We start from the raw sequence: 224,511 nt of genomic DNA on the forward strand, positions 1-224,511 counted from the left end.
TCCAATAGCAATGACCTCCGGCAGGATCAACCGGAATGCTATATTACTCCCAGTCCAAGACTGGGAGGGTCTGTTGGCGGTGAATGTTCGTACACACTCACACAGTTGGGTCCACACGTTCGATGACGCGATCGCAGACCGATCGGGCGTCACCGAACTGTCGAGGCTAACATCAGATCCCATCTGTACGGAAGACCGCAGGGGTGGGGTCCTCATCTTCTTCGGATTAATTGGTAGCCGCTGGCCACTATTTAAGGCCTCCGAAGTGGACCGTCAGAGATAGTGAGTACCAACCAAGACGGTAGTAGTCTCGAGAGCGAAAATACACGCGAGCTACCGTACGCTCGATCGACCCGACTGGTATGGCCCCGATTTGCCGCTTTCCTCCGGGAGGGGACATCTCGGCGTTGTTCACGTCGCTCGTAACCGTTTTGTCACTCGCGAGTTTGGTCGTTGCAAAAGCGGTCTAGATGCGATGTGAAGTAGACGACTCACAGCCCAGGAAGTGAGCAACCAGGACGAGCCGGAAGGTCTCGAAGAGGTTCACCTCGCGCCCGATCCGATGGCTGGCGATCGATACCGCGACAGCAGTCGACCGAAGCCGGATCGGTCCAGACAGTTGGTCTCGCGTGCGCCCGTCAGACGACATTTGCCGCGGGGATGACCGATACGGCCCCTGATAACGAACCGACAGCGGCCGACACACTCCAACGTGCTTTGGGTTCAGGATTATCTACCAGTAGCTGGTACGGAAAGATGGAGGGCGCACCCCTCACGATAGCTCCTGACCCCCACGAGGGGCTATCCATATCACTTCGTTCTGGCCACGTTCCGAGGGCTGGCAGTCGAGACAATCACGATCGAGAGCGATCGCACGACGAGGCCTCGCTCGTGATCAGCCGTCCCAGGTCGTTCCGTCACCGATCGTCGCGAACGCCCACGGGGAAGTCGTTGTTCGAGAGCGATACGGAGCCGGAGTCGCTGATGATGCGCAGGGAGTGGTCCCCCTCGGCGGTCCCGGCGTAACAGTTCTCGATCCGGACGCCGTCGGCGCCATTGACGACGATCGGGACGTGGGTCGTCTGGAAGTCGCTCTCCCTGAGGAGGTACGTCTCGCCGCGGAGTTCGATCCCGCGGCGTTTGTCGGGCCCCGGCTGATCGACGGAGAGCCCAGTGAACCGACACTCGTTTCGCTCGCAGTAGATCGCGTGGCGAAGCCGGGTACCGGGCGCGTCACCGGTGATCCGGACGTCGTCCAGTTCGACTGCGCCGGCGTCCTGGCCGAGAATGCGGACCGCGTTGGCACTCCCGTCGACCTCGATGTCGACGTTCTCGATGCGGGTCTGGCCTGCCTCGGGGCCGATCTTGATGCCGTTGTTCGGGGCGTTACCGACGGTGATCTCCGTGTTCGTGATCGCAGTGGCGTCGACGTCGTTCATGATCCTGATCGCGTCGCCGTTCGGCCGCGGAACGTCGACGGTGACGCCGTCGATCTCGAACCGATCGCCGCCGTCGAGTCGAACCGGGTGCTGGCCGTCCGAACCGTGTGGGTCCGCGTCGACGACGGCGACCGCGTCCGTGATCGTCCCGTGGCGACCGCTGAGTCGGATTGAGGCGGTGCCACTGTTCTGGTACCATCCTCCCTCGACGTCGACTCGGCCGGTCTCGCTCGAGACGTACAACCCGTTGTCGGGGAAGCCGCCCAGACTGCAGTTCTTGAAGGCGAGCGTCCCGCGGTGGTGCTGGTTGACGTTGATGCCGGTCGCGCCGCGCCACATGTTCCCCGCGTTGGGCGTCTCGTCGACGTGGACGGCGCCGCTGGTCGCGTGGAAGCGGGAAACAACGCCCTCCCCGTCCGGATCGGTGACGTTGAACAGTCCCGGCCCCCAGGTTCCGCTGTCGTGGATACCGCGGACGGTGACGTTCCGAACGGTGAGGCCGTCCTTGACTTCGGCACTGACGACGCGAATGCCCGTGTCGTCGGCGGTCTGGTCGACGTCGAAGTTCTCGAACCGGAGGTCACGTCCGGGGTTGTCGCTGGTTCCCAGCCGGAACAGCCGATACTGTGGGCCGTCGAACTCGTGGTAGGTCGCCGGCACCAGCGTCGCGTTCTCACCGACGAATCCGACGTTCTCGAACCCGGTGAGTCGCAACTGTTCGTCCATGTAGTATTCCCCCGCCGGGAACTCGAGGAGCGTGTCGTCGCCGACGTGCTCTCGCAACACGGAGGTGATGGACTCGGTCCCGGTGGGATCCGCGCCAGCCTCTACCACGTCGACGACAGTCTCGTACTGGTCGTCCGACGGTTCGTCGGCGTGGTCGTCGGAGTCTTCGTCGCGCTGGTCGTCGATCGCCTCGTCCTGTCGATCGTCGGTCTCCTCGTCGGGCTGTGGCGCGGGACACTGGTTGCCGGACTGATCGCCGCTCCCGTCTACGGTCCCGCTCCCGGCGATCGAAAGCGTTCCGAGTCCGACGAGACTGCCCGCCAGATACGATCGCCGCCCGATCCGCGACCCGTGTGAATCGTTCGAAGTCACGTCACCCCGTCGACAGTGCGGTGTCTTACGTATATCCGGGTTAATTCTGCTCGAAACAGTTGCACTGGGCCGGAGTGCTACGCGCAGTGTCAGGTTGCCACACAGTCGTCGGAGAGTCCACCGGTCGAAGCGGACAGTGTCCGACAGACCGTCGCCACGGGGCCTGCCGAAACGAACTGTCGGTCGGAATCGATCGGGCCGTGTTCACGATCACAGCAGTGACGGAAGCATCCGCTCGTCCGAACGACGGTCTCGTAGATAGTACAGAATCACGGACTTGTAGTAAAAATATTGGAAACATACGCGGCTGGGGGAGGCTCTTTTGTATTTCCGGAACGAGTTCGTTCCATGGTCGTCTGTACAGTTGCCGAAGTGGCTGTGGCCGTCGCCGCGTTGGTCGACGAGGTTGCCGTGTACGCGTTGCAATCGACCGGCGTCCTCGGTCATCCGGTTCGTCGCCGAGTAGTGTCCGTGCTGATCGAGCACGATATCCTGCGCCGAGAGGAGGTGGCAGAGATGTTGGCGGACGACGAAACGATTGCACAGTCCGACCCGGATCGGATCGAACTCATGCTCCACCACCAGCACCTGCCCCACCTCGACGAGGAACTGTTCGTCGAGTACGACCACCGCACCGGCGACGTCGTCCTCTGGAAGGACCCCGCCGTCGCGGCCGACCTGGTCGACTCCGCGTGACGACCCCCTGGAAGACGAGGCGCGTTCCTGGCTCGCCGGACCGTGACGCGGTAGCGGCGGCGCGAGGGCGACGTGCGACGCCAGCGGGTCCGCTCCGACCGATCGCTACCGATGGCACGGCTCGGCGGGGTTCCCAGGCCGTGGGAACGGCCGCCGGGTGAAATACGTGGGACGACGAACGGTCGCGTATGGCAGGCGAGACGCCCCAGACCGACGACGAGATCCGGCGGGCAGTCGTCGATCGGATCCGCGAGGTCCAGCTTCCGGGCGGTGACCCGATCAGCGAGCAGTTGATCGAGGACGTCGCCGTCGAGGACGGGATCGTCACCGTCACGGTCGACTTCGGGCCGGTCGATCGGGAGATGGCCGATCGAGTCACCGATCAGCTTCGAGGTGCAGGGTTCGCGACGGAGGGCGTCGTCCACGTCCGGATCGAGGCCGCCGGCTCGGACGCTCCCGAAACCGGGCTCCCCGTCTCCGGCGTCGAATCGATCGTCGCCGTCGGGAGCGCGAAAGGCGGCGTCGGCAAGACGACCGTCACCGCCGCCCTCGCGCGAGCGCTCGCGGAGCGGGGCCTCGACGTCGGCGTCTTCGACGCGAACGTGTACGCGCCGGATCTGCCGGACCTGCTCGCGGCCGAGGGGCCGGTCCAGTCCTCGCCGACGGGGAACCCGATGCCGGTCGACGCGGACGGCATTCAGGTCGTCAGCCTCGAGTTGATCGCCGACGACGGGCCGGTCGCCTGGCGGGGAGCGATGGTTCACGACGTCGTCACCGACCTGCTCGGGAACGCCGCCTGGGACGACCTGGACCTGTTGCTCGTCGACCTGCCGCCGGGGATCGGCGAGGCCGTCTACACGATCGTCCAGCAGGCACCGCTCGACGGCGGCCTGATGGTCAGTACGCCCACCGACGAAGGAGCGCGCGCGACCCGGCGAACCGAGGCGCTGTTCGACGCGCACGACGTCCCGACGATCGGCGTCGTTCCGAACATGGTCTCGGCCGAGTCCGACGACCCGAACCGAGCGCCGTACGACGACGACGGCCGATCCCTCGCGGACGAGGTGGCGGAGACAGTGTACGCGCCGATCGATCCCGTACCGTTCGATCCAGCGCTTCGCGAACCGACTGCGCGATCGTTCACCGAGCCGTCGACCCCTGGTGCGGTGGCGATCGATGCGCTTCGCGAGATCGTCGAATCGTTCCTCGACGAGGCGGGTGGGCCGGTGATTCCGGAGGACGCGATCGACCTCCGCGGTCTGCCGCCCGAGACCCGGCGACGGCAGGTCGTGGCCGAGTTCGGCCTGCCGGCGGTGGAGTCGGTGTCGATCGTGATGCGGGGCGATCCCGACGACCTCGTTTCGGTCGTCACCGAGCGGTTAGCGCGCGATGACCGGGCGATCGAACGGACGACGGTCGACGACCTCGGCTACGACGGCTGGCTCGTCGAACTCGAACCGACCCCGCGATCGGTGTCCGAACCGCCCGCGTAGGACGGGATCGATTTGAATCTCTCGTGTGCACGCGTGTGGCCGCGCAGTTCGGGGGTCGATCGACGGCGTAATTTGAAGGCCCGACATTCTGCGGAAAATCACCGAATCGTCCCCAGATAGCGGGAACGGAGCGCTCGTTAGTTACGGTGAGCGGACACAGCATCGATTGTGATGGTACAGGGACAACTCGCTTCTGAACGACGCTGTCCGTACTGGTGGGCGACGGAGTCGCTCTCCGAGCAGCATCCGCAACCAGCACGTTCGAGGTGGGACAATGAGTGACGAAGATGGACTCGATCTGACACGGCGCGAACTCGGCGCGGCGGCGGCGGGTATCGCTGGCGCGTCGGGACTGGGATACCTCGGGTACCATCGTCTCACTCGGGACGACGAGGACGGCGAAGACCCGATGAATCCACTCGAGGAGTATCCCAACGAGGAGTGGGACGAAAAGTACCGGGAAGTGTGGGATCGGGACGACTCCTACATCCTCACCTGCCAGCCGAACGACACGCACAACTGCTTGCTCGAGGCGTCGGTAAAGAACGGGCAAGTTACGCGTCTCGGGCCGAGCATGAAGTACGGCGAGGCGACCGACCTCGAGGGGAATCAGGCGTCCCAGCGGTGGGATCCGCGCGTCTGTAACAAGGGGCTGGCGATGATCGAGCGCTACTACGGCGAACGGCGCGTGAAGGCCCCGATGGTTCGTGAGGGCTTCATGCAGTGGGTCGAGGACGGCTTCCCGCGGGACGACGACGGCTCGATGCCCCAGGAGTACGCCAACCGTGGCGAGGACGACTGGATCGAGGTCGACCACGACGAGGCCTACGAGATCGCCGCGAAGACGATGGTCGAGACGGCGACCCACTACACCGGCGAGTCGGGCATGCAGTCCCTCCTCGATCAGGGCTACGACGAGCGAGTCGTCGAGCAGACCCAGGGTGCTGGAGTCCGATCGATGAAGTTCCGCGGCGGGATGCCGCTTCTCGGACTTATCAAACTGTTCGGCCAGTACCGCAACGCGAATTCGATGGCGTTGCTCGATCAGTACGTCCGGGACGTCGACGAGGACGACGCGCTGGGCGCGGTCGGCCTGGACAACTACTCGTTCCATACGGACCTGCCGCCGGGCCACCCGATGGTGACCGGCCAGCAGACGGTCGACTTCGATCTCGCGAACGTCGAGTACGCCGACCACATCGTGCTGGCCGGGATGAACTGGATCACGACGAAGATGGCCGACTGTCACTGGTTGACCGAAGCCCGGCTGAAGGGGACGAAGGTCACGGGGGTCTTCACCGATTACAACGCGACCGCCTCGAAATGCGACGAGGTGGTGGTCGTCAGGCCGGCGACCGACACCGCGCTGTTCCTCGGCGCCGCCCGGGTCCTCATCGAGGAGGAACTCTACGACGAGGCGTTCGTCCGTGGCTACACCGATATGCCGCTCCTCGTCCGGATGGACGACGGGACGTTACTCCGCGCGGGCGACGCGTTCGACGGATACGAGGACGCCGACCTCGAGCGAACCCGGATCGTTTCCGACGACTCCGAGCGGCCGGGCACCGGCGACGTCGACGTCGCCGATCAGGTGATCACCGAAGACCTTCGCCGCGAGTGGGGCGACTTCGTCGTCCGCAACGAGGAGACCGGCGAGTTCGAACCGGTCACCAGGGAGGATATCGGCGACGGCTTCGAGGTCCCCGCCGCGCTCGAAGGGAGCTTCGAGATCGAACTCGAAAACGGCGAGTCCGTCGAAGTCCGACCCGTTTTCGACCTGATCCGGCAGCATCTCGTCGACACGTGGGACCTCGAATCGACCGCCGAGGTGACGGGGACCGCTCCCGAAGCGATCGAGAACCTCGCGTACGACATGGCCGACGACCAGCAGACGCTGCTGGCCACCGGGATGGGGCCGAACCACTACACCAACCAGGACCAGAAGGACCGCGCCGCGTTCCTGCTCGCGTCGCTGACGAGCAACGTGGGCACCTTCGGCGGGAACATCGGCAGCTACGCGGGCAACTACCGGGCCGCGTACTTCAACGGCATCATGCAGTACGCGGCGGAGAGCCCGTTCGACATCGAACTCGATCCCGACGAGCACGCGACGATCGACAATCGATGGGAGGCCCAGTCGGCCCACTGGTACACGAACCTCGACAAGCCGCTGAAGGTCGAGGGCGAGTACTTCCAGGGCGATTCGCACATGCACACGCCCACGAAGTTCTTCTGGGTGTCGGGGTCGAACTCGATCCTCGGCAATGCGAAGGGATCGTACAAGATCATCCAGAAGATGCTCCGCAACGGGAAGATCGAGGCCTTCTTCACCAACGAGTGGTGGTGGACGATGACCTGCGAGTACGCGGACGTCGTCTTCCCCGCGGACTCGTGGGCCGAACACAACGTCCACGACGTGACCGCCAGCGTGACCAACCCCTTCCTGATGGTCATGCCGGAGACGGGGATCGATCGGATCTACAACACCCGAAACGACGCCCAGCACTACGCCGGCGTCGCGGAGAAGCTCGCCGAGATCACCGGCGACGATCGCTTCGTCGACTACTGGGCGTTCATCGACGAGGACGAGTACCGGGCGAAGCCGTACCTCCAGCGGATCATCGACAACTCGAACATGGTCAAAGGGTACGACGTCGAGGACCTGCTCGAAGACGCTCGCGAGGGGATCCCGGCGCTGATGATGTCCCGCACGTACCCGAAGTACGTCGGGGGTCGCCAGATCCAGGAGGACGAGCCCTGGTACACCAAGACCGGTCGAATGGAGTTCTTCCGCGAGGAACCGGAGTTCGCGAAGGCCGGAGAGAACCTCCCGTTGCACCGCGAACCGATGGATGCGACCCCCTACGAGCCCAACGTCATCGTCTCCGGCGACGAGCACCCGCTGATCGATCCCGAGACACCGGGCGATCGCGGCTGGGACGAGACGGCCACCGTCGAGGACTCGAACGATCGCCAGGCGCGGAACGTGATCCGCTCGCCGGAGGAACTGACGAAGACGACACACCCGCTTCGCGATCGAAACGAGGGGTACGACTACATCTACATGACCCCGAAGTACCGCCACGGCGCACACACGTATTCGAACGCGCTCCCGAACATCGCCGTCTGGTGGGGTCCCTTCGGAGACATGGACCGGCACGACCAGCGCAAGCCCTACTTCGGTGAGGGCTACATCGAGATGAACCCCGAGGACGCCCGCGAGGAGGGACTCGAGGACGGCGACTACGTCTTCGTCGACGCCGACCCGCAGGATCGGCCGTTCCCCGACTGGCAGGACAATCCCGACGACTACGAGGTCGCACGCGCGTTGATGCGCGTTCGCTACCAGCCGAGCCTCCCAACCGGCGTGACCCGCAGCTGGATGAATCTGAACCAGGCCTCACACAAGTCGATCGAGGGGCAGAAAGAACGCGACGACGGGATGGCCAAGGCTGAGGACACCGACTACGTGTCCCTGTACCGCGGCGGGGGCCACCAGAGCGCGACCAGTTCCTGGTTCCGGCCGACGATCCTGACCGATTCGATGCCCCGGAAGGATCTGCTCGGACAGAACATCGGCGAGGGGTTCGCACCGGACGTCCACTGTGCCAACGGCGCGCCCAAGGAAGCCTTCGTGAAAGTCGAGAAGGAGGGCGACGCCGGCGAGGACGGCGAGGGCAACTGGCGACCCGCGGAGAAAGGACTCCGACCCGGCTACGAAGACGATCGGATGGAACAGTACCTGAACGGCGGTTTCACGAGCGAGTCAGACTGACGAGGTGATCATCAATGGCAGACGTCTACAACTGGCAGATCGGCCGCGAGATGGAGTACCCCTACCCGGAAGCGCGTCCGGAGAAACAGTGGGGGGCAGTGTTCGATCTCAACAAGTGCATCGCGTGCCAGACGTGTACGCTCTCGTGTAAGACGACGTGGACCCACAACGAGGGCCAGGAGCACATGTTCTGGAACAACGTCGAGACCAAGCCCTACGGCTCGCACCCGATCGGCTGGGACGTCGAAATTCTGGAACGGCTCGGCGTCCACGAGTGGGGGTCCGACGGCGTCTACGAGGGCGACACGATCTTCGAAGCCCGCGACGTCGAGTGGGGGGAGATGGCAGTCAACGACGGCCCCGACGACAACCACGCGGAGGGGATCGAGGGCTACCGCCCCGACGACGAGGACTGGGCCTATCCGAACCTCGGCGAGGACGAACCCGCCGGGGAACGGATCGAGTCCGACACCCACATTCAGGAGGACCACCACCCGATGTGGTTCTTCTACCTCCCGCGCGTCTGTAACCACTGTACGTTCGCGGCCTGTGCCGGCGGCTGTCCCGTCCAGGCAATCTACAAGCGCCAGGAGGACGGCATCGTCCTGCTCGACGAGGATAGCTGTCAGTCCTTCCAGGAGTGCGTTCGGGCCTGTCCCTACGGGAAGTCCATCTACAACCCTGTCGAGATGAACTCCCAGAAGTGCGTCGGCTGCTACCCCAAGATCGAGCAGGGGAAAGTCCCCCAGTGCTTCGAGAACTGCCTGGGCAAGATCCGGATGCACGGCTGGGTCAACCGGCCCGAACAGGCGGATCCCTCGGCCCCGGTCGATTACCTCGTCCACGAGGCCGAGGTCGCGCTCCCGCTGTACCCACAGCTCGGTCTCGAGCCAAACGTCTACTACGTCCCGCCGATCAACGTCCCGACGGACTACCTGACGCAGATGTTCGGTCCGGGCGTCGAGCAGGCACAGGAGACCTATCGAAAGGCACGCCGCGGCGACGAGGAGTACCGCGAACTGCGCGGCCTGCTCCACCTGATGGGGTCGACCGAGTGGCGCATCGAGGAGTTCGACGTCACCGAAGAGGAGGCGATCGGCTACGACAAGGACGGGCGGACCGTCGCCCGCGTCCCGATGGAGGAACCGCAGTACGAACGCGACCGCTTCGACGACCAGCACGACGCCTACCGGCTGGACATCACGTAATCCCACCCACGTCGCGGACAGATCTATGTCACAACCAGCACATCACGTCCACCGCGCGCGACTGTACAAACTCGCATCGCTGGCGTTCGATCGGCCGACCGGCGATCTCCGAGAGGCGATGATCGCCGACGAGTTCGACGGTCAGTTGATCGAATCCGCCGCGATGTGTGGCGACGGAAACCTACGCGAACACGCCGAACGGGTCGCGGCCGAGAGCCCGGACGGGGCGGCGGAGATCGACGACCACTACTCGACGTACGCCGCGCTGTTCGGCTTCGAGCAGGGCGGCGAAATCAAGCAGTACGAGATCGAGTACAGGCCCGGAACGCTCGTGACGAGTACGGACACCCTCGCGGACATCGCGGGGTTCTACGGCGCGTTCGACCTCTCGCTCGAGGACGGCAACCGCGAGCGGGTCGACCACCTCTGCGTCGAACTCGAGTTCGTCTCTCATCTGGCACTGCAGACGGCCTACCTCGAGGAGAGCGGCGACGAGACGGGCGTCGACGTCGTCACGAACGCCCAGGCGGACTTTCTCGAAGACCACCTCGGACGATGGCTCCCCCAGTTCCGCGATACCGTTCAGGCGGAGTCGGACGCGCCGTTCTACCACGCGCTCGCGGACCTGGTGGTGGCGCTCGTCGAAGCGGACGCCGACTGGTTCGACGTCGAACCGACCGTCTTCGAGGAGACTCCGCCATCGCCACTCGAGGGCGTTACCGAGCCCGGTGACGAGTCCGACTTCCGATGTGGAACCTGCGGAACGACGCCGTCGTCGACCGACCGGCAACAGCCAGGGACCGAGCAGTTCCCGATAGGAGATCGGGACGGGCCGGACCGCCGGCCACGGTGATCCGCTTCGCCTCGCGTGTCCGTTCCGATCGCCGATCGATCGGGGATTCGAACAGTCGAGTCGGAGGCACGAGACCCGGAACGCACCGGCCGACGCGGGCGAGGGTCGTCTCGCCCGTTCGATCGAGTCTTGTGTCCGCCTCACGAACTGCCGAATCAGTATATGACTCACAGGTCGTCGCTACGGGTCGTCTGTCTCGCCGGGCCGAGCGACTCCGGGAAGACCACGCTCGTCGAGGAACTCGTCCCGCGACTCGCCGCGGACGATCGCGTCGCGACCGTGAAATCGATCCACCACGACGTCGAGATCGACACGCCCGGCACGGACACGTACCGGCATCGGACCGCCGGTGCCGAAACCGTCGTCGGTATCACCCCCGGATCGACGTTCGAAGTCAGTACCCGCGGGAAACGGGATCCGCCCGCAACGCCGGACGGGACCGGCGTGTTCGAGAGCGACGGCCCCGAACTGCAGGCGCTCGCGAGCACCCTCGAGCGCCTCGCCCACCGCGGGTACGACGTCGTCCTCGTCGAGGGCTTCACGACGGCACCGCTGCCGACGATCGTCGTCGGCGATCGCGATCCATCCGAAATCGGCGGCGCCGTCGTGGGACGTGGAACGGACGATCTCGTGACGCTGATCCGAACGATCCGGAACCTCGACCCGATCGATCCGTCCTCGGATCGGAGCGGCTAGTCGGCATCGGTCGGCGGCGACGTCCGCAACCGAGCGATCGGTCGAAACGGAATTCCGTTACGGCGAGGACACGAACTCGAGACGGGGCGACAAATCCGGAGTGGGGTAACCATTCGTGGTTATCTTCCTGGAATGCAGGAATCGAAAGTAGTTATATTTGTGTGCTCGTTCGAACTGCGAGTATGAGCAGGGGTGCCGGCCCGACGACCCGTTACGACCGTCGGTCCGTACTGGCCACCGTCGGAAGCGCGGCAGTGGGGCTCGTCGGCGGCTGTCTCGGGAGCGACGACGATCGCGTCCGGGTGCTCGCCGCAGGGAGCCTCGCGGTCGTCCTCGAAGAACACGTGGGACCGGCCTTCCAGGCAGAGGCCGGGATCCGGTACGCGGGCGAGTACCACGGCTCGAACGCCCTCATGCGGATGATAGAGGAACGGACCAAACATCCCGACGTCGTGATCAGTGCGGACGTCGACCTCCTCCGGGAGCGCCTCTATCCCGATCACGCCGACTGGGACGTCGAGTTCGCGACCAACGCCGTCGGTATCGCCTACGATCCGTCGGCCGACGTCGGTGGCCGACTGGCCGACGGGGAGCCGTGGTACGAGGTGCTCGCGGACGCGGGGCCGGGCGAGGTCGCGATCAGCGACCCGGACCTGGACCCGCTGGGGTACCGCGCCGTGTTGCTCTTCGAACTGGCCGAACGCGAGCACGGTCTCGAGGGGTTCCGCGAGACGATGGTCGATCGAGCCTATCGCGAACCGAACGAATCCGCGTTGCTCGCCGGCATCGAGGCCGGCGATCGGGCCTGTGCAGTCTGCTACCGGAACATGGCCAGCGACCACGGCGTGCCGTTTCTCGGGTTACCGGACGCGTACAACTTCGCCAATCCGGCGTACGCCGATCGATACGAACGGGTGACCTACACGACTGCGGACGGCTACACCGTATCCGGGTCGCCGGTCGTCTATAACGCGACGGTCCGGACCGGTGCAGACGAGGCGGACGCAGGTCGGTCGTTCGTGACGTTTCTGCTCGATCGGCCCGAATTGCTCGCCGAACACGGGCTCCGGGTCCCGGACGCGCTCCCGCGATGGAACGGCGATCCGCCGGAGGGACTCGACGGATGAGCCGCCAGACACCGTCCGGCGACGGTTCCGGATCCGGCACGTCGCGCGTCCGCGAGGCTCCCAGCGCCGAGCGCGATCGCCGGAGCCGCCTCGGGGCCGCGATCGATCGCGTCACGAGCCCCCGCGCCGTGCCAGTACTGCTCGGGACGGTCCTGCTCGCGTACTTCGTGGTCCCGTTCGTCGCCTTCTTCGGCCAGGTGGGATCGGTCGACGTCGTCGCGGGGCTGTCCGAACCGGCGACCCGGCAGGCGATCAGGACCTCGCTCGTGACCGCGCCGATCGCGACGGCCATCGCGACGGTCTTCGGCGTCCCGCTCGCCTACGTCCTCTCGCGGGGCTCTTTCCGGGGCAAACGGCTCGTCGAAGCCGCCGTCCTGCTGCCGCTCGTGGTCCCGCCGATCGTCGGCGGGGTCATGTTGCTGACCGTTCTCGGTCGGTACACGCCGATCGGGGCCGCGGCCGCCGCGCTCGGGATACCCCTGACCGGGAGTCGGGCGGGCGTGATCCTCGCCCAGACGTTCGTCGCCGCACCGTTTCTCGTGGTCACCGCGCGGGCCGGCTTCGACGGCGTCGACGAACGACTCGAGGAGGCGGCCCGGACGCTGGGCTACGGTCCGATCGAGACGGTGTGGCACGTCTCGCTCCCGCTCGCCCGGAACGCTATCGCCGCCGGAATCGTCCTGACGTTCGTCCGCGCCCTCGGGGAGTTCGGGGCGACGATGATGGTCGCGTACAACCCGCGGACGATGCCGACGCGGATCGAGGTGGTGCGGATCTCGAAGGGACTGGACGCGATCGTCCCGATCGCGCTGGCGTTGCTCGCGATCGCGGTGGTCGTCGTCGGTCTCGTCCAGTTCCGCCTCGGTGCGCCCAGGCGGTGGTGAGGCCGTGAGCTCCTCGTTCTGTCGTCCCTCGACCGTCAAAATAGGTAATCGGTCGTGAAAGTTCCGTTCAGCCGTACTAATCCTTTTGGAATCGGGGTTATTGCGTTCCCTGTCCAACCCGTGTACGAGACACATGACCTCAATCGCTGACATCGAGATTCCGGCCGACGGAACGGGCATGGGAGAGTTGTTCGAGACCATCCCATCGCTCACGTGCGAGATGGAACGTGTAATCGCGTCGAAGGGCCACGGCCTGTGGCTCGCCGGCGCATCGCAGTCGGAGATCGAGGACGGCCTCGACGAGGCGTCCGCGATCGGCGACTTCGGGCTGATCAGCGAGGACGAGGATCGCTGGCTCTACGACATCGAGTTCGATCCCGAGACGCTCGACGTCTTCGAGGTCGTCCTCGAAGAGGGCGGCACAGTGCTGAGCGCCTCGGCCTCGAGCGGGACCTGGCTGCTGAGCATCCGCTTTACCGACCGAGAGAGCGTGAGTTCGCTCTACGATCGACTCGTCGATCAGGACGTCACGCCGACGATCGTGCGCCTGTTCGACATGACCGAGGAGAGCCACTCCCAGTGTGGACTCACCACCCGCCAGTACGAGACGCTGGTCGCGGCGATCGACCACGGCTACTTCGAGATCCCGCGCGAGGTCTCGATGCAGGAACTCTCGGAGGAACTCGACATCTCCCACCAGGCCCTCTCGGAGCGGCTCCGCCGGGCCTACCGGGCGCTCGTGACCTCCGAACTCAACGTCTCCGAGGAAGAAACGACAGCACCACCGATCCCGTCGAACTGATGGGCGCCCCGACCGTCACACGGAATCACGTGTATACGAGCGGTCCGTCGTAATTCGCTATTTTGTCCGATCGTCGCCCCTCGACAGTCGCATCACCCCCGTACTGGACGGCCCGCTCACCCGCGGCCGGATCTGTCCCGAAAGACCACCATTATTACCGGTGCTCCCCACGCTCGTGACATGAACGTCGACAGCGACGACGGAGTGCTTCGGATTACGTTCGATCGCCCGGGCGTCCTCAACGCGCTCACGACCGAGACGGCGGCGACGCTCGCCGACACGATCGAGGACGCCTCGCCCGAGGAGTACCACGCGATCGTCGTGACCGGCGAGGGCGACGCGTTCAGCGCCGGCGGCGACATCGAGGCGATGGCGGAGGAACCCGCCCCGCCCATGGAGTCGTACGACGAGGTCACCGAGACCTTCGGCCGCGTGGTCGAGGCCATGCTCGAGTGCCCGGTCCCGATCGTCGCGAAGGTAAACGGCGACGCCGTCGGCGCCGGACTGGCGATCGTCGCCCTCTCGGATATCGCCTACGCCGCCGCGGACGCCACCTTCTCCTGTGCGTTCGTTCGCGTCGGCCTCATCCCGGACACCGGCGGGACCTTCATGCTCCCCCACATCGTCGGCCTCCGGGCCGCGAAGAAACTCGCGTTCACCGGCGAATTCTTCGACGCCGATCGGGCGGCCGACCTCGACCTGATCAACGAGTCAGTCCCGGCCGACGAACTCGACGAGCGGGTCGCCGACACCGTCGATCGACTCGGCCGTCGTCCCACGGACGTCATCGGGCTGATGAAACAGGCGATGCACGAGAACATGGCTCGTCACTGGGACGAAGCGCTCGATTACGAGAACCTCTTGCAGGTCCAGGCGCGCAGTTCCGACTCCCACGAGGAGGGCGTCAGCGCCTTCCTCGAAGGCCGAGATCCGGAGTTCAACGAGTGAGAGCGCCGAGATAAGTAGCGTAAGTCCCCGTTGAAAGACGATCGCACTGGCTAATGGCCGGTTACAGTGGCGACGGCTCCCGCCGCAGGCCACCGCAAGCACCACCATCTTGCACCTGTCTGGACACCGTCATACTGCAATGTCCCCACAGTTTACCGACGACGACATCGGCAAGACCGTCGTCAACGAACACGGCGAGGACGTCGGCATCGTCGCCGACGTCGAACACGGCACGGCCCACGTCGAACCGGACCCGGGCATCACCGACACGATCAAGGCGAAACTCGGCTGGGGCGGGACCGACGACGACACGTACCCGCTCCAGGAGGAGGCGGTCGCATCCGTCACGCGCGACGAGGTGCGCCTCGAGAGCGACATGGCCGGTACTGGCAGTTCTGACACCGGTATGACCGGCGACACCGGTACTACCGGAGCCGGATCGACAGGCGTCGCCGGCACGGACACCGGAACGGGTCGCGATCGAGGAACTGACACCGATCGTGACGACGATCTGATCGGTGACGACGATAACAGCACGATGCGCGACGACGATGATGGTCTGATCGGCGATGACGATGACAGCATGATGCGCGACGACAACGATCGCGACATGATCGGCGGCGAGGACCCGGGAGAACCGCGCGGACGCGATCGAGGGTCGGACGACGACGAACTGATCGGCGACGACGATGACGATCTCATCGGCGACGACGACGATGACGGCATAATGAGCGACGACGACGACCTGATCGGTGACGACGACGATGACGACCTCGTCGGCGATGACGACAGGCACTAATATCGACACCGGTTCCTCGAGCGCCGCTCGCCAACTCGTCGGATTGCCCGCTGAGACCGCCTTTTTCGACTCCGCCGCGATCGACTCCTGACCGGCGGGGCGACAGGCGGGTTCGCGACCCGGGACTCCGTAACGGCCGTCCTCGGACGCGACGAGAAGAGGCTCCGATCGTCCGTGCGTCTCGTTCCGTCGTGACGCACGTGCTTATCGTTCGTCCAGCGGCTCCTGATCGGTGCCTTCCCGGGGTCGATCGGCCCGGGCCAAGACGTCCCCGGCACTCGGTTCGTCGCGTTCGCGATCCGGTTCCGATTCGGGCCGTCGTTCGGCAGTCCGTCCACCGCTTTCCTGCGGGCCCCGTGCGATCGGCCGGTGGCGCCGTTCCTGGGCGCGCTCACGCCGATCGGTGTCGATCCGCTGTGAGGGCCGGTCGCGCGGACTGCCTCGATCCGACGGAGACCGTGACGACTCTCGGCGCCGAGTCGACTGTCCGGACTCGTAGCCCCGGTCGTACTGTTCCTGGTATCGTCCTTCCGGCGGAACGTCGGTTCCTCGCTGATCCCCTTCGTGCGGCCGAGACTGAGTCTGGGTCGGCGACTCCGTCGGCTGTGGCTGCGGTTCAGGGTGACCGCCTGTCGCTGTCTGCTGGGGCGGATGCCGACCGGCGGACTCCCCGCCGTACGACGTTCCCTGTGGGATCCACTCGCCGGTTTGTGGATACTGGTTCGCCGGTGGCTGAGTGCTGCCACCCATATCCTGACGCGGTCGGCGTTGCGGTTCCGGCTGCTGACCGCCGGAATGCTGTCGGTCCGGCCGGCCGGTCGGCTGCTGACCGCCCATCTGGCCACTTGGTTGCGGTTGCCCCATCCGCCGGCCCTGCCCCGATCCCGGCTGGGTCGCGGCGGACACGCCCGTCTCGATCGCCCGTTCCATCTCCGGCACGACCGCCTCGAGACCCTGAAGGTAGCTCTCCATCGTCGACTCCGTGAACCGCTGTCCCGGGAGCCCCTGCAGCATCGACGCCGTCAGTTCGACGCCCTGTCGCTGGGCCGTCTCCTGCCACTTCATCGCACTCAGCGCCATCCGCGCCACGTTGCGCTGGAGATCGATCGCCTGCTCCATGGCCTCCTGCCCTTGTGTCATCGTCGTCTGCTGAATCTGTGCGGTCGGATCGGACTGTGATTGCTGGTAGTCTCTCATCGGTCTCACTCGAGGAGGCGGCTCCTCGCTCGTCACGGTCGGCGCGAGAAAGAACAATAAAGGCCTCCGTCGGTTCCAGCGGCAAGCACGAATCCAGCCGGTGAAACGACCCGATCGATCGGCCCGACGCGGGTGCGACGGAAGCGACGCGTCGCTCCCGGAAATCTGACGCGCAATCGCGGTATACCGGGACGTAACCGGCGCTTGGGAACCGGTCTGAATCAGGTATCGGAGCCGGATTCGGGCTCGCCGTGGGTTACGCCCTCACGTTCCTCCGCCTGCCGCCGTCGAAGCGCCGCCCGCGCGTTGCTCGCGTCGTAGCCGAAGAAGACGTCCGTCCCGTACGCCTCGGCGACCTCGGTGGCGTGGATCAGGTTGTCCACGTCGACGTCGACCGCGTAGAGTTCGACGTCGAACGGCGTCTCGAGCGCGCTCTCGAACCCTCGCGCGATCGTCTCCAGCCAGTAGGTCGTCTCGTAGGCCATGTCGTAGAGGGGAACGACGAACTCGTCGACGTACTCCTCGAGCGCCGCGAGGTCGATGCCGGCGCGCTCGTAGAGGTGGCCGGGGTAGGGGTCCGGATAGAGCGTCATGTACACCGTTCCGGGGATGCGATCGGCCGCGTCTGCGACGAACTCGGTGATGACGCTCGCGCGCCACTCGAACCGATCGTCGTACTCGCTGTTCTCGAAGGACTGTTCACAGACGCCACAGCGACAGTACTCCGCCCGCGGGAACCCGATGTCGTCGAGGCGGACGTCCTCGTTCGCCGCGACGCAGTCGTCGATGATCTCGAACAGTCCCTCGCGGTAGTCCTCGCGGGACGGGCAGATGTACGCCCAGTCGAAGTACTGCCGATCGCGCGTGGCCGGCCGGCCCATGTCGTCGACCGCGACGAGCGACGGGTCGGCGTCCGCGGCGGCGTTGTCGCCGAAACAGGAGACCATGTTCACGCCGTTCTCGATCGGGTCTGCGGACCGGCCGGTGACGTCTTTGACCTCGTAGAACCCGCGATCGAACTCCGGCCACAGTACTTCTTCCGCGTTCCGCGTGACGACGCCGTACATACCGTGGCGGTACGGCGCCGCGCGGGAAAGCCGTTCGGAATCGAACGGTTCCTGGTGGTTCGCTGTCCGGAGATGTACCGCAGTGCGCTGGCGAACCCCCACTACACCTCCTCGACGGTACCCTATTCAACCGGGTTGTACTCGACGTCGACCTCTGAGGAGCCGCCGGCGACGACTTTGTAGAGGACGGCGATGACGAACAGGGCGATCAGGATCTTGAATGTCCGGGACATGTGCACGTAGATAGTTGGGCGGCGAACACTTAGAGATTCTGGATACTCCCTCGCGGACGAACGCGCCTGACCGGTCAGGTATCGATCAGCGACGCGATATCCTCCCGGACGATCGTCTCGCAGTAGGTACACCTGACGCCGTCGTCGAGCACCTCGAACCGGGAGGTAACCGGTTCGCCGGCGGTGGTGATACAGCCCGGGTTCGGACAGGAGAGGACGCCAGTGACGACGTCCGGCCGTTCGACGCGATGTTTCTCGATCACCTCGTAGTCGCGGACGATGTTGATCGTCGCGTCCGGCGCGATCAACGAGAGGACGTCGACCTCGTCCTGGCTCAACTCCCGCCCCTCGACCTTGACGATGTCCTTGCGCGCGAGTCGATCGGAGGGGACGTTCATCCCGACCGACACCTCCTCGCCCTCGCTCCCGTCGATGCCGAGGATCGCGAGGACGTTCAGGGCCTGGCCACCTCGGACGTGATCGATGACGGTCCCGTTGCGGATCTTGCTGACCCGAAGTTCGTGGTCGTCGGCGTCGTCGTGGTGGTCGTGGTCGTCACTCATCGCCATCACCCCCCTCGCGCAACAGGAGATCGAGCAGCGCCATCCGGACCGGGACGCCGTTGTGCGCCTGCTCGAAGTAGGCCGCGTGGTCGGTCTCGTCGACTTCCGGAGCGATCTCGTCGACGCGAGGAAGCGGGTGCATCACCGTCAGGTCGTCGCTCGCGGCCTCGAGCGTGTCCACGTCGATCTGATACTCGCCGGCCACCTGCTGGTACTCGTTCTCGTCGGGGAACCGCTCGCGCTGGATCCGGGTGACGTAGAGCACGTCCAGCGACGGGAGCACCTCGTCGATCGCCTCGTGTTCGCGGACCTGGGCGCCCTCCTGCTGATGGAGGTCGTAGACGACTTCCCGGGGAAGTTGCAGGCTCTCCGGGCTGATGAAGTGCTGGCGCGCGTCGAAGTTCGACAGCGCGTACGCGAGCGAGTGGACGGTTCGTCCGTACTTCAGGTCGCCCATGATGCCGATCGTCAGGTCGTCCAGTCCCGCGTTCTCCCGGATCGTGTACAGATCCAGCATCGTCTGGGTCGGGTGGTGACCGGCCCCGTCGCCGGCGTTGAGCAAGGGGACGTCGACGAACTCGCTGGCCATCGCCGGCGCACCCTGCTTGGGGTGGCGCAGGACGAGCGCGTCGGTGTACCCCTCGATGACCCGCACCGTGTCGGCGAGCGTTTCCCCCTTCTTGACGCTCGAGGACTCCACCGAACCCATGTCGACCACGTCGCCGCCGAGGCGTTTCATCGCGGTCTCGAAGCTCATCTTCGTCCGCGTGCTGGGCTCGAAAAAGAGCAACCCGAGCAGTTTGTCCGCGTGGCGGTCGGCGACGGCCGACGGATCGGCGTCGATCTCGGCCGCGTAGTCGAGGACCCGCTCGATGTCCGCCCGCGAGAGTTGTTTGCTCGTGATGAGGTGATCGTGGCGCATTCGTTCGTGTACGCTCCTGCCGCCCCCTTCAATCTCTCCATTCACGATCGGCGCCCGTGGATTTATAAGTGAAGGCGGGCCAAATCACCGGTAGACGGCGAACGGAGGACGAACGGGTTCGGATCGTCGACCGGTCCGGAGCGCCGTCGGCGGGTTGACAACCGAACACAAGGCAAAGAGTTATACAGACACTACAGCAATTGGTCACAATCGTATGGTGGGTCGGCTGGAAACGGGAATCGACGTGCTGGATCGGAAGCTCGACGGGGGTCTCCCACCGGGCTGCATCGTCGCCTACACTGCCAACGCGGACAGCCAGTCGGAGCTGCTCCTCTACGAGCTGACCGCCGCCCGCGGCACACTGTATCTCACGACCGAGCGGTCGGACGACGCCGTCCGGCACGCTATCGAGACCTCGCCGTCGGAGGTCGGCAGTCCGACGGTCAGACACGTCACCAGCGACTCGCCGCTCGAGGAGGCGACGCGACTCATCAGCGCGCTCCCGGACGGCGCGAACCTCATCATCGACACGATGGACGTGCTCGAACGAACCGACACCGACGAGTACGTCGCCTTTCTCAACGATCTCAAAACCCAGATGCTCGAGACCAACAGCATCGCGGTGTTACACTGCCTGAAAGGCGACGCCGAGCCCGACAACCGGGCACGGACCCACCACGCCGCCGACGCCGTCTTCGACCTGCGGACCGAAATCTCCGGCACCGAACTCGAGAACCACCTCACGGTTCCCAAGTTCCGCGGCGGCGATCAGCCGGTCGAGGCGATCAAACTCGAACTGGTCGAGGAAGTGGCGATCGACACGAGCCGCGACATCGCGTGACCCGCGCTCAGTTCGGCTCTCGACCTCCTGCTCCGGCGTCGTAGACGGCGTCACTGCGGCTGTCCGTTCCGTGATCGTCGACGTTCGCAGGATATACGAGACGAGCACCGCGGGCGGGGTAAATAGTTGTCGCGTGTCCGCAAACGGCGCGATACCGCCGATCGAGAGCGCGAGATACCCGCACCGAACGCGATCGAAGCCCGGCGATCGCGACCCGGTTGCCGTCGAGCAGGAGCCACCGTTCGAGCCTGTAGGGGTACGGACTCCGAGGATGGGGTCGTTGCCTCGTCGCTCGTCGAATCGCCCGTCGTGATCTCGCGGGCCGTACGGTCTCCCGAGCGAAAAATCCGAGCCGCACACGTTCGTGGTCGAGTCGACGAGCGCAGGCGACGCTACTCTTCCGCGCCTTCGAGTTCCTCGACGATCTCGTCGGCGTCGACGTCGGCGTCCTCGAGAGCCTCCTCGATGTCGCCGCCGCCCATGCCGCCCATACCGCCCATCATGCCGCCCATACCCATGCCGCCCATGCCGTCGATGACCTCCTGGACGATGACGCGATCGACGCCGACCTTGTCGATGACGTCCTGGCCGATCTGCTGTTTGCCCATCATCCACTGCTGGTTCATCGTCATCTGGGGCGTGGCCTCGAGGTAGAGCGTCTCCTTCTCGACGGTTTCGGTCTCGAACTCGGGTTCGGCGTCCTCCTCTTCGTCCTCGTCGGGTTCGACGGGAACCTCCTCCTCGACCTCGTCCGTCTCGATCCAGAGGTCGGGTTCGAAGCCGAGGTACATCTCGAACAGGCCGGCGGCCTGCTGTTCGCGGTCGTCGACTGCGTCGACGATCGTGTACTCGTACTCGACGTCCTCGCCTGCCAGCGGGTGGTTGAAGTCGACGCGCGCACGGCCGCCGATGATCGTGCTGATGTAGCCCTGCTGGCCGTCGACGGTCACGTTCGCGCCGGGGTAGCGATCGTCCTCGTCGATCTTCTCGGCGCTGACGGTCTGGACGTCGTCGGGATCGTACTCGCCGAAGGCGTCCACGGCGTCGATCGTCACGGTGCCGGAGTCGCCGGCCTCGCTTCCGACGACGGCGTCTTCGACGTCTTCGAAGATGTGGCCCTCACCCAGAACGATGGTTCGGGGTTTGAACTCCTGGCCCTGGTCGTCGACGCCCTCTTCTTCGGCCACCTCGGGGTCGGTCGTGTCGACCAGCTGGTCGCCGTCCGCGGTGTAGGCGGTGTACTCGATCTCGACGAAGTCGCCCTCCTGGAGCCCCGCGGCGTCCTCGGTGGCGTCTTCTTCGTCCGTTGCAGCGTCATCGGCCTGCTCCTCGAGCTCGGCCTCCTGATCCTCGGTCATACGTTGTACGTCCCGCCGTCTACATTTAAGGAACACGTTTTCCCCCGGGAACGACCGATACTTACGATCGGTGCCCGTGGAACCGGGTATGTACGAGGTGGAAGTGAAGGTGCCGGCCGATCTCGAGCGCGTGCGGGCCAGACTCGACGAGATCGGGGCGACGCCGACGGGGGCCGTCGTGCAGGAAGACACCTACTACGACGCGCCCCATCGATCGTTCCCGGAGACCGACGAGGCGCTGCGGATCCGCGAGGAGCGGCCCGGCGACGGCCCGAACGAGACCCGCGTCACCTACAAGGGACCCCTCGTCGACGACGAGTCCAAGACTCGCGAGGAGGTCGAGACGGCGATCGGGAACGGCGGGAAAATGGACGCGGTGCTCTCGAACCTCGGCTTCGAGCCGGCCGCGACCGTCCGGAAGGAGCGCGAGCGATTCGCGCTCGAGGAGTACACGATCACGCTGGACGCGGTGGACGAGGTGGGAGAGTACGTCGAAGTCGAGACGGAGGTCGAACACGAAGACGAACTCGAGTCGGCCCGCGAGGGGGCCTACGAAATCCTCGAACGGCTGGATCTCGATCCCGACGACCAGCTTCGAACCTCGTACCTGGGACTCCTGCTCGAGGGCTGATCCGCCGCCGTGGCGCATAACCCTCACGTATTTTCGGCGCGCAGGTGCTTTCCGCAAGTTATAGAACGGCGACGGGTCTACGACCACCAATGAGCGAGCGGAACATCCGGGTCGAACCGATCGACCGGCAGGCAGTAGAGGACCAGGAGGTCGAAATCGTCGAGCGAAAGGGGATCGGACACCCCGACTCCATCTGTGACGGGGTCGCCGAGAGCGTCGCCAGGGCGCTCGCGAGCGAGTATCTCGACCGCGTCGGCGAAGTGCTACACTTCAACACCGACGAGACCCAACTCGTCGCGGGGGAGGCCGCGCCCGCGTTCGGCGGCGGCGAGGTCGTCGACCCGATCTACCTGCTGATCGTCGGCCGCGCCACCAAACACTACGAGGGCCAGACGATCCCGACCGAGACCATCGCGCTCCGGGCCGCTCGCCAGTATCTCGAGGAGACGATTCCGCAACTCGAGGTCGGCGAGGACATCGTCGTCGACGTCAAACTCGGCGAGGGGAGCGGCGATCTGCAGGAGGTTTTCGGCGAGGACGAGGTAAGCGTCCCGATGGCCAACGACACGAGTTTCGGTGTCGGCCACGCGCCGCTAACCGAGACCGAGCGGATCGTCCTCGAGGCAGAACGGCGACTCAACGGCGAGTTCGCCGAGGAGAACCCCTATCTCGGCCCGGACGTGAAACTCATGGGCAAACGCGAGGGCGATCGGATCGACGTCACGGTCGCCGCGGCGATGGTCGACGAGTACGTCGCCGACCTCGACGCGTACGTCGACGCCGTCGAATCCGTCCGGGAGTTCGTCGCCGACGTCGCGACCGAACACACCGATCGCGAGGTCGAGGTCCACGTCAACACGGCGGACGACTACGAGGAGGGGTCGATCTACCTCACCGTCACCGGCACCTCCGCCGAACAGGGTGACGACGGCTCCGTCGGCCGAGGTAACCGGGCGAACGGACTCATCACGCCCAACCGATCGATGTCGATGGAAGCCACCAGCGGCAAGAATCCCGTGAATCACATCGGGAAGATCTACAACCTCCTCTCGACTCAGATCGCCGAGGAAGTCGTCGCGGAGGTCGACGGCATCCGCGACCTCCGCGTCCGCCTGCTCTCCCAGATCGGCCGCCCGATCGACCAGCCACACGTCGCCGACGTCCACGTCGTCACCGACGACGGCGTCGCCCTCTCGGACGTCGAGAGCGAGATCGAGGCGATCGTCGATCGCGAACTGGCCGACGTCACGGGGATCACACGCCGCGTGATCGACGGCGAACTCACGACGTTCTGATCCGGATTGCTGTACCGATGTACCGGCGCAACCGCCGCCCGGATCGCGGTTGCGCCGGAACTGACGTACAGTAAACCGTATGAGCGATCGAGCCGAGGTCCGGTCGGCCCGACGCATCGGCTCCTGTCCTATAGTAGCCACTGAAAGTCAATGCACACCTGATCGCGGGACAGCTTTGCGATCAGTGTGTAACTCGTTTCAGTGGCTACAATAACGATCGACCGACGCAAGCCGTCAGCACTCGGCCGCTTGCCACGTAATGCTACAGACTCAACGAGATAGGAGTGGTAGCGAAACCGATGATCGATGATCAACGACATGCTCACTATCATCGCGAACGACTATCGTCGCTGCACGTTGATCGCTCTCCTGGACCGGGCCTCCCGGACGGAAGAGACCACTCGCCTTCCGGACGACGTCGCTATCGGCGGGACGAGCCCCGGCGCTCGACTCGTCGAATTACGTCACTGCCACCTCCCTATGCTGGCCGAGAGCGACCTGATCGAGTGGGATCGAGAGCACAACGAAATCGCAGCGGGGGACAGATTCGCCGACGTCGAACCGTTGCTCGAACTGTTTCTCGACCATCGCGAGGGGTTGCCCGACGAGTGGACCGTCGTTCCACCGCTCGAATAATCGGGCGCTGACCCGTCGGCTTCGAGACGACGATCGGACCCGTTCGCTCACCGGATTCGACAGAGCCATTAGGGTGCTCGCTGTGCTAGTCGAGTAGCGAGTTACGAATCGAAATATCCTCGAGAGCGATCGCCAGTGTCACGTCCCTCCGCCAGTTCGAACCGGACCGTCCTCGCCGTCGTCGCCAGCACCTTCTTCGTCGGCTTCGGGGGCGGCGTGATCTTCCCGATCCTCCCGAATCTGGGCGAGGTACTGGGCATCTCGGCGTTCATGGTCGGACTCATCCTGAGCGCGAACCGCTTTACGCGGCTGGTGAGCAACGCGCCGGCGGGGGCGCTCGTCGATCGGGTCGGCACCCGGAAACCGTTCATCGCGGGGCTGGCGATCGAAGGCGTCGCGACGTTCGGTTACGTGGTCGCGATTCTCTCCTCGGTTCCCGAGGTCTGGTTCATGATCGCCCGGATCCTCTGGGGGCTGGGAAGCGCGCTCGTCTTCGCGACGGCCTACACGATCACCGCCGACGTGAGCGAGGCTGACTCGCGGGGGACGAGCATGGGCATCGTCCGGGCGGGGATCACGTTCGGCTTCCCCGCCGGTCTCGTCCTCGGCGGCGTCGTCAGCGACCTCTGGGGGAACGCCGAAGCGTTCGTCCTCGCGGCCGCGTTCGCGGGCCTCGCCAGCGTCGTCGCGTACCTGATCGTCCCGGAGACCCACGTCGAGGGCGAACAGGAGTCGGTCAAGCCCTGGGACGTCGAACGCAGCGTCCCGGCGCTGACGATCGGACTGGTCAACTTCGGACTCTACTTCGCCTATATCGGGGTCCTGTTCTCGACGCTCGTCCTCCTGCTGGGCGAGCGAGGGATCACGATATTCGGCCTCGACGCCCAGGGATCGTCAGGCATGCTGATGGCGGTGACGGTGCTCGCCGGCGCGGTGTTCACCCTCGGCGGGGGTGTCCTGAGCGATTCGGTCGGCGCGCGCGTCCCCGTGATGCTCGGCTTCCTGGTGACCGCCTGTTTCGGGTTCGCGGTGCTCGCCGTCGGGTCGCGGTTCGAAACCCTCGTGATCGCCTGCGTCCTGATCGGCGCCGGCCAGGGCGGGGTCGGCGGCCCGCTGACGGCCCTGCTCGCCGACCTCACGCCCGAGGATCGGATGGGACGGGCGATGGGGACGAACAACGTCCTCGGCGACGTCGGCGGAGGCCTCGGGCCGCTGGTCTCCCTGCCGTTCGCCGAGGCGTTCTCGTTCGAGGTGCTGTACGGGTTGAGCGCGATCGTCCCGCTCGCGGCTGGAGGAGTTCTCCTGTTGGGCATCTACAGTCACACTGGACGACTGAGTCCAACGGTAGAGGAATCTGCAACCTGAGTCTTCGATCGCCTCACCTGCCGTCCACCGCCCGATCGCTGGGCCTCGTCCGACAACAACGCCTTTGACGAAACGACGTGAGGTGACGGTATGGACGTCCACACTGCGCTGCGAGGGATCACCTGTCCACTGGTGACGCCGTTCGACGACGGCGCGATCGACGAGGCGGCGCTGGCCGACCTCCTCGACCACCTCGAGACGGGTGGGATCGACGCCGTCTTCCCCTGCGGGACGACCGGCGAGTTCCCGAGTCTCACCCCCGCGGAACGGCTCGACGTGATCGAACGAACGGTCGAACGCGCCGACGTCCCCGTCGTCGCGGGTGCCGAAGCGACCAGCGTCGCCGAGACGATCGACGCGGTCGAGAACGCCGCCTCGGTCGGTGCCGACGCCGCCGCGATCGTCGCGCCCTACTTCACGACGGCGAACGACCCGGCAGGGAACCGGCGGTTCTTCGAGGCCGTCCTCGACGCGGCCTCGATCCCCGTTCTGCTGTACAACATCCCGCAGTGTACGGGCCAGCGGATCGACCCCAAGACGGTCGCGGCCGTCGCGGACCACGAGCAGGCGCTGGGCATCAAGGACTCGAGCGGCGACCTCGCGTACTTCCTGTCCGTGCTGGAGCGCACGCCCGAGGACTTCCTGTGTCTGCAGGGGTTCGACGCGCTTCTGGTCCCGTCGCTCCGGATGGGCGCCGACGGCGGCATCAACGCGCTCTCCCAGGTCGTTCCGGCGGTCTTCCGCGAGGTCGCCGACGATCCCGGGGCCGATCGCGCCCGGGAACTGCAGGCCGAGGCCATCGCCCCGCTGTTCGAGGCGTGTACGACCCACGACTTCGCTCCGGCGACGAAGGCCACACTCGTCGAACGGGGGGTCATCCCCGCCGACGACGTCCGGCCGCCGCTGGTCCCCGTCGACGACTCCGATCCGATCGCCAGGGCGGTCGATCGGGCGCTGGCGGTCGCCGATCGGTGACCGGGTGAGAGCGGTGTGTGGCGGCGAGCGATTGGCGCTACACGACTGACGGCACCCGTTCGGCGGGCCCCTCGTAACCCCCTTATACCCCCACTCGTCTAGTCCACCGCATGCACCCGCCGGGAGCCGACACGGTCCTCGTCCGTCACGGCGACGTCAGCACCAAGAGCAACACCGTCAAGCGGTACATGGAGGGCCTGCTCGTCGAGAACCTCGAAGCCATGCTCTCGGCTCGATCGGTCCCCGGCACGGTCGAGAATCGCTGGAGCCGACCCCTGATCCACGCTACCGAGGAGACCGTCGAGGCCGCGACGGCGGCCGCCACGGACACCTTCGGCGTCGTTTCAGCGAGTCCCGCGCGGACGGTCGGGACCGGGAAAGAAGAAATTCTCGACGTCCTCGTAGAGACCGCTCGTGCGTGCTACGACGGGGGAACGTTCGCCGTCGACGCCCGCCGGGCGAACAAACGACTCCCCTACGACAGCGAGGACCTGGCTCGTGAGGGCGGCACCGCGATCTGGGACGCCGTCGCGGACGAGTTCGAACCGGAAGTCGACCTCGACGATCCCGACCTCACGTTCGGCGTCGAGGTCCGCGAAGACGTCGCGTTCGTCTACCTCGAGATGCGATCCGGGCCCGGCGGATTACCTCTCGGCGCCCAGGAGCAGACGATTGCGATGATCAGCGGCGGGATCGACTCGCCGGTCGCCGCCTACGAGATGATGAAACGCGGCAGTCCGATCGTCCCCGTCTACGTCGATCTCGGCCCCTACGGCGGGATCGACCACGAGGCGCGGGCGATGGAAACCGTCCGGACCCTCTCGCGGTACGCGCCGAACTTCGACATGTCGGTGTACGAGATTCCGGGCGGCGAGACGGTCGGCCTGCTGGTCCGGGAGATGGAACAGGGTCGCATGCTCTCCCTGCGGCGCTTTTTCTACCAGGCCGCGGAGCACCTCGCCGAGCGCGTCGACGCCCACGGCATCGTGACCGGCGAGGCCGCGGGCCAGAAGTCGAGCCAGACCGTCCAGAATCTCGCGATCACGAGTCGTGCCACCGATCTGCCGATCCACCGCCCGCTGCTGACGTGGGACAAGGCGGACATCGTCGAGAAGGCCCGCGAGATCGGTACGTTCACCGATTCGACGATCGACGCCGGCTGTAACCGGGTGGCACCCGATCGCGTCGAGACGAACGCGCGTCTCGAACCGCTGCTCGAATCCGAACCCGACGACCTGTTCGATCGGGCGGCAGACGCCGCTCGGAACGCGGAACTGGTCGAACCGTGACGAGGACGTTCTCTCTCGGTATACACGCGCCGCCGATCGGTCCACCCGTCGAAAGCCGAAACCGACATTACACAGACGCACCCACCACTGACCAGTGACGCGCGTCTGTCTCATCGGGACCGCCGACGTGAACCTCCAGTACGAGCTTCTTTCCCGGGAAACCGCCCGTGAGGCACTCGCGACCTACGACCTGGAACGGCCGTTCGAGAACTCGCTCGCGCTCCGGACGGTCAGCGTCGGGGCCGCCGTCTCGTTGCTGAACGACCTCAACTGGTACCTGACCCGTTTCGTCGACGAGGCCCTTGTCCAGGAACCGAGCGTCAGCGACGAGGAGTGGCTCTCGCGCCCGCTGGCCCGACAGCTCAGGAACGGCGACGTCGAGGCGACCGAGACCGGGGAGTTCTGCAAGATCTACGGGCTCGAACGCGTCGGTCCTGAAGCCAGCGATCCGGACGGAGGCGATCCGGCAGAATCGGATGCGAGCGGTGTCGATTCAGCGGGAACCAACGAGTCGACGGCGACCGACGACGAGACCGACGCGGACGCGAGCACCGACGACGATCGATCGGCACTCGGAACGACCAGCTACCGGCTCGTCGAACCCCTGTACGTCCGACGGACGGACGGGGAGCTCCCGGGGTACGACCTCCGGGACGTCGAGGAGACGCTCGTCGTTCGACTGACCGAAGCCGAATACTCGCCCTGAGCGGGGCGGAGAGCCGGATCGATCGGATCGGACTACGTCGCGGAGTCGCCGTCGGATCCGTTCTCGCTGTCCGATCCGTCGTCGCCGTCGCTACCGGACTCCGATACCGAGCGGGATTCCGAGGCCGTCCCTTCGTCGCTGTCGAATCCCATTCCGAACCCGTGTTCGGTCCCGTCCTGATCGACGATCGTGGCGGAGAGTTCGGACAGCTCGTCGCCGGTCGGGGTCGCCCGGACGAGCTGTCCGACCGCCGTCAGCTGCTGTGCACAGGCCTCGTCCGGGCCGGATTCGTCGCTCACCCTCGCGGTGACGTCGATCGACTCCTCGCCGACGGTGACCTCGTCGATGACCAGTTCGTGGCAGAGATCGGGCGCGCTGGCCTCCAGCGACACCAGCACCGACTCTTCGAACGACGTCTCGTCGACGAAGTCGGAGACCGCCTCGTCGTCGCTCGGGGTCCGGTCGGCGAGCCACTCCTCGACGTCGTCCCGGTCGAAGTGGATCTCGACGTCCGGCTCGTCCGGCATCTCGGGGTACGTCAGCGACTGCGTCTCGTACCGTTCTGATTCGGCGTCGCTGTCGCCGTTCTCGCCGTCCTCGCCGTCGCCGTCCTTCTCTTCGTCGGTCTCGTTCTCACCAGTGTCCGGATCGTCAGTGTCGTCGGTGTCGTCGCCGGAATCGGACGCTGGGCCCTCGTCCGCGATACAGCCCGCGGTGAGCGCGAACAGGGCGGTCGTCGCACCGAGTACCGATCGGCGTGAGCGGCCGGATCGATCGGAGGGTCGTGTCATCGTATCCTGACGTACACAGTACTTGGTAAAAGGGATTGCTCAAGGTAAAAGAACGATTTCGGGTGCCGAACGCGATCGAGCCACCGCCCGGTGGGCGGGGACGCGACGATCGGACGGGAGCACGCCCGTGTTCGACGAGCAGTCGAGTGCGGACACACTCACTCGACGTCGAAGAGGCCGGTCGAGAGGTAGCGCTCGCCGCTATCCCAGAAGACGGTGACGACCAGCGGGCAGTCCTCGGTCGACTGGCCGCCGTCCGGTTCGGGCGTCGCCCGGTTCTCGAACACGTCCGGCACGTCCGGGCAGTCCTGCGTCGGATCCGCGATCTCGTCGGCGACGCGCTGGGAGACGAGACTCGTCGCGCCGCTGGACTGGCCGACGAGGACCCCCTCTTTTCGAGCGAGACGGCGACACTCGTCCTCCGCGTCCTCGAGCCGTACCGTCTCGACGCGATCGATCAGGTCCCGATCGAGGTTCTCGCTGACGAAGCCGGGCCCCATCCCCTGGAAGTCGTCGTTCCCGGACTCGCCCGTCGAAAGGACGGCGTTTCGTTCCGGTTCGACGGCGACGATGTCCATCTCGGGGAACTCCTCGCGGAGCCGTTTCCCGGTCCCGGAGATCGTCCCGCCGGTGCCGACGCCGGCCACGAAGGCGTCTATCTCTCGATCGCCGACCTGTTCGACGATCTCCTCGCCGGTCGTGCGGTAGTGGGCCCTCGGGTTGGCGGGGTTCTCGAACTGGCCGAGCTGGACCGCCCCCTCGGCTTCGAGTTCGTCGGCCCGGGCACGGGCGTCGTCCATCTCGCCCTCGACGAGTTCGAGTTCGGCGCCGTAGGCGGCCATGACCCGTCGGCGCTCCTCGGACTTCGAGGCCGGCATGACGATCGTGAGGTCGTATCCGCGGGCGGCGGCGACCAGCGCGAGCCCGATGCCGGTGTTCCCGCTCGTCGGTTCGACCAGCCAGTCGCCCGGCTCGATCAGCCCCTCCCGCTCGGCCGCCCGGACCATCTCGAGGGCGGGCCGGTCCTTCGCCGAGCCACCGGGGTTGAAGGACTCGACCTTGGCGGCGACGGTCACCCCCTCCGGCGAATCGACCTGGACGAGCGGCGAGCCGATCGTCTCCAGGATGCTTCCCTTCATTGGCCCGCCGTAGGGTATCGAGACGTAAACCCGTAGTGGACCGAGGCAGGTCGTGCCGGTGTGTTGGCTCGCGGCGGCGTCAGGGGCCGGCGATCACTGCGTCGGAACCGCCGGCGTCACCCGCTCCGCGGCGTCGATCCGCTCCTCGGCGTACTCCTCGGCGGCCGCGAGCACCGTCGTGTCCCGGTCCTCGGCCCGCTCGATCATCTCCCGGAGCCGATCGCCGATCGCTTCGGCCTCCTCGTAGGCCTCCTCGCGGCCCCCGCCGAGGTGTTCCTTGGCGACGGTGATGAGCCCGCCGGCGTTGATCACGTAGTCGGGGGCGTATCGAATCCCCCGCTCGCGAAGCGCCTCGGCGTGGCGGCGCTCGGCGAGGACGTTGTTCGCCCCGCCGGCGACGACGTCGCACTCGAGGCGGGGAATCGTTTCGTCGTTGACGACGCCGCCGATCGCACAGGGCGCGAAGACGTCGCAGGGCTGATCGTAGACGGCGTCCGGGTCGACGACGTCGACGTCGTGATCCGCCGCGAACGACTCGACAGCGGCCTCGTCGACGTCGGAGACGGTCACCGAGGCGTCCCGCGCGAGCAGTTCCTCGGCCAGCGATCGGCCGACCTTCCCCAGCCCCTGGACGACGACGTCGAGTCCCGCGACGGAGTCCGATCCGTAGACGGACTCGACGCAGGCGCGAATCCCGTGGAAGACGCCGTGGGCCGTGATCGGCGACGGATCGCCGAGGCCCTCGCTCGTCCCGACGACGTGGTCGGTCTCGCGCGCGACGACGTCCATGTCCTCGACGCCGGTGTTGACGTCGACGGACGTGATGTAGCGCCCGCCCAGGCAGTCGACGGCCCGTCCGTACGCCTCGAACAGCGCCTCGGACTCGAGTTCCGCCGGATCGCCGAGGATGACGGCCTTGCCGCCGCCGAGCGGGAGGTCCGCGGCCGCCGCCTTGTACGTCATCGCCCGCGAGAGCCGGAGGACGTCCGTCAGCGCGTCCGCTTCCGTCTCGTAGTCCAGCATTCGCGTGCCGCCGAGGCTCGGTCCCAGCGTCGTGTCGTGAATCGCGACGATCGCCTGCAGGCCGGTTTCGGGGTCCGTGAAGTACGATACCTGTTCGTGGTCGCCGTCCTCCATCGAGGGGAATACCATACCATATAGTCCTTTTGTTTAGCGTAAAAATTGTACCGCTCCATCCTGCCCCCGGAGGACCCGCCTCCTCGCTCCGGAACGATTTTTGGTTCCGCCGACTGACCTGTCGCCATGGACGGGATCGTCTTCTTCCGGACGGAGCGCCACGACGACGTGGTCGGGTTCTACCGCGACCTCGGCGCGACCGTCTGGCGCGAGCAGCCGGACTGTACCATCCTCGAAGCGGGGACCTTCCGGTTCGGGTTCTGCGATCGAGAGATCGCCGACACCGAGGGAATCGTCACGTTCGTCTTCGACGATCGGGCCGGCGTCGACGACGCGTACGGCCGACTGGCCGATCGGGCGGACGACGAGCCGCGGTTCAACGAGACGTACGACATCTACCAGTTTTTCGCAACGGATCCCGAGGGCCGGACCGTCGAGTTTCAGACGTTCGAGTGACCGCTGACCACGGTCGTTAAGCCTCCGGCCGCGTAACCCGCGGGTATGAGTCTCGAAACCATGCGGCCGAATCCGACGTGGGACGCCGCCTCGTACGAAGACACCGTCGACACGCTCGCTGCCCACCGCGACGAACTGACCTACAAAGTCTGGGGCGGCGACTGGTGCAAGGACTGTCGCGCACTCCTGCCCGACTTCGCGGCCGCTCTCGAGGCGGCCGAGATTCCCGACGATCGAATCGAGGAAATCGCCGTCGACCAGGACAAGCAGGGACCGGGCGTCGACGAGTACGGGATCGAGTACATCCCGACGATCGTGGTCGAGACCGACGAGGGAGAGGAAGTCATCCGCTTCGTCGAGGAAGAGACGGTCCCGCCCGCCGTCTGGCTGGCCCAGGAACTCGAGGCGGAACTCGAAGCCGAAACGGCCTGAAAACCCCCCGGACGGACTCGCTCAGAACGGAACGTCTTCTTCCGGTTCCGATCCGTCGTCTGACCCACTCGCCCGCTCGCTCACCCACTCGATCGCGTCGTCGACGTCGGTGGTCGGCGGCGAACACGTCCGATCGCGGCAGACGTACAGCGTCGGCTCCCCGTCGCGCGCCTCGCGACCGGCCCAGATCGCCGGCGCGTCCGAGAGGCCGAGTCGATCGAGCCACGATTCGAGGCCGTCGTCGGTCGGCGGCCGCGGGGCGAACAGCCGATCCGGCAGGTACCGCTCGGCGAAGCGATCGTTCCACTCGTCCGGCACCTCGTCGGCGGCGATCGTGATCTCCAGCGCCCCCGACTCGAGCCGATCGGCGGCGAGACAGAGTGTGGCGTGCTGGAGCGGATCGGATTCCAGTCGGCCGGCGTGGGTCTCGAGCACGCCCGACGCGATCGATTCGAAGTCCTCCTCGGCGAACGAATCTAGCGCGAGCAGCGTCTCGACGGCCACGCCCGCGGCCGAGGGCGTCGACTGGTCGCCCAGTTCCTGGGGCCGGGTGACCAGCGACTCGCCGCTTTCCGGCGTGAAGTACAGCGTCCCGCGATCGGCGTCCCAGAACTCGTCCTCGATCACCCGCGCGAGGTCGAGCGCGAACGCGAGGTGGTCGACCTCGCCGGTGACCTCGTAACAGTGCAACGCGCCGCGCGCGATGAACGCGTAGTCCTCGAGGTAGCCGTCGATCGCGACGTCGTCGTCCTTGAAGCGGCGCGAGAGCCGCATCTCCTCGTCGTCCCAGAGCTGATCGCGGACGAATTCGAGGGCGTCGACGGCCATGGTGGCGTAGTCGTCCTCGCGGAGTACGAACGCGGCCTCCGCGCAGGTCGAGATCATGAGGCCGTTCCAGCCCGCGAGCACCTTCTCGTCGCGGTTCGGCCGGGGACGGTCCTCTCGCGCCTCGAAGACGGCCTCCCGCGCGGATTCGAGTCGTTCCGCGACCTCGCTCTCGTCGAGGTCGTGCTCGGACGCGACGGCGTCGATCGACGCCGCGACGTTCGGCTGGTTCTGCCCCTCGAAATTGCCCGATTCCGAGATGTCGTAGCGCGCACAGAACAGGTCGGCGTCGGTTTCGTCGTCGAGGATCTCGCGGATCTCGTCGGGCCTCCAGACGTAGAAGGCACCCTCCTCGCGCTCGCCCGCTTCGGTGGGGCTCTGGGCGTCGAGCGTGCTGAAGAAGCCGCCCTCCTCGTGCGTGAGTTCCCGATCGACGAATTCGAGCGTCTCGCGGGTGACCTCGGCGTAGCGCTCCTCGTCAGTTAGCTGGTAGCCGGCGAGCATCGCCCGCGGGATCTCCGCGTTGTCGTACAGCATCTTCTCGAAGTGTGGTACCGTCCAGTCCCGATCGACGCAGTAGCGGTGGAACCCGCCGCCGACGTGGTCGTAGAGACCCCCGTCGGCCATCGCGTCCAGCGTCTCCTCCAGCACCGCGCGGTACTCGTCGCGACCGGTCCGATCGTACGCCCGGGCGAGCACCCGAAGCCGCGCGGGCTGGGGGAACTTGGGGCCGCCGGAGCCGAATCCACCGTACTCCCGATCGGCGCTCCGGAGGGCCGCGTCGGCGGCCGTCTCCAGGACCTCGCTCGAGGGCGGCTCCGCTGCCCCGACCGACTCGGGGGTCTCCTCGAGTCGATCGCGCGCGGCCTCGGTCCACTGGTCGGCCCGGTTCTCCATCTCCGCGCGATCGTCCGGGTCGCTCCAGGAGTCGCTGATCCGATCGACGAGGTCGAGAAAGCCCGGCTGGCCGCGCTTCGCTTCCTTCGGGAAGTAGGTCCCGACGTAGAACGGCTTCCCTTCGGGGGTGAGCCACGCCGAGAGGGGCCAGCCGCCGCCACCGGAGACGAGCTGACAGACCGTCATGTAGATCGAGTCGACGTCCGGGCGCTCCTCCCGATCGACCTTGATCGGGACGAAGTTCTCGTTGAGTACCTCGGCGACGTCCTCGTCGGCAAAGCTCTCCTCCTCCATGACGTGACACCAGTGACACGCCGAGTAGCCGATCGAAAGGAAGATCGGGACGTCGTGCTCGCGAGCGGTTTCCAGGGCCTGTTCGTCCCACGGCTGCCAGTTGACGGGGTTGTCCGCGTGCTGGCGCAGGTACGGGCTCTCCTCCTCGTCGAGCCGATTGCGCTCGGTGGGCCGGGTCATACGGACCTCTACGGAGAGCGGCGGGAAAAGACCGGCGCGTGGTCCGTCAGTTGTCGTGAGCGAAGCCGTGAGCGACGCGGACGGTGCGACACGATCGCACGGATCGCGGACCGAGCGACAAAAAAGACGATGAGACGATGTCGACGGTTTCCGGCGAACGATCGGGTAACCCGATCAGGCCGCTTCTTCCTGGAGCAGGCGGCGGAGCACGAGGTGCAGGACGCCGCCGTTCTCGACGTACTCGACCGCCGCGGGCGTGCCGACCTGTGCGGTCACGTCGAACTCCGTTGTCTCGCCGTCCTCGTCCTCGGCGATCACGGTGAGTTCGGCGTTGGGCTCGAGTCCGTCGTCGAGGCCGCGGATCTCGAAGTACTCGCTCCCGTCGAGGCCGAGTTGCTCCCAGCCGTCGCCGTCCTCGAACTGGAGCGGCAGGACGCCCATGCCGATCAGGTTGTCCCGGTAGATGCGCTCGTAGCTCTCGGCGATCGTCGCGCGGATGCCGAGCAGGTCGGTGCCCTTGGCCGCCCAGTCGCGGCTGGACCCGGTCCCGAACTCCTCGCCGGCCATGACGACCAGCGGGGTGTCCTCGTCGCGGTACCGCTCGCTGGCCTCGAAGACGGTGGTCTCCTCGTCCGTCGGGTGGTGGATGGTGTAGCCGCCCTCTTTGCCGTCTAACAGCTGGTTCTCGATGCGGACGTTCGCGAAGGTGCCGCGCATCATGACCTCGTGGTTCCCGCGGCGGGAGCCGTACGTGTTGAACTCGTACGGTTCGACGCCGCGCTCTTTGAGCCACTGCCCGGCGGGCAGGTCCTCGCCGAACGGCCCGGCGGGACTGATGTGGTCGGTCGTGACGGTGTCACCGAGCGTGAGCAGACAGCGGGCGTCCGCGATGTCCTCCACGCCGGGTTCCTCGAGCGGGAAGTCCTGGAAGAACGGCGGTTCGCGGATGTAGGTGGACTCGTCGTCCCAGTCGTAGACGTCACCGGTGGGTGCGGCGAGGGCTTCCCAGCGATCGTCGCCCTCGAAGACGCTCGCATACTTCTCCTCGAACATCTCGGGGGAGACGCTGTCGTGGATGGTTTCGCGCACCTCCTCCGGGTCCGGCCAGACGTCCTCCAGGTAGACCGGTTCGCCCTCGTCGTTGGTGCCGATCGGTTCCTCCTCGAGGTCGATGTCCATCCGGCCCGCGAGGCCGTAGGCGACGACCAGCGGCGGGCTTGCGAGGTAGTTCGCGCGGATCTTGGGGTGGATGCGCGCCTCGAAGTTGCGGTTGCCCGAGAGGACGCTCGTCGTCCACAGGTCGTGTTCGTCGATGGCGGCCTCGATCGGTTCGGGGAGCGGGCCCGCGTTGCCGATACAGGTGGTACAGCCGTAGCCGACGACGTGGTAGCCCAGTTCCTCCAGGTCGTCGAGCAGGTCTGCCTGCTCTAAGTACTCCGTGACGACCTTGCTGCCGGGCGCGAGGCTGGTCTTGACGTACTCGGGAACCTCGAGACCCTGCTCGGCGGCGTTACGTGCGAGCAGTCCCGCGGCGACCATCACCGACGGGTTCGAGGTGTTGGTACAGGAGGTGATCGCGCTGACGAGGACGTCGCCGTGGCCGATCTCGACCTCGGTGCCGTCCTCCAGTTCCACGGGAACCTTCTCGTCGAGGTCGGGCGAGGTCTCCGTGACCAGTCCGCCGTCGCCGGTGGCGGCCCCGCCGTCGATGACGCCCTCTTCCTCGAGCAGCGTCGGGAAGTGCTCGTCGAGGTCGCCCATCGGAATACGGGCGTGAGGCTTCTTGTGGCCCGCGAGGCTGGGCTCGACGTCGCCGAGATCGAACTCGACGACCTCGGTGAACTCGGGATCGTGCTCGCCGAACAGGCCCTGTGCCTCGAGGTACTCGCGAACCAGTTCGATGTGGTCCTCGTCGCGGCCGGTGAGTTCGAGGTAGTCCAGCGTCTTCTCGTCGACCGGGAACATGCTGATCGTCGATCCCTGTTCGGGCGCCATGTTCGCGATCGTCGCCCGATCGGCGACCGAGAGCTGCGAGACGCCGGGGCCGTAGAACTCGACGAACTTGTCGACGACGCCGACCTGGCGGAGTTTCTCGGTGATGTGGAGCACGAGGTCGGTCGCGGTCGCGCCCTCCGGCAGTTCGCCGGTGAGTTCGACGCCGACGACCTCGGGCAGGGTCATCGTGATCGGCTGGCCGAGCAACGCGGCCTCGGCCTCGATGCCGCCGACCCCCCAGCCGACGACGCCGATGCCGCCGATCATCGGGGTGTGGCTGTCGGTGCCGACGAGCGTGTCGGGCAGGAGCCACTGCTCGCCGTCCTCCTCGCGTGCGTGGACGACGCGCCCGAGGTGTTCCAGGTTGACCTGGTGAACGATCCCGGTTCCCGGCGGGACCACGTTGAAGTCCTCGAAGGCCTGTTCGGCCCACTTGATCGCGCGGTAGCGCTCCTCGTTGCGCTCGTACTCGAGTTCGACGTTCTTCTCGTAGGCGTCCTCGCTCCCGAAGTAGTCGACCTGGACGCTGTGGTCGATCACGAGGTCGCAGGGGACCTCGGGTTCGACGCTGGTCGGATCGACGCCCTTGCGATCGGCGGCCGAGCGAAGCGCCGCGAGGTCGACGACCGCGGGGACGCCCGTCAGGTCCTGCAGGACGACCCGCGAGGGCTGGAACGGGACCTCCGCGTCGGGAACGTCGGGTTCCCACGACGCCGCGTTCCGGACGTCCGCTTCGGTCACTCGTTCGCCGTCCACGTTCCGGAGCACCGATTCGAGCAGCACTCGAATGCTCACGGGTAGTTTCTCGAGGTCACAGAGCCCCTGTTCCTCGAGAACCGTGAGATCGGCCATCTTGTACGTCTCGCCGTCGTGTTCGAACTCCCGGATGGCGTCCGAAACGTCGTCAGTTGCCATACGAGACCTTGTAAGTCACCACATTTGAATCCCCCGAGAATCTTCTGTAGACTCCTTATACACCCCGTATTTGTCGGAATGTGATGTAGTACCACGGGCGGGGTCGGGAGGATCTCCAAATCGGACGGCACGACGACCGGGAGTCGCAGTCGATCGCCCGAGACGATCGTCGAACTGCTCGGAGATCGGTTGTCGTGGCTCGGCGTTCGGTTGTGCACAAAAAACGGGAAACGGCCGAAACAGCGCGAGAACGGAGTGGTCCGTCAGTTGCCGCCGCCGTCGTCGCCGCCGTTGCCTGCGCCGCCGTCGCCGCCGTTTCCGCCGCCGTCACCGCCGTTTCCGCCGCCGTCGCCGCCGTTGCCGCCGTTGCCGTCATCGGCAGCGGCGCCGTTTTCTTCTTCTTCCTCTTCCATGTCGCCGTCTTCTTCGTCGCCGTTGCCGTTATCGTCGCCGTTGCCGGTCGCACCGGGGGTAACCTCGATCAGGTCCAGTGCGGAGTCACGGAACTGACCGTCCTCACCCATCGTCGCGCTGTCGCCCATGCTGAGCGTGCCGTTCTCTTCCAGGACGAAGCCCCACGTCGGGGCGTCCACGCCCAGGTCGTAGCTGATGATGTACGCGTCCCAGTCGTCGGGATCGTCGAACACGTCGTCTTCCGACCCGGATTCCGCGATCAGGTCCTCTTTCGTTTGCGTGTTCAGCGCCGAGACGACCGTGAAGTCCTGGCCAGGCAGGTAGTCGTCACCGTACACGAGCACCTCGTCGGCGTCTTCCTGGGCGGACGCGGTTCCCGCCGTCGCGCCGGCACCGAGTGCCAGCGCCGTCGTGGCGAGCGCTCCCTTCTTCATGAACGAGCGTCTCGAGTCGTCGAATAGTCCGCTATTGTCTTCTGTCATGTCTCTCACCTAAGTCCCCTCTTCGGGGTAGACGTTTCTTGACCCAATTTTCGCATAAGTCAGCCCCATTGTTTCACCGTCTAAGACGAACTGAAATCACAAATACGCCCCCTATGGAGCCCATACAGCCGAATATCGATACTTTACGTCGTCGCGAGATCCGAATGTCAACAATGGTTGTTTATTGATCGAAACGGGGTTCGGAACGTGCGATTCAGTCCGTTACTGTTCCTGATATGTAGGCCTCGCGCGAGTGCCGTCCCGGTCATCCCGGTTCGGTCTCGTCGATAGCCGATTGCGGCCCCTGAGTCGGTTTATCGTGTGATTTTGAGGCGATAGGGACGGAGTACGGAACCCCTCATATAGCAAAACAAATGCTTTCCTCGGACTATCACCAGGAAAGTCAACACCGAAAACCGATCACAGCCCGTGATTATCACCGGTTCTGACGAGGCCTCGGACCGAATCGCTCGAGCAGTTGCGACCGCCGGCGCGTCGGCGGCGCTCGGGCGCGACGAAGGGACACTCCTGTCGATACGGGCGACCGTCGCGCAACTGGGGCGTAAAAAAAGCTTCGCCCGGATTCAGTCCGGGATCACAACTCGACCTCGACCAGCCCCAGTCGGGACCGACGGAACGCTCCATTTTCACCCAACGTCTCGCTATCGCCGGCGCTGAGGTCAGCGTCCTCCGTAAACAGGATCCCCCACGACGGGGCTTCCACGCCCAGATCGAAATTGACGATGAACGCGTCCCAGTCGTCGGGGTCGTCGAACACGTCGTCTCCCGCCCCGGAGTCCTCGATCAGGTCCTCGAGCGTTCTCGTTTCCAACTCTGAGACGACGTCGAAGTCGACGTCGGGCCGGTAGTCCGCTTCGAGCACGATCACGTCCTCGTCGTCCTGGGCGGCGGCGGTCCCTGCCGTCGCGGCTGCGCCGAGCGCGACTCCCGTCGTTGCGAGCGCCCCCTTTTTTACCACTGAGTGTCTCGCGCCTGGTTGTCCATTGGTTTCTTTTGACATGTCTCTCACCTGCATCCCCTATTCGGGGTAGACATTTCTTGACCTAATTTCGCATAAGTGAGCCCCATTGTTTCAGCAACCAAGACGACCTGTACTCGAAGAACCACCCTATTATAGTGACCACTAACAGCGTTTCCACATCGATCGCACGAGGTCTGTACGATCGAGTGTGCACTGACTTTCAGTGGCTACTACAGGGCCCGGATGGCACGTGTTCGCCGATCGACAACCCGACGATCGCTGACCGATGCCGAGGACCGCGTATCGATCGGAATACCCCTCAGATAGTGCTCTGCACCCGTTGAACGAGTTTGTCAGCGGGGGTCGTATCGGTGAGGCGTTCCGACGACGCTGGAGAGGGCGCGATTCCGGCGGAGTGCTGGCCCACGGGGATGTATTGCCCCGGCAACGACGCGGTTAGAACCTCCAGAAAGTGAAACACCTGCTTTCCTCGATCGTTCTCTCGGGAACTCGACGCGGGAAACGTATCACGTCCCGTGATCGTTCCCAGTCTCGGACGGCGGTCCTCTGCGGACCCGTTCGAGCAGTCGCGATCGTCGACACATCGGGCGTCGGTCGGGACAGCGCGAAGGGAGCAGTACTGTCGGTACGGGCAATTGTCGCGCAACTGGGACGTGAAAAGAAAAACTCCGATCGGGTTCAGTTCGGGGTCACAGTTCGACCTCGATCACGTTCAGTTGGGCGTCACGGAAATCTCCGTCGTCGCCCATCGTCTCGCTGTCGCCAGGATCGAGGTCGACGTCCTCGGTAAACAGAACGCCCCACATCGGGGCGTCCCCGTCGTTGTCGGAACTGATGACGTACGCGTCCCAGTCGTCGGGATCGTCGAAGAGGTCGCCACCGGCGTCGTCGATCAGATCTTCTTTCGTTGCGGTCTCCAGCGACGAGATGACCTCGAAGCCGACGTCGGGCCGATAGTCGTCTCCTAACACGACTACCAGGTCATCATCGTCATCGTCGTCCTGGGCAGCGGCGGTCGCCGCCGTCGCGCCTGCGCCGAGAGCGATTCCCGTCGCAGCGAGCGTTTCTTTCGTTCCGATCGAGCGACTCGCGTCCGATTGCCCGTTGGTTTCTTTTGACATGTCTCTCACCTGTACCCCCTCTTCGGGGTGGACGTTCCTTACTGCAATTTCGTATAAGTCGGCCCGATCGTTTCACCGACCAAGACGAACTGTACCCGAAGAACGCCCCATTAGGACCCCGGCCGCACGGGTTCTGGCGTCGTCGATTCGCCGATCGATCGGGAACGAACGGAACTCGCTCGACGCCGGCCACGATCGGGGACGGTCGCAGTCGGGTTCCGTCGGCACGGGCGCCACGAAAACGAGTGATTGTGTGGTCGGAGACTGGTCACGACACCGGCCCGCTGACGGTGTGGACGTCTAGCGATCGGTTCGCGATACCACCGCCGATCCCGGATCTGGGACGAGATCGACCCGGATCGGCGGCCGACACCGATCGAAGCGGTCACTCGCGACGGACGTACTCGACGAACGCGAACCCGTCGTGGTCGTCGCGCGTGACCTCCCGAAACGACTCCGGGTCCCACTCCGGGAATCGCGTGTCGCCGTCGGGCGCGTCGTGAACCTCGGTGACGATCAGCCGATCGATCGCGGGCAGGAACTGCTCGTACACCGACGCGCCGCCGGCGACGAACGCCCGATCGGTGCCGTCGTGGCGCTCGCGGGCCGCGGTTTCGGCCGCCTCGATCGCGCTCTCGAGGTCGGACGCCACGACGGCGTTCTCGGGCGTTTCGAGGTCCCGACTCGTCAGGACGATCGTCGTCCGGCCGGGGAGCGGTTCGCCGAGGGCCTCGACGATCCCCTCGTAGGTGACCCGCCCCATGATGACGGGATGGTCCATCGTCGTCTCCTTGAAGTGCTCGAGATCCGCGGGGATGTGCCACGGCATCTCGCCGTCCCTGCCAATGACGCCGTTTGCCGCGACGGCGGCGATCGCGACGAGTTCGAGGTCGGTCTCGCGAACGGCCGCCGGGAGGGACTCGCGAGAGGCCGTCATTCGGCCACCGAGAACGCGATCCCCTCGTGGGAGTCGTACTCGCGCAACTGGACGTCCTCGTAGCTGAGGTCGTCGATCGACGTCGCCGCGAGGTCGAGGGTCGGTCGATCGAGCGGTTCCCGCGACAGCTGTTCGAGCAGACCGGGGACGTGATCGAGGCGCTCGTCGCCCTCGGCCTCCGGCGGCGCTTCGGACTCGAGCCACCCCTTGACGTCCAGGTACTCCTCGCGATCGTCGACGTCGGCGAGTCGGGACTGGAGTTCGTCGAGGTGCTCGCCGTACCACTCGCCCCGATCGCCACGACCGCAGTAGACATGGGCGTCGACGACGGTGTGTGCGAAGGTTCCGGGCTCGTAGCCGGTCTGCTGGGCGACGACGTTCGTCAGGAGCGCGTAGGCGGCGATGTTGAACGGGATTCCCAGCGCCGTATCGCCGGACCGCTGCGTGAGGTGGCAGTTCAGCCGATCGCCCTGAACGTTGAAGACGAACGAGTAGTGACAGGGCGGAAGCGTCGAGACGGCCGCGTTGGCGGGGTGCCACGCGTTCACGACGAGCCGTCGCGAGTTCGGACTGTCCGAGAGCGTGTCGATCACGTACTGTAACTGGTCGAACGTGCGGCGGCCGTCGTCCTCGACGGTGACCCACCGGTGGGCGTCGTCCGGCCAGGACTCGCCGTCGAGTTGCGCGTCGTCCTCCGGAACCGGGTACCGCCGCCAGAAGCGGCCGTAGGCGGTGTCGAGCCGCCCCTCCTCGTCGGCCCACGCGTCCCAGATCTTCGTCTTCTCGCGGAGATCGCGGATGTGTTCCTCGCCGGAGAGATACCAGCAGACCTCGTGAAGCATCGAGTTCCACCGGTAGCCGTCCATCTCCTTCGTCGTGAGCAGGGGATACCCCTTCCCGAGGTTAACCTCGTAGTGCTCGCTGAACGAGGCAATCGTGTCGACGCCGGTCCGGTTGGGCTTGTAGGTGCCCCCGGAGAGTACCGAATCGACGAGATCGAGGTACTGGTGCATTGTCGCCCCGTTTAGCGCGCTGGTTCTTTAGCGTTGACTTCTGGGACCTCTTGCAGAACCGACCCGTTTTCCGAAGTGGCCCCGTCTCATACGGTTTACTGTACGTCATTTCCGGCGCAACCGCGATCCGGGCGGCGGTTGCGCCGGTAAATCGTTACAGCGATCCGTATCAGTACGATTCGATATCGATCTCGTCGATTCGTTCGAAGTGTTCGACGTTTCTCGTGAGGACCGATTCCTCGTGGACGAGCGCCGTCGCACCGATGATCGTATCACCGATCCCGATCGCCTGTCCTTCCGCAGCCAGGCGGCCATCGATTCGTCCGGCTTTCTTCATCACTGCGCCGTCGGCAGGATACGTCGGCTTCGTTTCGAGGACGGCTTCGATGTGTCGCCGCCGCTCGCTCGGCGTCTCCACTCGTTCGAGGCTGTGATAGAGTTCGAACTGGGAGACGGCCGACACCCGAAGCGGGACGTGTTGCTCTTCGAGGGCAGCGATCTTTCGCTTCGCTCGATCGGAATCCTGCATCAGGTCGATAAGAACGTCCGTATCGACGATCACGAGTCCATTCGGTCGACGCGTCGGTCGAGTTCGTCTCGCGATCGATCGTTCCGCTCGCGAATCGCTTCGCGCAACTCCTCGGCTTCGGCATCGGAGAGGAGTCCCGCGAGATCGAGCAGTGACCGCTCGCCGGCGATTCGCTCGACGGTGTCGGAGAACGACTCTCCAGCCTGTTTGCGGCTTTTGAGCCGCTGGTACGCGTCCTCGGTAAGCCGAACGTTTCGGTACTCGGTATCGCCCATGCACACATATGTGTGCAGACTTCGCTTAAGTGTTGGGGCGGACGTCACAAGCCGGCTCTCTCCGAACGGTGTGCCGAGCCGCCATCGTCGTATGCGATCGGTTTCTCCCACGATCGTGTATATTTCCGCTGTCGGAAAGAGCAACGCTTACAGGTTCGTGCGTTCCGATGTCGACCATGCGAGAACACGTTCTGCTGATCGGTGGCGGCGGCCGCGAGCACGCTATCGCTCGTGCGCTCGAGGACAGCGAAGCGGAGCTCTACGCCTGCGCCGGGAACCGCAACCCCGGCATCGCCCGGATCGCGACCGGGTTCGAAACGCTCGACACGACCGACCCCGAGGCGGTCGTCGAATACGCGGAGAAAGTCGACGCGACGATCGCCGTCGTCGGTCCCGAGGCGCCGCTCGCGGCCGGCGTTGCGGACGCGCTCGAGGCCGCGGGGATCTACCCCTTCGGACCGAAGGAAGCCGACGCCCGCATCGAGACGGACAAGGCCTTCCAGCGTCGGTTCATGGAAGAGAACGACGTTCCGGGCTGTCCGGACTTCGAGACGTTCGACGACGTGGAGGCCGCCTGTGACTTTATCGACGAGTACGACGGCGACCTCGCGATCAAACCCGCCGGACTCACCGGCGGCAAGGGCGTAAAGGTCATCGGCGATCAGGTCACCACCGAGGAGGGCAAGGCGTACGTTCGCGACTCGAACTACGATCGGATCGTCCTCGAAGAGCGCCTGATCGGCGAGGAGTTCACCGTCCAGGCGGTCGTCGCCAACGGCGAGTTCGAGACCGCGCCCGCGGTCCAGGACCACAAGCGCGCCTACGAGGGCGACGAGGGGCCGAACACCGGCGGTATGGGCAGTTACTCCGACGCGACGACCGCCCTGCCGTTCATGACCGAGGACGACTACGACGCGGCCGTCGAGATCATCGAGGCGACCGTCGATGCGCTCGAGGATTACCGTGGTATCCTCTACGGCCAGTTCATGCTGACGAGCGAGGGACCGAAGGTCGTCGAGTTCAACGCCCGCTTCGGCGACCCCGAGGCGATGAACACCCTGCCGGTCCTCGAAACGGACTTCCTCGACGTCCTGACGGCCGCACGCGACGGCGAAGCGCCGCCCGAACTCGACTTCGCCGACCAGGCGACGGTCTGCAAGTACGCCGTGCCCGAGGGCTACCCGACAGACCCCGAGGCGGGTGCGAAGGTACAGGTCGACGAGGAGAGCGCCGGAGACGCACTGCTCTACTACGCCAGCGTGGACGAACGCGAGGACGGCATCTACACGACGACCTCCCGATCGTTCGCCCTGGTCGGCGTCGCCGACTCGATCGCCGAGGCCGAGGACCTGGCCGAAGACGCGCTCGCGGTCGCCGGCGAGGAGGGACTGCACGTCCGCCACGACATCGGCAAACCGGACCTCGTCCAGCAGCGGATCGATCACGTGAACGAACTCCGAGGAGAGTGACGACGTCCGCGGTTAGCCGTCCGTTCCGGACTCGTCGTCTCCCACGCCACCCGTCGCGTCGTCGCCAGTGGCGCTCGTCGACTCGTCGTCGCCCACACTCCCCGTCACGTCGTCTGCGATCCCCTCGGTCACCGCGTCGGTTTGCTCGGTCACCGACGACGCCAGATCGTCCATCTGCACGTCCGAGACCAGTCGTTCCGCGTCGATCGCTTCGTCCAGCGTCCGGGGATCGGCCACCGCTCCCAGTCCGTCCGCCTCGATCGCGTTCTTGATCGTCGCGGCGTCGATCGCCGCGTCGATCGATTCGTCGTCGGACTCGCCCATCGAGCGCAGGGCGCGCCGCACCGCGACGTACCCCGCCAGCGCGATCCCGCCGGAGGCGATCGCGCCGGGGATTCCGTACCGTTTGTAGCCGAACGTAACCGCTTTCTTGCCGACCGTGAATGCGCCGATCATTGGATCGGTGGTTCGCCCGAGCGCGGGAAGAGACTGCGGCTTTCGTGGTGAGGGTCGCGGCGAGTTCGGCGGTCGATCGTTTCGATCGCTCCCTGACTGTGTGCCGGCGAGAAGGGTCATCGAGGGCTGTACCTCCGTGGAACGAAGTAGCTGAAGGTGGTAGCGGCCGTCCCGGACCGGGGAGCGAGCGCACACGATCCGGTTCCGGTGAGGAACTCGATGGAGATTATCGACCCGCTCGGCCACCACGAACTGTTCCTCGTCATCGCACAGCTTGCGGTGTTGCTGTTCGTCGCGCGGACGCTGGGGGAACTGTTTCGCTCGATCGGCCAGCCGGCGGTCGTCGGCGAACTCCTCGCGGGCGTCGTCCTCGGTCCCTCGGTGCTCGGCCTCGTCGCACCGGGACTCTACGAGTCCCTGTTCGTCGTTAGCGAGGCGCAGTTTCACCTGCTCGAGGCAATCTCGTGGCTCGGGCTGATCATGCTGTTGATCGTCACCGGACTCGAGACCGACATCGATCTCATCATAAGCAAGGGTCGAACGGCGATCGTCCTCTCGCTCGGCGGAATCCTCGTCCCGTTCGCGTCTGGCTTCGCGCTCGGGTGGTTCCTTCCCGCGGCGTTCATCGCCGCCCCCGAACAGCGAATCGTCTTCAGCCTGTTTATCGCGACGGCGATGAGCATCTCCGCGATCCCCGTCATCGCGAAGGTGCTCATCGAACTCGACGTCATCCGCCGCGACATCGGCCAGTTGATCCTCGCGGCGGGCATGGTCGACGACACGATCGGCTGGATCCTGCTGGCCACGGTCGCCGGACTCGCTCGAACCGGCGTCTTCGACGTCGGCTCGGCCGCGGCGACGATCGTCTCGGTGCTCGTCTTTCTCGCGCTCGCGTTCACGGTCGGGCGACGGCTCACGACGGACCTCCTCCGCTGGGTCGACAACGCGGTCGGAAGCGACACCGCGTTGCTCTCGACGGTGATGGTGCTCGCACTCGCTGCGGGGGCGATCACCCAGTACATGGGGCTCGAGGCGATTCTCGGGGCGTTCGTCGTCGGCGTGCTCGTCGGCCAGGTCAAGCGGTTCGACTACGACCTCCGGCACACGTTCGAGGTGGTCACGCTCTCGATCTTCGCTCCGATCTTCTTCGCGATCGCGGGACTCCGAATGGACGTCGCCGGGCTGGTAGATCCGACGGTTTTCGGCATTTTCCTCGTCGTCCTCGTGGTCGCCTGTTTCGGGAAGTTCGCCGGCATCATGGGAGTGGCACCGCTCGCCGGCCTCTCCCGGTGGGAGGGGATCACGATCGGCGGTGGGATGAACGCGCGGGGGGCGATGGAGATCATCGTCGCGACGATCGGCCTCGGGGCCGGCATCCTGACGACCGAGATGTACAGCATCATCGTCGCGATCGCGATCGTGACGTCGCTGATGGCGCCCGCGATCATGCGCTGGTCGATCCCGAAGATCGAGGTGAGCGAGGACGAGCGCGAGCGGATGGAACGGGAGGCGTACCTCAAACAGAGCTTCGTCGAGAACCTCACGCGGATCCTGTTGCCGACCCGCGGCGGAGCCGATACCCGGTACGCGGCCCGACTGCTCGCGCCGCTGGTCCGCGATCGAGACGTCGAACTGGACCTGCTGTGCGTGAGCGAACCGGCCGACGCCGATCGCGACACGACCCGCGGGCTCCTCGGTCGGATCCGGAACGGCCGGTTCGTGCGCCGATGGCGCGGCCGACGCGAGTCGAGCCCACCCGTCGTTTCGGGCGAGGCCGATCAGGTCTTCACGTCGGTCGAACGGCACCTGGATCTCACGGAGCGAGCGCCCAGACGCATCACTCGCAAACGCGACGGGAACGTCGCCGAGACGATCCTCGGGGAGGTCGACGTCGGGTACGATCTGGTCGTGCTCGGGGAGACCGGCGCCGGCCGGACCCCCGAGGAGCCCCTGTTTAGCGACACCGTCGATCGGGTCGTCCAGGAGGCACCGACCCCAGCGATGATCGTCAGCACCCCGCGGACCTGGCGTTCGGAGCCGTCGGACGAGTGGATCGACGAGCCGATCGATCGGATCCTGCTCCCGACGGTCGGGACGGAGTCCAGTCACTTCGCCGCCGAACTCGCCTGTACCATCGCGGCCCGGGAGAACGCCCTCGTCGAAATCGTCCACGTGGTCGACGCGCCGCCGTTCGACGACCGGTTCGCCGGCGATCCCGACCTCTCCCAGCAGCGCCGGATCGGCGAACAGATCGTCGAGCGGGAGGCGGCACTCGGCAGGCGGCTCGGAGCAAAGGTGCTGACGACGGTGATGACCGCGGAACGACCCGAAGCGAAACTCGTCGAGCGCGCCGATCGAACCGGGGCCGACGTGATCGTCATGGGATCGTACGTGCGCCCGATTTCGCAGCGGGCGTATCTCGGGCGACGCGTCGAGCACGTCATCCGGAACGCGTCGTGTCCGGTGGCGGTGCTCACCTCGATATAGGCGCACGCAGGCGGACCCGGCGAGCGGACTGGAAGCCGATCGTCAGACGTCGGCGGCAGCGTCGTCGATCGCCTCGAAGAGCAGTCTGGCACCCAGTTCGATCTCGCGCTCGGTGACGTCGAGCGGCGGGAGCAGGCGCAAGGTCTTGTGGCCACAGCCGAGCGTGAGCAGGCCGCGCCGGAGCGCGGCTTCGACGACGGCTTCCCGGCGCTCTTTCGTGTCGAACTCGACGGCGAGCATCAGGCCGCGCCCCCGCACGTCGACGATACCCTCGGGGTCGGTCTCCTCGAGGATGGCCCGGAGCTGTTCGCCTCGCTCGCGGACGTTCGCGAGGAGGTTTTGCTCATGAATGGCGTCGATCGTCAGCACGCCCTGCATCGCGGCGATGAAATCGCCAGCACCCCACGTCGAGGAGAGCCGGCCGGTCTCCTCGGGGAAGACGTCCGATCTGGAGATGGTCGCGCCGACGCGCAGTCCCTTCGCGCTGGTGATGACGTCCGGCGTGAGATCGAGGTGGTCGACGGCCCAGAGTTCGCCGGTGCGGCCGAGTCCCGACTGGATCTCGTCGGCGACGACGTTGACGTCGTATCGCTCGCGGATCGCCTCGAGGTCGCTCGCGAACTCCGGGTGTGGAACTCGGTAGCCGCCCTCGCCCTGGAGCGGTTCGAGGATGACGTACGCGAGTTCGTCGGGGTCGATCACGCCCCGTTCGGGGTCGAGTTTGTCCGCGAGAACGTTGCCGCCGGGACCGTCGGTTCGCCAGCGCGTCTCGTAGTCCTCCTGGGAGGCGGGGTACGGGACGCTGATCACGCCAGGCACCTCGGGGTAGCCGGTGCGGTGGACGGCCTTTGATCGGTTGAGCGAGAGCGCGCCGAGCGTGCGGCCGTGGAAGGCCCCCTCGAACGTGACCGCGCGGTGGCCGCCCGACGCGTAGCAGATCTTGATGGCGTTCTCGACGGCCTCGGCTCCGGAGTTCGAGAGGAACACGCGGTCCATGTCGTAGTGGTCGGTCATCGCGACCAGCCGGTCCATCAGCTGGGTCGGGCCGGGGAAGTCCGCGTCGTCGGGTGCACCGCCGCCGCTGACGTAGAAGTCCTGGCCGGCGATCTTCAGCGGATCGACGAGGTCGAACTCCCGGAGCCGATCGCGAACTGCCGGGTTGTTGTATCCGAGCGGGGCGGCCGCGACGTGACTCGTGAAGTCAAGCAGAACGTTGCCGTCGACGTCGGTGCAGAAGGGGCCGATCGCCTCGGCCTGCGAATCCCAGACGAACTCGTAGACGTAGGTACTCGGGGCGGCGAACTGGTGGTGATAGTCGACCCACCGTTTCGCACCGTCGCCCGGAATCGTCTCGACCTGCGGCTCGACCGTGTCGCGGTCCATAGCACCGATTGGTGTGCCAGTGTGTAAAATTAATCGATGTATTTCATCGAACGGGCGAGATACACTCGTATCTGTCCGATTCCGTCACAATCTATTACACGATTGGTATGGAACCATCATCGACGATCGAACGTGGGCGTTCCCCTCGGGCCGGCGCCGACGGACCGAACGGTCTCCCGAGCGAAACTGCCGTACCGATCCACGGGGGACAGCCGAGACGGAGTATAGTAGCAACTGAAAGTCAATGCACACCTGATCGCAGGACGGCTTTGCGATCAGTGTGTAACTCGTTTCAGTTGCTACTATATCGTGCCGATCCAGAACGGTGGGGAGGAGGCCGCGATCGCGCGTCTAGAGCGCGATGATGACCGACGCCAGCGCGCCGCCGACCAGCAACATCGCGCTGTAGGCCGCGACCTGGTTGCGAAAGCCGTGGTTCGTCGAGGTCGCGGCGAGCATCGCTTTCACGACGATGCTCGAGACCGTCGCCAGCAAGATCGCGAGCGTCGCCTCGGCCGGACCGAGCTGGCCGCCACGGTAGAGGACGACGGCCGACGTCGTCGCGCCGGCGCTGGAGACGAATCCGCTCGCGACGGCCGTCGCGTAGAAGCCGAGCGTCCCGAACCACGTCTCGGCAAGCGACCCGAACACGAGGACGACGAGGAAGACGGCTCCGAACGCCAGCGCGTTCTTCATCGAGAACGGGCTCTCGAGTTCCATCGGGCCGGATTCGCCCCAGTCCGCGGTCACCGCGGCGACGCCGAACGCGATCAGGATCACCGCTCCGAGCGGGACGATCGCCTCGACGAGCACCGGGGTGGCCCCGCCCATCGTGAACCCGACGGCGATCGCGAGGTTTCGCGTCGCCATCGCGGCGTTGGCGAGCAAGATCGCGGCGACAGCGTAGGAGGACGCCTCGGGGCGCTGGTTGACGTGGTCGAGCATCGTGCCCACGACCGCGGTCGACGACGCGAGGCCGCCGAAAAAGCCCGTGACGGCGATGCCCCGGCCGCCGTAGGTCGAGACGATCGCGTAGTTGACGATCCCGATCCCGGCGACGGCGACGACCATCAGCCAGATTACCTGTGGTTCGAGCGGGATGGTAATCGGCCCGACGGGGAGGTCGTACTCGGCCGGCAACAGCGGGTAGATGACGAACGCCAGGATGGCGAACTCGGTCGTCGATCGCATCTCCTCGCGGGAGAGCCCCCACGCGAACTCGTGGAGTTCCCGCTTCAACACGAGCAACAGCGACGAGAGGACGGCGACGGTCACGCCCTCCAGGATGAAGCCGGCGGCCACGAGCGCGCCGACGCCGTAGGCGACGAGCATCGAGACCGAGGTCGTCAGCGAGAGACCGGCACCCTCGTCGCCGAGCAACCCCTGGACGGCGAGCAACACCCCCTGAACGATCACGAGCAGGCCGCCGAGCATCAGCAGTCCCTGCCCGACGGCCGTTTCGATCGCGAGGATGGTGAAGACGGCGGCGAGCAGGCTGATCAGCGAGAAGGTCCGGATGCCCGCCGACTTCTGGGACCACTCGCGCTCGAGTCCGAGGAACATCCCCAGCGCGCCGGCGAGGGCGATACGGACGACAGCCTCGTCGAGGGGCGCATCGACGACCTGCAGCGGTACCCCGTTCACTGCCGATAATTTCTCCCGAGTACCTATAAACGACGTGCTGGCTATCAAACGACGTGCTGGCTATCGGCGACGCAAAAGCGGAGAGAGCGGTCAGTAGGGAGAGAGACGATTGGGCCGTCCGATCAGAGGATGATGCTCTTCTTGCGCATCATCTCGTGGATCGAGGCGTCGAGGCCCTCGCGGCCGATGCCCGAATCCTTGTTCCCGCCGAAAGGAATGTCGCCGAGGCCGTGGCTCGGCGCACCGTTGATGCGGACCGCGCCGGCGTCGATCCGGTCGGCCATCTCCATGGCCCGATCGTAGTCGCTCGTGAAGACGGCGGCGTCGAGCGCGAGGTCGGAGCCGTTGGCGATCTCGACGGCTTCCTCGTCGTCCTCGAACGTCGTGACGGCGGCGACGGGGCCGAACTGCTCTTCGTCGACGATGCGGGCGTCCTGCGGGACGTTCGCCAGCAGCGTCGGTTCGAAGAACTGGTCGCCGAGTTCGTCCGGGACGCCTTCGGGAGCGCGGCGTTCGCCGCCGCGGACGAGGTCGGCGCCCTTCTCGACGGCGTCGTCGACGAGTTCCTGGACCCACTCGGCCTGGTCCTCGCTGATGAGCGGGCCGAAGGCGGTGTTCTCGTCGAAGAGGTCGCCGGCCTCCCAGGCGTCCATCTGGGTGTCGATCTGGTCGACGAGGTCGTCGTGGACGGACTCGTTGGCGACCACGCGCGAGACGGCCGAACAGCGCTGGCCGGCGTACTTCAGCGACCCCTTGACGCAGTTGCCCGCGACGTCGGTCAGGTCGGCGTCGTCGAAGACGACCGCCGGCGCGTTCCCCCCGAGTTCCATGTGGAGGTTGACCATGCCGCTCTCGCGAGCGACGTGCTTGCCGGCGCCGGAGGACCCGGTCATCGCGATCGCGTTGACCCGATCGTCCCCCGAGAGGACGTCGCCGATCTCGCTGGCCTCGCCGGGGACGAAGTTGAACGCGCCGTCGGGAATTCCGTCGACGTCGTCGATGACGTCAGCGAGGATCGCCGACGAAACGGGCGTTTTACTCGCGGGTTTGAGCAGGACGCTGTTGCCGGCGGCGAGTGCAGGGGCAACCTGTAATGCCGTCGTCGCCAGCGGGTAGTTGTACGGCGTGATACAGAGCACTGCACCGATCGGTTCGTGTTTGACGATGGCGTTCCAGCCCTCGTGGCCGCTCGTCGAGCCCTCGCGGAACTCGCCCTTGCTGACGATGTTCCGGGCTTCCTCGGCCGCGCGATCGAACCGTTCGGCCGCGCTGGCGACCTCGCCGCGGGCCGAAGAGATCGGCTTGCCGGCCTCCCGGACGATGACCTCGGCGAGTTCCTCCTCGCGCTCGCGCAGGCCCTCGGCGATCGACTCACACCACGTCGCGCGTTCGACGACGGTGGTCTCCCGCAGTTCGGGTTTGATTTCGTGGGCTGCTGCGAGGGCAGTCCGTGCCTCGGTCGGCCCCGCAGCCGCGATCTGTGCGAAGGTGCCGCCGTCGGCGAGGTCCGTGACCGACAGGGTGTCGTCGGTCTCGATCCACTCGCCGTCGACGTAGATCCGCTCTCTCCGCTGTGCCACTCTCGTTGCCATATCTCCCTCTTGAACGCCCACACTAAAAATATTTACTCACGCTCGAAAAAACTCGGACCGCGATGACGTTCGGGAAAACGTTGGTGTATGTCGATACCGAGAACATGCAGGCACGATATCGGAAGTAATTTTTTAGCCTCACCAAAAATTGTTTTGTCATGGATAACGTTTAAGGGGATTGCGCGAGTACTACCGAATACGATGAGCACCCAGAAGACCGTCCGTCAATCGGCCGATGCCGTCGAGGAGAACAGCCTCCGGCTCGACCAGGACAAAGCCGAGCAGATCGTCGACGCGCTGAACACCGAACTGGCGAACGCGTACGTCCTGTACCACCAGCTCAAGAAACACCACTGGGTCGTCGAGGGTGCGGAGTTCCTGCCGCTCCACGAGTTCTTCGAAGAGGCCTACGAGAACGTCGAGGAAGCGGCCGACGAAATCGCCGAACGCACCCAGGCGCTCGGCGGCGTGCCCGTCTCCGGCCCCGCGAACCAGGAGAAGCGAGCAACCGTCGAGTTCGAGGGTGAGGACGTCTACGACATCCGGACGATGATGGAGAACGACCTCGAAATGTACGGCGACATCATCGAGTCGATGCGCGATACGATCGAACTCGCCGACAACCTCGGGGACTACGCGACGGCCGAACTCATGCGCGAGATCCTCGTGACGACCGAGGAGGACGGCCACCACTTCGAACACTACCTCGAGGACGACACGCTGGTGCTCGAAGAGGCGACGAAGTAAGGAGACACTCGTCGCGCCGGACGTCGACGATCGGCCGTTCGCCGACTCCGACGATCGATTCTTTCGGACCAATCGCTACCGACAGTCGCGAGTACGTCGTGACTGCAGATCAGGGTTCGAGGTCGACAGTCAGATCGGTCGCGATCCAGCCGTCGGTGTTGTCTCGCTCGGTAAAGACGATCTTGCCGGGGCGGGTCTCGTGACAGCTCACGACCGCCGCCGGCTCCTCGATATTCTCGTCGAGGTCGGCATCCTGCCTGCGGGCGGGTACGTCCATCACGTGGAGTTAGGCGAGCCTAAAACTATAAGGGTTTTGGTCGACCTAAGAGTTCGGAACCGATCGGAGCCATCCGTCGCGCGGCGCCGTCCGTCGCGTCGATCGGTCAGGACAGCGAGAGTCCGCGGATCTCGACGCTGTCGCCGTTTTCGACGTGACCGATAATCTGCCCGTCGGTCTCGGCGACGAGCGCGTCGGCCTCCGACTCGGGGACGGCGACGACGAAGCCGGTGCCCATGTTGAACGTCCGGTGCATCTCCTCGTCCGTCACCGACCCCTCCTGCTGGACGAACTCGAAGACCGGCTGGGCGGGCAGTGGGTCGTCGATGGCGTACGTTCGATCGCCCATCCGGAGCAGGTTCGTCCAGCCGCCGCCGGTGACGTGGGCCGCGGCACGGACGTCGTGTTCGTGCATCGGTTCGAGCAGGTCCGTATAGATGCGGGTCGGGCGCAGGAGCTCCTCACCGATCGTGCGTTCGTCGTCGAACGGGAACGGGTCGGTATAGTCGTGATCGCGGGTGACCGCTTCGCGGGCCAGCGTGAGCCCGTTCGAGTGGATCCCGTTCGAGGGGAAGCCGACGAGGACGTCGCCGACCGCGGCCTCGCCCTCCAGCACGTCGTCTTTCGCGGCGAGTCCGGCGCAGGTGCCCGCGAGGTCGAAGCCCGTCACGACCTCGGGCATCACCGCCGTCTCGCCGCCGAGCATCGTCAGGTCGGCCTCCTCGAGGCCGACCGCCAGCCCCTCGCCGACCTGGTTCGTCAGCTCCTCGTCCGGTTCGTCGATCGCGAGGTAGTCGACGAACGCGACGGGCTCGACCCCCGCGGCGACGAGGTCGTTGACGTTCATCGCGATGCAGTCGATCCCGATCGTCGAGAAGTCCGCGATCGCTTCCGCGACCAGCAGTTTCGTGCCGACGCCGTCGGTCGCGAGCGCGAGGTATCGATCGCCGATGTCGAGCAGGCCGGCGTACTCGGTCGTCAGGTCGCTGCCGAACGCCGACAGTAGCGCCGCCGTCGCGTCCTCGCTGGCCTCGATGTCCACGCCGGTGTCGGCGTAGGTGAGTCGCTCCCGCTCGCTCCCCTCGTCCGCTGGATCGGTCATGGATGAACGACCTCGTGGCGTGAGCAAAAGGTCACCGGTTAGCGCCGGTGCCCGTGGACGCCCCGACGCCGGACCCGATCGTCAGAAGAAGCCGAACAGGACGTAGAATCCCACGAGCAGGACCAGGCTCACCGCGAAGACGACGGCGAAGACCGGTTTGCTCCACTGCAGCACCGACTTCCCGTCGAGCGGTCCGAACGGGATCATGTTGAACGCGGCCAAGAAGAGGTTGATGAGGACGCCGAGGTGACCGATCGTTCCGAGGAACCCGACGATCCCGGGCTGGCCGCTGAAGAGCATCAGCGGGAAGAACATGAGCGCGAGCAGGTGGTTCGTCACCGGCCCGGCGAGCGCGATGTGGCCGTTCTCCCGGTTCGTGATCCGTCCCCTGTGGTAGACTGCACCGGGCGCGGCGAAGAGGAAGCCGATCAGGGCGCTCATGATCGCCAGAAAGAGCATCTGGTAGTCCGCCCGGAACTCCGCGATCTGGCCGTACTCGATCGCGACGACCTTGTGGGCGAGTTCGTGCAGGAGGAAGGCGATCCCGACGGTGACGAAGCTCAGGCCGATCGTGAGCAGGAAGTCGCCGATCGTCGCGCCGCCGAGGTGAACTGGCGCGAGCAACAGCGCGAAGGCGACGCTCAACGAGATCCAGGCCAGCGCGAGGTCGAACAGTTCCTTGTGGCTGAACGTGAGTTCGGCGTCCGGCTTCCGACGACTTCGGTAGCTCACGTGAAAAGCCCCCACAGGAGTTCGAGCGTGTTGCGGGCACCCTGGAGCAGTTCGTCGAACAGGGCGTCGACGCCGCCGATCTCGCCCCCTGCCAGCCACGGGAGGACGACGATCGGGAACAGGACCGTCGCGATCATGCTCCCGACGTTCGTGAGCGCGACGATCATGATCAACCGGAAGAGGGGCACGTCGAACATGTCCTCGAGCGCGTCGGCCATCGGGCGTTCCGTGTCGCCGACGATGTCGTTGAGCGTCTGGATGTCCCGCACGTTCACCGGCCGGTACTTGAGTTCGACGTAGCCCGCGAACCAGCCGGGTGCCAGCAGCGGGTTGATGCTGGTCAGCCAGGCGACGCTTCCGCCGACGCCGGCGCTGGTCCAGCGGGCCCCGGCCAGTCGGGCCAGCGTGAACGCGAAGATTCCGTTGAACAGGAACCACGCGAGGAAGATCTGGAGGAGGAACGTGTTCTGGACGCCCGCCATGATCAGCAGGAAGAAGAAGCCGACGAAGCCGAGCATTACCAGGTAGCCGACGATCTTCAGCGGCGAGAACCGCCGTCCCGACGCGGTTCCGGTCAGCGACTCCATCGGCGGGAGTTCGTCGGGATTGAGAAGGTAGTGTTCGATGCCGGCCTTGTGTCCCGCCCCGACGACGGCGACGACCTCGTACCCCTGTTCCCGGAGCTGGTGGAGCTTGTGTGCGATGTAGGCGTCGCGTTCGTCGATCAGTGCGTTCGCACCCCGGGGGCTGAACCGGCGAAACTCCTCCATCATCGCCGCGACGACGTCGCCGTCGGTCATCTCCTCGATGTCGATCTCGTCGATGTCCTCGACGTCCCCGCCGAGCGCGTCGAAGACGAATCCGAGCACCGCACCGATCGCGACCCCGACGCCGAGTCCGGCCAGCGCGCCGATCGTGCCCCGGATCGCGTACTCGCCGGCCCCTTCGACGGTCGACGCCGAGAACGGCCCGACGAAGGTGTTCGTCGCGACCAGCGTGAGACAGCCGGCGACGCCGATCGCGACGCCGCCCAGGAGCCGCATCGAGAAGCCGCTGAGGAGACCGCCGGTGTAGCTCTGGGCCGACTCCAGCGAGGGCAAAAAGACCAGTCCGAGTAACAGTCCGCCGACGACGCCGATCCCCGTCGCACCGACGAACTGCAACGTGGTGGGGTCGCTTACCCCGAGGGTCAAGAGGTCGCCGAATCCGAGCGCCGGCCCGAGAAACGCAGCGAAAACGAGTCCGACGAACAGTCCGCCGACGGCACCGACGGCCAGCCCGATCGTCCGCGGATCGGTGATCCCCAGCGCGAGGCCGCCGACCATCTTCAGCTTCTCGACGAACGACAGGCGACTCCAGAACCGCTGGATCGTCACCTGGATGTCCCGATCGACCAGTGCGACGCCGTGACCGTTGCGCTCGGCGGCCTCGATCGCCGCCCGCATGTCCGCACCGGGTTCGATGTCGAACCGTTCGCCGAGTCGGGACTGGACGTACGACAGCATCCAGTAGGCCAGGAACTGGAAGACGGTGTTCCCCGAGAGGAGATCTTTGGCTTCGACGTCGTCCGGGGTCCCGCCCTGCATCTGTCGATACCGACCCTCGTCGAGTTCGACGGCGACGACGTCCGGGTCCTCCCGATCGACCGTCTCGTGAACGTCGTCGACGCTCGCTTGCGAGACGTGTGCCGTCCCGAGGACGTGGACGGATCCGCGTCCGTCGGCCGGCGGCTCGGGGGGTTCCGGCACGTCGGCGTCGCCTGCATCGCTCATTACCGGGTCAACTCGGCGACGACTTTTACCAGTATCGGACCCGCGCGACCCGGGGAAGCCACCGACAGCAAGACTGATCAGCGTCGTCCCGGAACGTCCGGCGATGACCGATCTCATGGAGACGCTGATCGAGAACCGGGAGATGGTGCAGCCGAACCACGCGAACAACCTCGAGGTCACCCACGGCGGAAACGTCATGAAGTGGATGGACGAGGTCGGCGCGATGTCGGCGATGCGGTTCTCGGGGGAGACCTGCGTCACCGCACGGGTCAACCGGATGAACTTCGAGCGGCCGATCCCGGTCGGCGACACCGCGTTCATCACGGCCTACGTCTACGAGGCGGGAACCTCCAGCGTGAAGGTCCGCCTGATCACCGAACGGGAGGACCTGCGAACGCGAGAGCGCGAGAAGACCACCGAATCCTACTTCGTCTACGTCGCGATCGACGACGACAACATGCCGACGACGGTTCCCGAACTGACGGTCAGCACCGAGGAGGGAGAGCGCCTCCGAGAGGAGGCGATCGAGGGCGAGAACGGCGACCTGTAGCTGGAGTCCGTGGAGGCGGCCCGATCGCGACCGGTTCACTCGAACCGGACGGTCTCCACCCCGGGGTCGATCCGGACGCGACCGCCGATCGGGATCGGGGTCGTCGGCCACGTGTGTCCGAAGTCCAGGTTCGAGACCACGGGTGCGTCGGGGTTGTACTCGGCGACCACGTCCTCGATCACTGCCCGCTGGTCGGCTCGATACTGTTCTCGGCGGTCCGCCGGCCTGGACTCGAGGTGGGACTGCGCCGCCGGACGACCGACGAGCACCCCGTCGAACCGTTCGAGGAGGCCCCGTTCGCCGAGCGCCCGGAATACACCCGCGACCCAGGCGGGGTCCGGGAGTTCCTCCGAGGTCTCGATCGCGAGGATCGTGCCGTCGAGGGCCGACTCGGTCGGCAGATACTGGTCCGCGATGAACTGCTGGTCGAGGACCTCGAGACACCCACCCCAGACCCGGCCCTCGACGGGCGTCTCGCCGCCGGCCCACTTCCAGCCCGGATTCGGCTCCGTCTCGCGGGGCTCGTCTAGCGAGTCGAGGTCCGCCCAGTCGCCCGATTCGTCGGTGAACTCGTCCGCGGGGCGAAGCTCGCCGAACGAGTCCTCGAAGAACGCCCGTTCGGTGTATTCGACGGTGTGCTCGAAGAGGCCGCCCTCCATCGAGAGTTCGGCCATCACCGACGGACCGTAGTACGAGACGATCCCGAGGTTCCACAGGTACGACGCGAGGTGCGTGTTGTCGCTGTAGCCGTAGAACCGCGTGGGGTTCGCCCGGAGCACGTCGGGATCGAGGTGGTCGAGGACCCGGACCTGGTCGTTGCCGCCGATGACGGCGATCACGCCGCTGATCTCGGGGTCCTCGAACGCGTCCATCACGTCCCTGGCGCGTTCTTCCGGGTGGTCGTAGAGGTAGTCGTCGTCCCTCTCGGTCGTCGGATACTCCACTGGTTCGAGGTCGAATACGTTCCGGAGCCGATCGAGACCCTGCTCGTAGACGCGGGGAAACTCGGTCGACGGGTTCCTCGACGGGGCAACGACCGCGATCCGATCGCCCCGCTCCAGCGCCGGTGGCGTGACGAATTCGCGTTCTCCGTGTCCGGACATACCGTTTCGTTTCGGCGATCGTCTCAAATAGTTGATTGTGGTATGATACCATCAATCAATCGGAGCGTGCTGGTTACGGACGGCCGACGAACGCGGTGAATCCGACCGCGTCGACGATCACCTGGCGCTTGAGCAGGGCAAAGCCCAGCGCGACCAGCCCGAAGCCGCCGATCGTCAGGGCCGTGATCGACTCGCCGAGGACGAACACGCCCACGACCGTCGCGACGACCGGGATGAGATACGCGACGAGCGCCGCCTCGAACGCGCCGTGTTCGTCGAGAATCGTGAAGTAGATCAGGTAGGCGATCGCGGTCGAGAAGATCCCGAGGTAGAGCACCGTGGCGACCGCCGTCGGTGCCGTCGCCTGGACCGCCGGGATTTCGCCGGCACCCAGGCTGACGGCGTGCAGGAGGAGCGCACCGACGACCATCGACCACCCCGTCAGGGACACTCGATCGATCGTCGGTCCGGCGCGCTGGATCACCACGCCGCCGAGGGCGACACTGACGACCTGCAGGACGACGAGCAGGCGGGCCGCGGTGTCGCCGGCGAGCAGGTCGGTCGGATCCGGCCTGACGACGAGCCCGATCCCGAGAAAGCCGATCGCAACGCCGACGGCGCCGATCGGCGAGAGTCGCTCGTCCAGCAAGAAGAGTGCCCACAGCGCGGTGAAGATGGGAACCAGCGCCTGGATGATCGCCGCGACGCCGCTCGGAACAGTCTGCTGGCCGACGAAGAGGAGGCCGTTGCCACCGATGAGGAAGAGGCCGCCGCCGACGATCGCCGCCGCGTTGTGCCGGCCCCGCGGCCACCAGTCGTCGACGCGGATCGCGGCGTAGCCGAGCAACAGGACCGCGGCGACGTCGTAGCGGATCGCCGCGAACAGGAGCGGCGGCAGGTACTCGAGACCGACCGCGATCGCCGGAAAAGACAGCCCCCAGAGGACGGCGAGCAGGAGGAAGAGCGACACGTCGACGAGTCGGGTCACGCAATCGAGTTTCGTCGACCGGCGCAAAGGGCTGGCGGTTCCGGCGATCCGATCGGATACCGCTGTCGACACCAGCGCGGGCGCGCCGGCTACAGATCCACCGCGGGCGTGGTGAACGACCCCTCGTCGGTGTCCGGATCGTACTCGTCGATCGCGGTTCGGACGAGCCTGAACACGCCGTTCTTGCTCCAGCGGGCGGTGTTGATCTGGAGGTCGTAGAACCCGCGATCGGTAACGTCGATGTCGTAGTACGCCTGATACCGCCCGGCTTCGCTGACCTCACGGACCCGCATCTCCGCCTCCGTCTCGACCCGGTCGCTGATCCGCTCCAGACGAACGGCCTCGGGTGCGTCGAGCCAGATCCGCAGGTCCGCCCGATCACCCGCGAGCCAGCCCGCGAGTCGCGATTCGAGGATGAACGGCTTGTTGCTCGCGCCCCACTGTTCGGCGATCGACTGGAGGCGACCGTCCAGCGCCCGATCGATCTCGTCGGACGAGTCCGCCTGTGCCGTCAACTGGTTGAGGCTGACGCCGCGATCGTCGGCGAGTTCGCGGAAGATGTCGCCCCCGGAGACGTACGGACAGCCCATCGCGTCCGAGAGGCGCTCGCACAGCGTCGTGGCACCACAGCCCGGTGGCCCGGAGACGGTGACGAAGAGGTTGGTATCGATCTCCGCGGTCGAAGCGCCGTTCGTGGACATAGGCCCCGTTTCTCTCGAAGGGTGAAAAGAGGATGGGGCACGCGTCTTCCCGCCGCCACTGCGAACGCGCCGATCAGAGTAGCCGGTCGACGTCGGCCAGCGACTCGAGCACGTAGTCGGGTTCGACGGACGACTCGTCGATCGTAGCCCGATCCGTCACGCCGGTCAGGACGACGGCCGTCGTCATGCCGGCCCGGTTCCCAAGCGCGATGTCGGTGTCGAGCCGATCGCCGACGACGAGGGTTCGTTCGGGGTCGGCGTCGAGCCGGTTCATCGCCGCGGCGGCGGCGATCGTGGAGGGTTTCCCGAGAATCGCGTCAGGTTCTCGCCCGGCGACGGCCTCCATCGCGGCGAGGATCGCCCCCGACCCGGGAATCGATCCGTCCTCGACCGGGATGGTCGCGTCCGGGTCGGTCCCGTAGAACGGCACGTCGCCGTCGAGCGCCCGCAGGGCCTCCCAGAGCGTGTCGAACGAGAAGTCCGTGTCGAACGAGCCGACGACGACCTCGGCCGCGTCGGGATCCGCGGTGAGTTCGACCGCCGCCTCCTCGAGGATCGCCGCGAGCCGATCGCTCCCGACGAGGTAGACCCGGTCGCCGGGATGGGTGGTCGCGAGGTACTCCGCGGCGACGGTCGCGGACGTGAGGACTGACCCGGGGTCGACGTCGATTCCGTGGGGCTCGAGTTTCTCGCCGTACTGGTCGCTGCCGCGGGTCGGGTTGTTCGAGAAGAGGAGTCTGGCACAGCCCGCGTCGTCCAGCGCGTGCAACCCGTCGGTAACGTCCGGAACGAGTTCCTCGCCCCGGACGATCGTGCCGTCGACGTCGAGAATCGCCGCCTCGTACGCAGTCATCGCCACCGGCTACGGCTGGGCGCGGATTGAGTGTTTGGATGGCCGGCCTCCGGTGGACGGCTCACTCGCGACGCTCGAGCGATAGGTCGGCGGTCTCGATTCCCGCCGCTTCAGCCCGCTCGTTCGATTCGAGCAGCCGATCGAGTCGCGCCTCGAACTCGTCCTCGGAGAGATCGCCCGCGGCGTACCGCTCCTGGAGTCGCGTTACGGGATCTCGACTGGAGCGGACCGAACTGTCGGCTTCGGTGACTGCCGTCTCGCGGTCCTGGTCCTCGCTCCCGGTGCCGGTTCGCGTCGTGAGATACCAGACGAGAACGACGCTGAGAACCATGAGAACCGTAAACGCGAGCGCGTACAGCGGCCCGGCGAACAGCAACGCCGCGATGATCAGGACGTCCGCCAGGACGAACTTGATCGCGAAGATCTCCGTGAGGCTGTAATCCCGGCCACCCGACTCACTGCCCATACGTGTATTCAGCGCGTCGACAGGAATAACTGTAGGGGAACCCCGGCAAATCGATCACCGTGTGGCGGTCGGCGTGCACCGATCGGCGTGCCCCGACAGCCGTACGTCGATCGAGTCGGCGACCGTCGAACGCGGTGGGAATTCTTATCCCGCGACCCGCTCTACCACGGGGTATGGGACTCGAGGTCGAAGCCCCCGCGCCGCCGGAACTGGAGTTCGTCGATCCGAACGAGTACGACGACGCGACGATCAGCGCCGACGGGACCGACGAGATCGATTACCGCCGGGAGGAACTCCAGGAGTTCCTCGAGGAGGGCGCCTGGGAGGAAGCGTTCGACGAGTGGGTGGCGGACACCGATCTCGAGGAGCGGGAGTACGAGATCGCCCGCGACCTCGACCTCTTCGCGGAGTTCGACTTCTTCTGGGACGACTTCGCCGATCGGGTCGGCTACCACGCCCCGGGTATTCCCGAGGACTGGCAGGCCCGCGAGTACCACCCGGAACTGGACACGTGGGGCACGGTCTCCGCGATCAACGCCGAACTCACCGAGTTCGGCCAGATCGTCTCCGTCGTCCTCAAGGAAGAGTACATCACCTGGGAAGCCGAGTACGAACCGCCGGAGGACCTGCCGGACTTCGACTGATCGCGGCGCGACGCCGCCGTCGCACTATTCGCGCGGGACGGCGATATTTTGCAGTTGCACCTCGCAACGCGGGCAGGTTCTCGGCGTGGCCGACGTCGATCGGTACGTGCAGGTCGGACATTCGAAGGTCGGTCGACCGGCTGTGAATGGGTCCGTGTATCCCATAGTGGAGGGAGAACCGTTCCCGAGCATAAGCGTTGCCCCAACGCGGTAGTCGACCGTCCAAAAATAGAACGTAGAGGTAGTTACAGAATCGTAATTGGACGATAGTCCAATTACTCTTCCTTCCTGACCGCCACGATCGCGAACGTCTCCGGTCGGTCCATCGCAGTCTCGATCTCGAAGCCGGCCGTCTCGAGCTGGTCGACGACGTCGTCGGGGCCGAACCGTTCGTCGAGCGGCGGTCCGCTCTCCTCGGTGCCGGTCGCAGACCAGTCGACAGTGACGAGTCGACCGCCCGGGCGAAGCACCCGCGCGAGTTCCTCGAACGCCTCGTCCGAGGCGTACTCGTGGTGGGTCATGTTCGAGTACGCGGCGTCGAGGTGGTCGTTCGCGAACGGCAGCGAGGAGACCTCGGTCGTGACGAATTCGACGTTCTCCGGCGCGCCTTTCTCCCGGTAGCGATCGTGCATCGCCGACTGGACGTCGACGGCGTAGATCGTCTCGACGAACGGCGCGACGTCGTCGGTGTAGAACCCGGTTCCCGACCCGAGGTCCGCGACGACGTCGTCCTCGGTCGTCGCGAGCATCGCCACGAGTTCCTCGCGCGAGCAGTACCGGTACCGGGACGGGTCCTCGAGCGCGTCGGCGCGTTCGATCGGGAAGGTATGAAAGCCCATTGCCGGCGCTTGGGGACGAGGATACTTCCACCTTTCTCGACGGCTCTACGTCGGATCGCGTACGGTCGCGGTTCTCGCCGTCACACACGCGGTTCTCGGCCTTCGCCTCCGAACCGCGCAATCGTTGGATCGCGGTTCTCGGCCTTCGCCTCCGAACCGCGCAATCGTTGGATCGCGGTTCTCGGCCTTCGCCTCCGAACCGCGCAATCGTTGGATCGCGGTTCTCGGCCTTCGCCTCCGAACCGCGCAATCGCTGGATTCTCGGCTGCGCGTTCCCTGACACCGAGACGAACGTCCATGGCGGTTCCCGAGTCGGTCCGGCGGTACGCCCACCTCGACGTCCTGGTCCTGACCGCGTCGATCTGGTTTCTCGCGAAGTTCGTCCGGTACGCCTTCCCGCCGCTGTTCGGTCCCTTCCAGGACAGCTACGGCGTCTCGAACGCGACGCTCGGGACTGCCTTTACCGGATTCATGCTGGTCTACGCGGCGATGCAGTTCCCGTCCGGAATGCTCGCCGATCGCCTCGGCTCCGTCACGGTCATCACGACAGGGGCGCTTGTGGCGGCGATCGCCGGCCTCGCGCTCGTCGTCGACTCGCCGTTCGTCGTGCTGGTCGGGGCCATGCTCGTGATGGGTGCCGGAACTGGCGCGCACAAGACCGTGGCCGTCCGGTTGCTCTCGACGGCCTATCCCGCGCGGACGGGTCGCGCACTCGGCGTCCTCGACACCTTCGGCGCGTTCGGCGGCGTGGTCGCCCCGGCCGCGGTCGTCGCCGTCGCCGGCCTGTCGTTCGCGTTCGGCGAGAACTGGCGAGCGATCTTCCTCGGAACCGGCGTGGTCGGCCTCGCGCTCGCCGTCTCGTTCCGGTACAGGGTCGCCGAGCGGGTGCCTGGCGAGGCCGAGGGAGACGCGGCCACGGGGCTCGGCCCGGGGACGATCGGCCAGTACGCGACGCTCTTTCGCGATCGGCGATTCTCGCTGTTCGCGCTCGTGACCGTCCTGTTCTCGTTCACCTACAACGGCCTGGTCGCGTTCGCGCCCCTGTATCTCACGCAGGAGGCGGGCCTCGCCCCCTCGACCGCGAGCCTGCTCTACAGTGCGCTCTTCCTCGCGAGCCTCGTGCAACTGGTGACCGGCGACCTCAGCGATCGGGTCGGGACCCTGCCGCTGATCGTCGGGACGCTCGTGCTCGCCTCGATCGCGCTGGCCGGTTTCGTCTCGCTCACCGGGACCGCCAATCCCGTCCTGCTCGGCGGCACCCTCGTCGCCGCCGGAGTGGGTGCCCCACGGGTACCGACCCGTCCGGGGCGCGTACCTGATGGCGGCGATCCCGGACGACGTCGCCGGCGGGGGACTGGGAATCGTCCGGACGGTCCTGATGGGGGCCGGCGCGATCGCGCCCGCGATCGTGGGCACGCTGTCGGAAACCGCAGGCTTCCGGCCCGCGTTCTGGCTCCTCACCGCGTCGGTCGTCGCGGCGACGGTCCTCGCAGTGGGCCTATGGGCGCTCGAGGCCGATCGAGACGGCCGGGCCGATCGATAGTCGAGGCCGCGGAACGGCCGTCGTCACCGGGCGCGAGCGGTAACCGAGACAAGAGTTATTGTTCCGCAGACGTATGGTACAGTATGACACTCGCAGAGCCACGCGAGGACGAGTACGAGTGCGTCCAGTGTGGCCGGCGAGAGACCGCCGTCGACGCGTTGCTGTCGACCTGTCGGCGGTGCGGGGGCGAGATGCGAAACGTCGAGTTGATTCAGGAGTAGCCGAGGTGTCGTCGTGGCCCGCGCCGACCGGGAGTGGCCACACCAGTTTTTTGCTGGCGGTCGTGGAAGCTCGACCCATGCACAAACTCGTGAATATCGACGGCGTCGAGCCACTCGACCTCGAAGACGTCGATCCGTCGTTGCTTCCGATCGGTCCCGAACTCGAGCCCGATCGGATGCGCCCGAGCGTCTGGGAGTACGAACGCGGTGCGGAGAACACGTTCCACCGCCAGGCCGAGCAAGAGGAACTCTACGTCGTCCTCGAGGGTACCCTCGAGGTCACGATCGAACGCGACGACGAGCGCGACGTCGTCGAGTTGACCGTCAACGACGTCCTCGTCGTCCCACCAGGAGCGTGGCGACAGTTGAAGGCGATCGAGGACAGTCGGGTCCTCGTCGTCGGCGCTCCCAACGTCGCGGACGACGCGATCACTGAAACGGAGGAGTAGTCCGGCCTATCCGTCGAGGGAGACCGCGATCCCGAGCAACGCCAGCCCGAACACGACCGCGACGCCGCCGACGATCGTGGTTCCGGCGAGCGCGACGGCGCCACCGGCGACGACGCCGGCACCGCCACCGCCCGCGAGCGCCGACGCCGAGAGCGAGGCGGTCCCGTCCGTGCCGCGCTCCAGGGCTTCGAGGTCGGCCCGAAGGGCCTCGAGTTCGTCCCGGGTCTGTGCCCTGTCACTCCCGTCTTCGACCGCTGAAAGCCGATCGTGGACGCTCGCGAGCCGATCGTCCAGCGCGTCGACGGTGGTCGCCAGGTCGTCGACCGTCGACTCGAGCGACCTGACGGCCGTCTCGTCGGCTACCGACGCAACCGTCGTCGTGAGACCGTCGACCTCGGACGACAGCCGATCGAGGCGCTCGCCGTGCTCGACCAGTTCGTGGTCATCCGCGGGCAGGTCAGCGACGGTCTCCGAGAGCCGATCCTGGGCCGCCCGGAGCGACTCGAGGTCGGCCGCCACGTCCTCGACCTCGCTCGCGACGGCATCGACGTCGGCCGCCACGTCCTCGACCTCGCTCGCGACGGCATCGACGTCGGCCGCCACGTCCTCGACCTCGCTCGCGACGGCATCGACGTCGGCCGCCACGTCCTCGACCGCCGACTCGTCGACCCGCGTCTCGAGTCGAGACGAGAGGTCGTCCGCTCGCGACTCGATCGACTCGACAGTATCCGCGAGGGCCGCCAGGTCGGCCTCGAGCGTCGATCGAACCTCGTCGATCGATGCCTCGGTCTCGACTCGCGCGTCGGCGACCCGGTCGTCGAGGTCGGTCCGCACGCCGTCGACTCGCTCGTCGAGGTCACCTCGAAGGTCGTCGACGTGTGCCTCGAGGTCGTCACGAACGTCGGTGACCCGATCGTCGATCGTCGTTTCGAGCGTGCCGATGCGCTCCCCCAGATCGTCCTCGGTCTCGGCCAGTCGCTCCTCGATCGCGCTCACGTCGGCCACGATCGACTCGAGGTCCGCCGTCACCGACTCGATCGTCGCTCGCTGGTCGTCGATCGACTCCTGGAGGGCCGCGACGTCGGCCTCCGTGGCGGCCGCCGCCTCGATCGCGTCCACGGCGTCGGCGACCTCCTCGAGATCGGCCGCGAGCGTAGAGACGTCCGCCGTCACCGACTCCAGCGACTCGGTCAGTTCCGCGTGTTCGCCCTCGATCGTCTCGAGGTTCGTCGCGATCGCATCGACCCGGTCCGCGTCGGCCGTCTCGGCCGCGAGGTCGTCGATCCTGCCGCGGACGCCGTCGATCGTCTCCCGAACGTCGTCGAGGTCCGCTTCGAGCGCGTCGGTGGTAGTCGAGAGGTCGGTCTCGACGACCTCGACGCGCTCGTCGGTCGTCTCGAGATCGGACGCGACGTCGTCGACGCGATCGTCGACCGAATCGCGGAGGTCGGCGAGTCGATCGTCGGTCCGGGCCGACAGGTCGTCGAGCCGTTCCGAGACGCCCGTGATCCGGGTCGACTCTTCCTCGAGTCGACCGGCCAGGCCCTCGACGCGCGTGTCGACCCGGTCCAGTTCGTCGCCGAGGGTGACGAGTTCCTCGTCGAGCCCCGTGACCGTCTCCTCGACGTCGTCGAGGTCGCTCTCCGACGCGGCGTCGGCCGCGAGTTCGGCCAGGTCGTCGCGCAGGGCACCGGCCCGATCCTCGAGGGACGCGGTCCGATCGGCGACGTCCTCGAGGTCCGTCGCGAGGTCCGCGAGCCGATCGTCGAGGACGGCCCGTTCGTCGGCCGCGTCCGCGGACGTCTCTGCGAGGGCGTCGACCTCCGATTCGATCGTCTCGATCCCCGATTCGATCGCCCCGACGTCGCCGTCGAGATCGGCGAACGCTTCCGACAGCGCGTCCAGTTCGTCCTCGAGTTCGGTGACGGTCTCTTCGCTCGCGTGACTGGCGCTCTCCGCTTCGACGTCCGTGAGGTCGTCGGCGAACGCCTCGAGTCGGTCCTCGAGGGCCGCGAGTTCCTCGACGGAGGGCGACCGTTCCTCGACGTACTCGATCTCGTCGGCGAGCCGATCGACGTCCTCGCCGACCGCCTCGATCTCCGCGTCGCGGTTCGCGAGCCGATCGAACAGCTGGTCGATCGCGTCGTCGGCCCTGTCGTGGTCCGCCTCGGCGGCGAGCGAGTCGTCGAACGAGAGCGACGTCTGGCCGCCGTCGTCGGTCCTGCCCGTGGCTCCAGTCGATTCCGCCGTCGTGCCGTCGGTGGTTCCGCTGGTGGTGTCGACAGCAGTCGCGTCGTTCGCGGGCGTCGACTCGTCCCAGGTGACGTCGTCGAACGCGTCGACCTCGTCGGCCGCGGCCGCGAGAGCACCCCTGGCGGCGCTTGCGGCGGGGTCGTCCGCGAGCCGGACGCCGCGAATCGAGAACGGCAGGGTTCCCGCGTCGAACCGCCCGCCCACGAGGTACTCGATCCCCTCGGTCGCGCCGTCGCCGGCGACCGCGATCGGGACCGCCAGTCCCTCCTGGACGTCGCTCGCGTCCGCCTCGGCGGCGATCGCCTCGACCAGGTCGCCGACGAGCGCGTCGTGTGCGGCCGCCAGGGCGCTTTCGACCTCGCCGGTCGCCGCCTCCGGATCGAGCACGAACTCCTCGAGGACGCCCGCGATCTCGGATCGAGCGTGTCCGGTCTCGTTCGCCGCCTCCTGGACGATCCACTCGCTGCCCTTCGCAAGCGAGAACGCGAGCACCGGGACGCCGTAGTACGCGAGCGCGACACTCGTCGTCTGGGACTCGATGCAGACCCCGAGCCCGGTGTAGTTGTCCGCCGCGAGTTGATCGTAGACGACGGCGAACCCCTTGCTGACAGGCGTCGCCTCGGCCGCGCGGTCCGTCAGGGCGGACGCGACGGCGTCGCGATGGGTCTCCCCCGTCGCGGCGGCGTCGACGACCGTTCCGGGCGTCGTATAGCAGAGCGGTCCGCTCGCCGACTCCCCCAGGAGATCGTCGACGACGGCCGCGAGCGCGGGTTCCGCGTAGTCGTCGTCGACGAGCAGCCCGTTCGAGAACAGCGGCTCCGGCGTCTCCCCCGTCGCGTCGGCGACGGTTCTCGCGTCCGTCCCCACGACGTACGTCGTCCCGTCCCGATCGACGGTACGGGCGTCACCCCCAGCGAATCCCGCCGCGTCGAGCGCCGACTCGTCGGCGGGAAGGACGACCGACGGCACCGACTCGATCGTCGGGTCCGCCCCGGTGTCGGTGGCCGATCGGATCGCCCCTAGTCCGATATCGAGACCGTATCCCATGGCGACCGAGACCGAGACCACCCTCTTGGAACTTTGGGCCGGAGTACCAGAATTGAAAACCACGGCAGGGCACCGATCGCGTTCACCGACTGCGAACCGCTCACTCTGGATCCGCGGACGGCGCGGTGATCGGATCGCCGATCGTCACCCCGTCGCCCACCGACAGCGTCGATCCCCACGACGACTCGGGGACGCGCGTGTTGATCATCAGGCGGAAGTAGTGATCGAACCAGTCGGTGGCCGCCCAGTCGGGAAGCGTCTCCTCGCGACGCTCGACGAACGTCTCCCTGAATCCCGCCGTCTCCTCGCCTGTATCGGGGTCGCGCGACGGAACGACGCACCGCTGACACGGGTTCACGCCGTACAGGGGCGTCGCGCCGACGTCGAACGGGACGACCCGGCCCGGCCGATCGTACAACCGGTCCTCCCAGAACGCCGGGACGCCGTCGACGACGAGGTTCGGTCGCAGTCGTCGGCACATCTCCGCGGCGTCGATACCGTCGTACCACGACGCGACCGTTTCGAGGGTGCGCTGGGCGATGACCGTCGGACCGGACGCGTCCTCGTCGTCCGGATGGCCGCCCTCGTCGTCGCGCACGAGTTCGACCGGGTAGCCGAAGACGTCCGAGAGCCACGACGCGAAACAGTCCCGATCGAGTTCGAGGTGGAACGTGCGGGCCTCGTCGTCGTCGGGTCCGGTGACGGCGACGGTCTCGCGGTCGAGGTCGTACTCCGTCTCGAGTTCGTGGATACGGCGCTCGCGCTTGCCGTTGACGTAGGCGTCGAGGGGGTTCTCCGCGAGGGACTCGCGTTTCGTGCTCTCGACGATCGCGTACCGCCGATCCCACTCGAGACCGCCGTTCTCGACGATCGTCGCCGACTGGGTGGTCGTCGCGTCGAGTGACTTGATCGGGTGGACGCGAATCCGGTCGAGGCGTGCCATGACCGCTGGTCCACCACCCTCCGGTTTATTGCTGTCCATTCCGATCGGGCGGGCGGTTGCCCCGTCGACCGATGAGAGCGGTGGTCGACTTCGATCGTCGGGCGAGAGTAGAAGCGGAGGAGCACGGAACCGGACGAGGTCGAAGGCGGAAGAGATCGTGATTAGAATTTATTCTGATGTGAGTACACGTAGATACCTATCCGATCACATATCATTATTCGAGAGATTACGAATCGCGTATTCAAACCGTAACACCCGTAGTACGGACATACACCACACTGTGGCTGGGTAAGAAGTGACACACACAGAGCAAAATCCCTCATGTTTATACATCAGTGCGGTGGCCAGTCAAGTATATGTCCGAAACCGGGGCGGAGTCCCGTCCACTGGCCCGACAGCTACCCGATCCGGCGGCAGCGTCGAACGTGCGGTACAACCCGTCGCTGTCCGAACTTCGTGACCTCGCCGCGGCCGACGAGACGACGACCGAGTTCGGTTCGCCGTCGTACGTCAGCGAGTACCGCTCACGGAGCGCCGATCGGACGAAAAACGCCGTCGATCACGAGTTCACCGACCGGGATCACGACCTGGTCGACGACGCGATCGAGGCCGCCGGCGACCGGGACATGGTCTGCGTCGATCGGCTCATGGGGCGCCACCCCGACGCTACCTTCTGCTGTCGGCTCTACGTTCCCGTCGAGTACGCGCGCATCGCCCTCGCGTGGGCGAACCTGTTCGAACCCACGGACGGCCGCGAACCTGATCTCTACACGCTCCAGTTGCCCGACGCCGACGAGACCGCGATCCGCGTCTTCCCGGAGGAGGGAGTTACCGCGGTGGTAGGCAGCGACTACACCGGTGAAGCCAAGAAGTCGTTCCTGCGGCTGTTCATGTACCGCATCAAGCAACGCGGCGGCCTCGGGCTCCACGCCGGGAGCAAGCGCGTCCGGGTCCGCGACGGTGACGGCGACCTGCGGATCGTCGGACAGGTCTTCATGGGACTGTCCGCGACCGGCAAGTCCACCCTGACGTCCCACGGCTGCTGGCTCGAGGAGTCCGAGGACGCCGTCATGTTGCAGGACGACGTCTGTGGCCTCCTCCCCGACGGCTCCGTCGCCGGCAGCGAGGGCGAGGGCCTGTTCATCAAGACGATCGGCCTCGACGCCGAGGAACAGCCCGAACTCTACGCGGCCGCGACCGACGAGTCGGCGATCCTCGAGAACGTCGCCGTCGACGCGGACGGCACCGTCGACTTCGACGACGACCGCTACACCGCGAACTCCCGGGCGATCGTCCAGCGCGAGGAACTCGCGAGCGCGGACGAGGAGGTCGACCTCGATCGGGTGGACCAGGTCTTTTTCATCACCCGGAACCCGCTGATGCCCCCGGTCGCGAAACTGACCGACGAGCAGGCCGCCGTCGCGTTCATGCTCGGCGAATCGATCGAAACCAGCGCGGGCGATCCCTCCCGCGCGGGGGAGTCGATCAGGGTCGTCGGCACGAACCCGTTCATCGTCGGATCCGAAGGGGAGGAAGGAAATATCTTCCAGGACCTGATCGAAACACTCGACGTCGACTGTTACGTCATCAACACCGGGTATCTCGGCGAGGAGTCGAAAGACGTCGGCGTCGAGGAGTCCGTGACGATCCTCACCGAGGCCGCTCGCGGCACGATCGAGTGGACCGACGACGAGCGGACCGGTCTGACGATCCCCGAGACCGTGCCGGGTCTCGATATCGACGAGTACTACGTCCCCGATCACGTCGACGACTACGACGAGGCCGTCGCCGACCTCCGGGCCGAACGCCGGGCCTACCTCGAGGCGTTCGACGATCTCCGGGAGGAGATCAGAGACGCGGTCTACTGACGGACTCGCCCCGAACGTAACGTGCAGTGACGTGTCTGACCCCATTCAAAAGCGGCGATCGACTTCATCGCTGCTGACGAGTGTGGACGGCCGTGAATCGAACCGGCACCGATCGTGGTGATGCTCCGGTATAGTTAATATGACAGTTACTGTGGAACTGTGTCGTCGACGGCATGTCCAACGGGACTCACGGACGATGCGGGCGAAATCGGCGTGAATATCCGCTACAAACAGTGTTTTCCAGAGAGACGTGTCGGTTGAACCGCCGGTTTCCCGCGAGAATCGGCGGTTTATCACTGAAATGGTACTACTGGTTTACCATGCGGGATCGGTCTCTCTCCTACTGGAGGCATGAGCGCACGCAAAATACTTGCCGTAACAGTCGTATTGATGATGCTCGTCAGTGGGGGCGCATTCGCGATGGCCCCGACTGGCGCAGTCGTAGACGAACACGAAGACGACGACGCACAGGAACCCACAGAAGACGGCGTTTCCGATAGCCAGTTGCAGGTGACGATCGAAGACGCGACGATCGTTCTCCTCTCCGAGGACAGCGAGATGGCCGACGACGCGCCCGCCGACGTCGCGGACAACGAATCCGCCGTCGACGACTCTCAGCAGGGCGTCACGGTCCTCGAATCCTCGATCGAGGTAACCGTCGAGCAGGCGTCGATCCACGGCATCGGTGACCAGTCCGCCGACGCAGCCGAGGATTCGAACGGGCTCGATTCCACCGACTCCGAGGATGACGCGAGCGACGACACTGACGACTCGACCGACACCGAGGACGACGCGAACGGCGTCGAAGACGACGCCGTCGCGGACGATAGTGAGGCCGACGATGTCATCGGCGGCCAGGAAATCACCGTTCAGGAGGCGACCGTCTTCATCGTCGTCGAAGACGGCGACGATGCTGAAGACGACGCGAACGGAGTCGAAGACGGTCAGGCGATGAACTTCGAGAAAGCGACCGCCTTCGTCCTCGTCGAAGACGTCGGCGAAATGCTCGCCGATCAGCCGGTCGGGACGGACGACGGTGCCGTCGAAGACGACGACACCGACGCGGTTGACGACGAGGATGACGAACTCGAAGACGATGGCACCGACGTCGAGAACGGCGAAGACCGGCTGCAGGTGACGATCGAAGAGGCGACGATCTTCATCGTGATCGACGCAACTGACGACCAACCGGCCGAAGAACCGACCGCTGAAGACGACGAACACGAAGTCGACGACGACGAGAGCGACGTCGACGACAACGAGACCGGGGTCGACGACGACAACGAAACCCAGGACGACGACACCGCTGAAGCGGCGGTGACGACGTCCTGCAGTTGCTAAGGGAAGCTCACTCCCGATCGATATTTTTCGGCGAACTGATCGCGCTGGCTCGTAGCGACGGCCACAGCCGGCCGATCGGAGTCCGGTCCCGCCTTCCAGGTGACCCGATCGACGGTCTCGCGCCGCGTCGGCAGGTGGCCCGCAGCAATTGCCGAACACTGATACTGTTATATGCGTCCAGACCCCACAGCCGACAATGAGCGCACAGGTACGAACGCCGACCGCACGCACGTGCGAGCGATGCGGTCGAGCCGAACGCTGGGACGACGACGTCGAGGCCTGGCAGATCGCCCGCGAGGACGGCGACCGACAGGTCGGCAATCCACACTGCATCCACGAATGGGACATCAACGGCGCGTTCAACCCCGTCACCGGCACCGTCAACGGGAAGTAGTCCACACCAGCTCGCGTCGTCAGCACGTCCGCCACCCGTGGGATCCGAACCCGCGCGTCTAGCGGTCTCCACTTCGGGCAACGGCTCCACGTCGAGTGACTGCCAGTCGGGGAACCTTTTTGATGCACCGTCCGTAGCCGCCACCATGCCAACGGTCTATATCACGGCACCACCGGAGTCGGCCGAATCGATCGCCGAACGGCTCGTCGAGGACCGGCTCGCGGCCTGCGTCAATCGGCTCTCGACGTCGTCTACCTACCGGTGGGACGGCGAGGTACAGCGCGAGGACGAAGCGGTGTTGCTCGCGAAGACCACTGACGAGGCGTACGACGCCCTCGTCGATCGGGTCCGGGAGATTCACCCCTACGACGTGCCGTGTATCGAGCGCTTCGACGAGAGCCACGTGCTGGAGTCGTTCGCGGGGTGGCGGGCGGAGAACGTGGCGTAGCGGTACTGCGGGACCACTCGAGGCCGATCGATCGAACCGTGCGTGAGTGTCTGACAGGCGGTGACTGCCCGAAAAAGCAACCCTTAAAACTCGCGCACGGGTTGTGACGCGTATGGCTGGAACCATCGAAGTGCTCGTTCCGGGTGGACAGGCCAACCCAGGCCCGCCGCTCGGTCCCGAGCTCGGACCGACGCCCGTCGACGTGCAGGCGGTCGTCCAGGAGATCAACGACCAGACGGAAGCGTTCGACGGCACCGAAGTGCCCGTCACCGTCGACTACGAGGACGACGGCTCGTTCGAGATCGACGTCGGTGTCCCACCGACGGCCGCGCTGATCAAAGACGAGGCCGGTTTCGAGACCGGCAGCGGCGAACCCCAGGAGGACTTCGTCGCGGACCTCTCCGTCGACCAGGTCAAGACAATCGCCGAGCAGAAACACCCCGACCTGCTCGCGTACGACACGAAAAACGCCGCGAAGGAAGTCGTCGGCACCTGCGCCTCGATGGGGGTCACCATCGAAGGCGACGACGCCCGCGAGTTCAAGGAGAAAGTCGACAGCGGCGAGTACGACGACGTTCTGGCCGAAGCGTAGCGAGGCCAGAACTCGAAGCACGAACGCGGGAGTGCTTCGTTGTTTGGCCGAGGCGTAAGCCGAGGGCAACGCTCGAAGCACGAGCACAGCGAGTGCTGCTTCGTTCTTGCGGCCGGACCCAACACGCTCTGGAGTCCGAACTGTGCGTCTGTTCCTCAGCGAGAGCCGAACCGACGGAGAGAGACGCGTCGGTCGCTCGATCGACGGTCAGAACAGCGGGCGGTAGCTAGATTTGATTCGCGGGCGGAACCGTTCGCTCGTCCGGGGTCGTCGCTCCCCTGGAACCGACGAGAACGCGGACGCTGGCCCCCATCCCGAACGCGGCGGCGATCGAACCGACGACGATCGCGACCGGGACCGTGATCGCGGCGAGACCGCCGAACAGACTGCCGACGAGGATGCCGGCCCAGAGTTCGTTACGGCCGACGCGAGCGGCGATCGATCGACCGACCGAGACGAGCCCGATCGCGGTGACGGCCGGGAGCACCGTCGCCCCGAGGACGACGAGCGGGACGCCGAAGAACGCGCCGACCGACGTCCCGAGCATGAGGTAGCCGACGCCCGTGAGCAGCCCGACGACGAGGGTACTCGGGAGGCCGATACAGACGGAGATGACGGGGCTCCGACGACACGTCGCCACCGCCCGGCTCCCGTACCCCTGGAGCATCCCGAGGATCATAATCGACACGAGCAGCGTCGCGACGACGCCGGCGACGGCCCGCATCAACGCTGGCAACGACTGTATCGCCTCGATCGCGCCGCCCTCCACCCCGAGGAGGGCGACCGATTCGAGCACCGTTCCCCCACTGGAACTATATAACTCTGTTGGCCACATACTCATGTGCTACACCATCACTCTCTATAGTATTTCCGGTTCCACTGAGTGTTCTCCCTCCCTATTCGTCGATCGTCGGCCGAGAATCGATCGCGTCTGGTGACGGAAAAAGGGGGCGTCGCAGTGCGGGGGCCGATCGACGGCGGTTCGGCCGGGAATCGATACCGATCGTCGACGTCAGGCCGGGATCGTCCGAGCCACGCCAGTCGTCGAAGATCAAGGCTGTCCGAGCCACGCCAGTCGTCGAAGATCAAAGCTGTCCGAGCCACGCCGATCGTCGAACCGGCCGAACGGGATCGCTCGGCGGACCGACGGTGTAGTTCGACGGGTTTAAGTTCGGCATGCCACTTCGTTCAACAGAGACAGGCATTGCCTGTTTCACTGACCCGTAGGAGCACACCCTGCGTACTACGGAGGTGAACGATGGCAGATTCGGATATTGAAACCGCAGTGGCTCGCGCACTCGAGGAGTCACCCGATCGGAACTTTACCGAGACGGTAGACCTCGCGATCAACTTGCGCGACCTTGACCTGAACGAACCGTCGAACCGTGTTGACGAGTCCGTCGTCCTGCCGTCCGGAACCGGCCAGGAGACGCGAATCGTCGTCATCGCCGAAGGAGAGACTGCAGTCCGCGCCGAAGAGGCCGCGGACGAGGTCCTCTCGGTGGACGACGTGGCCGATCTGGACGACGACGAGGCCAAAGATATGGCCGACGAGACGGACTTCTTCATCGCCGAAGAGGCGATGATGCAAGATATCGCCCGGCACCTGGGAACCATCCTCGGTCCCCGGGGGAAGATGCCGGACCCGCTCTCGCCCGACGACGACGTCGTCGAGACCGTCAACCGGCTCAAGAACACCGTGCAGCTTCGCTCCGGCGACCGGCGAACGTTCCACACGCTCGTCGGCGCCGAGGACATGGATGCCGAAGACATCGCCGACAACATCGACGTCATCCTGCGTCGCCTGCACGCCGACCTCGAGAAGGGGCCCCAGAACATCGACGCCGTCTACGTAAAGACGACGATGGGGCCGTCTCAGGAGGTGGCCTAGAATGAGCGCACAGGCTGAACGCAAGACCGAAAACCTTCCCCAGTGGAAGAAAGAGGAAGTCGACGAGCTCGCACAGCTCATCGACGACTACGAGAGCGTCGGCGTCGTCGGCATCGCCGGCATTCCGAGCAAACAGCTCCAGGACATGCGACGCGGACTGCACGGCACCGCCGTCGTGCGCGTCAGCCGCAACACCCTGCAGACGCGCGCCCTGGAGGACGCCGGACTCGACGACCTCGTCGAGCACATCGAGGGACAGGTCGGTCTCGTCGCGACCGACGAGAACCCGTTCTCGCTCTACAAGGAGCTCGAGGCGTCGAAGACGCCCGCCCCGATCAACGAGGGCGAGGTCGCCCCGAACGACATCGTCATCCCCGAGGGTGACACCGGCGTCGATCCGGGGCCGTTCGTCGGCGAACTCCAGAGCATCGGTGCCAACGCACGCATCGAAGAAGGTTCGATCCAGGTCATGGAGGACTCGACGGTCCTTTCGGCCGGCGAGGAAGTCTCTGCGGACCTGGCGAACGTCCTCAACGAACTCGGCATCGAGCCCAAGGAGGTCGGTCTCGACCTTCGCGCCGTCGTCGCCGACGGCGTGCTCTTCGATCCCGAAGACCTCGACATCGACGTCGAGGCCTACCAGAGCGACGTGTCGACGGCCGCCGCCCGCGCCCGGAACCTCTCGGTCAACGCGAGCTTCCCGACCGCGACGACGGCCCCGACGCTCATCGCCAAGGCCACGGGCGAGGCCAAGAGCCTCGGCCTGCAGGCCGCGATCGAGGACGAAGACCTGATGCCCGACCTCGTCACGAAGGCCGACGCACAGCTGCGTGCGCTCGCGGCCCAGATCGACGACGAGGAGGCCCTGCCCGAGGAACTGCAGGACGTCGAGGCGCCTGCTGAACCGGCAGCGGCCGACGAGGGCGAGGACGAATCGGCAGACGAAGACGACGATGCAGACGCCGAGGCCGACGCCGACGCCGACACCGAAGACGACGACGATGACGACGACGGCGACGGCGCAGAAGGACTCGGCGCAATGTTCGGCTAATCAACGGAGGACACTACAATGGAATACGTTTACGCTGCACTCATCCTGAACGAAACGGACGAAGAGATCAACGAAGACAACCTGACGGACGTGCTCGACGCTGCCGGCGTCGACGTCGAGGAGTCCCGCGTGAAGGCGCTCGTCGCCGCACTCGAGGACGTCGACATCGACGAGGCAGTCTCCGAGGCCGCTGCCGTCCCCGCGGGCGGTGCCGCCGCAGGCGCTGGCGCGGCCGAGGAGGCCGCAGGCGACGACGAAGAGGAAGAGGTCGAAGAGACCAGCGACGTCCCGGACACGACGGACGAGGACGACGAGGACGACGAGGCAGACGGCGAAGGCCTCGGCGAACTCTTCGGCTAAGTCGCGACGCGACGACTCCGTACGATCCCGATTTCTTTCGACGCGATTCGTCGGTAGCTACTTCTGGGGACCGTGCGAACGGCCGATCGTGACGACGGCAGTGTACTTCGACCTCGACGGCACGCTCTGTTCGTACGCCGTCCCGTTCGAGGAGCAGTTCGAATCGACCGTCGCCCCGTACGGCGAGCCGAGCGAAGCGGCCTACGACGCCTACGTCGATCGGCTGCTGGACGCCCTCGACAGCTGCGAGTCGGAGCCGTACCGTCGTGCGTTCGAGGCCGTCACGGACCGGATCCCCCTCGACGTGACGCCCGAGACGCTCGCCCGAGAGTACTGCGAGGTCGAGCGCGAGGCGTCCGTCGTGTCGGCGGACACAAGGCGGGTCCTCGATCGGGTCGCGAAGACCGCGCCGATCGGCATCCTGACGAACGGGGACGATCGGCAACAGCGATCGAAACTGGAGCACCACGGCCTCGCAGAGGCGGTCGACGAGGTGATCGTCTCGAACGGCGTCGACGTGCGGAAACCCGATCGGCGAATCTTCGACCTCGCGAAAGCCCGCCTGCCGGCCGACGACTACGTCTACGTCGGGGACAGCTACGAGGAGGATGTCCTCGGTGCCCGGCAGGCTGGCTTCAGGACGGTGTACGTGACGGCGAATGACGAACCCGCGGACGTCGAGGCGGCCGACGCCGTCGTGTCGAGCGTCGGCGACCTGCTCGAACCGGAATCACTCCCGGCTTCGATACGACCCACCTTCAGGACGACGAGCTAGCGTCGATCGGCGCGGGTTTAAACGAGAGAAGGCGGCCAGAGGGAACGATGGCCGTCCCCGTCGAGTTCGTCGTCGAACCGAGGCTGACGGTGCAGTTGCTCGGCTGGATTCTGGCTGGAGCGCTTCTCGGCAGCTGTAGCGGACTCGTCCCGGGACTACACGCCAACAACTTCGCACTCCTGCTCGCGGGGGTCGCGCCGTCGGTCCCCGGCCCGCCGCTGTTCGTCGGCTGTGCGATGCTCGCCGCGGGCGTCGTCCACACGTTTCTCAACGCCGTCCCCGCGATGGCGCTGGGGGTGCCGGACGCGGAGATGGCGGTCACCGCACTCCCGGGCCATCGGCTCGTCCTCGCTGGCCGCGGCCACGAGGCGATCCGGCTGTCGGCGCTCGGGAGTCTGCTCGCCGTGCTCGCGGCGATCCCGCTGGCGATCCCCGTGACGTGGGCCATGACCGCGACCTATCCGACGATCCGATCGTCCTTGCCGCTCCTGCTGGCGATGGTCGTCGTCGCCCTGGTCGCGTCCGAACGAACCTGGCGAACCCGGGCAGGTGGACTCCTCTCGTTCGCCCTCGCTGCCGGACTCGGCCTGCTGACCCTCGATCTCTCCCCCGACGCGCCGCTCGACGCCGGCGGAACTCTCGCGCCGCTGTTCGCCGGCCTGTTCGGCGCGCCCGTCCTCATCGACGCGATCCGCGGCGGCGGCGTCCCGCCACAGGACGGCGAGACGATCGCCATCTCCAGTCGACTGGTCGCGGTGACCGCCGTCGCCGGCGCGTTCGCGGGCGCGATCGTCGGCTACGTCCCCGGAATCTCGGCCGCGATCGCCGCGGTCGCAGCACTCGTCGTCGTCCCCGCCGACGCCGGCGATCGCGGATACATCGTCGCGACGAGCGGCGTCGATACGGCCAACACCATCTTCGCGCTGTTCGCGCTGGTCGCGATCGGCCAGCCCCGGACGGGCGTGATGGTCGCGTTCGAGAGCGCGAACGCACCGCTCGACCTCCCGATCCTGCTCGCGGCCGTCGCGATCGCGGGGCTGTCCGGCTTCGTCCTCGTTTGCGTCGTCGGCGACGTGTACCTGGATCTCGTCGGAAAGACGTCGTACTGGAAGATTTCGGCGTCAGTGCTGGTGCTGCTCGTCGTCCTGTCGTTCCTGTTTACGGGCCCGATCGGCGTCGTCGTCTTCGTCGTCGCCGCGACGATCGGGATGGTTCCGGTTCGGCTGCGGGCCCGCCGCGTCCACCTGATGGGGGTGCTGATCGGTCCGCTGATGCTCGGCGGCTAGCTGTCGCCGCCCCGCGCCGCGACCACCCGACGGACCCGCTCTTCGGAAACCGGGTTCGTCGTCTCTCCGTCCTTCTTCAGTGCCGTGCCGACGATCGCGCCGTCGGCACCGGCCGCGAAGCAGTCCCCGATCGTCTCTGCAGTGACACCGCTCCCGACGAACACGGGGACCGAGCGATCGACTCCCGACCTCGCGACCGCGCCGGCGACCCGGTCGACGTCCTCGAGTTCGGTCTCGCGGCCGGTTCCGGGTCCGGAGACGATCAGACCGTCCGCACGCCCGCGCTCGACGGTCTCGATCGCCGTCCGCTCGATATCTCGGTCCCCGATCGGCGTCGCGTGCTTGACGTGGACGTCAGCGAGGATCGCGACGTCGGCGTCGATCCGATCGCGGAGCCGAAGGGTCTCGTGTGCCCGGCCCTCGATCACCCCCTGGTCCGTCGCGGCCGACCCGACGTGGACGTTGACCCGGACGAAGGCGGCGTCCGCGGCGGCGGCGATCGAGAGGGCCGCAGTCGTGTCGTTCCGGAGCACGTTGATGCCGACGGGGACGTCGACCGCGTCGGTCAGGGCCACCGCGAGCGCGGTCAGGTCGGCGACGACGTGTTTCGGAACGTCGTCGGGGTAGAACGGCGCGTCCCCGAAGTTCTCGAGGATAATGCCGTCGACGCCCCCGGCTTCGAGCCGACGCGCATCCTCGAGCATCCGGGTCCGGATCGCGTCTCGATCGCCGTCCGCCGCCGGCGCGCCCGGAAGGGCCGGAAGATGTACCATACCGACGAGTGGACGATCGGCGTCGAAGCGGTCGCGGAGGGACGGTCGCGATGCAGTGGTCATGCTCGTGCTCGTGTCCGGAGAACCAAATGGTTGCTCCGTCTCCCCGCGAGTCGCGGACACGACCCGGCAAGTCCGTCCCCGTTCACGGGCGTTTACTCCCCGCGCTGTCAAGGCCCGGCGATGACCGACCTCTTCGCGCCACTGCCACTTCGTGACCTCGAAATTCCGAACCGCATCGCCGTCTCGCCGATGTGCCAGTACTCCTGCGAGCCGGACGGGCTCCCGACGGAGTGGCACCGCGTCCACCTCGGCAGTCGCGCCGTCGGCGGGGCCGGGATCGTCATGACCGAAGCGACCGCTGTCAATCCTCAGGGCCGGATCACGCCCCACGACCTCGGGATCTGGAGCGACGATCACGCGGCGGCGCTCGCCCCGACCGCCGAGTTCATCCGCGATCAGGGAGGGGTGCCGGCGATCCAGCTCGCCCACGCGGGCCACAAGGCGAGCAAGACCCGTCCCTGGGAGGGCAACGTTCCCATCCCTGCTGACGCGGAGAAGGGATGGGAGGTGCTCTCGCCCTCGCCCGACGCCTACCCGCCGTTCGACGGCGATCGGCCGTCGATGCGAGAGGCGACCGGGGATGACATCCAGGGCGTGATCGACGACTACCGTGCGGCCGCCGAACGGGCGCTGTCGGCCGGGTTCGAGGTCGCAGAAGTCCACGCAGCCCACGGCTATCTCCTCCACGAGTTCCTCTCGCCCGTCACGAACCGACGCGGGGACGACTACGGCGGGCGTTTCGAGAACCGATCGCGACTCGTCCGCGAGGTCACCGCGGCGGTCCGGGAGGTCTGGCCCGACGACAAACCCGTGTTCGTCCGCATCTCCGGCACCGACTGGCTCGACGATCGGGAGTCGTGGACGATCGAGGAATCGGTCCGCCTCGCCGACGACCTCGCGGCCCTGGGTGCGGACCTGATCGACGTCAGTTCGGGCGGGATTCACCCCGATCAGGAACCGCCCGTCGGGCCGAACTTTCAGGTGCCACTGGCCGAGGAGATCCGCGAGCGGACGGACGTCGCCGTCGGCGCGGTCGGCGGGATCACCGAACCCGAACAGGCCGACGCCCTCGTGCGCAACGATCGCGCGGACCTCGTCCTCGTTGGCCGGGAGTTCCTGCGCGACCCCTACTTCGGCCTTCGATCGAGCGATACCCTCGACGGCGATCGGGAGTGGCCGATCCAGTATCGCCGCGCCGTTCGATAATCGAATCCGCCGAATTCTCGCGTCGTCGATCGACCTCGACGACCAGATCGGACCGTGGACTCATACGGTTTACTGTAAGTCAGTTCCGGCGCAACCGCCGCCCGGATCGCGGTTGCGCCGGTAAATCGTACAGCAATCCGTATCAGTCGTCCGTCCACTTGATCGAACAGCCCTGGGACGGCTGCCACTCCAGATCGACCGCCTCGCCAGCCAGCACGGACTCGATCGCCTCGCGAGCGTGGAACCGGGTCGGTTCGTCATCGGGATTCAGGGCGTCGTCGAGGCGGCCGTGGTAGACGAGTCGGAACTCGTCGTCTTCGCGCCGGAAGAGGAAGGGGTCGGGCGTACAGACCGCGCCGTAGGCCTCGGCGACCGCCTGGCTCTCGTCGCGCAGGTAGGCGTCGTACTGGATCCGTCCCTCCTCGACGTACTCCTGCATCGTCTCGAAGGAGTCCTCGGGATACTCCGCGGCGTCGTTGGGATTGATCCCGACGATCGAGACGTCGTCGTACTCGGCCGCGAGGTCGTTGAGGAGGTCGAACTTGGCCTGGGCGTACGGACAGTGGTTACAGGTGAAGACGATCAGCACCGCCTCGTCGTCGGCGAAGTCCGCGAGCGAGTACGTCTCGCCGTCGACTCCCGGCAGTTCGAACTCCGGTGCGAGGTCGCCCTCGTCCAGCTTCGAATCGGACTCTTTCAGGACCATAGGTGACCGTTGCGTGCGTTCGACCGTAAGGACTCCGTTCGATCGGACGGGCCCTGGACGGGACATCGATCGGCACACCGGTCGTGACGGGTGGCCTGCCGGAGCCGACCGACTCTCGAGCGCGATACCGACGGCCCACCTATTTGTACCCGCAGTGATATCGCGTGTGTATGAAGACGCTCGAGGTCACTGACGAACAGTACGCGTTCATCCAGCACCTTCGTGAAGAGATCGCCGAGGACGTCGTCGGAAAGTACGGGTTCGTCCGCGAGCAGGACGCGATCCAGTTCCTGATCGACAACCTGGCGGACGACGTCGAGATCGAGGGCGACTTCGACTCCTCCGCCGCGGACGACGTCGCCGCGTCGGTCGGCGCCGCGATACACGGCGATCCGGAGCCGAACGACCTCGAATCGGTCTCGTACGTCGAGTCCGAGGAGTCGGAACCGGGGGAGTCCTCGATCGATCCCGTCGACGAATCGGCCGATCCGGAGCCCACAGGCGACGGACCGGACGTTGCCGACGAACCGGACGGCGACGACGCGGCCGAGGCCGATTCAGGGACCGACGGGGATGCGGACGAGACGGCGGACGACGGCGACGGCTCGGCCGACGACGACGACATGCTCGACGAGATGATGAGCCTGCTCGAGACCCACGACGACAAGTGGGGGGAGTCGGATTCGGCGGACTACCGGTACGAGGTCGAACTCCCGGACGGTTCGAGCGAACAGGTCCAGACGAAAGACGACGTCCGGGCGCTCCTGTTCAAGAACTACCGGTAGCCCCGCCGTCGACCGCCGTGGACGGGGTCCGATCGACCGGTCCCGCGATCGATCGGCCTGAAAAGAACAACGCTTTTACTCGCGCTTCTGCTTGCCGTTGGTATGAGCGAACGCGAGGTGCTCGAGTTGCTTCGTGAGAACGCGCGGTACTCGGCGGCGGACATCGCGCGAATGACCGACCTCGATGACGGCGAGGTCGAGGCAGCCATCGAGGAACTCGAGGCGGCAGGCGTCGTTCGTGGCTACCAGGCCGTCGTCGACTGGGACAAACTGGAAGACGAACGCGTCCGTGCCGAGGTCGAGTTGAACGTTACGCTCGATCGCGAGACGGGCTACGACGACATCGCAGAGCGCCTCGCACGGTTCCCGCAGGTCAAGGCACTCCGGCTGGTCAGCGGCGACTACGACTTCGACATGGAGGTCGAGGGCGACTCCATCCGGGAGGTCTCGCAGTTCATCAGCGAGAAGGTCGCGCCCGTCCCCGAGATCACCCAGACGGTCACCCACTACGTGATGACCTCCTACAAGGAGAACGGGATCGAACTCGGCGACGGGGAGGACGACGATCGGCTCTCTGTCTCGCCATGACGATCGAGCTGTCGGACCGCGTCCGGGCGGTCCCGCCATCGGGTATCCGGCGCTTTTTCGAGATCGCCGAGGAGCGCGACGATGTTATCTCGCTCGGCGTCGGCGAACCCGACTTCTCGACCCCGTGGGCCGCACGGGACGCCGCGATCACCTCGCTGGAGCAGGGCAAGACCTCCTACACAGCGAACCGCGGGAAACGCGAACTCCGGGAGTCGATCGCCGACTACGTCGCAGATCGGTTCGACCTCGGCTACAATCCGGGCGAGGAGATCATCGTGACCGCGGGCGCGAGCGAGGCGGTCGACCTTGCGTTCCGGGCGTTCGTCGACCCCGGCGACACGGTCGCGATCGCCCAGCCGTCGTACATCTCCTACGAACCCGGCGTGATCTTCGCCGGCGGCGAGGTGCTTCCGGTCCCCACGAGAAAGGAAGACGAGTTCCGACTCACCGTCGAGGGACTCGAAGCGGCGGGCGCGGCCGACGCCGACGTGCTCGTCGTCTGTTACCCCAACAACCCGACGGGCGCGATCATGCGCGAGGCGGACCTCGAACCGATCGCCGAGTTCGCCCGCGAGCACGACCTCACCGTCTTCTCGGACGAGATCTACGCCGAGTTGACCTACGAGGGCGAGCACACCTCGATCGCGACCCTCGAGGGGATGCGCGAGCGGACGATCGTCTTCAACGGGTTCTCGAAAGCCCACGCGATGACCGGCCTCCGACTCGGCTACGCGCTGGGACCGGCGGACGCGATCGGGGCGATGAACAAGATCCACCAGTACACGATGCTGTCGGCCCCGACGACGGCCCAGCACGCGGCCATCGAGGCGCTGGATTCCTGCGAGAACGACGTCCGCGAGATGGTCGACCAGTACGATCGGCGTCGCCAGTTCGTCCTCTCGCGGTTTCGCGAGATCGGCCTCGACGTCTTCGAGGCGAAGGGGGCGTTCTACTGTTTCCCCGAGGTGCCCGACGGCTTCACCGCGGAGGAGTTCGCGGAGGGCGTCCTCCGCGAGCAGGGCGTCGCCGTCGTCCCCGGTGACGTCTTTGGCGACGGCGGCGAGGGCCACCTCCGGATCTCCTACGCAACGGGTCTCGAGGACCTCCGCGAGGCGCTGGCCCGGATCGAGGCGTTCGTCGCGGACCACGGCTAACGCAGTTTACGAACGTTCTTCTCGATCGCCTCGCATTCGCTGGTATGGTCGACTACCGTCCCATCCCGGACGAGCGGGACGTCTTCCACGAGTACCGAAGGTACGCGTTCACGCCCCACGAGGGCGTTCCGGCGTACGATCCAGCGGAGCACGACACGCCGCGGGCGACGCTCGGCGCTCGCCGCGGCCTTTACGAACATGCGGACGACGAGCGGCCGCGCTGCGTCTGTCGTCACTACTGGCTCGAGGCCCACGTTCGCGGGGAGACGCACGCGACCGCCGGGCTCGCGTCGGTCGCTACACCTCCCGAGTATCGCCGCGCCGGCTACGTTCGCCAGCTTCTCGCCGAGTCGCTCGCCGAGTATCGCACCCACGGCGTCCGGTTCTCGGTCCTGTGGCCGTTCCGGTACCGCTTCTACCGGCAGTACGGCTGGGACACCGCCAACCGGATCGTCACCCACGAGTGTGACCCGGGCGCCCTCTCGTTCGCGGCGGATCGCGATCGGGGCTCCGTCGGGCCGGTCGACGCCGACGAGTACGACGCGATCGAACCGGTCTACGACGAGTGGACCGATCGCCACGCGCTCGCGCTCGATCGCGACGAAACCTGGTGGCGCCACCGCGTCTTCGGCGGCCACGACGTCGATCCGTTCGTCTACGCGTACGAACGGGACGGGGAACCGCACGGGTATCTCGTCTACACGATCGACGACGACGGCGGCGAGCAAACGATGACCGTCACGGAACTGGCGGCCGTCGATCACGGGGCCTACCGGGCGATGCTGGCGTTCTGTTACGATCACGACTCGCAGGTGGATCGCGTCCGGTTCCGGATGCCGGCGGACGACCTCCTGCGCGCGACCGCGGCCGATCCCGACGAGATCGAGACGATCGTCGAGAACGGGCCGATGGTCCGGATCGTCGACGTCGCGGACACCCTGGCGGCGCTGTCGTACCTGTCCCTCGATCGATCGCTGACGCTCGCGGTCGCCGACCCGCTCGCCGACTGGAACGACCGGACGTTCTCCCTCGACGTCTCGGACGGCCGCGCCGAGTGTGCGCGAATCGATTCGCCGGCCGCGGACGACCCGGACGTGACGCTCGACGTGGCAACGCTCTCGCAACTCGCCGTCGGCGCCCGATCGGCCGCGACGCTCGATCGGCTGGGGCGACTCCAGGACGCGACCCCGGAGACGGTCGCGACGCTCGCGGACCTGTTCCCGGAGCGGGACGTCTACCTCGGGGAGTTCTTCTGACCCTAGACGACGTTGCGTTCCGTGCGCTTTTCACCCGACGCGAACCGATCGCTCGAAAGCGCCTCGCCGTCGACGAGCGATACCTCGCCGTCGACGGCCAGTTCGGCGACGAGTCGACCGGTCGCGGGCGCGTGCTGGAAGCCGTGGCCTGAAAAGCCGGCGGCAGTGATGAACCCGGGAAGGGTCTCCTCGACGATCGCGTTGTCGTCCGGCGTCACGGCGTACAGCCCCGCCCAGCCGCGCTTGAGCCGCGACTCCGGACCGAAGTAGGTCGTCCACTCGCTGGTCCGCTCGACGACGTCTGCGGCCCAGTCGAAATCCATCGACGTTTCGTATCCTCCCGGGTCGCGCGCCGGATCGGCGTCGGCGAGGTGACCGCCGACGAGCGCGTCGCCGTCCCGATCGGGTCGGAAGTAGGTGCCGCTTCCGAGGTCGATCGTCAGCGGATCCGTCTCCGGAATCGCCGTTTCGGGTTCGACGACGGCGATCTGTCGGCGCTTCGGCGTGATCGGAAGCGAGACGTCGGCCAGTTCGGCGACCCGTCCGGCCCACGGCCCCGCCGCGTTGACGACGAATTCGGCCTCGAGTTGGCTCTCGGGCGTCTCGACACCCGTTACCCGACCGTCGCGATCGGTGCCGGGGCCGGAACCGTCCGCTCGGAGGACGTCGATCACCGGCGTCTTCGTCCGCACGTCGACCCCGGCGTCGCTCGCCGCCCGGGCGTAGGCCTGGAGCGCGAGGTGCGGATCGGCGACCCCGTCCGTCGGCGAGTACGTCGCCGCGACGAACCGCTCGGGATCGATCCCGGAACAGTACTCTCGGGCCGCATCCGGGTCGAGCACCTCGCTCGGGACGCCGCGATCGTTCTGCATGGCAACCGTCTCCTCGAACGCCGCGGCGGTCTCCTCGTCCCGGGCGAGGAAGAGATACCCCGTCTTCCGGTAGTCGATGTCGGTGCCGAACCGCTCCTCGAACGCGTCCCAGACGCGCATGCTCTCGCGGGAGAGGTCGACGTTGACCGGCGTCGAGAACTGCGCGCGGATGCCGCCGGCCGCCCGTTCGGTGCTCCCGCCGCCGATCGATCCCTTCTCGCAGACGGTTACGTCGACGCCGCGCTCTGCCAGTGCGTACGCGCTCGAGAGGCCGACGATGCCGCCGCCGACCACGATCACGTTCATACGCCACCAATTGACACGGCCGGAGATAAGCGTTCGTTCGATCGAATCAGGAGAACCGATCGGGGGAGAGTCGATCGCGAATGTCTGGATCGGGTTCGCCGTCGATCGCTTCGCCGACGACGTCGGCGACGGCCGGCGCGAGCGTGATCCCGTGGCCGGTCATCCCGCAGGCGACGACGAACCCGTCGACCGACGTCTCGCCGACGATCGGCCGGCCGTCCGGGGTGACGGTCCGGAGGCCGATCCACGAATCGACGACTGTCGCGTCCGCGAGCGCAGGAACGTCGGTCGCCAGTTCGGTGGCGGACGCGACGAATTCGTCCGGGACCGAGAGCGTGTCCGGATCGTACTGCTGTCCGTCGACGTACGTCGTCAGGAATTCGCCGATCCACGCCCGGGTCCCGTCGGTACCGACCCCGGGCCGGACGTACCGGTTCGACTCGAAGATGGTTACCGGGCCGTCGATCGGTTCGGCAGCCTCGAGTTCGACCATCGGCCCTTTCGTGTGACAGAGCGGAAGCGAGACGCCGACCGCCTCGTTCAGGCGCGGGGCCCACGGCCCCGTCGCGTTGACGACGCGATCCGCTTCGACCCTCCCCTCGTCCGTGACGACGCCCGAGACGGCCCCCTCGGTCGTTTCGACGTTCGTGACCGCGACGCCCGTTCGGACGTCGACGCCGTTGCGACGTGCACGATCGGCGAAGGCCGTCGCGATCGCTCCCGGTTCGTCGAACACGGTGTCGGCGGGCGTGTAGAGTGCACCGGCGAACCTCGCGGGTTCGATGCCGTACTCGGCCAGTTCCGTCGCCTCGACGAACGACGCGTCGACGCCGTACTCCCGGAGCGCCGTCGCCGACCCGGCGAGACGATCGGCGAACGTGGGCGTCTCAGCCACGTAGAGTACGCCCAGTCCCTCCGGGTCCAGCGACGACGAGTCGAGCAGGTCCCGGTACCCCGATCGCGCCCGCGATCGCAGTCGCAGATCGAACGGTTCCGGTTCGACCGCGGCCCGCATCACGATCCCCGCGGAGGCGGCCGTCGTTTCGCGGCCGATGTCCGCTCGTTCGAACAGGGTCACGTCGTGGTCCGTCTCCCCGAGTCGCGACGCGATTGCCGTGCCGACGATGCCACCGCCGACGATGACGACGTTCATGCGGGTAGGTACCACGGCAGGGACGAAAGAACCTCCCCCGGGACGCTGATCCGGTCTGCTGTCCCGATTCGCCGGCGCGATCGCAGGACTGCTCGCGGTCGCGCGGGCAATGACTGATACGGATTGCTGTAACTATTTACCGCCGATCACCAGAACGGGGTCGGTGATCGGCGGTAATTGACTACAGCAGTCCGTATGACAGCAGTCCGTCTGGCTCCCGTCGGCGACGGCGCCCGACTCGGCCGCCGGCAGGACGACGCCGTCGCGCCGAACAGCCACGACACTGAAATACCGCCTTCGAGTAGTAGCACATAACTGTCTCCAGTGATGACCGGAACGGGAGTGGGCTCTAGCTGTCAGGACGCCCGTCACGGGTCGAGCGGGTTCGGGGGTGAACAGCCGTGACGTCACGATCGGTACCGATCGTCGACCGGGTCACCGACGCGTTCTTCGCGCTCGATACGGACTTCCGGTTCACCTATCTCAACGATCGGGCCGAGGCGTTGCTCGAACGGTCGCGAGAGGAGTTGCTCGGTCGCGTCATGTGGGACGAGTTCCCCGAAACCGTCGAGACACAGTTCCCGGACGGCTTTTACCGCGCGATGGACGAACAGGTACCCGTCTCGTTCGACATCTACCACGCGAACGTCGAGACCTGGTTCGAGACCCGGGCCTACCCCTCCGAGACCGGGCTCTCGGTTTACATGCGCGACGTCACCCACCGGAAGCGACAGGAGACGACGCTGGCCCAGCACGCGGCCGTCGTCGAGGCCGGCCACGACGGCGTCGTGACGCTCGACCGGAACCGCGAGATCGTCACCGTCAACCGGGCGCTCGAGACGTTGCTCGGGGTCGATCGATCGGCGTTGATCGGCGAACACGTCGAAATCGTCCCCGAACTCGCGGGAATCGATCCGGTCGACACCCTCGAGATCGGCCGAGCGATCACCGACGTCGACGTCGGAAACGCCGACCGGCGCAACCTCGAGGTCGCCTTTACCGACGCCGGCGGCACCGATCGGATGGGCGAGTTCCGGATCGTCCCGATCGAGGACAACCGGGCGACCGTCGCCGTCATCCTCCGCGACGTCACCGACCAGCACGAACACGAGCGCGTCGTCACGTCGCTCCACGAGATCACCCGGTGGCTCCTCGAGTCCGACGATCCGGAGGAGATCTGTGCGATCGCCGTCCACGCGGGCAGCGACCTGCTCGAGTTCCCGATCAGCGGCGTCTGGTTGCTCGACGACGAACACGGCTATCTCGATCCCGTCGCTGGCACCGCGGGTGCTCACGAAGAGTTCGGCGGCCTGCCCCGCTTTTATGTTGGGGAGGGACTCGTCTGGGACGTCTTCGAGTCCGGCGAGATCGAGCGCTTCGACGATCTCCGGGCGGTCGAGGGCCTCTACAACCCCGACTCGCCCATCCGATCCGAGATCATCGCCCCGATCGGGACCCACGGCGTCCTCATGACCGGGTCGCGCTCGCCCAACCAGTTCGACGAGACCGACGTCGACCTGCTCTCGACGCTCGTCGAGAACACCCGGGCCGCGCTCGATCGGGCCGACCGGGAGCGGATGCTCCGCGATCGAACGACGGAACTCGAGCGTCGGACCGAACGACTCGAGTCCGTCGCGGAGATCCTCTCGAACGACCTGAAAGACCAGCTCGAGCGGGTATCGGAAGCGCTCGAGGACGAACCCGACGAGTGGGAGTTCCCCCTCGCGGACGATGCCGTCGAGACCACGCTCGACAGGGCCGAAACCCTCGTCGACGACGTCCGGGAGTTCGCCCGGAACGCGTCCGCCGTCGGGCCCCGGAGCCGGATCGACCTCGAATCGGCGATCGAGACGGCGATCGACCGGTCCCGCCTCGACGACGACGCGGTCATCGTCGACCAGTCGGCGATGCTCCGGGCCGACGCCGATCGGTTCGTCCACCTGCTCGAGACGGCGTTCGACAACATCGCGGCGCGTGCCGAGTCGGACGTGACGGTCCAGGTCGGGGTCGTCGGCGTCGAAAACACCGGCCGGACCGGCCGGTCGCAGGACTCACGCGGGTTCTTCCTGCTCGACGACGCCACCGAGATCCCGCCGACCGCCCACGAGCAGGTCCTCGACCCCTCCGCAGACGACGAGACCGCGATCGACGGCCTCGGACTGGCGCTCGTGCGAGCGATCGCGGAGGCTCACGACTGGACGATCTCGGTCGACAACGGCGAACACGGCGGAACGCGCATCGAGATCAGGGACGTGACGACGCTCGAACTGGGCGAATCCCCGGCCCTGCAGTGACCGGCGACGAAGCGCACCGCCGATCGGGCGATCGACGCCGGCGTGTGACGCTGTCATACGGTTTACTGTACGTCATTTCCGGCGCAACCGCGATCCGGGCGGCGGTTGCGCCGGTACATCGTTACAGCAATCCGCATCAGTCCTCGAACACTGTCTCCCGCGTGATGTCCTGACAGAGCCGTCGGTAGCTGTCGCTCTCGAGGAGTTCCTCCATCGTCTCCGCGACGTTCGCCTTGAGCACGGCCAGGCGATCCTCGAGTTCGGCGTACTCCTGGCTCGTCTTGCGTTCGGCCTCGGTCTTCTGGGCGTCGAGCAGCGCTTTCTTCGAGGCGAGCGCGAACAGGGTCTGAAGTTGCTCGTCGTACGACGAGCGGAGCAGTAGCCGGTCGATGATCGAGTGCAGTTCGTCCTTCGAGACGGGTTTGACGAGGTAGTCGTCGAATCCCATCCCGATGATGTCGAAGTCGGGTTCGACCGCGGTCACCATCGCGACGCGACAGTCGAGGTCACGCTCCCGGATGGTATCGAGCACGGTGTCCCCGGAGAGCCCCGGCATCCGTCGATCGAGGAGGACGATGTCGACGGTCTCCTCGATGGATTCGAGCGCCTCGGTCCCGTCGTAGGCCGTCGACACGTCGTACCCCTCGTCGAGCCACGCGGCGTAGAGATTCGCGAGGTCGGGCTCGTCTTCGACGATCAGGACGGACGGGTGCTCTGGGTCCATCGACGTGTTCCTCCGGAGACTCCGGTTCGTTGGAGGGGTTGTACCGAGAGTATATCAAAATTCCGGGCGATCGACGGCGATCGATTTCCGGACGCCGGCGGAACCGATCGAGACCGATCGAATCGCCCCGATCCAGTTTCATACGGTTTACTGTAAGTCATTTCCGGCGCAACCGCCGCCCGGATCGCGGTTGCGCCGGTAAATCGGTACAGCAATCCGTATCAGGCAGAGTCTCTCGTCACGATTCGGGTCACTGGAGTTCGCGTTCGATCGTCGCGCGCCGGTCGGCGATGGCGGCCGCGTCGGTCGCGATCGTCCGATCCCCGACCGCGATCGAAAGCCGGCCGTCGGCCGTCGCCGAGCCGAGTTCGTGGACCGGCGCGACGCCGTCGAAGGCCTCGCGGACCGCGTCGGGCGACCTGGTCTGGACGAGCGCGCGACCCGGCTGTTCGTGGAAGAGTGCGCCCGCGGGGTCGTCGCCTGCACCCGGGATCGAGACCTCGAGTCCGGCGTCCCCGGTGACCATCTCGGCGAGCGCGACGGCGAGACCGCCGTGACTGACGTCGTGGACGGCCAGCGTGGCATCGTCGTTCGCTACGCTTGCGAGCGTTTCGACGACGGCTGCGGGTTCCTCGGGGAGGGCGGGGAACCGATCGCTGCCGTCGAACCGCGCGAGGTATTCGGAGCCCCCGAGTTGGGGCTCGCTCGCGAGGCCGAGGTCGCCGACCAGGAGGAGGGTGCCCTCGGGCGCGACCGAGAGCGGCGGCGCGTCGTAGCCGTCTTTCGTCCCGACCATCGCGAGCGTCGGCGTCGGGGGGATCGGGCCGGCCACCGAGTCGTTGTACAGCGAGACGTTCCCGCCGACGACTGGTGTGGACAGCGTCTCGCACATCTCGGCCAGCCCGTCGACGATCCCCTCGAAGCCGCCGTAGACGTCGGGTTTCTCGGGGTTGCCGCCGTTCAGGCAGTCGACCGCGGCCAGCGGGATCGCCCCCTTCGCCGCGATGTTCGTCGCGTTCTCGAGCGCGATCGCTCTCGCGCCGGCGTACGGGGCGATGCTGGTCCAGTTCGGTGCCGCACCGGAAGAGATGGCGAGCCCTTGCTCGGCTTCGCGAACCGCGATGATCGCCGCGTCGTCTCCCGGCCCGACGCTCGTCCGCACGCCGACCTCGTGATCGTACTGGCGGTAGACCCACCGCTTCGAGGCGGTGTTCGGACTGGAGACGATCGTCTCGAACGCCTCCACGAGGTCGACCTCGGGGAGGTCCGTCGGGGGCTGGTCCGGTTCCTCGCTCTCTAACTCGTTCATCGGCGCGCCCTCGCCCAGGAAGTAGGCGTCGACGTCGACGACCGTCTCGCGCTCTCGCGGCTCCGCACCGTCGCCGCTCGAGTCGTCCGAGGCGCGTTGCGCCTCGCTCCCCTCGAACGTGCAGACGTAGTTGCCGTCCGTGACCTCGCCGATGACCGAACAGCCCAGATCGAACTTCTCGGCGACCTCCTCGACGCGATCGACGTTTTCGGGTTCGACCTCGTAACACATCCGCTCCTGGGACTCGGCGAGCAGGATCTCGAGCGCCGACATGTTGGGTTCGCGCTGGTGGACCCGATCGAGTTCGATGTGGGCACCGAGGCCGCCCTTGGCGACCAGTTCGCTCGAGGCACCGCCGAGGCCGGCCGCGCCGAGGTCGCGGGCGGACTCGATCAGGCCCTCGTCGACGAGGACCTCGTTGGCCTCGATGAGCAGTTTTTCGGCGTAGGGGTCGCCGACCTGGACCGCGGGTCGGTCTTCGGTCTCGGCGTCCTCCGCGAGGTCCTCGCTGGCGAAACTCGCGCCGCCGAGGCCGTCGCGACCGGTGGCGTTGCCGACGAGCACGAGTTTGTTCCCGGGTTCCTGGGCCTCGGCGGTGACGAGTCGCTCCTCGTTCGTGAGGCCGACGCAGGCGACGTTCACCAGCGGGTTCCCCTCGTAGTCGGGGTGGAAGTCGACGCTCCCGGCGACCGTGGGAACGCCGATGCAGTTGCCGTAGTGGCTGATCCCCTCGACGACGCCCTCGAAGAGGTACTTCGAGTGTTCGCGATCGAACTCGCCGAAGTACAGCGAGTCCGCGAGCGCGATCGGGTACGCGCCCATCGAGAGGGTGTCCCGGACGATGCCCCCGACGCCGGTCGCCGCGCCGTCGAACGGGTCCACGTAGGAGGGATGATTGTGGCTCTCGATGCCCATCGTGATGTACGTCGTCCCGTCCCCGTCGTCGTCCGCGTTCTCACCCGGCAGTGCGACGACCGCCGCGTCGTCGCCCGGCCCCACGACGACCTGCTCCCCCTCGCTCTCGAACGCCGACAGCAGGGGTCGCGAGGAGCGGTACGCGCAGTGTTCGCTCCAGAGGTTCTCGAACAGCGCCGCCTCCGCCGCCGTCGGCTCTCGCCCCAGCTCCTCGACGACGAGTTTGCGGTCCGGATCGGCAAGACTCATTCACCTAGGTGGTGAAAGTCGGACGGTAAATGGGTTTCTATACGCACGATCGTGCATTAGTCCAGCCGGAGTCCCGCGGATGGTCCGGTACGACGCGAGCGCGATCGGCGACCCGTACCGGGGCGATACGCACTCGGGGGACGATCGCTACGGCGTCATCGCCGTCGCGACGAGGACCCGCGTTCGTCGTGGGGATTGTCGATCCCCTCCGGGATCGGCAGGTCGAAGTAGGTCGTCTCGTCCACGTCGTGGATCGATCCGTCAGCGATTCGCTCGAACGTGGCCATGATCCCCTCGACGGAGACCTTCACCATGGTGCCGAGGGCCTTCTGGCCGCGATCATCGCTCTGGTGGGAGACCTCGTAGAGCGCACCCGCGGCGTCGGTCTGCGGACAGAGCGCGTCGAGATACGAGCCCCAGAGCGGCCCGTACGCGTACCGCGTGATCGTGTCGAGTCGACCGCGACCGAACTGGTCCATCCGTTCCGGAACGAGCCCCGCCAGCTGGAGGGAACGGGTCTGCGCGTCGACGGACATGAACGGGTTGCCCTCGGCGACGTAGGGAGCGTAGTCGACGCCCTCGAGATTCGCGTACGTCGGCCCGTAGGGAGCCATCACGCTCATGATCGATTGCCACTGCGGGCCCGAATTCCCGTCGGGGGCCTCGGGAACGGCGGTCGGTCCCTGGTGGTGGTGCGTGAGCGCCCAGTCAGGATCGGCAGCGAGGAACGATTCGGTGACCGCCCGCGTCTCCGGATTGAGGTTCAGTCCGGCGCTCCAGAGTTCGTCGTAGGGATCGCCGTCTTTCAGATCGAGCGGGACCTGGTCCACCGGGACGTCGAGATAGCCCAGATTCGCCTCCTCGTCGACGACGGTCCACCACTCCTCGGGTTCGTCGAAGGGCTCGAATCCCGGAACGATACTGAACCCGCGATTCAGGTCGTACCCCGGGACGTCCAGATTGTACGCGTAGGAATTCGCGTTGGCGTATCGGGAATCGTCGTCGGCCCACGTCGACGTGTTGTATCGCCGCTGGCGGAACTCGCCGTTGTCCCCGAGTCCGTCGTCGCCGACGAAGTTCGCCCCGTCCGGGTTCACCCGCGGCACGATCGTGATCGTCAACTCGTCCAGGATTCGATCGATCTCCGCCGCGGATCCGGTCGCCAGCCGCTGCAGAATCTCGACCATCGCCTCCGCGCCGGTCGGTTCGTCGCCGTGGATCTGGTTGATGATGTGGACGCGCTCGTCGCCGTCGCCGACGGTCACCTCCCAGATCGGATCGCCGCGCCCGGCGGATTCGCCGATCCGTTCGAGGTCGACGCGATCGCTTCGCTCGTCGATTCGGCGGAGTCGTTCGCCGAGTTGGTCGTTGTCGAGGTAGCCGCTATAGTTGACGGCCCGCTCGTTCGGTGCCCACGGTCCGCCGGGCCGGTAGCGATCGTCGCGCGCGCTTACCGTCCCTGCCAGTGCCGATGCCGCGAGTCCCAGTTCGATGAATCGTCGTCGGTGCATACGAGGATACGGCCCGACTATCAAGAAACGTGATTATAAAATTATCGTGAGATATTGATTTTCCAACTATAGATCGACGCGTGTCCGAATGCCGATTTCTGCCTGACAAACCCCGGCGAGCGATCGACTGCTCCCGTCGTCAACCAGAAATCTCACTGCGCCGTACCGATCGACGAGCGCGTTCGACCGTCCGCTTATCGGGGCGCTTTTGATCAATCGCGCAAAACGATCACTCGTGCTGTCGGTCGAACTCCACACGCACTCGTCGCTGTCCTACGACGGCCGCGACCCGGTCGAGCTCATCTTAGAGCAGGCCAAGGCCGTCGGTCTCGACGCGATCGCGGTGACGGACCACGACGAGATCGACGCGAGCCTCGAAGCCGTCGAGCGCGCCCCCGAGTACGGGCTGGTCGCCATCCCCGGAATCGAGATCTCCAGCAAGGCCGGCCACGTCCTCGGACTGGGCGTCGAGGAGGCCGTACCACCCGGTCTCTCTTACGAGTCGACGATCGAGGCGATCCACGACCAGGGCGGTCTCGCGGTGATCCCGCACCCGTTCCAGGAGTCGCGCCACGGCGTCATGGCCCGGATCTCGCGCGACCAGCTCGCGCTGGGCGACGCGATCGAGATCTACAACTCGCGGCTGCTGACCGGGCGGGCGAACCGGCAGGCGGAACGGTTCGCACGGAGCCGCGACCTCCCGATGACCGCCGGGAGCGACGCCCACATCAGCGAGATGGTCGGGCAGGCCGTCACCCGGGTCGACGCCGACGAGCAATCCGCCGACGCGATTCTCGACGCGATCCGCGAGGGGAAGACGTCCGTCGAGGGAAAACGAACGCCGTGGCACATCAGCCTCCGGCAGTTCGGCGGCGGCGTCACGCGGCGACTCAGGAACACCGTCGTGGGGCTGTTCGGATGACGCTTCGCGGCGCCGATCGGGCCCTCGTTCGCGACGCGCTCGCGTCCGGCGACCCGCTCCCCGGGACGACCGGCTTCGCAGGACTCGTGGACGATCGGCTCGTTCGCGACGTCCTCGGGCGGGTGCCGCTATTCGTCGAGAGAGGGGCCGACGACCCGACGGCTGACGACGCCTGGGCGTTCGAACCGGCCGCGCTCGACGATCCCGAACTCGTTCCCGCCGGCGCAGTCGTGGGGCCCGACGACCCCGCGCCCACGACCCGCTGGTCCCTCCCCGACCCCGACCCCGACCCCGATCGATCGGCGGCGCTCGATCGGCTTCGCGAGGCGATCGAGACGGCCGCGGACGCCGCGACGTCCGGCACGGGGGACGTCGCCGTCGCGTTCTCCGGCGGCGTCGACTCGGCGCTCGTCGCGGAACTCCTCGACGCGCCGCTGTACGTCGTCGGCTTCCCGGACAGCCACGACGTCGAGGCGGCGCGCACGGCCGCGGACGCGATGGGGCGCGACCTCACCGTCGTCGACCTCGAACCGTCCGACCTCGAGCGGGCCGTGCCCGCGGTCGCGCGAGCGATCGGGCGCACGAACGCGATGGACGTCCAGATCGCCCTGCCGCTCTACCTGGTCGGCGAGCGGATCGCCGCCGACGGCTTCGATTCGCTCACGCTCGGCCAGGGGGCCGACGAACTGTTCGGCGGCTACGAGAAGGTCGTCCACCTCGATCACCGCGTCGAGGCCGACACGGTCCGCGGCGCGGTCCGGGAGGGGATCCGGAGCCTCCCCGACCAGCTTCCGCGGGACGTGCTCACCGTCGAAGCGGCGGGGCTCGAGCCGGTGACGCCGTTACTCCACGATGCCGTGATCGACGCCGCGCTCCGTCTGCCCGACGCCCTGTTGGCCGACGAGGAGAGGCGCAAGCGCGGCCTCCGGCTGGTCGCGACCGACTATCTCCCCGAGAAAATCGCATACCGCGACAAAAAGGCCGTCCAGTACGGGAGTCTCGTCGCCCGCGAACTCGATCGGCTGGCGAGACAGGCCGGCTACAAACGCCGTATGGACGACCACGTCACGAAGTACGTCGAATCGCTGCTCGACGAGTAGCGACACCGAGCGTCGTCGGCGACTCGATCGGTACCGGCAGAAAAACGCGACACTCGAACGAACCGCTGCCCGTCAGTTCTGGCACACCCGCAAGACGGTCGCGGTTGTGCCGGTAACCGGTACAGCAGACCGTATCAGTCCTCGGTCTCGGTCGGCAGCGCGTTGTCCGGTTCACCGCCCTTGTGCTCGGCGACCGTCCGGCGGTTGGTTTCGCCGACCCGATCGGCCGTCTCGGCGACGAACTCCTCGAGGGTATCCTGGACCGGACTTCGATCGTCCTTGACGAGCGCGCCTTCGCTCCCCTCGGCCCCGAAGTCGGGGTGGATCGGGATCTGACCGAGCAGCGGGATGTCGTACTTGTCGACGATCGTCTGGGCTCCCTCGGTGCCGAACAGGCCGTGTTCGTCGTCGCAGGTCGGACAGATGAACGAACTCATGTTCTCGACGACGCCGAGGACGGGCGTGTCGTGCTTGTTGAACATCTGGATGCCCTTCCGGGTGTCGTCCAGCGCCATCTCCTGTGGCGTCGTGACGACGACTGCGCCGGTGACCGGCATCGACTGCAGGAGGTTCAGCGTCGCGTCGCCGGTCCCCGGCGGGAGATCGACGATGAGGTAATCGAGCCGACCCCACTCGACCCCCTCGAGGAACTTCAGCATGAACTTGTTGACCATCGGTCCGCGCAGGATGGCGGGGTCGTCCTCCTCTTCCATCATGAAGCCCATACTGATGACCCGAACGCCGTCCGATCGCGGCGGGACGATGTCTTCGCTCGGGGTGACGCCCGGTTCGCTCTCGACCGGCAGGATCCGCGGGACGTTCGGCCCGTGAATGTCGGCGTCGAGCAGGCCGACCATGGCACCGCGTTTCTCGAGACCGGCCGCGAGGTTGGCCGCGATCGTCGTCTTGCCGACGCCACCTTTCCCGGAGGAGACGGCGATGACGTTTCGCACCCGAGGAAGAACCTCGTCGTCGAACCCGTGCTCCGCGCCGGCCTGTGCCCGGAGGTCGGCCTCGAGACCGACCTCGTCGCAGAGTTCCCGGATCCGGTTCCCCAGTTCCATCTCCGAGGGCGCGTACGGCGCGTTCAGCGCGAGCGAGATCCGTGCGGTCTCGTCGTCGATCGTCACGTCGTTGACCAGCCCCAGCGAGACGATGTCCTCGCCGATGTCGGGGTCTTCGATCTCCTCGAGTCTGATCTCAAGTTCGTGTTCTGTAATACTCATGGTGCGTCGATATCCGTTAGCGGGAGTAAGGGATCGAACCGGGATACGTGTGATGGTTCGAACCCCGAACCCGCGTCTCCGGGGACGCGAGACGCCTCCCGGGACGGGCGACGATCGCGATCGGCCGGCGCCGTTACGGGCCGACGGGGCCGAGCGGCTCCGGCACCCCGCCGTAGAAGACGATCCCGATGAGCATCGTCAGGATGAACATCCCGATCCACATCTGGGCCGTGATCCCGACCAGGTACGTTACGCCGAGCAGGCCGGTCTTCGTGTTCCGCGGCGTACCGAGAAACCACGCGGCCACCATGATGTACACCGGGACCAGGATGACCCCGAATATCAGGTACGTCCCCGTGTTCGGGAACCCGGTGAGCCCTGCCGTCCCATCGTAGCCGTGGTAGAGGACGGTGGAGACGAGTGTGTTGAGCACACCCATACCCCCACCGGAACCTTTGTCGTCATTTGGCATGCGATTTCAGGGTCCTTGTCGTCCCCGGCGTGACCGGTTCGAACGCGACGGGTCCCGGTCGCGACGCTGGGCGACGAGTGTGCGCGCGAAAAAAGCGGTCGACAGCGCGAGGGCGTCTACGGGCCCACGGCGCCGATCGGTTCGGGCATCCCGCCGTAGAAGACGATCCCGATGAGCATCGTCAGGATGAACATCCCGATCCACATCTGGGCCGTGATCCCGACCAGGTACGTCACGCCGAGCAGTCCGGTCTTCGTGTCGCGTGGCTCACCGAGGAACCACGCGGCGATCATGACGTACACCGGAACCAGAATGACCGCGAAGATCAGCCAGGTACCGATGTTCGGGAAGCCGGTGAGGCCCTCGGTTCCGTCGTAGCCGTGGTACAGTACCCACGAGAGTGCGGTCGCGAGTGTTGCGGTTGCAGTCATGCTTTCACCTCAGCCTCGCTGGCACTGTCGTGTGCCGATTCCTGTTCGTGGCCGTGTCCGTGGTCGCCACGCAGGTGTTCGACAGCGTGGAGTTCGACGACCGGCACGACCTTGGAGACGCTCAGGAAGATGAGCGTCACCAGGCCGACCGTTCCCACGAGGGACAGCCACTCGATCGCGCTGGGGAAGTACTCGCCGGGCGTTGCCTCGTAGATCATGAACGTCGGGTGGTAGAAGCCCTCGACGACGAACAGGAGCTTCTCGATCAGCGTCGCGGTGAGCACCAGGACGCCGGCGACCATTGCGCGCTGTCGCGTGAACAGGGACGGACGGACCGCCTGCGAGAAGATGTAGACGAGCGTCCCGAAGACCATGCCCATCGAGAGCAGGTACAGCGGATGCCCGAGGGTCGCTTCCTGGGCGTGCAGGACGTTGAGCGGTGCCTTGAAGAGGCCGACCACGTTCTGCTGGAGCTGTAGCCAGAGGAAGAGCAGACAGAAGAACCCGAGCCACAGGAGCAGGCCGCGGAAGACGTCGTCGGTCATGATGTGATCCCAGTCGTAGGCGCGCCGGAAGGCGGCCGCGACGAGGATCACGCCGCTGATCGCCGATGTGAGGGCGATGGTGAGGAACTGCGGGCCCTGCACTGCGCTGAACCAGCCGGGCATCCCGGGCAGCACGGCGAACAGCCACGGAATCACACCGCCGTGGAGCAGGAGCGGGGCCATGATGATGATCGCGAGCGCGAGCCACCAGACCATCCGCTCGATGATCTGGTCCTCTTCTTCGCTGTAGCCGAGGGTCATGAACTTGTAGATCGGCTCGAAGCGATCCGGCAACTGGTCACGCAGGCGCGTGATGTCGTACCGGAGCGTCAGCGCGAGGTAGGTCGCGGTCAGCACGAAGTAGGCCGTGATGACGGTCACGTCCCACACCAGCGGCGAGTTGTTGACGGTGATGTGGTAGTGACCCAGCACGCTGGTGACCATCCGATCGGGGCGGCCCATGTGGACGAGAATGTAGAATCCCGCCGCGGAGAGGCCGGCGATCGTCAGCAGTTCGGCGAGGCGGGCGACCGGCATGTACCGGTCCATCCCGAGCAGCCTGACAGCTGCGGAGAGGATGATGCCGCCGTGGGCGATGCCGACCCACCAGATGAACGCGCCGATGTACAGTCCCCAGGTCACGCCACCGCCGGTCCCCCAGTCGGAGAGGCCGGTGACGACGAGACCCTTCTGCAGCTGGTACGCCCAGGCGACGAGGAAGGCGCCGAGGGCGAGCGCACAGACACCGAACAGCGCGATGTACTTCTTCGTGAAGGTGTTGATCGGACGGAGGATGTCCGCTTCGCTCGGCGTCTTGGTGCTCATAGCGACACCCCCGCGTCACCGACGGTCCCCTCGTCGAGGACTTCCTTGCGGTTGTCCGTCAGGCCGACGTCTTCGTAGGCGACCGGACCCTCGACCTGTTCGGCCTCCGGACCGGGTTCGTTTCCGATGTAGGTGACGTTCGGGTGGGTCCCGACGTCCTCGAGCAGTTTGAACGTCGATGCGTCGTCGCCGACGTAGCTCTCGAGCACGTCCCGGGCGGTCCCCTCGTCGGTGATCCCGGCTTCGGAGACCCACGGTTCCTCTTCGCCGTCAAGGATCTCCAGCGACTCCTGGACCTCGGCGGGCGTGATCTCGCGGGACTCGTAGCGATCGACGACGCCCTGGACGCTCTCTTCGGCGTTCGTGACGACGGCGTCCATCGCGTCGTTGGCGCGATCGAGGTCGTCCTGATCGGCCTCGCCCTCGTCGAGGAGGGCGTCGACGATGGTCGCGAGTTCGTCCTCGGAGCGTTCGTCACCGAACTCGTCCTCGAGGATGCCGGTGAGGGCCTCCCGGAGGTCCTCCTCCTCGAGCGAGAGTTCGTCGTCGCTGACCTCGCCCTGGACGTACAGCGCGGCTTCGATCTCGTCGAAGTCCCAGTCGCTCTCGCTGTAGTCCATCTCGAGGAGATCGATCTCGCCCTCGAGGAACGCGTAGGACTCGCTGACGTCGTCCTTGCTGGGACTCTGTCCTTCGACCTTGTTTCGGGCGCGGCCCTGGACGACGTTCGCGAGGTACTGCTGCGGCGTACTCTCGGGGTCGTTCATGTCCCCGAAGTTGATCGCCTGGGGCGGACAGGCGTCTTCGCAGGCGGTCGTGCCGACCTTCTCCTCGCCCTTGTGGCCGTCCTGGCGACTCGGACACATCGTACACTTGCTCATGACGCCTCGCGGGGCGCGGCTGTCGACCCAGCGACCCCGATCGTCGGTCATGTGGTCGCCTTCTTCGCCGGGTTCGGCGTCGTGCATATCCGCGATCTCCCCGGTCGAGACGTCCGGTTCGTCCCACTGGAAGTAGTTGACGCCGTACGGACAGGCGACCTGACAGTAGCGACAGCCGATACAGATGTCGTAGTCGGTCAGGACGAGCCCGTCCTTGTCGCGGGTGTGACGGGCCGTCGTCGGACAGACCTTCTCACACGGCGCGTCGGTACAGTGCTGACACGGACGGATGAGGCGGTTGCGCCCGCCGGGCGTCGAGTCCTCGTAGTCGAGAATGTACATCCAGTTGACGCCCTGGTCGAGCTGGTTCTCCTCCTTACAGGCGGTGACACAGGAGAGACAACCGTCACAGCGCTCGAGGTCGAGCACCATTCCCCACTGGGTACCCTCGTCGTCGCCAGCGCCGTGGCCTTCCTCTTCGGCCGCGCCGATGCTGGCTTGCTTACCGTTTTCTGCGGTGCCCCAGGCGCCGAGTCCGACGGCTGCCGCACCGGCACCCATCTTCTTCATCGCGTCGCGACGGCTCTCCTCGCCGTCGCCCTCGAACTTCTCGAGCATCCGGGTAACGGTGCCCTTCCCTTCTTCCTGGGCCCGTTCGTAGGCCTCCTCGGTCGGGCGATCGTCGACGCCGAACTCCTCCATCACGTCCTCGTGATACTTCTCGTGGAATTCGGCTTCCGAGAGTTCGCCCTTGGTGACGGCCATCGCGTCCTGGGCCATCTGCATCCCGAGGTCGCTGTCGTACTCGGTGTCGTCGAGCAGTCCCTCGAGTTCGTTCTCCCACTCTTCGCCGAGCGGGTGGAACGAGTCGTCGTCCGTACTCATCTACCCTGAACACCCCTGACAATGGTTACGGTGGTCCGATGTAATTGCATGCCGGCACGTAGTTGAATACATGTCTCTGTACTCTACCCCCGTCTCATAACTAGACCCGGTTGAAGTGTTGAGCCGATTTCCAACGCGTGAGAATCGATGCGAACAGGTTCGGCCATTTATAATACCGTCGAATAACCGGTGCTTGCGAACTCCGGTATGTGGTATCAGGTGACAGTCACTCACTGGGGAACTCGAGGCTTCGACGACGGCCGATCGAACGGCGTTCGACCGAATTTGTTCGGCCAAATGCCCTTTCGGACGGCGGACCGACGGTCGCCTAGATGACCGACCACAGATCCGACGACGAGTCGCCTGCAGTCCAGTCGCTCGACGCCCTGGAGAGCACGCCGCACGCGCAGGTCTTCGACGGAGAACCGAAGACGATCAGGCTCGCGCTCGAGGCGGGCGAAGCGATCGCACCGCACCAGCATCCCGATCGGCAGATCGTACTGCACGTCCTCGAGGGACGGCTCTCGGTGTCGCTCGACGGCGACGAGTACGAGGTCGCGGCGGGCGAACTCGCGCGGTTCGACGGGGCACAGGATATCGCGCCGAAAGCGCTCGCCGACTCGACGGCCCTGCTCGTGCTCGCGACGCGGGCCGACTGATCAGTCGCTGGCGAGTTGTTCCTCGAGACCGGCCTCCTCGTCGGGGACGCTCGGAACGTCCTCGACGAACCGCTTGATGATCGCCTCCTCGGCGCGGTGGAGCGTCTCGCTACAGGTCGACTTCGCGATGTCGAGGTGGTCGGCCAGTTCCGTGAGCGAACAGCACCGGGGCGTGTCGTAGTAGCCCTCGTCGACGGCGGCGACGACGATTTCGAGCTGTCGTTCAGACAGTAACTGGCTCTCGTGGAGCCGTTCCCGGACGTGCTCGATCCGGTACTGGAGCCCGAAGTGCTCGAACTGTTCGGCGAGTTCGGCGAGCCGTTCGCGCGAGCCGGTAACCTCGATCGTCGCCTCGCCGTCCTGGATCTCGACCGGCAACTCGATCGGCATCCCCGACTCCCGCGAGGAGAACTGCAACAGCGGGACGGTCGTTTCGAAGTGGACGGTCGCCTCGTTGTCGCTCCACTGGGCGAGGGTCAGTTCGGTGATCTGGGGATGCTCGTTCATGTCGTCGAGCACCTCGGCCACGTCGGGGCCGGCAATCCGGACGAGTGCGAAGCCCGATTCCGAACTGGGAACGGCCGCGAGAACCCGGAACGTCGACTCCGGGTGGGCCGTCGAAACTTGCTGAATCCAGATCTGTTCGGGCATCGTGAGGGTGAGCGTTGCCTGTGCCATACGATCGTGTTCTAGTCGGACCTACGTACCCGTGGCCCCGAATATATTCGGTGGATTCCTATTACGTGGGAATCACCCATCCCGGTGAGCCGGTCGTGGTAGTCGGTGGGCGCACTGTCGACTCACGGATTGCCAGCCGCCCGGATCGCGGGGCTCGAACACGTTCGCCTGAACAGCCAACCGTCACCGTCCCGAACGACCGATCGATGACGGCGAATCCAGCGCCCACCGAACGAACACTCGACGTGCGCGAAATCGACGGCGAACCGTTCGACGACATCGTGGCCGCCCTCGACGACCTCGGGGCGGACGATCGACTCCGGCTGATCGCCCCGTTCGAACCGGTCCCGCTCTACGGCGTGCTCGAGAAACGCGGCTTCGAGCACGAGAGCGAGCAACGCGAGGGCGACGTCTGGCACGTGCTGATCGAACAGGCGTAGCCTGCGTGACGACCTTCGCGAACGTGTTCGGGCAAATATCGAAAGGACTGCGACGGTGACCACAGACTGCATGACACGACTCGACGTCAGGGACGTGCCGCCGGTGAATCGCCATCCGAAGATCCACGAAACGTTCGAGGACCTGGAGCCCGGTGAGACGCTGACGATCGTCAACGACCACGAACCCAAGCCGCTGTTCTACGAGTTCCAGGCCGAAGTCGAGGCCTTCGACGCCGACGGCTACGAGGTCGAACAGGTTGCCCCGGACGAGTTCGTCGCCCGGTTCCCGAAAGTAGAGGCGTAGTATCGGCGGCCGAATCGCCGTCGGACCGAACCGATCGGCTTCCCGACGCGATCGAGGGGGCCGCGAAGGCGGCATCGAACCACTGACTGATAGCGGCGACGACCGACACGATGACGACTGGCACGATGACGATCGATACGAGATGAACGAGGGACTCGACCGACGACGGTTCGCGAACCTGCTCGCGGGGACGACGATCGCTGCGTACGTTCTCGTCGCGCTCGGGACCGCCGTCTCGACGACGGACGGTGCAGCGACGTGTACGACCTGGCCGAACTGTTCGACCGACCCGACGCTGGGGTCGCTCTCCGGCGACCACCTTCTCTTCTGGGGCCACCGCGTGGCGGCCCTCGTGACCGGCCTCCTCGTCGCCGCGTCCGGCCTCGCGACTCGGCGGATAGACACCGATCGCCGGGTCACCAGCCTCGTCGGCACCGCGGTCGTCCTCTTTCCCGTCCAGGTCGTCCTCGGCGCCGCGATCGTCGTCGGGGGCCCCGCCGTCACGAACCGAATCCACCTCGCGCTCGCGATGGTCATCTTCGCCTGCCTCCTCGTCGCGCTCGTCGTGACGCTGGAGGACAGTGCGCGCGAAGAGGTGGCCGGTTCCGTCGCTCCCGATCGATCGCCAACCGGCTCTGAAACGAGCACCGACGGCGGTTCCGGGGACGGGCCGATCCGTCGCGATCGGCCGGACGACTGGCTCGCCCGACTGCGCCAGACGGTCGGCGCCTACCTGACGTTCACCAAACCGCGGCTGATGTGGCTGCTCTGTCTCGTCGCGGTCGCGGGAATGGGGCTGGCGACGCTGACCGGCGCGAGTCTGGATGCGACGACCGCGATCGCGACGCTCGCCGGGGGCGTCCTCGCGATCGGCGCGAGCGGAACTTTCAATCACGTCTACGAGCGCGACCGCGATCGGCGGATGAACCGCACGGCCGATCGGCCGCTGGTCCACGACCTCGTCCCGGCCCGGAACGCGCTGGCCTTCGGCGTCGCGCTCGTCGCGGCATCGATGGCCGTCCTCGTGGTCTGGGTCAACGTGCTGGCGGCGGCGCTGACGTTCGCCGCGATCGGCTACTACGCGGTCCTCTACACCGTGGTCCTGAAGCCGAACACGGCCTGGAACACGGTGCTCGGTGGCGGCGCGGGAGCACTCCCCGCGCTCATCGGCTGGGCGGCGGTCACCGGGAGCGTCGGCCTGCCCGCGATCGCCCTCGCCGGCGTGATCTTCCTGTGGACGCCCGCCCACTTCTACAGCCTCGCGATCGCGTACCGGGACGATTATGCACGCGGCGGCTTCCCGATGTACCCGGTCGTCGAGGGCGTCCTCGCCGCGCGTCGACACGTGATGTTCTACCTCGGCGCGACGTTGCTGGCCACGAGCGTCCTCGGCTGGCTGGCCGGGCTCGGCTGGGTCTACGCGACCACGTCGGTCGCGCTGGGTGCCGTCTTCCTCCGCTCGGTGATCCGCCAGTACCGCGTGCCCACCGACGAGGTCGCGTTGCGCTCGTTCTTCGCGTCGAACTACTACCTCGGCGCGATTCTCCTCGCGATCGTCGTCGAGACGCTCGTAATCGCCGGGTAGGCGGCCGCGAGAGTCGGTCCAGCTCCGATCGGCTTCGGTATCCACAGGGAAGGGTACTTAACTGACCACGATATGGCGGGAATCGGCGATTCGATTGCTATCGTATGGGAATCGCCGGTACGGTTGAACATACGTCTACCCCTATACCCAAGTGAAGACAATGATCCCAACCGATACCAACCGACGACGGTTCCTGCAGGCGATGGGCGCGGCCGGTGCAGTCGCAGTTGCCGGCTGTACGGGAACCAGCGACCCGGCCGACACGGGCACAGATTCCGAAGACGATACGGACGAGGGGTTACCGCCGGCGGAGGACGTCGACGTCGATCGGATCGCCCGTGACCCCACGGACATCCCGGACCCGGTCGACTGGGACGAGCCCCGCACGCACGACATCACGCTCGAGACCGAGCGCGTGACCGCCGAAATCGAGCCCGGCGTCACCTTCGAGTACATGACCTTCGGCGGACAGGTCCCCGGTCCGATGGTCCGGGTCCGCCAGGGCGACACGGTGAACCTCACGTTCGACGTCCCGGACGACATGAACATCGACATGCACAACGTCGACTTCCACGCGGTCTACGGTCCCGGCGGCGGTGCGGACGCCACGACGCTCGCCCCGGGTGACGACCCCACGCAGATCAGCTTCACGGCCGAGTACGCCGGGGCGTTCATTTACCACTGTGCGGTCCCGAACATGGACCAGCACATCAGCTCCGGGATGTTCGGCTCGATCCTCGTCGAACCCGAGGACGGCCTCCCCGAGGTCGACCACGAGTTCTACCTCGGCCAGCACGAGATCTACACGGATGGCGAAGTCGGCGAGGAAGGCCACCACGGCTTCGACTTCGACGCCATGAAGAAAGAAGAGCCCACCTACGTGGTGTTCAACGGCCAGGCCTACGGCTTCACCGAGGACGGCGTCGGACCGATGGAGGCCAACACGGGCGAGACCGCCCGGGTCTACTTCGCCAACGGCGGGCCGAACCTGCTGAGCTCCTGGCACCCGATCGGGAACGTCTGGAGCAACTACTACCGCGACGGGGACCTGCTCTCCGAACCCGACAACAACATCGAGACGGCCCCGATCGCCCCCGGGACGACCGCGGCCGGCGAGATGGAGTTCCCCGTCCCCGGCCCGGTCAAGATCGTCGACCACGCACTCAGCCGCGTCGTCCACAAGGGTGCACTCGGCGTGATCGACGTCCAGGGTGAAGAGAACCCCGACGTCTACGACGAGGATCCGTAAGGCTCCCCGTCGGGATTTCGCACGGGTGAACCACGATCCCGCGACCCCTCTCCCACCATGACACTCACGTCCCGCCGCCACGTGCTCCGCTCGTCCGCGCTCGCGATCGGCGTCGCCCTCGGCGGCTGTCTCGCGGACCCGACCGATCGCGCGAGCGACGGCGACGAGCAGCCGCCCGAGAACGCCGGCGAGCTGGGGACGCCCGCCGAGCGGATCACCGTCACGGCGAACTCCCAGCCTTACCCCGAGTTCGAACCGCAGATCGTCCACGTCGTTCCCGGCGGGACCGTCGAGTGGCTCGTCGAGACGGGGCGCCACGACGTCACCGCCTACCACGAGGACGGCCACGGGCCCCACCGGACACCCGACGGCGTCGAGACCTGGGGGAGCGATCGGATGAGCGGTGTCGGCTCGGAGTACGAGCACACGTTCGATCGCGAGGGCGTCTACGACTACGTGGACACCCAGCAGGTCTGTACCTCCCACGAGGTCGCAGGCAACATCGGCCGCGTCGTGGTCGGCTGGCCCGACCCCGACGACGAACCCGCGATGACCGACCCCCAGGAGGAACTGCCCTCACAGGCCGCCCGGGCGATCGAGATGTTCAACGAGGAGACCCGACCCGTCCTCGAGGACGGTCCGTGATCGCCCCGTCCCACTTTTCGCTCGTCGAGTCGATCCGTCATCGGCCCCGACCCGGGCCGACCGTTCGCCGCCGTGAACGTCGGAATCGACCCGAACTTATTCGTCGATTTCTAAGGGATCGGGAATCCGGACGGCGCTTTACCCTCCCGAACGCGAAGATCCACTCGAGATCATGACCCCAATATCCACACCCATCGACAGGCGAACCGTACTCCGCGCAGCGGGAGCGGCGGCGCTCGGCGCGTCCCTCGCGGGCTGTTCGCAGCTGAGCAGTTCCAGCGGGGCCGCCGAGGGCCTCGTTCTCGACCCGCCGGAGAACCACGATCGGATCAAGGAGGCGGACCTCCCGCATCCGATCTACGGCGAGGGGATTCCGGAAGCGACGGTGCCGGCCCCGCTCCACGACCGATCGGTCACGACCACGGAGTTCGAGGGCGATCGGCACCTGATGCTGACGTTCGTCTACACCAGCTGTACGACCGTCTGTCCCGGCCTCACCGCGGCCCTGCGCCGCGTCCAGGACGACGCCCACGAGGAAGGGTACGAGGACGAGATCGCGTTCCTCCCGATGACCTTCGATCCCGAGTACGACACTGCCGAGGTGCTCGAAGAGTACGGCGAGGAGTACGGGGTCGACTTCGACGCCGGCAACTGGTACTTCCTGCGGCCGGACACCCACGAAGACGCCAAGGCGATCGTCGAGGACACGTTCGGGGTGGCGTTCGAGCACGGCGAGGAGTCGGACGAGACGGACGACGAGGAGATGGACCACGGCGAAGAGTCGGACGACGAGGAGATGGACCACGACGAGATGGACCACGATCGACACATCACCCACACGTCGCTAATCTTGCTCGTGAACAAGGACGGCCTCGTCGAACGCGCCTGGACGGGTGGCTCTCCGGGTGGTAACGAGATCGTCGACGCCGCCCGGGCCGTCGTCGAGGGGTGGTAATCCATGCGCCGTCGCGAGGTCATCGCGGGAGCCGCGGGCCTCGCCGCCCTCGGCGGCGGCGCGATCGCCGTCGGCGAGTGGAACCCCCTCGAGAGCGGCGCGGCGGTCGACCCGATCGAACTCGAGACGATCGACGCGCCAGGGAGTACGGCCGGCACCGCGACGATACCCGAACCCGGCCGGGTGACGTTCGTCGAACTGTTCGCCACCTGGTGTAACGTCTGTCAGGACATGATGGAGCCCCTCGGGCGAGTCCACGACGACGTCGACGGCGACGTCCAGTTCGTCTCGGTGACCGGCGAACCGATCGGGAACACCATCACACGCGAGGACGTCGCGGACTGGTGGCGCGAGCACGACGGCGACTGGCCGGTCGCGCTCGACCCCGACCTCGAACTGACGGAAGCGCTCGACGGCTCCGGGGTGCCGTACGCGTTCGTCCTCGACGCGGACAACGTCGTGACCTGGTCCGGACGCGGAAGAAAATCGGCCGACGAGATTCGATCGGCCATCGACGCGGCCGGGGGTGAGTAACGTGGCGGGCGGCGAACTCCTCGGGACGATGCTGTTCGCCCTCGGCATCGGCGTGGCGACGTTCTTCTCGCCGTGTGCGTACGCGCTGTTGCCCGGCTACGTCGGCTACTACGTCGCGGCCACCGGCGAGGAGACGACCCCGCCGCTGTCGGGCACGCTCGCTCGCGGCCTCGCGGCGGCCGTCGGCGCGATGGGCGTCCTCGGCCTCCTGTCGATCGCCGCGATCGCCGCCGGCGAGACGGTCGGACGGGCGTTGCCCCTGCTCGAGTACGGGGTCGGCGTCGCCCTGATCGTGCTCGGCGCGTGGGTGCTGTACGGCGGGAGCGGTGCCGTCCACGTCCTCCTGCCCGAGCGCCGATCGACGGTCCTGGGATTCGGCCTCTTCGGCGCGATGTACGCCCTCGCGGCGACGGCCTGCGTCCTCCCGGTGTTCCTGGGACTGGCGTTTCGATCGCTCACCATGCCGCCGCTCGAGACGGCGCTCGTGCTCGGGACGTACGCCGCCGGGTTCGGGACGCTCATGGTCGCGGTCACGGTCGCGACGGCGTTCGGCTACGCGCTCGGGGCCGGTCGCATCGCCGGCTACGTCGATCGGGTGGTCCGCGTCGCTGGGGTCGTGCTGATAATCGCCGGACTCGGCCAGCTGTACGTCGCCGCGGTCTGACGCCGGCGTTCTGTCGCTGTTTTCGCCCGGTCCCGTTGCCGGCCTTCCGGAACCGGAATCGCGCACTCGTGACGCCGAGCCGAATCGCCGTGTTCGGGCCGTCGTCGAAGCCAGTTCCGGGGGAATATGTGCGGGACAATGGATATGCAGGTACCGCAACGAATCCCGGCCGAACGACGCCATGCCTCCGTCACAATCGAGTGAATCGGTACCGGTGATGCAACGACTCTACGATCGGATCTGGCTACTCGCAGCCGCAGCGCTCGCGTTCTTCGCGCTGTCGTACGTCGCGTGGGGCTGGATCGACGTCTTTTCCGTTCCAATGGGGTGATTCGATGACGTCACCGATCAAACCCCCGGACGGCAACTGGTGGGACCAACCGGTCAACAGGCGAGAGTCCATCTGGCTCGGACTGGGCGTCGGCTGGTCGCTCATCCTCTTTGGCTGGATGAGCGCCTGGACGCGCGTCGGGGACCAGAACCCGATCGGCGAGACCTATCGCGTCGACAGCGAGGAGTACCGCGAGAAGATGGACGCCTACAAGGAGGCGGCCACCGAGACCGAGGACGGCCTCGTCCCGCCGGGAACTGACGTCTACATCAACGCGATGCGTTTCCAGTGGGACGGCGCGCCGGTCGTACTCGAGGCCGGAACCGAGTACGATATCCACCTCAGTTCCATGGACGTCCAGCACGGCTTCTCGCTCCGGCCGGAAGAGGCGCTCAGCAAACAGATCAACCTGCAGGTGCTTCCGGGCTACGAGTGGGTCGTCCCGATGACGTTCGACGAACCGGGGACCTACCACATCATCTGCAACGAGTTCTGCGGCCAGGGCCACAGAACCATGCACGGAACGATCGTCGTGGAGGAGTGATATCGATGGCACACAAGCTAGACGTTCTCGGGCTGTTCGACAACGAGTATCGCGACGACGGCTTCCGAACCTGCTCCGTGACGGGACTCGAGGTCCACCGCTCCGTCGACAACCACGTCAAACTGTTCGGGCTCACGGCGGTCGTCGCCCTACTGTACGGCGGAATCTTCGCGTTCACCGTGGCGATGACCCGCTGGGAAGTGATCGGCCTCCTCGGGGCCGACGCCTTCTACACGCACCTCAGCCTCCACGCGTGGAACCTGCTCATCTTCTGGATGGTGTTCATGGAGGTCGCAATCCTCTACGTCGGCGGGCCGATGGTGCTCGGCAGACGGCTGCCGCTCACGCGAATCGCGAAGGCGGGCTGGGCCGTCATGGTCGGCGGGGCCGTGCTCGTCAACTACGCCATCTGGACTACCGAGGCACCGAACGAGGCACCGCTGCTGACGGCCTACGTCCCGATGCCGATCTCGCCGCTGTTCTACGCCGGCGCGTGCGTGTTCATCCTGGGTACCGTCGTCGCGGCATTGCCGTTTTTCGTCTCGATGTGGCGCGAAAAGCGCGAGAATCCGGGGAAGACGCTTCCGCTCGTCAGCTTCGCCGCGTTCGTCACGTCGATCATCGCCGTCGAGGCGCTGGTCGGCGGCCTGCTGGCGTTCGGTCCCGCCCTGCTGTGGCGGCTGGAACTGATCCAGTGGTGGGACGCCGCCTGGTACCGCCAGATGTACTGGATCATCGGCCACGGCACCCAGCAGATCAACCTCGTCGCGATGATCGCGGTCTGGTACTTCCTGACCCACGTCGTCGCCGGCGCGGAGGTCGTCAGCGAGAAGGTCTCGCGGACGGCGTTCATCCTCTACCTGTTCTTCATCAACCTCGGCGCGGCACACCACCTGCTGTCGGATCCCGCGGTCTCGACCGGGTGGCGCATCTGGAACACCTCCTACGCGTTCTACGGCGCGACGTTCGCGAGCCTCATCCACGCGTTCGCCATCCCGGCCGGGATCGAGGCCGGCCGCCGCAAGCGCGGGAAGGGCGGCGGACTGTTCGGCTGGCTCACGTCCGCACCGTGGTCGAACCCGGTGTTCTCCTCGACCATCTTCTCGATCATCCTCTTTGGCTTCCTCGGCGGGATCACCGGCGTGATGATGGGGCAGCTCCAGCTCAACATGACCTGGCACAACACGTTCGCGACGGTGGGCCACTTCCACGGGACCGTCGTCCTCGGGACCACCGTCGCGTTCATGGGGCTGGCCTTCTTCGTGATCCGGACCATGTTCATGCGCCAGTACGTCTCCGAACGGCTCGCGTCGATCCAGCCGTTCTTCTACTCGGCCGCGATGGGCGTCGCCGTCCTCATGATGATGTACGTCGGCATCCTCTACGGCATCCCGCGCCGAACGTCCGAAGTCGTCGAGAACATCCCCGGCACCGAGTTCAGCCTCTCGGCCGCGTCGCCGCTGTTCGCGATCTTCGGGATCTTCGCGTTGCTGGCTATCGTGGGCGGCGTCCTGTTCGTCCTCGTCGCCGTCGGCTCGCTGGTCTTCGGCGATCGGGTCGAGAACGGGGACAACGCAGATCTGATCGCCGACGGGGGACTCGGGATGGCACAGGACCCCGACGACCCCGTCCACGCCTACGAGATGCGCGGCACGTTCGTCCTCTGTCTGATCTTCCTCGCCGCGTTCGTGATCACCTACCTGCTGAACTGGTATCTGCTCACACAGCTCTGGTCGATCGGCGCCTGATCGACCCGTCGAACCGTTTCCGATCGATCTCACGACCCGTTTCGCCCGATTCACACTCATGACACACTCCGACGCCGACGCGACCGCATCGCCCTTCGAGTTCCTCAGCCGCGTCCTCGGCCAGGCCTGGCGGGACCTCCTGAGCGTCTACTACGCCAACACGCCGATCTGGCGCCTGCTCAAGAGCGTCGGACTGCTCTTTTTCGGCTTCTTCTGCTGGTCGGCGTCGAACCTGGTGCTCTCCTACGGGATCGACTGGACGATCCTCCGGTACATCCGATCGTACGGATTCGTACTCCTCCTCTGGGGGCCGCTGACCCACGCCGTGGTCGTCCCGCTCGTGATCCGCCTCCGTCGAAGCGCCGAGTCGCCGATCCTGCGGACGATCGCCCGCCAGGGCTCGAAGATCAACCTCTCGATCTTCCTGGCGATCGTCCTGATCCTCGGGACGTTCCCCGTCGGGCCGATGACGCTCGACTTCCAGACGACGCTACAGGGCGGATCCGGCTCGGACGTGAACCCCGACCTGCTGTGTACCCGATCGGACGGGGAGATCCACTGTCACCTCTCCGAGTCGGAGGGAATCGACCACGTCGTCGTGACGAGCGGCGATCGCGAGGTCGAGCGCGTCGACGACCCGCCGTTCGAGTTCACGATACGCGAGGACGAACTCGAGGAGGTGGTCGGCCAGCAGGAGTTCGTCGTCGAGTTGCAGGACGAGGACGGCGACACGATCCGGCGATACCGGCGGTACGCGTCGTCGATTCCGAACAAATAATCACGACGAGAGATCCGTGAACAGAAACGGATCTCTCGCGGACGAGCCGAGACAGTTGCGCAGATCTCACCGGAATTCGAACCGAGCACCACCCTCTGGACTTTCGGCAAGCGACACGTCAAGATCGTGATCTTCGGCGATTCGCCGCACGATCGTCAATCCGACCCCACTCCCACCGTAGCTCGTCGTGAACCCATGTTCGAACACTTGCTCTCGTTTTTCCGGCGGGATCCCCTCTCCGGTATCCTCGGCGTAGAACCCCTCGTCTACGGGGCCAACTCGGACAGTTACGTGGCTCCCGCCGTGGCCAACTGCGTTCCGGAACAGGTTCTCGAAAAGTGCCTGCAACTGGCTCCTGTCGGCGTCGATCGTGGAGTTTTGCGTTTCGAGGGTCGCAGACTGGGTATCGATCGATTTCCACGCGTCTCGTGCGATAGCAGACAGCGAGACACGTTCGTGCTCCTTTTCCGAAGTACTGGACCGGGCGAGCGCTGTAAGATCCACAACGAGATCCTCGACTCGTCCCAATGCGTCCGCAACTCCATCCAGGTTGGCCTCGTCACCGGTCTCGCGATACTGATCGAGTTCTGCCAGCGCGACCGCCAGGGGGTTCCGAAGATCGTGGGACACCATACTTGCAAACTGGTCTAAGCGCTCGTTCTGGCGTTCGAGTTCCGCTGCTGTTTGGCGAGCGTCAGTCACTTCTTGCGTGACCAGTACGCCGTACGACTCGTCATCGATACGCACTGATCTCGTCTCGAGATGGTGGATTCGACCCTGGTATTCTGTATCGAATGATCGAGAGGAACCATCGATCGTGTCCCGAAGTTTCGGCTCGAGTTCGGTTACCGTTTCCTCGGGGAAAAGTTCGCCGAGCTGTTTGCCGACCATCTCCGTAGCCCTTCTCCTCGAGAACGGGAGGGTCTCGGGGCCAATGATACGATAGCGGAGGTCAGCGTCGAACAGTACTAAGACACCGTTTGGGAACGTATCGACGAGGGCCCGGTAACCATCCGGTAGAGGAGTATGTTCCATATGTAAATTCAGTTATCTACAAGACGACCTTTCACCTGTTAAATATATTGGCCGATTGCAGAAAGCCGCGTCGAAATATCTGAAGAACCGATCGAGATGAAAGTAACTACCAGGCAGCCGCTTCCTCTATTCGAGAGTTTATATGGTCTCTTTTCTGGTAGTTCTTATGGATGATACCCAGGATGTTGTGTTACCGTCGGCGTTCGATGACCTGGATATTGGTATCACCTTACGGGAGCCGGAGACAGGACAACTCATCGATATGAACGAACAGGTAGAGCGGATATACGGCTACTCTCGGGAGGAACTACTCGAGATGAAGATCGAGGAGTATACCGCCCCTTCGACGAAATTTTCGCAGGACTCGGCAATCCGTCGAATCCACGCTGCAGCCGATGGGAATTCACAGGTGTTCGAATGGCGGGTCGAACGGTCCAATGGTGAACTGGTCTGGGTTCGCGTCTGCCTCAATCAGACGACGATCGGAGGGAACACGTATGTCGTCGCCGAAATTCGCGATATTAGTGAGTACAAGGCACGAGAGCGACGATTACGCCTCCTTAATCGCGTCGTCCGACACAACCTCCGAAACGAGACGAACGTACTTATGGGGTACGCCGACCGTCTCAAAAGCGCCGTCGAAGAAAAGACGCTCGAACAGGAGGTCGAGACGATTCTGGAGATTGCCACGGAGATCGGGACGTTGAGCGACTCGATTCAGCAAATAGAGGAGATCGCGAAGCCCGACGCAACACAGCGCTCTCCGTCGAATATCGCAGATCTGGTCCGAGAAGTCGTTACGGAGACGCGTGCTGAATATACAGACATCGAGCTAACTGTCGATATTCGGGCCGATGTCTGGGTTAGCGCCGACAGGGGCCTTCGCCACGCGATCAAACACGCCATCGAGAACGCGATCGTCCACAACGACCGTGACACCTCGTCTGTCGAGGTACTCATCACCACAGTGCCGGACACTGATCAGGGGGAGATACGCATCATTGATACTGGACCAGCTATCCCGGACGTCGAAGTCGACGTTCTCAGAGAGGACATCACGGCGAGTACCACCTACCACGGATCTGGCGTCGGTCTATGGGTGATGCAGTGGTGTGTCGACTCTCTCGGGGGTGAACTCGTCTTTGACGAGAATTCCCCTCGCGGAAACGTTGTACGGTTCGTACTTCCCCAGATCGATGTCTCTGAGACGTAGAGGGTGTTTCCACTCTCCCTCTCGCCGGAGATCGTTCGGTCCTCCAATCAAGTGTTCTGTGATGCCCTATCGAGTGGATCTACCGACTGCTCTCACCGATCGTCCTCTAGCACCGATCGCGACGAGTTGAGGACGACGAGGGCGCTACTGGTCGCCATCGCGACGGCCGCGAAGAGCGGGTTGATCAGCCCCGCGGCGGCCAGCGGGATCGCGACGGCGTTGTACAGCAGCGCCCAGCCGACGTTCTCGCGGATGCGCCGCCGGGTGCCCTCGGCGAGGTCGAACACGGACCGGACGGCGCGGAGATCGCTCGCGGTCACGACCGCGTCTGCGGCGTCGGTCGCGCGGGCCGTCCCGCTCCCGAGCGCGATACCGACGTCGGCCGCGGCCAGCGCCGGCGCGTCGTTCGTCCCGTCGCCGACCATCGCCGTCACACCTTCCCGGGAGAGTCGCCGGACGGTCTCGACCTTCCCGTCGGGCGGGACGCCCGCGAAGACGCGATCGACCGCCGGATGCTCGCGGACGGTCGTCGTCGCGGCCGCGTCGTCCCCGGTCAGCACGACCACCTCGCGATCCGCGAACGATTCCAGAACCGATCGCCACTCCGATCGCGTCCGATCGCCGACGACGGCGACGGCCCGTGCCGCCCCGCCGTAGCCGATGACGACGGGGAGTCGGCCCCGATCTCGAGCGTCCGCGACGGCCGATTCGAGGGCGTCCGGGACCGGCCCGGCAAGCCGCTCGACGAGGGTGGGCGTGCCGACGACGACGCGATCGGCGTCTCGAGGATCGTCGGTGTCGCCGGCCCTCGCGCCCGCGACCGTCGCGCTCACGCCCTCGCCGGGGTGGCGCTCGAAGTCGGTCACGTCGAGGACGTCCTCGCCCGTGGAACGCACGTCGCCGGACGCGTGATCGAGGTGGCCGCCGTCGGCCGTAATTCGATCACTTTCCGGACCCTCGACCGCGTGGGCCACGATCGCGGCGGCGGCGGGGTGTTCGGACCGACGCTCGACGGCGGCCGCGAGATCGATCGCGTCGGCCTCCCCGTGGACCTCGCGCACGGTCATCTCACCCGCTGTCAGCGTGCCGGTCTTGTCGAAGACGATCGTCTCGACGGACGAGACCGACTCGAAGAGGGCCGCGTTCGCGACGACGATCCCGCGTTCGAGCGCGTCGCGAAGGCCGGAAGCGACGGCCAGCGGGGTCGCTAGCCCCATCGCGCAGGGACAGGAGACGACGAGCACGGTCAGCCCGGTCAGTACCGCGTCCGGAATCGGTGTTCCCGTCGCGAGTCGCCACCCCGTGACGACGACCGCGAGCGTCAGGACGAAGGGGACGAAGATCGTCGCGAGCCGATCGGCCAGCCGCTGGACGCCAGGCGTCGCGCTCTGGATCTCCCACATGAGCGTCGCGATGCGATCGAGCGTGCTCTCGGCGTCCGCGCCCACTGCGACGACGAGCGCGCTGTCGGTCACGATCGCGCCGCCGACGACCCGGTCTCCGGGCCGCTTCGTGACCGGCAGGGACTCGCCGGTGAGCACCGACTCGTCGACGGCCGCCGTCCCCTCGATCACCGTGCCGTCGACGGGAATCCGCTCGCCGGGCCTGACGAGGACCTCGTCGCCCGCCGCGAGCCGATCGATCGGGACCGTTTCGGTTCCCTCGCCTTCGGGGAGTCTGCGAGTCGCCTCGCGGACCTGCGCGGCCGTCACGTCCGCGAGCAGGTCGGTTGCCCGGCGCTTGATCCGGCGCTCGTAATAGGTACCCAGGCTGACGACCATGATCACGGCGACGGTGACGTCGTAGTAGAGGTGGGTACTGCCCGTCGCGAGCGCGACCGTGCTGTAGGCGTAGGCCGAGACCGCCGCGATAGCGATCAGCAGATCCATGTTCGGCTGGCCGACCCGCAGGCTGACGTACGCGCCGCGCAGGACGGGGTAGCCGGTGTAGAACAGCACGCCGCCGGCGAACAGGCCGATCATCGCGAACGGGATGGTCGTTCCGAGCGGGGAGGTCGCGTCGACCGAGAGGATGCCCGTCTCGATCCCCACGTAGCTGGGATAGAGGTAGAACAGGTACCACGGCATGACGAGCATCGAGAGGAAGCCGCCGACCAGCAGCCGCTCGACGAGGTCCTCGTCGGCGCGCGTGCGCTCGTCGTCGTCGCGGAATCGCGCGTCGTACCCGTAGCCGGAGAGCACGTCGGGGAGGTCGGCCTCGTCCAGCCGATCGGGATCGTAGACGACGCGGGCGGTGTCGGTCGCGTAACTCGCCTCGACCGCGAGGATTCCGTCCTCGCCCTCGCCCAGCAGGGAGACGAACCCCTCGCAGGTCGAACAGTGCATCCCGTCGATCGCGAGGAACGTCTCCGTCGCCCCGTCGGGAACCTCTCGATCGACTGACTCTGAGGCCCGCTCGACGACGCACTCGCGATCGACGTCCTCGACGGTCTCCAGGGTCGCGCTCACCTCGAGACAGCCCCGACAGCAGAAGCGCCCCTCGACGTCTGTGGCTGTCACCGGGGGCTCCGGCGTCGGGAGCCCGCAGAGCGAGCAGGAACTCATGCCACGGTGGATAGTCGTCGACGCGACCGGTAGCCGTGGCGCCGAACACGTTCCCCTCGCCGGCCGACCGGCCGCCCGGCTCGATCGGGCGTCACCGTCGTCCCCGCCATCCGCGGATGGTGCCGGTCACTGCGAGTCGCCACGGGAGGACGAACCCGAGGCCGAGGACCGCGTTGACGAGCAAGAACGACGGCGGCGCGCCGCCGGGAAACAGCGAGGTGGCGCGGATCGCGCCGCCCAGCAGCGACGCGCCGATCCAGGCGAGACCGACGACGGCGACCGTCCGCCGGGCCGATTCGAGAACCCGGCCGCGATACGCGCCGACGAGCGCGGCGACGGTCGCCCACCCGATCACGAACGGCGTCGCGGTGCGGACGGTGTGGGCCGGGAACTCCCAGGGCGCCATCCCGTGGCTGTGCAGGCCGACGGCGACGAACGCCGTCACGACGAGCGCGTCGGCGACGGCGAGGACGGCGACCAGCGGAACGGAAGCGACTCGATCGACCGACTCGGGGCGTGGGTGGGATTCGATCATGGCTCTCGTAACACGGTCACCGCGTGTCGGCTCCGATCGAGGGACGGGAGACCGAACGGCTGGCGAGAGGCGCGGCGGTCCCCGCCGTGACAGCCCACGGTGACGTTCGATCGAGTCGACGCACGCCACGTATGCGGATTTGCTCCCGAACGGGTTCGGCGCGTTCGCCCGGACACCTCGACCATGGCTCGCGCCCCGCTCTCAGCATCCCTCCCGCCAATCGGGACCCGACCCGAACACGTCCGGGACGAGACACAGGCCGGCCGAACCCGTACTGAGACGTATGCAGTCACCCTCGTCCGTTATCGACCGCACCGACGCACCGTCCGATCGCCCGCGCGAGGTGATCGACGTCCGCATGCTCGGGCCGCCGGAACCGCTGACGGAGACGCTCGAGACGCTCGCCGACCTCGACACCGAGACGGTCCTGGTCCAGCGCAACGATCGCGCGCCGCAGTTCCTCTACCCGAAACTCGAAGACCGGGGCTACGCCTACGAGACCGTCGACCTGGACGACGAAGTCGTGACCGTCATCTGGCGGTCGAACGGCTAGTTTCCCAGGTGATCGAGCAGAAGATCGGTCACCCGCTCCGGCCGTTCGTGCTGGACCCAGTGGCTCGTCTCGGACAGGAGTTCGAGGCGACCGTCGTCACAGTATCGGTGGCCCTCGACGGCCAGTTCCGGAACCAGTGCGGTGTCGTCTTCGCCCCAGACGACGAGCGTCGGCGCTGCGACACGCTCCCGTGACGGACTCGGTGGGTACCGGGCCGCCGCCCGGTACCAGTTGAGCATCCCGGTGATCGCACCGTCCTGCCCCCAGGCGCGACGGTAGTGGGCCAGTTCCTCCTCGGTGAACGTCCCTGTCGCGGACGTCTCGCGGAGCGCTCGCTCGAGAACGCCGAAGTCGGTCGCCCGACAGGCGAGTTCCGGAATCCAGGGGAGCTGAAACGCCATCACGTACCAGCTTCGCCGCAACTGCTCCGGGTTCGATCGGAGTTGCTCCCGGTAGGCCGTCGGATGCGGCGCGTTGACGATCGCGAGCCGATCGACGACGTCCGGATGGGACAGGCCGAGTTCCCAGGCGACGGACCCGCCCCAGTCGTGGCCGACGACGTGGGCCGACGCCGCCCCCTCGGTTTCGACGAGTTCGACGACGTCTCGCGCGAGTACACGTTGCTGGTACGCCCGGACGGCGGCCGGTTTCTCGCTCAGGTTGTACCCGCGCTGGTCGGGCACGAGGACGCGGTAGCCGGCCGCGACCAGCGGTTCGATCTGGGCGCGCCAGCCGTACCAGAACTCGGGGAACCCGTGGAGCAAGACGACGAGCGGATCGGTCTCGTCACCGGCCGCGACGACGTGGAGCCGAACGCCGTTGACGGTGCGGCGTGTCGACTCGACGTCGATCGTCGACAGTAACGACGCGTCGGTCCTACCTGGAGGAGCCGTCGAACCCATACCGAATAATGTACGCGACGGGGTTTCAAAACCGGTTGTCCGCCGGATCGCGTTCGTCTCTCACCGTGGCCATGTCGCCGAACATGTTCTGGGGTTTTCTTTCTCCGGGGGAATCGCCGAGGGTGCTGAACGTATGCAGGGTGTACGTAGAACCGAGGAGAAGCACAATGACCCAAACCACAGCAAATCGACGGCGGTTCATGCAGGTGATCGGAGCAACCGGCGCAGTCGCGGTCGCCGGCTGTCTCGGCAACGACGCCGACGCGTCGGAGAACAGTACCGAGAGCGAGGACGAGGAGGGACTGCCTGCGGCGAAGGCTGTGGACGCCGATCGGATCGCTCGCGACCCGACCGACATTCCCGGTCCCGTCGACTGGAACGAGCCCCGCGAACACGACATCACGCTCGAGACCGAGCGCGTGACCGCCGAAATCGAGCCCGGCGTCACCTTCGAGTACATGACCTTCGGCGGACAGGTCCCCGGTCCGATGGTCCGGGTCCGCCAGGGCGACACGGTGAACCTCACGTTCGACGTCCCGGACGACATGAACATCGACATGCACAACGTCGACTTCCACGCGGTCTACGGTCCCGGCGGCGGTGCGGACGCCACGACGCTCGCCCCGGGTGACGACCCCACGCAGATCAGCTTCACGGCCGAGTACGCCGGGGCGTTCATTTACCACTGTGCGGTCCCGAACATGGACCAGCACATCAGCTCCGGGATGTTCGGCTCGATCCTCGTCGAACCCGAGGACGGCCTCCCCGAGGTCGACCACGAGTTCTACCTCGGCCAGCACGAGATCTACACGGATGGCGAAGTCGGCGAGGAAGGCCACCACGGCTTCGACTTCGACGCCATGAAGAAAGAAGAGCCCACCTACGTGGTGTTCAACGGCCAGGCCTACGGCTTCACCGAGGACGGCGTCGGACCGATGGAGGCCAACACGGGCGAGACCGCCCGGGTCTACTTCGCCAACGGTGGCCCGAACCTGCTGAGTTCGCTCCACCCGATCGGGAACGTCTGGAGCAACTACTACCGCGACGGGGACCTGCTCTCCGAACCCGACAAGAACATCGAGACGGCCCCGATCGCCCCCGGGACGACCGCGGCCGGCGAGATGGAGTTCCCCGTCCCCGGCCCGGTCAAGATCGTCGACCACGCGCTCAGCCGCGTCGTCCACAAGGGCGCACTCGCCGTCGTCGACGTCGCCGGCGAGGAGAATCCCGACGTCTACGACGGGGATCCGTAACGCGTCCGGCTTCTCCCGAGGCGGCTCTCGACACTACGTCCAGACGCGGAGGCACTCGGTCGAACAGAAGTGCAGATCGATCGGGTCCGCACCGTCGGCGTCGACGTGGGTCGTGAGCGTGTACGCGACCTCGTCCGCGCGACAGTTATCACAGTTCATACTCGCCATCCCCACCTCGAAGGGTTTGAATATGCACCCATTAGCCGGTTGCTTCGGCGGTTAGTGTCGGGTTAGAACGGGACAAGAGTTTGTTGAAATCGATAGCGGACGGGCGTCTCTCAGGCGGGTGCGCCTTCCTCGGCCTCGAGCAGTTCGTGATACCGGTTGCGGATGGTAACCTCCGAAATGCTCGCGACCTCGCTGACGTCGTTCTGGGTGACCTTCTCGTTCGTCAGGAGGGCCCCGGCGTAGACCGCCGCGGCGGCGAGGCCGACCGGCGACTTCCCCGAGTGGACCCCGTTCTCCTTGGCCGTCTGGAGGAGCCCGCGAGCGCGCCGCTCGGTCTCGTCGGAGAGGTCGAGGTCGCTCGCGAAGCGGGGGACGTAGCTCTCGGGATCGGCCGGCTTCACTTCGAGGCCGAGTTCGCGGATCACGTACCGGTAGGTCCGGGCGACCTCGTCTTTCCCGACGCGACTGACGGCCGAGATCTCGTCGAGGCTCCGCGGCGTGCCGGCCTGGCGAGCGGCGGCGTACAGCGAGGCCGTCGCGACGCCCTCGATCGATCGGCCCGGGAGGAGGTCCTCCTCGAGCGCGCGGCGGTAGATGACGCTGGCGGTCTCGCGGACGTTCTCGGGGAGACCCAGAGCCGAGGCCATCCGATCGATTTCACCGAGCGCCTGCTTGAGGTTGCGTTCTTTCGAGTCGCGGGTGCGGAACCGCTCGTTCCAGGTGCGAAGCCGCTGCATCTTCTGGCGCTGGCGGGAACTCAGGGACTTCCCGTAGGCGTCTTTGTCCTGCCAGCCGATGTTCGTCGAGAGCCCCTGGTCGTGCATCATGTTCGTCGTGGGAGCACCGACGCGACTCTTCTCGTCTTTCTCCGCGGCGTCGAACGCGCGCCACTCCGGTCCGCGATCGATCTCGCCCTCGTCGACGACGAGGCCGCAGTCGTCGCAGACGGTCTCGGCGCGTTCGGCGTTCGAGAGCAGTCGGCCGCCACACTCGGGGCACTGCTCGCGCTCGTCGGCCTGTTCGTGTTCGTCCGCCCGCTCACCGGGCGATTCGGATTCGCTCTGGCGCCGCTCGGTGCTCCGCGTTCGGATGGGAGAATCAGTCATTGTGTTGAAACTGGGTCGAGACGCTCGCTGGAAAACGCTCTAGCGTGGACGCGAATGATCACTCGTCAACACTTAACTACTTCGATCGTACCACCGGTGAACGTCGGGATTCGGTCGGCGACGGGAGGCGGTTCGACGTCGGGACCTTCCCGACGGTATCGAAACCCTTACTCTCCGGAGGCCGGTGGGATCAGGTATGAGCGAGGACGCCGTCAGTACCGAGGAGGTCCGCCACGTCGCGGAACTCGCCCGCGTCGACCTCACGAACGAGGAGGTCGACCAGTTCACGGGGCAGTTCGCGGACATCCTCGAGTACTTCGAGACGCTCGACGAGGTGCCGGAGGTCGATCGCGAGACCACGCTGACGAACGTGATGCGCCCGGACGAGGAGCGGGACTCGCTGGACACCGAGGAAGCGCTCCGGAACGCGTCCGAAACGGAGGACGGCTACTTCAAGGGGCCGAACGTTTCCTGATCATGTCGTCGAACATCTTCATCACCGAGGAGCGGATCGAGGGCGACGATGACGGCCCGCTGGCCGGGAAGACGATCGCCGTCAAGGACAACATCTCCACCGAGGGCGTCCGGACCACCTGTGGCTCGCGGATGCTCGCGGACTACGTTCCGCCCTACGACGCCACCGTCGTCGAACGGGTGAAAGCCGCCGGCGGGACGATCGTCGGCAAGGCGAACATGGACGAGTTCGGGATGGGAACGACGAACGAGACGTCGTACTTCGGCTCGGTCGAGAACCCGGCCGCTCCCGGCCGCGTTCCGGGCGGGTCCTCCGGCGGATCGGCGGCCGCCGTCGCCGCCGGCGAGGCCGACCTCGCGCTCGGCTCCGACACCGGCGGCTCGGTCCGCTGTCCCGCCGCGTTCTGCGGCGTCGTCGGCATCAAACCGACCTACGGGCTGGTCTCGCGCTACGGGCTGGTCGCCTACGGGAACAGTCTCGAGCAGATCGGCCCCTTCGCGACCACCGTCGAGGGCGCGGCCGCCTTGCTCGACGTGATCGCGGGGAGCGACGATCGGGACGCGACGACGCACGAGGGGCCACTCGAGGCGGACGAAACCTACGCCGACGCCGCCACCGGCGACGTCGACGGCCTGCAGATCGGCGTGCCGACCGAACTGCTCGACGGGGCCCACGAGGGCGTCGTCGAGACGTTCTGGGACGCGATCGCCGACCTCGAGGACCGCGGGGCCGAGTACCACGAGGTCAGCCTCCCCTCGATCGAACACGCCGTCGAGGCCTACTACGTGATCGCGATGTCGGAAGCGTCCTCGAACCTCGCCCGGTTCGACGGCGTCCGGTACGGCCACGACGCCGACGCCGACGGAAACTGGAACGAGGCGTTCGCCCGGACCCGCGAGGAAGGGTTCGGCGACGAGGTCAAACGGCGCATCCTCCTTGGAACCTACGCGCTCTCGGCCGGCTACCACGACAAGTACTACAAGAAGGCTCAGGACGCCCGCGCGTGGGTCAAGCAGGACTTCGACGAGGCGCTCTCGGAGGCCGACGTCCTCGCGTCGCCGACGATGCCAGTGCCGCCGTTCGAACTCGGCGAGAGCCTCGACGACCCGTTGCAGATGTACCTCGCGGACGCGAACACGGTACCGGTCAACCTCGCCGACCTGCCCGCGATCTCCGTTCCCGCAGGAGAAACCGACGGCCTCCCCGTCGGCCTGCAACTCGTCGGTCCCGCGTTCGGCGAAGAACGGTTGATCCGAGCGGCCAGCGCGATCGCCTGATCCGGGCGGCCAGCGCGCTTACCAGGCCCGCCGCGGTCACCCCCGTTCCAGTCCGGCGGTGGGCATCGTTCCCGGTCGGCGATCGGTCGTCACGCCTGACGATCCCGATCGGAGATACCTTTTTATATTAACATTGCTTACAGTTCTCACAGCGGATATCCAATCGAATTTCCATGAAGATCGCACAGGACCACGAGGTCGAGTTCGACGAGTTCTCGCGAGCCTGCGATCTCGTCGAGGGGTACTTCGGCGAGACGATCGACGACGTCGCGTTGCACGCGCCGGTGTCGCGGCGACAGCTCGTCGCCGTCCTCGCGCGGGCACAGCTCTCCGGCCGCCAGCTCGCCATCGACGGACTGACCGAGGAGGGCGACGTCGTCTACCAGTCCAACGACGAGACTCTGCTCTGGCTCGATGGCAGCTTCTGGACCGACATGCGCGGCCTGCACCACCTCGATGCCGACGAGGGACGTGCCGCCCGCGAAGTCCACCGGCGACTGATCGAGGTCATCGACGGCGACGTCCCCTACTACAACCGGGAACGGGACCCGTTCGTGCTGATCGAACGGTTCGATCCCTACGAGTGACGGCCGAATCCACCTCTTCGATTACCTCGCGGTCGATCCGATGACGTCACTCGAGACGGTCCGTACCACCGAGAACCGATCGGTGTCGAGCGTTGCCCGTACCGATAGGGCGCTCACTCCTCGTAGGCGAGGTTCATGATCCACTGCGAGAAGGCGTCGCTGTTCGGATCGACCTCCTCCTCGCCGATGAACGGCGAGAGCATGTCGCCGGCCATCAGGAGGGTGAAATCGAGGTCGCGGGCCGTCGGCGTGATGTAGTACGTGTTGTGCCCGTCGTAGACCGTCTCCTCCCGATCGACGAGTTCCTTCTCGACGAGCGATTCGACGATCCGACTCCCCTTGCGCGAGGAGACGTCGAGTTCCTTCCAGAAGTCGCTCTGGTGAATGCCACCGGTTTCGCGAACCAGTTCGAGTCCCGCTCGCTCGTCCGCGGAGAGCTCCGCTTCGATCGCAGCGACGCTCACGGGGACCACCCCTCCGTGTTCGACGCGACAGGCAGGAATCCGTCCATGTGTGGATAAGATGGATCGAACCGCTTAAATGTGCCCTTCGCCCTCGACGGCACTCGCGTCCCGACCGGGTGCGACCCGCTCGTAGTCGGTCGCACAGGGCGGGCCGGGCGCATACAGGTACCGGGTGTCCTCGCCGATCGCGAGCAGGGAGGACGATCGCGTCCCGTACCCGTTCTCGTGGATGCAGACGCCGTACTCGTGGTCGCCGAGCACGTCACCGGCGCGATCGAGCCACTCCGCGGCGGTCTCGTCCGGTTCGGCCGCGAGTTCCCGTCGAACCTCGCGGGCGTTCGCCGCCTGCTCCCGGGATCGCTCCCGCCGGATCGGCGGGATCTCGGCGTCGTCGTCGACCGCGACGTTGACGACGACGTGGACGCCGGGGTCGAAGCGCGTTCGCTCGAGTTCCCCGTCCCACTTGAAACAGAGCGCGTCCGACGCGTCGGCGACGACGAGGTAGAACCCCTCGTACTCGTAGTCCGCGGTCGTCTCCTCGACGACGGTCGCCGCCTCGGCCACCGACTCGGACTCGAGGACGTCGGCCACGAGCAGGCCCCGCGATCGTTCGCCGGCGAGGTCGGCGTCGTTCCAGCGGTTCGTGACGCCGGCGAAGACGCCGTGCTCGTTGTACCCGATCCACGTGCCGCCGGCTTCGGCGTCCCGCGGCGCGATCGTGAGCGGGTCATCGTCGTACACGCCGGGCGGGATCGACTCCCGATCGATCGCTTCGTCACGGTTCGCGGCGACCGTCACCGGGGCCTCGTCGAAGACCTGCCAGGCGAGGGTGAGCGTGCACACGAGTCGCTATTGGCACGGGACCGCCTTAACTCCCGTTCCGCCCGGGACTCTCGCCCAGGCCCGCGACGACGAGCACCGTCACCGGGTGCGCCGCACCGCCAGTGGACGCGCCTCTCCGCTGGTGGTCGCGACTCACCGTCACTCGCCGCGCGTCACGTCGATCCCGTCCTCGCGGAGTCGATCCCGGACGGCCGCCCGATCGATGGTTCCCGAGGCGGTCCGGGGCAGCGAGTCCGCGACGGCGATCGTCTTCGGGCGCTTGAACCCCGCGAGCCGATCGGCACAGCGGTCCAGCAGGCGGGGCGGGTCGACGTTTTGCGAGGAGTTTTCGCCGGGGCCGGCCGCCGGGACGACGAGCGCCGCCACCCGCTCGCCCCACTCCGGATCGTCGAGGCCGACGACGGCGGCCTCCGCCACGGCCGGATCCTCCCTGAGCACCGCGACGACCTCGCCCGGATCGACGTTCTCGCCGCCGGTCACGATCCGATCGCTCCGCCGGTTGAGCACCCAGAGTCGGCCGTCCGCGTCGCGGTAGCCGACGTCGCCCGTGTGGAGTCCGCGATCGCCGATCGCCGCCGCGGTCGCGTCGTCGTCGAGATAGCCCGGCGTCACCGTCGGGCCGGAGACGACGATCTCGCCGGCTTCGCCCGTCTCGACGGGGCGTCCGTCGTCGTCGACGATCGCGACGTCGGTACAGACCAGCGGCTGGCCCGCGGTCCCCTCGTGAGCGCGCGTCTCGTCCGGCGTCGCGGTCGCGATCTGCGAGGCCGTTTCGGTCATCCCGTAGGTCGGGTGGACGGGGACGCCGGCCTCGAGACAGCGCTCGAGCAACTCGCTCGAGGCCGGCGCACCGCCGAGCAGGACGAACCGCAGCGAGTCGGGCGGGGTCCAGCCGGCGTCGAGCAGTCGCCTGCACATCGTCGGTACCAGAGAGACACCCGTCACGTCGTACTCGTCGATGACGCGGGCCGTCTCCCGGGGATCGAACTCCCGCTGGATCACGACCGTCGTCCCGTACAGCACCGACCGGATCACCGGTGCGAGCCCACCCATGTGGTACATCGGGAGACAGCAGAGCCACCGATCGTCGGGATCGACGCCGAGCCGGAACGCCGAGGCGGACGCGCTGGCGACGAGGTTGTCGATCGTCAGTCGGACGGCCTTCGGCTCGCCGGAGGTGCCCGACGTGAACATGACGAGTGCGGTGTCGTCGGGTGCGAGCGAGACGGGGTCGATCGAGGCCGCACCGGAGCCATCGGCGTCCTCATCGCTACCGTGGTGAGGAAGCCGTGCCATCCGATCATCGCCCGGGTCGTCTACCGACACCACCCTCGCGTCGACTGCGATTTCGTACGCGGTCGACTCGGTCGATCGCTCGCAGACGATGGCGTCGGGTCCCGTGCGCTCGACCTTCGACGCGAGTTCGCCGGCCGTCTCGCGGACGTTCAGCGGGACGACGGTCGATCCGATCCGCATCGCGGCGAAGAAGACGGTCGCGAAGGCCGGCCGCGTGTCCATCAGTACGCCGATCCGCTCACCGTCCGCCTCGAGCGCGCTCGCGACCCGATCGACGCGGCGATCGAACGCGCGGAAGGTCCACGCCTCGTCCGTTTCGACGTCGATCAGGGCGGTCCGCTGCGGCGTCGTCGCCGCACGATGGGAGAGCAGGTCCCGGGTCGGCCACTCGGCCGGACCGCCGATCACGCCTCCCACACCCCCTCGACGCCGAGCCCTTTCGCCTGCGGGACGACCGCCGAACCGTTCTCGAGGAGAACGGGGTCGCGACCGAGGTCCTCGGCGAGGAACTCGGCCGTCGCGAGGCCACAGGCCGGGACCTCCGGAATGGCCGCGGCGAGGTGGACGGCCCCCGTCCGCGCGACGACGGCGTCGATCGTCGTCGTCACCACCGGCGTGATCTCGAGTTCGGTCACCCAGGCCGCGACCTGGCGTGCGACGTCGATCCCGCCCAGCGCCATGGGCTTGAGAACGACCGCGTCCGCCGCTCCGGCCCCGCAGATCGCGTCCACGCCGTGTTCGAGAAGCCCCTCGTCCAGCGCGATCGCGACGCCGTCGCCCCGGAGCGCGGCGTGGCCTTCGAGCGCCCCGGCCGGGAGCGGCTGTTCGAGTATCGACACGCCGAGGTCGGCGAAAGCCGCGATCGCGGTCTCGGCTTCCGCGACGGTCCAGGCCTCGTTCGCGTCCACGCGGAGGTCGACCCCGCTCCCGACCGCCTCGCGAACCCGCCGTACCCGTTCGACGTCTTCCTCGACGCTCCGTCGGCCGACTTTCACCTTGCAGACGTCGAAGCCGCGATCGACGGCATCACGCGCCCGTGTTACGGTTTCAGACGGATCGCCGTCGCCGATCGTCGCGTTCACCGGCACCCGGCCGACGAGGGGCCCCTTGCTGAGATACCGGTAGAGCGGCGTCGACTCCCGGGTCGCCTCCAGGTCGGCGAGCGCGAGCGTGACCGCGTGTCGGGCCGCGGACGTGCGATCGACCGCCTCGAGCGCGTCGCGTTCGTCTCCCGTTCGGAACGCCTCTCGCGCCCGATCGAGGGCCGCCTCGCAGTCGGCGTACGATTCCGTCCAGCCGGGTAGCGGCGACGCTTCGCCGTAGCCGACGGTTCCGTCGGCGTCGGTGACCCGGACGAGAAAGCCGTCGCGGGTGTCGATCGACCCGTTCGCCGTTCCCAGCGGTCGATCGAGCGCGAGTGAGAACGGGCGGTACTCGAACGTGAGATCCGTCTCGTGGCTCATACGATCACCAGGCCGGCCGCGAACAGGGCGGCGTACAGCGCGAGGAGCTTTCCGGTCCGTTCGAGCGCGGGGTTGAGCGCCTCGCCGTCGGTCCGGGTACAGATCGTCCGCGCGATCGGGATGGCGTAGGGGAGGCTCACCAGCGGGAGCAGGACCGCCGGCCCGTAGCCCGCGGCGAGCCAGAACCACAGCGGCGTGACGTAGGCCAGCGCGAACAGCCCGACGTACTCGACGCGGCTCCAGAAGTAGCCGAACCGGACGGCGAGCGTTCGCTTGCCCGCCTCCGCGTCGGTCTCCCTGTCGCGAACGTTGTTCACGACGATGATCGCCGTCGAGAGGCTCGCGATCGGGAGGCTGGCAACGATCGCGTCCAGGGTGATCGTCCCGGCGGGAACCGTCGTCGCGAGTGGCTCGGCGAGGACGGCCGCCGCCTGCACGTAGTATGTTCCCGTCACGGCGACGAGGCCGAAGAAGACGAACACGAAGAGGTCGCCGAGCCCGTGGTAGCCGAGCGGGTAGGGACCGCCCGTGTACGCCCAGCCACAGAGAACGCTCACGAGGCCGATCACGAGGATCGGGACCCCGCCGCGGTAGACGAGGTAGGTCCCCGCGACGATCGCCAGCCCGAACGTGACGATCGTCGCGAGTTTGACCCGTTCGGGCGGGATGAGCCCGGACTGAGTGACCCGGGTGAACCCCTCGCGATCGTCGGTGTCGGCGCCCTTGATCGCGTCGTAGTAGTCGTTCGCGAAGTTCGTTCCGACCTGGATCAGCGCCGCGCCGACGAACGCCATCACTGCCGGGACGAACGCGAATTTGCCGTCGTGGACCGCGAGTCCCGTCCCGACGATCACCGGCGCCGCCGCGGCCGGCAACGTCTGGGGGCGTACGGCCATCAGCCAGGCCTTCGTCCGCGAGATGTCGACCTCCGCCGTGCTCATTTGGTCGAGTATCCCACTCGAGAGAGTGTCAACGTTGGCATTGCGGTCGACCGTGGCAGTGCGGTCGATCGTCGTCCGATATCGTCCTCGCCGGCGTCGGCGGCGTTCACGCGGTGGCGAGAGTCAGTAGTGCCACGGGTAGTCGTCGAACTCCGGCTCTCGGCCTTCGACGAACGCGTCCCGACCCTCCTTCGCTTCGTCTGTCATGTAGCCAAGCCGGGTCGCCTCGCCGGCGAACACCTGCTGGCCGATCATGCCGTCGTCGGTCATGTTGAACGCGTACTTGAGCATCCGCATCGCCGTCGGGCTCTTGGAATTGATCCGATCGCCCCACTCGAGCGCGGTCTCCTCGAGTTCCTCGTGGGAAACCACCTCGTTGACCATCCCCATCTCTGCAGCTTCTTCGGCCGAGTAGGTTTTCCCGAGGAAGAACACCTCACGGGCCTTCTTCTGGCCGATCTGTTTCGCGAGATACGCGGAGCCGAAGCCGGCGTCGTAACTCGCCACGTCGGGATCGGTCTGGAGGAACTTCGCGTGCTCCTCGCTGGCCAGCGTCAGGTCGCAGACGACGTGCAGGGAGTGCCCGCCGCCGACGGCCCACCCGGGCACGACGCAGACGACGACCTTCGGGATGTGGCGGATGAGTCGCTGGACCTCGAGGATGTGGAGTCGCCCCTGTTCGGATGCGCGTTCCTCATCCCCTTCGTACTGGTAGCCGTCCTCGCCCCGGATCGTCTGATCGCCGCCCGAGCAGAACGCCCAGCCGCCGTCCTTCGGCGAGGGGCCGTTCCCCGTCAGGAGGATACACCCCACGTCCGTCTGTCGCTTGGCGTGATCCAGCGCGTCGTAGAGTTCGTCCACCGTTCCCGGCCGGAAGGCGTTGCGCACTTCCGGTCGATCGAACGCGATCCGGACCGTCCCGGAGTCGACCGCCCGGTGGTAGGTGAGGTCCTGAAAGTCGAAGTCGTCGATCGGTTCCCACCGATCCGCGTCGAAGAGTTCCGAAACCATTGGCTCCTGTTTGGTTGCCGTCGCCTGAAATAGATTCGCGTCCGCGCTGACCCGCCGGAGCGTTCGCTTCCGTGACGCCGTCTTCGGTTCCAGCGTCGAGATGACCGCCGAGGCGTCCGCATCATCGATACCGCCCTCGTGACGTCGGCCGTCGTGACAACAGTCATGTACTATCGGCGGAAACCGCCACACGAATGGACCAGTCGAATCGAACGAAGCCGGGATCGTACTACGACGAGTACGGCGACCGCGAGTGGGAGCGACTCGATCGGGACTTCTTCCATCGACTCGAGTGGGAGGGAACGATCGAGCACCTCGAGACGCAGCTCCCGCCCGCGACCGAATCCGACGCGCCGCACGTCCTCGACGTCGGGGGCGGAGCCGGCCGGTACAGCATCTGGCTCGCACGGCAAGGGTACGCAGTGACGCTCGCGGAACCGAGCGAGACCCAGCGGGCAATCGCCCGCGAGAAGGTCCGCGAACACGACGTGGCGGACGCCGTCGCGATCGTCGACGGCGACGTCCGCGATCTCGCGTTCGACGCCGCCGCCTTCGACGCGACGTGCTGTCTCGGCGGCCCGCTCTCACACGTCCTCGACGCGGCCGATCGACGGCAGGCCGCCCGTGAACTGGACCGCGTGACGGCCCCCGACGGTCCCGTCTTCGTCTCGGTGATGGGCCTGCTCGGGATCGTGCTGATCACCGTCCAGTACGCCGGCAGGGGCGAGGAAGCCCTCGATCCGTCGCTGGTACCCGCACTCGTCCGCGAGCAGGATCACACGGCGGAACTCGCCCGCCGTCACGGGATGGAGCCAGCGCTCTTCGACTGTCACTTCTTCCGGCGGGCCGAACTCGAGGACCTGCTCTCGGCGGCTGGACTCACCGTCGAGACGATCGCGGCACTCGAGGGCGTCGCCGCGACCCGCCGATCACACTTCGACGACTTGAGCGAGGACGATCGCGACGCGATCCGCGAGGCGAACGACCTGCTCCGGACGGATCGATCGATCGCCGATCTCTCGCCGCACATGCTCGCCGTGTGCCGGGCGTAATGCGATCGCCGATCGACGCGTCGATCGGTCCGGCACGTCCGTTGCCGGCTCCTACCCCTCGAAAGCCGCCGGGAGGCCGATCGGGAGTGACGGGATTCCGAACGCGAGGACTGCGGTGGCGCCGGTCGCTCACGTCGGATGACGAGTCCGGTCGCCTCGATCGAGCGTCTCGTTCAGTCGGTCCGTTCGAGCGCGTCGCGTCGTTGTTCGTACTCCTCGTCGCTTAGCTCGCCACGGGCGTACGCGAGGCGCAGTTCTTCGAGTGCCCGATCGGACCGCTCGTCGGTTCCAGCGATCGCGCGGACGAGCAGGTAGCCGAGGCCGACGAGCGCGGCGAGGAACAGCAACTGCATCAGGACGCCGACGAACGGCATCCAGCCGGGCACCGATCCATCGCCCCACATGTGGCTCCAGCCGCCCATCATCGGACCGAACCCCATCATCCCGATCCCCATGAAGAGGCCCGGGAGGACGACGAGCGCGGCGATGAGTGCGAGGACGATCACGACAGGTCGTGTAGTGGATGTGGTGTCGGACATACTCGTTCCTCCGTGAGTTCCCGCTATCGGAAACTACGGGGTGATCGTTCATTGCGGTTGTCCTTTCGTTCCTACAGTATTCTCTCGAGTATTCTTTCGATATTGTACTCCAGGAGGGTGACGAGACACTGTATCAAAACCCCGTCGGGCCGCGTGGTCACCGCCGTGCCGGCCCGGAACCGATCGACGGGCAGACCGACTCCGGGATTCCACTCGAAAAACGCGATCGGGTCTCCGGAAACGGGTGCCGTCGGCGTCGGACGGAGCGATCGCGGTAACCGCCGCCGGTCGATCGAACGAATCCCTATTCGGACGCCGACCAGTGCTAGACCTTGGTTTCTGAAGAAGAGACGCGGTACAACCGAGTATTATTAATGGGAAGTGCATTAGCCGAGTCGGTCGAAGAGACGACCATGCAAGCGACCCTGCTGGGCGGGGTGTTCGAATCGCTCCGCATCGGCGTCGGCTTCCTCTGGACGGCAGCCTGGGCGATCATCATGGGGCTCACGATCACGAGTCTCGTACAGGTGTACGTCTCCAAGGAGCGGATGGCCCGGGTCCTCGGCGACGGCGACCTCGGCGGACTCGCGAGGGCGACGGTGTTCGGGGCGGCGAGCAGTGGCTGTAGTTTCGGTGCCGTGGCTATCGGCAAGGGACTGTTCAAGAAAGGGGCGCACGCGGTGAACTTCCTCGCCTTCATGTTCGCCTCGACGAATCTCATCGTCGAACTCGGGTTGATGATCCTGCTCCTCCTCGGCTGGGAGTTCCTCCTCGCGGAACTTCTCGGCGGACTCGTTCTCATCGCAGTCATGGCGCTACTCGTTCATCACACTCTCCCGGAGACGCTGTTCAACGAGGTTCGCGCGGAGCTCAACCGACGCGACCACGACCACGGCGTCACGGAAGACCCGACCTGTGGGATGGAAGGGACAGACGAGTACTCGATCGTGACCGACGGGGGAGAGACCCTGAAATTCTGTTCCGAGGGGTGCCTGGAAACCTACCGGCAAGCGGCAGCGGGTCGGGGAGGCTGGCGAGACGAACTTCGTTCGTGGGGCGGCTGGTACAAACTCGGCAACCAGTATCGCAAGGAGTGGTCGATGATCTGGACGGACGTCGTCGCGGGGTTTCTCGTCTCGGGGTTCGTCATCGTGTTCGTCCCACAGTGGGTCTGGAACACGCTCTTCCTCCAGGGCGATGGTCTGCTGGTGACCGCCGAAAACGCGGTCATGGGCGTCGCGATCGCCGTCATCAGCTTCGTCGGGAGTATAGGGAACATCCCCTTCGCCGTCGCACTCTGGAGCGGCGGTATCAGCTTCGCCGGCGTCATCGCGTTCGTCTACGCGGATCTCATCACGATCCCCGTATTGAACGTCTATCGGAAGTACTACGGCTGGACGATCATGCTGTACATCCTCGGCGTCTTCTTCGTCACGATGGCGTTCACCGGGTTCGTCATGGAACTGCTTTTCGACGCCCTCGGGATCGTCCCGAACCTGGCGGGCGGTGAGTTCGCGACCGAACAGACGTACTTCGAACTCGACTACACGTTCTACCTCAATCTCGTCGCGTTCGCCCTCTCCGGGTTCCTGCTGTACGTGTATCGACGGGGGCTCGGTGCCCCAGGCCAGTACCGGGACCCCGTCTGTGGGATGCGAACCGGCGACGACGGGCCGAGTGCGTCTTTCGACGGCGAAACGTACTACTTCTGTTCGAACACCTGCAAGCGATCGTTCGACGAGGAGCCGGCGAAGTTCGCACACAGAGGCCCCCGCATCACGGACGCTGACCACGACCACTGATACGGATTGCTGTACCGATGTACCGGCGCAACCGCGATCCGGGCGGCGGTTGCGCCGGAAATGACTTACAGTAAACCGTATGAGATGCCGACTCGTCTTCGTCCGCTGCAGTCGACGTACGTTTGCGTGCCGAGTCCCGTGATGGAGTCGGCGTGAACCTCCCTGATGGTCTCGGCGTCGGTCGGTCTCGGCGTCGGTCGGTCTCGCGTCGCGGATACGCACATGCTGACCTCACCGGTGAAGGTACACAGTCTCTGGCCCGCGCCCAGTGTCGGGGTCCGAGTCGTCCGATTCCGGTCGACGGACCGATCGGGAGAACGCCGTATTTAATATAGCACTATTTAGTTTATTTGTCGGAGGCAGGTCAATGAGACGGAGACCAGTTACCGAGGTCCATTTCGGTACCGGGTCGGAATTCCGACTCTCGATCGACCGCCGGAGCCTCGTCGCGGAGTCAGCGCGCCGATCACGTCGGCTGAATGTCACTCCATCCGAGGTATTTTTTCCTCCGAGTACCAACCTTGAACCGATCGATGGGCGAGACGTACTACGACGTCCTCGGGGTCGACCGGGAGGCGACGCAGGACGAGATCCGGTCGGCCTACCGCGATCGCGTCCTCGAGACCCACCCGGATCACAACGACGCCTCCGACGCCGCCGACCAGTTCAGGCGCGTCTCGACGGCCGAGTCGGTGCTCACCGACGCGACGGAACGCGCGCGCTACGATCGACTCGGCCACGAGTCGTACGTCCGGCTCGCCCAGGGTGACGCCGACGACTCGACCGTCGAGGACCACGACGATCGGGCCGGATCGTCGTCGACCACCGGCACCGAGCGAGCCACCTCGCGAACGACGAACCGGCGACAGCGCACGCGAGAGCGCGGAGCCTGGAGCGATTCCACCGGCCGGGCCGACCACGGGACCGATAGATCCGACGGCCCCAGTCACCACGCCGGACAGCGGGCCCGGCGACAGCGACGAACGTCGAACCGGCGATCGGCCGGCGAATGGCCGTTCGACGACGATCGCGAGCGGACGGCGAGTCACGCTGGTGGAACGGGATCGACGACGACGGCGGAGGCGAAGACGGAAACGGGAACGGTGACAGCGGCGACGGGATCCGGGACGAAAACGGCGATGGCCGCCGATCGATCGACACACGACGACGCCGAGTTCAGCTACGCCGTCCACGACTGGACCGACGAGGTCGACCTGAATCCGGACGGGCACAGCCTCGATCAGCCGACGATCGTCGGTCTCGGGGCCGTGACGGTCCTGTACCCGTTATTCGTCTACGCGAGCCTCACACCGGTGTTTTCGCTTCTGACGAACCTTGTCGTCGCTACCTGTACGCTGCTCCTTGTCGGCTACGTGCTCACGTTTCCCCGGGTCGCGACCGTCGCCTTCGGTGGCTGGAGCGTGCTTCTCCCGATCGGGCTGTTCGCCGGTCCGATCGATCCGGTCTCGCCGTTCGGGCTGCTGGCGATCGCCTGTTGCTGGATTCCGTTCGCCTACGCCGTGGCCGTCCGGTGGGCCTTACGACCCTGACTCCCCGGTTCGGTCGGCCGCTACTGCCTCGAGAACTGACCCTCGGATGGCTTCGCGGCGGCGGTGACTCGCTTCGGCGTCGAACTCCACCGCGAGCACCTGCGTGCCGTCGGCGGCGAGCGATCGCCGATAGGCGGCGTCGAAGTCGGCGGGGTCGACGCGTTCGAACGCGACGTCGTAGAGGTCCCCGAGCGCGTCGAACGCGAGGCCGTGCGGCGTCTTGAACTGGTCGGTGAACGGCGGTTCGAAGTCCTCGATCGGGAGTTTGTGAAAGATACCGCCGCCGTCGTTGTCCAGCAGGACGATCGTCGCGTCGACGCCGCATCGATCGATCGCGAGCAGGCCGTTCGAATCGTGATAGAAGGCAAGGTCCCCGGTCACGAGCACGAGCGGGTCGTCGACGGTGCTACCGGCACCCAGCGCGGTGCTCGTGATCCCGTCGATGCCGCTCGCGCCGCGGTTCGCGAGGACCGTCAGGTCGGCCGTTCGCGGCCGTCCGAACCGGTCGGCATCCCGGATCGGCATGCTGTTGGAGACGAAAATCGTCGCGGGGTCCGGCGCGTCCTCGAACACCGACGCGAGGACCGCGCCCTCGAAGGGATCGGCCCGGAGGGCGTCCGTCTCGAGCGCGTCGTCGCGACGCTCCCAGTGTCGGTTCTCCGCCCGTCTGAACCCGTCGAGCCAGTCCCCGTCGGTCGTCAATCTCGGCTGTGCGTCGGTCACCACGTCGTCGCGCTCGAGCCGATCGAGCAGGGTCTCGACGACCGACCCGGGCGTGGCGGCGAGCAGGTCGGTCGCCGTGAAGGTCGCTTCGCGCCACTCGCCCGCGGGATCGATCAGGAACTGGGTCGCGTTCGAATCGGCCAGCGCGCGTCGAAGCGGCTTCGACGTCGGCGACGCGCCGACCCGGAGGACGACGTCCGGTGACGCCATCGCGTCGATGTAGCCGTCGTAGCCCCCGACGATCGGCCCGTCGTCGACGTGCGGGCCGAACCGGAGCCCCGAGAGCGGATCGGCCAGCACGGGGGCACCGAGTCGCGAGGCGAGTTCGGTCACGGCTCCGGAATCGAGGTCGCCCAGGTCCGCCGGATCCGCCGGTCCGGCGACGATCAGCGGTCGATCGGCACCCGTGAGCGCGTCGAGTACCGGGTCGAGTTCGTCGTCGTCGAGTCGCGGGCGACCGCTGTTAGTGTCGACGAATGCGCCCTCGCGACCCCGGCCGGCCAGCGTATCGGCGAACGCGTCGGGAACGTCGTCCGGCACCGCGATCGGTTCGAGCGGCTTCCGGAACGGACAGTTGAGGTGGACCGGGCCGGGCGGGTTGCCGGTCGTCTCGGCGAGGGCGCGAGCGGCGGTCGTCCGGAGGCTCCTGACTTTTCGTTCGTCCGCCTCGGGTTCCGGGAGGTCGGCCTCGCACCGAAGCGCGTCGCCGTAGAGGCCTCGCTGTTCGATCGTCTGATTTGCGCCGCTGTCACGCAGTTCCGGCGGTCGATCGGCGGTCAGCACGAGCAGCGGGACGCGGGCCTGGTTCGCCTCGATCACCGCGGGGTGGAAGTTCGCCGCGGCCGTCCCGGAGGTACAGACCAGTGCCGTCGGCTCGCCGGTCCGTCGTGCCCGCCCGAGTGCAAAGTACGAGGCGGAGCGTTCGTCCAGGTGCGAGTAGACCGCGACGTCGGGGTGTTCGGCGAACGCGACGGTCAGCGGCGTCGATCGGCTCCCGGGCGCGATACAGACCGCCTCGAGGCCGCCCTTCGCGAGTTCGTCCACGAGAACGCGGCCCCACAGCGTCGCACGGTTTGGTGCAGTCATCGCTTATCGGAGTTCGTCGAGGATCGGCCGGAACTTCAGCTGTACTTCCTCCCACTCCTCGGCGGGATCGCTGTCCGCGACGATCCCGTTGCCGGCGAACAGGGTGACCGTCTCGTCCGTCGCGAGGCCGGAGCGGATTCCGACGGCGAACTCGCCGTCGCCGTCGCCGTCGAACCAGCCGATCGGCGCGGCGTACCAGCCCCGGTCGAACGACTCCGTCTCGCGGATCGTTTCGAGGGCCGCCGCCGGGGGGACACCCCCGACGGCCGGCGTCGGATGCAACGCCTCGACGAGGTCGAGGACGTGGCGGTCGTCCGCGAGCGTTGCCGCGATCGGCGTCTGCAGGTGCTGAATCGTCGCCAGCCGGCGAATCGTCCGATCCTCGACGGTCAGGTCGCGCGCGAGCGGGTCGAGCTGGTCCCGGATCGAGTCGACGACGAGTCCGTGTTCGCGCCGGAACTTCTCGCTGTCGAGCATCCGGTCGACGTACTCCTCGTCCTCTTCTGGCGTCTCGCCCCGGGGGACCGACCCCGCGAGGGCTTCCGTTTCGACTCGCGAGCCGCGCTTCGAGACCAGCCGCTCCGGCGGCGCGCCGAAGAACGTGCCGCCGTCCGCGTTGCTCACGAGGAACCGGTAACAGTTGGGGTACTGGCGGCGCAGCCGTTCGAGCGTCGCCGGCACGTCGATCGGGCCCTCGAGGTCGACCTCGAGGGCCTGTGCGAGCACGACTTTCGTCAGCCGACCGTCCGCGATCCGATCGAGAGCGGTCTCGACCTGGTCGGTCCAGGCCGCCTGGGAGGTGGTCCGCCGGCTCGCGGCGACCCCTGGAGCCGTTCCGCTCGGCCGCATCGGCGGCAGGTCCGCGAGTCGCTCCGTCCAGTGCTCGATTCGATCGGTGGCGGTCGCGTCGTCGGGAGTGACCGTCGTCAGCCACGTCGCCTCGTCGCTGCGGGTGACGAGCATCCGGGGCACGACGAACGACGCGGCCCCGAATCCCGTCCAGGGCGGCGACTCGTCGTGGCCGTCGTGGAACGACACGCCGCCGAACGCCCGCGGCCGGGCGACCGACGGCCCCTCGTGATCGAGCGCGGCGAAGGTCCGTGCCGCCTGTTCTCGAACGCGATCGATGCGATCCGCGCCGCTGGCCGTGAAACGGGCCGCGACGCCGCGGCCGACGACCTCGAGGCCGTCGGGAGTCGCCCACTGAATGCGTGCTCCGTCGGCTGGATCGGCGATCGCACCGAAGGAGACGTCTTCGAGTTCTCGACTGCGGCTCACCAGGTCGACCTCCTTCGCGAGACGGGTCGCTGGTCCCGGATCACCTGCCAGCCGTCTCTCGCCCGACGCTCGGTCCATCGAACGCAGTTCGGGACTGCCGCGCCTTCAGCCTAACTATTCGCCCGCTAACTGTATCGCTCCTCCCGCCACGGATCCGCCGTCTGGGAGTAGCCGCGTTTCTCCCAGTAGCCGCGATCGGGTTCCGTGAGGAACTCGATCCCGTCGACCCACTTCGCACCCTTGTAGGCGTACCGGTGTGGTGTCACGACCCGGAGCGGCCCGCCGTGGTCCGCGGGCAGGGACTCGCCGTCGTAGCCCCACGCGAGGAGGACCTCCTCGCGGAGACAGTCCTCGAGCGGGAGATCGGTAGTGTAGCCGTCCAGTCCGGAGAACATGACGTGGACGGCCTGACCGGACTCCGTCCGGTTGCCCGACGATCGTCGCTCGTCGACGTCGTCGACAACGCCGGCCCGCTCCGCGAGTTCCGGGAAGGGAACGCCCGTGAACTCGCAGTCGAACTTGCTCCAGCCGGTCACGCAGTGAAAGTCCTGGCGGTGGGTCTCGCTCGGCAGGTCCCGAAACTCCTCCCAGGAGAACGCCAGTTCCGTCTCGACGGCACCGGTAACGGTGAACTCCCACGTGTCGGGATCCCAGTCCGGCGTCCCGCTCTTCGAGAGGACGGGAAACTCGCTGGTCTCGCGCTGGCCCGGCGGGAGCCGTTCCTCGCCGAACTCCCGGTAGAGGTCCGTGACGTCTTTCATGAAGTCCGCTACCGGCCTCGGAAACGTAACGCTGGCGTTTCCCGAAACGCTGGCTCGCCTGCTGGTGGTTTCGATCGCCCCTGTCCCGACGCTCGATCGGGACGGCGGATCGAGCACCGCTCTCACGAAAGCGGATATTGTGGTGTGCTAACATAGGTTTCGAGATGCGCTGGGGTGGAAACGCGAGATTTCCACACCGGGAACGGGGACGAAACGAGCTGTAACAGTTCGGCCGGGGTGACAACTCGGGGGTTTCTCTCGAAACCCTCGTCATCCCTTAGTAGCATCTCGTCCTCCGTATCTCCCGTATGGCTACGAAACAACAGATGACAGAACGAGACGTCTCCGGAGAGGCACCGGAAGCAGTCGGAGAACAGGCCATGGGGCCAGCAGCGCTCGCATCGGCGGCGTCCGTCGGCCTCGCGTGGTATTACTTCTTCCTGCGCGGTGACCGAGAACGCGGACTCTTCGTCGGCCTCTGGCCGCCGACCATCCTCGCGTTCGCGAGTTACTTCAACCAGCGCAAGATGCGCCAGCAGCTCAACTCGATCACCCAGCCCGGCACGACGCTACGGAACGCGCTGGACTCGATGATGGGCAACAAGTAGCGCTCCCAACGATCCGAGTCGACGTCGCGACGTTCGAACCCCGGCCGATCGAAGAGCCCGAACCCGGTCGGTTGTCGAACCGGGAATCGAGGCTCCCGAACCGGAAAATTTCTCTCCTACATCGGTGCAGAATCCCCGTCAGAGCTAAATACCCCCTCGCCGAAAGCCGAATCAGATGCCGAAAGTAGAGATCACCATTCCGGAGCACCTCGAGATGCAGATCGCGCAGATGGTCGAGCGCGGTGAGTTCGTCAACCGCGAGGAGGCGATCGAGGATCTCCTCTCGACGGGGATCAAAGCCTACAAGACCAGTGGACCGATGGACGAAGAGGAAGGAACGGGAACGGGTACCGGTCTCGAAGACGACGGGATGATGGGCCACGACGACGAGTACGTCTTCTAACCGCCTACAGGGGAAACGCGAGGAGCGGAATCCCGAACGCGACGACGACGCCGAGGAGCATCACGACGAGGCCGACAGCGACGTCGCGACCGGTGTACTCGCTCATCGGTGCAGTCGTTCGATCCGCCGCCAGATCGTGACCGACGTCGGCGCCCGAGTCGTCCGCAGGTGCAGTGTCGTCTGCCATGTCTCAGGGTTTTCGACTCAGCCCCTTAAAGACATCTACAGCGACTCGGTGGCCTGACCGGAGTCGACAGGGTCGACCGCCCACGACGGGCGAGACCGCCCTCCGCTCCGGTTCGCGACTCCGTCCGTCCCCGATCGTTCGTCCAGAGAGTATTTATTGGTGGATTGAAAATTAGTCCTCGAATGCCCTCCACTGACTTCCCCCGCAGACGGCTGTTAGCCGCCGGTGGCTGCCTCTCGGCCGTCCTCGCCGGCTGTGCCGGCCTCGGCGAGTCGGAGACCACCGCCGAACACACCGCCGCCGACGGTGGGACGGCGATGCCGTCGGACGAGTACGACGCCCTGACGCTTCGATCGGACGACGACGAGTATTTCGTCGTCACGGGCGAGGACTCGCCGAACGAACGGGACGACGATCGATCGCGGTCGAGCAGGTACGACGTCGCCTTCGTCGTGACCGACGACGAGGCCGCCGACGTCCGGATCGACAGCGACGACGCGGACGCCGCGCGGTCGTTCCTCGAGGCGACCGACTTCGAGACCGAATCGGTCGTGATCGAGCAACGGCCGATCGACGACTGTTACCGCCGGCACCTGCTGAGCGTCCAGGCCCGCCCCGACGAGTTCCGGACGCAGTACTGTCGGTCGCTGAAATCGCCGACGACGCCGTGCGAGGCCGACCTGACGGTCATGGAAGCGATCTTCGTCCGCGTCCAGCAGGCCTACGACGACAGCCCCTCGAGTCGTGCGAGCGGCGAGAGCGCGTCGTGTCCGGATTCGGTGTTCGAGACCGACGACACCAGCGGAGGGACCGACGACTCCGACGGAGAGACCGGCCACGACGCGAATCGAACCGACGAGGAGGCGGACGGATGACCGCCGCCCAACACGGATCCCGCCGCCGGTTCCTCGCGGGGCTCGCGACGGCGTCCGGGATTGCCGTCGCCGGATGTGCCGACCTCCCCTGGGAGGACGAGGGGGCGTCGACGGGGTTCTCTCGATCGGACGCCGAGGAGATCCTGGCCGACTCTGAACCGGCCGTTCCGGACGTGGTTCGACCGGTGCCGGTCGAACCAGCGGCGAAGGCGCTCGACGCGCAACGCACGCGCGTCGACGATCTCCTGTCTGACGTGCCGGACGCCATACCCGCAGACGACGTGCCGAACGGCGTCGTCAGGGAATCGATCGCCGATCGTCGGGACAGCGCGATCGAGTACCGCGACGAGGCGGCCGACGCGTCCGGGGCCGATCGATACCACGCCCTGCGGACGCTCGGACGCGCTCGCAAGTCTGCCCGGGCGTCGGCGACGACGCTCGCGGCGATCGAGGCCGAGACCGAGGCGCTTCTCGCGGAACTTTCGGACGAGCGCACCGCCGTCGAATCGGCCGTCGACGACCGGTGCGACGGCATCGCCTACCGCGGCGAGGACGGCGACGACGGACGGCTGCGTGCGGCGCTGTTCTTCGCCGAACTCGAGCGTGATCTTCAGCGAGCGAGTCACCGAGTCGGGCGATGGAGCGTCGACGACACCGCCACCGTCATCGACCTCGGTGGGGCCGCCGGCGACCTCGAGTTCGCGACGGCGACGACGGCCATCTGGGACCACTGTACCGACCGGTACGCGGCCGATACCGGCGATCGGGTCGACCTCGAACCGGTCTTTGCCGACGCCCTCGAGACGTCGGCCGATCGCGCCGGGGCGGTCGACCTCCCCGACCAGGACGGCGACGACTGGCTCTCGACCCTCGTCGACGGCGAGGTCGACACCGGCTTCGACCAGACCGTCCTCTGGGAGGCAGTCAGGCCGGTGTACGACGCACGGGACGGACTCCGTGACGCCGACGGAATCGATTCGACCGGGCGGAACCTGGCGAATGGACTCCGGGACGCGCTCCGGTTCGAACAGGAGTACCGGGCGTTCGAACGCGTCCGCGACCGGTTCGAAGCGGGGGAACTCGCCAGACCCGACTCGATCGATCCCATCGGTTCGGAGCGCACGGCCGCGATTTCGGCGGCGGAATCGGCCGCCGAGGAACTGACGCGACCGTCACTCGGAACCGATCGGCTCACGGAGACGATCCGGACGCTTTCCTGGACCGACGACAAGATACGCCGCAAAGCCGACGGCGATCCCGGCGTCGTCGTCTCGCTGGCGGGCGAGTTCGGCGAGTACGTCTGCCTGCGGGCCCGGTTCGAGGTCCTCCCCGAGGCGGTCGACGCGTTCCGGGGGCGACTGCTCGACCCCGAACCCTGATACGGTCTGCTGTACCGGTTTCCCGGCACAACCGCAGGCGAGTTCGCCGTTGTGCCGGAACTGACTACAGCGGACCGTATGACGACCACAGGATTCGATCGCCACCGCCAGAATCGATCGGCCCGTCCCGCCGACGCCGCGAGATAGACCGATCCAGACTCCTTTACTACCCCCGGTGCGAAGGGCCGGGTAGTAAATGGTACTGACAAAGCGAATCATCCCGTGTATCGACGTCGACCTGGACGAGGACGGGAACCCGGCGGTCTACACCGGCGTTCACTTCGAGGACCTCGAGTACACCGGCGATCCGGTCGAGATGGCCAAAGAATACAACGAATCGGGGGCCGACGAGTTCGTCTTCCTCGACATCACCGCCTCCGCGGAGGGCCGCGAGACCATGCTCGACGTCGTCAAGCGCGTCGCCGACGAGGTCTTCATCCCGCTCACGGTCGGCGGTGGCATCCGAACGACCGACGACATCAAGGAGACGCTCCGGGCCGGCGCTGACAAGGTCTCGATCACGACCGGGGCGCTCGAACGCCCCGAACTGATCACCGAGGGGGCCCGCGCGTTCGGGAGCCAGTGCATCGTCATCAGCGTCGACGCCAAACGTCGCTTCGACGAGGGAGGCGAACACTACGTCGAGATCGACGGCGAATCCTGCTGGTTCGAGTGTACCAAGAAGGGCGGCCGCGAGGGAACCGGCATCGACGTCATCGAGTGGGCCCAGGAGGCCGAATCCCGCGGTGCCGGCGAACTGTTCGTCAACTCGATCGACAAGGACGGCACGAAGGACGGCTACGACCTCCCGCTGACGACGGCGGTCTGTGACGCCGTCGACACGCCGGTGATCGCCTCCTCGGGCTGTGGCGGTCCCGAGGACATGTACGACGTGTTCACCGAGGCCGGCGCCGACGCCGGTCTCGCCGCCTCGATCTTCCACTTCGGCGAGTACTCGATCGCGGAGACGAAGGAGTATCTCGACGAGCGCGACGTTCCAGTTCGTCTCTGACCGCGAGCGAGTGACGCGAGTGAGCGGCTTTTTGGTCCAGATTTTTGCGTGAGGGTGCGCTCGCCGCACCCGAACGGAAAAAGGTGGGAACGGGGTATCTCGACGAGCGCGTCGTTCCAGTTCGTCTCTGACCGCGAGCGAGCGACGCGAGTGAGCGGCTTTTTGGTCCAGATTTTTGCGTGAGGGTGCGCTCGCCGCACCCGAACGGAAAAAGGTGGGAACGGAGTACCTCGACGAGCGCGACGTTCCAGTTCGTCTCTGACCGCGAGCGAGCGACGTTACTCCTCGAGTGCACCCCACGATCGGGTTTCTGCGACCACAATCGCGATGATCGGTCGGTCCGCGAGGTCGTGATCCGCGTACTGCTCGTACTTCGCCTCGAGAGCGGTGACTGCGGCCGCGTGAGAGTCCGCCCCGGGCGACAGCACGCGGGCCTTCCCGCGGACCTGGACCCACGCGAGCCGCGACCAGTCCTCGCGGTATCGATCGGCCAGCACCGTCACCCGCGGTTCGGTCCGGACGTTCCGAACCCGCTGGAGATCGCGGGTCGATTTGGGCTTCTCGTCGATCGCGGTGACGAGTCGGGCGTCGTCGGCGTCGAGCAGCGCGTAGCAAATCGGGACGACGTGGGGCCGGCCGTCCGCGTCGACGGTGGCGAGTGCGGCGACGCGAGCCCGTTCGAGGAACGCTCGTTCCGCGGGCGTCATACGGATTCGACGGTGTCGAGCACGAAAAACCCGTCTCGAGAGTGCGGTCGGGTATCCAGTACGCTTATCACGTCACGGTCGTGCTGTTCTACCAGTGAAGTGGCGGTGCACGTGGTGTGGCAAACCACACGCGGAGAACGATCCACCCTGTGACGCCTGCGGTCACAACGCCTTCGAGAAAGCGGTCGTTCGCGAGGGCGAAGACGAGTCCGGAGCCGACGCGGCGGCGGGTCGGACGGTCGATACCGGGACGACCTACGTCTGGGCCTGTCCCAACTGCGGCCGGGAACACGTCAGGAACAACCCGCCGTGTTCGCGGTGTGGGAACCCGGACCTCGAGAAGACCGAGCAGACCTACGACGACGTCGATCGGGACCTCGCGACCCCGGGCTGGCTCGAGGTGGCGAAGCCGTACGCGCCGCTGTTCGTCGTCGTCGGACTCGTCGTTCTCCTGTTCGCTACCGGAATCGTTCCCCCGACGGTGCTCCCGGGGATCGGCACCCCGTCGCCGCCCGACGCACCTGGCGAAGGAGTCGAGGCCGCGGGCCTGGACCTGGAGACAACCGACCGAGAGATCCACGAGCACCTCGCGGACGAACGGGACGCGGCAGGGGACACGGCGCGATCGTACGACGACGGACTCGCGGCCTACGCCGAGTATCGGAACCGCCAGCTCGTCATCGCCGAGTACGGCGACGACGATCCCGGGGATACGCCGCGACTGAACGAGTTCGATCCCGAGTGCGGCGAGTCGACGCCCGCCATCGCCCCGCTGATCGTCGACGGCGTCTCGATCGAGGAGTACGACGACGAGGGCGAACTCGCGGCCGACCTCGGGGACGAACTCCTGACCTCACGGTTCGGCGACGACGTCCGGAGCGGGTACGACGCCGAGGGAATCGACGTCCACATCGCTCCGGACGATCGGATCTACATTATGTACGCGGTCTGTTAATCGACGTACTCCGCCCTGCCGGCGATCGTGGCCCGCGAAACTACAATTCGTCTTTGAGCTAGCTGAAGGTACTTGGATCCCCGAACGGTTACGAGACGTATGACCGGACGAACGCGACGCACGCTCCTCGCGGGTGCTGGCCTGACTATCGCGACGGTCGGTGCCGGTTGTCTCGACGAGACCAGTGACCCGGGTTCGGGATCGGACGACGAACCGTCCGACGGCGACGGAACGGACGACGGTGCGGACGACGACGGCGCGGGCGGTGACGACGAAGACGGCGAAGCGATCGACGAAGAGCCACGCGTCGACGAGCCACCGCACGCGATCGAGCGGCCGGACGTCGACGACGAGGACGACCCGTGGGAGGCGTGGGACGACCACTACCTCGGTGCGGAGATGGCGACCGAGCCAACCGTCGAATTCGACACCCTCTCGGGAGTCCGTCTCGCCGCCCCCGCACTCCGCTACGGGGAGATCGAGCACGGCGAGAGCGCTTACGCGGTCCGTCTCGTCGACACCGAGGACGAACTGGGGGAGACGATCGATCTCGAGGCATCGGACGACGACTCGCGGACGACCCTCGACGGAGTCGATTTCGACGACCGGGTCGTGATCGTCGTCGAGTCCGGTTTCGGTTCCGGATCGGTCGACCAGCGCTGGGCCCGGATCGAGGCCGTCGACGACGGGCTTCACCTGCACGGCTACTACACGCAGCCGTACGAGCAGACCGACGACATCGCGTCGTATCACTCCGTACTTGTGGCCGATCGACCCGACGAGACCGACCCGATAGCCCTCGCTCGCGCGAGTCTGACGGTGAGCGAGGACCGGCGGGTCCACGTCAACTCGACGGAAGGACTCGTCACGGTCGAGACGTAACTCTCCGGGAGTGGTGGCGATCGATCGCGTCGAAAACGGGCGTCGATCGTCTTGAGTGGTCGATCTACGCGGCGGCCTCGAACGCGTCGCGGAACGACGACGCCTTCTCGCGGACGTCGACGGCGGCCTCTTCGAGGGCCTCGAGCGGTTCGATCGTGCCGTCGGTCTTGATCGTGAGAATTGGCTCGGTCTGTCCACCCGACTGTTCGGGGTTGACGTCGTAGGTCGCCGCACTCACCTGCTCGTGTTCGAGCAGTGCGCCCTTGAGGACGTTCATGAACGTGTGATCCTCGCCCGCGATTTCGATCGAGAGTTCGTCCTCGCTGCTCTCGGTGACCCGCAGTTCCATGGCCGATACTCCGTGCGACGGCCGCTTGTACCTTTCGAAGCCGTCGCTGACTCGTCGGGGAGCGCTGGTCCGATCCCGCGATCGACATCCGTTCGCGACGCCGGGTCCGGAATGTAAACCACTATACGGATCGGGTCGAACCACAGGACATGCTCTCGATCGCGACCGCCATCGCGGTCGTCGTCGTGGTGAGCCTGCTGGTCTCGATCGCGATCGTCAGGCGGATCCACCGGGCGGGCCCACGCTGGGGCGACGTCGTCCGGGAACGCCTGGTGATGGGCGTTCCGTGGGGCACGTTCGTCGCCATCGCGGTCGTCTTCTCGGTGTACCTGTTCGTCCAGGACGGGACCACCGACTTCCAGGACCCCGTGACGATCCCGTTCCGGTCGTGGTCGTACTTCTATCCGCTCGGCATGGTGACGGCCGCGCTGTCCCACGCCGGACCGGGCCACCTGCTCGGGAACCTGTTCGGAACGGTCGTCGTCGCGCCGATCGCGGAGTACGCGTGGGGCCACTACCCCGACGAGCGCGGCTCTCAGACGTTCGCGTCGTGGCGAACGAACCCGTGGCTGCGGGCACTCGTGATCTTTCCCGCGATCGTCGTCGCCGTTGCCCTCCTGACGAGCGTCTTCGCGCTCGGGCCGGTGATCGGCTTCTCCGGCGTCGTCTTCGCGTTCGCCGGCTTCGCCATCGTCCACTACCCGATCGTGACGATCGTCGCCACCCTGGGCGTCCAGGGTGTCCTCGTGACGATCTATCGTGCGTTGCAATCGCCGATCGCCGTCTACGTCGCCGAACCCAGGCCGCCGTCGCCCCCGTCGTGGGCCACGATCGCCATCCAGGGCCACGCGCTCGGCTTTTTCGTCGGACTCGTGCTCGGGGTGCTCGTGCTCAGGCGACGCGACCGCCGTCCCGACGTGGCACGGATCTGGCTGGCCGTCCTGCTGTACGGCTTCTCGAGTTCCCTGTGGGCGATCTACTGGTTCGGCGGTGAGAACACCTACATCCTCCTCCGTGGCCCCGGCGTCGTCGTGGTCACGATCCTCACGCTGGTCGTCACGCTCGCGGTCGCCGGTCCCGAGACGTCGCTCGTCCCGCGACTGCTCGATCGGGTCGTCGCTCGCGTGCGGGGATCGACGGGACGGGCACCCGCCGATCGAGCCCTCGAACTCGGCTGCCGGGCCACCGACGGGACCAGGGGGATCGTCGACAGGCCCGATCGGATTCGGACGTTGGCCAGCGCTGGCGGGCACGGGACCGACGAATCACGACTGGCGGACGTGACGAGTCGGGACACCGCGTTCATGGCCGTGCTCGTCGTCTTCGCCGTCCTCGCAGGGATCGCGGTCCCGGCCAACCTCCTCGTGCTCGAAGAGACGAGCGCCGCGTCGAACCCGGGGGTCGAGATCGAAGACTACACCGTCACATACGCGGAGGGCGTCGAGAACGAACTCGTCACCGCGATCGAAATCGGACCGTTCCAGGACGACGTCCAGCTGGACTCGAGCGGCGTGATCGTCGTGAGCGAGGAGCGCCAGCTCTGGCTGGAGGCGGTCTCCGCCCAGCGACTCGCGTTCACCGGCGAGGAGACGATCCACGTCGGCGGCCCGGGCTGGCGCGAGACCGTCCACGTCGACCGAACGGGGTGGGAGACGATCGGGAACGACACCGTCTACCAGGTCTGGCTCTGGGAAGACGGCGGCGACCACCGTCTCGCCTACGAATCGAACGCGTCACGCGCCGACGTCCGGATCGCCGATCGAAACGTGACGATCGCCTCCGAGGACGGGGAGTTCCGGCTCGACGTCGACTCGAACGGCACCACCAGCACGGCACAGGTACCTGCCGACAACGAGACGACCACTGCTGGTGGGCTCACGTTCGAACGCGACGGCAAGACGATCTACGCGAGCGCGGACGGGACGGAGGTCGCGATCGCCCGCGAAGAGCGCTACAATTAGCGCCACTCGATCCGGAAGACCTCCGCGTCGAGGGTCTGCTCGGATCGCGTGTGAAAGTCGAACCGGTTCCCGATCGGGAGCGGGGCCCGGAAGGCGTGGGTCACGGTCGCGCTGTGGTCCGCGGCGAACGACTCGACGAACGACTGACTGTCCTCGTTGTGGATCGTGTAGGAGACGGCGGCGATCTCGGCCGTCGCCTCGAGAAAGGCCCGGTCCGCGTGCCGGTTCCCGTGCTGGGCACCGAACGGCGGGTTCGAAATCACAGTGCCGTCGGTGAGGGCGAAGGGGTGGCGAATCGCGTCGCCGCGAACCCACTCGATCGGGCCGGTGCCGACGGCGGCCGCGTTCCGCCCGGCGAGTGCGAGCGCGTCCGGATCAACGTCGACGCCGACGACGCGCTCTGCGCCCGCGAGCGACGCGCCGATCGCCAGCATCCCCGTTCCGGTACCGAGATCGAGGACGGGCCGATCGAGGTCGTCGTGGAGTCCGGCGAGATGACAGACGTGGGCGGCGAGATCGGCGGGCGTCAGATACTGCTCGAGTGACGCGGACGGCTCGGAGAAGTCCGCGACGGCCTCGAGCCGTCGGGCGAGCGTCCGCCGGGAGGGGCCCGACATGACCGCGTCAGAACTCGAGCACCGAGTCGTCTGCAACGTCGAGCGTGAGTCCGTCGCGTTCGGCGCGCTCGGCGGTCGCGGACAGCGCCGGGCGGACCTTTTCCGGATTCGCGACGTCGTCGATCACGACGGTGACGGTCCCGACGCCGAGGAACGCCCCGGCGCGCACGTAGCGGCGGAGCCGATCGATCTCCTCCTGGGCCGCGAGCGAGCAGTCCTCGTCGAATCGGGCCTCGACGGTCAGGCCGGCGGGCGTCAACCCGTCGTCGATCAGGTCGCGCTTGAACTCGCGGAGGTACGCGGGAGCCGTCGACTCGAGGGCCGCGGCCTCGAGCGTGACGGGGGTGACGTCTGCTGGTCGACAGCCATCGATCGCCGGTTCGCCGTCGGGCGTGGAAGTCGTACTCATTGCCACTGCATACATGAGCCGCATACAAAAAGGTTGTTGAATACACGATAGTAATACCAGGTCGCGGCGTCTCGTCGGTCCCGATCAGCTGACCCAGGAGAATCCAGCACTGGCCGCCGTCTGACGCCGCAGTTCGTGACAGTTTCGATATGATATCGACTAGAGTTAAGACCGTACCGTGTCAGATACACCTATGGAGCAGTGTCCACGGTGTCAGGGGTCCCTCGAGGAACTCTCGCTGGGAGACGTCTCGACCGTGACGTGTCCACACTGTAGCTACGCGGACATCCCGGTCGAACACGAGCGGCCACCGGAGGAGCGGGAGTCCTGGCGAGACGCGTTCAACCGGTTCTACGAGGAGTGACGGGGCGTGACCCGATTCTCCGAGCGGTCACCGACGGCGAGACGTGATCCGCAACGAGTGACCCGATTCGACGGGTTGTCCGATCGCCGGACGACCCACCGATCGGGTGCCGAGGGGGTCAGCAGTCGCTAGACGTCGTCGCGAAAAGGGGATGCGAGGGGGATTATTCGTTCGCCGCTGCCGGTTCGGCTTCTTCCTGGTGGTCGACGTCCTCGTCGGAGCGGGCGGCGACGAGGCCACCGCGAGCCACGCTGTAGAGCGGTTCGTCCGCGTGCGTGACACCGCTGATCGAGAACGGAATGTTCGCGTCCTCTAAGTGGTCACGGAACAGTGCCTCGAAGCCGTCCGGGCTGGAGGTCCCGCCGGTGACGACGACGGGAACGTCGAGACCTTCCTCGACGTCTTCCTCGTCGACTTCCTTGACGATGTTCTCGATGACGTAGTCGAGCAGGTTCTCGTAGTAGATCGAGAGGGCACCCTCGACGCCGCCGACGTCCGTCGTGAAGTCGAGTTCGAAGTCGTCCTCCTTGATCGAGGTAACCTTGTCGACCGGCGTCCCGGTCGCACGGGCGGCCTGTTCGTCGACCCAGTCGCCACCGCGGGCGACGGAGAACTTCATGACGGGCACCGCGTAGTACGCCAGACAGACGTTCGTCATCCCGGCACCGAACGAGATGCCGAGGCCGGTGAAGTTGTTGTCCGCGAGTTCGCTGTAGATGACGGACATCCCTTCGTTGATCGGTTCGGAATCGTACCCCATGTCGTCGAGGAACGACTCGATCGTCTTCTGGTGGTACAGCGTCGAGAGATCCGAGTCGATCGGATCCGCCGGGGACGAAAAGTACAGTTTCTCGTCCGGATAGGCGGGTTCACCGACGACCTGTTCGATGATGAGTTTCATCATCGGGATCGCGCTCTTCTCGTCGTTTGAGAGGATCCCGTGCTTCATCGGCCGACGGGTCTCCTTGTTGAAGATGTTCGCGAAGTTCAGGGCGTCGTCACCGACGACGTACACCTTGTCGTCCTTCCGGATGTGGAGGACTTCGCTTCGCGAGAGCATCTGCTCGGCCATGTCCGAGTACTCGATCTCTACGAAGGAGTTACGCTGCTGCACGAACACCGTGTCGTTCCCATCCTGCTGTGCCGACAGGATGTTCATCGTTCCAACGTCTAGGCCTTTGGCCATGATTGGGCAAGGCCACTGACGGATTATAAATCTATGTGCCTTAATTTCACTTTCTGATATTTATCGCGAAAGGAGTAGAATACGCGCCGCGGCCGGTTAATCCCGGCTAACCAGTTCACGTAATCGGGTTCGGACCGACGCGAGGAACGCGACCGACTTGGTATCGGCGTCCGCAGACGACTCCTCCTGACGTTTCTGTTCGCGGAGTTCTTTCAGCTTCTGGGTCTGGTCGTCGACCGTCGAACTCGAGGTCGTCGTCGTGGTCTCCCCGCCCTTCAGTCCCTTCAGTCCCGCGACCTGCTGGTCGACCCCCGTCGATCGAGTCGTCTTCGTTCCCGCGGCAGTGTCGACGTTGACCTCGTCGAACTCGTCCTCGGAGAAGGAGAGTCGCTTGTGTTCCGTCTTCTCGACGCCGCCCCAGGAGAGTTCGACCCCCTCCATCGCGTCGTCGATGTCCTCCCGTACCTCGGCGTCGGTGAGTTCCGGGTCGTCGTCTTCCTCGTCGACCGTCTCGACCTGTTTCGCGGTGCGGGCCATGTCGAGATAGTGGGCGATCAGCGCCGCGCCGGTCGAGGCGGTGATCCCGGCCAGGCCCACGGCGTACACGGCGACGACTACGGCAGTGTAGTCGGCACCGTACCCGTTCCAGTCGTCGGGATACGCGTACACGAACCCGCCGATCGCCACGATCGCGATCACGACGCCGGCGATCGACGTGTACAGGACCCGCCGTTCGGACGGGAGCAACACCACGATCCCGAGCATCAGGACCGGCAAGGCCATCATCGCGAGCGCGTACGCGGGTTCTGCCCACGCCAGGTGAGATGCAGTACGGGCCTCGAACGTGCTACTCCACAGGTAGAGCAGCAGTGCGACGATCGCGAATCCGATGCCACCGAGGAACAGTCCGAACCCGAGGTACACGTCGGTCCGGTCCTCCGGTTCGCCGATGTATCGGCGATAGAGGTCGAAGAGATAGCCCTCCGAGGGCGATTCCGCTGCCATAGGCACCCGGTTTACACTCCAGTACTATGACTGTTGGGTCGAGTGACTGGTCTCGTTCGACGACACTCCATCGAGGTTTCATAATTATTATAAACTGTCGTAAGATATGGGATACCTTGATACGGAGGCGATTGTTACGTGTGGCCATACCAAAATATGCCGGACGACAGGTACACGGTTCTCGTCGTCGACGACGGACCGGGTAACGTCGAGCTATTCGAGAGGTGGCTCTCGGACGAGTACCGGGTCGGGAGGGCGACGGGGGGTGACGATTCCCTCGAGGAACTCGACGACGTCGACGTCGCACTGCTCGACCGCGACCTGCCGACCGTATCCGGCACTCCCCTCGCCCTGGAGATCGATCGGCGGGCGGCCGACTGCCTGACCGCCATCGTCAGCGGCATCGAACCCGGCGCGGACGTCCTGTACGTCTCCTGTGGCGAGTGCCTCGTCACGCCCGTCGAGAAGGAGGAACTCCTCGAAACCGTCGAACGGCTCCGCCATCGCGCCCGATACGACGAGCGGCTGGCCGAGTGTGCGAACCTCGCGGCCAGACGCGGCGCGCTCGAGGCGACTCACTCCCGATCGGAACTCGAAGACGACGAGGAGTTCCTCGAACTCCGTCGTCGGATCACCGACCTGCTCGGGGAACTGGACGACATGACGGCCGAGTTCGACGCCGAGGACTTCCAGGCCGCCTTCGAGACGCCCGACTTCACCGGCCGGCCACGCGTCCGGACGGTCGGCTGGCCCTCCTGAGAACCCAGCGTGCCTGCCTGTCCCGCTCCTCGCACAGTCGATTTCGGAAGCGTCGCCGTTTTACGTCCGTGGCTGTAATACCGGCCAATGAGCCAGGAGTCGGAGTACAGCGAGGGAGACCTCAGGAAGACCGGGATGCGTCTCAAGCACGATCGCGAGTGGGACTACGAACTCGAGACGATCGTGGAGGCGATCGAAGAGCGAGACGCGACGAAGGTCGGGTTGCAGTTTCCCGAGGGGCTGAAACGGCGCGGGCCGGCCGTCGCTGACGACCTCCGGGAACTCGCCGACGACGACGTGACGTTCATGCTCTCGGGTCAGCCGTGCTACGGTGCCTGTGACCTCGATACGTACCTGATGAAACGCACCGACGTGTTCGTCCACTTCGGCCACTCGCCGATGAAGGACACGGACAAGGTGATCTACGTGCCGCTGTTCTCGAACGTCGAGGTCGCGCCGATCATGGAGGAGGCCCTCGACACGCTCGAACCGCCCGAGGAGACCGAGGGCGTCGGCCTCGTCACCACGGCCCAGCACATGAACCGGTACGAGGAGATGACGGCGTTCCTGGAGGAGCGGGGCTACGAAGTCCACAGCCGACGGGGTGACGATCGACTCACCCACGAGGGGCAGGTGCTCGGCTGCAACTACGCCAGCGCGGACGTCCCCGCGGACCAGGTGCTCTACGTCGGCGGCGGCAAGTTCCATCCGCTCGGACTGGCGATGGAACACCCCGACAAACACGTCGTCATCGCCGATCCAGTCAACAACGTCGTCACCGTCGCCGATACGGACAAGTTCATGAAACAGCGGTACGGTGCCGTCCACCGCGCGATGGACGCCGAGAAGTGGGGCGTCATCTTCTGTACCAAGATCGGCCAGGGTCGCTGGGAGACCGCCCAGAATATTCTCGACGACAACGACGACGCCTACCTCATCACGATGGACGAGGTCACCCCCGATCGGCTGCGGAACTTCGACATGGACGCCTTCGTCAACACCGGCTGTCCGCGGATCACGACCGACGACGGGCCGCAGTTCCACAAGCCCATGCTCACTCCCGGCGAGTATCGGATCGCCGTCGGCGACAAGCCGCTCGACGAACTCTCCTTCGACACCTTCCACGGGACCTGGTAAGCCACCAGGCCCCCGTCCCGGCCCCCGCGAGGAGACAGGTGTTCGCTCCCCCAGTCGGATATACTGTCCCGACTCGTCGCAGTCGCTCGTACGCCCCGGGCGATCGCGGCCCGTCGAAGACCGACCACCCGTTGTTGATTTGTAACTCGATTTTCGAAATCAGTGACTACACCCGGGCCGTATAGCCCTAATATTACGTGAATGTAACGCTTTCGTGGGTAATCGTCGGCTGTATCCAACACAGTTTGGAGGGATTCTTTTGCTCGTAGCACGCCGACCAGTAGTCGATGACTACCACGAGTTCACTCGACCGATCGACCGCGGCGCTGGACAGTCTGTGTCAGTCCCTCGCGAGCGATCGTCGCCGTGCGATCCTCCGTCTCGTCCCCGACCCTTCGTCGGACGGAATCGAGAAAGCCGACCTTGCGACCCGACTCGTCGCAGTAACGAACGATAAACCCCCCGGCGCAGTGACCGACGACGAACGCCGGCGGTCCGAGATCGAACTCGCCCACCACGATCTCCCCGCCCTGCAAGACGGTGGCCTGATCGCGACGCGCGAGGATGGGGCCGTGGTCGCGACCGACCATCCAGCGGTCGACGAAAACGGGATCGACGACGCGTTAGCGGAACGCTCGGATGCCGACTGCGACGCGGTGTTCGAGGCGCTCGCGGACGCACGTCGGCGGACGGTCCTTTCGGTCCTCGAGAACGAACGCGGATCCCTCTCCGCGCGATCGCTCGCGCGTTCGGTCGCGGCCCGAGAAATCGGAGCGAGCGAGCGATCGGTCCCGTCCGATCGCGTGGATCGCGTGCTCGCGTCGCTCGTCCACGTTCACCTGCCGACGCTCGCAGACGCCGGCCTCGTTGCGTACGACGACTCGGCGGGTCGCGTCGGCTACGAGGGTCACCCCCTGCTCCGGACCGGGTTGATAGATCTCGGTCGCGATACGGAGACGACCGACGAGGAAGCTATCGACGCCGTCACGGAGTTCGCGGTGCTCGCACCGACCGGTGACTGATACGGATTGCTGTCCCGATGTGCCGGCACGACCGCGACCCGTCGGCGGTTGTGCCGGGACCAACGGACAGTGGTCCGTATGGCCGGACTCGACACCGGCACGCGCCGCCTTCAGGATGCGACGCGATCGGAGACGACAACACTTACCCGGTCGGTCCGCACACGCACCAGTATGACACAGATCCGGAGCGACTGGGGCGACTGGCTGGTTCGCGACGTCGAGGAGGCCGACCCGGACGGGGTAGCGATCTGGTATCTCGGCTGTAACGGCTTCGTCCTGAAAGGGAGTGCTGGAACGACGCTCTTCATCGACCCCTACGTCGGTCTGGGCGATCCGCCGCGCACGGTACGGATGATCCCCGTTCCGTTCGACCCGGCGGACGTCACCGCGGCCGACGCCGTGCTCGCGACACACGAACACACGGACCACGTCCACGGCCCGAGCCAGGCACCGATTCTCGCGACCACCGGGGCGACGTTCTACGCCCCCGACGACAGTCTCGCAGTCGCGCGCGAAGAGGAAGCGTGGACCGACGAGTGGAACGTCAGTGCGGACCAGTTCACCGAGATAGCGGAAGGCGATACCGTCGACATCGGCGAATTCACGCTCCACGTCGAGGAGGCGCACGATCCGGATGCGACGCATCCGGTCAGTTACGTTCTCGAACACGATGCGGGAACGTTCTTCCACGGCGGCGACACGAAGCCGTCCGACGAGTTCGAACGTATCGGCGAGGCCTACGACATCGACCTCGGCGTCCTCGCGTTCGGTACCGTCGGACGGATTCCGGACAAGGAGACGCGCGAACCCAAACGAACCCGCTGGTACAACGACGAGAACCAGATCGTCGAGGCGGCGGCCGACCTCCAGCTCGATCGACTCCTGCCAAGTCACTGGGACATGTGGCGTGGCCTGACATCGGATCCCAAGGTCCTCCACCACCACGCGAAGAGTTTTGCGCATCCACGACGGCTCGAACTGGTCGAAATCGGCGATCGCGTCGATCTGTAGGACGGCGACGGTTCAACTGTCCTGAAATTGATATGCGCCGTACAATTTATAGTAATGGTATGGTAACGTTGGGGTCATGAGTAACACCGCCGACACGGACGACGTGATCGAGGTCAGTGGCGATGGGTTGACAGTCCGAAAGACGTTCGCGGCGGACGAGTTCCCCGTACCTGCGATCCGGTTCGAGATCCACTCCGACCACGACGAAGAGGTCGCCTTTCGACTCTCCGAGGATATCCCCGACTCGTTCCCGATGGACAAGGTCGGGTTCCATCCCGACTATCACAGCGACGACTGGACCGCCTTCCAGGACAACCACGTCGAGTTCACCGGGACGGTCGACCCGGACGAAGAACTCGTGACGGTCTACGGTATCCGTATCGACGACGAGAGCGAGGCGTCGACGTTCCTCACGGAACCGACGATCGTCGAGGTGAATTCGGACGACGACGGCGGTTCGGACGCCGACGAGATCGACGACGACGTCATCGGCAGTATCGTCGACGAGGACCGCAACCAGCCCGTCAAAGACATGATCTCGGGCGAATCCGACTCGGTACCGGGTCTCGAGGACGAGGCCGACGAGGACGACGCGGAAACCACCGACGAGACCGGTCCGGAAGCCGGCGACGAGACCGATTCGGACGGTGCCGCGCTCGGAGACGAGGCGGGCGGACTCGACCTCGACCTCGGCGACGTCGACCCCGAACCCGAACCGATCGACGACGACGCGGACGAAGACGACGCGCCGGACATCGATCTCGGGTTCGACGACGACGAGATTCCGGAACCGACGGACGACCCCGCGACGTCGGCCGACGAGTCCGGGGCCGACGACGATCGCGTCGAGATCGACCTCGGAACCGACGACGAGTCGAGCGCCGACGTGCCGGATTCGGACGACGAACCCGAGATCGACCTCGACCTCGAATCGGCCGCCGCGGCTGCCGACGACGTCAACGCGGCCGACGAGACGTCAGACGTCGATACGGATGCGGCCGACGCGGAATCCGCCGGTCCGGCGGACGCCGACGAACCGACGATCGACGAAGGCGACACGACCGACGACGGTACCGACGCCCCTGCGACGGACCCCGATGCAGCCGAAACACCCGCGATCGACACCGCGTCGTCCACGGAAACCGCCGGCACAGAACTCGATACCGAACCGGCACCGGAGCCGGGACCGGCGGGTTCGATCGCGACCCGACTCGCGAGCGAACTCGAAGACGACGCTGTCGACGAGGAGGATCTCGACGTTCTCCGGGACGCACTCGACGTCGAACCGTCCGGTTCCGAGATCGCGAAGATCGACCACCTCCAGTCGCGCATCGAAGAGGTCGCGGCCTACACCGATGCTCTCGAGGCGTTCCTCGACGAGAACGGCTCCGGGCAGGAACTGATCGAGGAGTTCAAGGAGGAACTCGAAACGTTCGAGTCCGACCTCTCCGCGATGGACGAGCGTCTCACCGGCACCGAAGACCACGTCCTCGACGTCGAAACGGAGCTCGACGACGTGACCGACGACGTGGACGACCTCGAAGACGAGGTGGAGACGATCGACGACGACGTTGACGAACTCGAGGAGGACGTCGACGAATTGGAAGAAGACGTCGACGACCTCGAAGACGATCTGGAAGCGGTCCGCGAGGACGTGACGAACATCCAGGACTGGCGGGATCAGCTCGGATCGATGTTCTCGGACTGACGGGTCGCCGAGGTCCCGAAACGCAACGCGTTTATCCGTCGCCTGTCGAGAACGCACCGATGGGCGAGACGATTCCGATCGCGATTCCACGGAAAGGGCGACCCCTCGAGTCGGTGTTCGATCGGCTCGCGCGTCGCCTCGACGTTTCTGAGCTCGCGGACGACGTCATCTCGACGCTCCGCCACGAGAAAGCGCTCACGAAGGGAACGATCAGTCCCGACGACGAGGACGTCTACCATCGTCTCGCCACCTACAGCACCGTCGACGATCCCACGGCGCCGGAGTACACGCTCTTGCGCGACGATCGGGCCGGCAAACCGCGACGGATCGTCTTCGACAGCGTGACGATCCCGATCGACGGCGTCGACGGCGTCCCCGACGGTACCGAAATCCAGCTGGTCGGCCGCGAGGAACCGTTTCGAGCGCTCCGGACTCACGAGTTCGCGCTCGGGTTCGACAGCGCCGACCTCGTCCTCGAAGAGGTCGTCGAACTCCGTCCGGAGCCGCTCGGTCGGATCGCGGACGTCAACGCGCGGATCAATCCCGCCGACACGGACGTCCGCGTGGTCACGGGACTCGGAGACACCGTCTACCACACGCTGCTCGCGACACCCGAGGTCGCGCCCGCGTCCGGGTCGCTCGATCGGGCGTTTCTCGAGACCTACGAGGGGCCGCTGTGTATCGAACCCCGGTACGAACGTCTCGTGCAGGCCGTCCTCGGCACCCGGTCCCTCGAGAACGTCTCGTTCGAATATCCCCCGAACGGGCAGGAAGAGGAGGCGGCGATCGCCGACACCGGCGTCGGCGTCTACCTGACCATGACCGGATCGACCGCCCGCGAACACGGCCTGGTACTCGGCGAGCAGTTGTTCCCGAGCGAGACCGTTCTGCTCGAGAGTTCCCCCGAAGTCTCCGATTCGATCGCGGCCGTCCGATCGATGCTGGCGAACGGTCCCGAAGAGACCGAACTCGCCGTGGGTCGGTAGGGTTCCGGCTCCCGATCAGCAAGAACGCCAGAGTTGGGGCGTCCGTCGTCCAGTTTTCCGACAGTGTCGGTCGACGACCAGTACGGAGCATCGCCGTGACGAGTTCACTAGCTACCGCTTATTTCATTAGTCTATAATGGTTCTTAACTCGAATGATGTTCGGCTACTCTCTTGATCGGTCAGTACAGAACAGGCATATGTCGGACCAGAATGTGAGCTTTAATATGTTGAACCAGTAAAATATAATCAACAGTATGGGGATAGATTCAGACAGAGAAACAGATGGCGGTGAGATAACAGGGCTCACTCAAGACGAACTCTATACCGTTGTTCAAACTGCTGTCAAGGACGCACTTATTGATGTAATTGGAACCGTATTCCTTCTCGGATTTGCGCTCCTGCTCATTGGTGCAGGCACCCAAGTGATACTTGCGTCCTCTACGACAGGAGTTCTATTCGGCGTCGGTTTTGTTTCAATTGGGCTTGTAGTGGCAGCCGCTGCTTTTAATCTCGTTCCACCATTCCGGGAGTAACTCTTCGATCAATAAGCACGTGTAGTGAGCAGATCACTGCTTTTGCTTTCACCGTGTCTGGGAAGATTACGTGATCAGTACAGGTCAAATACATAACAACCATATCTTATCGGGTTGTGGACCTATACATGGCAGTTACAAAGCAAATGCTCATTGAAAATCTCTTAGAATCTTTGTACTGGTTATCGAATCTTGCATACTTACTATTAACACTCGGTATCGCAGCATGGCTTGCAAACGCGGTCGGTGCTACCCTTGGTGGAGGATACCTTGGGACTGTCATCGGATTTGTAGTGTTCGGAGGGGCGTTCCTTGGGATGATGCTGGTGTATTATCTACTCATTCTGAACGACTGACCGATACATTCGCAGTCGTAGTGATCAACGGTCTCAAGAAAGAAAAGCTCGAAATAAAGACTTCAGGGAGTTACTCCCTAGTGAAGAACTCATCATCAAAGTCTCGATCAGAGTCTTCACCGGAAAAGTCCGTCACATCTTCACCGAACGGATCAACGTACGGATCGCTGTCACTGCGTCTCGCTAACTCCTCTTTCGTCGTCTCACCCTCAATCCACTCCACCAGCTCTTGTTTCCCATCCTCAACTTGTGCCTGCATATCAAGCATCGTCCGATACGCGTGGACCATATCCAATCGCTCCATTTTTGTTACGACATACTGCCCACGCTCTGTAATCCGGTACTGATTCTTCACCGATGTCTCCCGGTCGTCGATTTCCGGAGTAATCAGCCCGAGATCTTTCGCTTCCCCGATCCGCTTCGACAACGTTGACGAACTAATCTGTAATCGCTCGTTCAGATGTTTGAACCGCTTGGATTCACCTTTCAGCACCACGAGGAGACCAATCCCGCCACGCAGCTCAAAGAACTCCCTAAGCGTGTCTGCCATGTCTCACACGCTATACCCTGTTGGCATCCGTAGTCAAACTTTCTTCTACTCTGAACCCCGCTTCGCTCCAAACCACAATTTGATTTGGAACTATTCGGAAATCGAATCATCCTGTATGCACATCGCGTTTGACCACCCTTGGCGTAGGATAAGACAGGTTTCCGGAAACAACACCCCGAACTTTACACTTCGATTCGAAGTAAAACCACCTACCAGTCTATGACGGCCACTCCCAACACGAAACAGACGGTCCTTGACTCCTTGCGTGAGTCTCACCGGGAGTGGCCATACTCGGAAGCCCATGACACGGTCAACGGAGACCCATGGCCGCTCGCGTGGGATGCCGCCGCATTCATCGAAGAATGGTTCGCGCACCCAGAACACAACGACGTAGAAGAAGCGATCTGTTTCGTCGAGCTCGCCCCACCTAAATTCGGGTATGACGTGGCTGACTGGCATTTCAAACAGCCACCAGCATCGCTGCTGAAAGCACACCTGCTTCGTATCGTCAAAGGATGGGGCGGCGAGACTGCCCTTCACAACTATCTTGACGATAACCCAGAGTTGGTTGCTGAACTCGGATTCGAGGATGGGCTCGCATCGAAAACCACGCTCTGGCGAGTATGGAATGAAGATCGTCTCTCAGACGAACACAAACAGGTCGTGCGGACTATCGGGCAGGTGCTGGTTGATGTCGCACGCGAACACGACGTGCCCGCGCCGGACGAGGTCTTCCACCCTGATCCGAGCGTTGACACACCTGACGGTGTCGAACAGGATGATTCAACAGTTCGAGACCGGACGATTGCGAAAACACGGGAGATCTGGCAGCAAGCCAAGCCGATGGCGACGGAAAACTATGAGCTCCCGCGTGGCAAGAACACAGAGGTTCACGACAACGCATTCCTCGAAGCACACGCGTTCATCGGTTCACGTGAGGAGATGTACGCGGAGAACGGTACGTGGAATTTCGCAGCAGAGACAACGCGTGACCGCGTTCAAACGGGCAGTACTCATCGCCACCACTTACAGAAAATCGGGCCGGATGCCGCTCGGAAAATGCATCGTGACACGACACGAGAGTTGATCGAGCGCGCTCGCCGTGACTCAGAACTCGTTGACGGTGTCCTCGTGAGCATTGACATCACGAAGTCGAACCCGTACCGAACGAAGCGGAAAATCGAGTCTGACGAGGACGGGAACGTGACGAACACGTGGTTGCTCGGGTACAAGAACGATGATGAAGACGAGTCTGCGGAGTTCTACTTTCAGTGGGCGAGCATCCAAATTGTCGGATTAGATATTCCACTCGTATTGGATGCGATTCCCGTGCATCGCGGGCTCTCACGTGTCGCTATCGTTGACCAGCTCTTGGAGACTGCGACAGACATGGTAGATGTCGAGTTGCTGATGATGGATCGAGAGTTTGCCCACGATCCGGTGAAAGAGGTCTGTGAGGATCACGGTGTGTGGTATTTGAATCCGGGCATTATGCGGACGAGTGAGCGGGCGACGTGTACGCGTCTTCGCCGCCAAGGGAAGCTCGTCCACATCGAGAGTGATGAGGCCAGTACCGATGACGCTGACGTGGGAACAACGCTTGGTGACTTTACAGCTGACGAGACAACTGACGAAGATGACGATGATGAGGTTGAACGGAAGCGTGTGTATGTGCCAGCAATGAATGCTGAGCGGACGAATGATGGAATAGAGGATGACGAGAGCGACGAAGCGGATGAGGAGTCAGATGGAGAGGATGTGCTTCGTCAGGAGTTACTCCGTGATTTCGCAGAAGCGACTGATGCGGATACAGAAGATGTTGGGCAGATGTTCGGTGACGTGATTGAAGAGGTTCGTGAAGAGGAAGACGAACAAGAGTTGCCGGGGAGTGAGGAAGACAAGGAGCTGTATATGTTGTTTGAGACGAATCACCCTGATCTCGAACTCCCGGGTGGTGCTGGTGAGGTCAGTGAGATGTCCGAGATGGAGAAGGTACACATGGTGGCGCGGGTGATCAGGAAGTACAAGCATCGGTGGGGGATTGAGAACGGATTCAAGCAGATCAAGAGCTTCCGTGTCCGTACCACGTCGATGGATCACGAGTACCGGTTCTTCAACTTCCTGTACGCGTGTACGATGTACAATGTGTGGCGACTCACCGATCTACTGGTGAAGTTGGAGCTACGGGCTGAGTCCGAGTTCCGATATGAACCACTCGTGACAGCAGATCTGTTCCTGACGATTGCGAAGGATTACGTCGGGTTAGATCCCCCCGACTGACGTTTTCGGTTCCGGGTATTCCCCTTCGTTAGTGGCGACACTACTGTGTAATCGCTGTTTTTCGGGTTTTCTTCTCTGAACTACCGGCTGGTAGTGGTGATCTTTCCATCGACCATTATTTCAGCTAGTTTTCGGTATTAGAATACTGCTGTATTCAACGTTTTGCTCTCTATCTTGTGAAATTGCCCAACATCAGTCGCCGTTCTTCGATATAGCGACATGCAGTTTACGGGTTGGATTTCCGTCGTCCGGCTGTACAGCAGAAGAGCCGAAATAGCATCGAACTCGGCCACAACGGCAGAAACACTGGTCGTACCGTACGATTCCGATGCAAGACGACGAGGAGATCCCGCCGGTTCGAACCGATCGGGCGAGGGGACACTCATTCGCCAGTTATCGTGTAGATGTGTTCGAGATACGTCTCACGGACCCGATCGCCCCAGTTGTGGGTGTACGTATCGATCACGTCGCTCGCGACGTCGCCGCGGAGATACTGGACGATCCCCCGATCGCCGGTTCGATCGCGGAGGTGCGTGGTGAAGAAGTGCCGGAAGTAGTGGGGCGTGACGTTCTCGGTGGTGCCACCGCCCGTCCGGTACCACCCGTGGTCGCGAGCGTGTTTTTTGACGACGTATCTGACGTCCGCCGGCGTCAGGCGCTCGCCCCACGAGTCCCTCGTGTCGAGAAAGAGCGGGTCCGCGGGCGAGACCGGATCCGGTCGAATCGCGAGCCACTCGACCAGCGCCCGCCGAAGCTCGTCGTCGACGGGAACGACCGTATCGCGCTTTCGCTTGTTCGACGCCGTCCGCTGCTCGCCGTTGGTACTGGCTCCCCGTGATGGCTCCGCGGAGACGAACAGCGACGACGATCGGCGTTCGAGTTCGACCCGCGGCGACCAGTCCTGGTCGAGTGCCGTCACGGAGAGGTGCAGATCCCGGAGATCGAGGTTACAGAGTTCGCCGACGCGCATTCCCGTCTTCAACAGGGTCGTGACGACGGCTCGCTCGAGCGGGTGGGCGATCGTCTCGACGAACGATCGCATCTCCGGAACCGAGATATCCCGCCGCGTGGGGTCCGTATCGATCGATTCGGACATCTCCTCCATGACGAGCGCCATCGGGTTGTCGTCGAAGACGCCGACGCGCGTCATGTAGTCGTAGAACCGGTTGAGATACGAGGCGTACGTCGCGATCGTGCTCGGTTCGAACGCCCCCCGCAGGGAGTGTATCCAGGCCATACACTCCCGTCTACCGGCCTCACGCGGTCTCTCGACGCCATCGAACCGTTCCCGCAGGAATCCCTCGAACCGACGGAGAACGCGCTCGTAGGCGTCGAGCGTCCGTTCGCTCTTGCCGTGATAGCGCTGGTCGTCGAGAAAGTACGCGATCGGATCCGTCACCTCGTCGGGAGCCCCGACGTCAGTCGCCATCGTCACCTCCGACGATCGTGTAGCCGCCGTGGCGTCCGCTGTATCGAATCCGGTTGTCGGACTGGAGATCCTCGAGCGTGTCGTCGAGCCGAGACTCGATATCGTCGCTGACCGCTTCGAGGAGTTCGTCCCAGGAATAACTGTCAGCCGAGAGTAATTCGAGGACACGTGTTTCGAGGGCGTTACCCCCAGGGTCAGCGTCCGGAGAAGTGGGTTGCTCGCGATCGGGTTCGAACCCCCGTCGGCCGGCCTGGACCATCGTTCGAACGAACTCACTCTGGCTCATGCCGAGGTCGTCGGCGTGGGATTGCCACTCCGCTTTCTGGTAGGCGGGAACGTACGTTTTGACAGCAGTTCTAGACGTATCCGCCGAATCGCTCATATCACACGCATCAAACGCGACGACCTTCAATCTACCTACTATCTGGGCTAAGTGAGTTTATCCCAGAAAATGAGTCGAATTTGCGCCGATATATGTGACTATAATCCCGGATCAAATCGTTTGTAGTGACACTAATTGGGATGTGAATGCGCATCCTGTATGCCCACAGTATGGGATGTAGAGACAGGGGCGAAGCAGGGTCGGACGGGCAATTGCGTCGATCGCAACACCGATCGGGATTCGAGCACGCTGTCGATCGCCGGTCGGACCGAAGCGAATCGAGATATCGCCGGCGAATCGCTTCGTCTCAGTACTGCCGCGAGTGACCGTCGACAGTGCGTCATCCGACCCCGTCGAATGCCCGGAACCCAGGGACAGATTCGCGTATCGACCGTCGACGCGTATCGGTTGGCCCGGTTGATGAACGCCTACGGGCTACTGCCGGGATGTGACTGCGTGGGCGATCGCGTTTCCCGCGGCAGTGGTCCCAGTGAGTAGCGTTTCCAAGAGCTACTGGCATCAGGGTACGGGTTCGTACCAGACGGACTGCAAGGGGCCACACCGCCGCCTTTATCGTCGTCTGCTACCGTCAGAAACGTCGGTTCGTCGTCCTCGTGCGGTCCAGCGACGGTTTCGAACGTCGACGAATCCGTCGATTCCGGAATCCGACTGCGACTCGGATCCGCCTGTCCGAACCTGAGAGTTCGGTCGGACGCCCAGTATCGCCACGCTTGTCGTCGAAATCGTCGCTCACGAGTCTCTGCCGGCGACGATCGTCGCATCCCCCGTTCAACGATCTCCTCGCTCGAACGCTCACGCGTGCAGCCGACGACTGCATTGGCGCACACCCGCCCGATAAATCATATATTGCTATACCCAACAACGTGCCGTCCACCCGAGTGAGACGCTGTCCAGTCCCGGAAGCGTCGATCGATCGGGAACCCCACTAGCTTCGGATCCAGCGCCGCCACTATCGACGTCTTTCGACCGCGAGACAAAGATGGGATTCGGGCCCACTCGCACGGGACGATCCGACGAGCGGCTGTTTCAGTTCGGGCCGGTTCGTTACGTAGCGAGACTCGATCGACCGGTGATCACCATCGCAACGCTGCTTCCGATCGCGCTGATGGCACCGACGAGACCGGCGATCGCGATCACGTTCCGGGTGGCGACCTCGGAATCCGACGAGAAGCTAATCAGGGCCATCGCGAGGACGACCAGGAAGAGGCCACCGATGAGCGAACTCGCGGTCGTACCCGCGAGTCGTAGCCGACTGAACCGCCGACGCCCTTCGCTCAGCCCGAGGACGATCGCCAGCACTGGCGCGACGAGGAAGACCACCAGCAGGCCGATCAGCGGGGCGAGCTGTCCGGCGATCGCCTGATCGAAGGTGACCTCGACCCAGCCGACCGACAGGTAGCCCGCGGCCCCGATGGCGACGCCGACCATCGCCATGAACCCGATCGTCGCACCCGTCTTCCGGAGGAGGTCGACGAACGCCTCGTTACTCCGTTTGGCCACGCCGAGCACCGCGAGCGCGAGTCCGGTGACGAGCGCGACGCCGGCGAAGAGGACGCCGACGTCGAGGACGGTCGATCCGAGCGCACCGCCGGCAACGTCCCCGTCGGCCCCGCCATCGCCGCCGTTACCACCTGCATCGTCTTCCTCCGCGGCCATCGACACGTCGAGTGCGGCGGTCCCGTTCGCTTCGACCGTGACGGTCTCTTCGACGGTCTCGTATCCGCTCGTGGAGAACCGGATCGGCTGGTCGCCTTCGCCGACTTCGATCTCGTAGGTGCCGTCCTCGTCGGATGTCGTCGATCCGGTGGACTCGATAGCGGCGATCTCGACGCCCTCGATCGGTTCCCCGTCGTCGTCGGTCACCGTCCCCTCGACGGTGCCGGTATCGGGCATCGCGAGGGTGTTCGCCGCCGCGTTCAGGTCGTCGTCGATCGCCTCGACGCGGTCGGCCGTGCGCCGAAGCGAGTCCGCGGCCTCCTTCGCACCGTCGCTGATGTGCCCGTACTCCGCTTCGATCCGATCGGCCTCCTCGCGTGCTTCCGCCGCCGTGTCGACGTGGTTGGCGATGTCTCGACCGACGCGATCCTGTGCCTGTTCGTTGATCTCGTCGACGACCCGATCGAGCATCGTGTCGTGGACGCGGGTCGCCGCTTCGCGCAACCGCTGGGCTTCCGCTTCGGCTTCGGCCGCAGTTTCGGCCTCGACCTCGGCGACGAGTTCGACGTCCTCGACGTTCTCGAGTCCGTCGTTCGTCTCCTCGATGCGATCGTTCGTGTCGGCGATCGCGTTCGCGTTTACCTCCTCGACGTCGCTCTCGTCGAACTCCTGGGCGGCAACGGTGCCGGGACCGACCCCGACCGCGATACCCGAAGACAGGACGAGGAGCGTCGATAGCAGGAACACTCCTACTTGTTGTCTGTTCATTATGGCTAATCATGCAGTATTTCTCGATATATAACTTTTGATTCGTGTGGTATTTATTGACTCCCACACCGGAATGTTGCGTGAATAATTAAAGGGAATTTGGTACAGTTTGGTCGTTTTGCCACTAATGGGCGAACTATTACCGGGAAGACCAACGCGTTTGTTTGCCAGAACGGAGGCTGGGACGACGTTTTTCCAGTGGGCGCCCGTCGGCTACGAGGAGTCCGTGGGGGACGGGTCTCCGTCTTCTCCACGCACCGACCGGAACCGGGTGTCGTTCGAGCGGTCCCGGTCGCGTGCACGAAGTCGCTCCTGCAGTCGGGCCTCGATGAACGCCTGCATCTCGAGTCCGTCGTCCGCGTCGACGTCGTAGGCAGTGCCGGCCCGGCCGAAGAACGACGCCGAACTGGCAGTGTCGGCCGTCACGTTCGCGAGTCGTCGGCGACGCTGGAAGACGGTCTGCGTGTGGACGACGGCCTGCACGCGGTAGTACGGGACGACCTTGGTCGATCGCCGCCAGAACCCCGTCCGTGCGAGAAGTACCCTATCACCGAACTGGTACCCTCGGTTCGACCACTTCAGGTGGGCCCCGACCGGGACGGCGACGACCAGGAGCGCGAGGGCGTACCAGTAGCTACCCACAGCCGTGGACGATGCCACCAGGTAGCCGGCGGCGACGACGACGGCAACGACCAGGAGATACCGCACGGCGTAGCGCTCTCTCGCACGACGGGGCGGCCGTTCGAACTCGTACTCGTCGAACGGTTCGATCGAGCGGGCGAGTGCGAGCACGCGATCACGACCGGCGAGGGGTATCGCGGATTCCGTCCCGCGAGCGCCCGCTTGCCCGGGTGCGTATCCTGCCGTCTCGACGGCCAGCGAACTGTAGCCGAACCACCGGAACGGAACGGATTCGGCGATCGTCAGCGTCTGTACCTTGTCCAGGGGAATCGTGCCGCTGTAGCGCTGGAGCAGGCCGCGCTCGTAGTACAGTTCGTCGTCGACGCGAGTGAGTCGGAAGCCGTAGTACCGGTTGACCGTCAGGAGTACGCTCACGATCCAGGCCGCGAGCAGGAACAGGAGAACGCCCCAGGCGAGCGCGAACACGCCGGTCCCGGGGAGATCATCGAGCAGTCCGAACGGGACCAACGTTCCCGGATCGAACCCGCTCGCGAACGAGAGGGCGATTCCGCCGAGGAGACTGGCCCCCGGGTCGATCGTGAAGCAACTCAGGACGGCGAGTTCCCGCGGCTCCATGGCGAAGAGCAGTTCTTCCTCGTCCCGGTCGTCGGCGTCTCGGTCGCGATCGAGTCCGCGTTCGACGTCGGCGTCCCCGCCACCGTTTCGCAGTTGACGTCGGAGGCGGCGAGCCTCGTCCTCGCCGACGTACTGGAGCGTGACCTCCGTCTGGCCCCCACCGGCGGTCTCGACGTGAACGACGGCCAGCCCGAGCGCCCGGCCGAGGACGGGCTGTCTCACGTCGACGTTCTGGATCCGCCGTCGCGGCACCTCCCGATCGCGCCGGGCGAACACGCCGGACGTGACGTCGAACGTGTCCGCGGTGAGTTCGTAGCGGAACCGCTCGTAGTAGGCGTACTCGTAGACGATCCCGAGCAGGATTCCGGCGAGAACCAGCCCGCCGATAGTCAGGAGATTCGGACCGGCGCTTCCCGGGGATGCGACGACCCCGACGACGAAAAACAGGAACCCGGTGCTGACGCTCCGCGACACCGATCGGACGGCGACCGAGGCAGGGTGGAGTTTTCTCATACGGCGTCTTCGCCCTCGCTCTCGATCGCGAGTCGACGCAGCTCTTCGCGGAGACCGTTCGCGCGCTCCGGTGTCAGCCCGGGAATCGCCACGTCGGCGCTCCGGGAGCCCGCGGTGTAGACGACCATCGTTGCCAGCCCGGTCGTTCGCTCGATCGGGGACCGCCGGGAGTCGACGTGCTGGACGCGGACGTACGGGACGACGGTCTTGACGCGCGTGAAGACGCCCCGCTCGATGTAGAGCCCGTCGTCCTGTATCTCGAATCGCCAGACGCTGTAGCGAAACCACGCGACGAGAACCCGCACAGCGGCGAGTACCACGGCGAGTCCCACGGCGGCCGGGACGAACCAGTCGGGTTCGGATGCCCAGACGCCGGTCGACGAAACCGCGATCGCGCCACCCACGATCAGGGCGCCGACGATCGCGGCCCGAATACCGGCGACGACGAGCCAGACGACGCGGACCCGGGGGGTGAGTCGTTCCATACTGTCCGTGAGGCACACTGTGCGAATAAAAGGTGGGAACGCAAGAGCCCGGTCGACGAGGAACGGGGGCACACAGAATCACGGTCGACGACGCGGCGATCACGAATCGTTACGGGGCGGGCGCATCGACGGAGCGGGCCCCTCGATCGCAGAGGGCGGGAAAAGCCGAGATCCGTGCCGAGAGACGTCGTCAGTGTGTCGCCGTCCGGACGTCTTCGACGTGAAAGAGGTCGTCCTGCAGTCCGTCGCCGTCGCAGTCCTCGTTCGGACAGGTATAGTGCCACCCGTCTTTCGTGGCATCCCCTTCTCGGAATCGATCACCACATACCTGACAGAATAGTTGTCCTTTCGTACAGGTATCCCGGTGTAACTCGAGGGCGAGCTCCGTCTGGAACGACTGGTTACAGTTGCGACAAGTGTGCATGTTTCGTCTGACGATACCCTCCGTAAAAACTGCTTGGGTTCTTTTATTACGCCGTATTCGGTCGTGATTCGGCGTTACTGTGCCGATTTAGGGTCCACACGTCGGGAAGAAAAACCGACAGAATTTCCGTATTACTCGGATCCGTGTGTAGCGTTTCCTGTCACGACGCCGTGGCAGCACTCGCCGTCGAACAGGGGACGAGAAATACTATATGGGCTCTGGTATATCTGACGAACGGACCCCGACACGTCGGTCGATCGCTACCGGTCGTGGGGTGGGTGGTCGGCCGATCGGTCGCGGTTCGAGGGGAGTCCGATCGCGGACGGCGTCGTCGTCAGTCGTCCTGACCGAGGATACCCCGTTCGGTCATCTTCCGGGGGTCGAGCACCTCGTCGGCCTCCTCCTCGGAGAGGTAGCCCTTCTCGAGGACGACCTCGCGGACGGTCTTTCCCTCCTTGAGCGCGGTCTTTGCGACCTCGCTGGCCCTGTCGTAGCCGATGTGGACGTTCAGCGAGGTAGCCATCGCCATCGACTGCTCGACGCGGTCACGGCAGTACTCCTCGTTGGCCTCGAGTTCCGCGACGAAGCGATCGGCGAAGACCTGGCTGGCGTTCGAGATGAGTTCGGCCGACTGGAGGAAGTTGTGCGCGAGGACGGGCTTGTAGAGGTTGAGATCGATCTGGCCCTCGGCGGCACCCGCGGAGACGGCGGCGTCGTTGCCGACGACCTGTTTGTGGACCTGGTTGACGGCCTCGGCTACGACGGGGTTGATCTTGCCGGGCATGATCGAGGACCCGGGCTGGTTCTCCGGCTGTTCGATCTCGCCGAGACCGTTGCGCGGGCCGGAGGCGAGCAGCCGAAGGTCGTTGGCGATCTTGTTCAGCGACCCCGCGACCACGCGGAGCGCGCCGTGGGCCTCGCTCATCGCGTCGTGGGCGGCCTGGGCCTCGAAGTGATCGTCGGCCTCGCGGAACTGGACGCCCGTCTCCTTCGTGATGTACTCGGCGGCGCGGCCGGGGAACTCCTCGTGGGTGTTCAGTCCCGTTCCGGTCGCGGTTCCGCCGAGGGCGAGTTCCGCGAGGTGTTCGCGGACCTTGTCGACGCGGGAGAGTCCCTTCTCGACCTGCGTGCGGTAGCCGCCGAACTCCTGGCCGAGGGTGACCGGCGTCGCGTCCTGCAGGTGGGTGCGGCCGGTCTTGACGACGTCGTCGAACTCCTCCTCTTTCGTCTCGAGCGCTTCGCGAAGGGTGTCGAGCGCGGGAATGACGTCCTTCTCGATCGCCTCGAGGGAGGCCACGTGCATCGCCGTCGGGATGACGTCGTTGCTCGACTGGCCGTAGTTGACGTGGTCGTTCGGGTGGACGACCCGATCGCCGATCTCAGCGCCCATGATCTCGGCGGCGCGGTTGGCGATGACCTCGTTGGCGTTCATGTTCGACGACGTGCCGGACCCGGTCTGGAAGACGTCGACCGGGAACTGCTCGTCGTGATCGCCGGCGATGACCTCGTCGGCGGCCTCGACGATCGCGTCCGCGACGTCGTCCTCGACGAGGCCGAGGTCGCGGTTGGCCTGCGCGGCGGCCTTCTTGACCACGCCGAGCGCGCGGACGAACCGCCGCCCGAAGGTGATTCCCGAGATGGGGAAGTTCCCGATCGCACGCTGGGTCTGTGCACCCCAGTAGGCGTCGGCCGGGACCTGCATTTCGCCGAGGCTGTCCTCCTCGATACGGAACTCGTCGTCTCCCATACGCGGAGCCTCGCGGGCGGTCAGGTAAAAACCACCGAAAGGGCGCGCGAACGAGCGACGGCGGCCGCCATACGACGGGTCCGCGACCGGGGACCGTCGGGGACGTCGTCGGCGTGCTCAGGTGAAATCGACCTCCAGTCCGACGTCGTCCGCGCGGGCGCGATCGCGCAGGGCCGACTGGAGTCGGTCCCGACTGGTTCCGTGGACGTCCCGCGCGTCCGCGAGATGGACGTCGTAGATCGTCGGCGTCGACCAGAAGAAGTCCCGCGAACTGGCGGTGTCGACGACCAGCGACGCCAGCCCCAGCCGGCGCTGGAAGATCGATCGCCGGGTGTTGACGGTCTGGATGCGGTAGTAGGGGATCACGGTCGTCCGGCGACGCCAGAAGCCCCGGCGGATCACGAGGTGGTCCTCGCCGACGGCGTAGCCGAGGTGGACGTACCGGAGGTGGGCCGCGGGCGGGACCGCGACGAAGACGATCGCGGCGAGATACCAGCGATCGAGCGGGGTCACCTGTGCGATCCCGAACGCGATGGCGACGACGACGAGCGCGACCAGCGAGAACCGGACGAGGTAGCGTCGCCGGGCGAGCGTCGGCGGACTGTGGAAGGTCGGCGTCTCGACGCCGGTGAGGTTCTCGGTGAACCGGTGGACGCGGCCCTGCTTCGCGAGCGGGACGGCCGACTGGCTCCCGCTGTCGCTGTCGGGGCCGTAGCCGGCGGTCTCGACCCAGAGCCCGGCGTAGCCGATGAGTCGCTGGACGGGGTTGTCCGTGATCGTGACCGACTGGACCTTCTCGACGGGGATCGAGCCGCTGTAGCGCTGGAGCAACCCGCGCTCGTAGACGAAGTCCTCGCCGGCGCGGCCGAGCCGGAAGTCGTAGTAGGTCGTGAACGTGTAGGCGACGCTCACGAGATAGGTGACGAGGACCCCGTTGATCGCCGAGATGACCGTGAAGATCCCGTAGCTCTGGGCGTCGCCGGTCGCGAGATCTTGCGGGCCGCCGAACGGCTGTGCGACGGTCACGAGCAGGTCGAGGATCGTATCCGTCGCGAGGAAGAACGCGAACGTCACGGCGGCGATGGCAGCGGGCCGGAACGAGGTAAACGAGTACAGCAGGAGTTCGCGTGATTCGAGGTCGAACAGCCGCTTTCGGCGGGGCTCGAGGCGATCGATCGGTTCGGCCCGTTCGCCGCCGGATTCGATCCCCTCCTCGATGGCCCGCTCCGTCCCGTCGTAGCCCCGGCGGTCCGACTCGCCCGCAGTCGATCCGGGGTCGATCGGCCCTGTACGATCGGAGTCGACCTCGGGGACGATGTCGTCGGCGGCGGTGGATTCGGTTGCCGTCTCGGCCTCGCCGACTGCGTCGGACTCCGTCGGCCGATCGGACTCCGCCGTCGGGAGTTCGGTGTCGGCCCGCTCGCCGGACTCGCGGCGTCGTCGCTCTTTCACTGCGGCGGTCCGTCGCCTGATCTCGCGCTGGAGGCGCTCCGCCTCGGCCTCGCTGACGAAGTTCAGAGTCGCCTCGCTGTTGCCGCCGCCCGCGGTCTCGATCGAGACGATCGCGAGCCCGAGCAGTCGCTGGACGACGCCCTGGCGGACGTCGACGTTCTGGATCCGCCGGTAGGGGATCTCTCGGGAGCGGCGGGCGATCACACCGGAGGCGACGTCGACGGTCGTCTCCGTGACCGCGTACTCGAACCGGTAGTAGTACGCGATCCCGTAGCCGACGCCGGCCAGGAGACCGAGCGGCGCGGCGAACGGTGCCCAGGCGGCGCTGACGAGGTCGGTGACGCTCGACAGTCCGATGACCAGCGCGATCGGGATCCAGAGCCAGACGAACGCGTACTGGAGGGCGTAGAAAACCGCGCTGAGTGGGTGCAGGCGATTCATCGATTCAGACGGCGTCTTCGACCTCGCTCTCGACGGCGAGTTCGCGGAGGGTGTCCTGCAGATCCCGCGCCCGGTCCGGGCGCAAGCCCGGGATCGTCACGTCCGCGTTTCGCGACCCTGCGGTGTAGACGACCACGCTCGAGAGTCCGAGCGCCCGCTCGATCGGCCCGAACTGTGTGTCGACGTGCTGGACCCGGACGAACGGCACGGCGGTCTCGACGAACGTGACGACTCCCCGTTCGAGGTAGAGGGCGTCCGACTGGAGTTCGAACCGCCAGACCTGGTGGCGCCGGATCGCGTAGCCGATGCCGAGTACGATCGCGATCGCGACGATCGCCCCGAGGGCGACCGTCGGGACGGCCGTGAGCCACCGGTCGACGGCCGCGAGGACGGCGCCGACGGCGATTGCGACGATCGCCGCCTGTGCGATCCAGAGCAACCTGATGCGGGGGTGGAGCGACTCCATACGCGTATCCTATCAACATCGAAGGATAAAGGTGCGGTTCCGACTCGAGGCGGCGGCGCGAGCGCGGCGTGGGGTCCCGGCACCGACGCGGGTGCTCACTCCGCCGCCGTCTCCTCGTACTCCTCGGGGGTGTACGTCGAGAGTTCGAGGGCATGAATGTCGGTCGTCATGTGGTCGTCCAGGGCGTCGTAGACCTGCTGGTGTTGCTGGACGAGCGGTACCCCTTCGAAGGTCGGCGAGACGACCGTCGCCGCGAGGTGATCGTCGTCGTGCTCGTCGCGCGCGTACGTGACGGTCGCGTCCGCGTCTTCGAGGTTCGATTCGATGACGTCCTCGACGTCGGCTGGCTTCATACCGTGCCCTCCGTCCGCTCGCGGCAAAAACACGGCGGTCCCGGTGAGGGTCACACGAGATGCCGATCGACGGAGTCACGAGGGCGATCGGTCCGCCGTCACCCGATCGCCGCGTGCCGCCGATCGTCGTCTTTTTATCGGCTCCCGTCGCTGTCGGTCGTATGTCACTGGCAGCCGAGACGCGCCGCGCAGTCGATCGCCGCCCCTTCCTCGCGGCTGCCCTGCGGGCCGGCGTCGTCAACTACACCGCCGCGGCCCGCTATCTGGACGTCGACGGGGACCCGGAGGCGATCGCGACCGCCCTGCGACGGTACGCCGAGGAGTTGCCGACCTACGAGACGACCGGGCGCGACGTCAGGGTCCGGATGCGAAGCGGGATCGGCGTGATCGGCGGCGAGAGCGACGTCGAGGACGACGATACCGCGGGCGATCGGGGACTGCTGACGGTCGGGGGCGTCACCGTCGGCGCGTGCGACGGCGGGAAAACCGCGATCGTCGCGACCGGCGGCGTCGATGCCGCCGCCCTCGCTCACGCGTTGCAGACGCTTTCGATCGACGACGTCGACCCCGACGCGGCCGCAGTCGGCGAGGGAACGATGGTGATCGTCGTCGATCGCCGCGAGGGTGCGACCGCCCTCCGGACGATCGAGGCGGCGCTCGATCGGGTTCCGGACCGGTAGCCGGGTTTCGATCGGCCGGAACGGTGGGTCACGGACGCGATCGGCGAGGGGTTCGCGATCGAATGCCATCACACTGTTTAACTTTCGTCCGCGGGAAGTGATGGTAATGACCCTGCACGTGACGAACACGTTGACGGGCGAAAAAGAGCCGTTCGAGCCACAGGATCCCGAGAACGTCTTGCTCTACTACTGTGGCCTGACGGTCTCGGACCCGCCCCACCTGGGCCACGCGCGATCGTGGGTCCACGTCGACGTCATGCACCGGTGGCTGGAGTATCTCGGCTACGAGGTACGTCACGTCGAGAACTTCACCGACGTCAACGAGAAGATCGTCGCCCGCGTGGGCGAGGACGACCTCGGGGAGGACGAGGCCGACGTCGCGGAGACCTACATCGAGCGGACGATCGACGACATGCGATCGCTGAACCTCCTGCGAGCGGAGGTCTACCCGCGGGTCTCCGAGCACGTCCCCGAGATCGTCGACCTCGTCGAGACGCTGATCGAGAAGGGCTACGCCTACGAGGCCAACGGGTCGGTCTATTTCGACGTGACGAAATTCGACGACTACGGCGCGCTCTCGAACCAGGAACTCGACGAGATCGAGTCCCAGGGCGACCCGGACGAGCGATCGGAAAAGCGCAACCCCGCGGACTTCGCGCTCTGGAAGGCCAACGGCGTCGAGCCCGACGCGATCGCGGAACACCGCCACGAGGGTGCGGCACCCGCCGAAGCGGCCTGCGAGACGGCCCTGACGTGGGACTCGCCTTGGGGCGAGGGGCGTCCCGGATGGCACATCGAGTGCTCGGCGATGAGCATGACCCACCTCGGCGAGACGCTGGATCTCCACGTCGGCGGGCGGGATCTGGTCTTTCCCCACCACGAGAACGAGATCGCCCAGTCCGAGGCCGCCACGGACCGACAGTTCGCGAACTACTGGCTCCACTGCGAACTGTTCCAGATGGACGACGAGAAGATGTCCTCGAGCCTGGGCAACTTCGTCACCGTCGACGACGCGGTCGATCGCTGGGGGACGAACGTCCTCCGGACCTTCCTGACCGCTGGCTCGTACAACAGCAAGCAGCTCTACGGCGACGAACCGATCGCCGAGGCCGAAGAGCGCTGGGAACGGCTGGAGCGCGCCCACGAGGCCGCCGTCGAGACGATCGACTCGCCGGACGCGTTTTCGAAGCTCGAAGACGATCGGCTCCGGACCGAGACCGACGACGCGCGGGCGGCGTTCGCCGAGGCGATGAACGACGACTTCAACACCCGCGAGGCCCAGTCGGCGCTGTTGTCGATCGCGACGGCGATCAACCGACACCTGGAGTACGCGAGCCAGAACGGCGACGCCGCGAGCGAGCGCGGCGAAGCGGACGGGTACGACTACCGCGGCCTGCGCCGCGCCGTCGAGGCCCTCGAGGAACTCGGCGGGGTGCTCGGCCTCTCGTTCACCGGCGAGACGACCGGGTCGGCGACCCTCGCCGGGGACGTGGTCGAACTCGTGCTCGACGTCCGCGAGCAGGAACGGGCCGACGGCAACTACGATCGGGCCGACGAATTGCGCGACGAACTCGAGGCGATCGGGATCGAGGTCCAGGACACCGACGACGGGCCGACGTACCGGCTCCCGTCCGACGCCGAGTGAGCCGTCCCGAGATCGCGATCGGTCCGCTGGAGCTGTCGTCCCGCTTCTGCCGCGTGACTCGTAACGGGTCCGTTCCACGAAACTTATAGTGACGAAGGAGGTCCCCTCGAACAGGATGAATCGACGACCACTCGTCGCCGCGCTCGCGTCCGGAATCGTCGGCACCTCGGCTGGCTGTCTCGGCTTCCTCGACGACGCCACCACGTTTTCGGCGTCGCCGGCGATCGTCGAGACCGATGCGGCCGCCGAGGCCGGCTACGAGTACCAGGGAACCGTCGAGCGGGTCGAAACGAGAGACGTCCCCCGGACCGACGAGACCGTCGAGGTGACGAACTACGTCAGCGAGTACACTCGAACGATCGAGACCCCGCTGTCCGTCCTCGACGTCGACGGCGCGGAGGCCGGCGTCTTCGCCGTCATCACGACCCCGCAGGTGCGCGTTGCCGGGAAGGACTTCAACCCCGTCGGTGACATGTCGAACGCCGAGATCGTCGAACTCGTCCAGGGCCAGTATGAGGCGCTCTCGATCGACGGGTCTGTCGGCGACCGATCGGTCGACGGACTGGACCAGTCGATCGCCGTCGAGACGTTCGAGGGGGAAGCGAGGTTTCTGGGACAGGGGAGGATCGACGTCTTCCTCGACGTCGCCCAACCGGAGCACGGCGACGACCACCTCGTGATCGTCGGCGTCTACCCCGACGACCACAACCTGCCGGTCGCGGACGAGGAAGCGCGGATCGACACGATGATCCGCGGCCTGGAACACGGCGACGACGTCGACGCCGACGTCGAACCGGCAGACGGGTAGTCGGGACGGTCGATCGACAGAATCGATCCGGTTCGAACGCTCTTTTCGTCCCGCTAGAACCCGAGCGCGGTAACGATCGAGACGCCGCTCGCGAGGGCACCGAGTAGGTAGCCGCCGATCGCGCCACCGTTGAGGAGCGGCAGGCCGGCGTGGGGTCGGCCCTTGAGCACCATGTACATGAGCACGAGCAGGCCGGCGATCGTCCCGACGATCGCACCCAGCGCCGCGTAGTTCAGCGCGATCACGGGGACGGCGATCGTCCCGGCGTCGAGGAAGTACGCGGCACTGACGACGATGATGGTCGGGATGACGGCGTCGCCGAGCCCGATGAAGAGGGCGTCGCGCTCCAGTTCGTCCGCTGGGGCGTCGTCCTCTCCGGCGACTCGATCGTCGTCTTGGGTCCTGGTGTCGCGATCGCCGCCTTCGGTCCCGGACCCGGCGTCTTCGGCCGCCGAGTCGTCGCCGGGAGCGGCCGCGCCGTTCGCACCGGCGGCGGACCCGGCCGTCTCGATCGACTCGTCACCGCCGTCTTCGAGCACGTCGTCGGTGCTCCCGGCCGCGAGATACGAGTACGAGAGCGTCGTCGGGACGACGAGGACGACCGGAATCTTCAGGTCCATCACCCCCTCGGCCAGATCGAGCATGTGTTCGGTCCCGTAGACGCTGATCGCGTCGTAGACCGCCAGCACCGAGAGAAGCAGGATCGCGGGCAGGAGGCCGAAACTGATCCCGAAGAGGGCGGCCGCGCCGGCCCCCATCAGGACCCCGGCCGTGTCGATGACGTACCACTCCGGGTAGAACAGCAGGCCCGCACCCACGCCGATCGCCGCGAGGCCGGCGAGGACGTTGGTCTCGCCGACGGTCACGACCGGCGGGACCAACTCGACGAAGACGTACCAGGCGAGCATCACGCTGACGCCGACGATCAGGAGCCTGATGAGCCACTGGAGGTCGAACTTGAACGCCGCGAGCATGAACCCGGTCGCGACGAGAATGATCGCGAAGTAGACGATACTGTTCGTCGGATTGTCGGGGTCCTCGACGGCCTGCCGGTCGGACTCGTGGAAGGGCTCGGTCAGCGCCAGCGCGCCCAACTGGACGCCGAGAAACAGCAGGACCGTCAGCCCGACGGCGAGGAGGATCCGCGTCCGATCGTTCATGCACCGGGGTTCGAAGGCCGATCGTATGGGTGTTTTCGTTGGCGGCGAAGACGCCCGACGGAACGACCTAGCGCGCGTACAGCGTCGACCCGACCAGCGACGGCAGGTGGACGTCCTCGTCGGGCGTCACCGCCAGGTAGGGCCGATCGACGGGGCCGAAGACGTCGACGACGCGACCGACGTCGTCGAGCGACTCGTCGAGGACCATCGTCCCGATCACGTCGTGACCGTCGTCGTCACCGTCGTCCGCCCGCAGGATCGCGAGGCCCTGTGCGGTGCGGACGACCTGTCCGATCCGGCGCATCGCTACTCCCGCATCGCGACGACGTACGCCGCGACGGCCTGGACGAGATCGTTCTTCGTCGAGTCGTCCGCGCCGCGGACAACGACGCGGCCGCGATCGGCCCAGTGTTCTCGCGAGTAGGCCTTGTCCCGCTCGATCGTGGCGTCGTACCCGATCTGCTGGACGGCTTTCGCGATCTCGTCGACCGTCGGCTCATCGACTGCCAGATCCTGGGACACGCGGCGTCCCTCGGCCCGCGAGAGGTTCGCATCGAGATAGGCGGGCCAGATGACGTTCTCGACCATACGTTCGTCTCGGCAGGCCGACGAGTAAACACTTTTCAAAACGAGACGGCTTCTCGAGGGTTATCGACGGCGCAGCACGAACGCGCCACCGAGGAGTGCGGCGACGGCGACAGGTGCGCCGAACCCGGGGATCGACTCGGACGTGTCGTCGCCATCGGTCTCACTGCTACCAGTCTCAGCGTCTCCGTCGTTCTCACTGTCTTCGCCGGATTCCTCGAGGTCGTCGCTCGCCGCTTCGTAGGCGTCGGGGTGGATCGCTTCGACGATATCCACGATGGCGTAGACGACCTGCGGTGCGGGCTGGCTGATCTGGTTGGCGTCGACGGCGACGACGTTGTCGTTCTGGTAGGCCGTCGTCGCTTCCGCCGCCTCGGGGATCGGCGGTTCGTCCCTGTCGTCGGGGTAGATGATCCACTCTGGATCCTCGTCGACGATCGTCTCGCTACTGAGTTGCTGGTAGAACGTGATTCCGGCCCGTTCGGCGAGGTCCTCGACGCCGGCCGTCGTCAGCGCTTCGTGGATGAAGGATTCGGTGCCGGCCGTTGTCCCGTCCTCGCCCATCGCGTAGTACGCGAGCGGTCGATCGGCGTCCTCGACGGCGGTTTCGACGACCTCGAGTTGCTCGTCCATCCAGTCGGCGGTCTCGGTCGCGCCCGCACACTCGTCGGTGAGTTCGCCGGTCCGGACGACGTTGTCGCGCACGTCGTCGATCGTGTTCGCCGCCTCGAAGTGGTAGACCGTCAGCCCGGCGTCCCGGAGCGTCTCGATGTCTTCCTCGTCCGTGATGTTCGCCGCGAGTACGACGTCCGGATCGAGGTCGATCACCCGTTCGGTGTTGACCTGCCAGCCGTTGCCGACGTCGGCCCGATCGCCGCGGTCGAGGCCGCTCGTCGCGGGACTGTACGGCAAGCCATCGAGCCGATCTTCCGCTCCGATTTCGTACATCGTCTGTGCGTCGCTCGCCTGCAGGGCGACGACGGATTCGGGCGGTTCTTCGAGCGTGATCCGTTCGCCCGTCGCGTCGGTCAGTTCGATCGGGTACTCACACTCCGCCTGAGCAGCGGCGGCCGCGCCGCCCGCGTCGCTCCCCGCAACGGCGGGAGCGAGAAGCGAGAGGGTGAGTACTGCGGTAATGAGGATAACGAGTTTCTGTCGCATCGTCCGACACCTGGACGGTCTCCAATAAATATTTACCTAACCCAACCGAGGTTGTAGATTGTGTTTCGCTCGATCCGGACCGCGTCGTGGTCGGCGGGCCTCACCGCGTTGCTCGTCGCCGTCGTCGTCGGGAGCGCCGCCCTCGGACCGGTCAGGATCGACCCGCTGACGGTCGCGATGGCCATTCTGAACGCCGTCGTCGTCCCCTCGAGCGTGACGGCCGGGTCCGCGACGATCCCCGGACTCGGCGTCGCCGTTCCGGTACCGGACGTCCAGTACGTCCCCCTCTTCTCCTTCGACGTTCCGAAGACCCACCAGATCATCGTCGCCGACGTGCGCCTGCCGCGGATCGCGCTCGCGGCGACGGTCGGGTTCGCGCTGGCCGCCGCCGGGACGGTGATGCAGGGATTCTTCCGGAACCCGCTCGCCGACCCGTCGATCATCGGCGTCTCGTCGGGTGCCGCCGCCGGTGCCGTCGCCGCGATCGCGTTCCCTCTCCTCGTCCCCTTCGGGAGCCTCCACCTCTCCGCGTTCGTCGGCGCGCTCGTGACCGCGTTTCTCGTCTACGCGATCGCCACCGAGGGCGGCCGGACGCCCGTCGCGACCCTGTTGCTCGCCGGCGTCGCCATCCAGGCGTTTCTCGGCGCGCTCATCTCCTACATGCTCGTCCACAGCGGCGAGAGCCTCAGACAGGCCGTGATCTGGATGATGGGCCACCTCAACAACAGTTCCTGGAGCGACGTCGGCTTCGCACTGCCGGTGGCGATCGTCGGCGTCCTCGTCCTCGGTGCCTATACCCGGGAACTGAACGTCCTCCTGCTCGGCGAAGAGGACGCCTACCACCTCGGCGTCGACGTCGAGCAGACGAAGTTCCTCCTGCTCGCGATCGCGAGTATCGTGACGGCGGCGGGCGTCGCCGTCGCGGGCGTCATCGGCTTCGTCGGCCTCGTCGTCCCGCACATGATGCGGCTGATCGTCGGCCCGGATCACCGGGTCCTGTTGCCGACCAGCGCGCTCGCCGGGGCCTCCTTCCTCGTCGCGACCGATACGATCGCCCGCGCCGGGCCCGCGGAGGTGCCCGTCGGGATCGTCACGGCGGCGCTCGGGGCCCCGTTCTTCCTGTTCCTGCTGACCCGCCGGGAGGTGCATTCACTGTGACGGACGGACCGGGCCCCGACGACACCATCGGCGACGCGAGTAGCACCGTCGAGGTCTCGAACGTCGCGATTTCGTTCGGCGACCTCCCCATTCTCGAAGACGTCTCGCTCTCGGCGACACCGGGGGAACTCGTCGGACTGGTCGGCCCGAACGGGGCCGGGAAGACGACGCTACTCCGGACGATCAGCGGGGCGATCGCACCCGATCGCGGATCCGTCGCGATCGGCGGCGACAACGTCCACGACCTCTCCTCGCGGGAATCGAGTCGCCGGGTCGCGGTCGTCCCGCAGGAGACGACGCTGTCGTTTTCCTTTTCCGTCCGGGACGTCGTCGAGATGGGGCGCCACCCCTACAGATCGAGGTTCGCGCCGCCCGACGCGGACGATCGAGCCGTCGTCGACGACGCGCTCGAACGGACGCGAACGGCCCAGTTCGCCGATCGCGGAATCGAGGAAGTCAGCGGTGGCGAGCGGCAACGGGTGATCCTCGCGCGGGCGATCGCCCAGGAGACGCCGGTCCTGTTGCTCGACGAACCGACGGCGAGTCTCGACGTCAATCACGCGATCGAGACCCTCGAACTCGTCCGCGAACTGGTCGAGGAGGGACGGACCGTGATCGCGGCGATCCACGACCTGAACCTGGCCGCGCGGTACTGCGATCGGCTCGTGATGCTCGCGGACGGCTCGGTCCACCGGTCCGGGTCGCCGCCCGAGGTGCTCTCGGCTGAGGCGTTGCGGACGGCCTTCGACGCGAACGCGGCGGTGACGTCGAACCCGGTGACCGGAACGTCCTCGGTGACGGCGCTCCCCGACGAGGATCCCGGACCGCTCCCGGACGGCGTGCACGTGCTCGGCTCCGGGGCGACCGCATCGGCGGTTCTCGCGCGCCTCGACGCCGCGGACGTGGAAGCGAGCCTCGGTCCCGTTTCGAGCGGATCGACGGCCGCCGAGACGGCCGCCCAGCTCGGGCTCGAGGCTATCGACGTCGAACCGTTCGCCCCCCTGTCGCGGGCGGATCGGGACGCGCTCGATCGGGCGCTTTCCGATCGGGACGTGCTCGTCCTCGTCGACCTCGAAATCGGCGCGGGGAACCAGGTGCTCCTCGATCGCGTGCTCGAGTGTGAGTCGCTCGTGCTCGTCGAAACCCGTCCGTTCGCCGAGCGGAACTTCGCGGGATCGGGTGCTCGAGACCGGTACGAGGAGGTGCGCGGCCGGGCCGTCGAGGCGTCGCCCGATCGAGTTCTCGAGGCGCTGGCCTCGGCTGCTGGCCCGGGCGGTGAGACGGTCTCGGAGCGACCGACGGACGTCGACGATCGCGCGGAGTCGACGGAATCCGCCTCGGTGGAATCGTCCGACGACTGACGGAGTCGTCGTTCTCGGGGCTGTCCGTCGAAGCCACCGGCTGCATCCGACTCAAACTGATCCCGATACCGGCAGCTAAATCGCCATGGTTTAGGCCTGCCTAAATTCCGAAAGCGCTATAAATATTTAGGCAGGCCTAAATCGTATGGCACTCGCTTGCGCGACGCGGCGCGGGTCGACGCGAAGAGACGCGATCAGGTACCCCTCCCAGAGGGAATTCGGCGAGAATATGCTGTTCGATCGCCGGCGAGTCGCGGACATCGTCACCGGAGGCGCGTGAGTATGGTCGCCGAACCGACAGCGAACGTCGACGTCGCGATCGTCGGCGGTGGACCCGCGGGCTGTTCGGCCGGCGTCTTCACCGCCCGAGCGGGGCTCGAAACGATCGTCTTCGATCGCGGCCCCTCATCGATCCGGCGGTGTGCCTACCTCGAGAACTACCCCGGCTTTCCCGGGGGAATCGACATCGAGACGTTTTCCGTGCTGTTGCACGCCCACGTGGAGGCGGCCGGCGGTGCGATCGTCCCCGACCTCGTCGAGTCGATCGACCCCGCCGACGAGGGGTTCGTCGTCGACCCACAGGAGGGCGATCCGGTCACCGCGCGACGGGTGATCGCCGCCACGCGCTACGACGGCTCGTACATGCGCGGCCTCGACGACGAGGAGGAGCTGTTCGCGACGACGATCCGCGGCGGCGAGACCGAGGAGTACTTCGACCCGAGCTACGCGTCCCACGACGGGACGAGGCCCGTCGACGGGCTCTACGTCGCCTCACCGTCCGAAGCGGACGTCCAGGCGATCACGGCGGCCGGCCGCGGGGCACGCGTCGCAAAGCGGGTCGTGGCCGATGCCAGGCTGGAGGGCGACTGGTGGGCCGACGTCGCGACCGGCGTCGACTGGATGCGTCGTCAGTCCGATCGTGGCGACGGACGAACCGATCGAGACGACCTGATCGAGTGGTTCGACGACTATTACGGCGCCGACGCGCCCGTGAGACGCGACTCCGAGCGGTACCAGCGCGTGCGTGACGCCGTCGTCGAGGAGCGACTGGCGTCGACCATCTCCGACGACGAGATCGAGTCGAGAACCGAGACCGGCCGATCGGTACTCGCGGCGAAACTGGGCCCCGAAACCGTAGACACTGGCGATGCCGCAGCGATCGCCGTCGACGCGATCGGTGCCCGCCCGCTTCTCGAGGCGATCGACGACGAGGACGTCCGCGAGTACTGCGAGGAGATCGGGACGGGGGAACGGCACGCGGACGAACGGAACGTACGCTCGAGGAACCAGTAGTAACCGCCATGATCGGAACGATGCTCACCGACATCCGCGACCACATCGAGTCGCTCGCCAGCGAAGCCGGTCGCTACTACCTCGTCTGCGGACGGACGGGTGACCGACCGGTCCCCGCGGACGGGTTGTACTTCGAGGCCCGTGCCGTCGCCCGGGCCGCCGCGCAGGCGACCGAACAGTACCGCGCGGTGCTTCGCCGGTACGATCCGTCGGTTCCCACGTACGACGTGATCGTCTTCGAGGAGGTGGTCGACGCCCGATCGGTCGAAATACAGGAGGAGGGCGGGTCCGGTGTGACCGGCGAGCGGCAGGGAGGACCGTTTTGCTCCGAAGGGGCCGAGACGCGAGGCGCGATCGACTTCTGTCATACCGTCGCCGGCGTCGTCTTCGAGGCTATCGCCGACTCCTCGCACGTCGGCCTCGAGAACGCCGTCATGGACACGTACCTCGACGTCGCCGAAACGATCGACCATCCCGACGAACTCTGCCTGCGACTGCTCGACAGCATCGCGGCGGAACTCGACGCACGTCTCGACCCCGCAGAACAGGCGTCGCTCCTTGCCACGGCGGCTGACGCCCTGCCGATCGACCCGGACGACCGTGACGACCCTGCCCCGCTCGTGACGACGCTCGCAGTACTCCAGTCCGTCGGCTTGCTTGAGTCCGCTCGCGTGACCCAGTCGCCGGCCGATTTCGGCCCCGGTCAGCGCTCCTGGTCGGTTCGACTCGACGGGTACGCGCTTGGAGAGCCCGCCGATCGGCTGGTGACGCTCCCGATCGTCGTCGGCCTCTTCGCCCGGTTGTCGACGCGATCGCTCGCGATCACCGAGGCCGAACGGGTCGATCGGGAGTCGCCCGCCACGTGGCGACTGCGGATCACTGCAACGGAGTCCGACAGTCCCCGGGGTCTCGTCTGCGTGCGAGCGCCCGATCGGACGTGATCGGCCCGACCGGAATCGAGGTACCTATCGGCGTCGTACTAGCGGTACGATGACTGATCCAGAGCAGCCGTCGGCGGACGACGAGCGAACGACGATCCGGGCCGGCCGCAAGTTCGAACAGGAGTTCCGACTCGACGCGGACGAGGCCGGCACGTTCCTGATCGAACTGGGCCAACGACTGCGAGACGGCGACGAACTAACGATCGGCACCGACGAGTGGGAACTCCCGTTTGCTTTCGGGACCCCGGTCGAACTGGAGATCGACTTCGACGGCGTCGGGGAACCGGAACTGGAGATCGAGCTCCAGCTTCCGGGACGAACCGACGAGGACGCGCCCGAGGTCCGGTAGTCGATCGGACGGCGGCGTAGTCCAGGCGTGGGTCGTGAGAACTGCGGGTCGTCAGTGAACACGGCAGATGGTCGCGAGACGCGCCCGCGTTCGGAGACCGCCGGTCAGCGGGCCCGCAGCGGTCCCCGACCCGTGCAAGTCGTCGTGAGCCGTCCGTGGCGACGATCGGAGACCGCGCATCCGACCCCGGAATCGGCGATCGATCGACCCCAAACATCAATTATCTGTAGTTACCGGTGCGGGCGACCGTGTCCGATACCGACCACATAAATCACCTATTGCTATATAGAATTCGAGACCCGATCGAGGTTCGTCGCGCCGATCGACGAGGGTGTAATCACCGGTTGGAGAGGTTGTGGCGATCGATCGACCGTCGTCCGAGCGATCCGCAGTTTCGTTTCACCGGCAAACCCCACTCTGCCCCGAGAAACGGGGACGGGTCTTTTTCTTCGTCCTAGACGTCCCGCGGGTCGATGAGCGAGACACACTGGTCACGACGAACGGCGCTCAGGTTCATCGGTGCAACGACCGCAGCCGCGGGACTGACGTCCGCGGTGGCGGCCCAGGAGGACGAGGATACCGGAGACGACGCGAACGGGGAGGGAACCGATCGATTACCGATCATCCTGGCCGGACGAATCGAGTACTGGTACGGCGTCGCGCCCGAGGCGATCGAGGGCGAAGAGAACCCGACGCTGGATCTCGAGGAGGGCGAAGAGTACGAACTCGTCTGGATCAACGTCGACGGCGTCGAGCACGAACTTGTCGTCGAGTCCGGGGACGGCGAGGAACTCGAGGCGTCCGAGGCGTCGGAGACGGCGGGCGAGGCCGTTTCGATGACGTTCGAGGCGAGCGAGGACGCCGCCGAGTACTACTGCCAGTTCCATCCGGAGTCGATGCGCGGCGACGTCGAACTGGGTGACGGCTTCGACCTCTCGGCGAACGGGAGCGACGAGGAGGGCGAATCCGAGGCCAACGAAAGCGACGACGAAAACGACTCCGGGACGGACGGGGACGATTCCGGAGGCGACGACGATTCGGGCGGAAGCGACTCCGGATACTGACAGCCTCGTTCGCGGGGTTGGTCGCCTCGCCGGGTTGATCGCCGATAGCATCGTGAAGCGGGTGACGCGTCGCGGGAGGCCGATCGCTCCGTCTGAGGGTCGGAAGCGTCGAGCGAGATAGCTGGCGTTGTTACGGGGAACCGATGGGTTCCGGTCGCCGACCCGGACTGGACGGTTTTTTACCCCTCGGACTCCGAGTCCCGGGCAATGACCGACACCGAGTACGATTACGAGGCACTCGGACTCGTCGCCGGGCTGGAGATCCACCAGCAACTGGATACGGCGACGAAGCTGTTCTGTAACTGTCCGACCGAACTCCGCGAACCCGAGGAGTCGGTGCGAACCTTCTCGCGGTACCTCCATCCCACCCGGAGCGAACTGGGCGAACTCGACGCCGCCGCCGTCGAGGAGAGCCGGGTCGATCGGGAGTTCGAGTACCTCGCGTACGACACCACCTGTCTCGTCGAGGAGGACGACGAACCGCCACACCGACTGGACGACGAGGCTCTCGAGACGGCCCTCGAGATCGCCCAGTTGATGGACATGGCCCCGGTCGACCAGGCCCACGTCATGCGCAAGATCGTCGTCGACGGCTCGAACACGTCCGGCTTCCAGCGATCGACGCTGATCGCCACCGACGGCGCGATCGAGACGAGCGACGGAGCGGTCGGGATCGAGGATCTGATGCTCGAGGAGGAGAGCGCACAGCGTGTCGCGGAGACGGACGAGGGCGTTCGCTACAGCCTCGATCGACTCGGCATCCCGCTGGTCGAGATCGGAACGCGCCCGGACATCTCGACGCCCGAGCAGGCCCTCGAAGCGGCCGAACGGATCGGCATGCTGCTGCGCTCGACCGGGAAAGTCAAGCGCGGCCTCGGCACGATCCGCCAGGACGTCAACGTCTCGATCGCGGAGGGCGCACGGGTCGAGATCAAGGGCGTCCAGAGCCTCGACGACATCGACGACATCGTGCGCAACGAGGTCGGTCGACAGGCCGAACTCGTCGACGTCGCTGACGAACTGGCCGATCGCGAGGCCTCGGTTGGCGACCCACAGGACGTGTCGGCCGTCTTCGAAGACACCGAGAGCGGCGTGATCAGCGGCGCGCTGAACTCGGGTGGCTCGGTGATGGCCGTCCCCCTCTACGCGTTCGACGGCCTGGTGGGCCGGGAGATCGCGCCCGATCGTCGCCTGGGCACCGAGTTCTCCGATCACGCGAAGCGCCACGGCGCGGGCGGGATCTTCCACACGGACGAACTGCCCGCCTACGGCGTCACGGAAGCGGAGGTCGAAGCGCTTCGGAAGGCCGTCGGTGCCGGCCCCGAGGACGCCGTCGCCATCGTCGCCGACGACACCAACACGGCCGAGACGGCGATCGAGGCCGTCGCCGATCGGGCCGGGACGGCGATCGAGGGCGTCCCCGAGGAGACCCGCGGCGCGAACGACGACGGGACGACCCGCTACCTGCGCCCGCTGCCCGGTGCGGCGCGGATGTACCCCGAGACGGACGTGCCGCCGGTCGAACCCGACCCGAGCGACGTCCCGGAACCCGAGCTGCTGACCGAGAAGGTCGATCGCTACCAGGTGGTGTACGATCTCGACGCGGGGCTGGCCGAACAGGTCGCCTACGGCGAGCACATGCCGCTGTTCGAGGACGTCGTGGCCGACGGTATCGATCCGACGCTGGCCGCGACGACGCTCGAGTCGACGCTGACCGAACTGCGACGGGACGACGTTCCCGTCGAGACCCTCACCGAGGACCACCTCGCGGCGGTCCTCGGCATGGTCGAGGAGGGAGACCTCCCGAACGAGGGCGTGACGGACCTGCTCGCGGCGCTGGCCGAGGAGCCGGATCGGACCGCCGAGGAAGCGGCCGAGGAGGCCGGACTCGGCGGCGCCGACGAGGAACAGGTCCGCGACGCCGTCGTCGAGGTCGTCGAACGAAACGAGGCGCAGGTCGAAGAAGAGGGTATGCAGGCGTTCTCGGGGCTCATGGGCGAGTGCATGGGCGCGCTTCGCGGGAAGGCCGACGGCGACCTCGTGAGCCAGTTGCTGCGCGAGGAGATCCAGAAGCGAGCCTGACGGCGAGACGGTCGTCCCGCCGTCAGCACCCCGTCAACACGCCTTGCCGCACTCCACCTGTCAACCCGCCCTGCCGCACTCCACACGTCAACACGCCCCGCCGCACTCCACACGTCAACACGCCCCGCCGCACTCCACACGTCAACACGCCCCGCCGCACTCCACACGTCAACACGCCCCGCCGCACTCCACACGTCAACACGCCCCGCCGCTCACTCGTCGACCAGTTCCTCGAGCAACGTCTCGAGGCTGTAACTCTGGAGCGCGTCCCGTTCTTCGACCGCGGAGATGACAAACGTCGAGTCCGTCCGATCGACCCCTTCGAGTTCCTCGAACTCGGCGATGAGTCGTTCGACCATGTCGCTCCCGCTCAACCGGGCGATCACGATGAAGTCCGTCTCGCCCATCGTGAAGTAGACGTTCGTCACCCCCTCGACGGACCGGAGCCGATCGGCGAAGCGCTCGTACGATCCCTGGTAGTCCGCGTGTACCTCGACGATGACGGTCACGCCGAGGCCGAGTTCCTCAAGGTCGACGTCGTACCGATCGTTCTCGATCACGCCTCCCTCGCGGAGGTTGTTCAGTCGGTAGTGAATCGTCGAGATCGGGATACCGGTCGCCTCGTGGAGGCGTTCGGGACTCCCCGTCTCGAGTTCGGCGATCGCTTTCAGGAGGCGCACGTCGCGGTCGTCCATGGTCCGGGTTCGAATCGGACCGATGGCGCTATGTGTGCTTCGGAAGTCGATCCCACAGTTGTAGATATCTACAACGAATGCGACGCTTGTGGCGGATCGTTTGAATACAGTTCATATGTATGGTTCTGCATCCGACGCTCGTCGATCTATTGTAGAAGGATCTAAATACAGCCGTAGATTCCGAACCGGTCATGAGATCAGATGGGTCTATTGGCGGAAGATACCAGAATGCAGTGCTCTTTTCGATTCTGGCGCTGTGCTGGGGAACGTCGTTCGTCGCGATCGAGATCGGGCTGGAGTACGTGCCGCCGCTGTTGTTCGCTGGCTTTCGGTACGCGATCGCCGGCGTGCTCGTCTTCGGGTACGCGGCCGTCGTGGCCGATCGGGCGTGGCCGAGCGGACGGACCGAGTGGCTCGCCGTCGTCGTCGCCGGGACGTTCGTCATCGCACTCTATCACGGGCTGTTGTACGTCGGCGAACTGTACGTCGCAGGAGCGGTCGCCGCAACGATTGTCAGTACGGCCCCGATCCTCACGGCGGCGTTCGCCGGCGTCGCGCTTCCCGCCGAACGGCTCACGCCCGTCGGGATCGTCGGGTTCGTGCTCGGACTGCTCGGCGTCGCCGCCGTCGCGCAACCCTGGTCGGTGCCGCTGGGAAGCGGTGCCGTCGTCGGCGCGACCCTCGTGTTCGCCGCCGCAGCCGCGTTCGCACTGGGGACGGTGCTCGTCCGCCCGATCGAGTCCGGGTTGCCGATCGAGACGCTCCAGGCGTGGGCGATGCTCGTCGGCGGCGGGCTGTTGCTGGTCTGGGCACCGCTTCGCGGCGAACGGCTCGCCGGGATCGAGGTGACGACGACGGCACTGCTTTCCTTCGGCTATCTCACGCTCGTCTCCAGCGTGTTCGCGTTCTTCCTCTACTTCGAGTTGCTCGATCGAACCGGCGCGACGCAGGTCTCGCTCGTCGGGTACGCCGAACCCGTCGTCGCGATGGGCGTCAGCTGGGTCGTCCTCGATTTCGTCGCGGACGCGCTGACGATGGTCGGACTGGGAACGATCCTCGCCGGGTTCGTGATCGTCAAGCGGAACGCGCTCCGGCGACTGGTTCGATCGCGGTTCGAGACAGATACCACACCGGGTCGGACGCCGAACGCGCCCCGTCGGCAGGAGGCGAGAACCGACGGCGGGACCGGGCGAGACGACGCCGAACCGAAGGCCGAGACGGAGCCGGACCTGCGGGACAACGCGAGCGCGGAACCGCAGCCTCCCGAGACGGATCCGGACCTGCGGGCCGACGCGAGCGCAGAGTCGTCGACCGAGTGACCACGTCTCCGCGTCGCGGCTCCCGATCGATTCGGAGGGAACGCCGCCCGTGTCTGGAGTAGAATCGGACGGCGCTCCGTCCCCAGAGGGAAGGAATCCTGTGACTCCGTCGTCGATGGAGTTCGAACCCGATGCTACCGTGTGGGAGGAATTGCCACTAACATTTATATGAGCCAACGTGGCCCGCTTACACAACCGATGACAGCACCGACATCCACGACCGAGACGGAGGTCACGGCCGTGTGCCACGTGCGCGCACCGTTGCTCCTGGAACCGGTCGATAGACAGGTCGAGACGCTCCAGGCCTGCGAATCCGAAGGGACGGTCGACGACCTGCTGCTCCGGAGCTGGCCCAAGGAAGTCTCCCTGTCGGAATCGACCCCCCATCAGGAGGTCCTCGAAACGTACGATCGCCTCACCGGGTGGGCCGAACGGCAAGGCGTGAGCGTCGAACCGCCGTTCAGAGAGCGGACGACCACCTCGCAGGTGACCGGCGAGACGAAGGAGTTGCTCGTGACGCCCCTGCTGTGTCTCGAGGTGTACGCCGACGACGAACTGGTGGGGGTGTTCCCCCACTCGGCGGCCGACGAGACGTACACGACGGACGAGGCGATCGCGTCGCTCCGGACCGGAGACCTGCCGACGCCGATCGAGGGAGACGCACACGTCGAGGGAACGACGTCGGGTGGCTGTCCGGCCTGTGACGGCTCAGTGGTCGACGGACAGGGACTGTACGCGTGTCCGGACTGTGGCTGGGTCGGAACCGTCTCGGAGACCGGTCAGTACGTGTCCCACTCGAAGCCGGATGAATCGTCGGCCCGCCGGATCGCGACACCCGAAGCGCCGACCCAGTAGTTGATTCAGGCGGGCAGTCGGTTCGGGACAGTTAGTCGGTTCGGGACTGGCAGTCGATTCAGAACAAGTACTCGGTTCGGAACAGGTAATTGGGTCAGGAGAGAACCGGTCGATTCCTCACTCGTCGACGATCTCACCGGCGTAGTCGGCAGTGACCGTCACGCTGGTCCCGTCCCGATCGACCGAGGTGGTGTCGGCGTCCGTTCCGAGTTCCGACTCGAGGCCCGTCTCGTCGACGCGATCGTCGCTGCTGTAGACGACGGTGGACGTGGCCCGGGCGGCGACGTCGTCCTCGGTGATCGACAGTCGTTGCTGGACGCCGGCGGCACCGGCGAAGGCCGTGAAGTCGAAGGTGGGTCCATCGCTTCCGTCTTCAGACGTCTCGTTCGAGAGCGTATCCTCGTCGAACTCGTCGTCCGTCGTGTACAGACAGACGGCGATGCCGTCGTTCTCGCCGGCACGGACGAGTGATTCGAACTCGTCGTCAGTTTCGTGTTTCGGCTCCCGGTCGCCGGCCGCCGTCGCGACGGTCCGTTCGACCGACGTGATCGGGTCGAAGTCGGGATCGTTCGCGTTCGGATAGCTGAAGGCGAACACCTTGTCGCTGACGCCGACGACTTCGCCGCTGTCGGGATCGGTGTACACGGCGTACGTCTCCGCCTCGGTTTCGACGTCGTAGCCGGCGTCCTCGAGATCGGACGTGAAGCCGTCGAACGCGTAGGTGCCTTTGAGTGCGTACGTGCCGTCGACGAAGACGAACGCCCCGTTCCCGTCGTCGGTCCGGTCGTTCTCCCGGTAGGGTTCGAAACTCGCCGACTCGGCCAGTTGGCTCAACCCGAACAGATAGTAGTTGAACGTGAACGCCACCGGGTTGGCGAGCAACGGATCGGTCGGTTCCGCGCCGTCTTCGGGCCCCTCGTCGTCGCGAAGCGCAGCGATCGTCGCCTGGTCGATCGCCCCGTAGAAGTACTGCTGATCGTCCGTTTCGGGGAGGATCGGCGCGTACGACGGTAGTTCGCCGGTCGGTTGGTCGTCGCCGGAAGACTCGTCGTCAGGATTGGTCCCGGTATCGTCGCTCGACTCCGAACAACCGGCGAGGAGTGCCGTTCCGGCCCCAGCGCCAAGGAGGTGCAGGGCTTTCCGTCGGTGAACCTCTGACATCCCGTATCAGTGGTGACCGGTGGTACATTACTGTGGTGGCTATCGCGACGCGGGCAGGGCGTCACCTGACAGTGGACGAGAAAGTACGAGTCGGTGGAAGTGTGAGTCGGTTACCGATCGGCCGGGCGTTCGGTCGCACGTCGCAGGAGTCCGAGCAACGTGTTGGCTTCCCGTTCGGTCAGGTCGGCACGACCGTAGACGCGCCGGAGCATGCGCATCGTCTTCTCGCGTTTCTCCTCGGGATGGTTGATTTCGGCGAGTAGATCCGCCCACTGGTCGTAGAGGCGATCGACGGTCGGTTCGGGAGCGCGAACGCGTTCGACGTCCGGCAACTGGGTGTCGTCCAGGGCGATCGATCGGAGTTCGTACAGCGTCACCGTCGCGGCCTGCCCGAGATTGAGGACGGGATACTCGGGGTTGGCCGGGATCGAACAGAGTTCGTCGATCCGGGCGAGTTCCTCGTTGGTGAGTCCAACCCGTTCGCGCCCGAAGACGATCGCGGTCGGTCCCTCGACCCGCGGCAGTCGCTCCGCGAGATCGGCGGGCGTCGAGTAGGGGAAGCGAACGTGACGCCGATCGTCCTCGTTCGTCACGGCGGTACAGCCGATCGTGTGATACGACTCGACGAGGCGATCGAAACTGATCTCGGTGGCGTTCGGGAGGACGTCCTCGCGGGCGTGCCCGGCGAAGCCGTAGGCATCGCCGTCGGGATCGAGTTCCGGCGGGTCGACGAGGAGCAGGTCTTCGAAGCCGAAGTTCTTCATCGCCCGGGCGATCGTACCCACGTTGCCGGGCGTTTCCGCGTCTACCACGGCGACTGCCGGCGGCGTACGCTCGATCGTCGACGTGTGGGGTGACTGGCCGTCAGTCATGGTTCGGCAGTCGGGACGTCGATCGATCTGGGTGGCTGGTGACTGTACGGAGTCCCGTCGAACCGCTCATACCGGTGCTACCGACCGTGGAGTCAAAAGTGACGCGTTCGACGAGTTCCGTCGTTCCGGTTCGACACTGGGAGAGTCTGGAGACGGAGACCAGAGGAGGAGACGATTCGAGAGAACACGTCTACATGAACTACCTACATGAACTAGTTTCTAGTAGTCTAGTAGAGAGTTGAAACTAGAACTATTGACTAGAACTGGTGACTAGAACTAGTGACTAGAGCTAGTACGTAGGACTGATGCACTCTCGAAGAGGATCTGAAGAGTAGCTGGTTCGTGGCGCGGGGTACTCGTGATGAACGGATCGGAATCGAGTACCGGTCGAACCGAAAACCCGTCAGACGTCCGTCTGACCCGCTTGTACGACAGCAACCGCTGGGATGACACGGGGACACACCCCCGTCGCGTTTGTAAGGCCACATTCGTGTGGGGGGTCTGTACGGCTACACACCTCCGTCGCGGATGAAAGATCGGTTCGACAGTCGAGAATTGCGGCCGAAATCGACGGTTCGATCGATCGGCCACCCACCCGTTCGGCGTTACATCCGCGAAGGGGGTGTGCGTGGGGTGGCCAGAAACCGGAGTGCCCGGATCGGAGTCTCGACACGGGTTTTTCGCCAGGTCGACGTGGATTTCACTCCACTCGTCGCAGACGTCGACTCACTCGTAACACGGTGGAACGATCGTCGAATCTGATCGATACGCCAACAGTTACATCCGCGAGGGGGGTGTCGGTGACCGTTCGAGACGATCGAAACGCGGGCCGATCGGTGGGGCAAGACGGACCGCCTTAGAAACGCGAGGGCGGCGACCGACCGAAATACTGGTTCTATGCTCCCAAGACCACTTTACAGCACTTCTACCGGTGGATTTACACCCGCGATCGATCTCCATACATTTATTTCAGTTCAGTTGGAAGGGTCCGGGTACTGCAATGTCCGCGAACGACGATCGTGATCCACTCTTCCGGTACGACGATCCGGTCTTTGCCGACGAGCGATTGCTCGAGATCACGCATCTCCCCGGTCCGGACCGGATCGTCGGACGCGACGAGCAGATGCAACGGGTAGCGGACGCCCTGAATCCGGCGATCTTCGGGAGCGAACCCAACCACCTGTTCATCTTCGGGAAAACCGGCACCGGCAAGTCGCTCATCTCCCGGTCGGTTACCCAGCGAGTGATCACGGAAGCCCAGCACGACGACGTCACGGTCAAGTACGCCTTCATCGACTGTGGGGAACAGAACACGGAAGCATCGATCGTCAAGACGATCGCCCAGATCGTCAACGAACCCGAACGGAGCGGCGTCACCGTCCCCGATCGCGGCCTCGGTACCGGCGACTACTACAAACGGCTCTGGGAGGCCGTCGACGGCTGTACCGACGTCACGATCGTCATCCTCGACGAGATCGACATGCTGGAGGACGACGAAGTGCTCCGGAAACTCTCCCGGGCGGGCGAGAACCGCCGGATCTCGGACTCGAGCATCGGGATCATCGGCATCTCGAACAAGATCGATTTCCCGGACCACCTCTCCGAGCGGGTCAAGTCGAGCCTCTCGCGCGACGAACTCGTCTTCTCGCCGTACGACGCGAACCAGCTCGTCGAAATTCTCGAGAAACGACGGGACGCGTTCCACGACGGCGTGCTCTCCGACGACGTGATCCCGCTCACGGCCGCGCTGGCCGCCCAGGAACACGGCGACGCGCGCAAGGCGATCGACATCCTCCGGAACGCCGGCCGGATCGCGAAGAAGCGAGCCGACACGCGGGTCACTGCCGATCACGTCCGCGACGCGAAAGAGAAGACCGAGGCTGACCGGTTCAACGAACTGATCGAGGGCTCGCCCCAGCAGGCCAAGGCGATTCTCTACTCGCTGACCCTGCTCACCGAGAACAGCACGGAGAAGGAGTTCCCGACGAAGATCATCTACAACCAGTACAAGGAGATCGCCCGCCAGCTCGACTTCGACGTGCTCTCGGAACGACGCGTCCAGGAGATCCTGCAGGAACAGAACTTTCTCAACGTGATCCAGTCCGAGCGCGAGGGTCGCGGACGCGGGCGCGGCGCGCACGCGAAACACCGTCTTCTCGAGAACCCCTCGATCGTCAAGAAGGTCCTGTTGCGCGACTCGCGGCTGGCGGTCCTGAAAGAGGACGAGTAGCGCGAGCGGCCACGATCGTCCGTTCCGACCCGGTTCGCCGGAACCGCGGTACCTTTTTGTCTTCCCACCCCAGCGAACGTATGAACAGCGTCGACGCGGCCGGACTGGGGATCGGTGACGAGCATCCGACCCGGATCATGGGCGTGTTGAACGTCAGCGAGGAGTCGCCGTACGATCCCAGCGTCTACGACGATCCGGGCGAGGCCGCCAGGTACGTCGACGAGGAACTGATCGCCGAGGGTGCCGACATCGTGGACGTCGGACTGGAGTCCGCGAACAAACGGTTCGACGTCCTCTCCGCCGAGGAGGAACTCGATCGACTTCACGTCGCTCTGGAGACGATCGAGAGCGTCTCGGGCGACGCAATCTTCTCGATCGAGACGCGCTACGCTGCGGTCGCCGACGAGGCACTGTCGCTGGGGTTCGACATGGTCAACGACATCGCGGGCTTCGCCGACCCCGAGATGCCGTCGGCCTGTGAGGACCACGACGCCGCAGTCGCGAAGATGGCGAGTCCGCCGGATCTCGAGCGGCCGGGGGCCGTCGAGGAGACGCCGTGGGCCGAGCGGAAATCGCCGGGGTGGGCCCGCCAGGCCGACTACGTCGATCAGGTGTACGAGGCGCTGAAACAGCACGGACTCACGGACAAGACGATCGTCGATCCAGCGTTCGGCGGCTGGAGCGAAGCCCAGACCCTCGCGGACGATCGCGAGACGTTCCGCAGGCTCCGCGAGTTTCGCGCGCTCGGCCAGCCGATGCTGGTCTCGATCAACCGGAAGAACTTCCTCGGCGAGCTCGCCGATCGGGAGACCGAAGAGCGCCTGCCGGTCAGTCTGGCGGCGACGTCAATGGCCGTCGAACGGGGTGCGAACGTCGTCCGGACCCACGACGTGGCGGAGACCCGCGACGCCGCGCTGATCGGCGACGCGTTCACCGAGCGTCGGCGCGCGACGGCCGACGGTGTCTCGATCGCACAGCTCGACGTCCACTCGGGTCGCGATCTCCGACGCCAGCTCGCCGAGTACGACGTCGATCCCTCGCTGGCGGACGAGTGGGGGAGGCAACTGCTCGAAATCGACGGACTCGCGCCCGAAGCGCGACGGCACCTGGCCGAGGTCGCCCCCGAACACGGCGCGGTCGCGTACGCCGTCGACGACGATGCCGTACTCCTCGTGGGTTCGACGACGGCGGTTTCCGACGTCAGTTCCCGGATCCGGAACGGGGAAGGCGGTCTCGGGGCGATCGGCTCGGCACTCGAATCGGTCTTGCGTTAAGAGAAAGCTTATACCTGATGCATCAAAATGTGTGAGTGGACGCCGGGCGGCCTCCCGGGTAGGGGTACTTTGGAGGCGACCCCCGGCCCACAACACGGAATTATTGTGGTGTTACGTCGACCAGTGACGACGCCGTCGTCGTCGATCGGCGGCCTCCCCGATCTCGGTGTTCGGTAGCGTCAGCGCGCCATCGATCCGGGCCGACGCCGAGTCGTCCGGGCCCGGGCCGGCTACCGAACGAAGGGCGACCACCCAGACACATGTAGCTCCGGCACCCAGCACGATCATGGAGTTCGACGAGTGGGAACCCGTCTACGAGGCGATCCGTCGCGACTTCGGCTACGATCGCGCGGGCGACGAACGCGCACGGGACGTCCTCGCGTCCCTGACGGAGCCGTTCGATCTCGCTCACCTGTCGGCCGTTCGCGACGCCACCGTCGCGATCGCGGGTGCCGGGCCGTCGATCGAGTCCGATCGGGCCCGGAATCGAGCCGCGGACGCCGACGTCGTCGTCGCCGCGTCGACGGCGGCTGACGTCCTCGAGGACGCGGGGATCGACGTCGACTGTATGGTCACCGATCTCGACAAGAACCCGGAGACAGTGCGTCGATTCACTCAGCGCGGAACGCCGGTTGCGGTCCACGCCCACGGCGATAACGTCCCAGCGGTCCGGACGGTCGTCCCCGACTGCGCGGACGAGTACGTCCTGCCGACGACGCAGGCCGAACCCGCCGGACCGGTCCGCAACTTCGGGGGGTTCACGGACGGCGATCGGGCCGCGTTCCTGGCGGACCACCTGGGTGCCGATCGGCTCGTCTTCGTCGGCTGGGACCTCGACGATCCCTCGGTCGGTCCGGTCAAGCGGAAGAAACTCGCGTGGGCCGAACGACTCCTCTACTGGCTCGAACACCGTCGGAGCGATCGGTTCGACGTGCTCGACGGCCGGCGGGGCGACGTGGAGACGGCGGCGCTCCCGATCGACTGACCCCGGAACGTGAACTGGCGATCGACTGACCCGGGGACCAGCGGGGAACGGCGATCGACCGCTCGCAGACATCGTAACTGACCGGTTTCAGCGAGGCTCGTATCGCTCCGGATCGATCGTCACTCGTTCGACCCGACCGTCGCGTTCGAGCGATCGGAGGTGTGCGGCGGCCTCGCCGACCCCGAACTTGGCGTGGATCCCCGCGAGGTCGCCGAACAGGTCCCTGGCGAGTGTCCACGGCGTCGTCGGACCCCGTTCGGTAGCCTCGAGCGCCGCGAGAACCCGTCGCGATCGGTCCCGGTGGTGGGTGCGAACGTCGTCGATCCGATCCGAATCGAGGCTCGTTCCGTGCCCGGGACGCAGCGTTTCGGAGCGGTTCGACAGCCGATCGAGCGTCTCGCGAAACGTCGCCAGCGGATCGTGCTCGGCGGTCGTTCCCTCCCGCTGCGTCGAGAGCGTCCGGGTGTCGCTCCCGCCCACGTTCGGCGTGTACGTCGGGAGGATCGCGTCGCCGACCAGCAGGACGTCGTCGACCGCGTACGCGGTGTGGCCGAGCGTGTGCCCGGGCGTCGAGAGCGCCTCGATTCCGGCGACGCGATTCCCGTCCCCGAGCGGTTCGACTGGGACGGCGTTGGGCATCGGTGACGGTGCATCCCCGTCGATGACGTTGGCGACGACGTCGTCCGGGATACCCAGTCGGTGCATCGTCTCGGCGTCGCGTTCGAGTCGCCGCTCGCGTTCGACCGCGTAGTCGGCGACCAGCGGTGCATCGTCGGCTCCCATCGCGATCGTCGCATCGGCTGCCCCGGCCAGGCGCGGTGCGAGGCCGGCGTGATCGACGTGCCAGTGCGTGACGAGGACGTACTCGAGGTCGTCGACGGCGACGCCGACCCGATCGAGGCCCTCGCGGAGGGCCGCCCAGGCATCGTCGGTCGGCGGCCCGGGATCGACGACGGCGCGGTCACCGACGACGTAGGCGCTGTTGGTTCCCTCGGGTGAGCCGTCCCCGATCGCGATCCGATCGACGTCCGCCATACCTCGACGTGCGCCGCCGACTCCCGTCAGTCTCCCGGTTGCCGTATTCCTGTCTTTCGGTCACGTTCCGGTCCGCGATCCCGCCCGGAGCGACGGCTCACGAATCGATTCTGGAACAACGGTTAAGACGAACAGGTCGCCACGATAGCACGTGGATCAACGACTCATCGTCACGGTACCGGTCGTCGTCTACCTGGGGACGCTCGTGCTGTTCGCCGCCGCCCGATCGATCGTCGGTGCGCCGCTGACCGAGGGGCAACCGGCGTTCATCGCGATCGTCGGCGTGATCGGGCCGCTGACTGCGCTCGGCCTGATCTGGCTACGAAACTACACGTACGGCGCGCCGGTCCTCGTCTCGTCGATGCTGACGACCGTCTGGTTCGTGACGTACTTCTTTTTCCTCCACGACAACCCGGCGAACGCCTTCGCCGTCGCGGGGGAGGGAGCGCTCGCGTTCCTGATGGCGACGTTCAGCGTCGTGGCCACGTCGCTCGTCACGGCCGGCGTCGCGTTCTGGCTCTGGTACCGCGAGAGCCCCGGGTTCCGGTCGGCGATCGATGGGGTCGTCCGGCCGCCCGAGACGAGCGACTAGGCCTCGTCGGGTGCGAACGCCTCGATCGTCGATTCGATCTCCTCGCGCGAGGCCCCGCGCGGGAACCCGATCGCGACGTCGTCGACGCCCTCGATCGCCTCGAACTTGCGGAGTTCCTCGCGTGCGCGCTCGGGCGTGCCGGCGGCCCCCAGGGCGTCGAGGAGGTCGTCGGGGATGGCGGCCAGGGCCGCCTCCTGGTCGCCGCTCGCCCAGGCCGCGGCGATCTCGTGGGCCTCGTCCTCGTAGCCCTGTCGCGAGAGCGATTCCCGGTAGTAAGTTCCCATCGCGCCGACGTAGAAGGCGAGGTGCTGGCGAGCGAGTTCGCGGGCCCGATCGCCGTCCTCGAGGGCGCAGCCGGTCATCGAGAGCGTGACGCGCACGTCGTCGGGGTCGCGATCGCCGAGTTCCATCCCGCGGCGCAGGTCGTCGAGGCGTTCCTCGAGTCCCTCGGGAGTGAAGACGGTCGCGTGCCAGCCGTCGGCGAACCGGCCGGCGAGTTCGACGGACTTCGGTCCCATCCCGGCGGCGTCGATCGGAACGGACTCTTCGGGCGGGTCACAGCGCAGGCGAAAGCCCGCCAGCGAGAAGATGTCGCCGTCGTAGTTCAGCGTCTCTCCGGACATGACCGTGCGCATGATCTCGAGGTACTCCCGGGTTCGCCGGAGCGGCCGATCGAAGTCGACGCCGTGCCAGCCCTCGACGACGGCCGGGCCGCTGGGGGCGATCCCCATCCGCAGGCGGCCGTCGGCGACCTCCTGGAGCGTCGTCGCGGTCTGGCCCAGCAGGGCGGGCGATCGCGAGTAGACGTTGACGATGCTCGGTCCGAGCCCGATCTCGTCGGTCTCACGGGCGATGTCCGTGAGGACAGTGACGGCGTCCCGGCCCCACGTCTCGGGGAGCCAGGCGTACTCGTACCCGTGGTCCTCGCCGAGCTGGGCGAGGGCGGTGAGTGATTCGACGCTCGGCTGTGCTGCGACTGGCAGGTGGAGACTTCGATCTGGCATGGACGATCACACTGTCGAACCGCGACGGTCGGTCTCACACGAGCGACGGCGGCCGATCGGACGGACCGTGTGAGCGGTTCACGTTCTGTGACACTCAACCAACGCTCTTAAAGTTGTCTGATACGATCGAGTGTGGATAGCCGCCGTTCTCTCGGTATCGAACGACTGCGCCGACGTCACGTTCGGAGTACTTTCATCGGGGTATCGGGATTCCACCGACACACCGACTGCGGGCACTAGAAGAGCGCGTCGAGTTCGCCGCCGGTGTCCATCAGCGTCTCGAAGTCCTTCTGGGCGGACGCGCGGACCTGTTCGGTCGTCTCCTGGGCCTCGATCGCGACCTGCTGGAGCTGGTCGACTCGCGGGACGTCCGTGACGCCCGAGAGGAGGACGATCGCGCCGACCTCCCGGCGGTCCGGGATGGGGAAGTCGCCGCCGCGGATCTCCATGCTCGCCGTCTCGTCCTCGAGCCACTGGCGGCCGCGCTCGACGCCCTTGCGGTTGAGGTGATCCGGCGGGCCAGTCGCAACGACGAGGCCACGATCGGCGCTCGAAACGTCACAGGGCAGCGTGAGCCGGCCGAGCGTCGCCTTTCGGACGAGACTCGTCATCCGGTTCACCGACTCGCCCTCGTCGAAGCCGCTCCCCCCAGTGAACGACGAGAGGAGTCCGTCGCCCGTATCGACCGTCTCGCGGGCGTAGCCGATCGTCGAGATGCCGTTCGAGAGGGTGTTGATGATCTCCGAGGAGTCGACCACGCTCTCCGCCACGTGGTCGCCCGCCTGGACCTCGCCGGCGGCGAATAGCAGTCCGAACCGCTCGACGATTTCCTCGTTGATCCGATCGTAGCCGCTCTCGACCGATTCGCCGGCGCTGCGCCAGACGTCGTTGTCGAAGACCAGCAGGTTGTCGACCTCCCGGACGAACGTCTGGAACGATCGGGCCGCGTTGAGGGTGTAGATGCCGCCCTCGTCGGTCCCGGGGAGGATGCCGAGGCCGTAAACCGGCTGTGTGTAGATCCGCCTGAGGTGTTTCGCGAGCACGGGCGCGCCGCCCGACCCCGTCCCGCCGCCCATGCCGGCGACGATCAGGAACGCGTCGATTTCGTGGACGGAGATCCGATCGATCGCGCCCTGTATCTCGTCGATGTCCTCCTCTGCGACCTGGGAGCCGAGTTCGTTGTCGGCCCCGACGCCGTGCCCTTTGACGCGGGCCTGTCCGATGAGCACGCGGTTCTCCCGCGAGACGTGCTCGAGCCCCTGTAGATCGGTCGTCGCAGAGTTGACTGCGATCGCCGATTCGACGAACCCGCCGTCGATTCTACTGTCGAACGCCAGGAACTCGTCCACGACCTTCCCGCCTGCTTGCCCAAAGCCGATGAGTGCGAGTTTCATAGCTGTCTTCCGTGGCCGTTCACCCGGCCTGTCGATCAGCGAGAACCGATCGCGGTCGCCGGCGTGTGAACGGATGCCACGACTGTGCCGTTGCCGGTACCGAGTATTGTTATGCCGGTCATATACGTCTAGAAAAGACAGTCTTCGATTCTATACTGTATTCCAAACACGAGATGAATGACTTGATGATAGTCTTTTATTCGTATTTATCTGCACCGATATAGGCATGGACAAGTGCCGAGATCGGCGTTCCGGACGATCGATCGGTGCCGGCGTCGAAACGAACGGCCCCGATCGAGATGTCGTTTCGAGAGTAAGTCCTATACTCCGGGGTGGCCTACTGAAGGGCCACATGGAGGACGGAGGGCCGCCGGTGACGCGACGAGAGCTGGTCGCAGGTGCGGGTGCGGCAGGAGCCAGTGCCCTCGCCGGCTGTGCGGAACGGTTCTGGTCCCAGGCGGAAAACGACGGTCCGGAACAGGTGTCGCTCACGATCAAGTCGGCCCCGACGGACGACGACGTCGTCGCGGCCAAGATCCTGAGCCAGCTCCGGGAGAACTTCCGGGCGGCAGGAATAAATACGACGCACGAACCGGTCGCGAAGGCGGATCTCTACCGCGACGTGCTCTTGCAGGACGACTACGACGTGTTCGTCCTGAAACACCCCGGATTCGACGAGTACGACGCCGTTCGCGGCCTGTTACACTCCAGGTTCGTCAGCGAACGAGGGTGGCAGAACCCGTTCAACTTCTCCGACGTGACGGCCGACGAGCATCTCGAGACGCAACGACGGTCCGGCGAATCGGAACGGCGGGAGACGCTCCGCGAGCTATTCGAATACCTCGAAACCACGGCACCGTACACCGTCGTCGCGTACCCGTATCGGTTCGGCGGCTGTCGACGGACGCTCGACGTGTCGCGTCCACCTCGATCGCTCCTCGAGTACGTCGACATCATGAGTCGCGAGGAGAACGCCTGGGTCGACGATCGGCCGCTCGAGGTCGGCGTCTACGGCGAGGGACTCACCCAGCGGCTGAACCCGATCGTCGTCGATCGCAACCGGATCGACGGCCTGCTGGACCTGGTCTACGACCCGCTCGTGCGTCGCCGGGACGACGAGATCGTCCCGTGGCTCGCGGACACGATCGACTGGGACGAAACAGGGCTCCTGGAGGCGGAGGTCAGGCTCCGCGACGGGCTGGTCTGGCACGACGGGACCGACCTCGATGCGGCGGACGTGGCGTTTACGATCGAGTTTCTCGACGATACGTCACGGGGCGCGATCGATGGCGGCGTGCCGGCTCCCCGGTATCGGGACCAACTGACGCTCGTCGACGACGTCACGACCGTCGATACGCGGACCCTCCGCTTCACGTTCGGAGATACCGTCCGTCCCGTCGCCACTCGGGTCTTTACCGTCCCGGTGTTACCGGAACACGTCTGGGCGGAGCGATCGACGGCCGTCGCCGAGCGACGGACCGAGGCCCTCGTGACCGACAACGAGGACCCGATCGGGTCCGGCCTGTTCGCCTTCGAGGAGTCGACGGCCAACACCGAACTCGTCCTCGCGCCGTTCGAGGACCACGTCTTCCGCCGGCGGACGGTCGATCGACCGGACGTGTTCGAGAACTTTTCCCAGTTCGACGGCATCCGGTTCCGCATCGCCCCGAACCCTGGGTCGATGGTCGAGACGCTCGTCGACGGCGGGATCGACGTCACCGTGAGCAACGTCCCGCCGGAGCACGCCGAACCCATCCGTACCGCCTCGAACGTCGAGACGGTAGTCGGGCACACCGACGGCTTCTACATGATCGGCTACAACGTCCAGCATCCACAGCTCAGCAATCCGCACTTCCGACGGATCCTCTCGCGACTGATCGATCGCGAGTACGCCGTCATGGAGTACTTCGACGGCATGGCCGACCCCGCGTCCACGTACAGTTCGCTGTTCGGGTTCGCCGACGAGGGCTGGGAACACGACGAGGAACCGACCACGCCGATGTTTCCCGGCGCCGACGGCGAACTGTCGGTCCCTCGCGTCCGATCGCTGTTCGAGAACGTGGGCTACCGCTACGAGAACGACCGGTTGCTCGAGTGACCGTGCGCCGTCCGCGACGACGATCGTGAACAACCGGTCGCTATTAATGGGATCCGCCGTGTAGTTGTGACCGAATCCCCGATGTCGCTGGTCGGAGTCGTTCTCGAACTGACGTTCGTCGTGGCGACGATGCTCGGTACCGCGACGCTGGTCATCGTCGGTCCACGGCGGCTCGTGACAGCGCTGCGTGGGTTTCGATGGCGGATCGAGGCCTGTGCGCTCCCGTTCGTCGCGCTCGCCGTCGTGCTGTTCGTCCGGTGGTCGACGCGGGACGTCGTCCACCGACTCGAGCGACGGGTCCTCGGGACCAACATCACGCCGTACCTGTTCGACCTCGAACGAGCGGTGTTCGGGACGACTCCTGTCGCGTTCCTCCAGTCGTTCCAGACCGAACTCCTCACCTCGTTTTTCGTCTTCAGCTACATCTACGGCTACGCGTTCTTGCTCCTGTTCCCGCTGATCGCGTACTTCGCGCTCGACGAGATGGACTCCCTCTCGACGCTGGTGCTCGCGTTTACCGCGAACTACGCGATCGGTCTGGTGTGTTACGTCCTGTTTCTGGCGTACGGGCCGCGAAACGTCGACCCACTCCTGTTCGACGGCCTGCTCTACGAGTCGTTTCCCCAGGCCAGACGCCTCACGAACCAGGTCAACCAGAACACCAACGTCTTCCCCTCGTTACACACGTCGCTGTCGATGACGGTCTTTTTCGTCGCGTGGTACACGCGCGAGAAGTATCGGCTCTGGGTGCCGATCGCCGGGTTCTTCGCGATCAGCGTCTCCCTGTCGACGATGTATCTCGGTATCCACTGGTTCTCGGACGTGGTCGCGGGGACGCTTCTCGCGTACGTTAGCGTCTACATCGGCCGCAACTACACCGTCGAGGGGATCCTCGCGTCGGTACGGGAGTTCCTCGTGACGACGTCCGAGACGAGCGGCAAACCCGACAGGTGAGCCTTCGCCCGGAGTCAGACGACCGATACCGCCGCTCGCGGATCGCCGGGCGGTAGACGCGCGACGCCCGCTCGCCGATCGCCGGCACCCGCATATTTTCATCGTCCCGACCGTCATCGACGACTGTGATTCTCCACTGGCACCGCCGTGATCTTCGGGGCCGGGACAACCGTGGACTGGCCCGTGCCGCGGGCGACGATCCGATCGTGCCGTGTTTCGTCCTCGATCCGACGGTCCTCGACCACGCATCGGCGGTCCGCGTCCGCTGTCTGCTCGACGCGCTCGCGGGACTCAGAGCGTGGTACCGTGAGCGTGGCAGTGACGTGCTCGTCGTCCGCGGGGAGGCCAGCGCAGTTGTTCCCGCTCTCGCAGCCGAGTACGACGCATCCACCGTCGTCTGGAACGAGGACTACAGCGGCCTCGCTCGCGATCGGGACCGGGCGGTCACGGCCGCACTCGAGGACGACGGAATCGCGGTCGAGACGGTCCACGACGCCGTTCACCACGAACCGGGATCGATTTCGCCGAACCAGGGCGAGCACTACTCGGTGTTCTCGTACTTCTGGAAGAAGTGGAAAGACCGCCAGAAGGCCGCCCCGATCGAGCCGCCGGACGCGGGCGACCTCGCCGACGTCTCGGGGGAACCGCTACCGTCGCTGGACGAACTCGGGTTCGACGAACCCGAGGCGTCCCCGCCGACCGTCACGCAGGAGCGAGCCCGCGAGCGCGTCGCCACGTTCTGTTCGGGTCCGATCTACCGGTACGCCGACGAGCGCGACTACCCAGCCGCCGGCGCGACCTCTCGGCTCTCCGCGCACCTCAAGTGGGGGACGATCGGGCCACGGGCGGTCTACGCGGCCACCGAGCGGGCGGCCGATCGAGCCGGATCGGCCGACGAGGCGGCGAGCGTCGAGGCGTTCCAGCGCCAGCTCGCGTGGCGGGAGTTCTACGCGCACGTGCTCGCGTACAACCCGGACATCGTCACCGAGAACTACAGCGGCTACGCGGCCGAGATCCAGTGGCGTAACGACCCGGACGAACTCGCCGCCTGGAAGGCCGGCGAAACGGGGTATCCGATCGTCGACGCCGGAATGCGCCAACTCCGCGAGGAGGGCTGGGTCCACAACCGCGTCCGGATGATCGTCGCGTCGTTCCTGACCAAGGACCTGTTGATCGACTGGCGCGAGGGCTACGACTGGTACCGGCGAAAACTGGCCGACCACGACACGGCCAACGACGTCGGGGGCTGGCAGTGGGCCGCCTCGACGGGGATGGACGCCCAGCCGTACTTCCGGGTGTTCAACCCGATGAAACAGGGTCGCGACTACGACCCCGACGCCGAGTACGTCACAACCTACGTCCCCGAACTCGCCGACGCGACTCCGGCGGAGATCCACGGGTGGCACGAGCAGACGCCCGCCGATCGCGAGCGGATCGCACCCGCGTACCCGGCACCGATCGTCGACCACGCCGATCGCCGGGAGCGGGCGATCGAGGCGTTCGAGCGGGCGCGTGGGGACGACCCGGAGTAACGATCACCGACGCCTCGGCGCGACCGTCCCGGGACCGGGATTACCTGTGGCGTGTTTCCGTCTGCCAGTATGCTTATGAACGCGACCCGTCTAGAATCGGGTATGTCCTCTTCGACTACCCCGTCGACGTCTCCCGATTCGATGCCGCCGAGCCAGGCTATCGTCGAGGCGATCGCCGCGCGGGATGGGGTCGACGTAACCGACGTCGTGCCACCGGCCTACGAACCGTTGCACGCCGTCGTCGACCCGGAGGCGCTCGACGCCCTGTTTCGACCGATCGCGTCCGGGGCGCCGGCGTCACGGAACGCCGTCGACACGCGCGTCGTCCTGGAGTACGAGGGGTCCGAGGTCACCGTCTACAGCGACGGGAACGTCGAGCTATCCGACCCGTCGACCGGCGACGAATCCACCGGGGATCCGATCGGGGAGTGACGATTCGCGACGGGCACCGGATCGCGTCGGTGTCGGTCCACGCCCGTTACCGGATCGTGTACGTGACGATGTCGTCGCAGTTGCAGGTCGGACACGCCCGTGCGCCACGTTCGACCGACGTCCCACAGCGGCGACACTCGACGACGACCGTCCGACTCCGACCGCCGAACAGCCCTGCGATCGCGGCACGGACGGACCGACCGGACGATCGAGATCGATCTGTCATGGTACGACGGTTTCGGATATCACAATTTGTTACAGAGTCCCTACCGGAACGATCGCGATCGTCTACCAGTCGTTTTTTCGGCACTCGATCCACTGCGACCGGGGTAGGCGGTCGTTATTCGCGGAGCGAGACCGTTCGTTCCTCCTCGCTGGACTGGTAGATCGCGTCGATGGTTCGCTGGACTTTCAGCGCTCGCTCGATGCTGTCGCTGACGGCCTCGTTCTGGTACTCTTCGCCGGTGATCACGTCGAAAAAGGCCTTCTGCTCGTCAGTGTGAGTGTCGTTTTGCCTGGTTTCGATGGACGTATCCTCGAGGTGGTCGGGACCGATATTGCTCGCGGAGTGAAAGGAGAGGTCCCCCTCGAGCAGGTCGAACCGGGCTGCCGACTCGGTCCCCCGGACGAGGAACTCGTGGTTCGCCGGCCGGTTCGTCGCCCACGCGACCTCGAGGGCGATCGTCCGGTTTCCCTCACAGCGGACGAACGCCGTCGCCGAATCGTCGACGTCGAAGCCGGCGGGACCGGCATCGTCCGCCCACATGTCGAGATACGCGTACTCCTCGCGACCGCCGAACTCGCCCCGCGTCACGCCGTTTACTTCCACCACGTCGGGATATCCGAGCAGGTACAGCGCGAGGTCGACCGCATGTACGCCGAGGTCGATGAGTGCGCCCCCGCCGGCGATATCCCTGCGGGTAAACCACGACCCGCGGCCCGGAATCCCCCGTCGGCGGACGTAGTTCGCCTCGATGTGGCCCACCTCACCGAGATCCCCCCGATCGATCCGGTTCTTGACGATCCTGACCGTGTTCGCGAACCGGTTGTTGAACCCGACCATGCAAAAACCCGCAGAGTCCGCCGCCGCGTCGGCGATTCGCTCGGCGCTCTCGATCGAGTGTGCGAGTGGCTTCTCGAGCAGGACGTGGAGATCTCTCTCGAAGGCGTCGACGGCGTACTGCTCGTGGTACCTGTTCGGCGTCGTGATGATGACGGCGTCGACGAGATCGTACAGTTCGGTGTGATCTTCGTAGACGTCGACGTCGTATCGACGGGCAAAGCGCGTTCGTGCCTCGGCGGCGACGTCCATCCCCCCGACCAGCGACACGTCGAGGTCGCGGAGCCGTTCGGCGTGGTACTGGCCGATGTTGCCGAGGCCGACGATTCCAATCTTCGTGTCTGATCGATCGGGTGTCATCGGCGGTCTCTGTGGGCAGTGGTGGCTCGTTTCGGGTCGATACACCTGAGTACGCTATACGAAACGTTGGCACTCGAGTTCCTTTGGTCCGTCGCCGACCGAGTGTGGGGCCGGGAGGAGCCAGGACGGGGTCGATCGATCAACTATCCGCCTCGGTGGGGGTGGTACCGGGCTCTCGCTCGGGGAAGTCGGTGATCCCGTGGACCAGTGCCTCCCCGCTTTCCGTATCGAAGAGGTGGATCTTCGATCGGTCGAGGACGACGTCGACCTCCTGGTTCGCCTCGATCTCCGTGTCGGGAGTGACGCTCATCAGCAACTGGTTGGGCGACGTCGCCGGATCTTGCTCCATCGACCCCGCCGCGGCCTCGGAGAGCAATAGGTAGACGAAGACCTCGTCGCCCATCGGTTCGAGGACGTCGGTCTGGGCGTCGATTGGGGCCGTCGACGACTCGAGCGAGTCGGCGTACCTGGTCAGGTGGACGTCCTCCGGCCTAATACCGAGCGTAACGGCATCGCCGACGGTGACGCCCGAAACACGGGACGGATCGAAGTCGACGGTGAAGTTGTTCGTCTCGAGGCCGCCCTCGACGAGCGTCCCTTCGACGAAGTTCATCGACGGTGACCCAATAAATCCCGCGACGAACAGGTTCGTGGGTTCGTTGTAGCAGACCAGCGGCGGGGCGATCTGCTGGAGCCTGCCGTCGTTCAGGACGGCGATCCGGTTCGACATCGTCATCGCCTCGGCCTGGTCGTGTGTGACGTAGATGACCGTCGCGTCTAGCTCGCGGTGGAGTCGCTGAAGCTCCGTCCGCATGTGGACCCGCAATTTCGCGTCGAGATTCGCCAGCGGCTCGTCCATCAGGAAGACGTCCGGGTTCCGAACGATCGCGCGGGCGATCCCGACCCGCTGTTGCTGTCCGCCAGACATCTCTCCGGGCATCCGATCGAGCATTCCCTCGAGTTGGACGATATCGGCTGCCTGTTCGACGCGGCGACGGACCTCTTCGTCGTCGTACTTGCGAAGTCGAAGGCCGAAGGAGATGTTGTCGAAGACGTCCATGTGGGGGAACAGCGCGATGTTCTGGAAGACCATCGCGACCCCCCGGTCCTTCGGAGCGAGGGTCGTGACGTCGTCGTCGCCGATGTAGACCCGACCCTCGGTCGGCTGGGTCAGGCCGGCGACGGTCTCCATTGTCGTCGACTTCCCACAGCCCGACGGCCCGACGAAGGTGACGAACTCGCCGTCTTTGACCTCGAGGCTGATATCGTCGACCGCCGTTTCCTCACCGTACCGTTTCGTGATGTGTTCGAGTTGTACTCGTGCCATTGTGTTACTCCTTGAGTCCGCCTGCGGTCAGTCCGCTAACGATCTTTTCCTGCGCGATCACCACGAGAATCGCGACGGGGAGTACCCCGATGATGCTCGCGGCGGCCATGAGGTGGTACAGCACCTCGTACTGTCCCTGGTAGGCGAGGATCCCTTCGAGGATCGGCGCCCAGTTCTGGGGCTGTCCGTCGGTCATCAGGAACGAGAAGAAGAACTCGTTGTAGACCGCGATGAACGTCAGCACGCCGGCGGTCGCGACGCCGGGTGCCGACAGCGGGATGATGACCCTGAACAGCGCGCCAAGCCGAGTCGTCCCCTCGACGCGCGCGGCGTCTTCGAGGCCGTCGGGAATCTGTGCGTAGAAGGTGGTGAGGATGAAGATCGCGAGGGGCATGAAGATCGCCGACAGCGGCGTCACGATCGCGAACGGCGTGTTGTAGAGGGTCCCGTCGCCGGTGATCGGTTCGAGCACCGCGAAGCTGGTGTTGAACAGGTCGTTCAACGGGATGAAAAACGCCGCCGGTGGGAAGAACGAGATCACTAGCACGAGCAACATCAGCGGGACCCGGCCGGGGAACTCGAGGCGTCCGAACGCGTAGCCGGCGAGGCTCCCGACGACCAGGACGACGACCGTCGAGCCAAGCGCGATGACGAAGCTGTTGAACATGTACCAGTGGAAGGGAATCGTCTGGAACACCTCGACGAACACGCCCGGGTTGAACCCGTTCGGCGTGAAGAGAATGTCCTGGAGTTGTCCCTCCGGGGTCAGCGCGACCATGAGCAGCCAGTAGAACGGGAACAGCGTCGTGAACAGGAAGAAAATCGCGGCGACGTAGAACATCGCCCGGTAGACGCGCTCGGGGTGGGAGATCGAGTCGGCCACCCACTGCTGGAACGGTCCCCGATCGAGTTCCGCGTCGCGGTCGTCCTCGAGAACCGTGCCGCCGTCGGTTCGGTGGCCGGCCGCCGAACCGGGGCCGTACTGACTCGACCGATCGGTGGGACCGCCTGCGTCGCTCGTCGGTCCGTGATCGGTGGTCGATTCCGTTCGATCGTCGTGGTCGGTGGGATCGTTCGGGGCAGTCATCAGGTCAACCCTCCTCCCTCGGTGTCGCGGAAGAACAGGACGTAGACGCCGATGATGAGGCCGATCACGAGTGCGGTCGCGAACGCGACGGCCGCCGCCGTCGCGAAGATGCGCGTCCCGCCGAACATCGCCTCGACGACCAGACAGGTCAGCGAGGGGACGGTGGTACAGCCGGCGGTCGACTCGATCAGGCCGAACACGCGCATCGCGTCCATCGTGCGGAACAGCATCGCGACGAGCAGTGCGGGCATGACCAGCGGCAACGTGATCAGCTTGAACCGCTGCCACGGTGACGCGCCCGCGACGCGCGCGACGTCGTACAGGCTTCGGTCCACGCTCTGGAGCCCGGCGAGGATGAGCAGGGCCATGAACGCCGACGACTTCCAGATGTCGGCCACGAGGATGATGAAGAACGCGTCGCGGCTATTGGCCAGCGGGGCGGCGCTGAAGACGCCGAGCCACTGCATAATGTCGGTCCCGAACCCGACCTCCGGCTGGAAGATCAGGAAGAAGATCATCCCCTGGATGACGATCGGAACGGCCCAGGGCAGGATGATCGCGACGCGAACCCAGCGACGCCCGCGGAAGTCCTGATCGAGGACGTAGGCCTGTCCGAAGCCGATCACCGTCTCGAAGAAGACGCTGATGATCGCGAACGCGAGCGTGACGAACAGCGCCTGCTGGAAGAACGGCGTCCCGAGTTCGACGAACGGGAACGATCCGGTCAGCGAGACGTCGAGGAACTGCCTGGCGAGTCGCGCGTTCCCCGTGAGGATGTCGACGTAGTTCTCGACGCCGACGAAGCCCCCGAGGGGATCCGCACCTCGCGTCTGATCCTCCCGGAGCGACGTGATGAACGTCTGGAGCAGCGGATAGAACGCGATCAGCGTCAGCAACGCGAACGCCGGCAACAACAGCAGGTACGCGTAGGCCGCCTCGCTCAAGTTCTCCATCCAGTTGACGACCGCGTTTCCGGTCCGCTCGCGATCGGGGCTCGTCTCACCGCCGGTTATCGTATCGATGTCAGTCGACATCCTGTTGTGCCACCTCCGTTTCGCTTCCCTCGAGCCGCCCTGCGAGGTCACTCACCGCCGCTTCGGGCGATTTCACGCCCCGGTAGGCCGCGTTCACTTCCTGGTAGATGAGCGCCGATTGCTCCGGCCAGACGTCGGTCACCGGCCGCGGGATCGCGTTCTCGCTGGCTCGCTCGACCTGATCGGTGTACCGGGCGATCGGTCCGATCTCCTCCTCGCTGGCTTCCGTCACCAGTTCGATGATCGGCGGCAGAAAGCCCTGGAGTTCGAAGATCGTGAGCATGACTTCCTCGCTCGCGAACGCCTCGAGCACCTGCAGGGCCTGCTCGCGGCGATCGGTGTACGGGCTCACGACGAGGTTCCAGCCGCCGAGTGCCGACGTCGTGCCGCCGACGCCGCCGTACTCGGCCTCGTCCTGCGAGACAGCGTACGGCTTCGTCGTGACCCCGAGGTCTTCGCCGAACGCCTCCTCGGATCCGGTTTCGGCCATCGCGAACGACCAGTTCCGGTGGGCGATCGCGTTGCCGTCCGCGAACGGACCGAGCGACTCCTGTTCGGTCCACTGGACGATCGATGACGGGCAGATCTCCGCGTACTCGTCGAGCGCGTTCGGATCGTCCCCGTCGATGAACGTCCGCATCATCCGGATGGCGTCGACGGCGGGTTCCTCGTCGATCGTGATGGGCCGATCGCCCGCGGTGAACAGGTTGTCCGCGCCGCCGTAGTACGCGCCGCCCCAGCTCGTCAGCACTTCGTTGAACGAACAGCACGACAGCCCCTCGTAGGCGGCCGCCTGCGTGGTGTACCCGTAGTCGACGTCGCTCTCGGCCATCGCATCGCCGACGGCCGTCGAGAACTCCTCCCACGAGGGCGGTTCCTCGGCCCACTGGCCGGCGTCGTGTCCCGCGTCCTCGATGAGGTCCTGCCGGTACAGCATGAACCCGAGGTCGGGGAACAACGGGAGGCCGTGAATGTCGTCGGTCTCCGGGTGGCGGGCCGTCTCGACGACCGCCTCGAGGTACTCGTTCTCGACCCGATCGACGACGTCGGACGAGAGGTGTTCGCTCAGGTTGGTCGTCTGTTCCCGGAGGATGAACGGGATCGTCCACCCGCTGTCCATCATGTGGATGTCGGGCGGCGCGCGTCCCGCCTGTAGCGCCGATTGTGCCTGCTGCATCCGCTGGACGGAATCGCTGACGACGGTCTGGATCTCGACCGTGATGTCCTCGTCGAGGCCGGCGTCCCACAGCGCCTGCTGGACCGAGGGCTCGTCGCCGTCGCTGTACATGATCCCCTCGACGTCGGTTGCGGCGGTCATCACGACGGTGTTCGGTTGCTGTCCGCGACCGACGCAGCCGGCGATCGCCGTCGCGCCCAGCGTCGCGGACGTTCCCGTCGCGGCCACGAACGTCCGGCGGGACACCCCTGGACGGTCGTCACGTCCTGTGCTATGTGGTCCCATCCGACGCGAAAACACGGTCCTCAGCGTCTTAATTATCTGGCTTGCACGAATGTAACTAATATGGACAGTCGGGAAACCGTGCTGGTATAATCGCCGATTAGGCGGTCCCTGATCGGGTCTTCCCCTGCGTCTCGTCGGCATCACGACGCCGGTCATCGCGAGTCGATCGCCGCGCGACCGTCGTCCGTCGATCGATTCGCGATCGGGCTTCGTAGCCCCGGCCTTCCAGCAACCGCCGCGTGTTTTCCGGTCTCTACCCGTCACATAGTCCGTCCATAGCGAACGTAACTGGACGCCTAGCCGATCGGCCCGAGACGCCAAACGCTCTTTCCGGGTCCATCTGGTTGTGTATATATACATTCACATCTACGGTCATCAACTCTTGCGTGACTCCCGGGGGATGCCCGGGCACGCGGAGAAAGGATGTCGAAGGACACTAACCGACACATCACGCGACGCAACGTGCTCGCGGGCATCGGCGCGACCGGTATCGGTACCGCGGTCGGCACGTACGGCGTCGCCGCGGGCGAGAACGACAGTAACGGCAAAGGTAAAAACGGGTACATCCCGGTTCCCGTCGCGGTCGACTGGCAGGAATCGTTCTACAACGGAAAGAAGTGGAAGAAGATCGATGCGTTCCCGGATAAGAATAACGACGGCAAGCAGGACAAGGACATCAACTACTGTGACGGAGACAAGGCTCTCGTCAACGTCGATGATCCGCTGAGTTCCAAATGGCGAACTGACAACAAGTACACGGATCCCGGCGATCCCCTGATCAACTTCCACGGTCTCAAGCCGGGGAGCCGCGGCGAGGTCACGCTCAGCTACCACCTGTGTGAGACACCTGGGAAGACCTGGCTCAAAGCGCCCAAGGTCAAGGCTCACAAGAAGTTCCTGCACGAGGCCCGGGCGCGCGTCTGGTACGACGAGTACCCGCAGAACAACGTGATGGCCTCCAACGAGAACAACAACTTCGATGGCGGCTACCCTGGCGACAACAAGTACCAGGGGTACGAACCGATCATCGCCCAGGGATCGCTCAAACACGTCATGTCCAAACTCGAAGAGGGCGTCCAGCTCTCGGAGAACCCGTACGTGGCGTCACCGTACGACAAGGAGGGGATCAACTACTGGGCGTACCCGCGCAAGCATATCGACAAGGGTAGGATAGGCTACGACGCGTACAAGCCCGGCTGGATCACCGACAAAAACATCAAAAAGTACGTCAAGAAGCCCAAGGTCCACAAGATCCAGAACCTCCGCGACGGCACCAAGTTCCACATCCCGGGGGTCGGCTACTGGGCGAAGAACAAGGACAAGCCGCTACCCGATCTCTATATAAAAATAAAAAAGGTCATCAAGAACAAGAAAGGGAAGGTCGTCGGGTTCAGGTGGAAGAGCAACCTGCCGATCTGCCGGATCAAGGTGGCCGGCACCGACGACACGAAGAAGCTGAACGTCTACGATCGCGCGCGATCGGGAACTGCATTCGCGCCGCGCTACCACGACCACGACGATCACGACCACGACGATCACGACCACGACGATCACAAACACGGTGGGCGTCGTCCCATGACCGGCTTCACGTTCGGCGCCTGCGGTGACCACGACGAGGACGACTGGTGCATCGAGAACTCGAACACGGGATACATCGGCTTCGAGTGGTGGCTCCCCAAACACGCGAAGCTCGAGAAGAAGACCAAATTCAAGGCCAACTTCGACTTCAAGGCCAAGTTCTGTCCGCCGAACGGTGACATTCCTGTCAGTACGAACGTTCAATTCTGTGGATGTGGTCAAGTCTGTGCCTGCGAAGGTGGGACGATCTACTACTACCGGCCACAAATGGGAGGATCCATTGCTACTGCCGAGGTAGAGGACGCCCCCTTCTGTGGAGGGCGAGGAGACTTCGGGATTCCGCAGAGCGGCCAGATAATCGCCTTCGAGGGCGATGAGAGTGGGATGACGTTCTGCAACCCAACCGAGTGTGCCAGCAACGGTCTCGACAAGTTCGACCGCGACAACTGTGACGCGTACGGACTACCGTCCAGTGCGGGCCCGTGCAACGCGAGCGGGTTTGCCGAACGGTACTGTAACGGCGGTATGAACGGCGGTATGAACGGCGGTATGAACGGCAAAAAGAAGGGGAAAAAGAACGACAACGAGTCATAGACTCCACTTCGCTACCTCTCTCGATCGACACTCGTCGGACGGATTCGTCGACCGGTCGTAACTCCCTGTCGTCTGCGAGCGGTTATTCTTCCCTTGCTCACGCGCGACGAGTTACCCAGTTCTTCACGAGCGTCGATCCATGACTCGCGATCGACTGGATTACGTGAGCGCGTATTGGCGGCTACCGTTCGAAGAATCGGACACTGTTCTTGGCCTCGAACCTGCTATCGAGTCCGGTCTACCGACGTCGACAATGACGCTCCTGATAGCTAAATTCCGTCCAGAAAATCGACCGGTCTGCAAATCGTCACGCGCCTGCGATCGCTCCCCGACCGCCGAGACCGCTTCCTCGCTCTACCCCGGCCGCCGCCCGTCGCTCCCGATCTGCGTCCGACGTTCGTAAAGCCGGTGCGCGATCGCCGACCCGAGGTACAGGACCCCGAGGATCAGGACGCCGGCCCCGGTCGGCAAGAGGCCGAACGGGAAGGAGGTGAGCAGGATGAGGGCGGCGAAGGCGATCGAGAACCCGCCGAGGACGACGTAGTAGGTGCTCCAGGAGACGTCCCCGTGGGGGATCACGTCCAGGTAGACGTCGAGGTCGCTCGCCCGGCCGGTCAGCGCGACGGTCCCGCGATCGGCGTCGAACTCGACGATCCCGTAGCTGTCCATCTTCGGGAGGTGCGCCTGCCGGAGGGCGGTGTAGACGCGCGATCGTTGCTTGTAGGTCACGGCCTCGATCGGTTCGTCGTTCTCCCAGGCGGCGATCTGGCGCGAGAGGGGACGCAGTTCCGCGGTCCCGCCGTTCTGCCGGAGGTAGTGGAGGACGTCGCGCCGACGCCGGCAACTCAGCATCTCGAAGGCGACGTCCTGGGAGAGCGGTTCGACGTCGTCGCCGCTCCCGTCGTCGACGCGAGGACTGGACGGGATCGCGCCCGGTCGCTCGCCGGTCGGGGTCGCCGTGCTGCTCACGGTCGGTCACCTCTCGCCCGGCCCGGCCTGGCGTCTCGTTCGGATCGACACCGACTGTTCGCCCACCGCGTGCCGCCGTTCGCTCCGATCCGCCCGTCCCGAGCGTCCGCCACGGCGGCTGGTCTCGCTGTACAGGTACTGGATAGCACGATTCTATGACGACGTGCACGAAATCCACTAATTGTTATGCGCGATATGTTCACGAGATACTACTATTAGCGCGCCACTAGACGGTGGTATGTTGTCCATATCCGTCGCGTAGACGCCCGTCCTCGCACCTGGCGGCGGAACGTCGTGTTCGCTGGCCGTTCACTCGATCGTCCGCGAGAAGGTAGCGCCGTCGGTCGGGGCCGGTCGTGTCGGGAGTTCGTCCCGGTCGCCCGTCTCAGTCCTCGATCGCCGGCGGTTCGTGGCGACCGATGTGGATCTCGTGGGCTTCGACCTCCTCGAGCGCGGCGACGCGGCCGCCGATCGTGACCTCCTCGCCGTCCTCGCTCTCCATGGTGAGGGCGGCGACTTCCTCGCTGACCTCGAACGAGACGTCGAGAATGCGTCCGCGAACGATCCGCTGGCCGCCGACGGCGACGTCACGTCCTTCGATCGTCGCGTAGAACTCGCCGCCGTCGTCGATGATGTCTTTCACGCAGCGGCGGATCGAGGCGTACTTGCGCGGGTAGGTTCTGGCGCTGCCGTCCTCGCCGAGGGTCCGCTCGGCCGTCGTCCAGAGCACGGTCCCGAAGAAGCCCGAGACCAGGAAACCGAGCGCGGAGCGGTTGAAGATGACGCCGTACCGGTCCTGGTCGTCGCGGAGGGCGTCCTGGGTCGCGTAGACGGAGTAGTTCCCGTCGGCGACGGCCACGACCGGCGTGGTGATCCCGCGGCGTGCGCGAGCCGTCGTCGCCACCTCCTGGTAGTCGAACGACGCCGGATCGGGGGCTTCGGCGGCCGGCGTCACGATCAGGTCGACGCTCACGCCGGCGTCGACGGCGGCCCGGAGTTCGTCTTCGAAGCGGGTGAGCAGGTCGGGCGTCAGCGACAGCGAGAGTTCGTACGCGGCGGCGTCGATGACCTCCTCCAGGTACCGCAGGATCGTCGATCGGGACTTCACGAGCGAGACGGCCTCGGTGTCCCGGGCCGGCGCGGTGTAGCGGGCCTCGAGTTCGTCGATCATCTGCTCCAGCGAGCTCTGGACGTCGTCGAAGGCCTCGCCGGGATCGAGCGCGACCACCTTCATCGGCCGGGATTCGCGCAGTTCGACGAGGCCGCGATCGCTCAGGCTCCGAACGGTGTCGTAGACCCGCGGTTGTGGGATGTCGGTGCGATCCGCGATCTCGCTCGCCGTGAGCTGGCCCTGTTCCAGCACGGTGAGGTAGGCGTCGATCTCGTACTCGCCGAGGTTGAACCGGTCCCCGACGCGCTCGACGGTCGAGCGAAGCTCGTCTGGTGCCATACTCGACGGAACGGTCCCGATGGATAAATGATTTATTATGCATCGAGTAACACGCATTTTCGAAATCGCGTTGTCGAACGGCGATCGCGGGGTCAGAACGCTTATCCACGACCGGCCTGAGTGTGTTTCCATGCGAGGGGTCGTCCAGACGAACGCGAGCAACGCGACGGAGGAAGTTGAGGGTATCCTCCCCATCGACGTCCCCGACCCGGTGATGGATCTCGTTCTCGCCGCGATCGTTCTCGTGGTGGGCTGGTACCTTTCGAAACTCGCCGTCAGGCTCGCCGGTCGAACGGTCGCCCAGCGGATCGAACGCCCGAGCGTGACCCGAACAGTGTTACGTGGGGTCAGGGCGGCGGTTCTGATCACCGCGCTCGTCGTCGCACTTAGCATCCTGGGCGTCGGCGGCACCGAGATCTTCCTCTCGGTGACCGTCATCTCGGCCGTGATCGCGATCGTGCTCGCGCCGCTGGTCGGCAACTACATCAACGGCCTGTTCGTCCTCGCGGACCGGCCCTACGAAATCGGCGACATGATCGAGGTCGTCGATCAGGGTCACGTCGGCTTCGTCGAGGACATCACGATGCGGTACACGAAGATCTTCACCCTCCAGAACACGTTTATCGTCGTTCCGAACGCCGAGATCCAGTCCCGCGACGTCGTCAACTACTCCGCGGAAGACGAACGGACGCGCCTCTCGGTCGAGTTCGAGGTCACCTACGACAGCGACATAGAGGTCGCGCGCCAGCAGGCCGAGCGGGCCGCCCGATCGGTCGACGCGGTTATCTCCGGCGGCCCGGACATCCGGATCGGAAGCGCCCGCTACGCCGCGGCCCCCGTCTGTACCATCTCCGAGTACGTTGACAGCGGGATCCTGCTCGAACTGTACTTCTGGCTCAATCAGCCGTACAAGCAGGCCCTCGCGCGATCGGCCGTTCACACGGCTGTCAGGGAGCGATTCGCGGATCGCGACGTCGAGTTCGCCTACCCGCGCCGGCACCACGTCTTCGACGACACCAGCGGCGTCGCACAGGTCGCCGTCGGCGAGGCCCGACGGGACCGGGTCCCTGCCGGGAGTTCGATCGAGGCGGGCGACGGCTCCGGCGAGGGAGAGGGAGTGGAGTAGGCGAGCGCCTCCAGTCGACCACGCGCCTCCGCGAAGGTATTTTGATAGGGGTCGGATGCGTAGCCGCGGACGGATGTACGACGACGTTCTCATTCCGACCGACGGCAGCGACACGGTGCCCGAGACGCTCGCACACGGATTGCCGATCGCGGCGGACAACGACGCGACGGTACACGCGCTGTACGTGGTTGACAGTCGGATCACGGCGGCGGCGACGGACGAGGCGGGATCGGATCTCGAACGGAGCCTGGAAGCGGAGGGGCGGGAGGCGGTCGCAGCCGTGACGGATCGCGCGGAGGCGGAGGGCCTCGACGCCGTCAGCGAGGTTCGGGAGGGGACCCCGTCGAAGGCGATCCTGGACTACGCTGACGAGGCGGGGATCGACCTGATCGTCATCGGGACCCGAGGCAAGAGTCCGCGGGAGAAAGTGACCTCGCTCGGAAGCGTTTCCGAGCGGGTCGTCGACAACGCGTCGATTCCGGTGTTCGTGGTGCGAGGGGCGGGCGCGGACTGATCGGTCGGGACTACGCCGTCGCGCTCTCGACGGTGATCACGTCACAGTCGAGGTGATCGCGCAGGTAGCGATCGATGTCCGGATTGTCCGTGAATCGCTGGAAGAGTCGCCGCAGCCGACTCGCCTGTCGCCGGCCGATGACGACGGCGTCGGCCTCCTCGGCCGCGACCTCCTCGAGAATGCTCTCCTCGACGAGAAACCCCGTCCGGACGACGTACCTGGCGTTCTCGACCGGGCCGAACGTCTCCTCGACGGCGGTTTTCAGGTCCGTTCGGCGGACTTTTCGCCCGTTCTGGTAGAGATCGACGTGCAAGATCGTCAACGCCGCGTCTCGATCGCGAGCGACCTCGATCGCCCGCTCGAGCGTCCGACGTGAGTGCTTTGTCAACGGATACCGAACGGGGACCACGACCAGCGTCATCACGATAGCGAACGATTCCCGGCCGGGTAAACTTTTCAGTTATCTCGCCCGGCTCTGGTAAAACTCCCCATACCACGCCCGTAGCCCGGCGAATCGTGGCTCACCGGTGGAAAGACACGCCTTTACCGCCCGCGACGCTACGACCGCCCATGCAACCGCGGACGACCGAGGACGGAACGACGGTCTACGTGTCCGAAACCGACGGCGACAAGGGGTCCGAGGGACCGTTCCTCGTCGCCTACGAGTCCCGTGACGCCGGCCGTCGATACGGCTGGTTCTGTACGAACTGCGAGAGTTTCGACAACGCGATGGACTCGATGGGGCGGATCAAGTGCAACCGGTGTGGCAACTTCCGCAAGCCGACGGAGTGGGACGCCGCCCACGAGTGATCGGTGCGATCGGGCACGACGCCGCGCCACCCCGCGACCGGTGCCCAACGATCACCCGGAATCGTTCCGATAGTTTACGTAACTGCCCCGCTCCGTGTCCGATCGTTCGGTCGAACCGGCGATATCTTGTTACGTACTAACGTTTATGGTGGATGGCCACGTTCGTCTAGATGAATGGGTCCTGTTAACATGCGACTCGTCGAGCAGGCCAGGTCGATTTTCGCAGAGTTGGGCTACACCGTCGAAGGGGACGGCCCGGAGTTTCGAGCCGAACGAGAGTGGAAAGTCGTCCACGTGAACGCGGTCCTCGAGAACGGATCGCTTCCGTCCGGATCGGGGCAGTTCCACTGTTTCGTGGCTCGACCGGAGGACGCAGACGACCTCGAGCAGCGGCTCACAAGCGTGAACCCGAACTACGAGTGGGCGATCATCGTCGCCGACGGGGAGGACTATCAGGTCGAACGGGCCCCGCCGGGACCGCGCGTCTCGGCCTGACGATCGCGATCGATCACTCTTTTAGCGCGCGTCTCGTCGCCGTCACGCCAGCACCGGGGTCGACGTCTGCTCCCATATCCTCCAGCACGTCGCCGAGCGCCGTCACCACGTAGATGACGTTCTCCGGCCGTGCGGAGTGGCCCATACAGCCGATTCGGAAGATTTCGCCGTCGAGGTCGCCGAGACCGCTCGCGATCTCGAGGTCGTATCGATCGAGCAACTCGCCACAGACCGCGCCGTCGTCGACGCCGTCGGGCACCCGGACGGCGTTCAGGCTCGGGAGCCAGTACTCGTCGGGCGCGTTCATCTCGAGGCCCATCGCCTCGACGCCGGCTTTCAGCGCGCCGGCCAGGCGTTCGTGGCGATCCCAGCGCGCTTCGATGCCCTCCTCCGCGACGAGTCGAAGCGCCTCCCGGATCGCGTAGACGTTCGTGATCGGCGCGGTGTGGTGGTAGGACCGCTCGTCGCCCCAGTAACCCTCGAGCAGGGAGAGGTCGAGGTACCACGATCGGGGGTCTTCGTCGCGCGCGAGGACCTTCTCCATCGCCTCGTCCGAGAGCGTGAGCGGGCTGGCACCGGGCGGACAGGAGAGACACTTCTGCGGGCCCGAGTAGGCGACGTCGATGTCCCACTCGTCGACGCGCAATTCGACGCCGCCCAGCGAGGTGACGCTGTCGGCGATCACCAGCGCGTCGTGGTCGTGGGCCGCTGCGGTCAGTTGGGGAACGTCCGGCTGGAGCACGCCCGTACTCGTTTCGGCGTGGACGAACCCGAAGACGTCGGGATCGTGTTCGGCGAGCGCGTCGGAGACGTCGGCCGGATCGAGCGGTTCGCCCCACGGGGCCGATACCTCGACGACCTCGCCGCCCGCCCGGCGGGCCATCGAGGCCATCCGGCCGCCGAAGTAGCCGTTCGTCGGGACGAGCATCGTATCGCCCGGTTCAACGACGTTGCCGATCGCCGCCTCCATCGCTGCCGACCCGGTCCCCGAAACCGGAATCGTCCACTGGTTGTCGGTCCGGAACGTGTACCGGAGCAGGTCCTGGACCTCGTCCATGATCTCGACGAACGAGGGGTCGAGGTGGCCCACGAGCGGCGTGCTCATCGCCCGCAGGACGCGCGGGTTGACGTCGCTCGGTCCCGGCCCCATCAGGGTCCGATCGGGTGGTGTCAGTTCGCCGACTGATGGCGCGCGAGCCGTATCGTTCGACGGTTCCTGAGCCATGCTCGTGTGCTCGCCGGCCACTCGCAAAGATGTACCGGCAGCGGCGAATTACCGGTCGACGAACTGGCTGGCTCGATCCGACCCGACTCGGACGGGGTCATCTATCACGGGGGCGACTCATCGTCGGTCCCGACTGTCGGGGTTGCGAGCCGCTTAAGAGCACTCGTCACGTAGCCGATACGTCGTGTTCGTCGGTCACGCACTGTTCGCGTTCGCCATCGCGGCGCTGGTCGCCGACTGGCGAGGCTGGGATCGGCGTCGAGCCCTCGTCGTCGGCGCCGTCGCCGGCGCGTTCGCGACCGTTCCGGACGTCGACGTCGCGTACGCGCTCGTCGGACTCGCCGCCTGGAACGCCGCGGACGGCGTGTTCGCCGCCTCGACGGCGTTCTGGGACGCGAGCCGGGCCGTCCACCGATCGGTCACGCACTCGCTGGTCGTCGGCGCGATCGCCGCGCCGGCGTTCGGACTGCTCGCGGTCCGGGACTCGCGTCGTGCGCCGCTCGCCCGCACCGTCGGGGCCGGCCTGCTCCTCGCGCTGCTTGCCGTCGCGCTCGTCGATAGTCCGCTTGCCGCGGTCGTGATGGGGCTGTTCGCTGTCAGCGGCGCCCTCGTCGCCGTCGGCGCAGGCCGATCGACGTCGCTCTCGCCGCAGACGATCGCACTGGCGGCGCTGTGGGGGCTGTGGTCGCACCCGTGGGGTGACCTCGTGACCGGATCGCCGCCCGACTGGCTCTACCCGTTCGCGTCGCCGCTTCTCACTTCCCGGATCCTCCTCCACGCTGATCCGACGCTCCACCTGCTCGGCGCGTTCGCGATCGAACTCGCGGTCGTCTGGTTCGCCCTCGCGGTGGGCTGCCGGGTCACCGATCGCTCGCTCTTCGGGGCCGTCGATCGCCGGGCCGCCGTGGGCGTGGCCTACGCCGTCGCGCCGCTCGCGGCCGCGCCGCCGACCCTCGACGTCTCGTACCACTTCGTCTTCTCGATCCTGGGGGTCGGTCTCCTCTCCGGCGTCGGCCCGGTCGTTCCGTCAGCCGCTGGTCGGTCGCGTCGTCCCGCTCCGTCGACGGCCGATCGCGCCCTCGAGATCGCGCTCACGTCCGTGGCCGCCGTGACGATCGCGCTCGTCGCGTACCTCGCCGTCTACCTGTTCGTCGTCGCGCCCGCGTGATGCGGACTCGCGACCGACTCGGTTCCCGTTTCGGCCGATAATACACGTTTTTGTGACCCCGCTCAGTACGGGCTACCGTGTCCCGGACCCCACTCGAGGAACTGATCGCGAACGACCGATACAACGCGGCCGTCGCGTGGCTGCTGGTCGTTGCGATC

At 65.9% G+C, this 224,511-nt stretch carries 217 protein-coding genes and 1 pseudogene (1 of these 218 only partly in view); 114 read left to right on the plus strand and 104 right to left on the minus strand.

Going from position 1 to position 224,511, the window contains the following annotated elements; genetic code table 11:
* Positions 1–917: 917 nt before the first annotated feature.
* A complete protein-coding gene (locus MUN73_RS19280; RefSeq protein ID WP_382182775.1) occupies positions 918–2,537 on the minus strand; it encodes a hypothetical protein in 1,620 nt (539 codons plus the stop codon).
* 348 nt (positions 2,538–2,885) lie between these two features.
* On the opposite strand from MUN73_RS19280, the gene MUN73_RS19285 reads away from it, so the two are divergent.
* The 11 genes from MUN73_RS19285 (at position 2,886) to MUN73_RS19335 (ending at position 15,818) form a co-directional block, all read left to right on the plus strand.
* Positions 2,886–3,233, plus strand: coding sequence for a DUF7344 domain-containing protein (locus tag MUN73_RS19285; protein ID WP_250142143.1), 348 nt, complete (start codon positions 2,886–2,888; stop codon positions 3,231–3,233).
* Between the two features lie 188 nt (positions 3,234–3,421).
* A complete protein-coding gene (locus MUN73_RS19290; RefSeq protein ID WP_250142144.1) occupies positions 3,422–4,726 on the plus strand; it encodes a P-loop NTPase in 1,305 nt (434 codons plus the stop codon).
* A gap of 274 nt (positions 4,727–5,000) precedes the next feature.
* Positions 5,001–8,501, plus strand: coding sequence for a molybdopterin-dependent oxidoreductase (locus MUN73_RS19295; protein ID WP_250142145.1), 3,501 nt, complete (start codon positions 5,001–5,003; stop codon positions 8,499–8,501).
* 14 nt (positions 8,502–8,515) lie between these two features.
* Positions 8,516–9,709: a 4Fe-4S dicluster domain-containing protein gene (locus MUN73_RS19300; RefSeq protein ID WP_250142146.1), complete on the plus strand. Its 1,194-nt coding sequence runs from the start codon at positions 8,516–8,518 to the stop codon at positions 9,707–9,709.
* Between the two features lie 25 nt (positions 9,710–9,734).
* On the plus strand, positions 9,735–10,562 hold the full coding sequence (locus tag MUN73_RS19305; protein WP_250142147.1) for a TorD/DmsD family molecular chaperone: 828 nt from the start codon (positions 9,735–9,737) through the stop codon (positions 10,560–10,562).
* Positions 10,563–10,724: 162 nt separating this feature from the next.
* Complete coding sequence (locus MUN73_RS19310) at positions 10,725–11,258, plus strand: molybdopterin-guanine dinucleotide biosynthesis protein B (protein ID WP_250142148.1); 534 nt, start codon at positions 10,725–10,727, stop codon at positions 11,256–11,258.
* 182 nt (positions 11,259–11,440) lie between these two features.
* Entirely contained in the window at positions 11,441–12,385 is a 945-nt protein-coding gene (locus MUN73_RS19315) for an extracellular solute-binding protein (protein ID WP_250142149.1), read from the plus strand.
* Positions 12,382–13,269 carry an ABC transporter permease gene (locus MUN73_RS19320; protein WP_250142150.1) on the plus strand — a complete coding sequence of 296 codons (888 nt, stop codon included), beginning with the start codon at positions 12,382–12,384 and terminating at the stop codon, positions 13,267–13,269. Before MUN73_RS19315 ends, MUN73_RS19320 begins: the two co-directional genes overlap by 4 nt.
* Before the next feature lie 133 nt (positions 13,270–13,402).
* On the plus strand, positions 13,403–14,071 hold the full coding sequence (locus MUN73_RS19325) for a helix-turn-helix domain-containing protein (RefSeq protein ID WP_250142151.1): 669 nt from the start codon (positions 13,403–13,405) through the stop codon (positions 14,069–14,071).
* A gap of 180 nt (positions 14,072–14,251) precedes the next feature.
* Positions 14,252–15,019, plus strand: a complete 768-nt coding sequence (locus MUN73_RS19330) for an enoyl-CoA hydratase/isomerase family protein (protein ID WP_250142152.1) — start codon at positions 14,252–14,254, stop codon at positions 15,017–15,019.
* 139 nt (positions 15,020–15,158) lie between these two features.
* Positions 15,159–15,818 (plus strand): hypothetical protein, encoded by a 660-nt coding sequence (locus MUN73_RS19335; protein ID WP_250142153.1) that lies wholly within the window; start codon positions 15,159–15,161, stop codon positions 15,816–15,818.
* A gap of 204 nt (positions 15,819–16,022) precedes the next feature.
* On the opposite strand, the gene MUN73_RS19340 is transcribed toward MUN73_RS19335, so the two are convergent.
* The 4 genes from MUN73_RS19340 to pyrB form a co-directional block, all read right to left on the minus strand.
* A complete protein-coding gene (locus MUN73_RS19340; RefSeq protein WP_250142154.1) occupies positions 16,023–17,015 on the minus strand; it encodes a hypothetical protein in 993 nt (330 codons plus the stop codon).
* Between the two features lie 221 nt (positions 17,016–17,236).
* Positions 17,237–18,082 carry a hypothetical protein gene (locus MUN73_RS19345; protein WP_250142155.1) on the minus strand — a complete coding sequence of 282 codons (846 nt, stop codon included), beginning with the start codon at positions 18,080–18,082 and terminating at the stop codon, positions 17,237–17,239.
* A 307-nt stretch (positions 18,083–18,389) separates the two neighbouring features.
* Complete coding sequence (pyrI, locus tag MUN73_RS19350) at positions 18,390–18,878, minus strand: aspartate carbamoyltransferase regulatory subunit (RefSeq protein WP_250142156.1); 489 nt, start codon at positions 18,876–18,878, stop codon at positions 18,390–18,392.
* On the minus strand, positions 18,871–19,800 hold the full coding sequence (gene pyrB, locus MUN73_RS19355) for an aspartate carbamoyltransferase (protein ID WP_250142157.1): 930 nt from the start codon (positions 19,798–19,800) through the stop codon (positions 18,871–18,873). The genes pyrI and pyrB overlap by 8 nt, the downstream gene beginning before the upstream one ends.
* A gap of 214 nt (positions 19,801–20,014) precedes the next feature.
* Here pyrB and MUN73_RS19360 point away from each other — a divergent pair, with 214 nt between their 5' ends.
* Positions 20,015–20,641 carry an RAD55 family ATPase gene (locus MUN73_RS19360; RefSeq protein WP_250142158.1) on the plus strand — a complete coding sequence of 209 codons (627 nt, stop codon included), beginning with the start codon at positions 20,015–20,017 and terminating at the stop codon, positions 20,639–20,641.
* A gap of 392 nt (positions 20,642–21,033) precedes the next feature.
* Here the strand turns inward: MUN73_RS19360 and MUN73_RS19365 are convergent, their stop codons facing one another.
* Positions 21,034–21,999: an FKBP-type peptidyl-prolyl cis-trans isomerase gene (locus tag MUN73_RS19365; protein WP_250142159.1), complete on the minus strand. Its 966-nt coding sequence runs from the start codon at positions 21,997–21,999 to the stop codon at positions 21,034–21,036.
* Positions 22,000–22,087: 88 nt separating this feature from the next.
* On the opposite strand from MUN73_RS19365, the gene cyaB reads away from it, so the two are divergent.
* From cyaB to MUN73_RS19400, 7 genes are all read left to right on the plus strand, one after another.
* Positions 22,088–22,630, plus strand: a complete 543-nt coding sequence (gene cyaB / locus MUN73_RS19370; protein ID WP_250142160.1) for a class IV adenylate cyclase — start codon at positions 22,088–22,090, stop codon at positions 22,628–22,630.
* A gap of 89 nt (positions 22,631–22,719) precedes the next feature.
* Positions 22,720–23,925 carry a methionine adenosyltransferase gene (locus tag MUN73_RS19375; RefSeq protein ID WP_250142161.1) on the plus strand — a complete coding sequence of 402 codons (1,206 nt, stop codon included), beginning with the start codon at positions 22,720–22,722 and terminating at the stop codon, positions 23,923–23,925.
* Positions 23,926–24,231: 306 nt separating this feature from the next.
* The gene (locus MUN73_RS19380) at positions 24,232–24,561 is read left to right on the plus strand and encodes an ArsR family transcriptional regulator (protein ID WP_250142162.1); all 330 of its coding nucleotides are present in this window, start codon (positions 24,232–24,234) and stop codon (positions 24,559–24,561) included.
* 135 nt (positions 24,562–24,696) lie between these two features.
* Positions 24,697–25,926, plus strand: a complete 1,230-nt coding sequence (locus MUN73_RS19385) for an MFS transporter (protein ID WP_250142163.1) — start codon at positions 24,697–24,699, stop codon at positions 25,924–25,926.
* Between the two features lie 90 nt (positions 25,927–26,016).
* A complete protein-coding gene (locus tag MUN73_RS19390; protein ID WP_250142164.1) occupies positions 26,017–26,901 on the plus strand; it encodes a dihydrodipicolinate synthase family protein in 885 nt (294 codons plus the stop codon).
* Positions 26,902–27,011: 110 nt separating this feature from the next.
* Positions 27,012–28,190 carry a tRNA sulfurtransferase gene (locus MUN73_RS19395; RefSeq protein ID WP_250142165.1) on the plus strand — a complete coding sequence of 393 codons (1,179 nt, stop codon included), beginning with the start codon at positions 27,012–27,014 and terminating at the stop codon, positions 28,188–28,190.
* Positions 28,191–28,284: 94 nt separating this feature from the next.
* Positions 28,285–28,896, plus strand: coding sequence for a DUF5804 family protein (locus MUN73_RS19400; protein WP_250142166.1), 612 nt, complete (start codon positions 28,285–28,287; stop codon positions 28,894–28,896).
* A gap of 32 nt (positions 28,897–28,928) precedes the next feature.
* Here MUN73_RS19400 and MUN73_RS19405 read toward each other — a convergent pair whose 3' ends face one another.
* The 3 genes from MUN73_RS19405 to MUN73_RS19415 all read right to left on the minus strand — a co-directional run bounded on the left by MUN73_RS19405 (position 28,929) and on the right by MUN73_RS19415 (position 31,978).
* Positions 28,929–29,687, minus strand: coding sequence for a hypothetical protein (locus MUN73_RS19405; protein ID WP_250142167.1), 759 nt, complete (start codon positions 29,685–29,687; stop codon positions 28,929–28,931).
* 158 nt (positions 29,688–29,845) lie between these two features.
* Positions 29,846–30,826 carry a PLP-dependent cysteine synthase family protein gene (locus tag MUN73_RS19410; RefSeq protein ID WP_250142168.1) on the minus strand — a complete coding sequence of 327 codons (981 nt, stop codon included), beginning with the start codon at positions 30,824–30,826 and terminating at the stop codon, positions 29,846–29,848.
* A 93-nt stretch (positions 30,827–30,919) separates the two neighbouring features.
* Positions 30,920–31,978 (minus strand): Leu/Phe/Val dehydrogenase, encoded by a 1,059-nt coding sequence (locus MUN73_RS19415; RefSeq protein ID WP_250142169.1) that lies wholly within the window; start codon positions 31,976–31,978, stop codon positions 30,920–30,922.
* A gap of 111 nt (positions 31,979–32,089) precedes the next feature.
* Between MUN73_RS19415 and MUN73_RS19420 the strand changes: the two genes are divergently transcribed.
* Positions 32,090–32,419 carry a VOC family protein gene (locus tag MUN73_RS19420; RefSeq protein WP_250142170.1) on the plus strand — a complete coding sequence of 110 codons (330 nt, stop codon included), beginning with the start codon at positions 32,090–32,092 and terminating at the stop codon, positions 32,417–32,419.
* Between the two features lie 45 nt (positions 32,420–32,464).
* Positions 32,465–32,851 carry a TlpA family protein disulfide reductase gene (locus MUN73_RS19425; RefSeq protein ID WP_250142171.1) on the plus strand — a complete coding sequence of 129 codons (387 nt, stop codon included), beginning with the start codon at positions 32,465–32,467 and terminating at the stop codon, positions 32,849–32,851.
* A gap of 21 nt (positions 32,852–32,872) precedes the next feature.
* Here MUN73_RS19425 and MUN73_RS19430 read toward each other — a convergent pair whose 3' ends face one another.
* From MUN73_RS19430 to MUN73_RS19470, 9 genes are all read right to left on the minus strand, one after another.
* Positions 32,873–35,047, minus strand: a complete 2,175-nt coding sequence (locus MUN73_RS19430; protein WP_250142172.1) for a thioredoxin domain-containing protein — start codon at positions 35,045–35,047, stop codon at positions 32,873–32,875.
* Positions 35,048–35,221: 174 nt separating this feature from the next.
* On the minus strand, positions 35,222–37,957 hold the full coding sequence (gene acnA / locus MUN73_RS19435; protein ID WP_250142173.1) for an aconitate hydratase AcnA: 2,736 nt from the start codon (positions 37,955–37,957) through the stop codon (positions 35,222–35,224).
* Between the two features lie 263 nt (positions 37,958–38,220).
* Positions 38,221–38,853, minus strand: a complete 633-nt coding sequence (locus MUN73_RS19440) for a calcium-binding protein (protein WP_250142174.1) — start codon at positions 38,851–38,853, stop codon at positions 38,221–38,223.
* A gap of 595 nt (positions 38,854–39,448) precedes the next feature.
* A complete protein-coding gene (locus tag MUN73_RS19445) occupies positions 39,449–39,832 on the minus strand; it encodes a calcium-binding protein (RefSeq protein ID WP_250142175.1) in 384 nt (127 codons plus the stop codon).
* Positions 39,833–40,545: 713 nt separating this feature from the next.
* Entirely contained in the window at positions 40,546–40,977 is a 432-nt protein-coding gene (locus MUN73_RS19450; RefSeq protein WP_250142176.1) for a calcium-binding protein, read from the minus strand.
* A 385-nt stretch (positions 40,978–41,362) separates the two neighbouring features.
* Positions 41,363–41,914, minus strand: a complete 552-nt coding sequence (locus MUN73_RS19455; protein ID WP_250142177.1) for a dihydrofolate reductase — start codon at positions 41,912–41,914, stop codon at positions 41,363–41,365.
* On the minus strand, positions 41,911–42,927 hold the full coding sequence (thyA, locus tag MUN73_RS19460) for a thymidylate synthase (protein WP_250142178.1): 1,017 nt from the start codon (positions 42,925–42,927) through the stop codon (positions 41,911–41,913). The genes MUN73_RS19455 and thyA overlap by 4 nt, the downstream gene beginning before the upstream one ends.
* 169 nt (positions 42,928–43,096) lie before the next feature.
* The gene (locus MUN73_RS19465; RefSeq protein WP_250142179.1) at positions 43,097–43,489 is read right to left on the minus strand and encodes a type II toxin-antitoxin system VapC family toxin; all 393 of its coding nucleotides are present in this window, start codon (positions 43,487–43,489) and stop codon (positions 43,097–43,099) included.
* A complete protein-coding gene (locus MUN73_RS19470) occupies positions 43,486–43,731 on the minus strand; it encodes an antitoxin VapB family protein (protein ID WP_250142180.1) in 246 nt (81 codons plus the stop codon). Before MUN73_RS19470 ends, MUN73_RS19465 begins: the two co-directional genes overlap by 4 nt.
* Positions 43,732–43,907: 176 nt before the next feature.
* On the opposite strand from MUN73_RS19470, the gene purD reads away from it, so the two are divergent.
* Complete coding sequence (purD, locus tag MUN73_RS19475) at positions 43,908–45,200, plus strand: phosphoribosylamine--glycine ligase (protein ID WP_250142181.1); 1,293 nt, start codon at positions 43,908–43,910, stop codon at positions 45,198–45,200.
* A 12-nt stretch (positions 45,201–45,212) separates the two neighbouring features.
* Here the strand turns inward: purD and MUN73_RS19480 are convergent, their stop codons facing one another.
* On the minus strand, positions 45,213–45,656 hold the full coding sequence (locus MUN73_RS19480) for a hypothetical protein (protein WP_250142182.1): 444 nt from the start codon (positions 45,654–45,656) through the stop codon (positions 45,213–45,215).
* A gap of 219 nt (positions 45,657–45,875) precedes the next feature.
* On the opposite strand from MUN73_RS19480, the gene MUN73_RS19485 reads away from it, so the two are divergent.
* A complete protein-coding gene (locus tag MUN73_RS19485) occupies positions 45,876–48,143 on the plus strand; it encodes a cation:proton antiporter domain-containing protein (protein ID WP_250142183.1) in 2,268 nt (755 codons plus the stop codon).
* Positions 48,144–48,185: 42 nt separating this feature from the next.
* On the opposite strand, the gene MUN73_RS19490 is transcribed toward MUN73_RS19485, so the two are convergent.
* The 3 genes from MUN73_RS19490 to MUN73_RS19500 all read right to left on the minus strand — a co-directional run bounded on the left by MUN73_RS19490 (position 48,186) and on the right by MUN73_RS19500 (position 52,762).
* Complete coding sequence (locus MUN73_RS19490; protein WP_250142184.1) at positions 48,186–49,526, minus strand: aminotransferase class III-fold pyridoxal phosphate-dependent enzyme; 1,341 nt, start codon at positions 49,524–49,526, stop codon at positions 48,186–48,188.
* Between the two features lie 351 nt (positions 49,527–49,877).
* Complete coding sequence (locus MUN73_RS19495) at positions 49,878–51,170, minus strand: MgtC/SapB family protein (RefSeq protein ID WP_250142185.1); 1,293 nt, start codon at positions 51,168–51,170, stop codon at positions 49,878–49,880.
* Between the two features lie 122 nt (positions 51,171–51,292).
* Positions 51,293–52,762: an aldehyde dehydrogenase family protein gene (locus MUN73_RS19500; protein ID WP_250142186.1), complete on the minus strand. Its 1,470-nt coding sequence runs from the start codon at positions 52,760–52,762 to the stop codon at positions 51,293–51,295.
* A gap of 201 nt (positions 52,763–52,963) precedes the next feature.
* Here MUN73_RS19500 and dpsA point away from each other — a divergent pair, with 201 nt between their 5' ends.
* The gene (gene dpsA / locus MUN73_RS19505; protein WP_250142187.1) at positions 52,964–53,509 is read left to right on the plus strand and encodes a DNA starvation/stationary phase protection protein DpsA; all 546 of its coding nucleotides are present in this window, start codon (positions 52,964–52,966) and stop codon (positions 53,507–53,509) included.
* Between the two features lie 109 nt (positions 53,510–53,618).
* On the opposite strand, the gene MUN73_RS19510 is transcribed toward dpsA, so the two are convergent.
* The 4 genes from MUN73_RS19510 to MUN73_RS19525 all read right to left on the minus strand — a co-directional run bounded on the left by MUN73_RS19510 (position 53,619) and on the right by MUN73_RS19525 (position 57,392).
* Positions 53,619–53,786 (minus strand): hypothetical protein, encoded by a 168-nt coding sequence (locus MUN73_RS19510; protein WP_250142188.1) that lies wholly within the window; start codon positions 53,784–53,786, stop codon positions 53,619–53,621.
* Positions 53,787–53,892: 106 nt separating this feature from the next.
* A complete protein-coding gene (purM, locus tag MUN73_RS19515; protein ID WP_250142189.1) occupies positions 53,893–54,888 on the minus strand; it encodes a phosphoribosylformylglycinamidine cyclo-ligase in 996 nt (331 codons plus the stop codon).
* Positions 54,889–54,969: 81 nt separating this feature from the next.
* A complete protein-coding gene (locus MUN73_RS19520) occupies positions 54,970–55,620 on the minus strand; it encodes a zinc metalloprotease (RefSeq protein ID WP_250142190.1) in 651 nt (216 codons plus the stop codon).
* Positions 55,617–57,392 carry a TraB/GumN family protein gene (locus tag MUN73_RS19525; protein WP_250142191.1) on the minus strand — a complete coding sequence of 592 codons (1,776 nt, stop codon included), beginning with the start codon at positions 57,390–57,392 and terminating at the stop codon, positions 55,617–55,619. Before MUN73_RS19525 ends, MUN73_RS19520 begins: the two co-directional genes overlap by 4 nt.
* Before the next feature lie 103 nt (positions 57,393–57,495).
* Between MUN73_RS19525 and MUN73_RS19530 the strand changes: the two genes are divergently transcribed.
* On the plus strand, positions 57,496–57,942 hold the full coding sequence (locus tag MUN73_RS19530) for an acyl-CoA thioesterase (RefSeq protein WP_250142192.1): 447 nt from the start codon (positions 57,496–57,498) through the stop codon (positions 57,940–57,942).
* A gap of 35 nt (positions 57,943–57,977) precedes the next feature.
* On the opposite strand, the gene MUN73_RS19535 is transcribed toward MUN73_RS19530, so the two are convergent.
* From MUN73_RS19535 to MUN73_RS19555, 5 genes are all read right to left on the minus strand, one after another.
* The gene (locus MUN73_RS19535; protein ID WP_250142193.1) at positions 57,978–59,045 is read right to left on the minus strand and encodes a S66 family peptidase; all 1,068 of its coding nucleotides are present in this window, start codon (positions 59,043–59,045) and stop codon (positions 57,978–57,980) included.
* Between the two features lie 73 nt (positions 59,046–59,118).
* The gene (locus MUN73_RS19540) at positions 59,119–60,033 is read right to left on the minus strand and encodes a DMT family transporter (protein ID WP_250142194.1); all 915 of its coding nucleotides are present in this window, start codon (positions 60,031–60,033) and stop codon (positions 59,119–59,121) included.
* Positions 60,034–60,122: 89 nt separating this feature from the next.
* The gene (cmk, locus tag MUN73_RS19545) at positions 60,123–60,734 is read right to left on the minus strand and encodes a (d)CMP kinase (protein ID WP_250142195.1); all 612 of its coding nucleotides are present in this window, start codon (positions 60,732–60,734) and stop codon (positions 60,123–60,125) included.
* Positions 60,735–60,807: 73 nt separating this feature from the next.
* On the minus strand, positions 60,808–61,587 hold the full coding sequence (locus tag MUN73_RS19550; RefSeq protein ID WP_250142196.1) for an HAD-IIA family hydrolase: 780 nt from the start codon (positions 61,585–61,587) through the stop codon (positions 60,808–60,810).
* A gap of 61 nt (positions 61,588–61,648) precedes the next feature.
* Positions 61,649–62,053, minus strand: a complete 405-nt coding sequence (locus MUN73_RS19555) for an SHOCT domain-containing protein (protein WP_250142197.1) — start codon at positions 62,051–62,053, stop codon at positions 61,649–61,651.
* 173 nt (positions 62,054–62,226) lie between these two features.
* Here MUN73_RS19555 and MUN73_RS19560 point away from each other — a divergent pair, with 173 nt between their 5' ends.
* The gene (locus MUN73_RS19560; RefSeq protein WP_250142198.1) at positions 62,227–62,697 is read left to right on the plus strand and encodes a DUF7992 family protein; all 471 of its coding nucleotides are present in this window, start codon (positions 62,227–62,229) and stop codon (positions 62,695–62,697) included.
* A gap of 24 nt (positions 62,698–62,721) precedes the next feature.
* Here the strand turns inward: MUN73_RS19560 and MUN73_RS19565 are convergent, their stop codons facing one another.
* Positions 62,722–62,889: a rubrerythrin-like domain-containing protein gene (locus MUN73_RS19565; protein ID WP_321575777.1), complete on the minus strand. Its 168-nt coding sequence runs from the start codon at positions 62,887–62,889 to the stop codon at positions 62,722–62,724.
* Between the two features lie 83 nt (positions 62,890–62,972).
* Positions 62,973–63,536: a class I SAM-dependent methyltransferase gene (locus MUN73_RS19570; RefSeq protein ID WP_250142200.1), complete on the minus strand. Its 564-nt coding sequence runs from the start codon at positions 63,534–63,536 to the stop codon at positions 62,973–62,975.
* Between the two features lie 297 nt (positions 63,537–63,833).
* Between MUN73_RS19570 and MUN73_RS19575 the strand changes: the two are divergent.
* The 3 genes and pseudogenes from MUN73_RS19575 (at position 63,834) to MUN73_RS19585 (ending at position 65,749) form a co-directional block, all read left to right on the plus strand.
* Positions 63,834–65,079 (plus strand): annotated as a pseudogene (locus MUN73_RS19575) (MFS transporter).
* An 83-nt stretch (positions 65,080–65,162) separates the two neighbouring features.
* Entirely contained in the window at positions 65,163–65,300 is a 138-nt protein-coding gene (locus MUN73_RS19580; protein ID WP_250142201.1) for a rubrerythrin-like domain-containing protein, read from the plus strand.
* 77 nt (positions 65,301–65,377) lie between these two features.
* Entirely contained in the window at positions 65,378–65,749 is a 372-nt protein-coding gene (locus MUN73_RS19585; RefSeq protein WP_250142202.1) for a cupin domain-containing protein, read from the plus strand.
* Positions 65,750–65,755: 6 nt separating this feature from the next.
* Here the strand turns inward: MUN73_RS19585 and MUN73_RS19590 are convergent, their stop codons facing one another.
* Both MUN73_RS19590 and MUN73_RS19595 read right to left on the minus strand, forming a co-directional pair.
* Complete coding sequence (locus MUN73_RS19590) at positions 65,756–69,049, minus strand: disk-shape morphogenesis protein volactin (RefSeq protein WP_250142203.1); 3,294 nt, start codon at positions 69,047–69,049, stop codon at positions 65,756–65,758.
* 100 nt (positions 69,050–69,149) lie between these two features.
* Positions 69,150–69,992 (minus strand): MOSC domain-containing protein, encoded by an 843-nt coding sequence (locus tag MUN73_RS19595; protein ID WP_250142204.1) that lies wholly within the window; start codon positions 69,990–69,992, stop codon positions 69,150–69,152.
* Between the two features lie 356 nt (positions 69,993–70,348).
* On the opposite strand from MUN73_RS19595, the gene MUN73_RS19600 reads away from it, so the two are divergent.
* The 5 genes from MUN73_RS19600 (at position 70,349) to MUN73_RS19620 (ending at position 74,635) form a co-directional block, all read left to right on the plus strand.
* The gene (locus MUN73_RS19600; RefSeq protein ID WP_250142205.1) at positions 70,349–71,860 is read left to right on the plus strand and encodes a phosphoenolpyruvate carboxykinase (ATP); all 1,512 of its coding nucleotides are present in this window, start codon (positions 70,349–70,351) and stop codon (positions 71,858–71,860) included.
* Positions 71,861–72,280: 420 nt separating this feature from the next.
* Positions 72,281–73,201, plus strand: a complete 921-nt coding sequence (locus MUN73_RS19605; protein WP_250142206.1) for a hypothetical protein — start codon at positions 72,281–72,283, stop codon at positions 73,199–73,201.
* A gap of 196 nt (positions 73,202–73,397) precedes the next feature.
* On the plus strand, positions 73,398–73,595 hold the full coding sequence (locus MUN73_RS19610) for an HEWD family protein (RefSeq protein ID WP_250142207.1): 198 nt from the start codon (positions 73,398–73,400) through the stop codon (positions 73,593–73,595).
* Positions 73,596–73,740: 145 nt separating this feature from the next.
* Positions 73,741–74,043, plus strand: coding sequence for a divalent-cation tolerance protein CutA (cutA, locus tag MUN73_RS19615; RefSeq protein WP_250142208.1), 303 nt, complete (start codon positions 73,741–73,743; stop codon positions 74,041–74,043).
* Between the two features lie 112 nt (positions 74,044–74,155).
* Positions 74,156–74,635 carry a 50S ribosomal protein L11 gene (locus MUN73_RS19620; RefSeq protein ID WP_250142209.1) on the plus strand — a complete coding sequence of 160 codons (480 nt, stop codon included), beginning with the start codon at positions 74,156–74,158 and terminating at the stop codon, positions 74,633–74,635.
* A 226-nt stretch (positions 74,636–74,861) separates the two neighbouring features.
* On the opposite strand, the gene MUN73_RS19625 is transcribed toward MUN73_RS19620, so the two are convergent.
* Positions 74,862–75,470 carry a hypothetical protein gene (locus tag MUN73_RS19625; RefSeq protein WP_250142210.1) on the minus strand — a complete coding sequence of 203 codons (609 nt, stop codon included), beginning with the start codon at positions 75,468–75,470 and terminating at the stop codon, positions 74,862–74,864.
* A gap of 423 nt (positions 75,471–75,893) precedes the next feature.
* Between MUN73_RS19625 and MUN73_RS19630 the strand changes: the two genes are divergently transcribed.
* The 5 genes from MUN73_RS19630 (at position 75,894) to MUN73_RS19650 (ending at position 79,998) form a co-directional block, all read left to right on the plus strand.
* Complete coding sequence (locus MUN73_RS19630; RefSeq protein ID WP_250142211.1) at positions 75,894–76,526, plus strand: 50S ribosomal protein L1; 633 nt, start codon at positions 75,894–75,896, stop codon at positions 76,524–76,526.
* A gap of 1 nt (position 76,527) precedes the next feature.
* The gene (locus tag MUN73_RS19635; RefSeq protein ID WP_250142212.1) at positions 76,528–77,577 is read left to right on the plus strand and encodes a 50S ribosomal protein L10; all 1,050 of its coding nucleotides are present in this window, start codon (positions 76,528–76,530) and stop codon (positions 77,575–77,577) included.
* An 18-nt stretch (positions 77,578–77,595) separates the two neighbouring features.
* The gene (rpl12p, locus tag MUN73_RS19640; protein ID WP_250142213.1) at positions 77,596–77,937 is read left to right on the plus strand and encodes a 50S ribosomal protein P1; all 342 of its coding nucleotides are present in this window, start codon (positions 77,596–77,598) and stop codon (positions 77,935–77,937) included.
* Between the two features lie 88 nt (positions 77,938–78,025).
* Positions 78,026–78,712, plus strand: coding sequence for an HAD family hydrolase (locus MUN73_RS19645; protein WP_250142214.1), 687 nt, complete (start codon positions 78,026–78,028; stop codon positions 78,710–78,712).
* 47 nt (positions 78,713–78,759) lie between these two features.
* Positions 78,760–79,998: a tripartite tricarboxylate transporter permease gene (locus MUN73_RS19650; protein ID WP_250142215.1), complete on the plus strand. Its 1,239-nt coding sequence runs from the start codon at positions 78,760–78,762 to the stop codon at positions 79,996–79,998.
* On the opposite strand, the gene MUN73_RS19655 is transcribed toward MUN73_RS19650, so the two are convergent.
* Entirely contained in the window at positions 79,995–80,834 is an 840-nt protein-coding gene (locus MUN73_RS19655; protein WP_250142216.1) for a BtpA/SgcQ family protein, read from the minus strand. The genes MUN73_RS19650 and MUN73_RS19655 overlap by 4 nt on opposite strands.
* Before the next feature lie 120 nt (positions 80,835–80,954).
* Between MUN73_RS19655 and MUN73_RS19660 the strand changes: the two genes are divergently transcribed.
* Positions 80,955–82,040 carry an NADH:flavin oxidoreductase/NADH oxidase gene (locus tag MUN73_RS19660; RefSeq protein ID WP_250142217.1) on the plus strand — a complete coding sequence of 362 codons (1,086 nt, stop codon included), beginning with the start codon at positions 80,955–80,957 and terminating at the stop codon, positions 82,038–82,040.
* A gap of 142 nt (positions 82,041–82,182) precedes the next feature.
* Here MUN73_RS19660 and MUN73_RS19665 read toward each other — a convergent pair whose 3' ends face one another.
* Positions 82,183–82,746, minus strand: coding sequence for a thioredoxin family protein (locus MUN73_RS19665; protein ID WP_250142218.1), 564 nt, complete (start codon positions 82,744–82,746; stop codon positions 82,183–82,185).
* Between the two features lie 170 nt (positions 82,747–82,916).
* Between MUN73_RS19665 and MUN73_RS19670 the strand changes: the two genes are divergently transcribed.
* The 4 genes from MUN73_RS19670 to MUN73_RS19685 all read left to right on the plus strand — a co-directional run bounded on the left by MUN73_RS19670 (position 82,917) and on the right by MUN73_RS19685 (position 86,529).
* On the plus strand, positions 82,917–83,531 hold the full coding sequence (locus tag MUN73_RS19670; protein WP_250142219.1) for a hypothetical protein: 615 nt from the start codon (positions 82,917–82,919) through the stop codon (positions 83,529–83,531).
* A gap of 102 nt (positions 83,532–83,633) precedes the next feature.
* A complete protein-coding gene (locus tag MUN73_RS19675) occupies positions 83,634–84,119 on the plus strand; it encodes an Lrp/AsnC family transcriptional regulator (protein WP_250142220.1) in 486 nt (161 codons plus the stop codon).
* A complete protein-coding gene (locus tag MUN73_RS19680) occupies positions 84,116–85,273 on the plus strand; it encodes a pyridoxal phosphate-dependent aminotransferase (RefSeq protein WP_250142221.1) in 1,158 nt (385 codons plus the stop codon). The genes MUN73_RS19675 and MUN73_RS19680 overlap by 4 nt, the downstream gene beginning before the upstream one ends.
* Positions 85,274–85,317: 44 nt before the next feature.
* Entirely contained in the window at positions 85,318–86,529 is a 1,212-nt protein-coding gene (locus MUN73_RS19685) for a GNAT family N-acetyltransferase (protein ID WP_250142222.1), read from the plus strand.
* Between the two features lie 2 nt (positions 86,530–86,531).
* Here the strand turns inward: MUN73_RS19685 and MUN73_RS19690 are convergent, their stop codons facing one another.
* The 3 genes from MUN73_RS19690 to MUN73_RS19700 form a co-directional block, all read right to left on the minus strand.
* Positions 86,532–87,707, minus strand: a complete 1,176-nt coding sequence (locus MUN73_RS19690) for an NAD(P)/FAD-dependent oxidoreductase (RefSeq protein ID WP_250142223.1) — start codon at positions 87,705–87,707, stop codon at positions 86,532–86,534.
* A 46-nt stretch (positions 87,708–87,753) separates the two neighbouring features.
* The gene (locus MUN73_RS19695; protein WP_250142224.1) at positions 87,754–88,860 is read right to left on the minus strand and encodes an NAD(P)/FAD-dependent oxidoreductase; all 1,107 of its coding nucleotides are present in this window, start codon (positions 88,858–88,860) and stop codon (positions 87,754–87,756) included.
* Positions 88,861–88,992: 132 nt separating this feature from the next.
* Positions 88,993–89,139, minus strand: a complete 147-nt coding sequence (locus MUN73_RS19700; protein WP_250142225.1) for a hypothetical protein — start codon at positions 89,137–89,139, stop codon at positions 88,993–88,995.
* A 122-nt stretch (positions 89,140–89,261) separates the two neighbouring features.
* Here MUN73_RS19700 and MUN73_RS19705 point away from each other — a divergent pair, with 122 nt between their 5' ends.
* A complete protein-coding gene (locus MUN73_RS19705) occupies positions 89,262–91,154 on the plus strand; it encodes a PAS domain-containing protein (protein ID WP_250142226.1) in 1,893 nt (630 codons plus the stop codon).
* Between the two features lie 136 nt (positions 91,155–91,290).
* On the opposite strand, the gene MUN73_RS19710 is transcribed toward MUN73_RS19705, so the two are convergent.
* The 3 genes from MUN73_RS19710 to MUN73_RS19720 form a co-directional block, all read right to left on the minus strand.
* Positions 91,291–91,878 (minus strand): response regulator transcription factor, encoded by a 588-nt coding sequence (locus tag MUN73_RS19710; RefSeq protein WP_250142227.1) that lies wholly within the window; start codon positions 91,876–91,878, stop codon positions 91,291–91,293.
* Between the two features lie 250 nt (positions 91,879–92,128).
* A complete protein-coding gene (gene purL, locus MUN73_RS19715; protein WP_250142228.1) occupies positions 92,129–94,351 on the minus strand; it encodes a phosphoribosylformylglycinamidine synthase subunit PurL in 2,223 nt (740 codons plus the stop codon).
* Between the two features lie 155 nt (positions 94,352–94,506).
* Positions 94,507–95,862 carry a M14 family zinc carboxypeptidase gene (locus MUN73_RS19720; protein WP_250142229.1) on the minus strand — a complete coding sequence of 452 codons (1,356 nt, stop codon included), beginning with the start codon at positions 95,860–95,862 and terminating at the stop codon, positions 94,507–94,509.
* Positions 95,863–96,097: 235 nt separating this feature from the next.
* Between MUN73_RS19720 and MUN73_RS19725 the strand changes: the two genes are divergently transcribed.
* Together MUN73_RS19725 and MUN73_RS19730 are read left to right on the plus strand one after the other, a co-directional pair.
* Positions 96,098–96,784 carry a PHP domain-containing protein gene (locus MUN73_RS19725; RefSeq protein ID WP_250142230.1) on the plus strand — a complete coding sequence of 229 codons (687 nt, stop codon included), beginning with the start codon at positions 96,098–96,100 and terminating at the stop codon, positions 96,782–96,784.
* Positions 96,781–97,884 (plus strand): asparagine synthase C-terminal domain-containing protein, encoded by a 1,104-nt coding sequence (locus MUN73_RS19730; protein ID WP_250142231.1) that lies wholly within the window; start codon positions 96,781–96,783, stop codon positions 97,882–97,884. The genes MUN73_RS19725 and MUN73_RS19730 overlap by 4 nt, the downstream gene beginning before the upstream one ends.
* Before the next feature lie 134 nt (positions 97,885–98,018).
* Here MUN73_RS19730 and MUN73_RS19735 read toward each other — a convergent pair whose 3' ends face one another.
* From MUN73_RS19735 to MUN73_RS19755, 5 genes are all read right to left on the minus strand, one after another.
* Positions 98,019–99,110, minus strand: coding sequence for an Mrp/NBP35 family ATP-binding protein (locus tag MUN73_RS19735; protein WP_250142232.1), 1,092 nt, complete (start codon positions 99,108–99,110; stop codon positions 98,019–98,021).
* A 133-nt stretch (positions 99,111–99,243) separates the two neighbouring features.
* Positions 99,244–99,549 carry a hypothetical protein gene (locus tag MUN73_RS19740; protein ID WP_250142233.1) on the minus strand — a complete coding sequence of 102 codons (306 nt, stop codon included), beginning with the start codon at positions 99,547–99,549 and terminating at the stop codon, positions 99,244–99,246.
* Positions 99,550–99,698: 149 nt separating this feature from the next.
* Positions 99,699–100,013, minus strand: a complete 315-nt coding sequence (locus MUN73_RS19745) for a hypothetical protein (RefSeq protein ID WP_250142234.1) — start codon at positions 100,011–100,013, stop codon at positions 99,699–99,701.
* Entirely contained in the window at positions 100,010–101,383 is a 1,374-nt protein-coding gene (gene nrfD, locus MUN73_RS19750) for an NrfD/PsrC family molybdoenzyme membrane anchor subunit (protein WP_250142235.1), read from the minus strand. Before nrfD ends, MUN73_RS19745 begins: the two co-directional genes overlap by 4 nt.
* Entirely contained in the window at positions 101,380–103,149 is a 1,770-nt protein-coding gene (locus MUN73_RS19755) for a 4Fe-4S ferredoxin N-terminal domain-containing protein (RefSeq protein ID WP_250142236.1), read from the minus strand. Before MUN73_RS19755 ends, nrfD begins: the two co-directional genes overlap by 4 nt.
* A gap of 332 nt (positions 103,150–103,481) precedes the next feature.
* Here MUN73_RS19755 and MUN73_RS19760 point away from each other — a divergent pair, with 332 nt between their 5' ends.
* Positions 103,482–103,808, plus strand: coding sequence for a cupin domain-containing protein (locus MUN73_RS19760; protein WP_250142237.1), 327 nt, complete (start codon positions 103,482–103,484; stop codon positions 103,806–103,808).
* Here the strand turns inward: MUN73_RS19760 and MUN73_RS19765 are convergent, their stop codons facing one another.
* Entirely contained in the window at positions 103,809–104,486 is a 678-nt protein-coding gene (locus MUN73_RS19765; protein ID WP_250142238.1) for a helix-turn-helix domain-containing protein, read from the minus strand.
* A 206-nt stretch (positions 104,487–104,692) separates the two neighbouring features.
* Here MUN73_RS19765 and MUN73_RS19770 point away from each other — a divergent pair, with 206 nt between their 5' ends.
* The 11 genes from MUN73_RS19770 to MUN73_RS19820 all read left to right on the plus strand — a co-directional run bounded on the left by MUN73_RS19770 (position 104,693) and on the right by MUN73_RS19820 (position 114,263).
* The gene (locus tag MUN73_RS19770) at positions 104,693–104,926 is read left to right on the plus strand and encodes a DUF2249 domain-containing protein (RefSeq protein ID WP_250142239.1); all 234 of its coding nucleotides are present in this window, start codon (positions 104,693–104,695) and stop codon (positions 104,924–104,926) included.
* 70 nt (positions 104,927–104,996) lie between these two features.
* A complete protein-coding gene (locus MUN73_RS19775; protein ID WP_250142240.1) occupies positions 104,997–105,230 on the plus strand; it encodes a DUF2249 domain-containing protein in 234 nt (77 codons plus the stop codon).
* 142 nt (positions 105,231–105,372) lie between these two features.
* On the plus strand, positions 105,373–106,815 hold the full coding sequence (gene cyoE, locus MUN73_RS19780; protein ID WP_250142241.1) for a heme o synthase: 1,443 nt from the start codon (positions 105,373–105,375) through the stop codon (positions 106,813–106,815).
* 160 nt (positions 106,816–106,975) lie between these two features.
* Positions 106,976–108,064, plus strand: a complete 1,089-nt coding sequence (nirK, locus tag MUN73_RS19785) for a copper-containing nitrite reductase (RefSeq protein WP_250142242.1) — start codon at positions 106,976–106,978, stop codon at positions 108,062–108,064.
* A gap of 57 nt (positions 108,065–108,121) precedes the next feature.
* Positions 108,122–108,709 carry a cupredoxin domain-containing protein gene (locus MUN73_RS19790; RefSeq protein ID WP_250142243.1) on the plus strand — a complete coding sequence of 196 codons (588 nt, stop codon included), beginning with the start codon at positions 108,122–108,124 and terminating at the stop codon, positions 108,707–108,709.
* Positions 108,710–108,881: 172 nt separating this feature from the next.
* A complete protein-coding gene (locus MUN73_RS19795) occupies positions 108,882–109,664 on the plus strand; it encodes an SCO family protein (protein WP_250142244.1) in 783 nt (260 codons plus the stop codon).
* Between the two features lie 3 nt (positions 109,665–109,667).
* A complete protein-coding gene (locus tag MUN73_RS19800; protein WP_250142245.1) occupies positions 109,668–110,198 on the plus strand; it encodes a TlpA family protein disulfide reductase in 531 nt (176 codons plus the stop codon).
* A gap of 1 nt (position 110,199) precedes the next feature.
* Complete coding sequence (locus MUN73_RS19805; RefSeq protein ID WP_250142364.1) at positions 110,200–110,862, plus strand: cytochrome c biogenesis CcdA family protein; 663 nt, start codon at positions 110,200–110,202, stop codon at positions 110,860–110,862.
* A gap of 335 nt (positions 110,863–111,197) precedes the next feature.
* Positions 111,198–111,737 carry a cupredoxin domain-containing protein gene (locus tag MUN73_RS19810; RefSeq protein ID WP_250142246.1) on the plus strand — a complete coding sequence of 180 codons (540 nt, stop codon included), beginning with the start codon at positions 111,198–111,200 and terminating at the stop codon, positions 111,735–111,737.
* A gap of 5 nt (positions 111,738–111,742) precedes the next feature.
* Positions 111,743–113,485, plus strand: a complete 1,743-nt coding sequence (locus MUN73_RS19815; RefSeq protein ID WP_250142247.1) for a cytochrome c oxidase subunit I — start codon at positions 111,743–111,745, stop codon at positions 113,483–113,485.
* A 58-nt stretch (positions 113,486–113,543) separates the two neighbouring features.
* Entirely contained in the window at positions 113,544–114,263 is a 720-nt protein-coding gene (locus MUN73_RS19820) for a hypothetical protein (protein WP_250142248.1), read from the plus strand.
* A 66-nt stretch (positions 114,264–114,329) separates the two neighbouring features.
* Here the strand turns inward: MUN73_RS19820 and MUN73_RS19825 are convergent, their stop codons facing one another.
* Positions 114,330–115,298, minus strand: a complete 969-nt coding sequence (locus tag MUN73_RS19825; RefSeq protein WP_250142249.1) for a sensor histidine kinase — start codon at positions 115,296–115,298, stop codon at positions 114,330–114,332.
* A gap of 166 nt (positions 115,299–115,464) precedes the next feature.
* On the opposite strand from MUN73_RS19825, the gene MUN73_RS19830 reads away from it, so the two are divergent.
* Positions 115,465–116,511, plus strand: a complete 1,047-nt coding sequence (locus MUN73_RS19830) for a sensor histidine kinase (protein WP_250142250.1) — start codon at positions 115,465–115,467, stop codon at positions 116,509–116,511.
* A gap of 92 nt (positions 116,512–116,603) precedes the next feature.
* On the opposite strand, the gene MUN73_RS19835 is transcribed toward MUN73_RS19830, so the two are convergent.
* Together MUN73_RS19835 and MUN73_RS19840 are read right to left on the minus strand one after the other, a co-directional pair.
* A complete protein-coding gene (locus tag MUN73_RS19835) occupies positions 116,604–119,075 on the minus strand; it encodes a heavy metal translocating P-type ATPase (RefSeq protein WP_250142251.1) in 2,472 nt (823 codons plus the stop codon).
* 91 nt (positions 119,076–119,166) lie between these two features.
* A complete protein-coding gene (locus MUN73_RS19840; RefSeq protein ID WP_250142252.1) occupies positions 119,167–119,610 on the minus strand; it encodes a DUF3054 domain-containing protein in 444 nt (147 codons plus the stop codon).
* Positions 119,611–119,893: 283 nt separating this feature from the next.
* Between MUN73_RS19840 and MUN73_RS19845 the strand changes: the two genes are divergently transcribed.
* Positions 119,894–120,163 (plus strand): DUF2249 domain-containing protein, encoded by a 270-nt coding sequence (locus MUN73_RS19845; protein ID WP_250142253.1) that lies wholly within the window; start codon positions 119,894–119,896, stop codon positions 120,161–120,163.
* On the opposite strand, the gene MUN73_RS19850 is transcribed toward MUN73_RS19845, so the two are convergent.
* A complete protein-coding gene (locus tag MUN73_RS19850) occupies positions 120,160–121,065 on the minus strand; it encodes an alpha/beta fold hydrolase (RefSeq protein ID WP_250142254.1) in 906 nt (301 codons plus the stop codon). The two genes, MUN73_RS19845 and MUN73_RS19850, sit on opposite strands and share 4 nt — an antisense overlap.
* A 167-nt stretch (positions 121,066–121,232) precedes the next feature.
* Between MUN73_RS19850 and nirK (MUN73_RS19855) the strand changes: the two genes are divergently transcribed.
* Complete coding sequence (gene nirK, locus MUN73_RS19855; protein ID WP_250142255.1) at positions 121,233–122,318, plus strand: copper-containing nitrite reductase; 1,086 nt, start codon at positions 121,233–121,235, stop codon at positions 122,316–122,318.
* Between the two features lie 33 nt (positions 122,319–122,351).
* On the opposite strand, the gene MUN73_RS22640 is transcribed toward nirK (MUN73_RS19855), so the two are convergent.
* Together MUN73_RS22640 and MUN73_RS19860 are read right to left on the minus strand one after the other, a co-directional pair.
* Positions 122,352–122,477, minus strand: a complete 126-nt coding sequence (locus tag MUN73_RS22640; protein ID WP_265339326.1) for a hypothetical protein — start codon at positions 122,475–122,477, stop codon at positions 122,352–122,354.
* A 119-nt stretch (positions 122,478–122,596) separates the two neighbouring features.
* The gene (locus MUN73_RS19860; protein ID WP_250142256.1) at positions 122,597–123,592 is read right to left on the minus strand and encodes a transcription initiation factor IIB; all 996 of its coding nucleotides are present in this window, start codon (positions 123,590–123,592) and stop codon (positions 122,597–122,599) included.
* 196 nt (positions 123,593–123,788) lie between these two features.
* Here MUN73_RS19860 and gatC point away from each other — a divergent pair, with 196 nt between their 5' ends.
* The 3 genes from gatC (at position 123,789) to MUN73_RS19875 (ending at position 125,931) form a co-directional block, all read left to right on the plus strand.
* Positions 123,789–124,067, plus strand: a complete 279-nt coding sequence (gene gatC / locus MUN73_RS19865) for an Asp-tRNA(Asn)/Glu-tRNA(Gln) amidotransferase subunit GatC (RefSeq protein ID WP_250142257.1) — start codon at positions 123,789–123,791, stop codon at positions 124,065–124,067.
* Between the two features lie 2 nt (positions 124,068–124,069).
* Positions 124,070–125,344: an Asp-tRNA(Asn)/Glu-tRNA(Gln) amidotransferase subunit GatA gene (gene gatA, locus MUN73_RS19870; protein ID WP_250142258.1), complete on the plus strand. Its 1,275-nt coding sequence runs from the start codon at positions 124,070–124,072 to the stop codon at positions 125,342–125,344.
* A 173-nt stretch (positions 125,345–125,517) separates the two neighbouring features.
* Positions 125,518–125,931 carry a DUF8048 family protein gene (locus MUN73_RS19875; protein ID WP_250142259.1) on the plus strand — a complete coding sequence of 138 codons (414 nt, stop codon included), beginning with the start codon at positions 125,518–125,520 and terminating at the stop codon, positions 125,929–125,931.
* Between the two features lie 113 nt (positions 125,932–126,044).
* Here MUN73_RS19875 and MUN73_RS19880 read toward each other — a convergent pair whose 3' ends face one another.
* The 6 genes from MUN73_RS19880 to MUN73_RS19905 form a co-directional block, all read right to left on the minus strand.
* Entirely contained in the window at positions 126,045–126,395 is a 351-nt protein-coding gene (locus MUN73_RS19880) for a helix-turn-helix transcriptional regulator (RefSeq protein ID WP_250142260.1), read from the minus strand.
* Between the two features lie 72 nt (positions 126,396–126,467).
* Positions 126,468–127,238 (minus strand): NRDE family protein, encoded by a 771-nt coding sequence (locus tag MUN73_RS19885; protein ID WP_250142261.1) that lies wholly within the window; start codon positions 127,236–127,238, stop codon positions 126,468–126,470.
* 138 nt (positions 127,239–127,376) lie between these two features.
* Positions 127,377–128,939: an o-succinylbenzoate--CoA ligase gene (gene menE / locus MUN73_RS19890; protein ID WP_250142365.1), complete on the minus strand. Its 1,563-nt coding sequence runs from the start codon at positions 128,937–128,939 to the stop codon at positions 127,377–127,379.
* Positions 128,939–129,997, minus strand: coding sequence for an o-succinylbenzoate synthase (menC, locus tag MUN73_RS19895; protein WP_250142262.1), 1,059 nt, complete (start codon positions 129,995–129,997; stop codon positions 128,939–128,941). Before menC ends, menE begins: the two co-directional genes overlap by 1 nt.
* Entirely contained in the window at positions 129,994–130,938 is a 945-nt protein-coding gene (locus tag MUN73_RS19900) for a 1,4-dihydroxy-2-naphthoate polyprenyltransferase (RefSeq protein WP_250142263.1), read from the minus strand. The genes menC and MUN73_RS19900 overlap by 4 nt, the downstream gene beginning before the upstream one ends.
* Positions 130,939–131,061: 123 nt before the next feature.
* The gene (locus MUN73_RS19905) at positions 131,062–131,949 is read right to left on the minus strand and encodes a 1,4-dihydroxy-2-naphthoyl-CoA synthase (RefSeq protein WP_250142264.1); all 888 of its coding nucleotides are present in this window, start codon (positions 131,947–131,949) and stop codon (positions 131,062–131,064) included.
* A 194-nt stretch (positions 131,950–132,143) separates the two neighbouring features.
* Here MUN73_RS19905 and MUN73_RS19910 point away from each other — a divergent pair, with 194 nt between their 5' ends.
* Complete coding sequence (locus MUN73_RS19910; protein WP_250142265.1) at positions 132,144–133,001, plus strand: class I SAM-dependent methyltransferase; 858 nt, start codon at positions 132,144–132,146, stop codon at positions 132,999–133,001.
* Positions 133,002–133,174: 173 nt separating this feature from the next.
* Here MUN73_RS19910 and MUN73_RS19915 read toward each other — a convergent pair whose 3' ends face one another.
* Positions 133,175–133,540 carry an SHOCT domain-containing protein gene (locus MUN73_RS19915; RefSeq protein ID WP_250142266.1) on the minus strand — a complete coding sequence of 122 codons (366 nt, stop codon included), beginning with the start codon at positions 133,538–133,540 and terminating at the stop codon, positions 133,175–133,177.
* A 413-nt stretch (positions 133,541–133,953) separates the two neighbouring features.
* On the opposite strand from MUN73_RS19915, the gene MUN73_RS19920 reads away from it, so the two are divergent.
* Positions 133,954–135,342, plus strand: a complete 1,389-nt coding sequence (locus tag MUN73_RS19920; protein WP_250142366.1) for a permease — start codon at positions 133,954–133,956, stop codon at positions 135,340–135,342.
* Between the two features lie 533 nt (positions 135,343–135,875).
* A complete protein-coding gene (locus tag MUN73_RS19925) occupies positions 135,876–136,892 on the plus strand; it encodes a J domain-containing protein (protein ID WP_250142267.1) in 1,017 nt (338 codons plus the stop codon).
* Here the strand turns inward: MUN73_RS19925 and menD are convergent.
* The 3 genes from menD to MUN73_RS19940 are packed head-to-tail and all read right to left on the minus strand — an operon-like array spanning position 136,881 to position 140,740.
* Positions 136,881–138,701: a 2-succinyl-5-enolpyruvyl-6-hydroxy-3-cyclohexene-1-carboxylic-acid synthase gene (gene menD / locus MUN73_RS19930; protein ID WP_250142268.1), complete on the minus strand. Its 1,821-nt coding sequence runs from the start codon at positions 138,699–138,701 to the stop codon at positions 136,881–136,883. The two genes, MUN73_RS19925 and menD, sit on opposite strands and share 12 nt — an antisense overlap.
* A 3-nt stretch (positions 138,702–138,704) precedes the next feature.
* On the minus strand, positions 138,705–140,057 hold the full coding sequence (locus MUN73_RS19935; protein ID WP_250142269.1) for an isochorismate synthase: 1,353 nt from the start codon (positions 140,055–140,057) through the stop codon (positions 138,705–138,707).
* A 47-nt stretch (positions 140,058–140,104) separates the two neighbouring features.
* Entirely contained in the window at positions 140,105–140,740 is a 636-nt protein-coding gene (locus MUN73_RS19940) for a sulfite oxidase-like oxidoreductase (protein WP_250142270.1), read from the minus strand.
* On the opposite strand from MUN73_RS19940, the gene MUN73_RS19945 reads away from it, so the two are divergent.
* The 3 genes from MUN73_RS19945 to MUN73_RS19955 all read left to right on the plus strand — a co-directional run bounded on the left by MUN73_RS19945 (position 140,739) and on the right by MUN73_RS19955 (position 141,751).
* A complete protein-coding gene (locus MUN73_RS19945; RefSeq protein WP_250142271.1) occupies positions 140,739–140,891 on the plus strand; it encodes a hypothetical protein in 153 nt (50 codons plus the stop codon). The genes MUN73_RS19940 and MUN73_RS19945 overlap by 2 nt on opposite strands.
* Before the next feature lie 157 nt (positions 140,892–141,048).
* A complete protein-coding gene (locus MUN73_RS19950) occupies positions 141,049–141,348 on the plus strand; it encodes a hypothetical protein (RefSeq protein WP_250142272.1) in 300 nt (99 codons plus the stop codon).
* Between the two features lie 175 nt (positions 141,349–141,523).
* Positions 141,524–141,751, plus strand: coding sequence for a ribbon-helix-helix domain-containing protein (locus tag MUN73_RS19955; RefSeq protein ID WP_250142273.1), 228 nt, complete (start codon positions 141,524–141,526; stop codon positions 141,749–141,751).
* 4 nt (positions 141,752–141,755) lie between these two features.
* Here MUN73_RS19955 and MUN73_RS19960 read toward each other — a convergent pair whose 3' ends face one another.
* Positions 141,756–141,938 carry a DUF7550 family protein gene (locus MUN73_RS19960; RefSeq protein ID WP_250142274.1) on the minus strand — a complete coding sequence of 61 codons (183 nt, stop codon included), beginning with the start codon at positions 141,936–141,938 and terminating at the stop codon, positions 141,756–141,758.
* 182 nt (positions 141,939–142,120) lie between these two features.
* Between MUN73_RS19960 and MUN73_RS19965 the strand changes: the two genes are divergently transcribed.
* The 3 genes from MUN73_RS19965 (at position 142,121) to hisF (ending at position 145,204) form a co-directional block, all read left to right on the plus strand.
* Positions 142,121–142,813 (plus strand): hypothetical protein, encoded by a 693-nt coding sequence (locus MUN73_RS19965; protein ID WP_250142275.1) that lies wholly within the window; start codon positions 142,121–142,123, stop codon positions 142,811–142,813.
* Positions 142,810–144,192 carry a hypothetical protein gene (locus tag MUN73_RS19970; protein ID WP_250142276.1) on the plus strand — a complete coding sequence of 461 codons (1,383 nt, stop codon included), beginning with the start codon at positions 142,810–142,812 and terminating at the stop codon, positions 144,190–144,192. The genes MUN73_RS19965 and MUN73_RS19970 overlap by 4 nt, the downstream gene beginning before the upstream one ends.
* A 196-nt stretch (positions 144,193–144,388) precedes the next feature.
* Entirely contained in the window at positions 144,389–145,204 is an 816-nt protein-coding gene (gene hisF / locus MUN73_RS19975) for an imidazole glycerol phosphate synthase subunit HisF (protein WP_250142277.1), read from the plus strand.
* Between the two features lie 278 nt (positions 145,205–145,482).
* Here the strand turns inward: hisF and MUN73_RS19980 are convergent, their stop codons facing one another.
* Positions 145,483–145,911 (minus strand): TIGR03668 family PPOX class F420-dependent oxidoreductase, encoded by a 429-nt coding sequence (locus MUN73_RS19980; protein ID WP_250142278.1) that lies wholly within the window; start codon positions 145,909–145,911, stop codon positions 145,483–145,485.
* A 94-nt stretch (positions 145,912–146,005) separates the two neighbouring features.
* Here MUN73_RS19980 and MUN73_RS19985 point away from each other — a divergent pair, with 94 nt between their 5' ends.
* Together MUN73_RS19985 and MUN73_RS19990 are read left to right on the plus strand one after the other, a co-directional pair.
* On the plus strand, positions 146,006–146,866 hold the full coding sequence (locus tag MUN73_RS19985) for a hypothetical protein (RefSeq protein WP_250142279.1): 861 nt from the start codon (positions 146,006–146,008) through the stop codon (positions 146,864–146,866).
* A gap of 99 nt (positions 146,867–146,965) precedes the next feature.
* On the plus strand, positions 146,966–147,748 hold the full coding sequence (locus MUN73_RS19990) for a hypothetical protein (protein WP_250142280.1): 783 nt from the start codon (positions 146,966–146,968) through the stop codon (positions 147,746–147,748).
* A gap of 64 nt (positions 147,749–147,812) precedes the next feature.
* Here MUN73_RS19990 and MUN73_RS19995 read toward each other — a convergent pair whose 3' ends face one another.
* Positions 147,813–148,097, minus strand: a complete 285-nt coding sequence (locus MUN73_RS19995; protein WP_250142281.1) for a DNA-directed RNA polymerase subunit L — start codon at positions 148,095–148,097, stop codon at positions 147,813–147,815.
* 149 nt (positions 148,098–148,246) lie between these two features.
* On the opposite strand from MUN73_RS19995, the gene MUN73_RS20000 reads away from it, so the two are divergent.
* Positions 148,247–150,058, plus strand: coding sequence for a rhomboid family intramembrane serine protease (locus MUN73_RS20000; protein ID WP_250142282.1), 1,812 nt, complete (start codon positions 148,247–148,249; stop codon positions 150,056–150,058).
* On the opposite strand, the gene MUN73_RS20005 is transcribed toward MUN73_RS20000, so the two are convergent.
* A complete protein-coding gene (locus MUN73_RS20005) occupies positions 150,055–150,675 on the minus strand; it encodes an METTL5 family protein (protein ID WP_250142283.1) in 621 nt (206 codons plus the stop codon). The two genes, MUN73_RS20000 and MUN73_RS20005, sit on opposite strands and share 4 nt — an antisense overlap.
* 7 nt (positions 150,676–150,682) lie before the next feature.
* Positions 150,683–151,084: a DUF7961 family protein gene (locus MUN73_RS20010; RefSeq protein ID WP_250142284.1), complete on the minus strand. Its 402-nt coding sequence runs from the start codon at positions 151,082–151,084 to the stop codon at positions 150,683–150,685.
* A gap of 193 nt (positions 151,085–151,277) precedes the next feature.
* Between MUN73_RS20010 and MUN73_RS20015 the strand changes: the two genes are divergently transcribed.
* Entirely contained in the window at positions 151,278–151,448 is a 171-nt protein-coding gene (locus MUN73_RS20015; RefSeq protein ID WP_250142285.1) for a zf-TFIIB domain-containing protein, read from the plus strand.
* 163 nt (positions 151,449–151,611) lie between these two features.
* On the opposite strand, the gene MUN73_RS20020 is transcribed toward MUN73_RS20015, so the two are convergent.
* Together MUN73_RS20020 and MUN73_RS20025 are read right to left on the minus strand one after the other, a co-directional pair.
* Positions 151,612–152,634: a disk-shape morphogenesis protein volactin gene (locus MUN73_RS20020; RefSeq protein ID WP_250142286.1), complete on the minus strand. Its 1,023-nt coding sequence runs from the start codon at positions 152,632–152,634 to the stop codon at positions 151,612–151,614.
* A gap of 96 nt (positions 152,635–152,730) precedes the next feature.
* Positions 152,731–153,639 carry a cell division protein CdpA domain-containing protein gene (locus MUN73_RS20025; RefSeq protein WP_250142287.1) on the minus strand — a complete coding sequence of 303 codons (909 nt, stop codon included), beginning with the start codon at positions 153,637–153,639 and terminating at the stop codon, positions 152,731–152,733.
* Between the two features lie 156 nt (positions 153,640–153,795).
* Here MUN73_RS20025 and MUN73_RS20030 point away from each other — a divergent pair, with 156 nt between their 5' ends.
* The 8 genes from MUN73_RS20030 (at position 153,796) to MUN73_RS20065 (ending at position 161,151) form a co-directional block, all read left to right on the plus strand.
* Positions 153,796–154,398 carry a HalX domain-containing protein gene (locus MUN73_RS20030; RefSeq protein WP_250142288.1) on the plus strand — a complete coding sequence of 201 codons (603 nt, stop codon included), beginning with the start codon at positions 153,796–153,798 and terminating at the stop codon, positions 154,396–154,398.
* An 87-nt stretch (positions 154,399–154,485) separates the two neighbouring features.
* Positions 154,486–155,535, plus strand: a complete 1,050-nt coding sequence (dph2, locus tag MUN73_RS20035; protein WP_250142289.1) for a diphthamide biosynthesis enzyme Dph2 — start codon at positions 154,486–154,488, stop codon at positions 155,533–155,535.
* Between the two features lie 287 nt (positions 155,536–155,822).
* Complete coding sequence (locus MUN73_RS20040; RefSeq protein ID WP_250142290.1) at positions 155,823–156,557, plus strand: DUF7344 domain-containing protein; 735 nt, start codon at positions 155,823–155,825, stop codon at positions 156,555–156,557.
* Positions 156,558–156,728: 171 nt separating this feature from the next.
* Positions 156,729–157,568: an MBL fold metallo-hydrolase gene (locus MUN73_RS20045; protein WP_250142291.1), complete on the plus strand. Its 840-nt coding sequence runs from the start codon at positions 156,729–156,731 to the stop codon at positions 157,566–157,568.
* A gap of 76 nt (positions 157,569–157,644) precedes the next feature.
* Positions 157,645–159,276, plus strand: a complete 1,632-nt coding sequence (locus MUN73_RS20050) for an MSCRAMM family adhesin SdrC (protein WP_250142292.1) — start codon at positions 157,645–157,647, stop codon at positions 159,274–159,276.
* A gap of 59 nt (positions 159,277–159,335) precedes the next feature.
* Positions 159,336–160,262, plus strand: a complete 927-nt coding sequence (locus MUN73_RS20055; RefSeq protein WP_250142293.1) for a phosphoribosyltransferase HisG-related protein — start codon at positions 159,336–159,338, stop codon at positions 160,260–160,262.
* Between the two features lie 254 nt (positions 160,263–160,516).
* A complete protein-coding gene (locus tag MUN73_RS20060; protein ID WP_250142294.1) occupies positions 160,517–160,795 on the plus strand; it encodes a hypothetical protein in 279 nt (92 codons plus the stop codon).
* Between the two features lie 128 nt (positions 160,796–160,923).
* Entirely contained in the window at positions 160,924–161,151 is a 228-nt protein-coding gene (locus MUN73_RS20065; protein ID WP_250142295.1) for a hypothetical protein, read from the plus strand.
* A gap of 70 nt (positions 161,152–161,221) precedes the next feature.
* Here MUN73_RS20065 and MUN73_RS20070 read toward each other — a convergent pair whose 3' ends face one another.
* Positions 161,222–161,701, minus strand: coding sequence for a winged helix-turn-helix transcriptional regulator (locus MUN73_RS20070; RefSeq protein WP_250142296.1), 480 nt, complete (start codon positions 161,699–161,701; stop codon positions 161,222–161,224).
* Positions 161,702–161,920: 219 nt separating this feature from the next.
* Here MUN73_RS20070 and MUN73_RS20075 point away from each other — a divergent pair, with 219 nt between their 5' ends.
* On the plus strand, positions 161,921–163,981 hold the full coding sequence (locus tag MUN73_RS20075; protein WP_250142297.1) for a transposase: 2,061 nt from the start codon (positions 161,921–161,923) through the stop codon (positions 163,979–163,981).
* Between the two features lie 382 nt (positions 163,982–164,363).
* Here MUN73_RS20075 and MUN73_RS20080 read toward each other — a convergent pair whose 3' ends face one another.
* From MUN73_RS20080 to MUN73_RS20125, 10 genes are all read right to left on the minus strand, one after another.
* The gene (locus MUN73_RS20080; protein ID WP_250142298.1) at positions 164,364–165,410 is read right to left on the minus strand and encodes a tyrosine-type recombinase/integrase; all 1,047 of its coding nucleotides are present in this window, start codon (positions 165,408–165,410) and stop codon (positions 164,364–164,366) included.
* Complete coding sequence (locus MUN73_RS20085) at positions 165,400–165,792, minus strand: DUF5805 domain-containing protein (protein WP_250142299.1); 393 nt, start codon at positions 165,790–165,792, stop codon at positions 165,400–165,402. Before MUN73_RS20085 ends, MUN73_RS20080 begins: the two co-directional genes overlap by 11 nt.
* Positions 165,793–166,857: 1,065 nt before the next feature.
* Positions 166,858–168,237, minus strand: coding sequence for a carboxypeptidase regulatory-like domain-containing protein (locus tag MUN73_RS20090; RefSeq protein WP_250142300.1), 1,380 nt, complete (start codon positions 168,235–168,237; stop codon positions 166,858–166,860).
* A 213-nt stretch (positions 168,238–168,450) separates the two neighbouring features.
* Positions 168,451–170,007, minus strand: a complete 1,557-nt coding sequence (locus MUN73_RS20095) for a PH domain-containing protein (RefSeq protein WP_250142301.1) — start codon at positions 170,005–170,007, stop codon at positions 168,451–168,453.
* Positions 170,004–170,492 carry a PH domain-containing protein gene (locus tag MUN73_RS20100; RefSeq protein ID WP_250142302.1) on the minus strand — a complete coding sequence of 163 codons (489 nt, stop codon included), beginning with the start codon at positions 170,490–170,492 and terminating at the stop codon, positions 170,004–170,006. The genes MUN73_RS20095 and MUN73_RS20100 overlap by 4 nt, the downstream gene beginning before the upstream one ends.
* A 190-nt stretch (positions 170,493–170,682) precedes the next feature.
* Entirely contained in the window at positions 170,683–170,916 is a 234-nt protein-coding gene (locus MUN73_RS20105) for an HVO_2901 family zinc finger protein (RefSeq protein WP_250142303.1), read from the minus strand.
* A 334-nt stretch (positions 170,917–171,250) separates the two neighbouring features.
* Positions 171,251–172,663, minus strand: coding sequence for a class II fumarate hydratase (locus tag MUN73_RS20110; RefSeq protein ID WP_250142304.1), 1,413 nt, complete (start codon positions 172,661–172,663; stop codon positions 171,251–171,253).
* A 117-nt stretch (positions 172,664–172,780) separates the two neighbouring features.
* A complete protein-coding gene (locus MUN73_RS20115; RefSeq protein ID WP_250142305.1) occupies positions 172,781–174,556 on the minus strand; it encodes a PH domain-containing protein in 1,776 nt (591 codons plus the stop codon).
* A 4-nt stretch (positions 174,557–174,560) separates the two neighbouring features.
* Positions 174,561–175,022, minus strand: coding sequence for a PH domain-containing protein (locus MUN73_RS20120; RefSeq protein ID WP_250142306.1), 462 nt, complete (start codon positions 175,020–175,022; stop codon positions 174,561–174,563).
* A 95-nt stretch (positions 175,023–175,117) separates the two neighbouring features.
* On the minus strand, positions 175,118–175,375 hold the full coding sequence (locus MUN73_RS20125) for a BolA family protein (protein ID WP_250142307.1): 258 nt from the start codon (positions 175,373–175,375) through the stop codon (positions 175,118–175,120).
* Between the two features lie 161 nt (positions 175,376–175,536).
* Here MUN73_RS20125 and MUN73_RS20130 point away from each other — a divergent pair, with 161 nt between their 5' ends.
* The 3 genes from MUN73_RS20130 (at position 175,537) to MUN73_RS20140 (ending at position 178,508) form a co-directional block, all read left to right on the plus strand.
* A complete protein-coding gene (locus MUN73_RS20130) occupies positions 175,537–176,055 on the plus strand; it encodes a DUF7523 family protein (RefSeq protein ID WP_250142308.1) in 519 nt (172 codons plus the stop codon).
* A 106-nt stretch (positions 176,056–176,161) separates the two neighbouring features.
* Positions 176,162–177,700, plus strand: a complete 1,539-nt coding sequence (gene cysS, locus MUN73_RS20135) for a cysteine--tRNA ligase (protein ID WP_250142309.1) — start codon at positions 176,162–176,164, stop codon at positions 177,698–177,700.
* Between the two features lie 115 nt (positions 177,701–177,815).
* On the plus strand, positions 177,816–178,508 hold the full coding sequence (locus MUN73_RS20140; RefSeq protein WP_250142310.1) for a DUF6517 family protein: 693 nt from the start codon (positions 177,816–177,818) through the stop codon (positions 178,506–178,508).
* 53 nt (positions 178,509–178,561) lie between these two features.
* Here the strand turns inward: MUN73_RS20140 and MUN73_RS20145 are convergent, their stop codons facing one another.
* The 4 genes from MUN73_RS20145 to MUN73_RS20160 all read right to left on the minus strand — a co-directional run bounded on the left by MUN73_RS20145 (position 178,562) and on the right by MUN73_RS20160 (position 181,414).
* The gene (locus MUN73_RS20145) at positions 178,562–179,668 is read right to left on the minus strand and encodes a presenilin family intramembrane aspartyl protease PSH (RefSeq protein WP_250142311.1); all 1,107 of its coding nucleotides are present in this window, start codon (positions 179,666–179,668) and stop codon (positions 178,562–178,564) included.
* 67 nt (positions 179,669–179,735) lie between these two features.
* The gene (locus MUN73_RS20150) at positions 179,736–179,972 is read right to left on the minus strand and encodes an H/ACA ribonucleoprotein complex subunit GAR1 (RefSeq protein WP_250142312.1); all 237 of its coding nucleotides are present in this window, start codon (positions 179,970–179,972) and stop codon (positions 179,736–179,738) included.
* A gap of 2 nt (positions 179,973–179,974) precedes the next feature.
* Positions 179,975–180,256 carry a signal recognition particle subunit SRP19 gene (gene srp19, locus MUN73_RS20155; protein WP_250142313.1) on the minus strand — a complete coding sequence of 94 codons (282 nt, stop codon included), beginning with the start codon at positions 180,254–180,256 and terminating at the stop codon, positions 179,975–179,977.
* 60 nt (positions 180,257–180,316) lie between these two features.
* Positions 180,317–181,414, minus strand: a complete 1,098-nt coding sequence (locus MUN73_RS20160) for a PGF-CTERM-anchored ABC transporter substrate-binding protein (protein WP_250142314.1) — start codon at positions 181,412–181,414, stop codon at positions 180,317–180,319.
* A 60-nt stretch (positions 181,415–181,474) separates the two neighbouring features.
* On the opposite strand from MUN73_RS20160, the gene btuC reads away from it, so the two are divergent.
* The 7 genes from btuC to gatE all read left to right on the plus strand — a co-directional run bounded on the left by btuC (position 181,475) and on the right by gatE (position 189,662).
* Positions 181,475–182,572 carry a vitamin B12 ABC transporter permease BtuC gene (gene btuC / locus MUN73_RS20165; RefSeq protein ID WP_250142315.1) on the plus strand — a complete coding sequence of 366 codons (1,098 nt, stop codon included), beginning with the start codon at positions 181,475–181,477 and terminating at the stop codon, positions 182,570–182,572.
* On the plus strand, positions 182,569–183,933 hold the full coding sequence (locus MUN73_RS20170; protein WP_250142316.1) for a heme ABC transporter ATP-binding protein: 1,365 nt from the start codon (positions 182,569–182,571) through the stop codon (positions 183,931–183,933). Before btuC ends, MUN73_RS20170 begins: the two co-directional genes overlap by 4 nt.
* Before the next feature lie 282 nt (positions 183,934–184,215).
* Positions 184,216–185,226 (plus strand): NAD(P)/FAD-dependent oxidoreductase, encoded by a 1,011-nt coding sequence (locus tag MUN73_RS20175; protein WP_250142317.1) that lies wholly within the window; start codon positions 184,216–184,218, stop codon positions 185,224–185,226.
* 8 nt (positions 185,227–185,234) lie between these two features.
* Positions 185,235–186,167, plus strand: coding sequence for a DUF7551 domain-containing protein (locus MUN73_RS20180; RefSeq protein ID WP_250142318.1), 933 nt, complete (start codon positions 185,235–185,237; stop codon positions 186,165–186,167).
* 49 nt (positions 186,168–186,216) lie between these two features.
* Positions 186,217–186,516 carry an amphi-Trp domain-containing protein gene (locus MUN73_RS20185; RefSeq protein WP_250142319.1) on the plus strand — a complete coding sequence of 100 codons (300 nt, stop codon included), beginning with the start codon at positions 186,217–186,219 and terminating at the stop codon, positions 186,514–186,516.
* 473 nt (positions 186,517–186,989) lie between these two features.
* Positions 186,990–187,580 (plus strand): cupredoxin domain-containing protein, encoded by a 591-nt coding sequence (locus MUN73_RS20190; protein ID WP_250142320.1) that lies wholly within the window; start codon positions 186,990–186,992, stop codon positions 187,578–187,580.
* 207 nt (positions 187,581–187,787) lie between these two features.
* Complete coding sequence (gene gatE / locus MUN73_RS20195) at positions 187,788–189,662, plus strand: Glu-tRNA(Gln) amidotransferase subunit GatE (protein WP_250142321.1); 1,875 nt, start codon at positions 187,788–187,790, stop codon at positions 189,660–189,662.
* 212 nt (positions 189,663–189,874) lie between these two features.
* Here the strand turns inward: gatE and MUN73_RS20200 are convergent, their stop codons facing one another.
* The gene (locus tag MUN73_RS20200; protein ID WP_250142322.1) at positions 189,875–190,357 is read right to left on the minus strand and encodes an Lrp/AsnC family transcriptional regulator; all 483 of its coding nucleotides are present in this window, start codon (positions 190,355–190,357) and stop codon (positions 189,875–189,877) included.
* Between the two features lie 191 nt (positions 190,358–190,548).
* On the opposite strand from MUN73_RS20200, the gene MUN73_RS20205 reads away from it, so the two are divergent.
* On the plus strand, positions 190,549–191,676 hold the full coding sequence (locus MUN73_RS20205; protein WP_250142323.1) for a DMT family transporter: 1,128 nt from the start codon (positions 190,549–190,551) through the stop codon (positions 191,674–191,676).
* 198 nt (positions 191,677–191,874) lie between these two features.
* A complete protein-coding gene (locus tag MUN73_RS20210; protein WP_250142324.1) occupies positions 191,875–192,531 on the plus strand; it encodes an HTH domain-containing protein in 657 nt (218 codons plus the stop codon).
* 117 nt (positions 192,532–192,648) lie between these two features.
* On the opposite strand, the gene MUN73_RS20215 is transcribed toward MUN73_RS20210, so the two are convergent.
* Together MUN73_RS20215 and MUN73_RS20220 are read right to left on the minus strand one after the other, a co-directional pair.
* Positions 192,649–193,692: a hypothetical protein gene (locus tag MUN73_RS20215; protein ID WP_250142325.1), complete on the minus strand. Its 1,044-nt coding sequence runs from the start codon at positions 193,690–193,692 to the stop codon at positions 192,649–192,651.
* A 110-nt stretch (positions 193,693–193,802) separates the two neighbouring features.
* A complete protein-coding gene (locus MUN73_RS20220; RefSeq protein WP_250142326.1) occupies positions 193,803–194,564 on the minus strand; it encodes an RNA methyltransferase in 762 nt (253 codons plus the stop codon).
* A gap of 1,000 nt (positions 194,565–195,564) precedes the next feature.
* Between MUN73_RS20220 and MUN73_RS20225 the strand changes: the two genes are divergently transcribed.
* The 3 genes from MUN73_RS20225 to MUN73_RS20235 all read left to right on the plus strand — a co-directional run bounded on the left by MUN73_RS20225 (position 195,565) and on the right by MUN73_RS20235 (position 199,053).
* The gene (locus MUN73_RS20225) at positions 195,565–196,794 is read left to right on the plus strand and encodes a Cdc6/Cdc18 family protein (protein WP_250142327.1); all 1,230 of its coding nucleotides are present in this window, start codon (positions 195,565–195,567) and stop codon (positions 196,792–196,794) included.
* Positions 196,795–196,874: 80 nt separating this feature from the next.
* Positions 196,875–198,068 carry a dihydropteroate synthase gene (folP, locus tag MUN73_RS20230; RefSeq protein ID WP_250142328.1) on the plus strand — a complete coding sequence of 398 codons (1,194 nt, stop codon included), beginning with the start codon at positions 196,875–196,877 and terminating at the stop codon, positions 198,066–198,068.
* A gap of 286 nt (positions 198,069–198,354) precedes the next feature.
* On the plus strand, positions 198,355–199,053 hold the full coding sequence (locus MUN73_RS20235) for a 6-hydroxymethylpterin diphosphokinase MptE-like protein (protein WP_250142329.1): 699 nt from the start codon (positions 198,355–198,357) through the stop codon (positions 199,051–199,053).
* Between the two features lie 87 nt (positions 199,054–199,140).
* On the opposite strand, the gene MUN73_RS20240 is transcribed toward MUN73_RS20235, so the two are convergent.
* A complete protein-coding gene (locus tag MUN73_RS20240) occupies positions 199,141–200,088 on the minus strand; it encodes an MBL fold metallo-hydrolase (RefSeq protein ID WP_250142330.1) in 948 nt (315 codons plus the stop codon).
* A 151-nt stretch (positions 200,089–200,239) separates the two neighbouring features.
* Here MUN73_RS20240 and MUN73_RS20245 point away from each other — a divergent pair, with 151 nt between their 5' ends.
* Positions 200,240–200,680: a hypothetical protein gene (locus MUN73_RS20245; protein ID WP_250142331.1), complete on the plus strand. Its 441-nt coding sequence runs from the start codon at positions 200,240–200,242 to the stop codon at positions 200,678–200,680.
* Here the strand turns inward: MUN73_RS20245 and MUN73_RS20250 are convergent.
* Positions 200,677–201,684 (minus strand): TIGR04024 family LLM class F420-dependent oxidoreductase, encoded by a 1,008-nt coding sequence (locus MUN73_RS20250; RefSeq protein ID WP_250142332.1) that lies wholly within the window; start codon positions 201,682–201,684, stop codon positions 200,677–200,679. The genes MUN73_RS20245 and MUN73_RS20250 overlap by 4 nt on opposite strands.
* A gap of 236 nt (positions 201,685–201,920) precedes the next feature.
* Positions 201,921–203,078, minus strand: coding sequence for a tubulin/FtsZ family protein (locus tag MUN73_RS20255; RefSeq protein ID WP_250142333.1), 1,158 nt, complete (start codon positions 203,076–203,078; stop codon positions 201,921–201,923).
* 352 nt (positions 203,079–203,430) lie between these two features.
* Between MUN73_RS20255 and MUN73_RS20260 the strand changes: the two genes are divergently transcribed.
* The 4 genes from MUN73_RS20260 to MUN73_RS20275 all read left to right on the plus strand — a co-directional run bounded on the left by MUN73_RS20260 (position 203,431) and on the right by MUN73_RS20275 (position 208,094).
* Positions 203,431–205,176 (plus strand): ABC transporter substrate-binding protein, encoded by a 1,746-nt coding sequence (locus MUN73_RS20260; RefSeq protein WP_250142334.1) that lies wholly within the window; start codon positions 203,431–203,433, stop codon positions 205,174–205,176.
* 81 nt (positions 205,177–205,257) lie between these two features.
* Positions 205,258–206,130, plus strand: coding sequence for a phosphatase PAP2 family protein (locus tag MUN73_RS20265; RefSeq protein ID WP_250142367.1), 873 nt, complete (start codon positions 205,258–205,260; stop codon positions 206,128–206,130).
* 125 nt (positions 206,131–206,255) lie between these two features.
* Entirely contained in the window at positions 206,256–207,662 is a 1,407-nt protein-coding gene (locus tag MUN73_RS20270; protein ID WP_250142335.1) for a cryptochrome/photolyase family protein, read from the plus strand.
* A gap of 102 nt (positions 207,663–207,764) precedes the next feature.
* Entirely contained in the window at positions 207,765–208,094 is a 330-nt protein-coding gene (locus MUN73_RS20275) for a HalOD1 output domain-containing protein (protein ID WP_250142336.1), read from the plus strand.
* Positions 208,095–208,140: 46 nt separating this feature from the next.
* On the opposite strand, the gene MUN73_RS20280 is transcribed toward MUN73_RS20275, so the two are convergent.
* The 6 genes from MUN73_RS20280 to MUN73_RS20305 all read right to left on the minus strand — a co-directional run bounded on the left by MUN73_RS20280 (position 208,141) and on the right by MUN73_RS20305 (position 214,424).
* Positions 208,141–208,320: a hypothetical protein gene (locus MUN73_RS20280; RefSeq protein WP_250142337.1), complete on the minus strand. Its 180-nt coding sequence runs from the start codon at positions 208,318–208,320 to the stop codon at positions 208,141–208,143.
* A 114-nt stretch (positions 208,321–208,434) separates the two neighbouring features.
* Positions 208,435–209,514: a Gfo/Idh/MocA family protein gene (locus MUN73_RS20285; RefSeq protein WP_250142338.1), complete on the minus strand. Its 1,080-nt coding sequence runs from the start codon at positions 209,512–209,514 to the stop codon at positions 208,435–208,437.
* A gap of 139 nt (positions 209,515–209,653) precedes the next feature.
* On the minus strand, positions 209,654–210,841 hold the full coding sequence (locus MUN73_RS20290; RefSeq protein ID WP_250142339.1) for an ABC transporter ATP-binding protein: 1,188 nt from the start codon (positions 210,839–210,841) through the stop codon (positions 209,654–209,656).
* A gap of 4 nt (positions 210,842–210,845) precedes the next feature.
* Positions 210,846–211,928: a carbohydrate ABC transporter permease gene (locus tag MUN73_RS20295; RefSeq protein WP_250142340.1), complete on the minus strand. Its 1,083-nt coding sequence runs from the start codon at positions 211,926–211,928 to the stop codon at positions 210,846–210,848.
* Positions 211,928–212,962, minus strand: coding sequence for a carbohydrate ABC transporter permease (locus MUN73_RS20300; RefSeq protein WP_250142341.1), 1,035 nt, complete (start codon positions 212,960–212,962; stop codon positions 211,928–211,930). Before MUN73_RS20300 ends, MUN73_RS20295 begins: the two co-directional genes overlap by 1 nt.
* Positions 212,952–214,424: an extracellular solute-binding protein gene (locus MUN73_RS20305; protein WP_250142342.1), complete on the minus strand. Its 1,473-nt coding sequence runs from the start codon at positions 214,422–214,424 to the stop codon at positions 212,952–212,954. Before MUN73_RS20305 ends, MUN73_RS20300 begins: the two co-directional genes overlap by 11 nt.
* A 423-nt stretch (positions 214,425–214,847) precedes the next feature.
* Here MUN73_RS20305 and MUN73_RS20310 point away from each other — a divergent pair, with 423 nt between their 5' ends.
* Positions 214,848–216,596: a hypothetical protein gene (locus MUN73_RS20310; RefSeq protein ID WP_250142343.1), complete on the plus strand. Its 1,749-nt coding sequence runs from the start codon at positions 214,848–214,850 to the stop codon at positions 216,594–216,596.
* Positions 216,597–216,950: 354 nt separating this feature from the next.
* On the opposite strand, the gene MUN73_RS20315 is transcribed toward MUN73_RS20310, so the two are convergent.
* Both MUN73_RS20315 and trmB read right to left on the minus strand, forming a co-directional pair.
* Complete coding sequence (locus MUN73_RS20315) at positions 216,951–217,565, minus strand: DUF7344 domain-containing protein (protein ID WP_250142344.1); 615 nt, start codon at positions 217,563–217,565, stop codon at positions 216,951–216,953.
* 385 nt (positions 217,566–217,950) lie between these two features.
* Complete coding sequence (gene trmB / locus MUN73_RS20320; protein WP_250142345.1) at positions 217,951–219,015, minus strand: HTH-type sugar sensing transcriptional regulator TrmB; 1,065 nt, start codon at positions 219,013–219,015, stop codon at positions 217,951–217,953.
* A 130-nt stretch (positions 219,016–219,145) separates the two neighbouring features.
* On the opposite strand from trmB, the gene MUN73_RS20325 reads away from it, so the two are divergent.
* Positions 219,146–220,141, plus strand: a complete 996-nt coding sequence (locus MUN73_RS20325; protein ID WP_250142346.1) for a mechanosensitive ion channel family protein — start codon at positions 219,146–219,148, stop codon at positions 220,139–220,141.
* Positions 220,142–220,214: 73 nt separating this feature from the next.
* Positions 220,215–220,655 (plus strand): universal stress protein, encoded by a 441-nt coding sequence (locus MUN73_RS20330; RefSeq protein ID WP_250142347.1) that lies wholly within the window; start codon positions 220,215–220,217, stop codon positions 220,653–220,655.
* Between the two features lie 10 nt (positions 220,656–220,665).
* Here the strand turns inward: MUN73_RS20330 and MUN73_RS20335 are convergent, their stop codons facing one another.
* Entirely contained in the window at positions 220,666–221,076 is a 411-nt protein-coding gene (locus tag MUN73_RS20335; RefSeq protein ID WP_250142348.1) for a universal stress protein, read from the minus strand.
* Positions 221,077–221,225: 149 nt separating this feature from the next.
* Here MUN73_RS20335 and MUN73_RS20340 point away from each other — a divergent pair, with 149 nt between their 5' ends.
* Both MUN73_RS20340 and MUN73_RS20345 read left to right on the plus strand, forming a co-directional pair.
* Positions 221,226–221,465 (plus strand): DUF5816 domain-containing protein, encoded by a 240-nt coding sequence (locus tag MUN73_RS20340; RefSeq protein WP_250142349.1) that lies wholly within the window; start codon positions 221,226–221,228, stop codon positions 221,463–221,465.
* A 189-nt stretch (positions 221,466–221,654) separates the two neighbouring features.
* On the plus strand, positions 221,655–221,960 hold the full coding sequence (locus MUN73_RS20345; RefSeq protein ID WP_250142368.1) for a DUF7116 family protein: 306 nt from the start codon (positions 221,655–221,657) through the stop codon (positions 221,958–221,960).
* A gap of 13 nt (positions 221,961–221,973) precedes the next feature.
* Here the strand turns inward: MUN73_RS20345 and MUN73_RS20350 are convergent, their stop codons facing one another.
* Positions 221,974–223,185, minus strand: coding sequence for a pyridoxal-phosphate-dependent aminotransferase family protein (locus tag MUN73_RS20350; protein WP_250142350.1), 1,212 nt, complete (start codon positions 223,183–223,185; stop codon positions 221,974–221,976).
* 184 nt (positions 223,186–223,369) lie between these two features.
* Between MUN73_RS20350 and MUN73_RS20355 the strand changes: the two genes are divergently transcribed.
* Both MUN73_RS20355 and MUN73_RS20360 read left to right on the plus strand, forming a co-directional pair.
* Positions 223,370–224,353 carry a metal-dependent hydrolase gene (locus MUN73_RS20355; protein WP_250142351.1) on the plus strand — a complete coding sequence of 328 codons (984 nt, stop codon included), beginning with the start codon at positions 223,370–223,372 and terminating at the stop codon, positions 224,351–224,353.
* Positions 224,354–224,430: 77 nt separating this feature from the next.
* A protein-coding gene (locus MUN73_RS20360) for a hypothetical protein (protein WP_250142352.1) crosses the window boundary here: on the plus strand, positions 224,431–224,511 show its 5' portion. It continues 537 nt past the right edge of the window; 81 of the gene's 618 nt are visible here — the first part of the coding sequence; it begins with the start codon at positions 224,431–224,433; the stop codon falls past the right edge of the window.

The sequence above is a fragment of the Halosolutus amylolyticus genome, from assembly GCF_023566055.1.
GTDB classification, from domain to species: domain Archaea; phylum Halobacteriota; class Halobacteria; order Halobacteriales; family Natrialbaceae; genus Halosolutus; species Halosolutus amylolyticus.

What these genes read in the sequence shown, in the direction of transcription:
- MUN73_RS19860 (WP_250142256.1), bottom strand. Translation starts at nt 123,592, where the DNA reads ATGACTGATTCTCCCATCCGAACGCGGAGCACCGAGCGGCGCCAGAGC.
- MUN73_RS22640 (WP_265339326.1), bottom strand. Translation starts at nt 122,477, where the DNA reads ATGAACTGTGATAACTGTCGCGCGGACGAGGTCGCGTACACGCTCACG.
- MUN73_RS19945 (WP_250142271.1), top strand. Translation starts at nt 140,739, where the DNA reads ATGAAGTCCGCTACCGGCCTCGGAAACGTAACGCTGGCGTTTCCCGAA.
- MUN73_RS19970 (WP_250142276.1), top strand. Translation starts at nt 142,810, where the DNA reads ATGACCGCCGCCCAACACGGATCCCGCCGCCGGTTCCTCGCGGGGCTC.
- MUN73_RS20350 (WP_250142350.1), bottom strand. Translation starts at nt 223,185, where the DNA reads ATGGCTCAGGAACCGTCGAACGATACGGCTCGCGCGCCATCAGTCGGC.
- MUN73_RS19990 (WP_250142280.1), top strand. Translation starts at nt 146,966, where the DNA reads ATGACCGGACGAACGCGACGCACGCTCCTCGCGGGTGCTGGCCTGACT.
- MUN73_RS19555 (WP_250142197.1), bottom strand. Translation starts at nt 62,053, where the DNA reads ATGGGCAGTGAGTCGGGTGGCCGGGATTACAGCCTCACGGAGATCTTC.
- MUN73_RS19650 (WP_250142215.1), top strand. Translation starts at nt 78,760, where the DNA reads ATGGCCGTCCCCGTCGAGTTCGTCGTCGAACCGAGGCTGACGGTGCAG.
- MUN73_RS19955 (WP_250142273.1), top strand. Translation starts at nt 141,524, where the DNA reads ATGCCGAAAGTAGAGATCACCATTCCGGAGCACCTCGAGATGCAGATC.
- MUN73_RS20300 (WP_250142341.1), bottom strand. Translation starts at nt 212,962, where the DNA reads ATGTCGACTGACATCGATACGATAACCGGCGGTGAGACGAGCCCCGAT.
- MUN73_RS20010 (WP_250142284.1), bottom strand. Translation starts at nt 151,084, where the DNA reads ATGAGTACGACTTCCACGCCCGACGGCGAACCGGCGATCGATGGCTGT.
- MUN73_RS19290 (WP_250142144.1), top strand. Translation starts at nt 3,422, where the DNA reads ATGGCAGGCGAGACGCCCCAGACCGACGACGAGATCCGGCGGGCAGTC.
- MUN73_RS19790 (WP_250142243.1), top strand. Translation starts at nt 108,122, where the DNA reads ATGACACTCACGTCCCGCCGCCACGTGCTCCGCTCGTCCGCGCTCGCG.
- MUN73_RS19510 (WP_250142188.1), bottom strand. Translation starts at nt 53,786, where the DNA reads ATGGACGTACCCGCCCGCAGGCAGGATGCCGACCTCGACGAGAATATC.
- MUN73_RS19635 (WP_250142212.1), top strand. Translation starts at nt 76,528, where the DNA reads ATGAGCGCACAGGCTGAACGCAAGACCGAAAACCTTCCCCAGTGGAAG.
- MUN73_RS19430 (WP_250142172.1), bottom strand. Translation starts at nt 35,047, where the DNA reads ATGACCCGGCCCACCGAGCGCAATCGGCTCGACGAGGAGGAGAGCCCG.
- MUN73_RS19570 (WP_250142200.1), bottom strand. Translation starts at nt 63,536, where the DNA reads ATGGGCTTTCATACCTTCCCGATCGAACGCGCCGACGCGCTCGAGGAC.
- MUN73_RS20105 (WP_250142303.1), bottom strand. Translation starts at nt 170,916, where the DNA reads ATGCACACTTGTCGCAACTGTAACCAGTCGTTCCAGACGGAGCTCGCC.
- MUN73_RS19490 (WP_250142184.1), bottom strand. Translation starts at nt 49,526, where the DNA reads ATGGACCGCGACACGGTCGAGCCGCAGGTCGAGACGATTCCGGGCGAC.
- MUN73_RS19905 (WP_250142264.1), bottom strand. Translation starts at nt 131,949, where the DNA reads ATGGTTTCGGAACTCTTCGACGCGGATCGGTGGGAACCGATCGACGAC.
- folP (WP_250142328.1), top strand. Translation starts at nt 196,875, where the DNA reads ATGAACAGCGTCGACGCGGCCGGACTGGGGATCGGTGACGAGCATCCG.
- MUN73_RS19525 (WP_250142191.1), bottom strand. Translation starts at nt 57,392, where the DNA reads ATGAGCGATGCAGGCGACGCCGACGTGCCGGAACCCCCCGAGCCGCCG.
- MUN73_RS20100 (WP_250142302.1), bottom strand. Translation starts at nt 170,492, where the DNA reads ATGGAACGACTCACCCCCCGGGTCCGCGTCGTCTGGCTCGTCGTCGCC.
- MUN73_RS19295 (WP_250142145.1), top strand. Translation starts at nt 5,001, where the DNA reads ATGAGTGACGAAGATGGACTCGATCTGACACGGCGCGAACTCGGCGCG.
- MUN73_RS19530 (WP_250142192.1), top strand. Translation starts at nt 57,496, where the DNA reads ATGACCGATCTCATGGAGACGCTGATCGAGAACCGGGAGATGGTGCAG.
- MUN73_RS20045 (WP_250142291.1), top strand. Translation starts at nt 156,729, where the DNA reads ATGACACAGATCCGGAGCGACTGGGGCGACTGGCTGGTTCGCGACGTC.
- MUN73_RS19300 (WP_250142146.1), top strand. Translation starts at nt 8,516, where the DNA reads ATGGCAGACGTCTACAACTGGCAGATCGGCCGCGAGATGGAGTACCCC.
- menD (WP_250142268.1), bottom strand. Translation starts at nt 138,701, where the DNA reads ATGACTGCACCAAACCGTGCGACGCTGTGGGGCCGCGTTCTCGTGGAC.
- MUN73_RS19390 (WP_250142164.1), top strand. Translation starts at nt 26,017, where the DNA reads ATGGACGTCCACACTGCGCTGCGAGGGATCACCTGTCCACTGGTGACG.
- MUN73_RS19800 (WP_250142245.1), top strand. Translation starts at nt 109,668, where the DNA reads ATGCGCCGTCGCGAGGTCATCGCGGGAGCCGCGGGCCTCGCCGCCCTC.
- MUN73_RS19830 (WP_250142250.1), top strand. Translation starts at nt 115,465, where the DNA reads ATGGATGATACCCAGGATGTTGTGTTACCGTCGGCGTTCGATGACCTG.
- MUN73_RS20085 (WP_250142299.1), bottom strand. Translation starts at nt 165,792, where the DNA reads ATGAGCGATTCGGCGGATACGTCTAGAACTGCTGTCAAAACGTACGTT.
- MUN73_RS20220 (WP_250142326.1), bottom strand. Translation starts at nt 194,564, where the DNA reads ATGACTGACGGCCAGTCACCCCACACGTCGACGATCGAGCGTACGCCG.
- nrfD (WP_250142235.1), bottom strand. Translation starts at nt 101,383, where the DNA reads ATGAGCACCAAGACGCCGAGCGAAGCGGACATCCTCCGTCCGATCAAC.
- MUN73_RS19740 (WP_250142233.1), bottom strand. Translation starts at nt 99,549, where the DNA reads ATGGGTGTGCTCAACACACTCGTCTCCACCGTCCTCTACCACGGCTAC.
- MUN73_RS19305 (WP_250142147.1), top strand. Translation starts at nt 9,735, where the DNA reads ATGTCACAACCAGCACATCACGTCCACCGCGCGCGACTGTACAAACTC.
- MUN73_RS19720 (WP_250142229.1), bottom strand. Translation starts at nt 95,862, where the DNA reads ATGCACCGACGACGATTCATCGAACTGGGACTCGCGGCATCGGCACTG.
- purL (WP_250142228.1), bottom strand. Translation starts at nt 94,351, where the DNA reads ATGAGTCTTGCCGATCCGGACCGCAAACTCGTCGTCGAGGAGCTGGGG.
- thyA (WP_250142178.1), bottom strand. Translation starts at nt 42,927, where the DNA reads ATGCACCAGTACCTCGATCTCGTCGATTCGGTACTCTCCGGGGGCACC.
- MUN73_RS19560 (WP_250142198.1), top strand. Translation starts at nt 62,227, where the DNA reads ATGGGACTCGAGGTCGAAGCCCCCGCGCCGCCGGAACTGGAGTTCGTC.
- MUN73_RS20260 (WP_250142334.1), top strand. Translation starts at nt 203,431, where the DNA reads ATGGAGGACGGAGGGCCGCCGGTGACGCGACGAGAGCTGGTCGCAGGT.
- dpsA (WP_250142187.1), top strand. Translation starts at nt 52,964, where the DNA reads ATGAGCACCCAGAAGACCGTCCGTCAATCGGCCGATGCCGTCGAGGAG.
- MUN73_RS19625 (WP_250142210.1), bottom strand. Translation starts at nt 75,470, where the DNA reads ATGTGGCCAACAGAGTTATATAGTTCCAGTGGGGGAACGGTGCTCGAA.
- MUN73_RS19845 (WP_250142253.1), top strand. Translation starts at nt 119,894, where the DNA reads ATGCAGTCACCCTCGTCCGTTATCGACCGCACCGACGCACCGTCCGAT.
- MUN73_RS20030 (WP_250142288.1), top strand. Translation starts at nt 153,796, where the DNA reads ATGCCGGACGACAGGTACACGGTTCTCGTCGTCGACGACGGACCGGGT.
- MUN73_RS19980 (WP_250142278.1), bottom strand. Translation starts at nt 145,911, where the DNA reads ATGACGCCCGCGGAACGAGCGTTCCTCGAACGGGCTCGCGTCGCCGCA.
- pyrI (WP_250142156.1), bottom strand. Translation starts at nt 18,878, where the DNA reads ATGAGTGACGACCACGACCACCACGACGACGCCGACGACCACGAACTT.
- MUN73_RS19405 (WP_250142167.1), bottom strand. Translation starts at nt 29,687, where the DNA reads ATGACACGACCCTCCGATCGATCCGGCCGCTCACGCCGATCGGTACTC.
- MUN73_RS19285 (WP_250142143.1), top strand. Translation starts at nt 2,886, where the DNA reads ATGGTCGTCTGTACAGTTGCCGAAGTGGCTGTGGCCGTCGCCGCGTTG.
- MUN73_RS19415 (WP_250142169.1), bottom strand. Translation starts at nt 31,978, where the DNA reads ATGGTATTCCCCTCGATGGAGGACGGCGACCACGAACAGGTATCGTAC.
- purM (WP_250142189.1), bottom strand. Translation starts at nt 54,888, where the DNA reads ATGACCGATCCAGCGGACGAGGGGAGCGAGCGGGAGCGACTCACCTAC.
- MUN73_RS20275 (WP_250142336.1), top strand. Translation starts at nt 207,765, where the DNA reads ATGTCCTCTTCGACTACCCCGTCGACGTCTCCCGATTCGATGCCGCCG.
- purD (WP_250142181.1), top strand. Translation starts at nt 43,908, where the DNA reads ATGCGAGAACACGTTCTGCTGATCGGTGGCGGCGGCCGCGAGCACGCT.
- MUN73_RS20005 (WP_250142283.1), bottom strand. Translation starts at nt 150,675, where the DNA reads ATGTCGGGCCCCTCCCGGCGGACGCTCGCCCGACGGCTCGAGGCCGTC.
- MUN73_RS19675 (WP_250142220.1), top strand. Translation starts at nt 83,634, where the DNA reads ATGAGCGAACGCGAGGTGCTCGAGTTGCTTCGTGAGAACGCGCGGTAC.
- nirK (WP_250142242.1), top strand. Translation starts at nt 106,976, where the DNA reads ATGATCCCAACCGATACCAACCGACGACGGTTCCTGCAGGCGATGGGC.
- MUN73_RS19410 (WP_250142168.1), bottom strand. Translation starts at nt 30,826, where the DNA reads ATGAAGGGAAGCATCCTGGAGACGATCGGCTCGCCGCTCGTCCAGGTC.
- MUN73_RS19655 (WP_250142216.1), bottom strand. Translation starts at nt 80,834, where the DNA reads ATGACCACTGCATCGCGACCGTCCCTCCGCGACCGCTTCGACGCCGAT.
- MUN73_RS19850 (WP_250142254.1), bottom strand. Translation starts at nt 121,065, where the DNA reads ATGGGTTCGACGGCTCCTCCAGGTAGGACCGACGCGTCGTTACTGTCG.
- MUN73_RS19340 (WP_250142154.1), bottom strand. Translation starts at nt 17,015, where the DNA reads ATGAGAGACTACCAGCAATCACAGTCCGATCCGACCGCACAGATTCAG.
- MUN73_RS19940 (WP_250142270.1), bottom strand. Translation starts at nt 140,740, where the DNA reads ATGAAAGACGTCACGGACCTCTACCGGGAGTTCGGCGAGGAACGGCTC.
- MUN73_RS20265 (WP_250142367.1), top strand. Translation starts at nt 205,258, where the DNA reads ATGTCGCTGGTCGGAGTCGTTCTCGAACTGACGTTCGTCGTGGCGACG.
- MUN73_RS20190 (WP_250142320.1), top strand. Translation starts at nt 186,990, where the DNA reads ATGAGCGAGACACACTGGTCACGACGAACGGCGCTCAGGTTCATCGGT.
- MUN73_RS20075 (WP_250142297.1), top strand. Translation starts at nt 161,921, where the DNA reads ATGACGGCCACTCCCAACACGAAACAGACGGTCCTTGACTCCTTGCGT.
- MUN73_RS19580 (WP_250142201.1), top strand. Translation starts at nt 65,163, where the DNA reads ATGACACTCGCAGAGCCACGCGAGGACGAGTACGAGTGCGTCCAGTGT.
- MUN73_RS19795 (WP_250142244.1), top strand. Translation starts at nt 108,882, where the DNA reads ATGACCCCAATATCCACACCCATCGACAGGCGAACCGTACTCCGCGCA.
- pyrB (WP_250142157.1), bottom strand. Translation starts at nt 19,800, where the DNA reads ATGCGCCACGATCACCTCATCACGAGCAAACAACTCTCGCGGGCGGAC.
- MUN73_RS19690 (WP_250142223.1), bottom strand. Translation starts at nt 87,707, where the DNA reads ATGAACGTGATCGTGGTCGGCGGCGGCATCGTCGGCCTCTCGAGCGCG.
- MUN73_RS19840 (WP_250142252.1), bottom strand. Translation starts at nt 119,610, where the DNA reads ATGATCGAATCCCACCCACGCCCCGAGTCGGTCGATCGAGTCGCTTCC.
- MUN73_RS19900 (WP_250142263.1), bottom strand. Translation starts at nt 130,938, where the DNA reads ATGAGCACGGCGGAGGTCGACATCTCGCGGACGAAGGCCTGGCTGATG.
- MUN73_RS19395 (WP_250142165.1), top strand. Translation starts at nt 27,012, where the DNA reads ATGCACCCGCCGGGAGCCGACACGGTCCTCGTCCGTCACGGCGACGTC.
- trmB (WP_250142345.1), bottom strand. Translation starts at nt 219,015, where the DNA reads ATGGCACCAGACGAGCTTCGCTCGACCGTCGAGCGCGTCGGGGACCGG.
- MUN73_RS20025 (WP_250142287.1), bottom strand. Translation starts at nt 153,639, where the DNA reads ATGGCAGCGGAATCGCCCTCGGAGGGCTATCTCTTCGACCTCTATCGC.
- MUN73_RS19745 (WP_250142234.1), bottom strand. Translation starts at nt 100,013, where the DNA reads ATGACTGCAACCGCAACACTCGCGACCGCACTCTCGTGGGTACTGTAC.
- MUN73_RS19950 (WP_250142272.1), top strand. Translation starts at nt 141,049, where the DNA reads ATGGCTACGAAACAACAGATGACAGAACGAGACGTCTCCGGAGAGGCA.
- MUN73_RS20125 (WP_250142307.1), bottom strand. Translation starts at nt 175,375, where the DNA reads ATGAAGCCAGCCGACGTCGAGGACGTCATCGAATCGAACCTCGAAGAC.
- MUN73_RS19920 (WP_250142366.1), top strand. Translation starts at nt 133,954, where the DNA reads ATGCAAGCGACCCTGCTGGGCGGGGTGTTCGAATCGCTCCGCATCGGC.
- MUN73_RS19965 (WP_250142275.1), top strand. Translation starts at nt 142,121, where the DNA reads ATGCCCTCCACTGACTTCCCCCGCAGACGGCTGTTAGCCGCCGGTGGC.
- acnA (WP_250142173.1), bottom strand. Translation starts at nt 37,957, where the DNA reads ATGGCAACTGACGACGTTTCGGACGCCATCCGGGAGTTCGAACACGAC.
- MUN73_RS19670 (WP_250142219.1), top strand. Translation starts at nt 82,917, where the DNA reads ATGAAGACGCTCGAGGTCACTGACGAACAGTACGCGTTCATCCAGCAC.
- MUN73_RS19365 (WP_250142159.1), bottom strand. Translation starts at nt 21,999, where the DNA reads ATGACCGAGGATCAGGAGGCCGAGCTCGAGGAGCAGGCCGATGACGCT.
- MUN73_RS19600 (WP_250142205.1), top strand. Translation starts at nt 70,349, where the DNA reads ATGTCCGAAACCGGGGCGGAGTCCCGTCCACTGGCCCGACAGCTACCC.
- MUN73_RS19455 (WP_250142177.1), bottom strand. Translation starts at nt 41,914, where the DNA reads ATGACGGCCTCTCGCGAGTCCCTCCCGGCGGCCGTTCGCGAGACCGAC.
- MUN73_RS20285 (WP_250142338.1), bottom strand. Translation starts at nt 209,514, where the DNA reads ATGACACCCGATCGATCAGACACGAAGATTGGAATCGTCGGCCTCGGC.
- MUN73_RS19825 (WP_250142249.1), bottom strand. Translation starts at nt 115,298, where the DNA reads ATGGAACATACTCCTCTACCGGATGGTTACCGGGCCCTCGTCGATACG.
- MUN73_RS19535 (WP_250142193.1), bottom strand. Translation starts at nt 59,045, where the DNA reads ATGTCCGGACACGGAGAACGCGAATTCGTCACGCCACCGGCGCTGGAG.
- MUN73_RS19875 (WP_250142259.1), top strand. Translation starts at nt 125,518, where the DNA reads ATGAAGATCGCACAGGACCACGAGGTCGAGTTCGACGAGTTCTCGCGA.
- MUN73_RS19755 (WP_250142236.1), bottom strand. Translation starts at nt 103,149, where the DNA reads ATGAGTACGGACGACGACTCGTTCCACCCGCTCGGCGAAGAGTGGGAG.
- MUN73_RS19585 (WP_250142202.1), top strand. Translation starts at nt 65,378, where the DNA reads ATGCACAAACTCGTGAATATCGACGGCGTCGAGCCACTCGACCTCGAA.
- MUN73_RS19680 (WP_250142221.1), top strand. Translation starts at nt 84,116, where the DNA reads ATGACGATCGAGCTGTCGGACCGCGTCCGGGCGGTCCCGCCATCGGGT.
- MUN73_RS19665 (WP_250142218.1), bottom strand. Translation starts at nt 82,746, where the DNA reads ATGGTCCTGAAAGAGTCCGATTCGAAGCTGGACGAGGGCGACCTCGCA.
- MUN73_RS19360 (WP_250142158.1), top strand. Translation starts at nt 20,015, where the DNA reads ATGGTGGGTCGGCTGGAAACGGGAATCGACGTGCTGGATCGGAAGCTC.
- MUN73_RS20310 (WP_250142343.1), top strand. Translation starts at nt 214,848, where the DNA reads ATGTCGAAGGACACTAACCGACACATCACGCGACGCAACGTGCTCGCG.
- MUN73_RS19610 (WP_250142207.1), top strand. Translation starts at nt 73,398, where the DNA reads ATGAGCGCACAGGTACGAACGCCGACCGCACGCACGTGCGAGCGATGC.
- MUN73_RS19925 (WP_250142267.1), top strand. Translation starts at nt 135,876, where the DNA reads ATGGGCGAGACGTACTACGACGTCCTCGGGGTCGACCGGGAGGCGACG.
- MUN73_RS20280 (WP_250142337.1), bottom strand. Translation starts at nt 208,320, where the DNA reads ATGACAGATCGATCTCGATCGTCCGGTCGGTCCGTCCGTGCCGCGATC.
- MUN73_RS19810 (WP_250142246.1), top strand. Translation starts at nt 111,198, where the DNA reads ATGACGTCACCGATCAAACCCCCGGACGGCAACTGGTGGGACCAACCG.
- MUN73_RS20235 (WP_250142329.1), top strand. Translation starts at nt 198,355, where the DNA reads ATGGAGTTCGACGAGTGGGAACCCGTCTACGAGGCGATCCGTCGCGAC.
- MUN73_RS20210 (WP_250142324.1), top strand. Translation starts at nt 191,875, where the DNA reads ATGACAGCACCGACATCCACGACCGAGACGGAGGTCACGGCCGTGTGC.
- MUN73_RS20130 (WP_250142308.1), top strand. Translation starts at nt 175,537, where the DNA reads ATGTCACTGGCAGCCGAGACGCGCCGCGCAGTCGATCGCCGCCCCTTC.
- MUN73_RS20330 (WP_250142347.1), top strand. Translation starts at nt 220,215, where the DNA reads ATGTACGACGACGTTCTCATTCCGACCGACGGCAGCGACACGGTGCCC.
- MUN73_RS20115 (WP_250142305.1), bottom strand. Translation starts at nt 174,556, where the DNA reads ATGAATCGCCTGCACCCACTCAGCGCGGTTTTCTACGCCCTCCAGTAC.
- MUN73_RS20050 (WP_250142292.1), top strand. Translation starts at nt 157,645, where the DNA reads ATGAGTAACACCGCCGACACGGACGACGTGATCGAGGTCAGTGGCGAT.
- MUN73_RS20255 (WP_250142333.1), bottom strand. Translation starts at nt 203,078, where the DNA reads ATGAAACTCGCACTCATCGGCTTTGGGCAAGCAGGCGGGAAGGTCGTG.
- MUN73_RS19910 (WP_250142265.1), top strand. Translation starts at nt 132,144, where the DNA reads ATGGACCAGTCGAATCGAACGAAGCCGGGATCGTACTACGACGAGTAC.
- MUN73_RS19915 (WP_250142266.1), bottom strand. Translation starts at nt 133,540, where the DNA reads ATGTCCGACACCACATCCACTACACGACCTGTCGTGATCGTCCTCGCA.
- cyoE (WP_250142241.1), top strand. Translation starts at nt 105,373, where the DNA reads ATGAACGAGGGACTCGACCGACGACGGTTCGCGAACCTGCTCGCGGGG.
- MUN73_RS20180 (WP_250142318.1), top strand. Translation starts at nt 185,235, where the DNA reads ATGATCGGAACGATGCTCACCGACATCCGCGACCACATCGAGTCGCTC.
- MUN73_RS19380 (WP_250142162.1), top strand. Translation starts at nt 24,232, where the DNA reads ATGATCAACGACATGCTCACTATCATCGCGAACGACTATCGTCGCTGC.
- MUN73_RS19630 (WP_250142211.1), top strand. Translation starts at nt 75,894, where the DNA reads ATGGCAGATTCGGATATTGAAACCGCAGTGGCTCGCGCACTCGAGGAG.
- MUN73_RS20150 (WP_250142312.1), bottom strand. Translation starts at nt 179,972, where the DNA reads ATGCGCCGGATCGGACAGGTCGTCCGCACCGCACAGGGCCTCGCGATC.
- MUN73_RS20110 (WP_250142304.1), bottom strand. Translation starts at nt 172,663, where the DNA reads ATGGGAGACGACGAGTTCCGTATCGAGGAGGACAGCCTCGGCGAAATG.
- MUN73_RS19660 (WP_250142217.1), top strand. Translation starts at nt 80,955, where the DNA reads ATGACCGACCTCTTCGCGCCACTGCCACTTCGTGACCTCGAAATTCCG.
- cutA (WP_250142208.1), top strand. Translation starts at nt 73,741, where the DNA reads ATGCCAACGGTCTATATCACGGCACCACCGGAGTCGGCCGAATCGATC.
- MUN73_RS20305 (WP_250142342.1), bottom strand. Translation starts at nt 214,424, where the DNA reads ATGGGACCACATAGCACAGGACGTGACGACCGTCCAGGGGTGTCCCGC.
- MUN73_RS19815 (WP_250142247.1), top strand. Translation starts at nt 111,743, where the DNA reads ATGGCACACAAGCTAGACGTTCTCGGGCTGTTCGACAACGAGTATCGC.
- MUN73_RS19730 (WP_250142231.1), top strand. Translation starts at nt 96,781, where the DNA reads ATGACGCTTCGCGGCGCCGATCGGGCCCTCGTTCGCGACGCGCTCGCG.
- nirK (WP_250142255.1), top strand. Translation starts at nt 121,233, where the DNA reads ATGACCCAAACCACAGCAAATCGACGGCGGTTCATGCAGGTGATCGGA.
- menC (WP_250142262.1), bottom strand. Translation starts at nt 129,997, where the DNA reads ATGAGCCACGAGACGGATCTCACGTTCGAGTACCGCCCGTTCTCACTC.
- MUN73_RS20020 (WP_250142286.1), bottom strand. Translation starts at nt 152,634, where the DNA reads ATGGCCAAAGGCCTAGACGTTGGAACGATGAACATCCTGTCGGCACAG.
- MUN73_RS20205 (WP_250142323.1), top strand. Translation starts at nt 190,549, where the DNA reads ATGAGATCAGATGGGTCTATTGGCGGAAGATACCAGAATGCAGTGCTC.
- MUN73_RS20240 (WP_250142330.1), bottom strand. Translation starts at nt 200,088, where the DNA reads ATGGCGGACGTCGATCGGATCGCGATCGGGGACGGCTCACCCGAGGGA.
- MUN73_RS19310 (WP_250142148.1), top strand. Translation starts at nt 10,725, where the DNA reads ATGACTCACAGGTCGTCGCTACGGGTCGTCTGTCTCGCCGGGCCGAGC.
- MUN73_RS20090 (WP_250142300.1), bottom strand. Translation starts at nt 168,237, where the DNA reads ATGAACAGACAACAAGTAGGAGTGTTCCTGCTATCGACGCTCCTCGTC.
- MUN73_RS19425 (WP_250142171.1), top strand. Translation starts at nt 32,465, where the DNA reads ATGAGTCTCGAAACCATGCGGCCGAATCCGACGTGGGACGCCGCCTCG.
- MUN73_RS20120 (WP_250142306.1), bottom strand. Translation starts at nt 175,022, where the DNA reads ATGGAGTCGCTCCACCCCCGCATCAGGTTGCTCTGGATCGCACAGGCG.
- MUN73_RS20040 (WP_250142290.1), top strand. Translation starts at nt 155,823, where the DNA reads ATGACTACCACGAGTTCACTCGACCGATCGACCGCGGCGCTGGACAGT.
- MUN73_RS19500 (WP_250142186.1), bottom strand. Translation starts at nt 52,762, where the DNA reads ATGGCAACGAGAGTGGCACAGCGGAGAGAGCGGATCTACGTCGACGGC.
- MUN73_RS20345 (WP_250142368.1), top strand. Translation starts at nt 221,655, where the DNA reads ATGCGACTCGTCGAGCAGGCCAGGTCGATTTTCGCAGAGTTGGGCTAC.
- MUN73_RS20070 (WP_250142296.1), bottom strand. Translation starts at nt 161,701, where the DNA reads ATGGCAGACACGCTTAGGGAGTTCTTTGAGCTGCGTGGCGGGATTGGT.
- MUN73_RS19935 (WP_250142269.1), bottom strand. Translation starts at nt 140,057, where the DNA reads ATGGACCGAGCGTCGGGCGAGAGACGGCTGGCAGGTGATCCGGGACCA.
- MUN73_RS19345 (WP_250142155.1), bottom strand. Translation starts at nt 18,082, where the DNA reads ATGTACGGCGTCGTCACGCGGAACGCGGAAGAAGTACTGTGGCCGGAG.
- dph2 (WP_250142289.1), top strand. Translation starts at nt 154,486, where the DNA reads ATGAGCCAGGAGTCGGAGTACAGCGAGGGAGACCTCAGGAAGACCGGG.
- MUN73_RS20145 (WP_250142311.1), bottom strand. Translation starts at nt 179,668, where the DNA reads ATGAACGATCGGACGCGGATCCTCCTCGCCGTCGGGCTGACGGTCCTG.
- MUN73_RS19620 (WP_250142209.1), top strand. Translation starts at nt 74,156, where the DNA reads ATGGCTGGAACCATCGAAGTGCTCGTTCCGGGTGGACAGGCCAACCCA.
- gatE (WP_250142321.1), top strand. Translation starts at nt 187,788, where the DNA reads ATGACCGACACCGAGTACGATTACGAGGCACTCGGACTCGTCGCCGGG.
- MUN73_RS19315 (WP_250142149.1), top strand. Translation starts at nt 11,441, where the DNA reads ATGAGCAGGGGTGCCGGCCCGACGACCCGTTACGACCGTCGGTCCGTA.
- MUN73_RS20140 (WP_250142310.1), top strand. Translation starts at nt 177,816, where the DNA reads ATGAATCGACGACCACTCGTCGCCGCGCTCGCGTCCGGAATCGTCGGC.
- MUN73_RS19820 (WP_250142248.1), top strand. Translation starts at nt 113,544, where the DNA reads ATGACACACTCCGACGCCGACGCGACCGCATCGCCCTTCGAGTTCCTC.
- MUN73_RS20095 (WP_250142301.1), bottom strand. Translation starts at nt 170,007, where the DNA reads ATGAGAAAACTCCACCCTGCCTCGGTCGCCGTCCGATCGGTGTCGCGG.
- cmk (WP_250142195.1), bottom strand. Translation starts at nt 60,734, where the DNA reads ATGTCCACGAACGGCGCTTCGACCGCGGAGATCGATACCAACCTCTTC.
- MUN73_RS20200 (WP_250142322.1), bottom strand. Translation starts at nt 190,357, where the DNA reads ATGGACGACCGCGACGTGCGCCTCCTGAAAGCGATCGCCGAACTCGAG.
- MUN73_RS19550 (WP_250142196.1), bottom strand. Translation starts at nt 61,587, where the DNA reads ATGACTGCGTACGAGGCGGCGATTCTCGACGTCGACGGCACGATCGTC.
- MUN73_RS20295 (WP_250142340.1), bottom strand. Translation starts at nt 211,928, where the DNA reads ATGACTGCCCCGAACGATCCCACCGACCACGACGATCGAACGGAATCG.
- MUN73_RS19835 (WP_250142251.1), bottom strand. Translation starts at nt 119,075, where the DNA reads ATGAGTTCCTGCTCGCTCTGCGGGCTCCCGACGCCGGAGCCCCCGGTG.
- MUN73_RS19335 (WP_250142153.1), top strand. Translation starts at nt 15,159, where the DNA reads ATGTCCCCACAGTTTACCGACGACGACATCGGCAAGACCGTCGTCAAC.
- gatC (WP_250142257.1), top strand. Translation starts at nt 123,789, where the DNA reads ATGAGCGAGGACGCCGTCAGTACCGAGGAGGTCCGCCACGTCGCGGAA.
- MUN73_RS20060 (WP_250142294.1), top strand. Translation starts at nt 160,517, where the DNA reads ATGGGGATAGATTCAGACAGAGAAACAGATGGCGGTGAGATAACAGGG.
- rpl12p (WP_250142213.1), top strand. Translation starts at nt 77,596, where the DNA reads ATGGAATACGTTTACGCTGCACTCATCCTGAACGAAACGGACGAAGAG.
- MUN73_RS19605 (WP_250142206.1), top strand. Translation starts at nt 72,281, where the DNA reads ATGGCCCCGACTGGCGCAGTCGTAGACGAACACGAAGACGACGACGCA.
- MUN73_RS19420 (WP_250142170.1), top strand. Translation starts at nt 32,090, where the DNA reads ATGGACGGGATCGTCTTCTTCCGGACGGAGCGCCACGACGACGTGGTC.
- MUN73_RS19995 (WP_250142281.1), bottom strand. Translation starts at nt 148,097, where the DNA reads ATGGAACTGCGGGTCACCGAGAGCAGCGAGGACGAACTCTCGATCGAA.
- MUN73_RS20160 (WP_250142314.1), bottom strand. Translation starts at nt 181,414, where the DNA reads ATGCGACAGAAACTCGTTATCCTCATTACCGCAGTACTCACCCTCTCG.
- MUN73_RS20175 (WP_250142317.1), top strand. Translation starts at nt 184,216, where the DNA reads ATGGTCGCCGAACCGACAGCGAACGTCGACGTCGCGATCGTCGGCGGT.
- MUN73_RS19565 (WP_321575777.1), bottom strand. Translation starts at nt 62,889, where the DNA reads ATGCTCGGGAACGGTTCTCCCTCCACTATGGGATACACGGACCCATTC.
- MUN73_RS19735 (WP_250142232.1), bottom strand. Translation starts at nt 99,110, where the DNA reads ATGAGTATTACAGAACACGAACTTGAGATCAGACTCGAGGAGATCGAA.
- MUN73_RS20335 (WP_250142348.1), bottom strand. Translation starts at nt 221,076, where the DNA reads ATGACGCTGGTCGTGGTCCCCGTTCGGTATCCGTTGACAAAGCACTCA.
- MUN73_RS19480 (WP_250142182.1), bottom strand. Translation starts at nt 45,656, where the DNA reads ATGATCGGCGCATTCACGGTCGGCAAGAAAGCGGTTACGTTCGGCTAC.
- MUN73_RS19320 (WP_250142150.1), top strand. Translation starts at nt 12,382, where the DNA reads ATGAGCCGCCAGACACCGTCCGGCGACGGTTCCGGATCCGGCACGTCG.
- MUN73_RS20185 (WP_250142319.1), top strand. Translation starts at nt 186,217, where the DNA reads ATGACTGATCCAGAGCAGCCGTCGGCGGACGACGAGCGAACGACGATC.
- MUN73_RS19960 (WP_250142274.1), bottom strand. Translation starts at nt 141,938, where the DNA reads ATGGCAGACGACACTGCACCTGCGGACGACTCGGGCGCCGACGTCGGT.
- MUN73_RS19485 (WP_250142183.1), top strand. Translation starts at nt 45,876, where the DNA reads ATGGAGATTATCGACCCGCTCGGCCACCACGAACTGTTCCTCGTCATC.
- MUN73_RS20000 (WP_250142282.1), top strand. Translation starts at nt 148,247, where the DNA reads ATGCTCTCGATCGCGACCGCCATCGCGGTCGTCGTCGTGGTGAGCCTG.
- MUN73_RS19760 (WP_250142237.1), top strand. Translation starts at nt 103,482, where the DNA reads ATGACCGACCACAGATCCGACGACGAGTCGCCTGCAGTCCAGTCGCTC.
- MUN73_RS20225 (WP_250142327.1), top strand. Translation starts at nt 195,565, where the DNA reads ATGTCCGCGAACGACGATCGTGATCCACTCTTCCGGTACGACGATCCG.
- MUN73_RS20080 (WP_250142298.1), bottom strand. Translation starts at nt 165,410, where the DNA reads ATGGCGACTGACGTCGGGGCTCCCGACGAGGTGACGGATCCGATCGCG.
- cysS (WP_250142309.1), top strand. Translation starts at nt 176,162, where the DNA reads ATGACCCTGCACGTGACGAACACGTTGACGGGCGAAAAAGAGCCGTTC.
- srp19 (WP_250142313.1), bottom strand. Translation starts at nt 180,256, where the DNA reads ATGGTCGAGAACGTCATCTGGCCCGCCTATCTCGATGCGAACCTCTCG.
- MUN73_RS19710 (WP_250142227.1), bottom strand. Translation starts at nt 91,878, where the DNA reads ATGGACCCAGAGCACCCGTCCGTCCTGATCGTCGAAGACGAGCCCGAC.
- MUN73_RS19470 (WP_250142180.1), bottom strand. Translation starts at nt 43,731, where the DNA reads ATGGGCGATACCGAGTACCGAAACGTTCGGCTTACCGAGGACGCGTAC.
- MUN73_RS19325 (WP_250142151.1), top strand. Translation starts at nt 13,403, where the DNA reads ATGACCTCAATCGCTGACATCGAGATTCCGGCCGACGGAACGGGCATG.
- MUN73_RS19375 (WP_250142161.1), top strand. Translation starts at nt 22,720, where the DNA reads ATGAGCGAGCGGAACATCCGGGTCGAACCGATCGACCGGCAGGCAGTA.
- MUN73_RS19590 (WP_250142203.1), bottom strand. Translation starts at nt 69,049, where the DNA reads ATGGGATACGGTCTCGATATCGGACTAGGGGCGATCCGATCGGCCACC.
- MUN73_RS20325 (WP_250142346.1), top strand. Translation starts at nt 219,146, where the DNA reads ATGCGAGGGGTCGTCCAGACGAACGCGAGCAACGCGACGGAGGAAGTT.
- MUN73_RS19440 (WP_250142174.1), bottom strand. Translation starts at nt 38,853, where the DNA reads ATGACAGAAGACAATAGCGGACTATTCGACGACTCGAGACGCTCGTTC.
- cyaB (WP_250142160.1), top strand. Translation starts at nt 22,088, where the DNA reads ATGTACGAGGTGGAAGTGAAGGTGCCGGCCGATCTCGAGCGCGTGCGG.
- gatA (WP_250142258.1), top strand. Translation starts at nt 124,070, where the DNA reads ATGTCGTCGAACATCTTCATCACCGAGGAGCGGATCGAGGGCGACGAT.
- MUN73_RS19685 (WP_250142222.1), top strand. Translation starts at nt 85,318, where the DNA reads ATGGTCGACTACCGTCCCATCCCGGACGAGCGGGACGTCTTCCACGAG.
- MUN73_RS19770 (WP_250142239.1), top strand. Translation starts at nt 104,693, where the DNA reads ATGACGGCGAATCCAGCGCCCACCGAACGAACACTCGACGTGCGCGAA.
- MUN73_RS19330 (WP_250142152.1), top strand. Translation starts at nt 14,252, where the DNA reads ATGAACGTCGACAGCGACGACGGAGTGCTTCGGATTACGTTCGATCGC.
- MUN73_RS20340 (WP_250142349.1), top strand. Translation starts at nt 221,226, where the DNA reads ATGCAACCGCGGACGACCGAGGACGGAACGACGGTCTACGTGTCCGAA.
- MUN73_RS20015 (WP_250142285.1), top strand. Translation starts at nt 151,278, where the DNA reads ATGGAGCAGTGTCCACGGTGTCAGGGGTCCCTCGAGGAACTCTCGCTG.
- MUN73_RS19775 (WP_250142240.1), top strand. Translation starts at nt 104,997, where the DNA reads ATGACACGACTCGACGTCAGGGACGTGCCGCCGGTGAATCGCCATCCG.
- MUN73_RS20290 (WP_250142339.1), bottom strand. Translation starts at nt 210,841, where the DNA reads ATGGCACGAGTACAACTCGAACACATCACGAAACGGTACGGTGAGGAA.
- MUN73_RS19695 (WP_250142224.1), bottom strand. Translation starts at nt 88,860, where the DNA reads ATGAACGTCGTCATCGTCGGCGGTGGCATCGTCGGCACGGCAATCGCG.
- MUN73_RS20065 (WP_250142295.1), top strand. Translation starts at nt 160,924, where the DNA reads ATGGCAGTTACAAAGCAAATGCTCATTGAAAATCTCTTAGAATCTTTG.
- MUN73_RS19450 (WP_250142176.1), bottom strand. Translation starts at nt 40,977, where the DNA reads ATGTCAAAAGAAACCAACGGGCAATCGGACGCGAGTCGCTCGATCGGA.
- MUN73_RS19595 (WP_250142204.1), bottom strand. Translation starts at nt 69,992, where the DNA reads ATGGCACGCCTCGACCGGATTCGCGTCCACCCGATCAAGTCACTCGAC.
- MUN73_RS19765 (WP_250142238.1), bottom strand. Translation starts at nt 104,486, where the DNA reads ATGGCACAGGCAACGCTCACCCTCACGATGCCCGAACAGATCTGGATT.
- MUN73_RS20055 (WP_250142293.1), top strand. Translation starts at nt 159,336, where the DNA reads ATGGGCGAGACGATTCCGATCGCGATTCCACGGAAAGGGCGACCCCTC.
- MUN73_RS20250 (WP_250142332.1), bottom strand. Translation starts at nt 201,684, where the DNA reads ATGCCAGATCGAAGTCTCCACCTGCCAGTCGCAGCACAGCCGAGCGTC.
- hisF (WP_250142277.1), top strand. Translation starts at nt 144,389, where the DNA reads ATGGTACTGACAAAGCGAATCATCCCGTGTATCGACGTCGACCTGGAC.
- MUN73_RS20215 (WP_250142325.1), bottom strand. Translation starts at nt 193,692, where the DNA reads ATGTCAGAGGTTCACCGACGGAAAGCCCTGCACCTCCTTGGCGCTGGG.